At 69.4% G+C, this 227,412-nt stretch carries 222 protein-coding genes and 11 tRNA genes (2 of these 233 running past the window's edge); 107 read left to right on the top strand and 126 right to left on the bottom strand.

All coding sequences use genetic code 11. The features are described from left to right. From LH076_RS02300 to LH076_RS02285, 4 genes are all read left to right on the top strand, one after another. On the top strand, positions 1–1,849 hold the 3' portion of the coding sequence (locus tag LH076_RS02300; RefSeq protein WP_227782390.1) for an alkaline phosphatase D family protein. The gene continues 122 nt to the left of window position 1, outside the view; the window shows 1,849 of its 1,971 coding nt (coding positions 123–1,971); its start codon lies beyond the left edge, outside the window; it ends in the stop codon at positions 1,847–1,849. Next, the gene (locus tag LH076_RS02295; RefSeq protein ID WP_227782389.1) at positions 1,846–3,159 is read left to right on the top strand and encodes an alkaline phosphatase family protein; all 1,314 of its coding nucleotides are present in this window, start codon (positions 1,846–1,848) and stop codon (positions 3,157–3,159) included. The genes LH076_RS02300 and LH076_RS02295 overlap by 4 nt, the downstream gene beginning before the upstream one ends. Positions 3,160–3,167: 8 nt before the next feature. After that, on the top strand, positions 3,168–4,895 hold the full coding sequence (locus tag LH076_RS02290; RefSeq protein ID WP_227782388.1) for an MXAN_6640 family putative metalloprotease: 1,728 nt from the start codon (positions 3,168–3,170) through the stop codon (positions 4,893–4,895). 82 nt (positions 4,896–4,977) lie between these two features. Further along, positions 4,978–6,972: an ATP-dependent DNA helicase gene (locus LH076_RS02285; RefSeq protein ID WP_227782387.1), complete on the top strand. Its 1,995-nt coding sequence runs from the start codon at positions 4,978–4,980 to the stop codon at positions 6,970–6,972. Positions 6,973–6,993: 21 nt separating this feature from the next. Here the strand turns inward: LH076_RS02285 and LH076_RS02280 are convergent, their stop codons facing one another. Further along, the gene (locus tag LH076_RS02280) at positions 6,994–7,683 is read right to left on the bottom strand and encodes an SGNH/GDSL hydrolase family protein (RefSeq protein WP_227782386.1); all 690 of its coding nucleotides are present in this window, start codon (positions 7,681–7,683) and stop codon (positions 6,994–6,996) included. A 146-nt stretch (positions 7,684–7,829) separates the two neighbouring features. Beyond that, the gene (gene hflX, locus LH076_RS02275) at positions 7,830–9,314 is read right to left on the bottom strand and encodes a GTPase HflX (protein WP_227782385.1); all 1,485 of its coding nucleotides are present in this window, start codon (positions 9,312–9,314) and stop codon (positions 7,830–7,832) included. Positions 9,315–9,377: 63 nt separating this feature from the next. Here hflX and LH076_RS02270 point away from each other — a divergent pair, with 63 nt between their 5' ends. The 3 genes from LH076_RS02270 to LH076_RS02260 all read left to right on the top strand — a co-directional run bounded on the left by LH076_RS02270 (position 9,378) and on the right by LH076_RS02260 (position 13,257). After that, positions 9,378–10,154, top strand: a complete 777-nt coding sequence (locus LH076_RS02270) for an SDR family oxidoreductase (RefSeq protein WP_227782384.1) — start codon at positions 9,378–9,380, stop codon at positions 10,152–10,154. Between the two features lie 71 nt (positions 10,155–10,225). Beyond that, positions 10,226–11,809, top strand: coding sequence for an alkaline phosphatase D family protein (locus LH076_RS02265; RefSeq protein WP_227782383.1), 1,584 nt, complete (start codon positions 10,226–10,228; stop codon positions 11,807–11,809). A gap of 20 nt (positions 11,810–11,829) precedes the next feature. Then, the gene (locus LH076_RS02260) at positions 11,830–13,257 is read left to right on the top strand and encodes a DUF1906 domain-containing protein (RefSeq protein ID WP_227782382.1); all 1,428 of its coding nucleotides are present in this window, start codon (positions 11,830–11,832) and stop codon (positions 13,255–13,257) included. A gap of 14 nt (positions 13,258–13,271) precedes the next feature. Here the strand turns inward: LH076_RS02260 and LH076_RS02255 are convergent, their stop codons facing one another. Further along, positions 13,272–13,739 (bottom strand): NUDIX domain-containing protein, encoded by a 468-nt coding sequence (locus tag LH076_RS02255; RefSeq protein ID WP_227782381.1) that lies wholly within the window; start codon positions 13,737–13,739, stop codon positions 13,272–13,274. 130 nt (positions 13,740–13,869) lie between these two features. Between LH076_RS02255 and miaA the strand changes: the two genes are divergently transcribed. From miaA to LH076_RS02235, 4 genes are all read left to right on the top strand, one after another. Then, positions 13,870–14,826, top strand: a complete 957-nt coding sequence (miaA, locus tag LH076_RS02250) for a tRNA (adenosine(37)-N6)-dimethylallyltransferase MiaA (RefSeq protein ID WP_227782380.1) — start codon at positions 13,870–13,872, stop codon at positions 14,824–14,826. Beyond that, positions 14,823–15,458 carry a pyridoxamine 5'-phosphate oxidase family protein gene (locus tag LH076_RS02245; protein ID WP_227782379.1) on the top strand — a complete coding sequence of 212 codons (636 nt, stop codon included), beginning with the start codon at positions 14,823–14,825 and terminating at the stop codon, positions 15,456–15,458. Before miaA ends, LH076_RS02245 begins: the two co-directional genes overlap by 4 nt. Then, positions 15,458–16,303 carry a diaminopimelate epimerase gene (gene dapF / locus LH076_RS02240; protein WP_227782378.1) on the top strand — a complete coding sequence of 282 codons (846 nt, stop codon included), beginning with the start codon at positions 15,458–15,460 and terminating at the stop codon, positions 16,301–16,303. The genes LH076_RS02245 and dapF overlap by 1 nt, the downstream gene beginning before the upstream one ends. 113 nt (positions 16,304–16,416) lie before the next feature. After that, positions 16,417–16,824: an antitoxin gene (locus LH076_RS02235; protein ID WP_227782377.1), complete on the top strand. Its 408-nt coding sequence runs from the start codon at positions 16,417–16,419 to the stop codon at positions 16,822–16,824. A 60-nt stretch (positions 16,825–16,884) separates the two neighbouring features. Here the strand turns inward: LH076_RS02235 and miaB are convergent, their stop codons facing one another. Then, positions 16,885–18,414, bottom strand: coding sequence for a tRNA (N6-isopentenyl adenosine(37)-C2)-methylthiotransferase MiaB (gene miaB / locus LH076_RS02230; RefSeq protein ID WP_227782376.1), 1,530 nt, complete (start codon positions 18,412–18,414; stop codon positions 16,885–16,887). Between the two features lie 26 nt (positions 18,415–18,440). Beyond that, positions 18,441–18,923, bottom strand: coding sequence for a hotdog fold domain-containing protein (locus LH076_RS02225; protein ID WP_227782375.1), 483 nt, complete (start codon positions 18,921–18,923; stop codon positions 18,441–18,443). A gap of 76 nt (positions 18,924–18,999) precedes the next feature. On the opposite strand from LH076_RS02225, the gene LH076_RS02220 reads away from it, so the two are divergent. Next, positions 19,000–19,500 carry a MarR family winged helix-turn-helix transcriptional regulator gene (locus tag LH076_RS02220; RefSeq protein WP_227782374.1) on the top strand — a complete coding sequence of 167 codons (501 nt, stop codon included), beginning with the start codon at positions 19,000–19,002 and terminating at the stop codon, positions 19,498–19,500. On the opposite strand, the gene LH076_RS02215 is transcribed toward LH076_RS02220, so the two are convergent. The 7 genes from LH076_RS02215 to rsmI all read right to left on the bottom strand — a co-directional run bounded on the left by LH076_RS02215 (position 19,497) and on the right by rsmI (position 26,817). Beyond that, entirely contained in the window at positions 19,497–20,579 is a 1,083-nt protein-coding gene (locus tag LH076_RS02215; RefSeq protein WP_227782373.1) for a glycosyltransferase family 2 protein, read from the bottom strand. The two genes, LH076_RS02220 and LH076_RS02215, sit on opposite strands and share 4 nt — an antisense overlap. Continuing rightward, a complete protein-coding gene (locus LH076_RS02210; RefSeq protein WP_227782372.1) occupies positions 20,549–22,366 on the bottom strand; it encodes an ABC-F family ATP-binding cassette domain-containing protein in 1,818 nt (605 codons plus the stop codon). The genes LH076_RS02215 and LH076_RS02210 overlap by 31 nt, the downstream gene beginning before the upstream one ends. Positions 22,367–22,396: 30 nt before the next feature. After that, complete coding sequence (locus tag LH076_RS02205; RefSeq protein ID WP_227782371.1) at positions 22,397–23,317, bottom strand: 4-(cytidine 5'-diphospho)-2-C-methyl-D-erythritol kinase; 921 nt, start codon at positions 23,315–23,317, stop codon at positions 22,397–22,399. Then, the gene (rsmA, locus tag LH076_RS02200; protein ID WP_227782370.1) at positions 23,314–24,171 is read right to left on the bottom strand and encodes a 16S rRNA (adenine(1518)-N(6)/adenine(1519)-N(6))-dimethyltransferase RsmA; all 858 of its coding nucleotides are present in this window, start codon (positions 24,169–24,171) and stop codon (positions 23,314–23,316) included. Before rsmA ends, LH076_RS02205 begins: the two co-directional genes overlap by 4 nt. A gap of 25 nt (positions 24,172–24,196) precedes the next feature. Further along, entirely contained in the window at positions 24,197–25,000 is an 804-nt protein-coding gene (locus tag LH076_RS16965; RefSeq protein WP_321573728.1) for a resuscitation-promoting factor, read from the bottom strand. Positions 25,001–25,088: 88 nt separating this feature from the next. Further along, complete coding sequence (locus tag LH076_RS02185) at positions 25,089–25,916, bottom strand: TatD family hydrolase (protein WP_227782369.1); 828 nt, start codon at positions 25,914–25,916, stop codon at positions 25,089–25,091. Positions 25,917–25,980: 64 nt separating this feature from the next. Then, positions 25,981–26,817, bottom strand: coding sequence for a 16S rRNA (cytidine(1402)-2'-O)-methyltransferase (rsmI, locus tag LH076_RS02180; RefSeq protein ID WP_227782368.1), 837 nt, complete (start codon positions 26,815–26,817; stop codon positions 25,981–25,983). A 48-nt stretch (positions 26,818–26,865) separates the two neighbouring features. Here rsmI and LH076_RS02175 point away from each other — a divergent pair, with 48 nt between their 5' ends. Next, entirely contained in the window at positions 26,866–28,581 is a 1,716-nt protein-coding gene (locus tag LH076_RS02175) for a dolichyl-phosphate-mannose--protein mannosyltransferase (RefSeq protein ID WP_227782367.1), read from the top strand. A 1-nt stretch (position 28,582) separates the two neighbouring features. Here LH076_RS02175 and LH076_RS02170 read toward each other — a convergent pair whose 3' ends face one another. The 3 genes from LH076_RS02170 to LH076_RS02160 form a co-directional block, all read right to left on the bottom strand. After that, on the bottom strand, positions 28,583–29,707 hold the full coding sequence (locus tag LH076_RS02170) for a HoxN/HupN/NixA family nickel/cobalt transporter (protein ID WP_227782366.1): 1,125 nt from the start codon (positions 29,705–29,707) through the stop codon (positions 28,583–28,585). Between the two features lie 71 nt (positions 29,708–29,778). Further along, complete coding sequence (locus tag LH076_RS02165) at positions 29,779–30,492, bottom strand: aquaporin (protein ID WP_227782365.1); 714 nt, start codon at positions 30,490–30,492, stop codon at positions 29,779–29,781. Then, positions 30,489–30,827, bottom strand: coding sequence for an ArsR/SmtB family transcription factor (locus LH076_RS02160; protein ID WP_227782364.1), 339 nt, complete (start codon positions 30,825–30,827; stop codon positions 30,489–30,491). The genes LH076_RS02165 and LH076_RS02160 overlap by 4 nt, the downstream gene beginning before the upstream one ends. 103 nt (positions 30,828–30,930) lie before the next feature. Between LH076_RS02160 and LH076_RS02155 the strand changes: the two genes are divergently transcribed. From LH076_RS02155 to LH076_RS02145, 3 genes are read left to right on the top strand one after another with little or no spacing between them, the layout of a single operon-like run. Then, a complete protein-coding gene (locus LH076_RS02155) occupies positions 30,931–31,338 on the top strand; it encodes an arsenate reductase ArsC (protein WP_227782363.1) in 408 nt (135 codons plus the stop codon). Next, complete coding sequence (locus LH076_RS02150; RefSeq protein ID WP_227782362.1) at positions 31,338–31,817, top strand: GNAT family N-acetyltransferase; 480 nt, start codon at positions 31,338–31,340, stop codon at positions 31,815–31,817. Before LH076_RS02155 ends, LH076_RS02150 begins: the two co-directional genes overlap by 1 nt. A gap of 48 nt (positions 31,818–31,865) precedes the next feature. Continuing rightward, positions 31,866–32,777 (top strand): cation diffusion facilitator family transporter, encoded by a 912-nt coding sequence (locus LH076_RS02145; protein ID WP_227782361.1) that lies wholly within the window; start codon positions 31,866–31,868, stop codon positions 32,775–32,777. Positions 32,778–33,624: 847 nt separating this feature from the next. Here LH076_RS02145 and LH076_RS02140 read toward each other — a convergent pair. Beyond that, positions 33,625–34,836: an IS110 family transposase gene (locus LH076_RS02140; protein WP_227782360.1), complete on the bottom strand. Its 1,212-nt coding sequence runs from the start codon at positions 34,834–34,836 to the stop codon at positions 33,625–33,627. 400 nt (positions 34,837–35,236) lie between these two features. Between LH076_RS02140 and LH076_RS02135 the strand changes: the two genes are divergently transcribed. Together LH076_RS02135 and arsC are read left to right on the top strand one after the other, a co-directional pair. Next, a complete protein-coding gene (locus LH076_RS02135; RefSeq protein WP_227782359.1) occupies positions 35,237–36,523 on the top strand; it encodes an HNH endonuclease signature motif containing protein in 1,287 nt (428 codons plus the stop codon). A 35-nt stretch (positions 36,524–36,558) separates the two neighbouring features. Then, complete coding sequence (gene arsC / locus LH076_RS02130) at positions 36,559–36,909, top strand: arsenate reductase (glutaredoxin) (RefSeq protein WP_227782358.1); 351 nt, start codon at positions 36,559–36,561, stop codon at positions 36,907–36,909. 35 nt (positions 36,910–36,944) lie between these two features. On the opposite strand, the gene selB is transcribed toward arsC, so the two are convergent. The 3 genes from selB to LH076_RS02115 form a co-directional block, all read right to left on the bottom strand. Further along, positions 36,945–38,741 carry a selenocysteine-specific translation elongation factor gene (gene selB / locus LH076_RS02125; RefSeq protein WP_227782357.1) on the bottom strand — a complete coding sequence of 599 codons (1,797 nt, stop codon included), beginning with the start codon at positions 38,739–38,741 and terminating at the stop codon, positions 36,945–36,947. Then, positions 38,738–40,045, bottom strand: coding sequence for an L-seryl-tRNA(Sec) selenium transferase (gene selA, locus LH076_RS02120; RefSeq protein ID WP_227782356.1), 1,308 nt, complete (start codon positions 40,043–40,045; stop codon positions 38,738–38,740). Before selA ends, selB begins: the two co-directional genes overlap by 4 nt. A gap of 32 nt (positions 40,046–40,077) precedes the next feature. After that, a tRNA-Sec gene (locus LH076_RS02115) sits at positions 40,078–40,173 on the bottom strand. An 80-nt stretch (positions 40,174–40,253) separates the two neighbouring features. On the opposite strand from LH076_RS02115, the gene selD reads away from it, so the two are divergent. Continuing rightward, positions 40,254–41,255, top strand: coding sequence for a selenide, water dikinase SelD (gene selD / locus LH076_RS02110; protein ID WP_227782355.1), 1,002 nt, complete (start codon positions 40,254–40,256; stop codon positions 41,253–41,255). Positions 41,256–41,258: 3 nt separating this feature from the next. Here the strand turns inward: selD and nrfD are convergent, their stop codons facing one another. From nrfD to LH076_RS02050, 11 genes are all read right to left on the bottom strand, one after another. Next, a complete protein-coding gene (nrfD, locus tag LH076_RS02105; protein ID WP_227782354.1) occupies positions 41,259–42,356 on the bottom strand; it encodes an NrfD/PsrC family molybdoenzyme membrane anchor subunit in 1,098 nt (365 codons plus the stop codon). Further along, positions 42,353–43,354 (bottom strand): 4Fe-4S dicluster domain-containing protein, encoded by a 1,002-nt coding sequence (locus tag LH076_RS02100; protein ID WP_227782353.1) that lies wholly within the window; start codon positions 43,352–43,354, stop codon positions 42,353–42,355. Before LH076_RS02100 ends, nrfD begins: the two co-directional genes overlap by 4 nt. Then, complete coding sequence (fdh, locus tag LH076_RS02095; protein ID WP_265333829.1) at positions 43,354–46,659, bottom strand: formate dehydrogenase; 3,306 nt, start codon at positions 46,657–46,659, stop codon at positions 43,354–43,356. The genes LH076_RS02100 and fdh overlap by 1 nt, the downstream gene beginning before the upstream one ends. Before the next feature lie 69 nt (positions 46,660–46,728). Beyond that, the gene (locus LH076_RS02085; RefSeq protein ID WP_227782350.1) at positions 46,729–48,237 is read right to left on the bottom strand and encodes a hypothetical protein; all 1,509 of its coding nucleotides are present in this window, start codon (positions 48,235–48,237) and stop codon (positions 46,729–46,731) included. Positions 48,238–48,359: 122 nt separating this feature from the next. Beyond that, positions 48,360–48,432, bottom strand: a tRNA-Ala gene (locus LH076_RS02080). A 46-nt stretch (positions 48,433–48,478) separates the two neighbouring features. After that, on the bottom strand, positions 48,479–49,390 hold the full coding sequence (locus LH076_RS02075; RefSeq protein ID WP_227782349.1) for a hypothetical protein: 912 nt from the start codon (positions 49,388–49,390) through the stop codon (positions 48,479–48,481). A 19-nt stretch (positions 49,391–49,409) separates the two neighbouring features. Next, positions 49,410–50,015 (bottom strand): GNAT family N-acetyltransferase, encoded by a 606-nt coding sequence (locus tag LH076_RS02070; protein ID WP_227782348.1) that lies wholly within the window; start codon positions 50,013–50,015, stop codon positions 49,410–49,412. A 14-nt stretch (positions 50,016–50,029) separates the two neighbouring features. Beyond that, positions 50,030–50,509, bottom strand: a complete 480-nt coding sequence (locus LH076_RS02065) for a molybdenum cofactor biosynthesis protein B (protein WP_227782347.1) — start codon at positions 50,507–50,509, stop codon at positions 50,030–50,032. Further along, positions 50,497–51,000 (bottom strand): cyclic pyranopterin monophosphate synthase MoaC, encoded by a 504-nt coding sequence (moaC, locus tag LH076_RS02060; protein ID WP_227782346.1) that lies wholly within the window; start codon positions 50,998–51,000, stop codon positions 50,497–50,499. Before moaC ends, LH076_RS02065 begins: the two co-directional genes overlap by 13 nt. After that, positions 50,993–52,240, bottom strand: a complete 1,248-nt coding sequence (gene glp / locus LH076_RS02055; RefSeq protein WP_227782345.1) for a gephyrin-like molybdotransferase Glp — start codon at positions 52,238–52,240, stop codon at positions 50,993–50,995. Before glp ends, moaC begins: the two co-directional genes overlap by 8 nt. Then, positions 52,233–53,615 (bottom strand): UTP--glucose-1-phosphate uridylyltransferase, encoded by a 1,383-nt coding sequence (locus LH076_RS02050; protein ID WP_227782344.1) that lies wholly within the window; start codon positions 53,613–53,615, stop codon positions 52,233–52,235. Before LH076_RS02050 ends, glp begins: the two co-directional genes overlap by 8 nt. A 23-nt stretch (positions 53,616–53,638) precedes the next feature. On the opposite strand from LH076_RS02050, the gene LH076_RS02045 reads away from it, so the two are divergent. Both LH076_RS02045 and LH076_RS02040 read left to right on the top strand, forming a co-directional pair. Continuing rightward, complete coding sequence (locus tag LH076_RS02045) at positions 53,639–54,220, top strand: 5-formyltetrahydrofolate cyclo-ligase (RefSeq protein WP_227782343.1); 582 nt, start codon at positions 53,639–53,641, stop codon at positions 54,218–54,220. Between the two features lie 62 nt (positions 54,221–54,282). Further along, a complete protein-coding gene (locus LH076_RS02040; RefSeq protein WP_227782342.1) occupies positions 54,283–54,597 on the top strand; it encodes an FmdB family zinc ribbon protein in 315 nt (104 codons plus the stop codon). A gap of 1 nt (position 54,598) precedes the next feature. Here the strand turns inward: LH076_RS02040 and LH076_RS02035 are convergent, their stop codons facing one another. From LH076_RS02035 to LH076_RS02015, 5 genes are all read right to left on the bottom strand, one after another. Further along, positions 54,599–54,955 carry an MscL family protein gene (locus tag LH076_RS02035; protein ID WP_227782341.1) on the bottom strand — a complete coding sequence of 119 codons (357 nt, stop codon included), beginning with the start codon at positions 54,953–54,955 and terminating at the stop codon, positions 54,599–54,601. A gap of 57 nt (positions 54,956–55,012) precedes the next feature. Then, entirely contained in the window at positions 55,013–55,516 is a 504-nt protein-coding gene (locus LH076_RS02030) for a hypothetical protein (RefSeq protein WP_227782340.1), read from the bottom strand. Between the two features lie 71 nt (positions 55,517–55,587). Beyond that, positions 55,588–55,773 (bottom strand): hypothetical protein, encoded by a 186-nt coding sequence (locus tag LH076_RS02025; RefSeq protein WP_227782339.1) that lies wholly within the window; start codon positions 55,771–55,773, stop codon positions 55,588–55,590. Then, positions 55,770–57,086 (bottom strand): LCP family protein, encoded by a 1,317-nt coding sequence (locus tag LH076_RS02020; protein ID WP_227782338.1) that lies wholly within the window; start codon positions 57,084–57,086, stop codon positions 55,770–55,772. The genes LH076_RS02025 and LH076_RS02020 overlap by 4 nt, the downstream gene beginning before the upstream one ends. 69 nt (positions 57,087–57,155) lie before the next feature. Continuing rightward, positions 57,156–57,228 (bottom strand) — tRNA-Arg (locus LH076_RS02015). 163 nt (positions 57,229–57,391) lie between these two features. Here LH076_RS02015 and LH076_RS02010 point away from each other — a divergent pair. Continuing rightward, positions 57,392–57,739, top strand: coding sequence for a hypothetical protein (locus LH076_RS02010; RefSeq protein ID WP_227782337.1), 348 nt, complete (start codon positions 57,392–57,394; stop codon positions 57,737–57,739). A 147-nt stretch (positions 57,740–57,886) separates the two neighbouring features. After that, entirely contained in the window at positions 57,887–58,585 is a 699-nt protein-coding gene (locus LH076_RS02005) for a response regulator transcription factor (protein WP_321573727.1), read from the top strand. A 158-nt stretch (positions 58,586–58,743) separates the two neighbouring features. Here the strand turns inward: LH076_RS02005 and LH076_RS02000 are convergent, their stop codons facing one another. The 12 genes from LH076_RS02000 to LH076_RS01945 all read right to left on the bottom strand — a co-directional run bounded on the left by LH076_RS02000 (position 58,744) and on the right by LH076_RS01945 (position 70,460). Next, positions 58,744–61,002: a methyl-accepting chemotaxis protein gene (locus LH076_RS02000; protein WP_227782335.1), complete on the bottom strand. Its 2,259-nt coding sequence runs from the start codon at positions 61,000–61,002 to the stop codon at positions 58,744–58,746. Continuing rightward, entirely contained in the window at positions 60,999–61,481 is a 483-nt protein-coding gene (locus tag LH076_RS01995) for a chemotaxis protein CheW (RefSeq protein ID WP_227782334.1), read from the bottom strand. Before LH076_RS01995 ends, LH076_RS02000 begins: the two co-directional genes overlap by 4 nt. After that, the gene (locus LH076_RS01990) at positions 61,481–63,742 is read right to left on the bottom strand and encodes a chemotaxis protein CheW (RefSeq protein ID WP_227782333.1); all 2,262 of its coding nucleotides are present in this window, start codon (positions 63,740–63,742) and stop codon (positions 61,481–61,483) included. The genes LH076_RS01995 and LH076_RS01990 overlap by 1 nt, the downstream gene beginning before the upstream one ends. Positions 63,743–63,776: 34 nt before the next feature. Further along, positions 63,777–64,022, bottom strand: a complete 246-nt coding sequence (csrA, locus tag LH076_RS16920; RefSeq protein ID WP_265333828.1) for a carbon storage regulator CsrA — start codon at positions 64,020–64,022, stop codon at positions 63,777–63,779. A 27-nt stretch (positions 64,023–64,049) separates the two neighbouring features. Continuing rightward, a complete protein-coding gene (gene fliW, locus LH076_RS01980; RefSeq protein WP_227782332.1) occupies positions 64,050–64,484 on the bottom strand; it encodes a flagellar assembly protein FliW in 435 nt (144 codons plus the stop codon). Beyond that, on the bottom strand, positions 64,481–65,383 hold the full coding sequence (gene flgL / locus LH076_RS01975; RefSeq protein ID WP_227782331.1) for a flagellar hook-associated protein FlgL: 903 nt from the start codon (positions 65,381–65,383) through the stop codon (positions 64,481–64,483). Before flgL ends, fliW begins: the two co-directional genes overlap by 4 nt. Positions 65,384–65,394: 11 nt before the next feature. Continuing rightward, positions 65,395–66,855, bottom strand: coding sequence for a flagellar hook-associated protein FlgK (gene flgK, locus LH076_RS01970; RefSeq protein ID WP_227782329.1), 1,461 nt, complete (start codon positions 66,853–66,855; stop codon positions 65,395–65,397). Between the two features lie 4 nt (positions 66,856–66,859). Further along, positions 66,860–67,342: a flagellar protein FlgN gene (locus LH076_RS01965; RefSeq protein ID WP_227782327.1), complete on the bottom strand. Its 483-nt coding sequence runs from the start codon at positions 67,340–67,342 to the stop codon at positions 66,860–66,862. Continuing rightward, positions 67,342–67,647: a hypothetical protein gene (locus LH076_RS01960; protein WP_227782325.1), complete on the bottom strand. Its 306-nt coding sequence runs from the start codon at positions 67,645–67,647 to the stop codon at positions 67,342–67,344. The genes LH076_RS01965 and LH076_RS01960 overlap by 1 nt, the downstream gene beginning before the upstream one ends. Beyond that, positions 67,644–68,030 carry a flagellar export chaperone FliS gene (gene fliS, locus LH076_RS01955; RefSeq protein ID WP_227782324.1) on the bottom strand — a complete coding sequence of 129 codons (387 nt, stop codon included), beginning with the start codon at positions 68,028–68,030 and terminating at the stop codon, positions 67,644–67,646. Before fliS ends, LH076_RS01960 begins: the two co-directional genes overlap by 4 nt. A 17-nt stretch (positions 68,031–68,047) precedes the next feature. After that, a complete protein-coding gene (gene fliD / locus LH076_RS01950) occupies positions 68,048–69,502 on the bottom strand; it encodes a flagellar filament capping protein FliD (protein ID WP_227782322.1) in 1,455 nt (484 codons plus the stop codon). 97 nt (positions 69,503–69,599) lie between these two features. After that, positions 69,600–70,460, bottom strand: coding sequence for a flagellin (locus LH076_RS01945; protein ID WP_227782320.1), 861 nt, complete (start codon positions 70,458–70,460; stop codon positions 69,600–69,602). A 159-nt stretch (positions 70,461–70,619) separates the two neighbouring features. Between LH076_RS01945 and LH076_RS01940 the strand changes: the two genes are divergently transcribed. Continuing rightward, positions 70,620–71,651, top strand: a complete 1,032-nt coding sequence (locus LH076_RS01940; protein ID WP_227782319.1) for a glycosyltransferase — start codon at positions 70,620–70,622, stop codon at positions 71,649–71,651. Beyond that, entirely contained in the window at positions 71,648–72,670 is a 1,023-nt protein-coding gene (locus LH076_RS01935; RefSeq protein ID WP_227782317.1) for a glycosyltransferase family protein, read from the top strand. The genes LH076_RS01940 and LH076_RS01935 overlap by 4 nt, the downstream gene beginning before the upstream one ends. 48 nt (positions 72,671–72,718) lie before the next feature. On the opposite strand, the gene LH076_RS01930 is transcribed toward LH076_RS01935, so the two are convergent. Next, positions 72,719–73,591, bottom strand: coding sequence for a sigma-70 family RNA polymerase sigma factor (locus LH076_RS01930; protein WP_227782316.1), 873 nt, complete (start codon positions 73,589–73,591; stop codon positions 72,719–72,721). 114 nt (positions 73,592–73,705) lie between these two features. After that, a complete protein-coding gene (locus LH076_RS01925) occupies positions 73,706–74,776 on the bottom strand; it encodes a protein-glutamate methylesterase/protein-glutamine glutaminase (RefSeq protein WP_227782314.1) in 1,071 nt (356 codons plus the stop codon). A gap of 101 nt (positions 74,777–74,877) precedes the next feature. Here LH076_RS01925 and LH076_RS01920 point away from each other — a divergent pair, with 101 nt between their 5' ends. From LH076_RS01920 to LH076_RS01725, 40 genes are all read left to right on the top strand, one after another. Next, complete coding sequence (locus LH076_RS01920) at positions 74,878–75,729, top strand: CheR family methyltransferase (RefSeq protein ID WP_227783562.1); 852 nt, start codon at positions 74,878–74,880, stop codon at positions 75,727–75,729. Between the two features lie 4 nt (positions 75,730–75,733). After that, positions 75,734–76,114 carry a response regulator gene (locus LH076_RS01915; RefSeq protein ID WP_227782312.1) on the top strand — a complete coding sequence of 127 codons (381 nt, stop codon included), beginning with the start codon at positions 75,734–75,736 and terminating at the stop codon, positions 76,112–76,114. Between the two features lie 2 nt (positions 76,115–76,116). After that, entirely contained in the window at positions 76,117–76,578 is a 462-nt protein-coding gene (locus LH076_RS01910; RefSeq protein ID WP_227782311.1) for a chemotaxis protein CheX, read from the top strand. A gap of 38 nt (positions 76,579–76,616) precedes the next feature. Further along, positions 76,617–76,979 carry a response regulator gene (locus LH076_RS01905; protein ID WP_227782309.1) on the top strand — a complete coding sequence of 121 codons (363 nt, stop codon included), beginning with the start codon at positions 76,617–76,619 and terminating at the stop codon, positions 76,977–76,979. After that, the gene (locus tag LH076_RS01900; RefSeq protein ID WP_227782307.1) at positions 76,979–77,473 is read left to right on the top strand and encodes a hypothetical protein; all 495 of its coding nucleotides are present in this window, start codon (positions 76,979–76,981) and stop codon (positions 77,471–77,473) included. Before LH076_RS01905 ends, LH076_RS01900 begins: the two co-directional genes overlap by 1 nt. 71 nt (positions 77,474–77,544) lie before the next feature. Next, positions 77,545–78,675, top strand: a complete 1,131-nt coding sequence (locus LH076_RS01895) for a glycosyltransferase (RefSeq protein ID WP_227782305.1) — start codon at positions 77,545–77,547, stop codon at positions 78,673–78,675. Positions 78,676–78,790: 115 nt separating this feature from the next. Beyond that, positions 78,791–79,156 carry a flagellar basal body rod protein FlgB gene (gene flgB / locus LH076_RS01890; protein WP_227782304.1) on the top strand — a complete coding sequence of 122 codons (366 nt, stop codon included), beginning with the start codon at positions 78,791–78,793 and terminating at the stop codon, positions 79,154–79,156. 1 nt (position 79,157) lies between these two features. Further along, positions 79,158–79,550: a flagellar basal body rod protein FlgC gene (locus LH076_RS01885; protein ID WP_227782303.1), complete on the top strand. Its 393-nt coding sequence runs from the start codon at positions 79,158–79,160 to the stop codon at positions 79,548–79,550. A gap of 1 nt (position 79,551) precedes the next feature. Then, the gene (locus LH076_RS01880) at positions 79,552–79,887 is read left to right on the top strand and encodes a flagellar hook-basal body complex protein FliE (RefSeq protein WP_227782302.1); all 336 of its coding nucleotides are present in this window, start codon (positions 79,552–79,554) and stop codon (positions 79,885–79,887) included. Positions 79,888–79,897: 10 nt separating this feature from the next. Next, complete coding sequence (gene fliF, locus LH076_RS01875; RefSeq protein WP_227782300.1) at positions 79,898–81,508, top strand: flagellar basal-body MS-ring/collar protein FliF; 1,611 nt, start codon at positions 79,898–79,900, stop codon at positions 81,506–81,508. Beyond that, positions 81,505–82,560 (top strand): flagellar motor switch protein FliG, encoded by a 1,056-nt coding sequence (gene fliG, locus LH076_RS01870; RefSeq protein WP_227782299.1) that lies wholly within the window; start codon positions 81,505–81,507, stop codon positions 82,558–82,560. The genes fliF and fliG overlap by 4 nt, the downstream gene beginning before the upstream one ends. 14 nt (positions 82,561–82,574) lie before the next feature. Then, complete coding sequence (locus LH076_RS01865; protein ID WP_227782297.1) at positions 82,575–83,252, top strand: flagellar assembly protein FliH; 678 nt, start codon at positions 82,575–82,577, stop codon at positions 83,250–83,252. A gap of 79 nt (positions 83,253–83,331) precedes the next feature. Then, on the top strand, positions 83,332–84,630 hold the full coding sequence (locus tag LH076_RS01860) for a FliI/YscN family ATPase (RefSeq protein ID WP_227782296.1): 1,299 nt from the start codon (positions 83,332–83,334) through the stop codon (positions 84,628–84,630). A gap of 142 nt (positions 84,631–84,772) precedes the next feature. Beyond that, positions 84,773–85,240: a flagellar export protein FliJ gene (locus LH076_RS01855; RefSeq protein WP_227782294.1), complete on the top strand. Its 468-nt coding sequence runs from the start codon at positions 84,773–84,775 to the stop codon at positions 85,238–85,240. Positions 85,241–85,322: 82 nt separating this feature from the next. Beyond that, a complete protein-coding gene (locus LH076_RS01850; RefSeq protein WP_227782293.1) occupies positions 85,323–86,021 on the top strand; it encodes a C40 family peptidase in 699 nt (232 codons plus the stop codon). Continuing rightward, positions 86,021–87,382, top strand: a complete 1,362-nt coding sequence (locus LH076_RS01845; protein ID WP_227782291.1) for a flagellar hook-length control protein FliK — start codon at positions 86,021–86,023, stop codon at positions 87,380–87,382. The genes LH076_RS01850 and LH076_RS01845 overlap by 1 nt, the downstream gene beginning before the upstream one ends. A gap of 10 nt (positions 87,383–87,392) precedes the next feature. Continuing rightward, a complete protein-coding gene (locus LH076_RS01840) occupies positions 87,393–87,869 on the top strand; it encodes a flagellar hook assembly protein FlgD (protein ID WP_227782290.1) in 477 nt (158 codons plus the stop codon). A gap of 4 nt (positions 87,870–87,873) precedes the next feature. After that, the gene (locus tag LH076_RS01835; protein ID WP_227782289.1) at positions 87,874–88,866 is read left to right on the top strand and encodes a flagellar hook protein FlgE; all 993 of its coding nucleotides are present in this window, start codon (positions 87,874–87,876) and stop codon (positions 88,864–88,866) included. Positions 88,867–88,983: 117 nt separating this feature from the next. Then, positions 88,984–89,322 (top strand): flagellar FlbD family protein, encoded by a 339-nt coding sequence (locus tag LH076_RS01830; protein ID WP_227782286.1) that lies wholly within the window; start codon positions 88,984–88,986, stop codon positions 89,320–89,322. Then, complete coding sequence (locus LH076_RS01825) at positions 89,322–90,104, top strand: motility protein A (protein WP_227782284.1); 783 nt, start codon at positions 89,322–89,324, stop codon at positions 90,102–90,104. The genes LH076_RS01830 and LH076_RS01825 overlap by 1 nt, the downstream gene beginning before the upstream one ends. Before the next feature lie 2 nt (positions 90,105–90,106). Further along, on the top strand, positions 90,107–91,015 hold the full coding sequence (locus LH076_RS01820; RefSeq protein ID WP_227782283.1) for a flagellar motor protein MotB: 909 nt from the start codon (positions 90,107–90,109) through the stop codon (positions 91,013–91,015). Next, positions 91,012–91,470 carry a flagellar basal body-associated protein FliL gene (fliL, locus tag LH076_RS01815; protein WP_227782281.1) on the top strand — a complete coding sequence of 153 codons (459 nt, stop codon included), beginning with the start codon at positions 91,012–91,014 and terminating at the stop codon, positions 91,468–91,470. Before LH076_RS01820 ends, fliL begins: the two co-directional genes overlap by 4 nt. Positions 91,471–91,540: 70 nt before the next feature. Then, positions 91,541–92,485, top strand: coding sequence for a flagellar motor switch protein FliM (locus LH076_RS01810; protein WP_227782280.1), 945 nt, complete (start codon positions 91,541–91,543; stop codon positions 92,483–92,485). Then, positions 92,482–93,357 (top strand): flagellar motor switch protein FliN, encoded by an 876-nt coding sequence (gene fliN, locus LH076_RS01805; protein WP_227782278.1) that lies wholly within the window; start codon positions 92,482–92,484, stop codon positions 93,355–93,357. Before LH076_RS01810 ends, fliN begins: the two co-directional genes overlap by 4 nt. 3 nt (positions 93,358–93,360) lie before the next feature. Next, on the top strand, positions 93,361–93,858 hold the full coding sequence (locus LH076_RS01800; RefSeq protein ID WP_227782277.1) for a flagellar biosynthetic protein FliO: 498 nt from the start codon (positions 93,361–93,363) through the stop codon (positions 93,856–93,858). Continuing rightward, entirely contained in the window at positions 93,858–94,658 is an 801-nt protein-coding gene (gene fliP / locus LH076_RS01795; RefSeq protein WP_227782275.1) for a flagellar type III secretion system pore protein FliP, read from the top strand. The genes LH076_RS01800 and fliP overlap by 1 nt, the downstream gene beginning before the upstream one ends. Beyond that, positions 94,655–94,960 (top strand): flagellar biosynthetic protein FliQ, encoded by a 306-nt coding sequence (locus LH076_RS01790; RefSeq protein ID WP_227782274.1) that lies wholly within the window; start codon positions 94,655–94,657, stop codon positions 94,958–94,960. Before fliP ends, LH076_RS01790 begins: the two co-directional genes overlap by 4 nt. 21 nt (positions 94,961–94,981) lie before the next feature. After that, a complete protein-coding gene (locus tag LH076_RS01785; RefSeq protein WP_227782273.1) occupies positions 94,982–95,755 on the top strand; it encodes a flagellar biosynthetic protein FliR in 774 nt (257 codons plus the stop codon). Then, positions 95,755–96,915: a flagellar biosynthesis protein FlhB gene (locus LH076_RS01780; RefSeq protein WP_227782272.1), complete on the top strand. Its 1,161-nt coding sequence runs from the start codon at positions 95,755–95,757 to the stop codon at positions 96,913–96,915. The genes LH076_RS01785 and LH076_RS01780 overlap by 1 nt, the downstream gene beginning before the upstream one ends. A 91-nt stretch (positions 96,916–97,006) precedes the next feature. After that, positions 97,007–97,594: a DUF4956 domain-containing protein gene (locus tag LH076_RS01775; RefSeq protein WP_227782271.1), complete on the top strand. Its 588-nt coding sequence runs from the start codon at positions 97,007–97,009 to the stop codon at positions 97,592–97,594. Next, positions 97,591–98,379, top strand: coding sequence for a polyphosphate polymerase domain-containing protein (locus LH076_RS01770; protein WP_227782269.1), 789 nt, complete (start codon positions 97,591–97,593; stop codon positions 98,377–98,379). The genes LH076_RS01775 and LH076_RS01770 overlap by 4 nt, the downstream gene beginning before the upstream one ends. After that, positions 98,376–99,899: a carbohydrate-binding domain-containing protein gene (locus LH076_RS01765; protein ID WP_227782268.1), complete on the top strand. Its 1,524-nt coding sequence runs from the start codon at positions 98,376–98,378 to the stop codon at positions 99,897–99,899. Before LH076_RS01770 ends, LH076_RS01765 begins: the two co-directional genes overlap by 4 nt. Continuing rightward, entirely contained in the window at positions 99,896–100,843 is a 948-nt protein-coding gene (locus LH076_RS01760) for a phosphodiester glycosidase family protein (RefSeq protein ID WP_227782267.1), read from the top strand. The genes LH076_RS01765 and LH076_RS01760 overlap by 4 nt, the downstream gene beginning before the upstream one ends. 6 nt (positions 100,844–100,849) lie before the next feature. Beyond that, entirely contained in the window at positions 100,850–101,929 is a 1,080-nt protein-coding gene (locus tag LH076_RS01755; RefSeq protein WP_227782266.1) for a GtrA family protein, read from the top strand. A gap of 45 nt (positions 101,930–101,974) precedes the next feature. Then, the gene (locus tag LH076_RS01750) at positions 101,975–102,715 is read left to right on the top strand and encodes a response regulator transcription factor (protein ID WP_227782265.1); all 741 of its coding nucleotides are present in this window, start codon (positions 101,975–101,977) and stop codon (positions 102,713–102,715) included. A gap of 2 nt (positions 102,716–102,717) precedes the next feature. After that, positions 102,718–104,118, top strand: a complete 1,401-nt coding sequence (locus tag LH076_RS01745; RefSeq protein WP_227782264.1) for a sensor histidine kinase — start codon at positions 102,718–102,720, stop codon at positions 104,116–104,118. Positions 104,119–104,247: 129 nt separating this feature from the next. Next, entirely contained in the window at positions 104,248–106,317 is a 2,070-nt protein-coding gene (gene flhA, locus LH076_RS01740) for a flagellar biosynthesis protein FlhA (RefSeq protein WP_227782262.1), read from the top strand. Then, complete coding sequence (locus LH076_RS01735; RefSeq protein WP_227782261.1) at positions 106,314–106,655, top strand: hypothetical protein; 342 nt, start codon at positions 106,314–106,316, stop codon at positions 106,653–106,655. Before flhA ends, LH076_RS01735 begins: the two co-directional genes overlap by 4 nt. A gap of 41 nt (positions 106,656–106,696) precedes the next feature. After that, positions 106,697–108,709 (top strand): HAD family acid phosphatase, encoded by a 2,013-nt coding sequence (locus LH076_RS01730; protein ID WP_227782260.1) that lies wholly within the window; start codon positions 106,697–106,699, stop codon positions 108,707–108,709. A gap of 152 nt (positions 108,710–108,861) precedes the next feature. Continuing rightward, positions 108,862–108,934: transfer RNA gene (locus tag LH076_RS01725), tRNA-Lys, on the top strand. 37 nt (positions 108,935–108,971) lie between these two features. Here the strand turns inward: LH076_RS01725 and LH076_RS01720 are convergent. From LH076_RS01720 to LH076_RS01710, 3 genes are all read right to left on the bottom strand, one after another. Then, a complete protein-coding gene (locus LH076_RS01720) occupies positions 108,972–110,258 on the bottom strand; it encodes an HNH endonuclease signature motif containing protein (protein WP_227782259.1) in 1,287 nt (428 codons plus the stop codon). Positions 110,259–110,468: 210 nt separating this feature from the next. Further along, positions 110,469–111,206 (bottom strand): tyrosine-protein phosphatase, encoded by a 738-nt coding sequence (locus LH076_RS01715; protein ID WP_227782258.1) that lies wholly within the window; start codon positions 111,204–111,206, stop codon positions 110,469–110,471. A 65-nt stretch (positions 111,207–111,271) separates the two neighbouring features. Further along, entirely contained in the window at positions 111,272–112,624 is a 1,353-nt protein-coding gene (locus LH076_RS01710) for an aminotransferase class III-fold pyridoxal phosphate-dependent enzyme (RefSeq protein ID WP_227782256.1), read from the bottom strand. Between the two features lie 418 nt (positions 112,625–113,042). On the opposite strand from LH076_RS01710, the gene LH076_RS01705 reads away from it, so the two are divergent. Further along, positions 113,043–115,388: a hypothetical protein gene (locus tag LH076_RS01705; RefSeq protein WP_227782255.1), complete on the top strand. Its 2,346-nt coding sequence runs from the start codon at positions 113,043–113,045 to the stop codon at positions 115,386–115,388. 28 nt (positions 115,389–115,416) lie between these two features. Here the strand turns inward: LH076_RS01705 and LH076_RS01700 are convergent, their stop codons facing one another. Further along, entirely contained in the window at positions 115,417–116,844 is a 1,428-nt protein-coding gene (locus tag LH076_RS01700; protein ID WP_227782254.1) for an NAD(P)/FAD-dependent oxidoreductase, read from the bottom strand. Positions 116,845–117,057: 213 nt separating this feature from the next. Between LH076_RS01700 and LH076_RS01695 the strand changes: the two genes are divergently transcribed. Genes LH076_RS01695 through crcB form a run of 3 tightly spaced genes read left to right on the top strand, consistent with a single transcriptional unit; the run spans position 117,058 to position 118,325 of the window. Continuing rightward, entirely contained in the window at positions 117,058–117,501 is a 444-nt protein-coding gene (locus tag LH076_RS01695) for an ATP-binding protein (protein ID WP_227782253.1), read from the top strand. Then, positions 117,502–117,960 (top strand): fluoride efflux transporter FluC, encoded by a 459-nt coding sequence (locus LH076_RS01690; RefSeq protein WP_227782251.1) that lies wholly within the window; start codon positions 117,502–117,504, stop codon positions 117,958–117,960. Continuing rightward, the gene (crcB, locus tag LH076_RS01685; RefSeq protein ID WP_227782250.1) at positions 117,957–118,325 is read left to right on the top strand and encodes a fluoride efflux transporter CrcB; all 369 of its coding nucleotides are present in this window, start codon (positions 117,957–117,959) and stop codon (positions 118,323–118,325) included. Before LH076_RS01690 ends, crcB begins: the two co-directional genes overlap by 4 nt. A gap of 18 nt (positions 118,326–118,343) precedes the next feature. On the opposite strand, the gene LH076_RS01680 is transcribed toward crcB, so the two are convergent. Genes LH076_RS01680 through LH076_RS01665 form a run of 4 tightly spaced genes read right to left on the bottom strand, consistent with a single transcriptional unit; the run spans position 118,344 to position 123,755 of the window. Continuing rightward, positions 118,344–119,168, bottom strand: a complete 825-nt coding sequence (locus LH076_RS01680) for a DUF1295 domain-containing protein (protein WP_227782249.1) — start codon at positions 119,166–119,168, stop codon at positions 118,344–118,346. Then, positions 119,165–120,412, bottom strand: a complete 1,248-nt coding sequence (locus LH076_RS01675; protein ID WP_227782248.1) for an SAM-dependent methyltransferase — start codon at positions 120,410–120,412, stop codon at positions 119,165–119,167. The genes LH076_RS01680 and LH076_RS01675 overlap by 4 nt, the downstream gene beginning before the upstream one ends. After that, the gene (locus LH076_RS01670) at positions 120,409–121,695 is read right to left on the bottom strand and encodes an SAM-dependent methyltransferase (protein WP_227782246.1); all 1,287 of its coding nucleotides are present in this window, start codon (positions 121,693–121,695) and stop codon (positions 120,409–120,411) included. Before LH076_RS01670 ends, LH076_RS01675 begins: the two co-directional genes overlap by 4 nt. Further along, positions 121,692–123,755 (bottom strand): FAD-dependent oxidoreductase, encoded by a 2,064-nt coding sequence (locus LH076_RS01665; protein ID WP_227782245.1) that lies wholly within the window; start codon positions 123,753–123,755, stop codon positions 121,692–121,694. The genes LH076_RS01670 and LH076_RS01665 overlap by 4 nt, the downstream gene beginning before the upstream one ends. 93 nt (positions 123,756–123,848) lie before the next feature. Here LH076_RS01665 and LH076_RS01660 point away from each other — a divergent pair, with 93 nt between their 5' ends. The 4 genes from LH076_RS01660 to LH076_RS01645 all read left to right on the top strand — a co-directional run bounded on the left by LH076_RS01660 (position 123,849) and on the right by LH076_RS01645 (position 127,479). Continuing rightward, positions 123,849–125,378, top strand: coding sequence for a molybdopterin-dependent oxidoreductase (locus tag LH076_RS01660; protein ID WP_227782243.1), 1,530 nt, complete (start codon positions 123,849–123,851; stop codon positions 125,376–125,378). A gap of 101 nt (positions 125,379–125,479) precedes the next feature. Beyond that, positions 125,480–126,112, top strand: a complete 633-nt coding sequence (locus tag LH076_RS01655; RefSeq protein ID WP_227782241.1) for a fasciclin domain-containing protein — start codon at positions 125,480–125,482, stop codon at positions 126,110–126,112. Positions 126,113–126,127: 15 nt separating this feature from the next. Continuing rightward, complete coding sequence (gene sigK, locus LH076_RS01650) at positions 126,128–126,745, top strand: ECF RNA polymerase sigma factor SigK (protein ID WP_227782239.1); 618 nt, start codon at positions 126,128–126,130, stop codon at positions 126,743–126,745. Beyond that, positions 126,742–127,479, top strand: a complete 738-nt coding sequence (locus LH076_RS01645) for an anti-sigma factor domain-containing protein (RefSeq protein WP_227782237.1) — start codon at positions 126,742–126,744, stop codon at positions 127,477–127,479. Before sigK ends, LH076_RS01645 begins: the two co-directional genes overlap by 4 nt. Before the next feature lie 27 nt (positions 127,480–127,506). Here LH076_RS01645 and LH076_RS01640 read toward each other — a convergent pair whose 3' ends face one another. Then, a complete protein-coding gene (locus LH076_RS01640) occupies positions 127,507–128,664 on the bottom strand; it encodes a DUF4185 domain-containing protein (RefSeq protein ID WP_227782236.1) in 1,158 nt (385 codons plus the stop codon). Between the two features lie 37 nt (positions 128,665–128,701). Here LH076_RS01640 and LH076_RS01635 point away from each other — a divergent pair, with 37 nt between their 5' ends. Further along, complete coding sequence (locus tag LH076_RS01635; RefSeq protein ID WP_227782234.1) at positions 128,702–129,643, top strand: hypothetical protein; 942 nt, start codon at positions 128,702–128,704, stop codon at positions 129,641–129,643. Between the two features lie 50 nt (positions 129,644–129,693). Here the strand turns inward: LH076_RS01635 and LH076_RS01630 are convergent. Further along, positions 129,694–129,767, bottom strand: a tRNA-Asp gene (locus tag LH076_RS01630). A 141-nt stretch (positions 129,768–129,908) separates the two neighbouring features. On the opposite strand from LH076_RS01630, the gene LH076_RS01625 reads away from it, so the two are divergent. From LH076_RS01625 to LH076_RS01610, 4 genes are read left to right on the top strand one after another with little or no spacing between them, the layout of a single operon-like run. Continuing rightward, the gene (locus tag LH076_RS01625) at positions 129,909–130,535 is read left to right on the top strand and encodes a TetR/AcrR family transcriptional regulator (RefSeq protein WP_227782233.1); all 627 of its coding nucleotides are present in this window, start codon (positions 129,909–129,911) and stop codon (positions 130,533–130,535) included. After that, on the top strand, positions 130,535–131,785 hold the full coding sequence (locus LH076_RS01620) for an NADH:flavin oxidoreductase/NADH oxidase family protein (RefSeq protein WP_227782232.1): 1,251 nt from the start codon (positions 130,535–130,537) through the stop codon (positions 131,783–131,785). The genes LH076_RS01625 and LH076_RS01620 overlap by 1 nt, the downstream gene beginning before the upstream one ends. An 11-nt stretch (positions 131,786–131,796) precedes the next feature. Beyond that, the gene (locus LH076_RS01615; protein ID WP_227782231.1) at positions 131,797–132,255 is read left to right on the top strand and encodes an SRPBCC family protein; all 459 of its coding nucleotides are present in this window, start codon (positions 131,797–131,799) and stop codon (positions 132,253–132,255) included. A 3-nt stretch (positions 132,256–132,258) separates the two neighbouring features. Then, positions 132,259–134,781: a molybdopterin-dependent oxidoreductase gene (locus tag LH076_RS01610; RefSeq protein WP_227782230.1), complete on the top strand. Its 2,523-nt coding sequence runs from the start codon at positions 132,259–132,261 to the stop codon at positions 134,779–134,781. Between the two features lie 7 nt (positions 134,782–134,788). On the opposite strand, the gene LH076_RS01605 is transcribed toward LH076_RS01610, so the two are convergent. The 3 genes from LH076_RS01605 to LH076_RS01595 form a co-directional block, all read right to left on the bottom strand. Further along, complete coding sequence (locus tag LH076_RS01605; RefSeq protein ID WP_227782228.1) at positions 134,789–135,307, bottom strand: hemerythrin domain-containing protein; 519 nt, start codon at positions 135,305–135,307, stop codon at positions 134,789–134,791. 226 nt (positions 135,308–135,533) lie between these two features. After that, on the bottom strand, positions 135,534–135,794 hold the full coding sequence (locus LH076_RS01600) for a metal-sensitive transcriptional regulator (RefSeq protein ID WP_227782227.1): 261 nt from the start codon (positions 135,792–135,794) through the stop codon (positions 135,534–135,536). Next, positions 135,778–136,194, bottom strand: a complete 417-nt coding sequence (locus LH076_RS01595) for a DUF302 domain-containing protein (protein ID WP_227782225.1) — start codon at positions 136,192–136,194, stop codon at positions 135,778–135,780. The genes LH076_RS01600 and LH076_RS01595 overlap by 17 nt, the downstream gene beginning before the upstream one ends. A gap of 91 nt (positions 136,195–136,285) precedes the next feature. On the opposite strand from LH076_RS01595, the gene LH076_RS01590 reads away from it, so the two are divergent. The 3 genes from LH076_RS01590 (at position 136,286) to LH076_RS01580 (ending at position 140,162) form a co-directional block, all read left to right on the top strand. Further along, complete coding sequence (locus LH076_RS01590) at positions 136,286–138,418, top strand: MMPL family transporter (protein ID WP_227782224.1); 2,133 nt, start codon at positions 136,286–136,288, stop codon at positions 138,416–138,418. Between the two features lie 26 nt (positions 138,419–138,444). Further along, complete coding sequence (locus LH076_RS01585; RefSeq protein ID WP_227782223.1) at positions 138,445–138,822, top strand: carboxymuconolactone decarboxylase family protein; 378 nt, start codon at positions 138,445–138,447, stop codon at positions 138,820–138,822. Between the two features lie 728 nt (positions 138,823–139,550). Further along, positions 139,551–140,162, top strand: a complete 612-nt coding sequence (locus tag LH076_RS01580; protein WP_227782222.1) for a DUF305 domain-containing protein — start codon at positions 139,551–139,553, stop codon at positions 140,160–140,162. A 72-nt stretch (positions 140,163–140,234) separates the two neighbouring features. Here LH076_RS01580 and LH076_RS01575 read toward each other — a convergent pair whose 3' ends face one another. The 3 genes from LH076_RS01575 to LH076_RS01565 form a co-directional block, all read right to left on the bottom strand. Beyond that, positions 140,235–140,639 carry a four-helix bundle copper-binding protein gene (locus LH076_RS01575; RefSeq protein ID WP_227782221.1) on the bottom strand — a complete coding sequence of 135 codons (405 nt, stop codon included), beginning with the start codon at positions 140,637–140,639 and terminating at the stop codon, positions 140,235–140,237. 151 nt (positions 140,640–140,790) lie between these two features. Beyond that, positions 140,791–141,399: a DUF305 domain-containing protein gene (locus LH076_RS01570; RefSeq protein ID WP_227782220.1), complete on the bottom strand. Its 609-nt coding sequence runs from the start codon at positions 141,397–141,399 to the stop codon at positions 140,791–140,793. Positions 141,400–141,401: 2 nt separating this feature from the next. Further along, a complete protein-coding gene (locus tag LH076_RS01565; RefSeq protein WP_227782219.1) occupies positions 141,402–141,803 on the bottom strand; it encodes an ArsR/SmtB family transcription factor in 402 nt (133 codons plus the stop codon). A gap of 288 nt (positions 141,804–142,091) precedes the next feature. Between LH076_RS01565 and LH076_RS01560 the strand changes: the two genes are divergently transcribed. After that, a complete protein-coding gene (locus LH076_RS01560; protein WP_227782218.1) occupies positions 142,092–142,403 on the top strand; it encodes a hypothetical protein in 312 nt (103 codons plus the stop codon). 39 nt (positions 142,404–142,442) lie between these two features. Further along, complete coding sequence (locus tag LH076_RS01555; protein WP_227782217.1) at positions 142,443–143,687, top strand: permease; 1,245 nt, start codon at positions 142,443–142,445, stop codon at positions 143,685–143,687. Between the two features lie 716 nt (positions 143,688–144,403). On the opposite strand, the gene LH076_RS01550 is transcribed toward LH076_RS01555, so the two are convergent. Further along, positions 144,404–144,476 (bottom strand) — tRNA-Glu (locus LH076_RS01550). 117 nt (positions 144,477–144,593) lie between these two features. Between LH076_RS01550 and LH076_RS01545 the strand changes: the two genes are divergently transcribed. From LH076_RS01545 to LH076_RS01535, 3 genes are all read left to right on the top strand, one after another. Next, on the top strand, positions 144,594–146,732 hold the full coding sequence (locus tag LH076_RS01545) for an MMPL family transporter (protein ID WP_227782216.1): 2,139 nt from the start codon (positions 144,594–144,596) through the stop codon (positions 146,730–146,732). A gap of 1 nt (position 146,733) precedes the next feature. Then, positions 146,734–147,354, top strand: a complete 621-nt coding sequence (locus LH076_RS01540; protein ID WP_227782211.1) for a TetR/AcrR family transcriptional regulator — start codon at positions 146,734–146,736, stop codon at positions 147,352–147,354. Between the two features lie 36 nt (positions 147,355–147,390). Then, positions 147,391–147,464 (top strand) — tRNA-Phe (locus LH076_RS01535). A gap of 297 nt (positions 147,465–147,761) precedes the next feature. On the opposite strand, the gene LH076_RS01530 is transcribed toward LH076_RS01535, so the two are convergent. Both LH076_RS01530 and LH076_RS01525 read right to left on the bottom strand, forming a co-directional pair. Further along, the gene (locus LH076_RS01530) at positions 147,762–148,604 is read right to left on the bottom strand and encodes an IS3 family transposase (RefSeq protein WP_265333819.1); all 843 of its coding nucleotides are present in this window, start codon (positions 148,602–148,604) and stop codon (positions 147,762–147,764) included. 29 nt (positions 148,605–148,633) lie between these two features. Then, a complete protein-coding gene (locus tag LH076_RS01525) occupies positions 148,634–148,915 on the bottom strand; it encodes a transposase (RefSeq protein WP_227781116.1) in 282 nt (93 codons plus the stop codon). A 202-nt stretch (positions 148,916–149,117) separates the two neighbouring features. Here LH076_RS01525 and LH076_RS01520 point away from each other — a divergent pair, with 202 nt between their 5' ends. Together LH076_RS01520 and LH076_RS01515 are read left to right on the top strand one after the other, a co-directional pair. Continuing rightward, positions 149,118–151,316 (top strand): CocE/NonD family hydrolase, encoded by a 2,199-nt coding sequence (locus LH076_RS01520; protein ID WP_227782210.1) that lies wholly within the window; start codon positions 149,118–149,120, stop codon positions 151,314–151,316. 151 nt (positions 151,317–151,467) lie between these two features. Next, complete coding sequence (locus tag LH076_RS01515) at positions 151,468–152,316, top strand: sigma-70 family RNA polymerase sigma factor (protein WP_227782209.1); 849 nt, start codon at positions 151,468–151,470, stop codon at positions 152,314–152,316. Positions 152,317–152,357: 41 nt separating this feature from the next. Here LH076_RS01515 and LH076_RS01510 read toward each other — a convergent pair whose 3' ends face one another. The 4 genes from LH076_RS01510 to LH076_RS01495 form a co-directional block, all read right to left on the bottom strand. Continuing rightward, entirely contained in the window at positions 152,358–153,071 is a 714-nt protein-coding gene (locus LH076_RS01510) for a sensor histidine kinase (RefSeq protein ID WP_227782208.1), read from the bottom strand. Positions 153,072–153,139: 68 nt separating this feature from the next. Further along, the gene (locus LH076_RS01505; protein WP_227782207.1) at positions 153,140–153,415 is read right to left on the bottom strand and encodes a hypothetical protein; all 276 of its coding nucleotides are present in this window, start codon (positions 153,413–153,415) and stop codon (positions 153,140–153,142) included. Between the two features lie 24 nt (positions 153,416–153,439). Continuing rightward, a complete protein-coding gene (locus tag LH076_RS01500; protein WP_227782206.1) occupies positions 153,440–154,555 on the bottom strand; it encodes a fatty acid desaturase family protein in 1,116 nt (371 codons plus the stop codon). 27 nt (positions 154,556–154,582) lie between these two features. Then, positions 154,583–155,695 carry a flavin reductase family protein gene (locus LH076_RS01495; protein ID WP_227782205.1) on the bottom strand — a complete coding sequence of 371 codons (1,113 nt, stop codon included), beginning with the start codon at positions 155,693–155,695 and terminating at the stop codon, positions 154,583–154,585. A gap of 125 nt (positions 155,696–155,820) precedes the next feature. Here LH076_RS01495 and LH076_RS01490 point away from each other — a divergent pair, with 125 nt between their 5' ends. The 3 genes from LH076_RS01490 to LH076_RS01480 are packed head-to-tail and all read left to right on the top strand — an operon-like array spanning position 155,821 to position 157,595. Further along, complete coding sequence (locus LH076_RS01490; protein WP_227782204.1) at positions 155,821–156,459, top strand: TetR family transcriptional regulator; 639 nt, start codon at positions 155,821–155,823, stop codon at positions 156,457–156,459. A 9-nt stretch (positions 156,460–156,468) separates the two neighbouring features. Beyond that, positions 156,469–156,747 carry a DUF2277 domain-containing protein gene (locus LH076_RS01485; protein ID WP_227782203.1) on the top strand — a complete coding sequence of 93 codons (279 nt, stop codon included), beginning with the start codon at positions 156,469–156,471 and terminating at the stop codon, positions 156,745–156,747. Beyond that, positions 156,744–157,595 carry a Sir2 family NAD-dependent protein deacetylase gene (locus LH076_RS01480; protein ID WP_227782202.1) on the top strand — a complete coding sequence of 284 codons (852 nt, stop codon included), beginning with the start codon at positions 156,744–156,746 and terminating at the stop codon, positions 157,593–157,595. Before LH076_RS01485 ends, LH076_RS01480 begins: the two co-directional genes overlap by 4 nt. Here LH076_RS01480 and LH076_RS01475 read toward each other — a convergent pair. Both LH076_RS01475 and LH076_RS01470 read right to left on the bottom strand, forming a co-directional pair. After that, the gene (locus LH076_RS01475) at positions 157,583–157,921 is read right to left on the bottom strand and encodes a hypothetical protein (RefSeq protein ID WP_227782201.1); all 339 of its coding nucleotides are present in this window, start codon (positions 157,919–157,921) and stop codon (positions 157,583–157,585) included. The genes LH076_RS01480 and LH076_RS01475 overlap by 13 nt on opposite strands. Positions 157,922–158,013: 92 nt before the next feature. Then, positions 158,014–158,700 (bottom strand): metal-dependent transcriptional regulator, encoded by a 687-nt coding sequence (locus tag LH076_RS01470; protein ID WP_227782200.1) that lies wholly within the window; start codon positions 158,698–158,700, stop codon positions 158,014–158,016. 23 nt (positions 158,701–158,723) lie between these two features. Between LH076_RS01470 and LH076_RS01465 the strand changes: the two genes are divergently transcribed. Then, on the top strand, positions 158,724–160,316 hold the full coding sequence (locus tag LH076_RS01465; RefSeq protein ID WP_227782199.1) for a glycoside hydrolase family 13 protein: 1,593 nt from the start codon (positions 158,724–158,726) through the stop codon (positions 160,314–160,316). Here LH076_RS01465 and LH076_RS01460 read toward each other — a convergent pair. The 6 genes from LH076_RS01460 to pdxH are packed head-to-tail and all read right to left on the bottom strand — an operon-like array spanning position 160,295 to position 167,690. After that, complete coding sequence (locus LH076_RS01460; RefSeq protein WP_227782198.1) at positions 160,295–160,732, bottom strand: MarR family winged helix-turn-helix transcriptional regulator; 438 nt, start codon at positions 160,730–160,732, stop codon at positions 160,295–160,297. The two genes, LH076_RS01465 and LH076_RS01460, sit on opposite strands and share 22 nt — an antisense overlap. Then, positions 160,729–162,324: an MDR family MFS transporter gene (locus LH076_RS01455; protein WP_227782197.1), complete on the bottom strand. Its 1,596-nt coding sequence runs from the start codon at positions 162,322–162,324 to the stop codon at positions 160,729–160,731. The genes LH076_RS01460 and LH076_RS01455 overlap by 4 nt, the downstream gene beginning before the upstream one ends. 50 nt (positions 162,325–162,374) lie before the next feature. Next, positions 162,375–163,244 (bottom strand): adenylate/guanylate cyclase domain-containing protein, encoded by an 870-nt coding sequence (locus LH076_RS01450; protein ID WP_227782196.1) that lies wholly within the window; start codon positions 163,242–163,244, stop codon positions 162,375–162,377. Between the two features lie 13 nt (positions 163,245–163,257). Beyond that, positions 163,258–165,285 (bottom strand): ABC transporter ATP-binding protein, encoded by a 2,028-nt coding sequence (locus LH076_RS01445; RefSeq protein WP_321573725.1) that lies wholly within the window; start codon positions 165,283–165,285, stop codon positions 163,258–163,260. Beyond that, a complete protein-coding gene (locus LH076_RS01440; protein WP_227782195.1) occupies positions 165,282–167,033 on the bottom strand; it encodes an ABC transporter ATP-binding protein in 1,752 nt (583 codons plus the stop codon). Before LH076_RS01440 ends, LH076_RS01445 begins: the two co-directional genes overlap by 4 nt. 9 nt (positions 167,034–167,042) lie before the next feature. Beyond that, complete coding sequence (pdxH, locus tag LH076_RS01435) at positions 167,043–167,690, bottom strand: pyridoxamine 5'-phosphate oxidase (RefSeq protein ID WP_227782194.1); 648 nt, start codon at positions 167,688–167,690, stop codon at positions 167,043–167,045. Between the two features lie 85 nt (positions 167,691–167,775). On the opposite strand from pdxH, the gene LH076_RS01430 reads away from it, so the two are divergent. After that, on the top strand, positions 167,776–168,885 hold the full coding sequence (locus LH076_RS01430; protein WP_227782193.1) for a citrate synthase 2: 1,110 nt from the start codon (positions 167,776–167,778) through the stop codon (positions 168,883–168,885). Between the two features lie 36 nt (positions 168,886–168,921). Here the strand turns inward: LH076_RS01430 and LH076_RS01425 are convergent, their stop codons facing one another. Continuing rightward, positions 168,922–169,407 carry a GNAT family N-acetyltransferase gene (locus LH076_RS01425; protein ID WP_227782192.1) on the bottom strand — a complete coding sequence of 162 codons (486 nt, stop codon included), beginning with the start codon at positions 169,405–169,407 and terminating at the stop codon, positions 168,922–168,924. Between the two features lie 19 nt (positions 169,408–169,426). Between LH076_RS01425 and serC the strand changes: the two genes are divergently transcribed. Beyond that, positions 169,427–170,554: a phosphoserine transaminase gene (gene serC, locus LH076_RS01420; protein WP_227782191.1), complete on the top strand. Its 1,128-nt coding sequence runs from the start codon at positions 169,427–169,429 to the stop codon at positions 170,552–170,554. Here the strand turns inward: serC and LH076_RS01415 are convergent. The 27 genes from LH076_RS01415 to LH076_RS01285 all read right to left on the bottom strand — a co-directional run bounded on the left by LH076_RS01415 (position 170,551) and on the right by LH076_RS01285 (position 201,776). Continuing rightward, on the bottom strand, positions 170,551–171,558 hold the full coding sequence (locus tag LH076_RS01415) for a DNA topoisomerase IB (protein WP_227782190.1): 1,008 nt from the start codon (positions 171,556–171,558) through the stop codon (positions 170,551–170,553). The two genes, serC and LH076_RS01415, sit on opposite strands and share 4 nt — an antisense overlap. A gap of 29 nt (positions 171,559–171,587) precedes the next feature. Further along, complete coding sequence (locus tag LH076_RS01410; protein ID WP_227782189.1) at positions 171,588–172,562, bottom strand: hypothetical protein; 975 nt, start codon at positions 172,560–172,562, stop codon at positions 171,588–171,590. Between the two features lie 10 nt (positions 172,563–172,572). Next, positions 172,573–173,751, bottom strand: a complete 1,179-nt coding sequence (locus LH076_RS01405; protein WP_415753307.1) for a class I SAM-dependent methyltransferase — start codon at positions 173,749–173,751, stop codon at positions 172,573–172,575. Between the two features lie 130 nt (positions 173,752–173,881). Further along, positions 173,882–176,695: an FAD-binding and (Fe-S)-binding domain-containing protein gene (locus tag LH076_RS01400; protein WP_227782187.1), complete on the bottom strand. Its 2,814-nt coding sequence runs from the start codon at positions 176,693–176,695 to the stop codon at positions 173,882–173,884. Next, the gene (locus LH076_RS01395; RefSeq protein WP_227782186.1) at positions 176,692–177,597 is read right to left on the bottom strand and encodes an NUDIX domain-containing protein; all 906 of its coding nucleotides are present in this window, start codon (positions 177,595–177,597) and stop codon (positions 176,692–176,694) included. Before LH076_RS01395 ends, LH076_RS01400 begins: the two co-directional genes overlap by 4 nt. Positions 177,598–177,621: 24 nt before the next feature. Next, positions 177,622–178,893: a geranylgeranyl reductase family protein gene (locus tag LH076_RS01390; RefSeq protein ID WP_227782185.1), complete on the bottom strand. Its 1,272-nt coding sequence runs from the start codon at positions 178,891–178,893 to the stop codon at positions 177,622–177,624. Between the two features lie 127 nt (positions 178,894–179,020). Then, complete coding sequence (locus LH076_RS01385) at positions 179,021–182,866, bottom strand: DNA-directed RNA polymerase subunit beta' (protein WP_321573724.1); 3,846 nt, start codon at positions 182,864–182,866, stop codon at positions 179,021–179,023. Positions 182,867–182,886: 20 nt separating this feature from the next. After that, positions 182,887–186,363 (bottom strand): DNA-directed RNA polymerase subunit beta, encoded by a 3,477-nt coding sequence (gene rpoB / locus LH076_RS01380; RefSeq protein ID WP_227782184.1) that lies wholly within the window; start codon positions 186,361–186,363, stop codon positions 182,887–182,889. Between the two features lie 114 nt (positions 186,364–186,477). Next, a complete protein-coding gene (locus LH076_RS01375; RefSeq protein WP_227782183.1) occupies positions 186,478–186,966 on the bottom strand; it encodes a hypothetical protein in 489 nt (162 codons plus the stop codon). Further along, entirely contained in the window at positions 186,963–187,535 is a 573-nt protein-coding gene (locus tag LH076_RS01370; protein ID WP_227782182.1) for a hypothetical protein, read from the bottom strand. The genes LH076_RS01375 and LH076_RS01370 overlap by 4 nt, the downstream gene beginning before the upstream one ends. Continuing rightward, a complete protein-coding gene (locus LH076_RS01365) occupies positions 187,532–188,740 on the bottom strand; it encodes an MCE family protein (protein WP_227782181.1) in 1,209 nt (402 codons plus the stop codon). The genes LH076_RS01370 and LH076_RS01365 overlap by 4 nt, the downstream gene beginning before the upstream one ends. Beyond that, a complete protein-coding gene (locus tag LH076_RS01360) occupies positions 188,737–190,197 on the bottom strand; it encodes an MCE family protein (protein WP_227782180.1) in 1,461 nt (486 codons plus the stop codon). Before LH076_RS01360 ends, LH076_RS01365 begins: the two co-directional genes overlap by 4 nt. After that, on the bottom strand, positions 190,194–191,345 hold the full coding sequence (locus LH076_RS01355; protein WP_227782179.1) for an MCE family protein: 1,152 nt from the start codon (positions 191,343–191,345) through the stop codon (positions 190,194–190,196). The genes LH076_RS01360 and LH076_RS01355 overlap by 4 nt, the downstream gene beginning before the upstream one ends. Beyond that, positions 191,345–192,334 carry an MCE family protein gene (locus LH076_RS01350; RefSeq protein ID WP_227782178.1) on the bottom strand — a complete coding sequence of 330 codons (990 nt, stop codon included), beginning with the start codon at positions 192,332–192,334 and terminating at the stop codon, positions 191,345–191,347. Before LH076_RS01350 ends, LH076_RS01355 begins: the two co-directional genes overlap by 1 nt. Further along, entirely contained in the window at positions 192,331–193,383 is a 1,053-nt protein-coding gene (locus LH076_RS01345) for an MCE family protein (RefSeq protein WP_227782177.1), read from the bottom strand. Before LH076_RS01345 ends, LH076_RS01350 begins: the two co-directional genes overlap by 4 nt. Then, complete coding sequence (locus LH076_RS01340; RefSeq protein ID WP_227782176.1) at positions 193,380–194,474, bottom strand: MCE family protein; 1,095 nt, start codon at positions 194,472–194,474, stop codon at positions 193,380–193,382. Before LH076_RS01340 ends, LH076_RS01345 begins: the two co-directional genes overlap by 4 nt. Beyond that, positions 194,474–195,298 (bottom strand): MlaE family ABC transporter permease, encoded by an 825-nt coding sequence (locus tag LH076_RS01335; RefSeq protein ID WP_227782175.1) that lies wholly within the window; start codon positions 195,296–195,298, stop codon positions 194,474–194,476. The genes LH076_RS01340 and LH076_RS01335 overlap by 1 nt, the downstream gene beginning before the upstream one ends. Before the next feature lie 4 nt (positions 195,299–195,302). Next, the gene (locus LH076_RS01330) at positions 195,303–196,088 is read right to left on the bottom strand and encodes an MlaE family ABC transporter permease (protein WP_227782174.1); all 786 of its coding nucleotides are present in this window, start codon (positions 196,086–196,088) and stop codon (positions 195,303–195,305) included. 5 nt (positions 196,089–196,093) lie between these two features. Then, on the bottom strand, positions 196,094–197,065 hold the full coding sequence (locus LH076_RS01325) for an ABC transporter ATP-binding protein (RefSeq protein WP_227782173.1): 972 nt from the start codon (positions 197,063–197,065) through the stop codon (positions 196,094–196,096). Positions 197,066–197,167: 102 nt separating this feature from the next. Continuing rightward, positions 197,168–197,560: a 50S ribosomal protein L7/L12 gene (gene rplL, locus LH076_RS01320; RefSeq protein ID WP_227782172.1), complete on the bottom strand. Its 393-nt coding sequence runs from the start codon at positions 197,558–197,560 to the stop codon at positions 197,168–197,170. 13 nt (positions 197,561–197,573) lie between these two features. Then, positions 197,574–198,224: a 50S ribosomal protein L10 gene (rplJ, locus tag LH076_RS01315; protein ID WP_227782171.1), complete on the bottom strand. Its 651-nt coding sequence runs from the start codon at positions 198,222–198,224 to the stop codon at positions 197,574–197,576. A gap of 268 nt (positions 198,225–198,492) precedes the next feature. Beyond that, positions 198,493–199,206 carry a 50S ribosomal protein L1 gene (rplA, locus tag LH076_RS01310; RefSeq protein ID WP_227782170.1) on the bottom strand — a complete coding sequence of 238 codons (714 nt, stop codon included), beginning with the start codon at positions 199,204–199,206 and terminating at the stop codon, positions 198,493–198,495. Between the two features lie 59 nt (positions 199,207–199,265). Then, positions 199,266–199,694, bottom strand: coding sequence for a 50S ribosomal protein L11 (gene rplK / locus LH076_RS01305; protein WP_227782169.1), 429 nt, complete (start codon positions 199,692–199,694; stop codon positions 199,266–199,268). Positions 199,695–199,835: 141 nt separating this feature from the next. Continuing rightward, positions 199,836–200,600: a transcription termination/antitermination protein NusG gene (gene nusG, locus LH076_RS01300; RefSeq protein ID WP_227782168.1), complete on the bottom strand. Its 765-nt coding sequence runs from the start codon at positions 200,598–200,600 to the stop codon at positions 199,836–199,838. Between the two features lie 29 nt (positions 200,601–200,629). Beyond that, on the bottom strand, positions 200,630–200,875 hold the full coding sequence (secE, locus tag LH076_RS01295; protein WP_227782167.1) for a preprotein translocase subunit SecE: 246 nt from the start codon (positions 200,873–200,875) through the stop codon (positions 200,630–200,632). Between the two features lie 24 nt (positions 200,876–200,899). After that, a tRNA-Trp gene (locus LH076_RS01290) sits at positions 200,900–200,972 on the bottom strand. Between the two features lie 33 nt (positions 200,973–201,005). Next, positions 201,006–201,776, bottom strand: coding sequence for a phosphatase PAP2 family protein (locus LH076_RS01285; protein WP_227782166.1), 771 nt, complete (start codon positions 201,774–201,776; stop codon positions 201,006–201,008). A 90-nt stretch (positions 201,777–201,866) separates the two neighbouring features. On the opposite strand from LH076_RS01285, the gene LH076_RS01280 reads away from it, so the two are divergent. Next, positions 201,867–202,517, top strand: coding sequence for a TetR/AcrR family transcriptional regulator (locus LH076_RS01280; RefSeq protein WP_227782165.1), 651 nt, complete (start codon positions 201,867–201,869; stop codon positions 202,515–202,517). A 12-nt stretch (positions 202,518–202,529) separates the two neighbouring features. Here LH076_RS01280 and LH076_RS01275 read toward each other — a convergent pair whose 3' ends face one another. Beyond that, a complete protein-coding gene (locus LH076_RS01275; RefSeq protein WP_227782164.1) occupies positions 202,530–203,702 on the bottom strand; it encodes an ROK family transcriptional regulator in 1,173 nt (390 codons plus the stop codon). Positions 203,703–203,808: 106 nt separating this feature from the next. On the opposite strand from LH076_RS01275, the gene edd reads away from it, so the two are divergent. Continuing rightward, positions 203,809–205,746, top strand: coding sequence for a phosphogluconate dehydratase (edd, locus tag LH076_RS01270; RefSeq protein ID WP_227782163.1), 1,938 nt, complete (start codon positions 203,809–203,811; stop codon positions 205,744–205,746). After that, a complete protein-coding gene (gene eda, locus LH076_RS01265) occupies positions 205,739–206,398 on the top strand; it encodes a bifunctional 4-hydroxy-2-oxoglutarate aldolase/2-dehydro-3-deoxy-phosphogluconate aldolase (protein ID WP_227782162.1) in 660 nt (219 codons plus the stop codon). Before edd ends, eda begins: the two co-directional genes overlap by 8 nt. A 6-nt stretch (positions 206,399–206,404) precedes the next feature. Here eda and LH076_RS01260 read toward each other — a convergent pair whose 3' ends face one another. Beyond that, the gene (locus tag LH076_RS01260; protein WP_227782161.1) at positions 206,405–207,751 is read right to left on the bottom strand and encodes an NAD-dependent succinate-semialdehyde dehydrogenase; all 1,347 of its coding nucleotides are present in this window, start codon (positions 207,749–207,751) and stop codon (positions 206,405–206,407) included. A 35-nt stretch (positions 207,752–207,786) separates the two neighbouring features. Between LH076_RS01260 and LH076_RS01255 the strand changes: the two genes are divergently transcribed. Genes LH076_RS01255 through rlmC form a run of 4 tightly spaced genes read left to right on the top strand, consistent with a single transcriptional unit; the run spans position 207,787 to position 211,740 of the window. Next, the gene (locus tag LH076_RS01255; RefSeq protein ID WP_227782160.1) at positions 207,787–208,980 is read left to right on the top strand and encodes a pyridoxal phosphate-dependent aminotransferase; all 1,194 of its coding nucleotides are present in this window, start codon (positions 207,787–207,789) and stop codon (positions 208,978–208,980) included. Beyond that, positions 208,981–210,006, top strand: a complete 1,026-nt coding sequence (locus LH076_RS01250; protein WP_227782159.1) for an adenosine deaminase — start codon at positions 208,981–208,983, stop codon at positions 210,004–210,006. Between the two features lie 7 nt (positions 210,007–210,013). Continuing rightward, the gene (locus tag LH076_RS01245) at positions 210,014–210,574 is read left to right on the top strand and encodes a DUF4190 domain-containing protein (protein ID WP_227782158.1); all 561 of its coding nucleotides are present in this window, start codon (positions 210,014–210,016) and stop codon (positions 210,572–210,574) included. A gap of 35 nt (positions 210,575–210,609) precedes the next feature. Further along, a complete protein-coding gene (gene rlmC / locus LH076_RS01240) occupies positions 210,610–211,740 on the top strand; it encodes a 23S rRNA (uracil(747)-C(5))-methyltransferase RlmC (RefSeq protein WP_227782157.1) in 1,131 nt (376 codons plus the stop codon). Between the two features lie 4 nt (positions 211,741–211,744). Here rlmC and LH076_RS01235 read toward each other — a convergent pair whose 3' ends face one another. The 7 genes from LH076_RS01235 to LH076_RS01205 form a co-directional block, all read right to left on the bottom strand. After that, positions 211,745–212,758 carry a UDP-N-acetylmuramate dehydrogenase gene (locus tag LH076_RS01235; protein WP_227782156.1) on the bottom strand — a complete coding sequence of 338 codons (1,014 nt, stop codon included), beginning with the start codon at positions 212,756–212,758 and terminating at the stop codon, positions 211,745–211,747. Positions 212,759–212,780: 22 nt separating this feature from the next. Next, positions 212,781–213,173, bottom strand: coding sequence for a MaoC/PaaZ C-terminal domain-containing protein (locus LH076_RS01230; protein WP_227782155.1), 393 nt, complete (start codon positions 213,171–213,173; stop codon positions 212,781–212,783). Then, complete coding sequence (locus tag LH076_RS01225) at positions 213,170–213,565, bottom strand: FAS1-like dehydratase domain-containing protein (protein ID WP_227782154.1); 396 nt, start codon at positions 213,563–213,565, stop codon at positions 213,170–213,172. Before LH076_RS01225 ends, LH076_RS01230 begins: the two co-directional genes overlap by 4 nt. A 233-nt stretch (positions 213,566–213,798) precedes the next feature. Next, positions 213,799–213,969, bottom strand: a complete 171-nt coding sequence (gene rpmG / locus LH076_RS01220) for a 50S ribosomal protein L33 (RefSeq protein WP_227782153.1) — start codon at positions 213,967–213,969, stop codon at positions 213,799–213,801. 60 nt (positions 213,970–214,029) lie between these two features. Then, a tRNA-Met gene (locus tag LH076_RS01215) sits at positions 214,030–214,106 on the bottom strand. Positions 214,107–214,110: 4 nt separating this feature from the next. Continuing rightward, positions 214,111–214,182 (bottom strand) — tRNA-Thr (locus tag LH076_RS01210). Between the two features lie 60 nt (positions 214,183–214,242). Further along, positions 214,243–215,283 (bottom strand): pirin family protein, encoded by a 1,041-nt coding sequence (locus LH076_RS01205; RefSeq protein ID WP_227782152.1) that lies wholly within the window; start codon positions 215,281–215,283, stop codon positions 214,243–214,245. Between the two features lie 70 nt (positions 215,284–215,353). Here LH076_RS01205 and LH076_RS01200 point away from each other — a divergent pair, with 70 nt between their 5' ends. After that, on the top strand, positions 215,354–215,989 hold the full coding sequence (locus LH076_RS01200) for a hypothetical protein (RefSeq protein ID WP_227782151.1): 636 nt from the start codon (positions 215,354–215,356) through the stop codon (positions 215,987–215,989). 104 nt (positions 215,990–216,093) lie between these two features. Continuing rightward, positions 216,094–217,209, top strand: coding sequence for a glycosyltransferase (locus LH076_RS01195; RefSeq protein WP_227782150.1), 1,116 nt, complete (start codon positions 216,094–216,096; stop codon positions 217,207–217,209). On the opposite strand, the gene mptB is transcribed toward LH076_RS01195, so the two are convergent. Beyond that, positions 217,138–218,622, bottom strand: a complete 1,485-nt coding sequence (gene mptB / locus LH076_RS01190; protein WP_227782149.1) for a polyprenol phosphomannose-dependent alpha 1,6 mannosyltransferase MptB — start codon at positions 218,620–218,622, stop codon at positions 217,138–217,140. The two genes, LH076_RS01195 and mptB, sit on opposite strands and share 72 nt — an antisense overlap. Before the next feature lie 70 nt (positions 218,623–218,692). On the opposite strand from mptB, the gene LH076_RS01185 reads away from it, so the two are divergent. After that, entirely contained in the window at positions 218,693–219,622 is a 930-nt protein-coding gene (locus LH076_RS01185; protein ID WP_227782148.1) for a phosphodiesterase, read from the top strand. A 15-nt stretch (positions 219,623–219,637) separates the two neighbouring features. On the opposite strand, the gene LH076_RS01180 is transcribed toward LH076_RS01185, so the two are convergent. The 4 genes from LH076_RS01180 to LH076_RS01165 all read right to left on the bottom strand — a co-directional run bounded on the left by LH076_RS01180 (position 219,638) and on the right by LH076_RS01165 (position 223,311). Then, a complete protein-coding gene (locus tag LH076_RS01180) occupies positions 219,638–220,951 on the bottom strand; it encodes an MFS transporter (protein ID WP_227782147.1) in 1,314 nt (437 codons plus the stop codon). An 85-nt stretch (positions 220,952–221,036) separates the two neighbouring features. Then, positions 221,037–221,528 carry a YajQ family cyclic di-GMP-binding protein gene (locus LH076_RS01175; RefSeq protein WP_227782146.1) on the bottom strand — a complete coding sequence of 164 codons (492 nt, stop codon included), beginning with the start codon at positions 221,526–221,528 and terminating at the stop codon, positions 221,037–221,039. A 5-nt stretch (positions 221,529–221,533) separates the two neighbouring features. Continuing rightward, positions 221,534–222,697, bottom strand: coding sequence for an anthranilate synthase component I family protein (locus LH076_RS01170; protein ID WP_227782145.1), 1,164 nt, complete (start codon positions 222,695–222,697; stop codon positions 221,534–221,536). Beyond that, positions 222,694–223,311: an anthranilate synthase component II gene (locus LH076_RS01165; protein ID WP_227782144.1), complete on the bottom strand. Its 618-nt coding sequence runs from the start codon at positions 223,309–223,311 to the stop codon at positions 222,694–222,696. Before LH076_RS01165 ends, LH076_RS01170 begins: the two co-directional genes overlap by 4 nt. Positions 223,312–223,336: 25 nt before the next feature. On the opposite strand from LH076_RS01165, the gene LH076_RS01160 reads away from it, so the two are divergent. Further along, positions 223,337–224,053 carry an aminotransferase class IV gene (locus LH076_RS01160; RefSeq protein WP_227782143.1) on the top strand — a complete coding sequence of 239 codons (717 nt, stop codon included), beginning with the start codon at positions 223,337–223,339 and terminating at the stop codon, positions 224,051–224,053. Between the two features lie 41 nt (positions 224,054–224,094). Then, a tRNA-Tyr gene (locus LH076_RS01155) sits at positions 224,095–224,175 on the top strand. A gap of 43 nt (positions 224,176–224,218) precedes the next feature. On the opposite strand, the gene LH076_RS01150 is transcribed toward LH076_RS01155, so the two are convergent. The 4 genes from LH076_RS01150 to LH076_RS01135 are packed head-to-tail and all read right to left on the bottom strand — an operon-like array spanning position 224,219 to position 226,988. After that, positions 224,219–224,374, bottom strand: coding sequence for a hypothetical protein (locus LH076_RS01150; protein ID WP_227782142.1), 156 nt, complete (start codon positions 224,372–224,374; stop codon positions 224,219–224,221). A gap of 48 nt (positions 224,375–224,422) precedes the next feature. Next, positions 224,423–225,094: a GntR family transcriptional regulator gene (locus LH076_RS01145; RefSeq protein WP_227782141.1), complete on the bottom strand. Its 672-nt coding sequence runs from the start codon at positions 225,092–225,094 to the stop codon at positions 224,423–224,425. A gap of 36 nt (positions 225,095–225,130) precedes the next feature. After that, the gene (locus LH076_RS01140; RefSeq protein WP_227782140.1) at positions 225,131–225,979 is read right to left on the bottom strand and encodes an amidohydrolase family protein; all 849 of its coding nucleotides are present in this window, start codon (positions 225,977–225,979) and stop codon (positions 225,131–225,133) included. Between the two features lie 49 nt (positions 225,980–226,028). Beyond that, positions 226,029–226,988 (bottom strand): ABC transporter substrate-binding protein, encoded by a 960-nt coding sequence (locus tag LH076_RS01135; RefSeq protein WP_227782139.1) that lies wholly within the window; start codon positions 226,986–226,988, stop codon positions 226,029–226,031. 232 nt (positions 226,989–227,220) lie between these two features. Between LH076_RS01135 and LH076_RS01130 the strand changes: the two genes are divergently transcribed. Next, positions 227,221–227,412, top strand: the start of a protein-coding gene (locus LH076_RS01130) for an SRPBCC domain-containing protein (RefSeq protein ID WP_415753138.1). Its footprint extends 408 nt past the window's final position; only the first 192 of its 600 coding nucleotides appear in the window; it begins with the start codon at positions 227,221–227,223; its stop codon lies beyond the right edge, outside the window.

The following is a 227,412-nucleotide window of genomic DNA, read 5'->3' as shown; positions in this document are numbered from 1 at the left end:
CCGCTGGCGGCTCAAGCACACCCACGGGGCTGCGGCGAAGCGGCGGCTCCGGAAGCTGATCGACGGCCACAAGCGTGACCTCGCCGCCCTCCACAGGAAGTACGCCGCCCACCCGCCGGCTGAGCCGACCGGCGTCGGCATCGGCAGCGGCAGCGGCAGCGGCAGCGGCAGCGGCAGCGGATCAGGCACCGGCACGGGCGGCGGCAGCGCAATCGTCCCGCCGGCGAACCCGGACGCGCCCGAGGCCACCCACCAGTTCTTCCAACACGGCGTGGCCTCCGGCGACCCGCTGCGCGACCGGGTCGTGCTCTGGACCCGCGTGACGCCGACGGCCGACGCGACGCCGGCCTCCGGCAACGGCCCGGAGGCGACCGTGCTGTGGCAGGTCGCCACCGACGCCGCCTTCAGTCACGTCGTGGCGAGCGGCAGCTTCACCACGAGCACCGACCGCGACCACACCGTGAAGCTCGACGCGTCGGGACTGAGCGCGGCGACGACGTACTTCTATCGCTTCGCCTACCAAGGCACGTGGCGCACGGCCCAGGTCTCGCCGGTGGGGCGGACGAAGACCGCCCCGACACCGACGGCGACGCCGGCCAACCTGCGTCTCGGTGTCGTCAGCTGTGCCAACCTGCAGGCCGGTTGGTTCGGCGCCTACCGCCACCTGGCCGCGCGCGACGACCTCGACCTCGTCCTGCACCTCGGCGACTACGTCTACGAGTACGGCCCCGGTGAGTACGGCTACGGCTATGCCGACACCGACATCCGGACGCACGTGCCGGCCCACGAGATGGTCGCGCTGGCCGACTACCGGCAGCGGCACGCGCAGTACAAGCAGGACCCCGACCTCGCGGCGGTCCACGTGAAGTACCCGATGATCGCGACGTGGGACGACCACGAGGTCGCCAACGACTCCTGGTCCGGCGGTGCCGAGAACCACCAGCCCGACACCGAGGGCGACTGGACCGTCCGGAGGGCGGCGGCTCGGAAGGCGTACGACGAGTGGATGCCCGTCCGGCTCGAGAACACCGTCACGCTGGGTGACGGAGCCACGATCTATCGGCGCTTCACCTTCGGCCAGCTGGCCGAGCTCACCATGCTGGACCTGCGCTCCTACCGCTCCGAGCAGGTGGCGATGGGCTCGACCGCGATGGGCGACCCGGACCGCACGATCACCGGCGCCGACCAGATGGCGTTCCTGCTCGACGGGCTCACGCCGACGGCGCCGCAGTGGCGGCTCGTCGGCAACCCCGTGACGATCGCACCACTGATGGTCGCGCAGCTCCCGGCCTCGACGCAGGAACTGCTCAAGGGCCTCGGCGCCGGGGCGCAGATCCCGAGCACGGCGATCAACCCCGACCAGTGGGACGGCTACACCGCCGACCGCCGCGAACTCTTCGACCACATCGTCGACCAGGGCGTGCGCGACGTCGTCTTCCTCACCGGCGACATCCACACCTCGTGGGCCAACGACCTGCCCCATCCGCCGGAGAACGCCGACCTCTACCCGCTCCTGGGCGGGACAGCGGGCGTCGAGTTCGTCGGGCCGTCGGTCACGTCCAACAACATCAAGGACGCCGTCCCGGGCCAGCCGACCTCAGCGAGCAACCTCGCCGCCGGTCAGACGGCGGCCACGGCGGTACAGGCGCTCAACCCGCACATCAAGTACCTCGACTTCAACAACCACGGCTTCATGGTCGTCGACATCACCCCGGCGCGGATCCAGACCGACTGGTGGTTCATCAGTGACCGGGCCGATCCCGCGGCCACGGTCAGACATGGGCAGTCGTGGGCCGTGGCCACCGGCGCCGGCGTCGTTCACAAGGTGACCGGAGGGCCGGTCGCATGAGTCACTCACACATCTCTGACCCGGCCGACTTCGCAGCCGGCCTGGCGCAGATCAGGACCGGTCGACGTACACTGCTCAAGGCCGGCGCCGCCGGGATCGCCGTCTCCGCGGTGGCCGGAGCCGTCGGTACGTCGGCCGCCGATGCCGCGGTCACGACGGCCAAGCGCTGCTACGTCCTGGTCCTGGACGGCACTCGTCCGGAGGAGCTGGACCTGGGCCTCACCCCGACGATCACCGGCCTCCGTGACCAGGGCGTCCGTTACGCACGGGCGCTGTCGCAGCCGATCATGGAGACGATCCCCAACCACGTCATGATGATGACCGGGGTCCACTCCGACCGGAACGGCGTGCCGGCGAACACGATCTACGACTCGGCGCTGGGCACCACCCGGGACGCCAGTCACCAGGACCTGACGGCACCGACGGTGATCAGCCAGCTGAACGCGGCCGGTCTCACCACCGGCACCGTGCTGTCGAAGACCTACCTCTACAACGCGTTCCTCGGCGAGGCGACGTACCAGTGGGAGCCGGCGCTCGCGCTGCCCATCACCGGGCATGAGGTCGACTCGCTCACGATGCCGGCGGCGCTGCAGATGATCCGGCAGCAGGACCCGCACTTCATGTTCGTCAACCTGGGCGACATCGACCGCTTCGGCCACGCCGACCTGACCGCGGGGCTGACCGAGTTCCTCTCCGGAGGGATGTCGCTCCCCGTCGTGCGCCGCGCGGTGCTGGCCAACACGGACGCGGTCGTCGGGAGCTTCGTGGCCACGCTCAAGTCGACGGGTCACTGGGACGACTCCCTGGTGATCGTGCTGGCCGACCACTCGATGGACTGGTCGGCACCGGGCAAGGTCATCTCGCTCTCCTCGGCCTTCGACGCCGTGCCGGGGCTCAAGGGCAACTACGCGCTCGCCGAGAACGGCGGCGCCGACCTCGTCTACTGGACCGGACCGTCGGCCGGCCGCACGCTGGCCGTGGCGGCCATGCGTGAGGCGGCGCTGGCGACCGGCGGTGTCCTCGAGGCGCACTCACCTGAGGACCTCAACCTGGGCGGGCCGTGCGGCGACCTCGTCGTCTATGCCAAGGCCGGCTGGCGCTTCAGCGCCTCGGCCACGTCCAACCCGATCCCCGGCAACCACGGGCACCCGACCACCCGCCCGATCCCCTTCTTCCTCACCGGTGGCGCCGTCGCGTCCTCCCGGGTGAGATCGGAGCTGGCCTCGACCCTGGACGTGGCGCCGACGGTGGGCGCGTGGTTCGGAGTCACAGCTCCACAACAGGGATGGGTCGGGTCATCACGCCTATAGTCGAGCCCATGCGTCGCTTGGTCCTGAGTGTTCTGACGGCGACTGCTCTTCTCTCGGGTTTCACTCCTGCTTGGGCTGAAGACAGTGCCCCCACCCCCGCGGCTCCGGCCGCGCCGACCTCGGCGGAGCCCACCTCGGCGACGCCGACGCCGGATCCGCTGCTGCCGGTCGTGCCGATCACGACCGAGGCTCGCGACGAGGCGAAGGACGCGTTGACGACGGTCAGCGAGATCTTCAAGCCGAAGACCAGGGCCGCCGCGCAGCGCCAGACGCAGACCGGTGCCGACCCGACGCTCGCGCTGCGCGACCTCTCACTGCGGATCAACGCACTCGGTCGCGCCCAGCGTGGCACGGCACTGGCCCAGTTCCAGCGGCCCTGGGACGACGGAGCGGTCGGCACCCGCACGGACTGCACCGACCCGACGCACCCGTCGGCCACCAACATCTGCCTCCACTGGGCGACGTCCGCCTCCGCGACCGGGAGCGCCGCCGACGTGGCCAACTCGACCTGGGCCGAGAACACCGTCCTCCCCGTCCTGGGCAACGTGAGCGCGACCTATCAGCAGGCGGGATACCGCAAACCCAAGGCCGACGGCCCGCGCACGGACGGCGCCAACATGTACGGCCGCGACGCGATCGAGGACCCGAGCGGCACCAAGACCGACATCTATCTCGCCGACCTCGGTGGTCAGGGTGTCTACGGTTACTGCGCCTACGACCTCAACGACTCCGGCCAGTTGGTCTACGCCACCGCGCACGGTGACGTGCCGTCGTTCTGCGTGCTCGACAACGACTTCTCCCTCTCCACCAACGGCGGCCAGTACCGGCCGACCTATTCGGGCGAGACGTCGGCCGACATCCTCAAGGTGACGGCCGCCCACGAGTACTTCCACGCCGTGCAGTTCGCCTACGACGCCTTCGAGGACGCGTGGTTCATGGAGGCCACCGCGACCTGGGCCGAGCACCAGCTCTACCCCGCGATCCCCGACAACCGGCAGTTCCTGCCCTACTCACAGCTGCGCTTCCCGCAGGTCTCGCTCGACACGTGGAACGGCGTCGGCGGCTTCATGCAGTACGGCGACTGGATCTTCTTCGAGTATCTCACCGAACGCATCCCCAACCGGGTCGGCCCGCTGCCCGGCCTGGTGTTGAAGATGTGGCAGTACGCCGACAGCCTCCGTGGTAGCAACGACCAGTACTCGATGCAGGCGATCTCGTCCGCGCTGGCCGTCTACCACTCGAAGCTGCAGTCGATCTATGCGCAGTACGCCGCCGCCAACCGCCGTCCGTCGCGGACGTACCACGGCGGTTCGACATATCCGGTCGCGGCGCCACGACGTACCGTCGCGGTCCGCAGCCACAAGCGTCGCTCCGGATCGTTCCGGATCGACCACCTCGCCTCAATGACGGTCCGCCTGCGACCACAGGCCATCCGCAGGGCGGGGCACAAGGCCACGATCCGGGTCAACATGGCGGCGCGCCGACTGGGATCAGTTGCGGTGGCGACGGTCTTCTTGAAGAACGGCCAGCAGGCCGTCCGCACCTTCAAGCTCAACAAGAAGGGTGACGGTCACGTCCGCGTCGCCTTCTCCAGCCGTCGGGTCGCGTACGTCGACGTGACGCTGGTCAACACCAACCACAGCTACCACGGCTGCTCGGCCGACCGTCAGGGCTATGCCTGTGGCGGCCAGCCGCTCCACGACCAGGTCAAGGAGAGCTGGTCGATCTCCTCCTGAGCGGGTGGAGGGACGTACGCCGACGGCCGCTGCCTGTGGAGGGCGACCCGCACGCGCGGGCGCCTCGGGATAGGCTCCTCCGGTGAGTGAGTCGCCGGTCCGCACGCTGCTGGCCGAGGCGGTCGAGGGGCTCGGTGGGTCCACGCGCGAGGGTCAGATTCAGATGGCCGAGGCGGTCGGCAGTGCCCTCGTCGACGAGCAGCACCTGCTCGTCCAGGCCGGCACCGGCACGGGAAAGTCGCTCGCCTACCTGGTGCCGAGCATCCTGCACGACAACCGCGTCGTGGTTGCCACCGCGACGCTCGCGCTGCAGCACCAGCTGGTCGAGCGGGACCTGCCGCGGTTGATGGAGGCCCTCAAACACCGACGTGAGCTCGACACGTCCTACGCCGTGCTCAAGGGCCGCTCCAACTACGCCTGCCTCCACCGCATCCGCGAGGGCGTGCCGGACGACAACGGCACCCTGTCGATGGACTTCCAGGTCGGCGGCATGGCCGCGAAGGTGCTCGAGCTGCGCGAGTGGGCCGAGGCCGCCAGTGAGGCCAAGGATGACGGCGACAAGGACTCCGCCCCGAGGCACACCGAGCGTGAGTGGCGCCAGATCAGCGTGAGCGCAAGGGACTGCCTCGGCGCCGCGAAGTGCCCCTTCGGCGAGGAGTGCTTCGCCGAGCGCGCTCGCGACAAGGCGTCGAAGTCCCACCTGGTGATCACCAACCACTCCCTCCTCGCGATCGACGCGATCGAGGGCATCCCGATGATCCCGGAGTACGACGCCGTGGTGATCGACGAGGCCCACGAGCTCGTGGCGCGTGTGACCCAGGCGGCCACCGACGAGCTCAGTGCCGGCGACGTCGAGCGCGCTGCTCGTCGTGCCCGCCGGCACGTCAACGAGGGCCAGGCCGCCGACGACCTGGCCGACGCGTCCGACGCGCTGCAGTTGGCCATGATGGAGACGGCCGTCGGCCGGATCGACGCCCTTCCCGGTGGGCTGCTCGATGCCCTCGCCCAGGTCCGGGACTCCGCACGTGCGGCGCTCTCCGCCTTCCCCAAGCAGCAGTCCAGCGACGCTGGCCACGATGGGCAGAGCGGCGATGCCGGCGCACAGCAGGCGAAGGGGATGGTGCAGGACGTCTTCACCATCGCGGAGCGGATGGCGGCGGGCGCCCAGTCCGACGTGCTGTGGCTCAGCGACGGCGGCGAGCGCGGCGGCTTCCGGCTCTACATCGCGCCGCTCCAGGTCTGGGGCCAGTTGCGCGACAAGCTCCTGACCGAGAAGACGGTCGTCTTCACCTCGGCCACGCTCAAGCTCGGCGGCACCTTCGACGGTGTCGCCTCGACCCTGGGCCTCAAGCCGGCCGAGCAGATCGCCGCCGGCGAGGAGCGTGAGCGGACCGAGGACGTGCTGCCGTGGCGAGCGCTGGATGTCGGCAGCCCGTTCGACTACAGCAAGCAGGGCATCCTGTACGTCGCCAAGCAGCTGCCCCAGCCGGGCCGGGACGGGCTCTCGGCCCAGGCGCTGACCGAGATCGTGGAGCTGATCGACGCCGCCGACGGTCGCGCGCTCGGCCTCTTCTCGTCACGCCGCGCCGCTGAGCAGGCGGCCGAGCACGTCCGGTCCCGGCTGCCGCACCTGACGACCCTTGCGCAGGGCGAGGCCCAGCTCGCGGAGCTGCAGCAGCAGTTCGTCGCCGACCCGCACACCGTCCTCTTCGGCACCCTCACGCTGTGGCAGGGCCTCGACGTGCCGGGCGACACCTGCCAGCTCGTGCTGATCGACCGGATCCCGTTTCCCCGCCCCGACGACCCGCTGATGTCGGCGCGGCAGAAGGCTGCCGACAAGGCCGGGGGCAACGGCTTCATGCAGGTCGCCGCCACCCACGCCGCGCTGCTGCTCGCCCAAGGCGCCGGCCGCCTGATCCGCACGACCTCGGATCGGGGCGTCGTCGCGATCCTCGACCCGCGGCTCGCGACGGCGCGCTACGGCACCTTCCTCAAGGCGAGCCTGCCACCGATGTGGCCGACCACCGATCCAGCGATCGTCCGCAACGCGCTCAAGCGCCTGGCCAGCACCGGGTAGCGGCGCCTGCAGCCGCGCGACTCAGGCCGACGTCAGGTGCGAGGCGACCCAGTCGCCGAACTGCCGGTGCCCGGCGGGCGTCAGGTGCAGGCGGTCGGGGAGATAGGGCAGCTTCTGGTGGATCGCCGACAGGTAGCGCACGCCGGCGTCACTGCTGAGCGCGCTGAGCCAGCCGTCGACACGGCGCGCACCCTTGAGGCGGAGCGGGGCCGGCGCGGGCCCGACGATCAGGATGTCGTCCAGCGGTACATCGACCACCAGTCGACCGATGAGCCGGCGGAACCCGGTGCGGACCGCCGAGCGTGACTGGTCATAGTCGTTGAGCCCGCCCTCCACGATCACCAGGCTGGCGCCGCGGGCGTTCGACGTCCTGTTGGAGAAGGCGCGGCTGACGCCGCACTCGGAGGCGCGCAGACTGAAGCCCGACCCGGAGAAGCCGTCGACGGTCACCCGGCCCGGAAGCCGGGAGGGCCAGGAGGCGTCGAGGTTGCGGAGCTTATGACCGGCCGACCAGGAGTCGCCGATCACGGTGATGGCGCGGCCCTTGCCCGAGACGTCGGCCAGACGACGTACGTGCTGGGTCTGGAAGAGGCGGCAGGCCTTCGCCACCGAGGCCGCTCCGGCGCGGTCGCGCACGACCATCACGCCTGCCAGCGCCACGACGAGGGCGATGGCCAGCGTCAGGCTGAGGAGACGGGGTCGAGCGCGCACCGCACCATGATCGGTGGACGTCTGCGAGAGCGCAGGAGAACGCCGGAAACCGCGCAGAGAAGTGTGCATGTCGAGGACGCCAACGCGGCCGAGCCGGAGGACATTCCTCCTACGCCCGCAGGTGCGCCGATATCTGCAGGACGCGATCAGGCGACGGTGAACGGAGCCAGTTCCGCGGCGAGCTCCTCCGACGTGCGCCCCTTGATCAGGGTGCCGTCGGCAGTGTGCTCGAGGTTGTCGATCTCGCCGGCCTGGTGGATCTTGTTGACCAGGTCGCCGCGGCTGTACGGCAGCAGCGCGTTGAACTCCACGGCCGGGCGGGGCAGGTCGGCCTCGACCGCCCGGATCGCAGCGTCGATCCCCTCCCCCGTCCTCGCCGAGACGACGACGGAGTGCGGCTCGGCGCGCTGGAGGCGGCCCAGCACGACGGGATCGGCGATGTCTGCCTTGTTGATGACGACCAGCTCGGGCACCGAGGAGGCGCCGATCTCGGCGAAGACCTCACGCACGGCGGCGAGCTGCCCCTCCGGATCGGCGTGGGAGCCGTCGACGACATGGACGATGAGGTCCGCGTCGGCGACCTCCTCCAACGTCGAGCGGAACGCCTCGACGAGCTGGTGGGGCAGGTGCCGGACGAACCCGACGGTGTCGGACATCGTGTAGACCCGGCCGTCAGCGGCCTGGGTCCTCCGGGTCGTGGGATCCAAGGTGGCGAAGAGTGCGTCCTCGACGAGCACGCCGGCACCGGTGAGCCGGTTGAGCAGGGAGGACTTGCCTGCGTTGGTGTAGCCGGCGATCGCGACGGCCGGGATCTGATGGCGGACCCGCTCCTGGCGCTTGGTGTCACGGGTGCCCTTCATCTCCGCGAGGTCGCGGCGAAGCTTGGCGATCTTGGTGTTGATCCGGCGACGGTCGTTCTCGATCTTCGTCTCACCGGGACCACGCGAGCCGATACCCGCGCCGCCGGCGACGCGTCCGCCGGCCTGGCGGGAGAGGTTGCCACCCCAACCGCGCAGGCGCTGCTTCATGTAGTTGAGCTGCGCGAGCTCGACCTGGGCCTGGCCCTCGCGGCTCTTGGCGTGCTGGGCGAAGATGTCGAGGATCAGCGCGGTCCGGTCGACGACCTTGACCCCGACCTTGTCCTCGAGGTTCCTCAGCTGGGAGGGCGCGAGCTCGCCGTCGCAGATCACGGTGTCGGCGCCAGTCGCCTGCACGATCTCGCGGATCGCCTCGACCTTGCCGCGGCCGATGTACGTCGCCGGGTCAGGGCTTGTGCGCCGCTGGTAGACCGCCTCGAGGACCTCGGAGCCCGCCGTCTCGGCGAGCAGCGCCAGCTCGGCCATGGAGTTCTCGACGTCGGTCTGGCTCTGCGAGCCGGAGGTCCAGACGCCGACGAGCACCACGCGCTCGAGTCGAAGCTGGCGGTACTCGACCTCGGTGATGTCCTCGAGCTCGGTGCGCAGGCTGGCGACGCGGCGTAGGGCGTGCCGCTCGGCCAGCTCCATCGCACCGACGGTCGTGTCGGTGTCGTTCTCGACGTCCTCGGGATCATCGCCATCGACCGGGACCAGATCGATGTCCCAGTCGTCGGTCTCCTCGAGCTCTGCCTGCAGGTTGAAATCGGAAGTCATGAGAGTTCCAGAGTACGTCGCCTCACCGACCGCACCCACTCCTTATCGATAACGTGTGCACCCATGGAGCTGACCAACACCACTGCCATCGTCACCGGCGGCGCCAGCGGCATCGGGGCCGCGAGCGCCCGGGCGCTGGCCGCCAAGGGCGCGACCGTCCTCATCGCCGACCTCAATGCCGAGCTCGGTGAGGCGCTTGCCAGCGAGATCAACGGCGTCTTCGCGCAGCTGGACGTGACGAAGACCGAGCAGATCACCGAGGTCGTGGAGCAGGCCGCGTCGATCGCCCCGCTGCGTGCGCTGGTGAACTCCGCCGGCATCGCCAACGGCATCCGCACGATCGGCCGCGACGGCCAGATCGCGAGCGCCTTCCCTCTTGCCAAGTTCACCGCGGTCATCAGCGTGAACCTGATCGGCACCTTCGACATGATCCGTCAGGCGGCGACGGTGATGAGCCGCAACGAGCCCGATGCCAACGGCGGTCGCGGCGCGATCGTCAACATGGCCTCCGTCGCCGCGTTCGACGGCCAGATCGGCCAGGTGGCCTACTCCTTCTCCAAGGGCGGCATCGTCGGCGCCACGCTCCCGCTCGCCCGCGACCTGAGCAGCGCCGGCATCCGGGTCAACACCATCGCCCCCGGCCTGATCGACACCCCGATCTACAACAGCTTCCCCGACCCCGACGCGTTCAAGGCCCAGCTCGGCTCCTCGGTGCTCTTCCCGAAGCGTCTCGGCACGCCCGACGAGCTCGCCTCGATGGTGCTCGAGCTGGTCACCAACGACTACATGAATGCCGAGACCATCCGCGTCGACGGCGGCATCCGGCTGCCCCCGAAGTGATCGCTGGTCGTTAGACCACACGTCACGCGCACGCCCCCGTCCGGTCGGACGGGGGCGTTTGCGTTGTCCGCGTGACGCTGCTCGGTCGTCGTACCGTCCTTGCCGGTGGAGTCGCCGCCGTCGGCGCCGGCCCGGGCCTGATCGCCGCCAGGTGGGTCGGTGACGACGTCACCAACCGGCGCGCAGCGGCCCTCGTCCGCGGCCGGATCACTCAGCCGCACGCCGTCCGCGCGGGCGACGTGACCACGGACTCCGCCGTGATCTGGGCACGCTCCGGCGACACGGTGGGGCGCCTGCACTGCCGCGTCGACTCGGGTGGGGTGCGGAAGCGCTCGCTGCGCGGCGGGGTGGCCAACCCGGGCAACGACTTCACCTCCCGACTGGTCCTCACCGACCTCCAGCCCGGCCGCGAGTACGTCGTCACGACCTGGTTCGCGCAGCCGGACGGCACCGCGGGACAGCCCCGGACGACCCGCTTCACCACGGCCTCCGACGTGCCGACACCGACCTCCTTCGTCTGGAGCGGTGACACGTGCGGCCAGGGCTGGGGCATCGACGAGTCGCGGGGAGGTCTCGCCGGCTACGCCGCCGTACGAGCGCTGAAGCCGGACTTCTTCCTGCACTGTGGCGACAACATCTACGCCGACATGCCGATGAAGGAGCACACCCACGACGCCTGGGGGCACTCTTGGACGAACGTGCTCGACGAGTCGGTCACGAAGGTCGCCGAGACTCTTGCCGACTTCCGCGGTCGGCACCGCTATGCCCTCCAGGACCAGCACGTCGCCGCGCTCTATGCCGAGGTGCCGACGATCGCGATGTGGGACGACCACGAGACGCTCAACAACTGGTACCCCGGCGAGGTGGTCGACGACGACCGCTACACGACGGAGCGGCGCTGCGACGTCCTGAGCGCGCGCGGGCGGCGGGCCTGGCAGGAGTACATGCCGATCGCTCCCTCGATCGCTACCCCGTCATCACCGAACGGCCGGATCTACCGCAGGATCCCGCGCGGCCCGCACCTCGACGTCTTCTGCCTCGACATGCGGTCCTACCGCGACGCCAACGGCTACGACATGTCGACCGATCCCGGCGTGGACAGGGGGATCCTCGGCTGGGAGCAGGAGCAGTGGCTGCTGCGCGAGCTCTCACTCTCGACCGCGACGTGGAAGGTCGTCGCCGCCGACATGCCGCTCTCGGTCGCGACCTCCCACGCCGACGATCGGGATTCGGTCGCGCAGACCGACCCCGGACCGCCGCGGGGACGGGAGCTCGAGATCGCACGGCTGCTGTCGGGCCTGAAGGCCAACGGCGTGAAGAACGTGGTGTGGGTGACCGCCGACGTGCACTACACCGCCGCCCACCACTACTCCCCCGAGCGCGCCGCCTTCACCGACTTCGACCCGTTCTGGGAGTTCATCTCCGGACCGATCCATGCCGGCACCTTCGAGACCGAGACGCCCGACGGCACCTTCGGCCCGGAGGTCGTCTACGCGAAGGGCAACACGTCCGACCTGCTGCCGATGTCACCCGCCGCCGGCAACCAGTTCATCGGCCAGGTCGAGATCGCGATCGACGGCCGGCTCACCGTGACCCTGCACAGCGTCGGCGACGGCGCGCTCTGGACTCGCGCGTTCGACCCCGCCCACGCGTGAGGAGACGTAGAGTCCGCTCTGTGCCCCGTCTCGGACCGCTCGCGGTCGCGGCCACCGCGCTCGCCCTCCTCGCCGCTGTGGCGGCTCCGGCCTTCGCTGCCGATCCGCCGACACCCGCAGCGGGGCACCACCTGATGATCGACGCCATGTCCGCCCCGCCGCTGACGGAGATCGAGGCATGGCAGGCGAACTCGCCGTACTCTGCCATCGCGGTCTACATCCCGGTGACGGATGCAGCCGACAACCGCAGCGACAAGGATCAGACCGAGCTGTCCAACGACTGGGTCAGCGAGGTGGAGGCGGGCGGCTGGCGCGTCCTGCCGACCTACGTCGGCCTGCAGGCTCCGTGTCCGCAGCCGGACAAGTCGTTCAATCTCATGAGCGCCGAGCCCGCGACCGCCCACTCCGAGGGCGTCTCCGCGGCGAACGACGCGACCGGGTCCGCGATGGCGCTCGGCCTCAGCTCGACCATTCCGATCATCTACGACCTCGAGGCCTACAGGACGGGCGACTCCGCCTGCACCGCGGCCGTCCAGGCGTTCCTCGCCGGCTGGACGACACGCCTCCACCAACTCGGCCGCCACTCCGGTGTCTACGGGTCGATCGGCTCCACGATGAATGACGTCGTGGCGGTGTCGGCGGACGCCAGTTACCCCAAGCCCGACGTCATCTGGGAGGCGACGTGGAACGGCAGCGCCGATACGACGTTCTCGACGACGTCGATGGGCAGGTGGCCGAACGGGCGGATCAACCAGTTCTCCCATGACGTCGACCGCAGCTACGGGGGCCAGACCCTGAGGGTTGACGAGAACGCGGTCCAAGACTTCGTGTGGACACTGGCCACCCCTGACGGCACCGCGCCCACGCTGGCCGCAGCCGCTCCCCCGGCTACTACGAAGGCCACCCGCGCGGCGATCAGCTGGGCCCACAACGACCCCTCCGGCATCGCGGCCTACACCGTCCGCACGCGCCATGCAGCTCCGGGCGCCGTCCTCGGCGCGTGGTCCGCCCCTGCCCGCACCACCGCCTCCTCCCGGACCTTCGCGCTCAGGCCGGGCGAGGCCTGGTGCGTCACCGCCCAGGCCACCGATCGCGCCGGCAACGCCTCGGCCTGGTCCGCGCCACGGTGCACCGCCCGCTTCGCCGACGACACCTCGCTGCACGCGGGCAAGGGCTGGAAGCGCGCCCGCGGCGGCTACCTCGGCACGAGCAGCAAGGCCACACGGAAGGGCGCCGTCCTGCGCGGCCCACGGGTCGCCGGCACCTCCGTCACGGTCGTCCTCCGCGCCCGGGGCGCCGTCGTGGTCCGGATCGGCTCGACCGTCGTCGGGATCGTCCGCGGCGCCGGCACACACCAGCTCACGCTGCGCTCCCCGGTCTCCGGCCAGCTCACCCTCCGCACGCAGAGCCGCGCCAAGACGGTCGTCGACGCCTACCTCGTGACCTGAGCCATCCCTGGCGGTCAGAAGCCGTGGGCGACGTACGCCGGCACATCCCCGACCGCGAGGAGGGCGAGTGCGGCGGCCTCGTGCGGGACCATCGGCGACGGCAGTGACTCGAGGTCGAACCAGCCCAGCTCGCTGGCCTTGTCGGGCTCCTGGATCGCGGGCTCTCCCACCCAGGCGCGAGCGGTGAAGAAGAAGTCGACCCGCTCGTCGATCGCCTCACCGCCACGCGTGCGGTGCATCGTCGTCACGAACTCGAGGTCGATGTCGGTGAGGCCGAGCTCCTCGTGGGCCTCACGGAGCGCTGCGGCGAAGGCGGTCTCGCCGCGCTCGACGTGACCGGCGGCTGCGGCGGCCCAGTGGTCGGCCATGTAGGGCACTCCCGGGCCGCGGCGCTGCAGCAGCACCTCGGTGCCGCCCTCAGGGGCGTCGCGGAGGAGATACAGATAGGCCGCCGGGACGACGACGAAGCGATTGGGTGTCACGGCGGCCCATCCAAGCAGAGCAGGGGTCAGGCGATGTCGTCGTCCTTGGCGTGGTCGAGGAATCCCATGTCCTAGACCTCCAGTCGATGGCTCACCCCGAGGAGAGCCGGTTGTTTGGAACACTAATGTCATGACGGGGACGAGGGCAGGCCATGACGCGGAACGGCCGATCCCCATCGTGGCGGTCGTCGGGGCCACCGCGGCAGGGAAGACCGGGCTCTCGCTCGACCTCGCCGAGGCGCTCGACGGAGAGATCCTCAACACCGACGCGATGCAGGTCTACCGCGGGATGGACATCGGCACCGCCAAGCTGCCCGTCAGCGAGAGGCGCGGCATCCCGCACCACCTGCTCGACCTCCTCGACCTCGACCGGAAGGCCAGCGTCGCCGACTTCCAGGCGCTCGCGCGCGGCCTGATCGTCGACCTGCGCGCCCGCGGCAAGGCGCCGGTGCTCGTCGGGGGCTCCGCGCTCTACACCCGTGCCATCCTCGACCGCTTCGACTTCCCTGGCACCGATCCTGCGGTCCGCGAACGACTGGAGGCCGAGCTCGAGACGGGCGGCTACCAGCCGCTGTTGGCTCGCCTACAGGCCCTTGACCCCGTCGGAGCCGAGCGGATCGAGTCGATGACCCCCGGCAACGGTCGCCGTATCGTGCGTGCCCTCGAGGTGATCGAGCTGACCGGGCAGCCCTTCTCCGCCCGCCTCCCCATCAACGAGTACGTCGACCTCCACTCGATCCAGATCGGCGTCGACATCGACCGCGATACCCTCGAGACCCGCATCACGCAACGGGTCCGCGAGATGTTCGAGTCCGGCTTCGTCGAGGAGGTCGAAGCCCTGATGGCGCGAGGGCTCCTGGCGTCACGTACCGCCTCGACGGCGATCGGCTACCGGGAGGTGGCACAGCTGCTCGGCGGCGTACTCACGCGGGAGGAGGCGATCGAGCGGACGATCATCAAGACGCGGCAGTTCGCGCGGCGACAGGACCAGTGGTTCCGCAAGGACCACCGCGTGGTGTGGGTGCGCTTCGACGACCCCACGCGGGTCGAAAAGGCACTGGCCGCGATCGCTACTCTGGACCGGTGAGTCTCAACGACACGTGGGCCGAGGTGCGGAGCGTCGACGAGCTCGTCGCGCTGCTCGGCGAGCCGCACGAGCGGGCCGCCACGAAGGGCCGCCCGGCGCTGCTGGACGTCGACCGCCAGTGGCTGGCCGCCTCGCCGTTCTGCGTGCTCGCGACGGCCGATGCCGACGGCACCTGCGACGCCTCGCCGAAGGGCGACCCGGCCGGGCAGCTCGTCCACGTCATCGACGACCGCACGATCGCCATCGCCGAGCGCCCGGGCAACCGCCGGGCCGACGGCTACCGCAACGTGCTCGCCAACCCCCATGTCGGGCTGCTCTTCCTGATCCCCGGCCGCGCGGACACCCTGCGGATCAACGGCCGCGCGCGGCTCGTCTCCGACGCACCGTTCTTCGACGAGATGATCGTCAAGGGACAACGGCCGGTGCTCGCCATGGTCGTCGAGATCGAGGACATCTTCTTCCACTGCTCGAAGGCCTTCCTGCGCAGCGGGCTCTGGAAGCCTGAGACCTGGGACGGCGCTCCGGAGGTGCCGCGCCGGGCGGTCATCGCCAAGGAGTACGAGAAGGCCGAGGCCAGCCTCGAAGAGCTCGACGCCTACTACGGCGAGGCCTACGAGAAGGGCCTCTACTGATGGCCTACCCCTTCCTCAAGGGCCACGGCACCGAGAACGACTTCGTGATCCTGCCCGACCATGACGGCTCGATCCATGGCGCCCTCGCCGACGAGCGTGTGATCGCCTTGTGTGACAGGCGTTCAGGCATCGGCGGCGACGGCGTGCTGCGCGTGATCCGCACCGAGTCGATGGCCCGGATCGACGCGGAGCAGGCCGCGCTCGTGGACCACGCCGAGTGGTTCATGGACTACCGCAACTCCGACGGCTCCATCGCGGAAATGTGCGGCAACGGGGTCAGGGTCTTCGTGCTGCACCTCATCGAGGCCGGCCTCGTGCCGCGTGATCAGCCAGTGCCGATCGCGACCCGCGCCGGGATCAAGACCGTCTCGGTGATCGGCGACGAGCTCGTCGCGGACCTCGGCACTCCGATCCTGCTCGATTCCTCCGCTGTGAGCATCGGTGACTGGACGTGGTCCGCGCGCCATGTCGACATGGGCAACCCGCACGCCGTCGCCTTCGTCGACTCGCTCGATCCGCACGGTCCCGTCGGCCCGCTCCTCGACGAGCCGCACTACGACCACGAGCTCTATCCGCACGGTGTCAACATCGAGTTCGTACGCCGCGTCGCCGACCGCCACGTGCAGATGCGGGTCCACGAGCGGGGCTCGGGCGAGACGCAGTCCTGCGGCACCGGTGCCTGCGCCGTCATGGTCGCCGCCGCCGATGCCGACCGCGCACCCCGGGACACCCCCTACACCGTCGATGTGCCCGGCGGCCGCCTGACGATCACGTGGACCTCGGACGACCGCGTGCTGCTGCAGGGCCCGGCTGTCATCGTCGCCTCCGGCACCACCACGCTCTGACCGACCGCGTCGGCCATGGGCCCGGCCACACGTCCTTTCGCCCGAAACATTGCCGACCTAGGTTGGACGCAGGCGCGGCCGCTCGGGCCGCCACGCATCGCAGGGGGAAGCAGATGAGTTTCTTCGACAAGGCCAAGGAGAAGGCCCTCGAGGCCGCCGACATGGCGAAGGAGGCCGCGGAGAAGGCGGCCGAGGCCGCCAAGCTCGCGGCGGCCGGCGCGGCCCAGAAGATCGATGAGGGTGGCTACGTCGACAAGGCCGCGGCCAAGATCGACGAGAAGACCGGCGGGAAGTACGCCGACAAGGTGGACAGGTTCGCCACCTCGGCCAAGGACACGGTCAGCAAGCTGAAGCCCGGCGAGCAGGCCGTCGACGTGGAGTACTCCACGGAGTTCGGCGCCGAGCCGACCGAGACCGCGGCGGAGGCGGCCGAGGTCTTCGAGACCGAGTCGAGCTACGACATCGCCGATGCGTCGAACGTCAACCAGGACTTCACGGAAGAGCCCCCGACGACGCTCTGAGCCGGCAGCGCTGGCCGAGGTGAATGGTTCCGGCACCCTCGGGTGCCGGAACCATTCACCTCAGGCGCAGGACGGGGCGGGCGGCAGCGGAGCCGGGACACCGACCGTTGGCATGCCGAGCGTGACGCCGGCCGCGGCCGTAGGCTGGGCCTGACGGCTCGCCCAGGCGTCGCCGGCCCGGGTGCGACGCACGGAGAGCACGCCACCGTCGGCCTCGAGGTAGTGCGGTGCGCCGCGCGTGATCGTCACGGTCACGACGTCGCCGGGCCGGACGTCGACGCCGTACTCCAGCCCCTCAGCCCGGCTCCGCCCGATCTTCGCGGGGCGGAAGTGGACGAGGCGGTTGTCGGGGGCCCGACCGGACCAGCGGGCCGTCTCGGCGTCCTTGCGCCCCTCACCCTCGGCGACCATGACCTCGAGGGTGCGGCCCTCCTGGGCCTGGTTCTCCTCGAGCGAGATCCGCTCCTGCACCGTGACGAGCCGCTGGTAGCGGTCCTTCACAACGGCCGGGTCGACCTGCTCGTCCATGGTCGCAGCCGGCGTGCCGGGGCGCTTGGAGTACTGGAAGGTGAAGGCGCCCGAGAAGCGGGACTCCTCGACGACCTTGAGCGTCTCGAGGAAGTCCTCCTCGGTCTCGCCGGGGAAGCCCACGATGATGTCGGTCGTGATCGCCGCGTCCGGGATCGCCGCCTTCACCTTGTGGATGATGTCGAGGAACTTCTGCTGGCGGTAGGAGCGCCGCATCTCCTTGAGGATCCGGCTGGAGCCGGACTGGAGCGGCATGTGCAGCGAGGGCATCACGTTCGGCGTCTGGGCCATCGCCTCGATGACGTCGTCGGTGAACTCGGCCGGGTGCGGCGACGTGAACCGGACCCGCTCGAGGCCCTCGATCGCACCGCAGGCGCGGAGCAGCTTGGAGAAGGCCTGACGGTCGCCGAACTCGACGCCGTACGCGTTGACGTTCTGACCCAGCAGGGTGATCTCGGAGACGCCCTCGGCGACGAGCGCCTCGATCTCGGCGAGGATCTCGCCGGGACGGCGGTCCTTCTCCTTGCCGCGCAGCGCCGGGACGATGCAGAACGTGCAGGTGTTGTTGCAGCCGACGGAGACGGACACCCAGGCGGCATACGGGCTCTCGCGTCGGGTCGGCAGTGTGGAGGGGAAGACCTCGAGCGACTCAAGGATCTCGACCTGCGCCTCCTCCTGGACCCGAGCGCGCTCGAGCAGGACCGGCAGGGAGCCGATGTTGTGCGTTCCGAAGACGACGTCGACCCACGGTGCCTTGGTCGTGATCGTGTCGCGGTCCTTCTGGGCGAGGCAGCCACCGACGGCGATCTGCATGCCCGGGCGGCTCGCCTTGACCGGCGCGAGGTGGCCGAGGTTGCCGTAGAGCTTGTTGTCGGCGTTCTCCCGCACCGCGCAGGTGTTGAAGACGACGACATCAGCCTGCTCGCCCTCAGGGGCCCGCAGATAGCCCGCACCCTCGAGCAGCCCGGAGAGGCGCTCGGAGTCGTGGACGTTCATCTGACACCCGTAGGTCTTGACCTCGTAGGTCCGGGACTGGGTGGCGGGCGTGGCGAGCTCGGTCATGGCCCGTCAAGATTACGCGGCAGGCGCTACTTCTGCTTCTTCGTCGTGACCCAGAGTGTGATCACGCCGTCGATGACGACGGTGCCGTCCTTGGTCAGGCCCTGGACCTTGACCTCGAGGTCACCCTCGGCGCTGTCCCACTGGTCCTGCGTGGTGGTCGCGACGCAGGTGATGTCACCGACGGCCTTGGCGGTGTAGGAGACGGTCATCCCCTTGGGGATCCAGCGCTTCGTGCGCGGGATCGTCACCTCGGCCAGCGCACCCATGGCCATCTCGAGGCCGTTGCAGAGCGCGATCGCGTGCACCGTGCCGATGTGGTTATGCACGCGGCGCTTGTCGGGGATCACGAGCTCGGCGTGGTTCGGCTCGAGGACCGTCATGGTCGCGTGGATGGAGCCGAAGTACGGCGCCACCTGGCTGAACAGGAAGGAGAACGCCTTCTTGCCCACGAGGTTGCCGACGATCGGGGCGTCGGTGGTCTGCTTCCAGAGGTTGTCGAGCTTCACCATGGACTTCATATTACTCACGAGTAACCTGACGCGTCCTCTCGACGTCAAGAATCTTCACCGGTCTATGCTCACCTGCATGACACCGCGGCGCGACGAGGTCGACGAGCTGGCCGAGGCGTGGGCGCGCGAGCGACCCGATCTCGACCTCTCCCCCGTCGCGATCTTCTCCCGGCTCTCCCGGCTCTCCCGCCACCTCGACCTCGCCCGGCGCGACGCCTTCTCCGCGGGCGGCATCGAGGCCTGGGAGTTCGACGTCCTCGCGGCGCTGCGACGGACGGGGTCGCCGTACGAGCTCTCCCCCGGTCGCCTCCTGAGGGAGACCCTCGTGACGTCGGGGACGATGACCAACCGCGTCGACCGACTGGCCGCGCGCGGGTTCGTGGAGCGCTACCCCGACCCCGAGGACCGTCGCGGCGTCCTCGTGCGGCTCACGCCCGAGGGCAAGCAGGCCGTCGATGTCGCCTTCACCCGGCTCGTCGACGCCGAGCACGAGTTCATGGCGGACCTCACGCCGCACCAGGCCGACGAGCTCGCCGGTCTGCTGCGCCGACTGCTCGTCACCTTCAGCGGGGATTAGGCGGCGTCGGCCTCGCCGGGAAGCCGGTTGACGTACGCCGTCACCGGCGTGATCCGCGTGCGGCGGAGGTCCGTGCGGTTGAGGATGAGCTCGGCGATCAGGCCCATGCCGAGCAGCTGCACCGCGAGGATGTCGAAGAGGACACCGAACTGCAGCAGCGGCCGGGTGCCGATCGCGTGGTCGGTGAAGAGCCAGACGCCCGTGAGGTAGATGAGCGTGAGCGTGCCGATCAGGCCGAAGACCAGGCCGAGGCCGCCGAGCAGGTGGGACGGCCGGCGGCCGTAGCGGGTCAGCGAGACGACCGTGAGCAGGTCGAGGGCGCCGCGGACGTAGCGCTCGAAGCCGTACTTGGAGTGGCCGTAGGTCCGCGGCCGGTGGTTGACCGGCACCTCGGTCACCTTGAAGCCGTTGGCGTGGGCGAGTGCCGGGACGTAGCGGTGGAGCTCGCCGTACAGCGGGACCTGGTCGTAGATCTCGCGGTAGCCGACGCGGAGGCCGCTGTTGTGGTCGTTGAGCTTCAGGCCGGTCACGACGCCGGTCGCGCGGTTGAAGAGCTTGCTCGGGAGTCTTTTGCTGAGCGGGTCCTTGCGGACCACCTTGTAGCCGGTGACGAGGTCGTAGCCCTCGTCCATCGTGGCGAGCATCCGCGGCAGCTCGGCCGGATCGTCCTGCATGTCGGCGTCCATGGTGATGATGACGCGGCCGCGCGCCTCGTCGAGGCCGGCGGAGAGGGCGTCGGCCTTGCCCACGTTGGTGCGCAGTTTGAGCCCCCGGACCTCCGGGACGTCCTTCGCGACGCTGCGGATCTCCTCCCAGGTGCCGTCGGTGCTGCCGTCGTCGATGAAGACGACCTCCCACGTGGCGTCAGGATTGGCCCCGAGAGCGACCACGATCTCGTCGACGAGCGGACGGATCGTGCGGGCCTCGTCCTTGGCGGGGATGACAACCGAGATGTCGATGGCAGCGCTCCTTGGGTCTGAGCTGATCCGCCGATCGTCACAGCGCCCGGTGAACTCCGGACGACCTGCGAGCCACGTGTTGCTGAGGCTTACTCGAGCAACTCCGACGCCTCGAGCCACTCCAGCTCAAGGGATTCCTTCTCGTCGAGAAGCTCCTGGAGCTGGGCGCCGAGGTCGGCCAACCGTTCGAAGTCGGTGCTACTCGCTTCAAGCTCGGCGTGAAGAGCCGCCTCCTGCTCGCTGATCCGAGCGAGCTGCTTGTCGATGCGAGCAATGACCTTCTTCGCTTCGCGCTCCGCCGCCCCGCCGACCTTGGGCCTCCCGAGATCCGGCTTCTCGCCCTCCGAGGTCCTGGCTACTGCCGGCCCGGTACGGGCCGGATTCCGGACCTCGGAGGGCGAGAAGCCGGATCTCGCGCGACGCTCGAGGTACTCGTCGACCCCTCGCGGGAGCATCGCGATCTGCCCGTCCCCCATCAATGCCCAGACGGAGTCCGTGACGCGCTCGAGGAAGTAGCGGTCGTGGGAGACGACGATGAGGGTGCCGGGCCAGGAGTCGAGGAAGTCCTCGAGCAGGGTGAGCGTCTCGATGTCGAGGTCGTTGGTGGGCTCGTCGAGCAGGAGCACGTTCGGCTCGCCGAGGAGGAGGCGGAGGAGCTGGAAGCGGCGGCGCTCGCCACCGGAGAGGTCGCCGATCCGGGTGGTGAGCTTGTCACCGGTGAAGCCGAAGCGCTCCAGCAGGCTGGAGGCGCTGACCTCGCGGCCGTCGGCGGTGCGGTTGACGCGACGGATCTCCTCGACCGCGTCGAGGACGCGCTTCTCGGCGTCCGGAAGCTCCATCTGCTGGCGCAGGTGGGCGAGCGCGATCGTGCGGCCATGCTTCACCTTCCCGATCTTCGGCGGCAGGGTGCCGTCAAGGAGGGCGAGGATCGAGCTCTTGCCGGCACCGTTGACGCCGACCAGGCCGATGCGGTCGCCGGGGCCGATCCGCCAGGTGGCGTGGTCCAGGAGCTGGCGCTCGCCGCGGAAGAGGTCGACATCCTCGACGTCGATCACGTCCTTGCCCAGCCGCTGGGTCGCGAACCGCTCGAGCTCGAGCTGGTTGCGCGGCGGGGGGACATCCTCGATCAGGGCGTTGGCGGCGTCGATCCGGAACTTCGGCTTGCTCGTGCGGGCCGGCGCACCGCGGCGGAGCCAGGCCAGCTCCTTGCGCATGAGGTTCTGGCGGCGCTGCTCGGACGCTGCGGCCTGACGCGCCCGCTCGGCCTTGGCGAGCACGAAGGCGGCGTACCCACCCTCGTAGACGTCGACGGCACCGTCGTGCACCTCCCAGGTCCACTGGCAGACGGCGTCGAGGAACCAGCGGTCGTGGGTGACGACGACGAGCGCCGACGGGCGATTGGCGAGGTGGGCGGCGAGCCAGGCGACGGCCTCGACGTCGAGGTGGTTGGTGGGCTCGTCGAGGATCAGCAGGTCGTGATCGCCCAGGAGCAGTTGGGCGAGGGAACAGCGGCGACGTTCGCCGCCGGAGAGGCCGTGGACGATCCGGTCGAGGCTGACGCCGGCGAGCAGCACCTCGACGACCTCGCGGGTGCGCGTGTCGGCGGCCCATTCGTGGTCCTGGCGACCGCCGAGGACGGCCTCGCGGACGGTGTGGCTGTCGTCGAGTTGATCGCCCTGGTGGAGGTAGGCCATGAGCAGGCCGCGCTGCTGGGAGACCCGCCCGGTGTCAGGCGACTCGATCCCGGACATGACCTCGAGGAGCGTGGTCTTGCCGTCGCCGTTGCGCCCGACGATGCCGATCCGATCGCCCGCGTTGACGCCGAGGCTGACGTCGTCGAGGAGCGGCCGGATGCCGTAGGACTTGGAGACGTGCTCGAGATTGAGGAGGTTCGCGGGTGCAGCCATGAGGCCTCCAGTCTCTCAGGCCGCTCCCGATCAGCTGTAGTCGATGACGGTGCAGCCGGCGACCGGGCCTGGGGCGAGCCAGTGGGTGAGGCCCTCCTGGCTCAGGGTGCCGGCCGCGATGCGGGCGGCGTCGCGGTCGGCGAAGAGGGCGAGCTGCGTCGGGCCGGAGCCCGAGAGCAGCACGGCGTCGGGCCACAGCCGCTCCAGCCGCTCGCGGAGCTCGACAAGGTCGGGACGGAGGTCGTACGCCGCCGCAGCGAGGTCGTTCTCGAGGTCGGGCGTGAGCGTCAACACGTCCCCGGTCGCGAGATCTCCGAGCAGGGACTGGGGAATCGCCGGCTGGAAGGCCTCGAGCAGCTCCTCGGCCACCATCATGTCGAAGTGCTTGTAGACGAGCGGCGTGGACAGGCCGATCTCATGCGGTACGACGACCCACCAGCACTGCGTGGTGTCGACGACGGGCTCGACGATCTCGCCGCGGCCGGTGCCGATGGCCGTCCCGCCGATGAGCGCGAAGGGGACGTCGGAGCCGAGCTCGGCCGCGATCGCGAGCAGGTCGTCGTCGGAGGTGTTGAGGTCGAAGAGCCGGTCGACCGCGACGAGGGTCGCGGCGGCGTCAGCACTACCGCCGCCCATGCCGCCTGCGACCGGGATCCCCTTGTGGATCTCGACATGCGCGGCGAGCTCGGGCCTGTGGTGGTGGGCCACCAGTGCCTTGCCGGCACGGATCGCGATGTTGTCCTCGTCGTCCGGGACGGCGGCCAGGTCGATGCCGGCGTCTGCGACGGTGTGGATCTCCCACTGCTCCGCCGGCGTCACCGTGACGTCGTCGTAGAGCCCGATCGCCTGGTAGACCGTCGCGAGCGGATGGAAGCCGTCCTCGCGGACCGGACCGACACCGAGGTAGAGGTTGATCTTGGCCGGCGCCCGGACGGTCACTGCCTGCGTCATGCGGAGACTCCTGAGGTCGCCTCGGCCAGTCGGACGAAGTCGTGGATGGTGAGCTGCTCGCCGCGGACCAGCGGGTCGAGCCCTGCGGCCCGGAGGTGGGACTCGGTGACGCCGTACGCCTTGAGCGCACCGCGGAGTCCCTTGCGGCGCTGCGCGAACGCGGCGTCCACGAGCTTGAACACGTCCTCGCGCGCCACGGAGGTCGTCGGTGGCGCGTGGTGCTCCCAGTAGACGAGACCGGAGTCGACGTTCGGCGCGGGCCAGAAGACGTTGCGGCCGATGGCACCGGCACGGCGTACGTCGGCGTACCAGGCGGCCTTGACCGACGGGACGCCGTAGACCTTGGAGCCCGGGGTGGCGGCGAGGCGGTCGGCCACCTCGGCCTGGACCATCACGAGGCCCTTCTCCAGCGTGGGGAGCAGAGCCATCAGGTGGAGCAGGACAGGGACGCTGACGTTGTAGGGCAGGTTGGCCACGAGCGCCGTCGGGGCGGGCGTCTCGGCGAGGTCCGCAGCGGTCACGCGCAGCGCGTCGGCGTGGACGAGCCGGAAGGCGGCCGCCTGGTCCGGTGCGTGCTCCGAGATGGTCTGCGGCAGGCGCGAGGCCAGCAGGTCGTCGATCTCGATCGCCGTCACCTGCGCGCCGGTCTCGAGGATCGCCAAGGTCAGCGAGCCGAGTCCCGGCCCGACCTCGACGACGACATCGTCGGCACCGACGCCGGATTCACGGACGATCCGGCGGACGGTGTTGGCGTCGATGACGAAGTTCTGGCCCTTCTGCTTCGTGGGGCGCAGGTCGAGCTCCGCGGCCAGCGTGCGCACCTCGGCAGGGCCGAGCAGACGAGGTGCAAGCATGAGGGAAGGCTATCGGCCTCGCGACTCAGCCGGCGTAGCCGCAACCCCACGGGGACAGTCCGGCCTTGGCGTAGTAGGCGTTCGCGACGGCGATCTGCTGCTCGCGGCTGGCGAGGTCGGCACGCGACGCGTACTTGCCGCCGCCGTTGGCCAGCCACGAGCTCTGCGAGAACTGCAGACCGCCGTAGTAGCCGTTGCCGGTGTTGATGTGCCAGTTGCCGCCGGACTCGCACTGCGCGATGGCGTCCCAGTTCGGGCCGCCCGCGGGGGCCTTGGGGACCGCCGGCGTCGGGCGCTCCTTCGTGCCGACCGCGACGACCTCGTCGACCGGCTGGCGGGTGACCGTCGCGGTGAGCAGGTCGCGGTCGGTGACCTTCCCGTCGCGGCGGGTGACGTCGTACGTCGCCGTGCGGGCGCCCCTGGCGCCGTCCTTGAGGATCTTGGACTCGCCCACGAAGAGGTCGTCGGTCCGCTTCTCGACACGGTCGAAGTCGATGCCCTCGTGGCGAGTGATGGTGGTGTGCAGCTCGAGCGCTCGCCAGGTGCGGGCACCGTCGGCGTCGAAGACACGCTGGACGCTGATCGCGCCGGCGGTGCGGGGCTCGGCCGGGGCGAGGCGTCGGGTGCTACGGGAGAGCGAGTCGCGGCTGGCCACCATCGTCGGGTCGAGCGAGGGGCTCGCTGCCGTCGTGGCGGCGGCCTCGCTGACCTCGGTCGTCGGGGACGTGCGCTGCGCGACGAGCACGCCGAACGCCACCACCAACACGGTGAGGACGCCGGAGATCACGGCGATGCGACGCAGCATCGGAGCGGTGGACCAAGCGAACATGGGTCACCACCGAACGGGACGAAAGTCCCGAAATCCAATCGTCGGCCCCCACTCAGGCGGAGAATGTGACCCGTCTCACAGAAATCGCCTACCACGTGCCGCCGAACGCGGCCTCGGTGTTCGCGTCGATCGCGGCGCACAGCTCGCCGAGATCCATCTCGCGGACCTCGGCCATCGCGCGAAGCGTGACGGGGATCAGGTAGGAGCTGTTCGTGTCGCCGCGGTGCGGGTGCGGCGTGAGGAAGGGCGCGTCGGTCTCGACGAGGATCCGGTCGAGTGGCGCGATCGCGAGGGCCTCGCGTAGGTGCGGTGCGTTCTTGAAGGTGACGGTTCCGGCGAAGGAGAGATGGGCTCCGCGGTCGAGGCACTCCCGGGCGAAGGAGGCGTCTCCGGAGAAGCAGTGCATCACCCAGCGGTCGGGGGCGCCCTCGGCATCGATCGCCTCGAGGATCGCCTGGTGCGCATCGCGGTCGTGGATCTGGAGGGTGCGGTCGTGCCGCTTGGCGATGTCGATGTGCCGGCGGAAGCTGTGTTGCTGCGCCGCGACGCCGTCCTCAGCCGTCCGGAAGAAGTCGAGGCCGGTCTCCCCCACCGCACGGACCCGGTCGTGGACGTGGGCGAGCTCCTCGATCTCGTCGAGCGCGGCCTCCAGGTCCGCCGCGCTGTGCAGGGGTGCGTCGTTGGGGTGCAGCGCGACGGCCGCGATCAGCTGCGGATGCGAGGCGGCCGCCTCGACGGCCCAGCGCGAGGAGGCGAGGTCGGTGCCGACCTGCACCATGCGGGTGACGCCGACGCTAGCCGCCCTCTCCAGCGCCTCGTCGATCGCGAGATGCTCGCCAGCACGCTCGATGTCGAGGTGGGTGTGGTTGTCGACGACCGGGTGCGGAAGGGGCGCAGGGATCGGCGGGAAGCTCACGCCCGCAAGCCTAGGGAGGTGGGGCAGAAGTCCGGCTCTCGAGGGGCGAGAACCCGGAGGTCGGCTAGGGCTTCGGCTTGTGCACGAGGTCGTAGACCTCGCGCTTGGGCACGCCGGCCTGCTTCGCGGCCGCGACGATCGCGTCCTTGCGGCTCATGCCGTCGTCCTCCAACGCCGCGACGAGCGCGCGCAGCGATTCCGGGCTCGCGTCGACCTCGGCCGGCACGTGGCCCGAGACCACGATCGTGATCTCGCCACGGACCTCCTCGGCGGCCCAGTCGGCGAGCTGGCCGAGCGGGCCCCGACGTACCTCCTCATAGGTCTTGGTCAGCTCGCGACAGACGGCCGCGGGGCGGTCGGCACCGAAGGCCTCGGCCATCGCGGCGAGGGCGGCGTGGGTTCGGTGCGGCGCCTCGAAGAAGACCATCGTCCGCTCCTCGGTCGCCAGGCCGTCGAGGCGGCGAGAGCGTTCGCCGGCCTTGCGCGGGAGGAAGCCCTCGAAGCAGAAGCGGTCCACGGGCAGGCCGCTCACGGCCAGCGCCGTGAGCACGGCCGACGGGCCCGGCACAGCAGTGATGCGTACGTCGGCCTCGACCGCCGCGGCCACGAGCCGGTAGCCCGGGTCGGAGACCGACGGCATCCCGGCGTCGGTCACCAGCACGACCCGCTCCCCCGCGAGCAGCGCGTCGAGCAGCTGCGGCGTGCGCTGCACCTCGTTGCCCTCGAAATAGGAGACGACGCGGCCGCTGAGCTCGACGCCGAGCTCCGAGACCAGCCGGCGGAGGCGACGGGTGTCCTCCGCGGCGATGACCGTGGCGGCGGCCAGCTCGGTGGCGAGCCGCGGCGGCGCGTCCTCGATCCGGCCGATCGGGGTCGCCGCCAGCACCAGGACTCCACTCACCCGGTGATCCTCGCAGACGGTGACAGGGCGAGACATAGTCTGTGCGCCGTGACCCTGCTGATCGACGGCGAGCCGCACGCGCCCCTGACCACGACGACGCCGACGGCGTGGCAGCGTGCCCGCGGCGCGATCCGCGGCCGCGACCCGGTGGTCGGCTGGTGCGCGACCGTCCTGATCACGGTCGCCGCCTTCGTGCTCCGGCTCTGGCACCTCGGCACGCCCCGGACCTTCGAGTTCGACGAGACCTACTACGCCAAGGACGCGTGGAGCCTGCTCCACTTCGGCTACGCCCGCGACTACATCGACGGCGCGAACGAGAAGATCCTCGACGGCACCCTCACCGGCGTCTGGAAGGAGACGCCGGAGATGATCGTCCACCCCGAGGTCGGCAAGTGGCTGATCGCGCTGGGCGAGAAGGTCTTCGGCATGGATCCGACCGGCTGGCGGATGGCGCCGGCGATCGCCGGCGCGCTCCTGGTCATGGTGGTCATCCGGCTCACCCGGCGGCTGAGCGGCTCGACGCTGCTGGGCTGCCTGGCCGGCGTACTGCTCTGCTTCGACGGCCTGGAGTTCGTGCTCTCCCGGCTGGCCCTGCTCGACATCTTCCTGGCGCTCTTCACCCTCGCCGCGGTGAGCTGCATGGTCGCGGACCGCGACTGGTACCGCGGCCGGCTCGCTGCCCGGCTCGAAGCACCGATCGAGGCCGCCCGGTCGTGGGGTCCGCTGGTCCTGTGGCGCCCGTGGCTGCTGGCCAGCGGCCTGCTGTGGGGGCTGGCCTGCGGCACCAAGTGGACCGCGATGTACCCGCTCGCCGCCTTCGGGATCATGGTCTGGATCTGGAGTGCCGGTGCCCGCCGCTCCTTCGGCGTCCGCCTCGCCCTGCTGAAGGCAGCGATCACCGACGGCCTCCCCGCGGTGCTCTACCTCGTCGTCGTCGCCTTCGTCGTGTACGTCGCGACGTGGGGAGGCTGGCTCGCCCACGCCGACGTCTACGAGGCGAACCTCTCCTCGACGCAGTACACGCAGTACACCGGGCACGGTCACTGCGGGGGCGACAAGAACGAGACGTACATCAGCGACGACCCCGACACCTCGGCGAAGTGGCCCACGGCGACCGAGCCGGACGCCTCCGGCCTGGGCGAGATCACCCAGTCGCTGCGCAGCCTCTGGTACTACCACGAGGACGTGTGGACCTTCCACACCCACTTCCTCAACTGCGCGACGCACACCTATGCCTCCAACCCCGCCGGCTGGCTGCTGCTCAACCGGCCCGTCGGCGTCGCGGCCGACACCGGCATCCAGCCCGGCGTGAGCAGTGAGGGCGAGACCTGCACCGCACCCCAGGGCTCGGACTGCCTGCGCCAGGTCCTCCTGCTCGGCACGCCGGTGCTGTGGTGGGGCGGCGTGCTCGCGCTGGTCTTCGCCTGCGTGATGTGGATCCTCAAGCGGGACTGGCGGTTCGGCGTCGCCGTCGTCGGTGTCGCCTCCACCTGGCTGCCCTGGTTCCAGTACGACGACCGCCCGATCTTCAGCTACTACGCGATCGTCTGCCTGCCGTTCACGGTGGTCGCGCTGGCCCTTACGCTCGGGACGATCATCGGTCCTGCAACGGTCGGGCGTCGGCGTACGGTCGGCACCGCGATCGCGGGGATCTTCACGATCCTCGTGGTGGCGAACTTCGCCTGGTTCTGGCCGATCTACACCAACGCGCTGCTGACCCACAGCCAGTGGCTGGACCGGATCTGGTTCTCCCGCTGGATCTAGATCAGTCGGTCGCGGGGACCGTCCAGCGGTCCTCGATCCGCCCGATCTTCCAGATGCCGAGGGCGACGGCCCAGGCGGTGAGGAAGAGGCCGACGATCACGTAGCCGGCGTAGTCGAGCGGGATGTCGGCGACGGCGGCGAGCGGGCCGGTGGTGATGTCGAGTCGGTCGGCGAGGACGCCGACGAGCTCGATCGTGCCGATGACGAGGGCCACGGCGACCGAGAGCGACGTGATGGTCAGGTTGTAGAAGATCTTGCGCACCGGCTTGGCGAAGGCCCAGCCGTAGGCGGCGTTCATGAAGACGCCGTCGACCGTGTCGGCCAGGCACATCGCGGCCGCGAAGAGGATCGGCAGCACGAGGATCGCGTAGAACGGCAGACTGAACGCGGCCGCGCCGCCGGCGAGCACGAGCAGCCCGACCTCGGTCGCCGTGTCGAAGCCCAGTCCGAAGAGGACACCGATCGGGTAGATGTGCCACGGCTTGCGGACCGACTTCGTGAGCCCGCCGAGGATGCGGTTCATGAAGCCGCGTGAGTCCAGCTGGCGCTCGAGCTCGGCCTCGTCGAACTCGCCGCGACGGAGCTTGCGGAAGACCGCGAGGATGCCGAGAAGCGAGACCAGGTTGAGGATTCCGAGGATCCAGAGGAAGACGCCCGACACCGACGGACCGATCAGGCCGGTGATGGTGTGGAGTGTGGAGCCCTCATCCTCGACGCCGCTGACGAGGGCCTTCACGCCGAGGGAGAGCAGGAAGGCGAGCGCGAAGACGATCGTCGAGTGACCGAGCGAGAACCAGAAGCCGACCGAGAGCGGCTTGCGCTGCTGCGGCTCTCCCGAGCTCTCGCGGGAGACGTTGTCGGCGAGCAGCTTGCGCGTGGTGTTGTCGACCGCAGCGATGTGGTCGGCGTCGAAGGCGTGTCGCAGGCCGAAGGTGTAGGCGAGCAGCCCGACTCCGACGGTGAAGACCGGGTGGTCGCCGCCGAGCGGGAGGTGCTGCGGCGTGACTGCCCCGAAGAGGATCCCGAAGCCGACGACGTGGAGCAGCACGATGAAGGCGGACATCCCGGCGAGGGAGCGCTTGTCCGCCGCGCCGAGGGTCGCCCAGAGGGCCTGCACCGACTTCATCTGCTCCTCCTGCCGGCTCGATGTGCGTTATTGCAAACGTATCGCAACAACGAAGGAGCAGCGAGAGAGGGTCAGTCCTCCACGGGGCCCGGCGCTGTCGGCACGACCGGCGCGGCGACCGGGTAGAGCACCACCACCAGCAGTACGCCGACGGCCAGCCCGACCAGTTGCATGGCGATGAACGCCGGCGCCGACGCAGGGGCGATGCCGGCGAAGGTGTCGGAGAAGATCCGGCCGACCGTGACGGCAGGGTTGGCGAAGCTCGTCGACGAGGTGAACCAGTAGGCGGCGCCGATGTAGGCGCCGACGGCGGGGGCGACCCACGCGTCGCGGCCGGTGCGGACCAGGCTGAAGATCAGCAGGAGGAGGACGGCCGTGGCGACGACCTCGGCCACGAGGTGCCCGCCCGAGTCGCGGTCCTTGCCCGAGAGGGACGTGTCGACGCCGAACATGACGTTGGCCAGGATCGCGCCCCCGATTGCACCCGCCACCTGGGCGACGAGATAGGCGGCCACTCCCGGCAGGCCACCGGCGTGACGGTCGGGCCCGAGCGCCCAGTCGGCGAGGGTGACGACCGGGTTGAAGTGGGCGCCCGAGACCGGCCCGAAGACGAGGATCAGCGCAGCGAGCCCGAAGACCGTCGCCATCGAGTTCTCGAGCAGCTGCAGCCCGACGTCGTGCGGCGACAGCTGCTGAGCGGCGATGCCCGAGCCGACCACGACGGCGACGAGGAGACCCGTCCCGAGGAACTCGGCCAGGAGGCGGCGTCCGACGTCGGCCCTCACGCCGCCCCTCCGAGCAGCGCGGCGAGATCGGCGAGCGCGTCGCGGCGTACGGCGTAGTAGACCCAGGTGCCGCGCTTCTCACGGTCGAGGAGGCCCGCCTCGTGCATCACCTTGAGGTGGTGGCTGATCGTCGGCTGGGAGAGGTCGAAGGCGTCGTTGAGGTTGCAGACGCAGGCCTCCCCGTCCTCGTGGGCGGCGACGAGGCTGAGGAGACGCAGGCGCACCGGGTCCGCGAGCGCCTTGAGCATCGGCGCGACGCCCTCGGCCTGCTCGGCCGTCATCGGCTCCTTGGTGACCGGTGCACAGCACTCGACGAGGGGCAGGGACTTCGACATGTATCTATATTGACAGCCGTCTATGTCATGTCGCAAGGTGAAGGCATGACGACAACACACGATGACTGCTGCGACCCCGGTTGCTGCGGAGGCTGCTGCTGACATGAGCGCCCCCACCGTGCTCTTCATGTGCGTCCACAACGCTGGGCGCTCCCAGATGGCGGCCGGGTTCCTCCGCGACCTCGCGGGGGACTCGGTCGCCGTCCTCTCCGCCGGCTCCCAGCCCGGGACGGCGCTGAATCCGGTGGCCGTCGAGGCGATGGCCGAGGAGGGCATCGACATCTCGTCGGCCGCGCCGCAGTTCGCCTCCCCGGAGCTGATGCAGGCCGCCGACATCGTCATCACCATGGGCTGCGGCGACGAGTGCACCTGGTATCCCGGCAAGCGTTATCTCGACTGGGATCTCGCGGATCCGGCCGGTCAGGGCATCGAGACCGTCCGGGCGATCCGCGACGACATCAAAGGGCGCGTCACCGCCCTGGTGGCCGAACTCGTGCCCGGAAGCCGGTGATGGCGGCGCAGATCCGGGCCCTCGAGGAACGGGACTGGGGCGACGTACGCCGGATCTATCGGCTCGGCATCGAGACGAGGAACGCGACCTTCGAGACGGCCGTTCCGGACGCAGAGGCGCTCGACGCCAAGTGGATCGCAGGTCAGCGCTGGGTGATCGAGCACGAGGGAGCCGTCGCCGGCTGGGCCGCGATGACCGCTGTGTCGGCACGCGAGTGCTACCGCGGTGTCGGCGAGACGTCGATCTACCTCGACACCGCTCTGATCGGGCGCGGGCTCGGCACGCTGCTGATCGCGCACCAGGTGCGGGCGGCGCAGGAGGCCGGCTTCTGGACGCTGCAGACGTCGATCTTCCCGGAGAACACCGCGAGTCTCGCCCTCCACCGCCGGGCAGGCTTCCGCGAGGTCGGTTGTCGTGAGCGGATCGCCCAGCTCGACGGAGCCTGGCGGGACACGATCCTGCTCGAACTCCGCGCCTGACGGACAGTCGAGCCGGAACACGGCGCCGAGATCTCTAGGCTCAATCCCATGGGCCACCATCACGACCACGGCATCGCTGACGACGCCACACGCGGTGCGCTGCTGGCGGCACTCGCGCTGCTGGTCGCGTTCATGGTCGGCGAGGTGGTCGTGGCGATCCTGGCCGACTCGCTCGCGCTGCTCTCCGACGCCGGGCACATGCTCACCGACGCCGGCTCGATCGCCGCGGCGCTGTGGGCGATCCGGCTCGCCGCCCGACCGGCGTCAGAGCGGTGGACGTTCGGCCTCAAGCGTGCCGAGATCCTCTCCGCCGCGATCAACGGCATCACGCTGCTGGTCGTCTCCGGGGTGGTGCTCGTCGAGGCCGTACGCCGGCTCGTCTCCTCCCATCCCACGGTGTCCGGCGGACCGGTGCTGGTCGTCGCCGCCGTCGGATGTCTGGTCAACGTGGCCGCCGCGTGGCTGATCGCCCGCGCCAACCGGTCGAGCCTCAACATCGAGGGTGCCTACCAGCACATCCTCACCGACCTCTTCGGCTTCGTCGGCACGCTGATCGCGGCCGTCGTGATCCTCACCACCGGCTGGGAGAAGGCCGACTCCGTGGCCGCACTCGTGGTCGTCGTACTGATGCTGCGGTCGGCGTGGAGCCTCCTCCGCGACTCCGGGCACATCCTCCTCGAGGGCACGCCCGGCGACCTGGATCTGGCGGAGGTACGCCGTCACCTGCTCGAGGTCGACCACATCGTCGACGTCCACGACCTGCACGCCTGGACGATCACGTCGGGTCTTCCCACGTTGTCGGCTCATCTGACCGTCGAGGATCAGTGCTTCGGCGACCGTCATACTCCGCAGCTCCTGGATGCGGTGCAGGAGTGCCTGCACGACCACTTCGACGTGGAGCACTCGACCTTCCAGTTCGAGCCTGCGAGTCATGCGGCGCACGAGCACGGAGCGCACTGAGGACCAGCAGGGCCACGGCGACGGGGACGGTTGCCGGAAGCATGTCGACGACGAAGAAGAGCAGGTCGAAGAGGACCGACAGGGCCAGGACGATCACTGCTCCCGTGCGACGGGCCGGCCAGGGCGGCGTCGCCGCCGTCGCCAGGATCGCACCGAGGACAGCCGCGACGAAGAAGTCGCCATAACCCATCAGCGCATGCTGGAAGTGCGCCACCTGCAGGTGCGGCAGGCTGCTTGCCGAGGCGGCATTGAGGGTGTCGTTGGGGCCCTCGAGGAGGTGGCCGAAGACGAGCACGCAGTCGAGCACCGCCATCACGACAAGGGCGATCCTCAGGACGAGTGAGGGGGCGAGCTCGGCCAGCCAGGCTGCGATCGTTGAGACGCTCAGCGCGGTCAGGGTGACCGCGGCGGCCTGCGCGATCCATCCGTCTCCGGCCCAGGCGATCGCGAGCAGGACGCCGGCGGTGAGAAGGCCGATCGTGACGGCCGCTGCCCTCCCGACGCCGCGCGCCCAGGCACCGAACGCGATCGCCGCGAGCAGCGGCACCCCGATGGCGGCGACCCAGGCGTAGACGTCGGCCAGTGACGGCACCGCCGCCAACAACGCGATCGTCCCGCCCAGGGAGCCGGGCAGCAGCACCCAGCCCCAGACACTCCCCTTCGCCCGCGCCAATGCGCGTGGCAGCTTCGGCAGCGGACCACACACCAACGCCGCCTGCACCGTGATGAGGACAGCGTCGGAGGCCCAGAAGGGAAGCACGTCGCAAGCGTAGGGCAACCGCGAAAGCCCAATAAGATAAGGGGATCCGCCTCTTTTCCTCCTAGGTTCTGATGCTCCTATCGTCCGTCAAGCGACGTGGAGCCAGTTTCGGTAGGTCTGGGCGAGGTTGTCGTTGCGGCGGATTCCGCGTTCGAGCTCGCTGATGGTGATGGGCCAGACGCCGAGCTCGTTGGCTGCGGTGGTCAGGGTGATGTTCTTGGCCTGGCGCAGCGGACGCAGGTCGTCGACGGCCGGGACGGTGACGGGGGTCGTCAGGTAACGGAAGACCTCCCGGGCGATCGCGCGCTTGAGTTTGCGGATGATCTCCATCGAGCTGAGGCCGGCCTGGCGTTGCTTGGTGACGTAGTCCTTGGTGCGGGGGTCCTTGGCCATGCGTACCAGTGCGATGCTGTGCAGTGCGCTGTTAGCGGTACGGTCCCCGCCACGGGACAACCGGTGCCGGGTGATCTTGCCCGAGGATGCCTGGATCGGGCTGGTGCCGCAGAGTGCTGCGAAGGCTGCCTCGGACCGTAGGCGCTCGGGGTTGCCGCCGGCGGTGAGCAGCAGTTGGGCACCGGTGTCGGGGCCGACGCCGTAGGCGGCCCGCAGCCCGGGGTTGGCGGCGGTGACGAGCTGGTCGAGCTCGATGCCGAGCTTGTCGTGCTCACGCTGCAGTTCGATGCAGCGCTGGGACAGGGTCTTCAGGGCCAGCATGATGGCCCGCTCGAGGGACTCACGGTCTGGTCGGATCTGGATGCGGGCGAGGACCTTGATGCGCTCCTCGCGTCCCATCGAGCGGTAGCGCTCGCGGATCGCCGTGGGCGCGGTGATGAGCTGGTGGTGGATCTGGATCATCGCTGCAGTCCTCGCCTTGCGTGCCGAGCGGCGGGCGTTGTGCAGGGCCCGGATGCCTTCAATGACCGCGGGGTCCTTGGCGGGAGCCGTGCGATGGGAGCCCAGCGCCGCGCGCGCCGCCTGGTAGGCATCGATCGGGTCAGACTTGCCCAGGCGACGACGTTCGGCGCGTTCGGGCCGCATCACCTCGACGACCTCGATGTTGGCGGCGCGGGCCGCGGTGGCGATGCCGACTCCGTAGGAGGAGGTGCCCTCGATCCCGACCGCGGCCACATCGCCGTGGCTGGTGATGAACGCCAAGGTGCGTTGGTAGCCCTCGGGGCTGGTGGGGAACTCCTTGTCGCCCAGGTCGTGGCCCAAGGCGCTGATGACGGCGACATGGATCGATTCCTCGTGGGTGTCCACGCCGCCGTAGACCTGCCCGGACTGTGCTTCGACTGTCATGCTGGAACTGCCTTCCACTCGTGAGGGTGGGCCCCAGCCGGGTGGGCAGACAGGACAGTAATGAGGCGCTTGCCAGGCTCTTATGAAGTCATGTCCGCCCGGCTGGCGCCGTTCAACGGCCTCCACCAGAGCCGGGCATTACAGAATCAAGACAGCCCAGCAGGACGTCAGTCGGACACATCGAGCCACGACCCCGGTGGAGTGTTCCGATCATTACTGTCGGTGCTCGGGAGTAGGATCGGAGTATCCGGTCGTGAAGGAGGCCCAGTCCACAGGGTCGAAGCGATCGGTCAGCCGAGGAACACCCACCTTCGCTCATTCGAGCCGGCGAACGATGAGAGACCACCTGCTGTTCGGCAGGGGTCTGGTCCGTTTGCCGTGTCGCGAAGGAGGTGCCCCGATGGTCGTGCAGTACGTCGAACCGACCCATCCGATCGTCGCGGGCGCCCAGCAGATCCGCGAGATCCTCGGTGACCTTGCGGACGTGAACCCGCTGTTCATGTCACCGGGCGCGCAGGCCGAAGCTCTCCGAGAGATGGTCGCGGCCACGAACCAGCTCACCGAGCTCCAAGCACGCGTCATGGCCAGTGCCGCGCAGGTCGCTGATGACGCGGGGAAGCACGACACTGCCGGCTGGTTGGCCCATGAGACCCATATCGGCCCCAGGGAGGCACGCGCCCAGAAACGGCTTGCTGAAGCGTTGGAAGCATGGCCGGCCGTGGCGGCGGGGATGCGTGCCGGGGTGGTGAACCGCGAGCAGGCCGAGATCATCACCCGCGCCCTGAACGCCCTACCGGACGACACTGCGGCCGAGTTGATCCCCCGCGCCGAGGCGCACCTCGTCGACGAAGCGTCGCGGTGGAACCCCAACCAGCTGAGGGTGTTGGCCCGTCAGGTCCTCGACGTGATCGACCCCGACGGGACCGAAGCCCGTGAGGCGAAGAAGCTCGAGGCTGAGGAACGCACCGCGTTCCAGAAGACCCGGCTCAGCTTCGCGAAGAAGCACGACGGCACCACCAAGATCACCATCGTCGTCCCCGACCTCACCGCCACCCGCCTCGCCCACCTCCTCCACGCCTTCACCAGCCCCCGGCACGACCCCGCCGACAAGCAGGCACTCGCGGACGCGGCCGGCGACGAGGCGGGTGAGAGGGTGTGGTGGAAGCTGCCGAACAACAAGAAGCTCGGCCACGCCTTCTGCGAGCTCCTGGAGAACATCGACCCGAACTCGATGCCGCAACACGGCACGACCGGCACCGAACTCATCGTCACCATCCCCTTGGCCGACCTCCGCCGCGATCTTGCCGCCGCCACCGTCCTCGGCCCCCACGGCGTCGAGCGGATCACCGCAAACGAAGCACGCCGCCTGGCCTGTGAGGCCGGGATCATCCCAGCCGTCCTCGGTGGTCAGGGCCACGTGCTGGACCTCGGCCGCACCTCACGGCTGGCCACCAAGGCTCAGAAGAAGGCGCTCATACTGATCCGGGCCACCTGCAGCGAAGAAGGCTGCGACGTGCCGGCCGCCATGACCGAGGTCCACCACCTCAACGCCTGGTCCCAAGGCGGGAAGACCGACCTCAAGGACCTCGTCCTGCTCTGCAAACCCGGCCACCGCAGGATCCACTCACCCGACTACACGCACGAGCGCCTCCCCGACGGCACCATCCGGTTCTACCGCAGGACCTGAGGAGCACGGCCACCTCGACACGGCATGCTGGCCTCGTGAGCGACATCAAGATCTACGAGAAGCCGACCTGCACCACCTGCAGGAATCTCTTCGCCCTCCTGAAGGAACGAGGCGTGGACGTCGACAAGATCGACTATCACGTCCTCGGGCTGACCCGCGCCCAGGTGGAGGAGATCGTCGAGAAGACGGGCCTCACGCCACGCGAGCTGCTCCGCACGCGTGAACCGGAGTACAAGGAGCTCGGCCTGGCCGATCCGACCACGAGCGACGACGCGATCATCGAGGCGATGGCCGAGCACCCGGCCCTGCTGCAGCGGCCCGTCGTCGTACGCGGGGAGAAGGCCGTGCTCGCCCGTCCTATCGAGCGGGTGCTTGAGCTGTTGTGACCCCGCGGAGCGTCGGGAGGCCCCACTCCTTCACTTCATGTGACCTCGCGATGCCCCTCGTCGACCCGGCGGGTCCACCCCCGGGCGTCGAGGTGCTCGAGCAGCGGGATGGCGACACGGCGAGAGGTACCCAGCGCCTGACGCGCCTCGCTCGTGGTGAAGGGCTGTCGAAGGCGGGCCAGCTCGCGCATCGCCAGGGCCGGAGCGCTCGGCAGCAGCACCACGCCGCCGGTCAGCCGGATCAGCCGGCCGAGGCGCTCGGCAGCGGCGACCTCACGGACGCCCAACTGCCAAGCGGCCAGGTCGTCGGCCTCCGGCGCGCGGAACGGCTCCGCGGCAAGGCGCTGCTCGAGCAGAGCGAGGCCCGCCTCGGCGGCACCGAGATCATCACCGGCGCCAGGGAGGCTGACGTGCGCTCCGCGCGACGTGAGGCCGGCGTCGGCGATGAGCCGGCTCAGGAACTGTGAGGCGGGCATGCCGAGCTCGGCGCGCAGTGTCTCCTGGGAGAGCCCGGCGGAGAGCGGGTCGCGGGCGTGGTGCTGCTTGATCAGCTCGGCGACCTGGACCCGCCAGCCGTCGTACGCCACCGGCTCGACCCACCAGCCGTCGATGCTCTGGATCCCGTCGGGCGCGCTCTCCCCCGCGGCGACGAGGCCGAGACGTCGCATGTGGGCGATCTCGACCGCCCCCTCGCGCGCCAGCTTCGGCAGTACGTCGCCACCGGGCGGCATTGCGGCGAGGATCGCGGCGCGCCGGGCACCGTCGCCGCGTCTGCGCAGCCGTGGCGGCTCGGGATCGAGCACACCCACTCCACCGAGCACGGCGTGACCTCCCGGGGCACGGAGGAGGAGCCGGTCGCCGGCGACGAGCGGCGCCGGGCGCTCCAAGGTCAGGCGGGCGTGTGTGGGGTCGAAGGAGCGCAGCCGTGCCGGGATCGCGGCCGTGCCGACGTGGACGACGACGTGCGCCGGGACCTCGTCGAGCGGCTCGCCGGTGAAGCGTCGTACGTCCAGGACCTGCGTGTCGGGCCAGGCACCGGGGGTGACGAGGGCGTCGCCGCGCCCCACCTCGTCGGTGGCGACACCGCGCAGGTTGAGCGCGACCCGGTCGACCGGCAGCAGTTCGGCGGCAGCAACCCGCCGGCTCTCCTGCCCGCGGATCTGGACCGTGGTCGCAGACCCACGCGGCCCGACGACCGTGAGCCTGTCGCCGCGACGCAACGTACCGGCCGTCAGGGTGCCGGTGACGACGGTGCCCGCGCCGGTGATGCTGAACGACCTGTCGAGCCAAAGTCGGACCCGCTCGTCGGTCGGTGGCGAGGGCAGCGCGCCGAGGACGGCGTCCAAGGTGCGTCGCAGTTCGTCCATCCCCTCGCCGGTGACGGCGGAGACCGCCACGATCGGCGCGTCTGCCAAGCCGGTCTCGGCGAACTCGTCGCGCGCACGCGCCATCACCTCCTCCACCCGCTCCGGGGCGCGGTCGGCACGCGTGACCACGATGACGCCGTGCTCGATGCCGAGGGCCGCGAGGGCGTCCCGGTGGTCGGTGGACTGCACCGACCAGCCCTCGTCGGCCGCAACCACGAAGCAGACGACCCCGACCGGGCCGACGCCGGCGAGCATGTTCGCGACGAACCGCTCGTGACCCGGCACGTCGACGAACGCCACCTCACGACCCGAGGGCAGCGTGGTCCAGACGAAGCCGAGGTCGATGGTGAGGCCACGGCGGCGTTCCTCCGTCCACCGGTCGGGCTCCATCCCGGTGAGCGCACGGACGAGCGTGCTCTTGCCGTGGTCGACGTGTCCGGCGGTGGCGACGACGTGAGTCGTCACGGCCGTACCGCCCTCAACGCCGCGGCGAGGGCACGGATCAAGGCATCGTCCTCGGCCGGCGGCACGCAGCGCGGATCGACGAGACAGGCGCCGTCAGTGACCCGCGCGAGGACGGCAGACTGCCCGGCCCGCAGCGGCGCGGCGACCTCCTCGGGCAGGCTGACGGCCCAGCCGGCCAGCGGGAATCCGGGCGCTCCGCCACCGCCCACCCGGCCGTCGTGCTGCACGACCGGGGCGCCACCGACCGCCGCAGCGATCCGCTCCGCCCGCCGGCGAAGCTCATCGGGATCCGCGTGCAGAGCCCGGGCCACCGGGGTCGGCCCGCCGTTGAGAGTCGCCTCCAGCGCGGCCAGCGCGAGCTTGTCGGCACGGAAGGCGCGCGCCAACGGATGCCGCGCGAGCTGCTGAACGAGGTCGGCGCGGCCCAGGACGATGCCGGCCTGGGGTCCGCCGAGCAGCTTGTCGCCGCTCATGATCACCAGGTCTGCTCCCGCGGCGAGAGCCGTGGCGGCGTCAGGCTCGTCGGGCAGCGCCGGGTCCGGCCGGAGCAGGCCGCTGCCGAGGTCGGCGACGAGGGGCAGGCCGTGCTCAGCGGCCACCTCGCTCAGCACGGGCAGGTTCACCGCCGCAGTGAAGCCCTCGACCCGAAAGTTGCTCGGGTGCACCTTGAGCAGGCAGCCGGTCTCCGGTCCGATCGCGTCGGCGTAGTCGGCCAGGTGGGTGCGGTTGGTGGTGCCGACCTCTCGCAGACGAGCGCCGGTCGAAATGATCAGGTCCGTGAGTCGGAAGCCGGCGCCGATCTCGATCAGCTCGCCTCGCGAGACGATCACGTCGCCGGACCCGGCGAGCGTCGTGGTGGCGAGACTGAGGGCAGCCGCGCCGTTGTTGACGACGAGGGCGTCCTCGGCAGCCGGGCAGGCGTCGAGCAGCGCCGCGCGGGCGGCGACACCCCGCCGCGAGCGAGTACCGGTGGCCAGGTCGAGCTCGATGTCGACGTACCGGCTGGCGGCGACGACCGCATCGACGGCGGCGTCCGAGAGCGGCGCCCGACCGAGGTTGGTGTGCACCACCACTCCGGTGGCGTTGAGGACCGGACGGAGCGAGCTGGGACGGCGATCGGCGAGCGCGGCCAGGAACGCGGCCTCCACGTCCTCCGGCGGCAGCTCGCCGGCGCGGGCCCGCTCCTGAAGGTCGTGGACGAGCGCTCGCACCGCGTCCGCGCCGAGCTCCGTCTCCCGTGCCTGCGGCATGCCGAGCAGATGGTCGGTGCGCGGGATGAGTCGCCGCGGGTCGGCCTCGCTCATGTCCCCTCCCTGGATCTGCAGATCTCGAGATCTGGCGGAGGCGGACGGGAATCGAACCCGCCAGACCGAGATGCTCGGCCTCACCGGTGTTGAAGACCGGGGGGACCACCAGGAACCCAGACGCCTCCGTGCGGGCCTATCCAACCACCTCCGCCTCGGCACCCGGCGCAGCCACCGGTGCCGTGACCCCATCGCCTACCGTGAGGCCATGACGACCACCTCGCGCCGCCTCACCGAGTACGCGCACGGCGGCGGCTGCGCCTGCAAGATCCCGCCGGGTGAGCTCGAGGATGCGGTCCGCGGCCTCGTCGGCCAGGCCGGGCCGGACATCCTCGTGGGCCTGGACGCGGGCGACGACGGCGCGGTGGTCCGGGTCCGCGACGACCTTGCCGTGATCTCGACGGCCGACTTCTTCACTCCGGTCGTGGACGACGCCTACGACTGGGGACGGATCGCGGCGGCCAACGCCCTCTCCGACGTCTACGCCATGGGAGGACATCCGGTCGTGGCGATCAACCTGGTCGGCTGGCCCCGGGGGGTGCTGCCGATGGAGCTGCTCGGCGAGGTCCTGCGCGGCGGCCTCGACGTGGCCGCCGAGGCCTGCTGCCCGGTGATCGGCGGTCACACCGTCGACGACCCCGAGCCGAAGTACGGCATGGCGGTGACCGGCACCGTCCACCCCGACCGACTCCTGCGCAACGACGCGGCCGAGCCCGGCCTCCCGCTGACGCTGACCAAGCCGATCGGCGTCGGGCTGCTCAACAACCGGCACAAGAGCACCGGCGAGGTCTTTCCCGAGGCGATCGAGGTGATGACCCGACTCAACCGGGACGCCTCGGAGGCGGCGCTGTCGGCCGGTGCTCGCTCCGGCACCGACGTGACCGGCTTCGGCCTCCTCGGCCATCTGTACAAGCTGGCACGTGCGTCCGGCGTCGGCGCCGTCATCGACCGTACGGCGGTGCCGACCGTCACGGGCGCCATGGAGGCGCTTGCCGAGGGATTCGTCTCCGGTGGCACACGCCGCAACCTCGACTGGGTCGGCCCCCACGTGAGCGCCGGCCCCGGCATTGGCGAGGACGACCTCCTCCTCCTCGCCGATGCCCAGACCTCCGGTGGCCTGCTGGTCGTCGGCGAGGTGCCGGGCTATCCGGTGATCGGTCACACCGTTGCGGCAAGCCCCGGCGAGGCGGGACCCATCGAGGTCCGCTGAGCCCTAGCCCGCCGTGGTGATGGAGTCGCCGGTCTGACCGGCCGCCCGACGGGCGGCGAGGCGACGCTTCTGCGGCTCGATCGTGTAGCGCGGGTCCTTGGCCGAGTGGATGCCCGCCTCGAAGACGCCGAAACGGGTGAGGGCCGACGCCGCCATCAGGGCTGCCCCGGAGAGGATCGCGGTGGGCCGCCACCGTCCGCCGACCAGGGTGCCGATCGCGCCGGCGACCGCAAGCCGCTCGCTCCACCGCAGCATGGTGCCCGGGTGGCCGTGGTGCAGGGGCTCGGCGGCGACCGGGTCCATCCGCCGCTCCATGAGTTTCATCGCGGTGAGGTCGCCCGCGACACCGAGCACCGCCAGGGTCCGCGCCGGCCCGGTCTCGGCGGTCGGCGTCGTGATCATCGCCATCCCGGCCGCGGCCAGGCTCGCCGAGCTGACGAACACGAACGGCAGGTCACGGTGGGTGGCGTTCCACGTGGGTACGGCGGTGTCGGCCAGCAGCACCGCCGTGTACACCGCCAGCGGCGGTGCGAAGGCCGCCGCCTGCAGGCCCGCCGGCCCCTCGAGGAGACGCAGCAGCCGCCGCAGCGGACCGAGCGGCAGTCGCTCGCCGAGCATCCGGTCCACCTCGTTGGCCACGGTCAGGGCGAGGCCGCCGCTGTAGGCACTCAGGATCCAGGAGCCGACGCTCATCGGCGAGGTGACCTTGAAGGTCCGCAGCATGTTGTAGAACCGGTCGGGGCGGCCGAGGTCAGCCACCAGCGCGATGCCGCCGAGGCCGACCGCGCCCATGGAGGCGAGCCGCGCGTTGCGGCGCAGGAGGGGCCGCTTGGTGAGCTGGGCGCCCGCCGCGATCAGCCCGGAGCCGCCGGCGACACCCCCGAGGAAGAGGTACGCCGCCACCTCGTGACCCCACGGCGGCGGTTTCACGACAGGCCGGCCGTAGTAGGAGGTGAACTCGACGTCCGGGACCATGAAGACCTCGCGGCTGCCGTCGCCGCCGTGGTGCTGGCCCGGGCGGCGTCCTTGGCCGACCGCCCGTCGCCGCTTGCGGCGAGGCGGCTCCGGAGGCCGGAACGAGTCGAACTCTGAGGTGGTCATCGGCGTCCTCCCAGGAACGAGATCGCGGCAGCGGCGAGCATGCCTGCCGCAGCGATGCCCGCCCGCTTGTACATCGTCATCAGGTCGGCCGTGCAGACTCTCGGGTCCGGCGGCAGGCCATAGACCTCAGGCTCGTCGAGCAGCAGGAACACCGAGCCGGTGCCCCCGACGCCGTCGTTCTCGTTGGCGCCGTAGAGCCGTGCCTCGGTGAGGCCCTGGGCATGGAGCTGGGCGACCCGCTCCTTGGCATCGGCGACAAGCTCGTCGTGGTCCCCGAACTTGATCGAGGTCGTCGGACACGTCTTGGCGCAGGCCGGGGTCTCGTCATCGAGCAGCCGGTCGTAGCAGAGCGTGCACTTCTGTGCGACGCCGCGCTTGGGCACGTCGGGCTGCTCGCCCTTCTTCTCACCGCGCTGCGTGGTCGGCGCGGCCGTGCCGTCGGCGCGACGTTCGACGACCCCGAACGGGCAGCCCGCCACGCAGGTGCCGCAGCCGTTGCAGACGTCGTCCTGAATGACGACGGTGCCGAACTCGGTCCGGAAGAGGGCCCCCGTGGGACAGACGTCGAGGCAGCCGGCGTGGGTGCAGTGCTTGCAGACGTCCGAGGCCATCAGCCAGCGGAACTCGGGGGTGTCGGGCGGGGTGGTGTCGACCGTCTCCGGGAGGACGGCCGTGGCCGCGGCGCCCGGCATCGAGGGCATGCCGAGATCGACCAGGGCTCGGCCTGTCTCCCGAGCCTCCTCGATCCGCGCCCGGTCCTGCTCGATGAAGGCGACGTGACGCCAGGTGCTCGCTCCGAGCGAGACGGTGTTGTCATACGACATCGCCGTGAGCTCGAGGTCGCCGTCGCGCGGGTTGCGGTTCCACTCCTTGCACGCCACCTCGCACGCCTTGCAGCCGATACAGATTGACGTGTCGGTGAAGAAGCCCTTGCGCGGCCTCTCGAGCGTCCAGTGTGCGTCTGCCGACGGGTCGGTCGGGCCGCTGAGTTGTCCCATCAGGTCCTCCGGGGTTCGTCGAGGTCGGGCCGGGTGAGGCGCTGGTTGTCGGTCTCCACCGTGATGCCCGCGCGTTCCTGGTACTCGCGCACCAGGTCGAGCAGTGCCTGCCCCGTGGGTCGACGGCCGGCGATGATGTCGCAGGAGGCCACCTTGGACTCCTGGATCTGGGTATTGGGGTCGAGGAAGACGCCGAGCAGATCGTTGGCCGCGTCGCCGCTGACGACGGCGTGCGAGCCGACGCCCCAGTGATAGGGCAACCCGATCTGCTGGACGTCGCGTCCGTTGATCGTCAGCGTACGCATCCGGTCCGTCACCAAGACTCGGGCCTCGATCGCGGCCCGAGGCGAGATCAGCGTCGCCCATCCGCCGTTCTCCAGGCCCCGCTCCTCGGCGAGCTGTGGCGAGATCTCGCAGAACATCTCCGGCTGCAGCTCCGAGAGGTAGGGGAGCCACCGGCTCATGCCGCCCGCGGTGTGGTGCTCGGTGAGCCGGTAGGTGGTGAAGACGTAGGGGTACACCGTCACCCCGGCCTCCCCGGCACTCGGGGCGCCGAAGTTGTCCTCACGGGCGATGATCATCCGGTTCGGGCTCTGCTGCTGCGGATAGAGCGAGTTCTTCACCGGGGACTCGTGCGGCTCGTAGTGCGTGGGCAGCGGCCCGTCGACCAGGCCCTTCGGCGCGAAGAGCCAGCCCTTGCCGTCGGCCTGCATGATGAACGGGTCGTCGCCTGCCAGCCCCTCGGGGCCACCGACCCCGGCGGGCGGCCGGGTGTGCGGCGCGAGGTCGACCGGGAAATCCGGTACGTCGTCGCCGACCCAGCGCCCCTGCTCCTCGTCCCACCAGAGGAACCTCTTGCGCTCGCTCCAGGGCTTGCCGTCCGGGTCCGCCGAGGCACGGTTGTAGAGCAGTCGCCGGTTGGCGGGCCAGGCCCAGCCCCAGTCGGCGGCGATCGGTCCGGGTCCCCCGCCGGGGGCGCGGTTCGCGGACTGGTTGACCCCGTCGGCGTAGATGCCGGCGTAGAGCCAGCAGCCGCTGGCCGTGGTGCCGTCGGCCTTGAGCTCGGTGTAGGCGGAGACGGCCTTGCCGGCGTCCGGCCCGGTGAGGTTCCAGCCGTTGATCTCCGCGACGACGGAGACGGGATCAGGCTCGCCGTGCTCGTCCAGGGGATAGTCCCAGGTCAGGTCGAGCAGGGGCCGGTCACGTTCGTCGGTGGAGCCCGCCAGCTTCTCCCGGATGCGCTGGCCGAGCCGGTAGAAGAACTCGAGCTCGCTCTGGCACTCCCCCGGCGGGGCGAGCGCCTGATGACGCCACTGCACGAGTCGCTGGGTCTGAGTGAAGGAGCCGGCCTTCTCCACATGCGTCGCGGCGGGCATGAAGAAGACCTCGGTCCCGATGTCCTCCGTGCGGAGCTCGCCGGAGTCGATCTCGGGGCCCTCCTTCCACCAAGTGGCCGACTCGATCATGCTGAAGTCACGCACCACGAGCCACTTCAGGTGGGCCATGCCCAGGCGCTGCATCCGCCCGTTGGCCGAGCCCACCGCAGGGTTCTGTCCGAGGACGAAGTACCCCTCCACCTCGTCGGCCAGCATGCCGAGCACGGTCTGGTAGGTGCCGTGCGCGCCGGTCAGCCGGGGCAGATAGTCGTAGGCCCAGTCGTTCTCCGCCGTGGCAGCGTCTCCCCACCATGCCTTGAGCAGACTCACCGTGTAGGCGTCGGAGTTGGCCCAGAAGCCCTTCACGTTGCTCGACCCGATCGCCGCGATGTACTCCGCCAGCGTGTCGTGCGCGCCGGCCTTGGGCATCGGCAGGTAGCCGGGCAGCAGATTGAACAACGTCGGGATGTCGGTGGAGCCCTGGATGCTGGCGTGGCCGCGCAGCGCCATGACCCCGCCACCGGGGCGACCCATGTTGCCCAGCAGCAGCTGCAGGATCGACGCCGTGCGGATGAACTGCGCCCCGAACGTGTGCTGCGTCCAGCCGGTGGCGTAGCCGAAGCAGGTGGTGCGCTCGCGTCCTGAGTTCTCGGTGACCGCCCGGGCGAGGTAGTCGAAGTCCTCGGCACTGATCCCACACAGGTCCTGGACCATCTCCGGCGTGTAGCGCGAGAAGTGTCGCTTCAGGATCTGGAAGACGGTGCGGGGATGCTGAAGGGTCTCGTCGCGCAGGACCTCTCGGCCCTGGAGCGCGGGACCACCGCTGCCGTACGCGTCGCCGGCCGCGCGGTCGGCCCTGCTCTTGCCGGACTCGGCGTCCCCGCCCAGCGGCCCCGTGCCCGGGCCCTCGGTGTCGGGGTGGTCGTACGCCCACGTACTGAGGTCGTACTGCCCCGTCTCCGGGTCGTAGCCCGAGAAGAGGCCGTGCAGGTCCTCGGTGTCGCGGAACTCCCCGTTGATCAGCGTCGCGGCGTTGGTGTAGGCGACGACGTACTCCTTGAACCAGAGGTCGTTCGTGATCACGTGGTTGATCAGCGCACCCAGGAGGACGACGTCGGAGCCGGCCCGGATCGGGATGTGCTTGTCGGCGACGGCACCCGTTCGGGTGAAGCGCGGGTCGACGTGGATGACCTTGGCACCGCGCGCCTTGGCCTCCGCCACCCACTGGAAGCCCACCGGGTGTGCCTCGGCCATGTTCCCGCCCTGCAGCACGATGCAGTCAGCGTTGGCCATGTCCTGCAACGGCTGTGTGGCACCACCGCGTCCGAAGGAGGCTCCCAGACCGGGAACCGTGGCGGAGTGTCAAATACGAGCCTGGTTCTCGATCTGGATCGCGCCGGCCGCGGTGAAGAGCTTCTTGATCAGGTAGTTCTCTTCGTTGTCGAGCGTGGCTCCGCCGAGTGAGGCGATGGCCATCGTGCGCCGCAGCAGCCGGTCCTTCTCGTCGCGCTCCTGCCAACCGTTGCGGCGGCTCTCGATGAAGCGGTCGGCGATCATGTCGGTGGCGGTCTCGAGGTCGAGGCGCTCCCACTCGGTGGCGTGCGGCCGACGGTAGAGGACCTCGGTGATGCGGCCCGGGGCGTTGACCAGTTGCTCGCTGGCCGACCCCTTGGGGCACAGTCGGCCACGCGAGATGGGCGAGTCCGGGTCGCCCTCGATCTGGATGACCTTCTCGTCCTTGACGTAGACCCGCTGGCCGCAGCCCACCGCACAGAAGGGACACACGCTCTGTACGACACGGTCGGCAGTGGCGGTGCGCGGAACGATCTTCCTGGTGTGCGCCGACTGGACGGCGGGGCCGCGCCCGAAGCGGTCACCCGACTTCGCCTGGCGGAAGACGGGCCACTCGAGAGGACTCCAGGCGGCCATGGACCACAGCGTAGCTCTGCACCCCCGACCGCGGTCGAGGCGCGAGCATGCGACGGGGATCCTGAACGCTCATCTCCCAGGCGGACGACAGTGCCACGCGGGCAGGGGGCGGGCGAGGCCGCGCCGCAGCCAGATCGGATGGCCGCAGACGGTGGCGACGCGCGCGTAGTCGGTGACGAGGGACGTCTCGACCTGGTGGTCGGCGTCCAGGCCCCAATCGTGCAGGCCGTCCCAGCCCACGACCCACGTCGGCGCCTTGACCGGATCGCGGAGCGTGGCCGCGAGCAGCGTCAGTTGCGGATCGAGCGTGCGCAGCGGAAGGCTCCACGAGTAGGGGTACGCGGGGCGGAGGCCGGAGGCCGCGATGACGTTGGGATGTGTGTAGAGCACGACCAGGGAGTCCGCCGGCTCTGCGGCGGCATGGAGCCAGTAGCCGGTCGCCTCGATCGTGTTGACCTCGGTCAGCTCCTCAGCGGCGGCCGGTGTCACGCCGAGCGTCACGACGACCGGCGCGATGACGAAGAGCCGCACGAAGCGACGGGCCCGCCCGCGCTGGACGGCCAGGGTGCCGGCAGCGAGGGTCATCATCGGCGAGATGCCGATGAGGTAGTGCGGCCAGTAGCTGCCGCCCAGCAGCACCCCGACGAGCTCAGCCAGGCCTGCAGCGGCGGCCGCGAGGAAGAGGGGCGAGCGGAGGTTGATCGAGCGCCGTCCGGCGACGATCAGCGCGCCGAGGAGCGTGATGATCCCACTGCCCAGCGCGAGCCAGACCAGCTCGGACATGCGCTGGTCCTGGTCGGCGTCGGACCAGCGCGTGAGGACGCTCGCGGCGTCGACGCGGAATCCGTACATCGCGAAGACGAGGTCGTGGATGCCGCCGTTGGCGCGCGCCCAGACGAGCGCGACCACGGTGGGCACGAGCAGCCCCACGAGCACCGAGGCCGCGACGACAGCGAGCCGCCGGCGCCGCTCCACCTGCCGCCGTCCGACGTACAGCTCGGCGAGGCCGAGGACGCCGAGGAAGACGGCCGCATCGACGAAGTTCTGCTTCGTGAGGACGGCGGCGGCCGAGGCCGCACCTGCCACGAACCCCAGCACCACGGCCCATCGGTTCACCGCGGTGCCACGGACCGCATGCAGCCCTGCGGCGACCGCGGTCATCGTCCAGGTCGCTGCGACCAGCTCGCCGTTGAGCGCGAAGGTCTCGGTGAGCGGCGTGTTCATCAGGAAGAACGCCGTCCAGGCGGCCCAGGCCGCGGCCTTCGGACCACGCACCGCCCAGCCGGCCCACGCCGCCACGAGCACGAAGCACGCCGCGACGATGCCCGCCATGACGCGGACGCCGTGGGAGCCGAGCAGGTCGGCGATCCGGAAGACCGCGATCAGTCCCGGCGGCCGGTCCACCCACTGCGAGCCGTAGAGCTGCCCGCCCCCGTCGGACCACCACCGCGCCACCATCGCGAAGCCGCCCTCGTCGGAGAGCAGCGGCCCGTCGACGTACAGCAGATGGAGCGCGAGCGTGCCGAGGCAGGCGAGCCCGACGAGGAGTCGGATCGGAGGTCGTACGCCGGCAAGCACGCCTTCGACGTTACGTCGACGGACATGGCGGCAACCTGACCGTCACACCGGAGCGGCCCAGCGCACCTTACGGACGACGAAGGCCGGATCCGATGGATCGGATCCGGCCTTCACTCATCGCGTGGAGGTAAGGGGATTCGAACCCCTGGCCTCTTCGATGCGAACGAAGCGCGCTACCAGCTGCGCCATACCCCCGCGAGTGCGTGGATGAGGCTAGCACCGGGCCTTTGTGGAGCTGAAATCAGGCTCCACTCGCGCGGCGCTGGGTGGCCTGCTCGGCGCTTGTCACCGCTGCTGCGCGGACCGCGTCGGCCTCGCGGGCCAACGCGGAGTCGGCCTCGGTACGGCCCGAGGTCCACACGCCGGTGGAGTCCAGGTCGATGGTCACCGTCCGGCGCGGGGCCGCGGTCTTGGTGACGTACGTCGGCAGCGGAGCCTGCACGGGCTCCCAGGTGCCGTCGGCGAGGGGCTCGGTGATGACCGGGATGTCGGTGGTGGCGTCGGCCTCCAGCACGGCGACGGTCAGCGCGGCGGACTCCTCCTCCGTGTGAGCAGGCCCGGACCCGGCGGTGAGCGAGCGGCCCTTCCCGGGTGAGCGAGCGCCCTTTCGCTCGTTCCTCACCATCAGGCGGCAGGCGACGAGCCAGGCGACGATGACGGCTGCGGGAACGGCCAGCCATGCCCAACTGATGACCTGGCCGGCAGCGGTGGCGGCGGTGGCGGCGAAGAGGAAGATCAGGACGCCGAGGACACGGCGACGGCGGCGGGCGGCTGAGATCGGTGGGCGCTTCGCCTGGCCGCCACTGGGCAGGTGCAGCCGACCGGACTGGGTGGTCTCGAGCAGGGAGTCCAGGAGGATCTCCTCGACGATGACCTCGACCGGCTTCTCGTCGGTGACCTCGGGAGTGTGGGCGGCAGCCGGCTCGACCGCTTTGGCGGGCATGCTGCCCGGAGCGCTGGGCGGCGTGGCCGGGACGAGCGCGGACTTGCGGCGACTGATCGCCTCACGGCGCGCGAGAACACGGATCCGCTCGGAGAAGGTGGTGACCGTGCGGGTCCGGGCGCCGGCATCGTGATGCTCGAGCGCCTTCGGGATGAGGTAGGCGGCCCACGCCACGGCGAGGGCGACGAAGATCAACGCGCTGGGGTCCACGCATTGAGATTAAGTGCGATCAGTGTGACTGGTGTGACTCGACACGCCCGATGAGGCCACCCGGCGGCCATTCCTCGCGCGTGATGGCGAAGTTCATGTGGTCCCGCCACTCGCCGTCGATGTGCAGGTAGCGCGGCGAGTAGCCGACCTGCCCGATCTCGAGCTTCTCCACGATGCGCAGCGAGTTGGCGTTCTCGGGTCGGATCGACACCTCGATCCGGTGCAGCCCGGCCGCGAAGCAGTGGTCGATCACGAGCGCCACCGCGCGTGGCATCACACCGCGTCCGGCGAAGGAGACGTCGATCCAGTAACCGACCGAGGCGAACATCGCCGAGCCGCGCACGATGTTGGAGACCGTCACCTGACCGGCGAAGCGGCCGTCGACGTCGACGGCGAAGGGCAGGGTGGTGCCGCGGCGTGCAGCCCTGCGCTGTCGGCGTACGAGGGCGGCGAAGGTGGCAGGACGCGCGTCGCCGCCGGGCGGGACGGTCGCATCCCAGGGCGCGAGCCAGGCGGCGCTACGACGGCGCGCGGTCGCCCACGCCATGCCGTCGCGCATCGCCAGCGGCCGGACGGCGACCTCGCCTGAGTGCAGGGTCGCAGGCCAGAGCTTGGGGGTGGTCATCGGGTCGTCGCGGCTCAGTGGTCGCTGCCGAGGATCTGGGCGAGGGCATGCTCGAGCACCGGACGCAGGGTCTCGAGCGCGTCGCTCACTCCCCCGCGCGACCCGGGAAGGTTCACGACCAGACAGTCACCGATCGTGCCGGCCACGCCCCGCGACAGCATCGCGCTCGGCACGCCCTTCGCGATGCCTGCGGCACGGATCGCCTCGGCGATGCCGGGCACCTCGCGGTCGAGCAACGGTCGGGTGACCTCGGGTGTCTCGTCGGTCGGCGTCAGGCCGGTGCCACCCGTGGTGAGGACGAGCCGCGCACCCTGCATGACGTACGTCGAGATCGCCTGTCCCACCGGCTGACCGTCCGGCACGACGGCGGCCGGTGACACCGAGAAGCCCATCCCTGCAAGGAAGTCGACGATCAGCGGACCGGTGACGTCCTCATAGATCCCGGCGGCCGCGCGGTTGGACGCGACGACGACTCCGGCCTTCAGCGCTGCCATGAGCCGCTCTTGCCGCCCGTCTTGGACTCGACCCGGATGTCGGTGATGACCGCGCCCTTGTCGACCGCCTTCACCATGTCGACGACGGTGAGCGCGGCGACGGAGACGGCGGTGAGCGCCTCCATCTCGACGCCCGTCCGATCGGTGGTGCGGACGGTCGCGGTGATCGCGACGGCGTCGTCGAGCACCTTCATGTCGACGCTGACTCCGCTGATCGCGAGCGGGTGGCAGAGCGGGACCAGCTCGGGGGTGCGCTTGGCGCCCATGATGCCGGCGATCCGGGCGACCCCGAGGGCATCACCCTTGGGCACGCCCTCGCCGCGGAGGAGTGCCACGACCTCGGCCGACACGAGCACCCGTCCGGTGGCCACGGCGCTCCGATCGGTGACGTCCTTCGCCGTCACGTCCACCATTCGGGCGGCGCCGGTCTCGTCAAGGTGCGTAAGGCCCCTTTCGGGCGTGACCGAGGGCCCATTCGGCGTGTCAGTCATCGAAGGCCAGCACCTCCACCTCGGCGCCCTCGGGCAGTGCGGTCACCTCTTCGGGGATCACGATCAGGCAGGTGGCGACGGCAAGGTCACCGAGGAGGTGGGAGGCCGCGCCGCCGGCGACCGAGACGGTCCGGCCAGGGCCGTCTGCGGCGTCACTGCCGAGCACGCCGCGCAGGAACTGACGACGCCCCGGCATCGAACTGACCGGCTCGGTGAGCCGCGCGGTCGCCGTGGTCGGCGCCTCGGGGTAGACGCCCATCAGCCGCCGCAGCGCGGGGCGGACGAAGAGCTGGAAGGAGACGTAGGCGGAGACGGGATTGCCGGGCAGCGCGAAGACGGGCACGGGGTCCTCGCGGTCGGCGCCGACGTACCCGAACCCCTGGGGCTTGCCGGGCTGCATGGCGACCGGGCCGAACCAGACGCCGCGGGGCGCGAGCGCCTCCTTGACGACGTCGTAGTCACCTGCCGACACCCCGCCGGACGTGACCACGAGATCCGCCCGCACCAGCTGGTCGTCGAGCGCCTCGAGGAAGGCGTCGGGCTCGTCGGGGACGATCCCGACGCGGTAGGCGATCGCACCGGCCGCCTTGGCCGCAGCCGCGAGGAGGAACGAGTTCGAGTCGTGGATCGAGTCAGGGCCCAGCGGCCTGCCCGGCTCACGCAGCTCGCTGCCCGTCGAGAGCACGACCACACGCGGCCGCGGACGGGCGGGCACCGACGCATGGCCGGTCGCCGCGAGGAGCCCGAGCTGGCGCGGCCCCAGGATCGTGCCGGCGGAGAGGATCAGGTCGTCCCGGCGTACGTCGTCACCCTCACGCCGCACGTGCTGACCCTGTCCCGACGGGGCCTGGGTGATCGTCACCGAGGCGACACCTCGATCGGTCCACTCGTAGGGCACGACGGTGTCTGCACCGACCGGCAGCGGCGCCCCGGTCATGATCTTGCCGGCGGCCCTGGGCGGGAGTGCGAGGAGCGTGGCGGCACCCGCGGCGTTCTCGCCGACCACGGGTAGCACGACGGGCGACCCCTCCGAGGCAGTGGCGACGTCGCGCCATGCCACGGCGTATCCGTCCATCGAGGAGTTGTCGAAGCCGGGCAGCGAGACGAGCGCGGTCACGTCCGTCGCGGCCGCGAGACCCAGGGTCTCGAGCAGCGGCATCGGATAGGCCGCGAGCGGGGTCAGGTCGGCCAGGACCTTGTCGCGGTACTCCTCGACCGAGAGCGGGGAGGTGTCAGGCACCAGACGACAGTACCGAGTCGGGGTCGACCCGTTGTGCGCCGGCGCCGCTGAGCTCGACCTCGCCGATGACCTGGACGCCGCGTCCGAAGGTGAAGTCGCCCTTGACCTTGAGGGCGTTGGCCTTCTTCAGCGAGGGGGTGCCGTCGGGGAACCGCTTCTCGAACTCGGAGACGAGCTTGTAGTAGTTGTCGTCGAGGTCGATGTAGGGGATCTCCTCCACGGTCTGGTCCAGGACGAAGTCGGCGCCCATGTCGTAGACGTCGGAGCGGAGCACGAGGAGGTCGTTGGTGGTCTTGACCGGGACGAACCGGTTGCGGCCGACCTCGATCAGGGTGGCGCCCTCGAAGACCTCGATCGCGGCACCCATGGCGGTCTCGATCTGCACGACCTTCGGGCTCTTGGGGTCGGCGGGGTCGACGTTCTTCACGTTGCGGATGAGCGGCAGGCCGAGGATCCCGCCGCGGGCGTCGAGGGTGTCCCGCATCGCGACGAGGTCGAACCAGAGGTTGTTGGTGGACATGAAGCGGTGCTTGTCCAGGTTGGCCAGCGCGGAGCGGTCCTCGGGCAGCGTCTGCGCGGTCTCGCGCAGCACGATCCGGCCGTCGGACTTCCGGCGGGCGAAGTGACCGCCCTTGCGGTCGCTCGGGGTGCGCTTGACGGCCTCGATCGCGAACGGGGCGCCGCTGCCGGCGAACCAGCCCGCGACCTTGGGGTCCGGGGTGGCACCGAGGTTGTCGGAGTTGGAGACGAAGACGTAACGGAAGCCCTCGTCGATGAGCTGGTCGAGCAGGCCGGTGCCCCGCAGGGCGGTGTAGAGGTCACCGTGACCGGGCGGACACCACTCCTGGGTCGGGTCCTTGGGCCACTCCACCGGCGTGAGGTCGGACTCCAGGAGCTTGGGCTCCATGTTCTGCAGGAACTCCAGCGGCAGGCCCTCCACGGGCAGCTCGGTGTACCGCGCCAGCGCGGCGAGGGTGTCGCCGGTGGTGCGGAAGGAGTTCATGAAGAGGATCGGCAGGGGCGCCTGGTGGGCTTGGCGCAGGTGCAGGATCTGCCGTGCGGTCACGTCCAGGAAGGAGAGGCCCTTGCGCACACAGAGCAGCGACTTGGCGCGGTCCATGCCCATCGAGGTCCCTAGACCACCGTTGAGCTTGATCACCACCGTGGCACGCAGCGCGTCGACCGCGGCTGCGTCATCGACCTCGACATCGGCCAAGGCCGGCATGTCGAGGGGCTCAATGGACGATTCCGGAATCATCCCGGTCTCACCGTGCTCCAACAGGCGGTAATAGTGGGCAAAGGTCTCAATCGCGACCTTGTCCACGCCCGCCTCCCGCATCTTGGCGGTGGCCTGCTGCAGCCCTGCGCTACCCATAGGGGCGATCGTAGGGTGCTGTCGTGAGCAAGTGGGAACCGAGCGCTGGAAAAACGGCGTTACGTGACCAGTTACTCACCTCCCGCAACCGCCACTCCCTCGTGCAGATCGGCCGATCCGCGCGCGACCTGAGCAGTGTGGCGATGGCGCATCCGGTCGTACGCCGGGCCGCGACCGTGGCCGCCTACGTCTCCATCGGCTCCGAGCCGGGCACCGGTCACCTGCTCGACGCCCTGCTGCTCGCCGGCAAGCGCGTGATCCTTCCGGTGCTGCTGCCGGACAACGACCTCGAGTGGGCGGTCCACACCGGGCGACTGGTCCCCGCTCGCCGCGGGCTGCTCGAGCCGGACGGTCCGCTGCTCGGCCCCGAGGCGGTCGTGGGCGCCGACCTCGTCCTCGTTCCCGGCCTGGCCGTCTCGAGGACCGGCGAGCGACTCGGTCGCGGTGGCGGCTCCTACGACCGGGCGCTCGCCCGCGTGACGCCTGGGACCGACGTGTGGATCGTGCTCTATCCGGAGGAGGTCGGGGTCGACGTACCGACCGAGGTGCACGACCGGCCCGTGACCGGCGCGCTCACGCCCTCGGGAATCACGCTCTTCTCCTGAGCGTCTATATTCTTGGCACTCGCAACGCCTGAGTGCCAAGCCTGATCCCTGAAGGAGTGACCGTGCCGACCTACCAGTACGCCTGCACCGAGTGTGGCCACGCATTCGAGCAGGTGCAGAGCTTCTCCGAGGCCTCACTCACCGAGTGCCCGCAGTGCTCGGGCCGGCTGCGCAAGCTCTACAACGCCGTCGGCGTCGTCTTCAAGGGCAGCGGCTTCTACCGCAACGACTCACGCAGCTCCTCAGCCGACTCCGGAAGCTCGAACGGCTCGGGCAGCTCCGACAAGGCCGGCGCAAGCACGACGCCCGCCCCCAGCGCGGGAGCGGGCGCGGCAGCGTCCTCGTCATCGACGACCTCGTCGTCGTCGAGCGACTGACTCAGACGTTCTTGGCGGCCAGCAGGTCGCGGATCTCGTTGAGCACGTCGAGCTCGGTGGCGCCCGGCTCCGGCTCGGGGAAGAAGCGCTCCTTGGCCTTCGTGTAGGGCGCCACGATGGCGAAGTACACGATCGCCGCCAGGACGACGAACGCGATGAGCGCGGTGATCAGCGCCCCGACGTGGACGCCACCCGGGTGGTAGGACGAGAAGTCAGGCGTACCGCCGGCCTTGCCGACCAGGTCCATGATGACCGTCACCATGGCCTTGACGACCGTCGCGAAGGCACCGCCGATGACGAAGGCGACGGCCAGCGACACCAGGTCGCCCTGCAGCAGGAACTTCTTGAAGCCATTCATAGCTGTTCTCCTGTGATCCAGTGATGTGGGTTCCGGAGACCCCCGAGCAGGTCGAACCTAGTGATCCCAGCTGAAGGTGAGAACACTCCTCACCGCGGCATTGGTCACCGGTCCGACGGCACTCGCCTCGACTCCGATGATGACGAGACGTCCTGCGGCCGAGTCCATGACGCCGTTTTCTGCACTCGTCGATGACCCCGATCGTGGCACGTCCAGCACCAGTACGTCGTCAGCAACGGCCACGGTCCCGGCCGATGTCGCGTCGCCTGCTCCCGAGGTGTCCGTGGCGAGGACGGTCAGCCTGTCCCCCGGCTCCAGCAGGTCGGCCATGCCGGCGTCGGGCAGCCGCACCGGAATGGGGACCAGGCCGGGATGGGCCGCGCCGAGGCGGGCGCCCAGGGAGGCCGGCGGCGCCTCGACCACCGATGGCTCAGGCTGAGGCGGTCGCAGCACCTGCAGGCCGGCGCCGACCGCGACAGCCGCGAGCAGCCCGGCCAGGAGTCGCCGGTGGCCGAGCACGAGCCGGCGCAGGCGCCGGTGGAGCGAGTCCCGAGAAACCATGGCCGCGAGGCTAGGTCGGATCCTCGCTCAGCGTCCGGGGTTGTCCACAGGGCCGGAGCGGTCAGGGGCTCTCAGACGTTGCCGTGGTGGGGCGGCTTCTGCTCCTTGAGCCACTGGTCGGAACCACGCTGCTCGCGCGGCTGCTCACGATCGTCGGAGGTGGTCTCGGGGAGGACGTCCCCGAAGATCTCGGCGAGGCGACGCCGGCGCTTCCACTCCGGCTCGGGCGTCGGCGTACGGGCGGAGGCGTCGCTCATGTGCAGAGACCGGCGTTCTCGAGCGCCTTGTTCTCCTCCGCCGTGCGGCCGTTGGCCTCGAGCGTCGGCGACGGAGAAGGGCTCGACGTCGCGGAGCTACTCTCCGACGGGCTGCTGGACGGGCTCTCCGAGGGCGACGTGGAGGGCGACTCCGACGGCGTCGGCGTGGGGCTTGCGCTCTGTCCGGGAAGGTGGTTGACGCTGATCGCGTCAGTCGTCAGGTCGGCGGGAAGCTGCTTGTCGTGGAGCAGCTTGCGCCACACCTCCGCGGCCTCCGGCTTCCAGACGACGCGGTTCGGATCCCACGACGGGGGCTCCCACGGGATGGTGATGAACCGGATGCCACTGCTGCCGACACCCTTGAACTGCAGCGCCAGCTTCGCGAGCTGTGTGATGTCCATGTCGAGGGTGAGGGACTTGGTCGCCGCGTCGAGGAAGCGCGTCACCTTGATGGGATTCGCCAGCGTGTCCGCGGAGAGGACCTGGCTGACCATCGCCCCGATGAAGGCCTGTTGGCGCTTCACGCGGCCGATGTCGGAGCCGTCCCCGATGCCGTGGCGGACGCGTACGTAGGCCAGCGCCGCCTTGCCGGAGATCTTGCGCGTCCCCTTCTTGATGAAGATGCCGTACTCCTCGGAGTGGATGTCCTCCGGGACGCAGACCTCGACGCCGCCCACCGCGTCGACCATGTTCTTGAAGCTGCCGAAGTTGACCGACACGAAGTGGTCGACCTTGATGTGGGTGTTCTGCTCGAACTGGGCGATCGTGCAGGCCTCTCCGCCGATCGCGTAGGCCGCGTTCCACATCTGCTGCGTCGCGGCCGGGTGGATGACGGACTTGTCGTCCTTGTCCTTGCACGCGGGCCGGTCGACGAGCGAGTCGCGCGGGATGGAGACGCCGTACGCCGACTTCCGGTCGGCCGACAGGTGCAACAGGATCGTCGTGTCCGAGCCTCCCTCGCCGTTGAGCCCGTCGATGTTGCAGCCGTCGCAGTCGCGGGTGTCGGTGCCCATCACGAGGATGTTGATCGGGCCCTTCGGGCCGACGTCCGCCGGCTTCGTCGGGCGTGCACTGAGGATGTCGTCAGTGACGTCGATGCGGTTCAGGTTGCCGTTGAGGTGGCGGTAGAAGTAGGCCACCGACATGGCGGAGATGAGGGCGAGCACCACCAGCGTGGAGAGCAGCACCTTGGCGACGGTGTGCCGCCGGCGGGTCCTGGCCCGGCGCTTGCCCCGCCCGGTGCGCGAGGTCGGTCGCACCGCGACGCGCGGGTCGCGCGGCGCAGCGTCAGCGCGATCCTCCACCTCGGTCACCCTCCCCATTCTGCCGCCGGTCCCTGAGAAACACCCAAAGCGACGAGAGCTCCCGGGAGGCGGAGACTGTGCCCCAGGCCAGAGTCGAACTGGCGACCTTTCGCTTAGGAGGCGGCTGCTCTATCCACTGAGCTACTGGGGCGACGGCGTTGCGTCGGCCCATCCTCTCGCATCGGCCGCGGCAGTCCGAATCGGCCTCACCGAGGACCCTTGGGACCTTGGTCCCGAGTTTCGTAGCGTCGCGTTTGCCGGCTCGTTGGAGGGGTAGAAGGCGGCACAGGGAGCCCGCTCGGGGAGGGAAAGTCATGGAGATCCTGACAGTTGCGCTCAGTGACTTCAGTCGGCGCAGTCGTTCGGTGGTGGCGCGTCACAGCGAGACCATGCTGACACGTGGCCTGGAGCGCGGTGAGCAGGTCATCCTCAGCGACGACGACTTCCACTGGGTGGCCACGGTCGCCGATGTGGACTTCGAGATCGCAGACACGCTCTACCGTCTCGAGCTCGGCGTCCGGCTGGAGGCCGACGAGGTCGCCGACCGCGTCCGCCAGCCGACGGGTGGCCCGTTGCAGCGCCACGACCTCCTGGACCTGCTCGGGCACCTGCGCGCCTCGCGGCAGTTCCTCGAGACGCGCCTCGCGCGCGCCCAGCTCTGACCAGGACCGACCCGGGACCGACCGGGGCCGCATAGCCCACCTGGGCCATGCGTGGCACCGGCCGCACATTTTCCGCGCTTCGCTGTCGGAAATGCTGCGACTTTCGTCCTACCTGCCGATGATGCACCCATGGGACAGGGAGGGAACGTGCGCGTATTTCTCGTGGACGACCACGAAATCGTGCGTCGGGGCGTCAAGAGCCTGCTGGAATCCGAAGGAGACATCGAGGTCGTCGGGGAAGCCGACACGGCCGCCGGTGCACTCCCCGCGATCCTGGCGGCGAAGCCGGACGTCTGTGTGCTCGACGCGAATCTGCCGGACGGCTCCGGCATCGATGTGTGCCGTGAGGTCCGCGCCTCGAACCCGGACATCAAGGCTCTGATCCTGACGTCGTACGACGACGACAACGCGATCTCCGCCGCGATCCTCGCGGGTGCGGCCGGCTTCGTGCTCAAGCAGATCGAGGGCAACTCGCTGGTCAGCGGGGTGCGCCTGATCGCGTCCGGCCACAGCCTGATCGACCCTGCCGTCGCGGCCCGGGTGGTGCAGCAGGTGCAGTTCCACCGCCGCACCCTCGACCTGATGGCCGACCTCACGCCGCAGCAGTCGAAGATCCTCTTCCTCATCGCCGAGGGCCTCACCAACCGGCAGATCGCCGAGAGGCTCTTCCTCGCGGAAAAGACGGTCAAGAACCACGTCACCGGCCTCCTGGCCCGTCTCGGCGTGCAGCACCGCACCCAGGCGGCCGTGCTGGCACTCAAGCTCCGCGGTGACCAGTCGGGTGTCGCCGTACCGCAGCAGCGGGTCGGCTCCCGCGCAGGCCTGCTCAGCGAACTCATCCGCTGACCCATCTCCGCCACCACGGCCGGCATCCTCTCGGGGATGCCGGCCGTGGTGATTTCTCGCCTCCGGTGTGCCGCAGACGAGGCATCTGCGGGAAAGGCACAGAGCCCCCGGGAGCAGCGATCTCCCGGGGGCTCTGTGGGTCTGTGTGGCAGGCCGGCTCAGAGCTTGAACTGCCCGACCAGGCTCTTGAGCTCTCCTGCCATCGTGGTGAGCTCGGTGGCGGACGACAGGGTGTTCTGTGCACCCTGACGCGTCTCGGAGGCCGCGGAGGCCACCTGGGTGACGTCCTCGGCGATGCCGTTGGCACCGGCGGCAGCCTCGGTCACCGAACGAGCGATCTCGTTGGTGGTCGCGGTCTGCTCCTCGACCGCCGAGGCGATCGTGGTCTGGATGTCGTTGATCTTGGCGATGACCTCGGTGATCCGACTGATGGCACCGACGGCACCGGCCGTGTCGCTCTGGATGGCCTCGATCTTCTGGCCGATCTCCTCGGTGGCCTTGGCGGTCTCCTTGGCGAGCTCCTTGACCTCGTTGGCGACGACCGCGAAGCCCTTGCCGGCGTCTCCGGCACGGGCGGCCTCGATGGTCGCGTTGAGGGCCAGCAGGTTGGTCTGCTGGGCGATCGAGGTGATCACCTTGATGACCTGCCCGATCTCCGCGCTCGACTCACCGAGCGAGGCGACGGTGCCCTGGGCCTCGGAGGCGACGGTGACCGCAGCGGTGGCGACCGAGGCGGCCTCGGTGGCGTTCTTCGCGATCTCGCGGATCGAGGCCGTCATCTCCTCGGCCGCCGTGGCGACGGTCTGGATGGAGGCGCTGACCTGGACCGAGGCGGACGAGGCCGAGGCGGCACGGTCGGAGGTGAGGGAAGCGCCCTCGCCCATGCCCTCGCTCAGCACCGTCAGCTGCTCGGCAGCGACGGAGACGCCGTCGGCCGTCTGGCCGATGGTCCCCATGCTGGCCCGGAGCGCGTCGAGCAGCTTGCGCAGCCCGGCGGCCATGAGGCCGACGTTGTCGTCGCCGTCGATGTCGACCGTCTGCGTCAGGTCCCCGGCGGCCGCGGCCTCGACCATGCTCAGGAGCTTGGCGACCTTCGTCGCGGTCTCCTCGGCAGCGGCCTTCTCCGCCGCGTCGCGCTCGAGCTTGGCGGCGGTGTCGGAGACGATCCGGGCGACGCTGCGCAACGCGTCGATCCGGGCCTGGCTCCAGTCCAGCTCGTGGGTGGAGATGAAGTCCATCACGCCCTTGACCTCACCCTCGACCGAGACCGGGAACGAGACGCCGGACTTCACGCCGGCGCGCAGGGCGACGGGGAGCCGGACGCAGTCGGTCAACTGGGACATGTCCGGGCAGAAGAAGACGTCGTTGCGCTCCCAGGCACGCCCCGCGAGGCCGACGCCCCGGCGGAACCGCGCGGCCTTGGTGGCCGCGCTGAACTCGGCCGAGACCATGCCACTCTCGAGCGTGTTGACCAGCTCACCGTCCCTCACGATCGCGGCCGAGCCGTACTCGACGCCGAAGGCTCGACGGACCGTGTCGAGGGCGATCTGGACGGCCTGCTCCGGGTTGGTGGCGCTGGCGATGGCTGCGAGGACGGCGTTGACGGCCTCGGTGTTGGCACGGGCGTCTTCGGCCTCGGCCGCGATGCGGAGCTTGTCGGTGATGACCTCCCACGAGGCCATGGCACCGATGTGGTTGCCGTCCTTGTCCGTGATCGGCGACACGTTGAGGTCCAGCGTCTCCGGGCCGACCTGGATGTTGGCGCGACGCGGCAGGTTCTTCGCGTCCGCGAGGATCCCGCGCTGATAGGCCGGGGTCTTGTGGAAGATGTCGAGGGAGCTGCCCACGACGTCGTCGGCCCTGACGGGCAGGAACTGCTCGAGGCTGCGGAGCGTGGTGAGCGAGGCGGGGTTCATGTAGGTGATGACGAAGTCGCGGTCGGCGAACATCATGTTCGTCGGCGCGTTGTCCATCATCGAGCGGACCTGGGCCATCTCGTTCTCGAGACGCACCTTCTCCGTGACGACCTCCCAGGTCGCCATGGCGCCGACGTACTGGCCCTGCGAGTCGGTGATCGGCGAGACCAGCAGGTCGAGGATCTCGGGGCCGACGTTGATGTTGGCCCGCCGCGGCAGGGAGCTGGCGCTCTTGAGGATGCCGCGCTGGTAACTCGGGTTCTTGTGGAAGATGTCGAGGGAGCTGCCGACGACATCGTCGGCGCGGACCGGGAGGAACTCCTCCAGGCCGCGGAGCGTCTCGAGGGACGCGGAGTTCATGTAACGGATGACGAGGTCACGGTCGGCGAACATCATGTTCGTCGGCGAGTTCTCCATCATGGAGGCGAAGAGCTCGGCGCTGAGGCCGTGCGCCCCGCCCAGAGGGGCCGGCGCCGCCGGCTCCGTCTCAAGCGCGGTCATGGGTTTCCTCCGGGGGGTTCGGGCACGGTCGTCACGTCGACCGCACGGTCTGCGTCGAGGACGAGGAGGATGGCCTCGGGCAGCGGTCGTACGCCGTCGATGACCTCCTTGACGCTCTCGGGCAGGTTGGAAGGCGCCGGTTCGATCTCGAGACCGGCGGTGTCGATCACGTCCCCGATGTCGTCGACGAGGAGGCTCACTACTTCTCCTCGACTACGGACGATCACGTTCATGGGCAGCGTCCCCTCGGGACGCGGCGGCAGGCCCAGGCGGACCCGCATGTCGACGGCCGTCACGATCTGGCCGCGCAGGTTGATCAGCCCGCGGACGGCCTCACTCGCGCGCGGGACGGGTGTCATCGGCTGGGTGCGGAGCACCTCCTGGACCTCGGCGACGTCGACGCCGAAGAAGAGGCCGGCGACCCAGAACGAGCAGTACTGGTTGACGGTCGTCCGACTGTCGTGGGTGGCCGTGCTCATCAGTTCACTCCTGCGCGGGTGACGACGGCCTCGAGGTCGACGAGGTCCGTCACGTGCTCCTGGACGATGGCCGAGCCCGTCACGCCGGGACGGCGACCGGTCTCGGTCGGGACGATGTGGGTGTCGACGACGTCGAGCACCCGGTCGATGACGATGCCCACGGAGCGGTTGTCCAGCTCGTGTACGACGACAGACAGCTGCTCCGAGTGGGTGGAGGTGTCCGGCAGGCCGATCGCGGAGGCCAGGCGCACGAGCGGCAGGATGCCGTCGCGGTACTGGACGACCTCGAAGCCGCCGGAGCGCTCGATCCGGTCGAGGGAGAACTCCTCGAGTCGGGCGACCGACGAGAGCGGCAGCGCGGCGCGGCGGCCCGCCGAGACCTCGAGGACGAGTAGGGCCGCCATGCCCTCAGCGTCGTCGTCCTTGGACTTGGGCTCGACGAGGTCGCTCTGGACCGCGCCGATCTTCTGCGTGTCGGCGACACCGGAGACGTCGAGGATCAGGGCGACCCGGCCGTCGCCCATGATCGCGGCGCCGGCGTACATCGTCAGGGATTTGAGCTGGCGACCGATCGGCTTGACCACGATCTCCTGGGTGTCGTGCACCTCGGAGACGCAGAGGCCGAAGCGGATGTCGTCGCTCTGCAGGACGACCACCGTGAGGGCATCGGTCTCGGGGCGGGGGCCGCCGAGCGCCTCGGTGAGGCTGACCAGCGGGAGCAGTCGACCGCGGAGGCGGAGGACCGGACCACCGGCGAGCTCCTCTACGTCACGGGCGAGGTTCTCGCCCTCGATCCGGACGAGCTCGACGAGGTTGGCCTGCGGGATCGCGTAACGCTCCTCGCCCTCACCGACGATGAGCGCCGGGATGATCGCGAGCGTCAGCGGGATGCGGACGCGGACGGTGGAGCCCTTGCCGACCTCGGAGATGACGTCGACGGAGCCGCCGATGCGCTCGATGTTGGTGCGGACGACGTCCATGCCGACACCCCGCCCGGAGACGTTGGTGACCTCGGCGGCGGTGGAGAAGCCGGGGCGGAAGATCAGGTTGACGATCTCCTTGGAGTCCATCCGGCTGGCCTGGTCGCGGGTGATGAGGCCTCGCTCGACGGCGACGTCCGCGATCTTCTGCGGGTTGATGCCCTTGCCGTCATCGGTGATCTCGACCACGACCTGGCCGGACTCGTGGAAAGCGCGGAGCAGGAGCTTGCCCATCCGCGGCTTGCCGGCGGCGACGCGGTCGGCGGGCAGCTCGATGCCGTGGTCCATGGAGTTGCGGACCAGGTGGGTCAGCGGGCCCTTGAGTGCCTCGAGGAGTGAGCGGTCGAGCTCGGTCTCGTGCCCGTCCATCTGGAGGTCGACCTCGCGGCCGAGCTGGTGCGACAGGTCGCGCACCATCCGCGGCATCTTCGACCAGACCTGGCCGATGGGCTGCATGCGCGTCTTCATCACGCTCTCCTGCAGCTCGGAGGCGACGAGGTCGAGGCGCTGCGAGGCTCGGACGAGCTCGACGTCGTCGTTGCCGTTGGCGCGCTGGAGGATCTGGTTGCGGGTCAGCACGAGCTCACCGACCAGCTGCATCAGGTTGTCGAGCAGGTCGACGTCGACGCGGATGCTGGAGTCGACCGCGCTGCGGCGCTCGCTGCCGTCGGCCTCCTCGGCGGGCTCCGCGCTGCGGCGCTCGACGCCGTCCCACTCGGCCTCGGCGGGCTCGGCCGGCTCGGGCTCGGGCTCGGCGTCGGGCTCGGCCGGCTCGGGCTCGGGCTCGGGCTCGGGCTTAACTGCTGGTGAATCGGTCGCCTCAGCCGCGGAGCGACCGGGTTCACCAGCAGTTATCGCGCTGGCGACGGCGCCGGCGCGTACGTCGACCTCACCGTCGAGGATCGCCTGAATCCGTGCGGCCACAGGGTCGACGTCGACCGCGGGGTCGCTGTCGGCGCCGGTGCGCTCGATGACGTCGAGCAGCGCACGGACCGTGTCGACCATGGTGAGCAGGGCGTCGCCGATGACGGGGGTGATCGTCATCTCTCCGTCGCGGAGCTTGGAGAGAAGCGTCTCACCGACGTGCGTCAGCCGCTCGAGGCGGCCGAAGGCGAGGAAGCCCGACGTGCCCTTGATCGTGTGGATCGTGCGGAAGATGCTCGAAAGGAGCTCCCGACTTGCCGGGTGTTGCTCGAGGTCGACCAGGTCTTGGTCCAGCTGGTCGAGGTTCTCGTGGCTCTCCACGAGGAACTCAGCGATGATCTCGGCGTCGTCGTCCATGTTGGCGCCCCCTTCCGAGGGAGCCAATCGGCCGCTACTCCTTGGGCTTGAGCGCTTCCGAGAGGGCGTCAGAGAGCGAGGCGACGGCCGCCTCCGACGGCGATGCGGACTCCTGGTTGGAGGTGGCGAGCTCGGCGAGGAGCTCGGCGCGATGCACGGTCACCGAGCGGGGCGCGTCGATGCCGACGCGCACGACGTCACCACGCACCTCGAGGATGGTGACGGTGACCTCGTCGCCGATGACGACGCTCTCCCCCACCCGACGGCTCAGGACCAGCATGGGTCCGACCCTACCGGCCGGGATGCCTCACGGGAGCAGAGGCGCGTCGACGGCCAGACTCGCGTCGTCGAGGATCACCTGCATCCCACGGCCGATCGTCGTATTGACGATCATCGGCGCCAGCATGTTGACCGTGGTGGTGGCCAGGGCCGGGCCCGCGTGCACGATCAGCAGCACGAGGACGTCGTTGACGTCCTCGATCTCCAGCGCTGCCACGGTCTCGTCGTCGATGACCGGCACGTAGTCGGGGTAGAACGTCGAGGACGGCACGGTCAGGAACTTGAGCCCGGCCTGGTCGAGCGAGCGCAGTTCGCCGAGGACACCCGCCTCATCGAGGTGCTCGAGCGTGAAGCGGAGCGCCTCGGGGAAGCCGGGCATCGGGTGCGCGAGTTCGATGACGGGCAGCGTCGAGCAGCCGAGGGTGGTCGTCACGTCGGCCACGTTACCGGTCAGCGTGCTCACGACAGGAAGTCCAGCAGGCTCGGCTGCAGGGTCTTGCCGGTCGCGGCGAGAGCCGCCTGGTAGGCGGTCTCCGACTGCTGCACGTTGAGCGTGGTCTCGGCGAGGTCGGCGTCCTCGACGTCCGAGAGGGACGTCTGGAGCTGGAGCGTCGCCTGGCTGGCGAGGTCGGAGGCCTTGGTGAGCCGGTTCATCCGGGCCCCCTCGTCCGACTGGGCGCTCGTGATCCGGGTGAGGTCCGCCTGGAGATTGGCGATGCCCTCCTGGATCGCCTCGTCCGAGTCGGTCGAGGACGTGGAGGACAGGGCTGTCGCGAGGTCGGAGAGGTGCTTGAAGATGTTGTCGTCGTCCGGGCCGAAGACGTCCTGAGCCCGGGAGTCGACCCGTACCTGCACCCCGGAGCCGACACGGCGCAGAACCTCGCCGTCGTCGCCAGCGTAGGTGCCGTCGTCGTTGTAGGCGACCGAACCCGACGTCGTACCCCCGAAGACGGGACGGCCGAGATAGTCGGTGTTCGCCGACTGCAGCACGCTCTCGCGGATCTGGTCGAGCTCGGAGGCGATGGAGTCGCGCGAGGCCTGGGACATCGAGCCGCTGTTCGCGCCCTGCAGCGCCAACGTGTTGGCACGCTGGATCTGGTCCGTGATGCCGCTGAGCGTGGAGTCGATCGTCGACAGCCAGGCCTGGCCGTCCTCCGCGTTGCGGCCGTACTGGGTCTGCTCGGCGAGCGCGCTGCGCACGCGCAAAGCGGTGTTGGTGCCGGCGGGGTCATCGGAGGGGCGGTTGAGCTTCTTGCCGGTCTCGAGCTGCTCCTCGTACTTCGACATCCGGGAGAGTCCGCTCATGACGGCGGTCATGCTGCGGTTCGACAGCATCTGCTGGGTGACGCGGGTGATGGCCATGGTCGCTCTCCTCAGTTCTTCATGTTGATGAGGGTGTCGAGGATGGAGTCGAGGGTCGACATGACCTTCGCTGCCGCCTCGTAGGCGTGCTGCGCCGCCACGAGATTGACCGTCTCCTCGTCGAGGTTGACTCCGACCTGCTGCTGCTGCTCGTCCTCGACCTGGTCGGTGAGGGTCTGCTGCGTCGCCACGCGCGAGTTGAGCGAGGAGACCTTCGCGCCGAAGGACGTGACCATCGAGCCGTAGTCCGAGGTGATCGACGTGGTGAGGCTGAGCGCATCGGCGTTGCCACCGTCGAGGTCTGCACTGCCGTCCGTCGTGTACGTCGGCGGCGTGGTCGAGGTGTCGACGGTGACCGTGCTGGACGCGGCGATCAGGTTCGGGTCGTCGACGACCGTCTGCGCGACGGCGAGGGTCCCCGCCGGGTCGGCAGGGTCGTAGCTGAGCAGGTCGCCGCCCAGTGCCCCGTAGAGGTCCTTGCCCTTCGCGTTCTGGGCGTTGAGCTGGTCGGCCAAGGACGTGGCGATCGCGTCGAGCGCCGTCTTCTGATCCGCCAGGGTGCCGTTGACGACGTCGGTGATGCCGCCGAGCTGGCCCGAGAGGTTCCCCTGCGTGGAGTCCACGGTGGCCAGGGTTGTCGGCGGCGTCGCCCGGTCGGTCACCGTGTAGGAGAGGTCGCCGGTCGTCGCGTCCGTCTGGACCGACATCTGGTTGGCGGTGTCCCCCTTGACGAGCGCGAAGCTCGACGCTCCGCCAGCGACGGGGACGTTCACGTTGTAGCGGCCGTCGGGCGCGACGGTGACCACGCCGCCGACGAGCTTCGCCAGGTTGAGTGCGATGGTGTCGCGCTGGTCCTCGAGGTCGCCGACGTCGGAGCCGTTGCTCTGGGCGGTGTAGATCTTCTTGTTCAGGTCGGCGAGCTGGGAGGCGCCGTCGTTGATCTGCGTGACGGTCAGGCCGGCGTTGGTCCGCTGGTCGGATGCCTCCTGCGTGACGTTGTCCGACTGGGTGCGGATCGCCGCGCTGAGCGCGTCCGCCTTGGCCACGACCGTCTGCCGGGCGGCCATGCCGCCCGGGTCGCTGACGAGATCCTGCAGCGAGGAGTTGAAGTCGCTGATGGCCTGGTTGATGCCATCGACCCCGGGCTCGTTGATCGCGGTCTCGACGCGGTCGAGGATCGTCTGCTGGGTGGTGAGGTAGCTGAGGGTGCCGTTCTCACGTCGTACGCGCGCGTCGAGGAGCCCGTCGGTCATCCGCTGGACGGCGCTGGTCGTCACACCGTCGCCGTGGCCGTCGTACGTCGCGTAGAGGGTCGACTGGCCGGTGCCGCCGACCTCGGCCGCGACCGCACGACGGCGCACGTAGCCGTCGGTGTCGACGTTGGAGACGTTGTTGTTGGCGACGTCGAGGGCGATCTGCTGGTAGCGCAAACCGCTGAGCGCCGTGTTGAGGCCGCTGAAGGTGCCGGTCATCGGGTCACAGGCTCCTGTCGACGAGGCGCGGACGTGGGGCGGCGACGACCGCCTCACCGGTGGGGGTGTAGCTCTGCTCGGTCGAGGCCGCGCCGATGGCGAGCAGGGTCTCCCGGGCGGAGCGGTAGCCCGCGGTGATGAGCGTCTTGTTGGACTCCGAGAGGTCGGCGATGTCCCGCGTGAGACCGACGAGGGCGTCGCGGTGCTCCATCAGGATCGAGCGCCACGGCTCCGCGGCAGCGTCCGCGAGTGCGGTGAGGCCCGGGTTCGGGCCGAGGCCGACGTTCTCGCCGGCCTCGTCGGCCGCCATGGCGCGCAGGACCTCGGTCTCACGCACGGTGACGAGGAGATCCTCGATCTCGCGGTTGGCGTGGGCGAGCCAGCGACTGCGCCCGCTGGCGAGCACCAGCTGCTCGATCTCGAGCTTGTAGGCGAGGAGCTCGAGGAGCTCACGCTCGCGCCACAGGACCAGGGACAGCTTCTCCATCAGGCAGACACATCCACATAGACGGCGGGGCGCTCCGCGCGACCCCACGAACGGAAACGATGGGTGCCACGCAGGCGCTCGCTGGTCGCGGCCATCACGGCCGGGATCGCGTCGATAAGCTTCTGCTGGCGGGCGGCGAGCTCACGGGCCCGCTCGACGAGGTGCTCCGGAATAGGCCCCTCGAGACTGACGACTGCCCAGTCGGTGACTGCGTCGACGTTGAGCTCGGCGACGAGGGTCTCCGCGCCGGCGAGGTTCGCCTCGAGCCGCTCCAGGGCCTCGGCCCAGGCGAGCTCGGCACTCATGACGCCACCGCGCCCAGGAGCGCCGCCTGCTTGAAGGTGTCGGCGAGCTCGCTGCTGCGGAGCAGCGCCTCGGCGGCGGCCTTCTCGTCCTGCTCGACGTTCGCCTTGATCAGCTGACGGCTGATCCAGTCGTAGAGCGCGAGCAGCTGGCGGCCGGCCGGCATCTCGTCGACCTCGTGGGTCGAGATCAGGTGGAAGACGATCCGCTGGCCGTGCTGGAAGTGGGTGTTGGCCTCCTGGCGGTTGCCCGCCTGGACGGCCCGCAGGCCGCGCTCACAGTCCAGGACCAGCCGGTCGAACAGCATCACGAAGAGCCTCAACGGACTGGCCGTGTTGACGGAGGCGTTCTGATAGGCAGCCCGAGGGTCACGCATCGTCGTCATGCCAGACCTATCGGCACCTAGTCGCTGGAGTCGAGGCTTTCGATCGCCGAGGTGAGCCAGGACTGCTGGGTGGTGAGCTTGCTCATCGCGGTCTCGAGCGCGGTGTACTGCGTCTGGAGGCTGGCCTGCTTGGCGGTCAGCCTGTCGTCCCACTGGGAGATCTCGTCGTTGAGCGTGGTGATGATGCCGTGGTTGCTCTTCATCCCCGAGATCATCTGGGTGAGGCTGCCGTCGCTCGCGAGGATCGTGTTATCGCTCTGCAGGCCCTTGGTGCCCGAGATGGACTTGGCCGCCTTGACCAGGCGCGCCGCGAAGCCGTCCGAGCCGGCGATCGCCTCCTGCACGCCGCTGGGGTCCTTGGCGTAGGCGGCGGCGAAGGTGGTGGCGTCGAAGGTGAACTGGCCGTCGCGGTCGATCTCGATGCCGTAGTCGTTCAGCACACCCTTGCCGTCGGACGTGTAGATCGTGTTGATCAGTTGATTGGCCAGGGCGCGGATCGAGCTGTCGCCGGCGAGCACCCCTGCGTCCGAGGCGGCTGTGCCACTGCTGGTGTCGTCGATGGTGCCATACGACGTCGCCGAGCTGAGGTCGTCCAGGACGGAGTTCAGCTGCGAGATCATCGCGGCCACGGCCGTCGAGCGGGACGTGGCGTCGGTGGTGACGCTGACCTGGGAGACGGTCGAGCTCGACGCGCCGGCACCGAGGGCGATGTCCACCCCGGGGAGCACATCGTCGAACGTGTTGGACCGCGAGGTGACGGCGATGTCGCCGACCGTGATCTTCGCGCTCTTCCCTGCCGTCGAGCTGGCGGTGCCGAGCGAGAGGCCGTCACCGCTGAGTCCCACGGTGCCTTCGCCGGTCTTGGCGTCGGTGAGCAGCACCCGGTAGGTGCCGTCCCCGAGGCTCACGCTGGCGGCGCTGACCAGGGACTCACCGTCGCTGCCCTTGAGGGCGTTCAGGTTGGCGAGGATGGTCTTGAGCGTGCCGTCGCCCGTGTCGACCGACGCGGTGGTCCCGTCGGCGAGCGTGAGGGTGAGAGAGTTCGGCGCGTCGGTCGTCGACGGGGTCGCGACGACGTCGGTGAGCGCGTGCGCGTCGCTGAAGCTGAGGGTGGCCGCGGTCGCGCGCTGTGTGACGGCGACGGTCAGGCTCGCGGCGCTCGCCGTGCTGTCGGCGGTGACGCTGATGTTGCTGTCGGAGGATTTCGCGGTGAGCGACTGCCAGGTACTGCCGCTCTCGAAGCTGGCGGCGGACGTGCCCATTGCGGCGATCCCGGAGTTGAGGGTCTGCATCGCGGAGAGCTTGGCCTGCTCGGTCGCCAGTCGGGTCTTGAGTGCGTCCTGGGGCGCCTGCTCGACCGCCATCAGAGCGCTGATGATGCTCGTGGTATCCAGCCCACTGGCGATGCCGCTGAACGTGATGGTCGAGCCACTCGTGCTCGCGGTACTGGTCGAGCTGGTCGTGGACGTCATGTCAGCCTCCGGGGTTCACGTTCGGGGTGAAAGGGGTGAACCCGGGTGGGCGCCTTCTGGGTCTCCCCAGCGCGCGACCCACCCGGGTTCGCCAGAATCACTGCAGGAGCGAGAGGACGCTCTGCGCGTTCTGGTTGGCCTTGCTGAGCATCGACGTACCAGCCTGCGAGAGGATCTGGGTACGCGTGTAGTTGCTCATTTCCGAGGCCATGTCGGTGTCCTGGATGGCGCTGTTCGACGCCTGCAGGTTCGTCTGCGTGACCGACAGGTTGTTGATGGTGTGCTGCAGGCGGTTCTGGTAGGCACCGAGGTTCGCTCGGAGCGTCGAGACGTTCTGCAGACCCTTGTCCAGGTCGTCAAGGGCGTTCGACCACGTGGTGGCGTCGTCGCTGCCCTTCAGGTTGGCCGCAGCACCGAGAAGCGCGGAGCCGGAGAGGTCGACCTTGTTGGTGCCGGTCTTGGTCAGGTCGATGTTGAGCTGGTTACCGGCCTGGTTGGTGACCGAGCGGGCACCGATCTGGAAGTGGAGGTTGGCAGAACCGGAGAGGATCTTGTTGCCGTTGAACTCCGTGGTGTTGGCGATGCGGTCGAGCTCCTTGGAGAGCTGGCCGATCTCGGTGACGATGTTGCCCTTGGCCGCCGAGTCGTTGGAGTCGTTCGCGCCCTGAACGGTGAGGGTGCGGACACGCTGCAGGATGGACTGAGTCTCGGACAGAGCACCGTCGGCGGTCTGAACGACGTTGATACCGTCCTGGGCGTTGCGGACAGCCTGGCCGGTGCCGTTGATCTGGGCGGTGAGGCCCTGGCTGATGGCGAGGCCGGCGGCGTCGTCGGCCGCCTTGTTGATCCGCAGACCGGAGGAGAGACGCTCGACCGACGTGCTCATCGACGACTGCGTCGAGGTGAGGTTGCGGTACGCGGTGAGGGCGTCGATGTTGGTGTTGATGCGAAGGCTCATGTGGTTTTCCTTCCTGGAGGTGAAGCCTGAGTTCGGAGCCCGTCCGTGGGCTTCCAGCCGGGATGATCGGCTCCCCCTGAGCGCACCTGAGCAACAATTCCGGCATTTTTCCGAACCCCGGACCTCGGATCGGGACCGTCCCAGCCGATCGATCACCTCGTGAAGATCTTTGCCTGGTCCACCGCGTTGGCGACCGACGCGTCCTTCCACTACCGGATCAACGCGCCCCTGACGGAGCTCGCCTACCAGGGCCACGCCGAGGTCGGGGTGGGACCGGTGCTGCAGCACGACGCTCAGGTCGACGTACTCATCGGCCACCGCCTCGCCGCACCAGAGTACGTCGACGGGTGGGCCGGCTTCGGTGACCGCGCACTCCTCGTGCTCGAGCACGACGACGACTACGTGAACTTCCGCTCCGACCACCCGACGTTCCAGCACGGCATGTCGTGGCAGGACTACACCGACTGGGGCCGCGACTCGGTGATCCGCTCGCTGCAACTGGCCGACCTCATCACCGTCTCGGTACCCCACCTCGCCGAGGTCTACCGCCAGCACACCGACGCCGAGATCGTCGTGCTGCACAACACCGTCGACGAGGTACTCCTCGAGGTCCCGCAGCGAGAGCGCCAGCCCGGTGAGCAGCTGATCGTCGGGTGGGGCGGCACCGGCAGCCACGCCCGTGACTGGCAGCTCTGCGGTCGCGGCGTGAAGTACGGCCTCACCAAGGCCGACGCCCACATGGTGATGATGGGCAGCGACTTCCGTCCGGTCCTGGGCTACCGCGACAGCTCGTTCGTGCAGTGGACGGACGTGATCAGTGACTACTACCTGGCCATCCACGGCTGGCACGTCGTCATAGCGCCCCTCACCGATGAGCAGTGGAGCCGGTCCAAGAGCCCGCTCAAGGCCCTCGAGGCCGCCGCGCTCGGAGTACCGGCCGTGGTCGGCGACGCGACGCCGTACCGCGACTTCATCGTGCACGGGGAGACCGGCTTCCTCTGCCGCACCGACGACGACTGGATGAAGGCGATCCGCGCCCTCGGCAACGACGAGGAGATGCGGCGCGCGATGGGCCTGGCCGCCCGCGAACGTGCGCGTGGCTTCATCGCCTCGGAGTGGGCGCCGACCTGGGCGGAGACCTACCGCAATGCCCTTGCCCGCAAGGGACTGCTGGCCGGCACCGCCCGATGAGCAGCATCCGCACCCTCGTCTGGCGCGGCGACTTCGACGCCAGCTTCCTCTACCGCCTCGCGCTGCCGTTGAGCGCGGCGTACGACCAGGGCCTGACCGACGTCGCCTTCCTGGACTGGGGCAACACCGGCGAGACCGTCCCGGACGTGCTCGTCGCACAGCGCCTGATGACCCCGGAGATGGCCGACCAATTCACCTCGGCCGTGGCCCGCCTGAAGGTGCTCGAGTACGACGACGACCTGCTCGCCCTGCGCGCCGACAGCCGTGTCTTCCACAGCCTCGACCGGCGTCTCTACCTCGATCAGTGGGTGCCCGCGATGGCCCGCGCCCTGGCGAGCGCCGACCTCGTCACCGTCTCGGTCGCACCGCTGGCCGAGCGCCTCCGCGCGCACACCGACGCACCGACCGTCGTGCTGCCCAACACGATCCACGGCAGCCTGCTGTCGCTGCCCTCCCCACAGCGGGCCGACGGCGAGCAGCTCAAGGTCGGATGGGGTGGCACCGGCACCCACGACACAGGGTGGATGGACCATGGCCCGGGCATCGCCCGCGGGCTCAAGGCCGCGAAGGCCCGGATGATCATGATCGGCTCGGACTACAGCTTCCTGCTCAACCACCCGGTGGAGTTCCGGCCCGGCACCGAGTCACTGTCGGAGTACTACGGCCTGATCAGTGATCTGCACGTGATGCTCGCGCCGCTGCGGGACGACGACTTCAACCGCTCGAAGTCACCGCTCAAGGCACTGGAGGCCGCAGCCCTCGGCATCCCTACGGTGGCCGCCGCGGCCGGCCCCTACCCGGACTTCGTCATCGACGGCGAGACCGGCTTCCTATGCCGCACCCGCAACGACTGGGAACGCGCGCTCAAGGCTCTGGCGTACGACGAGGACCGCCGTCGCACGATGGGCGCGGCCGCCCGCGAACGGGCCCGCACCCTCGTCACGGGCGAATGGGCCGCACGATGGGTCGAGACCTACCGCGAGGCCCTCGCCTCGAAGCACGCGATCGCTGGGATCTGAGGGTCGGTATCCGACCCTCAGATCCCGGGGATCGCGAGCTGGATCGGTTCAGCCGGCCTCGTCGTACTGGCCCCGGCTGGCCTCGACGACGGTGAGGCCGCGGCGGGCACTCTCGGCGTGGCGGGCGGCGACGGCCGCGAAGTAGGACTCACGACGGCGGCTGGCGCAGCCGCCCTCCTTGCCGACCGGCTGCACCAGCGACGGCTCGAGCTGGCTGTTGAGCGCATCGCGCAGCAGTACGAGCGCCTCGGCGCGCATCTGCGAGATCCGGGAGTCGGTCACACCGAGCTCGGCGGCGATGTCGGCCATCGGGCGCTCGGCGAAGAAGTAGTCCTGGACCACGATGCGCAGCCGCTCGGGGAGCTCCTCGATCGCCTCAGCCAGGTAGACCAGCTTCTCCTGGTGCTCCAGCAACGCCTCCGGACTCGGGGCGCGGGTCGGGATGAGTTCATCGAGCGAGGCGGTCGTCGCACCGTGCAGCGACAGGATCTGCGCGCGGGCGACGTCGTCCTCGTTGGCAGCGACCTCCTCGACGCTCATCCCGAGCGCGGAGGCGACCTCGGCGACGGACGGTGTCCGGCCGAGGGCGGAGGTCAGCCTGGTGCGGGTCTCCTCGAGGTCTCGGGCACGGCGGCGTACGGACCGCGAGGCCCAGTCGACGCTGCGGAGTTCGTCGAGGATCGCCCCGCGGATGCGGGTGGCGGCGTAACGCTCGAAGGGGACGCCACGCTCGGCGTCATAGGCCTTGGCGGCCTGGACCAGAGCGGTCAGGCCTGCCGAGGTCAGGTCATCGCGGCTGACATGCGAGGGGACGCGACCCATCGTCTCGCGGACGATGTGGCCCACCAGCGGCATGGTGCTGGTGATCAGCAGCTCGTGTGCGACGCGGGGGTCGTCGCTCGGGGGAATGTGCTCGGTCACGGACGAAACTGTGTCAAGCCAGACACGCCCGTAGGGCACTTTGGTCCAGCTTCCACCCCGATCAGCTGCAAATCAGGACAGAGGTCCCGGAGTCCCGGACCCCGGCGGAGGGCCCTAGGTCCCGACCTGCATAGACATGCATGCGCGGGCCACCCGGTGGGGGAGGTGGGGAAGCGGCAGGACCTCGTCCGCCAGACCCGCCATCGCAACCGCGCCGGGCATGCCCCACACGACCGAGCTGGCCTCGTCCTGCACCAGGACACGGGCACCCTTCTCGGCAAGCGCGCGGACTCCCTCGAGTCCGTCCTGGCCCATCCCGGTCAGGATCGTGGCGACCGCGCGGCCGCCGTACACCTCCGACGCCGTCCGGAAGAGGACGTCCACGGCAGGGCGGCAGAAGTTCTCCTGCGGCCCCTGGTCCAGCTTGAGGGCCACTCCCCCGGCCCGTGCGACGACGCGGACGTGGAAGTCGCCGGGTGCCAGCAGCACCGTCCCCGCCCTCGGTACGTCGCCCTCCACCGCCTCACGCACGGTGAACGGTGAGATCTTGTCGAGTCGCTGGGCGAGCATCGTGGTGAAGACCGGCGGCATGTGCTGGACGACGAGCACCGGCACCGGGAGGTGGGCCGGCAGGTCGGTGAGCAGCGTGGCGAGCGCGTCGGGACCGCCGGTGGAGCAGCCGATGAGGAGGACCTCCGGCGGGCCGGCGTGGGCCTTCGTCCCACTGACGACGGGTTCAGCGCGACGCGGCCTGGGCGCCGGGGTGGCAGGAGCCAGCAGGCGCATGCCCGCGAGCGCACGGATCCGCGGGACGAGCTGGTCGCGGACGGAGGCGAGTCCCTCGGCGACGGAGCCGGTGTTCGACGGCTTGGTCACGTAGTCCGAGGCACCGCGCGAGAGCGCCTCGAGGGTCGCGGCCGCGCCGCGCTCAGTGAGCGTGGAGAACATGATGACGGGCAGGCGCGGGTGCGACGCGCGGATCCGCTCGAGTGCACCGAGTCCGTCGAGGCGGGGCATCTCGATGTCGAGCGTGACCACGTCGGGCTGCAGCTCCTCCACCATGTCGATGGCCTCGAGACCGTCGCGCGCCTTGCCCACGATCTCGATCTCATGTGCGTCCAGGAGGGCCGAGGCGATCAGCCTTCTGATGAGGGCCGAGTCGTCGACGATGAGCACACGGATCACGCGCCTTCCATCGGCCCCACCCATGGCCGCATGAGCATCCTGTCCCACACCTCAGGACCTCTCAGAAATTCCGGCCTGTGCCCGATGGACAACCCGTGGCAATGTCAGCGACCAGCTTCCAGCTCATCTCGACGCTCGTGCGTCGGGAGACGGCGATGGTCTACTACGACGAGGCGAAGGACTACCTCGTCGAGGCCCGCCTGCTGCCGCTCGCGGCCGCCGCCGGCTTCGGGAACGACGTCGACGCCTACATCAAGCGGGTGACGGTCGACCCGGTCGAGCGCCGCAGGGCCGTGGACGCGCTGACGATCAACGAGACCAGTTGGTACCGCGACCTGTCGCCGTACCAGGCCTTCACCGAGCACATGCTGCCCCGCCTCCTGGAGACGCGTGCTGCCTCCCGGCACCTGCGGATCTGGTCCGCGGCCTGCTCGAGCGGCCAGGAGGCGTACTCGATCGCGATGCTGCTCGACCAGCACCTGCCGGCCGGCTGGACGGCCGAGATCCTCGCGACGGACGTCTCCGAGGCGATGGTGGCGCGGGTGGCCACGGGGCGTTACAGCCAGGTCGAGATGAACCGCGGCCTGCCCGCGACGAGCCTGGTGAAGTACTTCACCCGGGTGGGCAGCGAATGGGAGGTCGTCCCGCAGCTGAGGCAGATGGTCCGCGCCCGCTCCCTCAACCTCGCCGAGCCGTTCCTCGGCGTCGGCGGCTTCGACGTCATCCTCCTGCGCAACGTCCTCATCTACTTCGAGGCGAGCATGAAGTACGACATCCTCCGCCGGATCCACCACCACCTGGACCACGACGGTTATCTCCTGCTGGGCTCCACCGAGACGACCCTCGACATGCCCGCCCACGTCGCCGACCTCTGGCGCACTGAGCCCCTGGGCCGGGTCCAGGCTCACCGCAGCACCTCATCCACTCCTCTCGCCTCACCGATCGGAGCATGACCATATGCGCGCGATGATCATCGACGACTCCCGAGCCATGCGGAGCATCCTGCGACGCATCGTCTCCGAGCTGGACTTCGAGACCTCCGAGGCCGGTCACGGCCAGGAGGCGCTCGACCAGTTCAACGCGGGCGAGGTCCCCGACCTCTGCCTGGTCGACTGGAACATGCCGGTGATGAACGGCTACGAGTTCATCACCGCCGTCCGCTCCAACCCCGACTGGCGCAGGGTCACGCTGATGATGGTGACCACCGAGTCCGAGCAGACGCAGATCGTGCGGGCGCTGGCCGCCGGCGCCCACGAGTACGTCATCAAGCCGTTCACGCCCGATGCCATCGTCGAGAAGCTGGAGCTCCTCGGCCTTCTCGAGAGGGGAGTCGCCTAGCCATGACTCTTGCACCCGAACAGACCGACGTCGCCGCCGTCGTCGGGCAGGTCTGGAGCAGCTTCCTCGGTGAGGAGCAGCCGCTCCTCCCCACTCCCGCCGCTGCCGGGCCGTTCGTCGAGCCGTGCTGGTCTGCCGCCGTGTCGATCAGCGGCGGCTGGGACGCGACCGTGACGGTCGAGGTCTCCGCCGAGCTCGCCGTCGCGCTCACGCGCCTGATGCTGGGCTTCGGTGACGACGACGCGCTCGAGGACGGCGACGTCGCCGACGCCGTCGGAGAGCTGGTCAACATGGTCGGCGGCAACATCAAGTCGCTCATGCCCGGCCCGAGCGTGCTGTCGCTCCCGGCCGTGGCCGCCGGCCGCTCCGCTCATCCGAGCGGTGCGATGGAGGTCTCCCGCTTCGACGGCACCTGGGCAGCGCTGCCCGTGCGCGTCAGCGTGCACGTCCTCTCCCAGAACTGAACCTCTCCCCCACGACAACAACGCGAGAAGAGAGACCCATGAAGATCATCGTCGCCGACGACAGCCGGGTGATGCGCCAGATCATCATCCGCACCCTGCGCCAGGCGGGCATGAGCGGGCACGACATCGTCGAGGCCGAGAACGGCCGCGACTGCCTGGACAAGGTGGTCGTGGAGAAGCCGGACCTCGTGCTGTCCGACTGGAACATGCCCGAGATGAACGGCATCGACTGCCTGCAGGCACTGCGCTCCGCGGGCAACGAGGTGAAGTTCGGCTTCGTCACATCCGAAGGCTCCGACGACATGCGCGCCCGGGCCTCGCAGGCCGGTGCGCTCTTCCTGATCGCGAAGCCGTTCACGGCTGAGACGTTCGACGAGCACCTGAAGGACGTGCTGGTCTGATGCAGACCTACCTCCCGACCCACCTGCCGACCCCGAAGCAGGTCCGCGACCTCCTGGTCGACCTGCTCGGCAAGGAGGTGACGCTCTCCCAGTCCGCGCCGTTCGCGCCCGGGCCGAACCAGCCGGCGTCGATCGCGGTCTACACCGACGACTCGCTCCGGCCGATGGCCCTCATCGCCGGTGACCTCAAGTTCTCCGCGTACGCCGGCGGGGCGCTGGCCCTCGTCCCGTTGAAGTCCGCCGACGAGGCGGTCGAGGCGGGCACGTTGGACCAGACGCTCGCCGAGACGCTCTACGAGGTGCTGAACATCGCCTCGTCGATGTTCAACGAGCCGAACCATGCACACCTGCGTCTGCACCAGCTCCATCCCGCCGGCGTACCGCTGGACCCGATGGTGCGTGCCCAGGCGCTCACCCTCGGTCGTCGCGAGGACCTCAGCGTGGACATCGCCGGCTACGGCGTCGGCCGCCTCAGCCTCGTGATGATCGCCTGACCCCTCCGCCGAATCCCTGGTTTCCTCCCGCCGAATCCGGCCCTTCCTCCCGCCGAGTGGGGACATTCCTGATGCCGACCCCGACCCTGTCGCTGGCGCTCATCGTCAAGGACGAGGAGCGTTGTCTGGCGCGCTGCCTCAGCTCCACGGCGGGACTCTTCGACGAGACCGTCGTCCTGGACACCGGCTCGACGGACCGCACCGTAGCGATCGCCGACGAGCACGGCGCCACGGTGCACACCTTCGCGTGGGTGGACGACTTCGCCGCGGCACGGAACGCCGCGATCGCGCACACGAGCGGTGACTGGGTGCTCATGCTCGACGCCGACGAGTGGCTCCTGCCCGGCGCGGACGCAGTCCTCGCCGACGTACGACGACAGGCACCGACCTTCGTCGGGGAGATCGACGTTGCCAGCACCATCGGGCTCCGGACGGCAGGGGACCCCGGACTCGACGGCAGGAAGCCCGGGACTCGGCGGGAGGAGAGCCCGGATTCGGCAGTGGACGGGGGGACGACGGCGTCGGGATGGATTCCACGACTGCTGCCACGCGGTGTCCGCTGGACCGGCCGGATCCACGAGCAGCCCGACTGGAGCGGACCGATCCTCCGCACCGGGATCCGGGCCGGCCATGACGGCTACACACCCGAGCTGATCGCCGCCAAGCGCGGCCGCAACGCCGCCCTGCTGCGCACCGAGCTGCAGGAGCAGCCGGATGACGCCTACCTGCTGCTCCAGCTCGGCCGCGCGCTCGAATCCGACCGGGAGTACGCCGACGCGGCCGACACCTACCTCCGCGCACTCTCCCTCACCGACCCCGCAGTGCCCGCACGCCATGACCTGGTGGTGCGCCTGCTCTTCACGCTCGGCCAGGCCGACCGGACGCAGGAGGCGCTCGACGTCGCCGACGCCGAGGGCACGCGCTGGAGTGAGTCACCGGACTTCCACTTCTGCCTCGGCGACCTGCTGCTCACCCACGGCATCGCGCACCCGGAGGACACGACCCAGGTGTTGCCGATGATCGAGGGCGCGTGGCTGCGGGCCCTCGAGATCGGCGATCGACCCGACCTGGTCGGAGCCGTCGCCGGACGGGGCGGCCACCTGGCGGCGTACAACCTTGCGGTCCTCTACGAATCCATGGGCCAGCCCGGGCGAGCATCCGAGTTCCACCAGCGATCTCGGGACCTTCGACCCCTCAGGTAGCACCGGGCAGGGCCGAAGGGAAAGGCCGAGCACGGATAGCTCGCACCACCCGCCGAAGGATCGGCTTCCCCCGATCGGCATCACCAGATGCCGGCTCTTCGAGAGGGCTGCATCCGTGTCCTTTGGTGTCTCCAGCGACGTCACGCTGACCCTGCACACCGCGCTCAACGGCCTGACCCAGCGGCAGGACGTCATCTCCGACGACATCGCGAACGTCGACACCCCGAACTTCCGGGCGCAGTCGGTCGACTTCGAGTCCTCGCTCCAGCAGGCGATCAGCGATGGTGAGTTCGACGGCTCCGACTCGGTCGTGACGACCTCGACCGACACGCAGACCCCCGTCGGCGCCAACGGCAACAACGTCGACCTCCGCAAGGAGACGATGGCGATGATCCAGACCCAGTACTCGTACCAGATGGTCGGCCGCGCGCTCTCCGACCAGTACTCACTGCTCAAGACCGCTGCGGCGGGTGGTGCGTGACATGGGCGCCTTCGACATGCTCAGCATCGCCAACACGTCGCTCGGTGCACACCAGACCTGGCTCGACGCGCTGTCGGACAACATCGCCAACGTCAACACGGTGACCTCGACCAGCCAGTCGGCGTACCAGGCGAAGTTCGCCGTCTTCACGCCTGACGCCAACGGTGGGGTCGACGTGGCCGGTTTCGCCCAGAGCAGCGCCGAGGGGATCGAGGTCTCCTCCCCCGACAGCCCGCTCGCCGACGCCGACGGCATGGTGCGCGAGCCCGACATCGACATGAGCAGCCAGATGAGCCAGCTGATCATGGCCCAGCGCGGCTACCAGTCCTCCGTCCAGGTGACGAAGTCCGCCCAGGACACCTACGACTCCGCGCTCTCGATCGGCGCAAAGTGAGATGAGCATCTCCGGTATCGAGGCCGTCAGCGGCTTCTCCCCCAGCAACTTCCTCAGCATCGGCGACACCGACGCCACGGCGAGCACGTCGGCGACGTCTGCCACCGGAGCGACCGGCACCGACTTCAGCGCGATGCTCGGCGAGGGCATCGACAGCCTCGAGGCCAAGACCGACAAGGCGGCCGACCTGTCGGTCAAGGCGGCCACCGGTGACCTGAGCAGCATCCATGACTACACGATCGCGGCGTCCGAGGCGCAGCTCGCGACCCAGCTCACCACGGCAGTGCGCGACAAGGCGGTCTCGGCCTTCCAGCAGATCATGCAGATGACGGTCTGAAGCAGAGACGATGCGCGAGAGACTGACCGGCCAGCTCGGCCGCTACACCCGGACCTTCGCCGACTTCACGGTCGGCCAGAAGGCGGTCGCCCTTGTCGGCACCGCTGCACTCCTCCTCGGAGGCTTCCTCGTCTTCAAGTGGGCCAGCGCACCGACGTACTCACCCCTCTACTCCAGCCTGAGCGGGACCGACGCCTCCGCGGTCGTCGACGAGCTCGACAAGGAGGGCGTGAAGTACGAGCTGACCAACGGCGGCTCGACGATCATGGTGCCGCAGTCCGAGGTCTACACCGCCCGCGTGGCGCTGGCGGGCAAGAACCTGCCGGCCAGCGACGACGGCGGCTACGCCCTGCTCGACAACCAGAACCTCTCGACGTCCGACTTCCAGGAGCAGACGAACTTCAAGCGGGCGATGGAGGGTGAGCTGACCAAGACCATCGAGGCGATCGACGGCGTCCAGACCGCCGTCGTCCACCTCGCGATCCCGGAGAAGGAGGTCTTCAGCGACGAGCAGGACCCGACCACCGCATCGGTGCTGGTGAAGACGGCGATCGGCAGCACGCTCAGCCAGGAGCAGGTGCAGGCGATCGTCCACCTCGTCGCCTCCTCGATCGACGGGCTCGACCCCGACAACGTGACCGTCGCCGATGCGACCGGCAAGGTGCTGACCGTCCAGGACGACACGGCTGCCGGCGCCGCCAGCACGCAGCTGCAGGAGGTCCAGAACTTCCAGAACCAGATGCAGGCGCAGATCCAGGCCGTGCTCGACCGCGTCGTCGGCCCGGGCAACGCGACCGCCACCGTCACGGCCGCGCTCAACTTCGACAAGACCACGACGAAGAGTCGCAAGTACACCTACGACAAGACCGTCCCGCCGCTCTCGGAGTCGTCGCAGACCGAGAGCTACAACGGCACCGGCGACGCGGAGAGCTCCGCGGTCGGCGGCGTCGTTGGCCCCGACGGCCAGATGGACCCGACCAGCACCGCGAGCGGCGCGCCGTCGGACTACAAGAGCGAGACGGCGACCAAGGACAACGCCGTCGGCCAGGTGGACCAGGAGATCGAGTCGGCCCCCGGGCAGGTCGCCGGACTGCACACCAGCGTCATCCTCGACGCCAACAAGATCGGGCAGATCCAGCCCGCCGACATCAAGAACGTCGTCTCCGCTGCGATCGGCATCGACACCACGCGTGGCGACACGATCGACGTCAGCTCGATGCCGTTCGACCGCACGACCGAGACGGCCGCCGCCAAGGAGCTCGCCAAGGCCGAGGCCGCCCAGGCAAGCGCCCAGCGCATGACGTGGATCCGCGACGGTGGCATCGCCGCGCTGGTCCTCCTCATCCTCCTGCTCGCCTGGCTCAAGGCGCGCCGCAAGGCCAAGGCCCGCGAGGTCGCGACGTCGTACGTCGTGGAGCAGCTGCGTGCCGACGCCGAGTCCCGCGCCGCAGCCCAGGAGCTCGAGGCCGGCCGGATGATGGCCGAGCTCGAGAACTCCGTGACCCCGCTCGAACTCAACCCCGTCGACGAGATCCGGGACCAGCTCAACACCCTCGTGGAGAGCCAGCCCGAGGACGTCGCCGCCCTGCTCCGTGGATGGCTGGTGGACCAGAAGTCATGAGCACGATGACCCCTGCCCTCGCTGTCATGGCTGCCTCCGGTGGCTCGCTGTCCGGCTCGCTCGGCGTCCGCAAGGCCGCGATCCTGCTGGTCAACCTCGGCCAGGAGAAGGCTGCCGCCGTGCTCAAGCACATGGGCGACTCCGAGGTCGAGGCGATCACCGCCCAGATCTCCCAGCTGGACATGATCACCTCGGCGGAGACCGACGAGGTCCTCACCGAGTTCCACCAGCTGATGCAGGCCCGCGCCCACATCGCACAGGGCGGCTTCAACTTCGCCCAGGAGCTGCTCAACAGCTCGATCGGCGAGGAGCGCGCCCAGGAGATCATCGACCGTCTGCACGCCGCCGCGGTCCAGATGCCCTTCCAGTTCCTGCACCGCGCCGACCCGGCACAGCTGCGCGGCTTCATCGCCGAGGAGCACCCGCAGGTGATCGCGCTCGTCCTCGCGCACATGACACCGGACAAGGCCTCGCTGCTCCTCTCCGGCCTGCCCAACTACCTGCAGGCGATCGTCGCCCACCGCATCGCGGTGATGGACCGTACGTCGCCCGAGATCGTGCGAGCGGTCGAATCGGTGCTGGAGCGCAAGCTCTCCTCGATGCTGCAGCCGGCCGAGGTCTCCCGCGTCGGCGGCGTCGACCCGCTCGTCAACATCATCAACCGCTCCGACCGCCCGACCGAGCGGATGATCGTCGAGGGCCTCGAGAACCTCGACCCAGCGCTCGCCGACGAGGTCAAGAGCCGGATGTTCATGTTCGAGGACATCGTCGGTCTCGACGACCGCTCCGTGCAGCAGGTGCTCCGCCAGGTCGACACCGCCGACCTGTCGCTGGCCCTCAAGGGCGTCTCGACCCAGGTCAAGAACAAGATCACCGACAACCTGTCGGAGCGTGCGGCCGAGAACCTCCTCGACGAGGTCGAGATGCTCGGAGCCGTCCGCCTCGCCCAGGTGGAGGAAGCGCAGCAGTCGATCATCCGCACCATCCGCCAGCTCGAGGAGCAGGGCCAGATCACGGTCCGTCGCGGCAACGACGACGAGTTCGTCGTCTGACCGGCTGAGCTGCGATGTCCTTCGACCACCAGGTGATCCGACGAGGTTCCGGCGCTCCGCTGGAGACCCTGACCACGCCCGACCTGCCCCGCGGCGAGATCGAGCACACGGAGCTCGCCAGGACCGTCCTCGGCGAGGTCGCCGAGAAGGCCCGCACCGAGGCACGCGCCCAGGGCTACCTCGTCGGCTGGTCCGAGGGTCGTCGCGACGCCCAGCAGACCGCCGACCAACTCGCCCGCGAGCACGAGGCCGCCCGGCTCGAGAGCGAAGCGCGTCGCACGGCCGAACATGCCGCGGCGGTCCAGGCACTCGCCACCGCCGCAGCCGAGGTGCGTGGCCTGCTCGAGTCGCTCGCCGCGGCCGTCGAGTCCCAGGCGACCCACCTGGCGTGGTCCCTCACCGAGACGCTCGTCGGGCACCAGCTCTCCGTGCTGGAGGCTCCCGACGTCGTACGTCGTGTGCTCGATGTCCTTCCCGCCGTGCCGACCGGCCTCGTCCGGTTCCACCCGAGTGTCGCCTCCGAGCCGGCCGTGCGCGAGCTCGTCGACGCCGGCCTCGAGATCCTCGGCGACCCCCGCCTCGGCCCCGCCGACGCCCTCGTCGAGTCCAACGGTGCCGTCACCGACCTCCGGATCAGCGCTGCCATGGAGCGGGTCCGCGCCGTGCTCACCGACGACTCGGGCGAAGCGTGACCGTTCCTGCGCCGATCTGCGACGACACGCTGGCAGTTCCGGCGTGTCGCGCCGTGGCGCCGCACAAACGGACAACCTCATGATCCTCACCCCCGAGTGCGCCGAGCTCGCGCGCGAGGCGGCTGCTCCCCAGCGACTCGGGACCGTGGCCGGCATCGTCGGCCTCCAGCTCGAGATCGCCGGTCTCGCGGCCGCCGTCGGTGACCTGGTCGCTGTCGACACCAGCGCCGGCGAGCTGCTCGCCGAGGTCGCCGCACTGAGGCCCGGTGCGTTGGTCTGCCTACCGCTCGGCCCGCTCTACGGTGTGCGCGTCGGCGACCTCGTCCGCCACACCGGCGGCCCGCTGCGGATCGCCGTCGGGCCGGAGCTGCTGGGACGTGTGCTCGACGGACTCGGCCGGCCGATCGACGGCGGTCCCCCGATCGACCACCTCGCCCGGGTCAGCGTCGACAACGAGGCGCCCAACGCCATGCAGCGCCCACGGATCGAGGACCCACTCCTCCTCGGCGTACGGGCCATGGACTCCCTCACCCCGTGCGGCCGCGGTCAGCGCATCGGCATCATGGCCGGCTCCGGCGTCGGGAAGTCGTCACTGCTCTCGATGATCGCGCGTGGCACGTCAGCCGACGTCAACGTGATCGCCCTCGTCGGCGAGCGCGGTCGCGAGGTCCGCGAGTTCCTCGACAACGACCTCGGAGCTGAGGGTCTCGCGCGCAGCGTCGTCGTCGTGGCCACCTCCGACGCCCCCGCGGTCGAGCGGCTGCGCAGCGCCTTCGTCGCCACCCGCATCGCCGAGTCCTTCCGCGACGCCGGTAAGGACGTCGTGCTGATGATGGACTCGCTTACGCGTGTGGCCATGGCCCAGCGCGAGATCGGGCTGTCGGCAGGAGAACCGCCCGCCACCCGCGGCTACCCGCCATCGGTCTTCGGGATCATGCCGCGCCTCCTCGAGCGTGCCGGCACCTCGCCGCACGGCTCGATCACCGGGCTCTACACCGTCCTCGTCGAGGGCGACGACATGCAGGACCCCATCGGCGACACCGCCCGCTCGATCCTCGACGGCCACCTGGTGTTGTCCAGGGCTCTCGCCACATCCGGCCACTTCCCCGCGATCGATGTGCTCGAGTCGATCTCGCGTCTCCAGACGACGGTCACCACGAAGGAGCAGCAGGCCGACGCTCGTCGCCTGCGCCAGCTCCTCGCCGCGCATCGCAACGTCAAGGAGCTCGTCGAGATCGGGGCGTACGCTGCCGGCTCGGACCCCGACGCCGACGTGGCCATCGGGCTGCTGCCGAGGATCAACGACTTCCTGCGCCAGCGCATGGACGAGCGCATCGACGACACCTGGGCGCGCCTGCACTCCCTCGTCGGCACCTGACCCGGGATCCTTGGGAAATCGGGACCCTCCGGACGCTCAGGTCCCAGCCGGCCACACCGATGTGAATCATCGAGCGACGGATTGCTCACCCCCGCCGACGGACCGGCAGCCTCGAACACCCCCGAACCGAAGGCGACTTCCTGTGTCCGTCCGCACCGGCTCCGCTGACCGTGGTCTCTCCGCGGTCGCGCGCGTCCGCGGCGTCAAGGAGTCCGAGAGCCTCCTCGTCCTGCAGCACGCACTGATCGAGCAGCGTGAGCGCGAGGAGCGCCTCGCGCAGCTCCAGGCCCAGCTCCGCGCCGCTGCCGCCCTCGAGGCCGAGATCCTCGGCGCCGGCACCCCCGGTGCCCTCCTGACCCTCCAGATGAACCTCGGCCAGCTCAACGACTCCATCCAGCAGGCACGCAGCGAGATCGCCGTCGCCGAGCACATCACCGAGTCGGCCCGCTCCCGTTGGGAGTCCGACAAGACCCAGCTCTCCGCCGTCGAGCAGCTCCTCGAGCGCCGCGCGGACGAGCGCCGTGTCGAGCGCGACCGCCTGATCGCCAAGGACGCCGACGACCTCGCAGGGCAGGCCTGGGCCCGCAACCGCGAGGCAGGTGACGCATGAGCGCCATGGGATCGCCCACTCGCATCACCTCCATCCGGGCCTCGCTCGCTGGCGCTCGCTCGTGTCCTCCGGAGGTGGCTTCGTGAGCATCTCGTCCGTGATGGATCGGATCACCTCGATCCAAGGCCAGATCGAGCAGCTGTCCACCTTCGCCACCAGCACCGCGTCGGACACCAGCGCCACGGAGTTCGGCGACGAGCTGACCAGCGCCCTGGGGGCGACCACGTCCGCCCGGACCGCCACCGGCACGGCGGCGACCACGGACACCGCGGACGTCTCGGCCCAACAGCAGCAGGTGATCTCGGCCGCCGAGTCCGCCCTCGGCCTGCCCTACGTCTGGGGCGGCAACTCGCTCACCACCGGCGTGGACTGCTCCGGCCTCGTGCAGCAGGCCTACAAGACCATCGGCGTCGACCTCCCGAGGCTCTCAGCCGACCAGGCCAGGTCCGGCACGGCCGTCGCCTCGATGGCCGACGCCAAGCCCGGCGACCTGCTGGCGTGGGACAACTCCAGCCGCAACAACGGCGCCGACCACATCGCGATCTACCTCGGCGACGGCACAATGATCGAGGCACCGCACACCGGCGCGAAGGTCCGCATCGTCGACGTACCGTCCACCCCGGACTACATCCGCCGGATCATCGGCAACGACGCCACCAGCGCCCGTACGTCGACCACCGCCAGCGTGGCCAGCACCATCCCGACGAGCGTCGGCAAGGAGTCGGTCGCCACCGCCCGCTCCGCCTATGACCTCCAGGCCCTCTTCTCGGGAGCCAGCTGATGACCACGATGTCCCTGCTCCCATCGATGCCGACCCCGTCGAGCACCCCGAGCCCGCGCACCCGCGGCCGCAGTGACTCCGAGACGCACACCAACGCCCACACCCGTCGCGACACCTCCGACGCGACGACGCCGCGTGCCCGCCGCAAGGACACCTCCGACGCAGCGGCCGACCAGCCCGCCGGGGAGGGAACGTCGGTCACCTCCCCGACGGACTTCGAGCTCGCGCTCCAGTCCGCGATGGCCGGCACGGTGACCCCGCCCCCAGCGACGGCAGCCCAGGCCAGCACGGCCGCGGGGGTGCCCGCAGACTCCGCCGCTCCCTCCCTTCTCGCCGCGGCAGCCACGCTGCCTGCCGCCCCCGCTCACCCGGGCAGCACGAGCAACCCCCTCTCCGCCACGCTGCCCGGGTCCACGTCCCCGGCACTCGCCACCAGCCCGACCGGAGCCCCGGGCACCCCAGACGTCGTGGCCAACCCCACGACGGCCGCGCCGGTCGCCGACGCAACACCGCCTGCAGCGTCGGCGCCGGCAGCGACCGTGCGAAGCACCAACACAGCGCAGAACACCAGTACGCAGCACATCGACACCCCCACCCCGGCGAGCGCCGACGCCACCCCGACCGGGCCGGCAGCGCCGGCAGACGCCACGGGCGCCCCCTCGACGAACGCGGGCGGCGCGGACTCGGGCGCGCCGCGCGAGTTCGGAAACGAGCGCCAGCGAGTGACGCTGTCCGAGGTCAGCGGCGCGCCCGGGTCCGCGTCGCCCGCCCCCGGTGCGGAGGTGGCACAGTTGCTGGCGCAGGCGCCGGCGTCGCCCACCACAGCAGCACAGTCCACCCCGGCGCACACCGAAGCCGTAGCCCGCCAGGTCTTCCCGGAGATCGCCCAGTTCACCCAGACCGCCACGCCCGGCACCCACCGGCTGGCGATCACCCTCCACCCCGAGGACCTCGGCGAGGTCAAGGTGACGCTGGTGATGCGGGCGGGTGAGCTGCAGGTGCACCTCGACGCCGACACTCCGGCCGCACGCGCCGCACTCGCCAGCGGATCCCACGACCTGAACCGCATGCTCGAGCTCACCGCGCCCACGGACACCCGTGTCGTCGTACGCGAGGCCGGGACGGGCGCCCACACCGACACCCGTCAGCAGAACGGCCAGCAGAATGGCCAGACCGGCCTGGAGCAAGGCGCCACCGGGCAGCAGCGCCAGGGCCGCCACGACGCCCAGCAGTCGCAGCAGTCAGAGCAGTTCGCGGAGTTCGCCAGCGTCCTGTCGACGCCCGCGCGCACAACGGCTCCGGTCACGGAGTCGACCACTACCACCACGAGCCCAGCCGGTCGCCTCGACCGGCTGATGTGAGGAGCAGAACGTGACCGTCTCAGCCGTCGAGGGCACCACCAACGGCATCCTGGCGCTGGCCAACGCCGCGTCGGGCACCAGCTCGACGACCGCGTCGTCGAGCGAGGACCAAGACATGTACCTCCAGCTCATGGTGGCCCAGATGAAGTACCAGGACCCCATGAACCCGGTGAGCACCACCGACATGCTGTCGCAGAACGCACAGTTCGAGTCACTCACGCAACTGCAGGACATCAACGACGAGCTCAGCCAGGTGCTCTCCGCCCAGCTGTCGTTCGGCGCGATGGGGATGCTCGGCCAGACGGTCGCCTACACCGACGCCAACGGCGTCTCCGCCACCGGCACTCCGAGCGCCGTCAACTTCACCTCCACGGGCCCCGTGCTCACCATCGGGGACGCCTCTGTCCCCGTCGCGTCGGTCACCGGCGTGAGCAGCCCCTCCACCAGCACCTCCAGCACTTCAACCAGCTCTAGCAGCCAGGAGTAAGACCATGCTTCGTTCCCTCTTCGCCGGCATCAGCGGCCTGCGCGTCAACCAGACCATGCTCGACGTGACCGGCAACAACATCGCCAACGCCAACACGACCGGCTTCAAGTCCTCGACCACGGTCTTCCAGGACACGCTCTCCCAGATGCTCACCGCGGGCTCGGTCCCGACCGCGCAGACGGGTGGCACGAACCCGATCCAGATCGGGCTCGGCGTCCAGCTGGCCTCGACCTCGGGCAACTTCACCCAGGGCTCGGCCCAGACCACCGGTCGCGCCACCGACCTGATGATCAGCGGTGACGGGTTCTTCATCCTCGGCAGCGGCTCGGACAACGCCACGGGCGAGCAGCCGAACCAGGTCTACACGCGGGCCGGCTCCTTCTCCTGGGACAACTCCGGCAACCTGGTCGCACCGGACGGCAAGTTCGTGATGGGCAACGAGGCCGACCCGACCGGCTACACGTACACCACGGACCCGGCCACCGGCGCCTACACCGCGACGGCGACGTACGCCGTCTCCGGCACTCCCACGACCAACACGCTCACGAGCCTGCACCAGATCCAGACGATCACCGTCGCGACCGACGCCGACGGCAACCCCGTCGCTACCGGGGACGCCAGCGCCACGGGCTCCTACACGGCCACGCTGACCTCGTACGAGATCGGCTCCGACGGCGTCATCCGGGGCACGTACGACGACGGCATCAAGCGCGACATGGGCAAGCTCGAGCTGGCGACCTTCACCAACACCCAAGGCCTCAACAAGGTCGGGGACACCGAGTTCGCGCAGGCCGCCAACTCCGGCCAGGCGCAGATCGGCGACGCCGGCTCGGCAGGACACGGCAACCTCACTGCCGGTGCGCTCGAGATGTCGAACGTCGACCTCGCCCAGGAGTTCACCAACCTGATCCTCGCCCAGCGTGGCTTCGAGGCGTCGTCGAAGGTGATCACGACCTCCGACTCGATCCTCGAGGACCTCATCCAGATGAAGCGCTGAGCCCTTCCGCACTACCACCGGCCCGCCGAATCGCTCAGGAAGCGACTCGGCGGGCCGAACTCCATTTCGCGCGGCCATGGACGGCCACGTGAATCAGGCGGCGCACAAGGACGGTGCATGATGATCACGCTGACGAGACTCTCCGGTTCGCAGTTCCTGCTGAACGCCGATCTGATCGAGCGCGTCGACAGCACGCCCGACACGGTGATCACCCTCGTCGACGGCAAGAAGTACGTCGTGTCCGAGTCGATCGGCGACGTACTCGATGCTGTGGTGGCCTATCGCGGCGAGATCGTCGCCCTGGGCTCGCTCCTCGACGCCGCCCACGCCCATGCGCAGTCGATGAAGCACGGCGCCCCCGCTCCGCGCCGCGGTGAGCCCAAGCTCGCGTCCGTCGCGTCCCACCCCTCCGCCCTGCACGTGCACGGCGTCGAACGCACCGGAGGAGACGCCTGATGAAGAAGGACCACGCAGCGACACTCGGCGTCGCCCTCGGCTTCGTCGTCATCATCGGGTCCAACATCATGGAGGGCGGCAACCCGACGGCGTTGCTGCTCCCGGCTCCGATGGTGCTCGTCTTCGGCGTCACCATCCTCGTCAGCGTCGCCGGCGGCACCATGGCCGACGCCAAGGCGATCTTCCCCAACCTCAAGAAGGCGTTCGGCGGAGGCGTCGCCCCAGCGGGCGAGCTCGTCCCGACCGTCGTCTCGCTCGCCGAGAAGGCTCGGCGCGAGGGCCTGCTCGCGCTCGAGGACGGCCTCCGCGACGTCGAGGACCCGTTCCTGGTCAAGGGCGTCACGATGGCGATCGACGGCACCGACCCCGAGGAGCTCCGCGACATCCTCGAGGGCGAGGTCTACGCCAAGAAGCTGGCCGACAAGCATGCCTCGAAGTTCTTCTCCGACGCCGGCGCCTACTCCCCCACGATCGGCATCATCGGCACGGTCATGGGGCTGGTGCACGTGCTGGAGAACCTCTCCACGCCCGAGACACTGGGCCCGCTCATCGCCTCCGCCTTCGTCGCCACCCTCTGGGGTGTCTGTGCCGCGAACGTCCTGTGGTTCCCCATCGGCAAGCGCCTGCAGCGGCTCAGCGACCTGGAGGTCGCGCGGATGGAGCTCACCATCGAGGGCGTCTCCGCGATCCAGGCCGGCTCCAACCCCCGCCTCGTCGCCGAGAAGCTCAGGTCCCTGCTGCCCGCCTCGGAGCAGGACGCGCCAGGTGAGAAGGCGGCCTGACCATGTCCCGGAACTCCCGCCGGCGGGAGGTGCACGAGGAGCACGATGAGGGCGCCGAACGCTGGCTCGTGACGTACGCCGACATGCTGACGCTCCTGATGGTGCTCTTCATCATCATGTTCGCGATGTCGACCGTGGACGACAAGAAGTACCAGGCACTCAAGAGCGGTCTCGCGGCCGGTTTCGGCCACACCGCCAACATCCTCGACGGCCAGACCGCCGACATCACGGAGGCGGGGCAACAGGCCACGGACATGAGCGGCTCCCTGGAGAACGAGCTCTCGCTCACCCAGAAGTCCGCCGTGGCCAAGGAGGTCGCGAAGGAGAACCAGGCCGTGCAGGAGCGCGCCTCGGCAGCCGCCCAGGCGGAGGTCGACGACCTGACCCGGCTCTGGTCCCGGATCCACAGGGCGCTGGCGAAGCAGGGACTCGCCGACGACGTGCAGGCACAGATCGACGAGCGCGGTCTGGTGATCTCGCTGGTGTCACGCCACATCGTCTTCCAGCCGAACCTCGCCGACCTGACCGCGCGCGGCCAGCAGATCCTCAACACGCTGGCACCTGCGCTGAAGCGCCTCACCGAGCCGATCGAGGTCGACGGCCACACCAACCAGGTGAAGGTGAAGCCGAAGTACTACGCGACCGACTGGGACCTCTCGTCGGCCCGCGCCATCGCCGCGCTGCGGTGGCTCAACGAGCACAACGGCCTTCCGGCCGGGCGCCTCAGCGCCACCGGATTCGGCCACACCAAGCCGCTGATCGATCCGAAGGCGCCCGGCTCGCAGGACATCAACAAACGGGTCGACATCATCGTGCTCTCACAGGCGCCCGCCGAGACCCGCGAGAAGTTCAACCAGGTCCAGAACTCACTCAAACCCGTGTACAGCGACACCCAGGGAGGGACGTCATGACCGTCACCGCCATGCCCAAGAACGACGAGGAGGCACAGCCGAAGAAGAAGCCGATACGCCTGATCGCCTTCGTCCTCGTCCTCGTGATCGCCGCCGGTGCCGGCTGGTTCCTCGTGCTCAAGCCCAAGGAGGCGACCGGCAAGCCGGCCGCGCCGAAGCCCGGCGCGGTGCTCAAGCTCGACTCGCTCCAGATCAACCTCACCGACGGCCACTACCTCCGGGTCGGCATCGCGCTGCAGTTCACCGACAAGGTGGCGGCCGAGGCGGTGACCGAGATCGACGGCTCCAAGGCCCTCGACGCCGAGATCGCCACCTTCAGCGGTCTCTCGATGGCCCAGGTGATGGCCAAGGGTGCGCGCGACTCGTTCAAGGCCCAGCTCCTCGCCCAGCTGAAGAAGCGCTACGAGGACGAGCCGGTCATGGACGTCTACTACACGGAGTTCGTCACCCAGTGAGGGACCCGGGACCAAGTACTCATGGGTCCCAATTCCTCAGAAGGTCCTCGCGGGCGCCGATCACATCGGCGTGAGCACCACAGCGCCCTCCCGGAACCGCCGTCGCGGCCGCTCCGGCGAGCCGGTCCCCTACGACTTCCGGCGACCGATCCAGCTGTCCCGTGAACACTCGCGGACCCTCCAACTGGCGTTCGACGGCTTCGCCCGCCAGGCCTCGACGGTCTTCACGTCCTCGATGCGGACGGTCTGCACGGTGGCGCTGCTCGACATTGAGCAGCGCACCTATGCGGAGTACGTCGACTCGCTGGACAGCCAGACCTACATGACGCTCTTCTCGGCCGAACCGCTCCCGGGCGTCTGCATGCTCGAGATGCCGATGCACGCGATCTTCTCCTGCATCGACCACATGCTCGGCGGGCCCGGCTCCGACGACCAGCCCAACCGTCCCCTGACGGAGATCGAGAGCAACGTTGCGCGCGGCCTCATCGAGCGCCTGCTCAGCGAGATGCAGTACTACTTCAACTCCATCGTCCCGGTCGACCCCGAGCTCCTCCGGGTGGAGTACAACCCGCAGTTCGCCCAGGTCGCCGCCACCGCCGACGTGATGGTCGTCTTCACCTTCGAGCTCAAGATCAACGAGCGCGAGCAGAAGATGACGATCTGCATGCCGTTCAGCGGGCTCGGCTCACACCTGACCCACGCCGCCCAGCCCGGTCCGCTCTCGGACCGCGAGCGCGCCCAGCGTGCTGCCGCCGCCGAGACGCTGCAGCAGCAGTTCGGCACCGTGCCCGTCCAGGTCTCGATCCGTTTCCGATCGACCAACCTCGGCCCTTCCGCGATCAGCTCGCTCCGACCCGGCGACGTACTCCGCCTGGACCACCTGGCCACGGCGCCGCTGGACGTGACCGTCGCCGGCAACACGTTCGCCCACGCCACTCCCGGCACCCGCGGCCAGAAGCTCGCGGCCCTCATCGTCGACACCCCACGCGACCCCCGCAAGGAGCAGAACTCATGACCGACTTCACCGCTGCCGCCAAGGAGGCCACGGCCACCGCGGCCGCCGAGGCCGCCGCACTCGTGATGCCGGCCATCGAGCCGCTCAGCGCGGGCCCGGCGCAGCCCGGCTCCCCGCACGTCACCGCGGCCTTCGCGCGCGCCGCCGTCGCGGACCTCGAGCCGCCGGCGGCGGGTCGCGTTGCCATCCTCGTGGGCGCCGACCTCACCAACGCCCTCGACAGCGGACCGCTCGGCGGCCTCGAGCTGCATGTCGCGATCGCCCCGGCCCTCGAGGCGCTCTGCGGCCAGCTCGGCAGCCGGGCCCGCAACGCCCGCACCGTCGACCTCACCGACGTCCTCGGTGAGCTGGGCGAGCCGTTCATGACGGTCCCGCTCATCGGCCTGGGCATCGACGCCGCGGTCCTGCTCAACGACGACGCCCTCACCGGCGCCCGCGAGCCGCTCCCCGAGGAGCAGCCCGGGCCGGCGTACGTCGACCCGACGGTCGCCAGCGCCTCCCAGGCCGTCACGGCTCCGCTCGCGGATCTCTCGGTCGCGGCCCAGACGGCGGCTGCCCAGGCCGCCGCTGCCCCGGCGCAGTCGGCGGCGCCGTTCCTCGGCACGGTCCCCAGTCAGCGCGGGCTGGAGATGCTGCACGGCGTGGACATGGAGGTGACCGTCGAGCTCGGCCGGACCCGCATGACCGTCCGCGACCTGCTCGCTCTCTCCCCCGGCGCGGTGCTCGAGCTCGACCGTGCTGCCGGGAGCCCCGCGGACCTCCTGGTCAACGGCCGCCTCATCGCCCGCGGCGAGGTCGTCGTGGTCGACGAGGACTTCGGGCTCCGCGTCACCGAGATCCTCGACGACGCCACAGCCTCGACGGTGGCCTGACCCATGCTCGGCTCCTCCAGCGAGGGAGCCGGGCTGGACGACACCATCGGACTCGTCCTTCGTCTGGTCTTCTCCCTGGCCCTGGTCCTCGGGCTGCTCCTCCTCATCGCGAAGTTCGCGAACCGCCGTTTCAAGGGCCGCTCCGGTGCGGCGATCCAGGTCGTCCACCGTCAGCAGCTCAGCCGCTCCAGCTCGGTCGCCGTCGTCACCGTCGGCACCCGCGTCCTCGTCCTCGGTAGCACCGAGCAGCAGGTCACGCTCCTGACCGAGGTCGAGCCGGACGAGGTCGGCCTCGACCCCGACACGATGCTTCCCGAGGACCAGCCGAGCCAGCACGCCGAAAGGGCGACCGCGCCCCTCCGAAAGGGCGCTTCCTTCCGCCCCCACGGACCACTCGGCGGCTCGATCCTCAGCCCCGACACGTGGCGGCAGACGTGGGCGCAGCTCCGCGGCGAGGTCGACCGGGCTGTCGACGTACCGGACGAGAAGCAGGCCTCCTGATGCGCAGCCTCCTCACCCCGCGGTCCCTGTGGCTGCTCGGGGCGACGACCGCCGCCCTGGTGGTGGCGCCCGGTGCCGTGCTCGGCGCCGCCTTCGCGGCACCGGGTGGCCCCGCCGGGCCGACGAAGCCCGACGGCCCGACCGTCGAGGTCAACCTCCAGGGACTCACTGACAAGCCGAGCAACTCGCTCGTCACGATCATCGTCCTGACCCTGTTGTCCGTGGCGCCGGCGATCCTGCTGACCTGCACGAGCTTCACGAAGATCCTCGTGGTGCTGGGCCTGACGCGTAACGCGCTGGGCCTGCAGACCAGCCCGCCTAACCAGGTGCTGGCCGGTCTCGCGCTCTTCCTGAGCCTCTTCATCATGGCTCCCGTCGTATCCCAGGTGAGCGACGCCGGCATCCAGCCCTACCTCAAGGGCGACAAGACCACGTCCCAGGCGTGGAAGGCCGGCATCAAGCCGCTGCAGGAGTTCATGCTCAAGAACACCGACGACCACGAGCTGATGCTGCTCACCTCGGTCGCCAAGCGTGACCTCCCGAAGGACCGCGAGGACGTCGCGCTCAGCACCCTCGTCCCGGCGTTCGTCCTCAGCGAGCTCAAAGACGCCTTCATCATCGGCTTCATCATCTTCATCCCGTTCCTCGTCATCGACGTGGTCGTCTCGGGAGCCCTGATGGCGCTGGGCATGATGATGATGCCGCCGGTGATGGTGTCGCTCCCCTTCAAGCTGCTGCTCTTCGTCCTCGTGGACGGATGGGCGCTCGTGATCCGCGCACTCGTCGGGAGCTACGGATGATCCCGCACCTCATCGCCGCGACTCCGCTGGAGATCACCGACAGCACGATCATCGAGCTGGCGCTCAAGACCATGCTCGTCGCGGCCAAGCTCTCGGCGCCCTTCCTGGTGACCTCCCTGGTCATCGGGTTCACGATCTCGCTCTTCCAGTCGATGACCCAGATCCAGGAGGCGACCCTCGCCTTCGTCCCGAAGGTGATCGGCGTCGCGATGGCGCTGCTCTTCTGCGGCAACTGGATGCTGCACACGATGATCACCTTCACGACGCAGCTCTTCGAGCGCATCCCCTCACTGCTCAACTGACGCGGCGCAACGGACCGAGCGATGACAGCGAACATCACCCTCGACGGAGCGCAGATCATGGCGTTCCTCCTGGCCAGCGTGCGGATCGTCGCCTGGCTCGTCGTCGCGCCGCCCTTCAACACCCGCTCCATCCCGGTCATGGCCAAGGTGGTCCTGGCGGTCGGCCTGGCGATGGTCGTCTCCGGCACGATCGCCGACGACCGGCTCCCGACCACGACCCCCGAGCTGCTGATGACCGCGCTCAACCAGGTCCTCATCGGGCTGTCGATGGGGTTCGTCGTGCAACTGCTCTTCACGGCGATCTCCATGGCCGGCGCGATGATCGACAACTTCGGCCAGTTCGCCATGGTGGCGGCGTACGACCCGCTGGCCATGACCAGCAACTCGGTCTTCGGCCGGTTCTACCAGTGGATCGCGACGGCGATCATGGTCGTCTCCGGAGCGCACCTCATCGTGATCGGCGGGCTGCTGAAGACCTTCGAGTTCCTGCCGCTCGACGGCACACCGGACTTCAGCGGCTGGCAGCCGGTCACCATGACCGCCTTCCGGATGCTGCTCACCACGAGCGTCCAGATCGCGCTGCCGCTGGTGGCCGTGCTCTTCATCGCCGACCTCGCGCTGGCACTGCTCACCAAGGTCGCGCCTGCGCTCAACGCGATGAGCATCATGTTCCCCGCCAAGATCGGACTCACGCTGCTTCTCGTCGGAGCGAGCTTCCCCATGCTGCCCAAGGTGGTCGACATGCTCAGCAACCTCTCCCTCGAGGCCATGTCCACCATGTCGGGAGCCAGCTGATGGCCGAGGCGGGCGAGGACAGGAGCGAGAAGCCCACAGGCAAGAAGAAGGGCGAGGCCCGCAAGGAGGGCCGGATCGCCCGCACCCCCGAGCTGGGCTCCTGGATCTCCCTGCTCGTCGTCGGCTTCGTCATCGGCCCGCTCCTCTCCCGCGAGCTCACCTCCCTCCAGCGCCTCTTCCACGAGAGCCTCCGGAGCATCGAGGACCCCAGCGTGCCGGTCGCCCTGCGGATGCTGCGCGACGGCGGGCGGCAGATGTTCTTCGCGGTCCTCACGCTCTCCGTCATCGTGCTCGCCATCGGCGTCGTCGCCTCGGTCGCCCAGGGCGGGTTCCTGATGGCGCCGAAGCGGATCAAGCCGAAGTTCAGCCAGCTCAACCTGATCAAGGGCTTCAAGCACCTCTTCGGCAAGGAGACCCTGTGGAAGGGCGCGAAGATGCTGATCAAGTCGGCGATCGTGGGCCTCGTCGCCTGGCGGGCGATCGTCGAGATCATGCCGCTGGTGGGCGGCCTGGTGCCGGTCGACGTGGTGCTCGGGCTGGTCCGCGTCCGGGCCCTCGCGCTGATCCGGACGATCGGCCTGATCGGTCTCGGTTTCGCCATCGCGGACTACGTCATCACGCGCCGCAGGCACAACAAGTCACTCATGATGACCAAGTCCGAGGTGAAGCAGGAGTTCAAGAACTCCGAGGGCGACCCACTCGTGAAGAACGCGATCCGCTCGAAGCAGCGCGCGATGGCCCGCCAGCGGATGATCGCCGACGTCGCCGACGCCGACGTGCTCCTCGTGAACCCGACCCACATCGCGATCGCGCTGAAGTACGACGCCGACAAGGGCGCGCCGCGTGTCGTGGCCCGCGGCGCCGGCGCGATCGCGCAGAAGATCCGCCTCGCCGCGGCGGAGAACCGCGTGCCGCTGGTCCACGACGTGCCGCTGGCGCGTGCGCTCTACCGCTCGTGCACCGTCGGCTCCGAGATCCCACGCGAGCTCTGGTCCGCCGTCGCGCAGGTCCTCGCCTTCGTGATCACTCGGCGGAACAAGGGGCAGTACGGCGGCGAGCACCGCACCCCGCGCCCTCACAGCCGCGAGCCGCTCCCCGAGGTCCCGCCCGCCGGCCGGCGACGCCCCCGGGTGACCACCACGCAGGAGCATCTCGCCTGACAGCGATCCCACAGGGTCGACTCGAGGGTTCGGACAATCTCCGCTGGCGTACTAGGGGCAGTTCACCCCCTAGTCGCTTGGAGTTCGCCCCATGTCTCAGTCCGTTCTGTACCTTGCCGACCTCGCCGCGATCTCGCTGCTCGTCTTCGGGTTCTTCCTCCGGAGGCACCATCGTCCGGAGCTGATCGTCGCCTTCCTGACGACCAACATCGGCGTCCTCGCCGTGAGCACCGCGCTCACCACCAGCACCATCGGGGCCGGCCTCGGACTGGGGCTCTTCGGGATCCTGTCGATCATCCGCCTGCGCTCCGAGGAGCTCACCCAGACCGAGATCGCCTACTACTTCGGAGCTCTGACCCTCGGTCTCCTCGCCGGCCTGGACTCCACTCCGGGCGCAACGGACCTCGGACTGATGGCCCTCGTCCTCGTCGCCATCGCGGTCGGCGACCACCCCCGGGTCGCGCCCCGGCCGAAGAGCCAGCAGATCCTCGTCGACCGCGCCTACCTCGACGAGACCGCCCTGCGCGCCCACCTCGAGGGCATCCTCGGCGCCACGATCGTCTCGACGAAGGTCGTGCGCACGGACATCGTCAACGACACGACGCTGGTCGACGTCCGCTACCGGCTCTCCGCCGCTGAGCTCACCGTCCCGACGCCGATGCCTGAGGTCGTCCGATGACCGCCCTGACCGCCGATCGGCTGCCCGACCTGGCGCCGATCACCCTCGACGAACTCGTCGCCGAGGCCGAACTGCTGGCCCGCGTCGACCGGAAGTACATCGTTCCCTGCGCCGAGGCCTGGGATGCGCTGGCCGACGTACGCCAGGAGGCACGGATCCTCGAGATCGACGGCCGGCGCGAGTTCGGCTACCACTCGACCTACCTCGACACTCCTGCCCTCACCAGCTTCCTGAGCTCCGGCCGGGCGCAACGAGGCCGGTGGAAGGTCCGCACTCGCTCCTACCTCGACACCGGCGGCAGCTGGCTCGAGGTCAAGACCGGCGGTCCCCGGGGCCAGAACGTCAAGCAGCGCATCGAGGCTCCGGAGGACGGCACCCTGACCGCCGAGGGGCTCGGCTTCCTCGCCGGGATCATCGGAGGCGGCGCAGCCGACGACCTCCTGCCCGTCCTCGTCACGACCTACAGGCGGACCACCCTCCTGCTTCCCCGGTCAGGCGCGCGCGTCACGGTTGATGCCGACCTTCGCTGGCAGTCGCTGGCGCACGGCGGTGGTCTCGACCTGCCGGGACGGGTGGTGATCGAGACCAAGACCGGGTCGACCCCCTCCGAGGTCGACCGCCTGCTGTGGTCCCGCGGCCACCGGCCGGTCCGGATCTCGAAGTACGGCGCCGGGATGGCCGCCCTCCACCCCGACCTGCCCCATCTCAAGTGGCACCGAGTGATGCAGCAGCACCTCCTCCCCACCTCACTCACCTCCCGACCCAGCGAAGGACACTCCCGATGAACCTCTCCCGCCTCCGCCGTGGCCTCGCCGCCACCGCGGTCTCCATGACGCTCGTGACGCTCAGCGCGTGTGGCGCCTCCACCACCGCCGGCTCCTCCACCACAAGCTCCGGCTCCGGCTCGAGCACCAGTGTGAGTGCCGCGGCCTTCACCACCCCGGCCGACACCCACGCCGATGCCGACGACGGTGATTACGACGCCACGGACGCGACCATGATCACCCTCGCGGACGGTGCGAGCACCGTCGACGGCGACGGTGCGAGCGTCAAGGGTGACGTCGTCACCATCACCGCGGCCGGCACCTATATCCTCTCCGGCACCCTGTCGGACGGCCAGGTCGTGGTGAACAGCACCGGCGAGGGCAAGGTCAAGCTCGTCCTCGACGGTGTCGACCTCACCTCTGCCTCCACCTCCCCTGTCGTGGTGACGGCGGCGGACGAGGCGGTCGTGATCCTCGCGGACGGCTCGAACAACACCCTCTCCGACTCCTCGGCCTCCGGTTCCGACGACGACACCGAGGACGCCCCGACCGCGACGCTCTTCTCGATGGCGGACCTCACGATCGCCGGCAGCGGCTCCCTCGACGTGACGGGCGCGAGCAACGACGCGATCGCCAGCAAGGACGGGCTGGTCATCCTGTCGGGCACCATCAAGGTCGACGCCGTCGACGACGGCATCCGCGGCAAGGACTACCTCGCCATCGAGGGTGGCACCGTCTCGGTGACGGCCGGCGGCGACGGCCTCAAGTCCGACAACGACACCACCGGTGAGCTCGGCTGGATCCAGCTCGACGCCGGCACCGTCAGCGTCTCGGCAGGCTCGCAGGGGGCCGACGCCGTCGGGGCGATCTACGTCGCAGACGGCACGCTGACCATCCCGAAGTCTGAGGAGGGCCTGCAGGCGGCCGTCATCACCATCTCCGGTGGCACGGTGGCGATCACCGCGAGCGACGACGGGATCAACGCCACCTCGCACACCGCGCAGGGCGGCAGCGAGCAGGCGGAGGACGGCGTCCTTGCCACGATCAGCGGCGGCACCGTCACCATCGCGGCCGGCAGCGACGGCCTCGACTCCAACGGCTCGGCCACCATCAGCGGTGGCACCGTCGCCATCAGCGCCCAGACCGGTGGCGGCGGCAACGGAGCCCTCGACGTCAACGGCACCCTGACCGCACCCGACGTCGCGACCGTCGACACGAGCGGTGTCGGATCCGGAGAGCGGGTGACCCTCACTGATGCCGACGGCACGGTCGTCGCCAGCTTCGTCCGGACCGGTACGGCGACCTCCCAGGTCGTCCTCGCCGACGGCCTGACCTCCGGCGAGACGTACACCGTCTACACCGGTGACTCGACGTCGGCGACGAGCGTCGACGGCCTGACCAAGGCCGGCACGGTGACCGCGACCGACTCCAGCGCAGCCTCGACGTCGATGGGCGGCGGCGGTGGCCGGGGCGGCGGCTTCGGCGGCGGACCCGGCGGCCGTCCCGGAAGCACCTCGGACTCGCAGGGCACGAGCTCATGAGCGCCGGACGTCGCGCGGTCAGCCGCCGAGCGTTCCTCGTGGGCGGGGCCGCCGTGGCCCTGTCCGCGGGCAGCGCGAGCGCCTGGGCCCTCGACCGCTACGTCGTCGATCACGTCGACGTCTCCGACACCTCGGCCTACGAGGCGGCCTCAGGCAGCACGGGCACCACGCTGGACACCTCGGAGGCCACGGCCACCGACTCACAGTGGAGTGCCGACGGCACCACGGTGAAGGTCTCGACGGTGAAGAGCGGCTCTGGGAGCGACGCCCTCGCGTACTTCGTCGCCGACCTCGTCCTCACCGACGCGACCGTCCTGCGCACGGGGTTCGCGAACGGGGAGTTCGGCCAGAACATCGTGGAGAACACCTCGACCATCGCGAAGGCGAACAACGCGGTCTTCGCGGTCAACGGTGACTACTACGGGTTCCGGAGCACGGGGATGGAGGTGCGCAACGGCGTCGCCTATCGCGACAGCGGCGCTCGGGAGGGCATCGCCTTCTATCAGGACGGCCACGTCGAGCTCTACGACGAGACCACGACCAGCGCCAAGGCGCTCGTGGACAACGGGGCCTGGACGACGCTGTCCTTCGGACCGGCGCTGGTCAAGGGCGGCAAGGTCCTCGACGGCATCGACGACGTCGAGATCGACACCAACTTCGGCAACCACTCCATCCAGGGGCGCCAGCCGCGCACGGCCGTCGGCGTGATCGACACCAACCACCTGGTGTTCGTCGTCGTCGACGGTCGCTCGGAGGGATACAGCCGAGGGGTCACGATGACGGAGCTGGCCGAGATCTTCACCTCTCTGGGAGCGCAGACGGCCTACAACCTCGACGGTGGCGGCTCGTCGACGATGTACTTCCAGGGCGACGTCATCAACCGGCCGAGCAACAACGGCGGCTCCGAGCGAGGCGTCTCCGACATCCTCTACATCGCGGGGTGAGCGGTGATGTCGACCCAGCCGCTGAGACCGGCGCCCTTCATCCTGATTCCCGCCTACCAGCCGGGGGCGACCCTGCCACTGCTGGTGGGCGAGCTCCGCGGCCTCCGCCCCGACGTCGACGTCCTGGTCGTGGATGACGGCTCCGGCCCCGTGTTCCGTGCGGTCTTCGCCGCCGCGGCGGCAGCGGGCGCCCGCGTCGAACACCTGCAGGTCAACGGAGGCAAGGGCCACGCGCTCAAGGTCGGCATGGGAATGCTCGCCGGGCTGGGCAGACCCGTCGTCTCTGCGGATGCCGACGGACAGCACAGCGCGGCGGACATCCTGCGGGTGGCCGACTCCACCGGCGACGCGCCGGACCACCTGGTCCTCGGCGTACGCGCGTTCGACACCACCGTGCCGGTCCGCAGCCGCCTCGGCAACGACGCGACCCGACTGCTCTTCCGGCTCGCCACCGGACAGCGACTGCGCGACACCCAGACGGGGCTCCGTGGCTTCCCCGCACCCCTGCTGCCATGGCTCGTCGGGATCGAGGGCGAACGCTACGAGTACGAGCTGACCATGCTACTGCGCGCAGCCAGGTCAGGACTGGAGCTGCGGACGATCCCGATCGAGACCATCTACCTCGACGACAACGCCTCGTCCCACTTCCGCCCCGTGGCGGACTCGATGCGGATCTACCTGCCCCTGCTGGGCTTCCTGGCCTCCTCGCTCCTGGCGTTCACGGTGGACGTGGTGGCTCTGATCGCCTTCAGCTCCGTGCTGGACTCGCTGCTAGCGGCCGTGGTCGCGGCACGGGTGACCAGCGCCTCGCTCAACTTCGTGGTCAACCGCCGCATGGTCTTCGACCGCCATCGGGAGTCCCGGGTGTCCCGCTCGGCGTGGCGCTATGCCCTGCTGGCGACCGGGCTCCTGGCGCTCAACTACCTCGTCCTGTCCGGCCTCCAGGGCCTGGGCGCACCGCTCCTGCTCGCCAAGCTGGGCACCGAGGTGGCACTGGTGGTCATCAGCTACAGCGTCCAGAGCCGCGTCGTGTTCTCCGCCCCGAGACGCCGGCCGGCCGACGCCGATTCCTTGCAGCCTTCCTAACGTGATCTCGGGAGACTCCCAGAATCAGGATGGAGGCTTGTAGCCATGACCCAGACCCAGACGGAGCTCCTCCGCGCCGACGGATCACCGCTGCGGATACTCGTCGTCGATGACGAGACCAACATCGCGGAGCTGATCTGCATGGCGCTGCGCTACGAGGGCTGGGAGACGGCCATGGCCCACACGGGCCTCAAGGCGGTCAACGCGGCCAGGGAGTTCGAACCGGACGCCGTCGTCCTCGACGTCATGCTCCCCGACTTCGACGGCGTGGAGGTGCTGCGACGTATCCGCGGCTTGCGCCCGGAGCTCCCGGTCGTGTTCCTCACCGCACGCGACGCGGTCGAGGACAGGATCGCAGGACTCTCCGCGGGCGGCGACGACTACGTCACCAAGCCGTTCAGCCTCGAGGAGGTCATCGTACGCCTTCGCGGGCTGCTCCGTCGGGCCGGCGCCCGTCAGGTGGACGCCTCCTCGCAGCTGACCGTCGGGGACCTCACCATGGACGAGGACGCCCACGAGGTCCGGCGCGCCGGCGAGGAGATCAACCTGACGCCGACCGAGTTCCAGCTGCTGCGCTACATGATGCGCAATCCGAAGCGGGTGCTCTCCAAGGCGCAGATGCTGGATCGGGTGTGGAACTACGACTTCGCGGGCCAGGACAACGTGGTCGAGCTCTTCATCTCCTACCTGCGCAAGAAGATCGACGCCGGTCGCGAGCCCATGATCCACACCATGCGCGGCGTGGGCTACGTGCTCAAGCCCGCCGCCGGTACGTCGAGCGCCTGACCGTGCGCCGCTCCCTGACGACCCGCCTGGTGGCGACGACGGTCGCCCTGGTCCTGGCCGTCTCGCTGCTGGTGGCGACCCTGACCGCGCTCGCACTGCACTCCTACCTCGGAGACCGCCTCGACAAGGACGTCGTCCGCACCGCCGACCGCTGGCACAGCCGAGGCCCGGCGGACGCGATCGACTCGATCTTCCAGGGCCGGAACCAGGAGGCCGGCACCCTGGTCGCTGTCGTGGGAGGCAGCACCCCGAAGGCCGTGATCCTCGGGCATGGCAACGGCGAGCAGGAGGCGGTGGACCTCGCACAGGCGACGGACCTGGCCGCGGTGCCGACCGACGGTGCCCTGCACGACGTCGACGTCCCGGGGTATGGCACCTACCGCGTGGTGGCGCAGGAGGTCGACGTCTCCGACACCGACGGGACCAGCGGCGCGGTCGTGGTCTCAGGCCTCCCCGTCGCCGAGGTCGACGACGTCGTCACCTCCCTCGTGCGGTGGGAGCTCGGCTTCATCGTCGTCGGGCTCATCACCGCGACCGCGGTCGGCCTGCTGATCGTCCGCCGACAACTCGGGCCGCTGCGTGAGGTCGCCAGCACCGCCCACGAGGTCGCCCAGCTCCCGCTCGCCGACGGTGACGTCGGCGTGACCTCGCGCGTGCCGGCGAGGCTGACCGACGAACGCACCGAGGTCGGCGCCGTGGGCGCCGCCCTCAATGTCCTGCTGGAGCACGTCGAGTCCTCACTGGCGGCACGAGAGCGCTCCGAGCAGCAGGTGCGCCGATTCGTCGCCGACGCGTCGCACGAGCTTCGTACACCGCTGACCACGATCCGCGGCTACGCCGACCTGGCCTCACAACGACCGGAGCAGATGCCCGCCGCGATCGCCAAGGTCAAGGAGGAGTCCGCGCGGATGAGCAGGTTGGTCGAGGACCTGCTGCAGCTCGCGCGACTGGACGCCGGGCGACCGCCGGTCCGCGAGGAGGTCGACCTCAGCAAGCTGCTCGCGGAGGTCGTCTCCGACACGCGCGTCGTGGACTCCGACCATCACTGGCGGCTGGCCGCCGGTGACCGGGTCCAGGTCGAGGGCGACCAGATGGCCCTGCACCAGGTGGCGACCAACCTGCTGAACAACGCTCGCAAGCACACCCCGGCCGGCACGACCGTGACGGTCACGACCACCTCCACCGGGTTCTCCGTGCACGATGACGGGCCCGGCTTCGAGCCCGAGCTGGTCCCGAGCGCCTTCCAGCGGTTCGTCCGCGGTGACTCCTCGCGGCAGCGCTCCGGCGCCGAGGGCGGGGCCGGTCTCGGCCTCGCGCTCGTGCAGGCGATCGTCGAGTCGCACGGCGGCACGGTCTCTCTGGCCTCCGAGCCCGGCGACACGACCATCACCGTGACCCTCTGAGCCCTGGCTCGGACCGCTCAGGTCCGACGTGGCGGCGCCGATAGGCGGACTGATCACCAGGATGGAGATCAGCTGATCGGCGCCACGGACGGCGCAACTCACCCGTTGCTCCGTCCCGGAAGGCCTGCGTTGAAGCAGCTCACCAAGCTCGGCGTGCCCGTCGGCATCGTCCTGATCGTGATCATGCTCGTCGTGCCGCTGCCGGCATTCATGCTCGACATGCTGATCGCCTTCAACATCGCCGGTGCCCTCCTCATCCTGCTCACGGCGATGTTCGTGGAGAAGCCGCTGGACTTCGCGGCGTTCCCGTCGATCCTGCTCGTGATGACGCTCTTCCGGCTCGCTCTCAACGTCTCCGCGACCCGACTGGTCCTGCTCCACGGCTTCGCCGGCAAGGTGATCGGCACCTTCGGCCACTTCGTCGTCGGCGGCTCGCTCATCGTCGGCCTGATCGTCTTCGTGATCCTCTTGATCATCCAGTTCATGGTCATCACCAACGGTGCCGGCCGGGTGGCCGAGGTCGGGGCCCGCTTCACCCTCGACGCCATGCCCGGCAAGCAGATGGCGATCGACGCCGACCTCAACTCAGGCCTCATCGACGAGGACCAGGCCCGCAAGCGCCGCGAGGAGGTCCACGCCGAGGCCGACTTCTACGGCGCGATGGACGGTGCCTCGAAGTTCGTGAAGGGCGACGCGGTCGCGGCCATCTTCATCACCGTCGTCAACCTCGTCGGCGGCTTCGGCATCGGTGTCCTCCAGTCGCACATGCCGATCAGCGAGGCGATCAACACCTACTCGCTTCTCAGCGTCGGCGACGGCCTCGTCTCCCAGATCCCCGCGCTGCTGCTCTCCGTCGCGACCGGCCTCATCGTCACCCGCTCGGTCTCCGACGAGGACATGGGCTCGGACATCCTGTCGCAGATCGGCAAGCGCAAGGCGCCGCTGCGCATCGCCGGCTTCGCCGCGCTCTCGCTCTGCCTCATCCCCGGCCTCCCGAAACTGCCCTTCCTCCTCGTCGGTGGCCTGATGCTCGTCTTCGCCTCCCGCATCGACGAGAGCACGCCGGCCGAGATCGCACTCGCCGGCGCCGGTACGCCGGACGGCGGGCCAGCCGCGCCCAGCGACTCCCCCGAGTCGCTGGCCAGCGAGATCCTCGTCGACCCGCTCGGCCTCGAGCTCAGCGCCGACATCATCGACCTCGTCGACGCGACCACCGGCGGCGACCTGCTCGACCGGGTCAAGGCATTGCGCAGGAAGATCGCCGGCGAGCTCGGCATCGTCATCCCGCCGGTGCGCACCCGCGACAACCTGGAGCTGCCGAACTCGACGTACGCCATCACACTCTTCGGCGTCGAGGTGGCGCGTGGTGCCGCGCCGCGCGACACGGTGCTGGCGATCGGCGACATGCTCAACTCGCTGCCGGGCACCGCGACCCGTGAACCGGTCTTCGGGCTGGACGCCAAGTGGATCCCCGCCGAGATGCGCCACCAGGCTGAGATCTCCGGCGCCACGGTCGTCGACCGCGCCTCCGTCATCACGACCCATCTGTCCGAGGTCGTCACCAAGCACGCCGGGCGCCTGCTCGGCCGCGAGGACGTCCGGCTCCTCACCGACGTCGTCCGCCGCACGCATCCCGTCGTCATCGAGGAGCTCACCCCGGTGCAGCTCAGTCTCGGCGAGATCCAGCGCGTGCTGCGCGGGCTGCTCGACGAGGGCGTCGCGGTCCGCGACCTGGTCCGGATCTTCGAGGCGCTCTCGCTGCGCGCCGCGGTCAGCAAGGACGTCGACGGCCTCGTCGAGTCCGCCCGGATGGCGCTCGGCCCGGCCCTCGTCGCGCCGTACCTCTCCGACGGCGCCGTCTCGGCGATCAGCTTCGACCCGGTGCTCGAGCAGAACATGTTCGAGAGCCTCCGCAGCAGCGACGCCGGCGCGGTCCTCGCGATCGATCCCGAGCTCGGCCAGAACATCCTCATCGCACTCTCGAACTTCGCCACCGCCGCCGAGAACACCGGTGCCCGTCCGGTCCTGGTCTGCGCCCCGCAGCTCCGGTTCGCCGTACGCCGCCTGGTCGAGCCCGCGCTCGAGCGGATGCCCGTCCTCTCCTACTCCGAGATCACCGGCGCCACCTCGGTCCGCTCCGTCGGCATCGTCACCGGCGAGCGGGCGGAGATGCCCGCGAGCCTCGCGGTGATGGCATGACCACCGAGGCCCTCGACCCGGACCTGCTCCGCGACCGCGGCACGATGCTCAAGGGGCTCCGGCCCGGCGGCGTCTCGGTGCCCCTCCTGATCGTCGCCACACTCGTCGCCTCCCCGGCAGTGATCCAGTGCCTGCACCACTCGATCACCTTCACCACGCTGATGGAGCGCTGGGTGGCCATCACCCTCGGCTGCTGGGCGATCAGCGAGGGCGTGCGTCGCTACGTCGCCCGGGCGCAGAAGCAGAACGAAACATCCGACCCATCGACGGTCACAGACGAAACCTCGGTTTCACCGGCGACACCGGATGTTCTTCCGATCGACACACTTTCTCCCTAGCCTCGACGGATTCCATCCGATCGATCCCTCGGGAGCAGCACGTGTCATTCCGACGCCCCGCCATCGTGGCCGCAGCCGCGCTGGCCACCGCACTCACCGCCACGGCCACACCGGCCCTGGCAGCCGGCTCATCGCTGACGCCGCCCAGCAGCTACACCTTCAAGGTCGACCCCACCACCGGCAGCGTCACCCTGCCGTCGTCCGGCGAAGCCATCCCGAACGTCGACTCCGTGAAGTCCGCGATCCGCGCCTACTACAACGCGTCGGGGGGCCTGGCGGACCGCACCTCGTCGAGCTACATCAGCGAGGTCTCCGGGATCATCGGCCAGATCGAGGCCCAGTACCCGGCGCTCAGCGACGCCGACAAGGGCACGAAGGCGATCGTCTTCGACACCGACGACACCCTCCTCTGGAACTACGACTACGAGGACAAGGGGTCCAACTTCAACTACAACGGCACGACCAACGCCCAGTGGGTGACGGGCAAGAACGCTGACAACACCGACTTCAGCTGCCCGAACGGTGACGAGGTCGGCGGCGCCTTCTGCTTCCCCGCCGTCCCCGGCACGCCCGCCCTGGTCAAGGACCTCGCGGCCAAGGGCTACGCGCTGTACGTCGTCACCGGCCGCCCGGCCTCGCAGAAGCAGGCCACGATCGACAACCTCAAGGCCGCCGGTTTCACCACCAGCTCGGGCGACCCTCTGATCCCGGACAGCCACGTCTTCACCAAGTGGGAGACCGGCGCGACGACGTACGACGCCAGCACCGTGCCGGACTACATCAAGAGTGGCGAGTGCTCCACGACCGTCACCGGGATCCCGCACTCCTACAAGTGCACGACGGTCGAGTACAAGGCCCAGACGCGTGAGCACATCGAGGACGCTGACGGCGTGGAGATCGTCGGCAACGTCGGTGACCAGCTCTCCGACCTCTGGGGCGGATACGCCAACAAGGCCTGGAAGATCCCCAACCCGACGTACTTCCTCGCCAGCCCCAACCTCGACGCGGTCCACATCGGCTCCGACGACGAGTCCGCGACGCTGCAGCCGGCGACGACGTACACGATGGCGCCGCTCACCACGGTGGCGACCGCCGCCGCGAAGGGTGACGGGATCCCCAACATCGACCCGGTCCGGGCCGAGATCCGCGCGTACTACAACGCGCCGTCCTCGACCGGCATCGCCGACAAGACCTCGTCCGCGTACATCACCGAGGTGACCGGTCTGATGAAGTCCTGGAGCTCCCGGATCGCCACGGACTGCAAGACTCAGGTGAACCGGATCGCCGCCGTCACCGCTGCCCACGCGGCCGCCCCGGCAGTCGTCGCGCACACCGCCAAGATGCTCAGGAAGGCCAAGACCGCCGTCCGCAAGGCGAAGCACAAGTCTCGCAAGGCCAAGCGTCGGGCGCATCGCACCCTCGTCCGCGCGCGCGCCAACTACAACACCGCGAAGTACAACCTCGCCCACCCCGCCAAGGTGCCGAACAAGCCCGCGATCGTGCTCGACAGCGATGACACCACGCTGTGGAACTACGACATGGAGGACGGGGCGATGAAGTTCGTCTACGACGCCGCCATCGGTGCGGACTGGACGCTCAACAAGAAGTTCCCGGCCGTCCCCGGCTCGGTAGCGCTCGCCAAGGCCGCCAAGGCCGCCGGCTGCACGATCATCGGTGTCACCGGTCGCACGAGTGACCAGGCCGAGGCCTCGGTCGAGAACCTCACCCAGGTGGGCTTCGTCGACAGCAAGGGCGCCCCGCTCTTCACCCCGGCGCTCTACTTCACCAAGTGGCTCACCGGAGCGACGACGTACGACGCGACCAAGGTGCCGTCCTACATCAACTCGAGCAACTGCTCGACCTCGGTGACGGGCATCGCCGGCTCCCTCAAGTGCACGACGCAGGAGTACAAGTCGGCCACCCGCAAGCACATCGAGAACGACCTGCACTACGACATCGTCGGCAACCTGGGCGACCAGTACTCCGACCTCGTCGGCGGGTTCGCGGACAAGACCTACAAGGTCCCGAACCCCACGTACTACCTGTGGCCGTGAGCCGCAGTTGAACCAAGCCGAGGGCCGGGGATCTCCCCGGCCCTCGGTGCGTCACAGGGTCCTTCGGGCGGGCGACCCCCGGTTTCAGGCTGGGCGGACGGCCGCCAGTAGGCTCCCTGCCGGAGGCTCCGTCGATCACCTCGCGGACCCCCGGGCCCTTAGCTCAGTTGGTAGAGCGTCGGACTTTTAATCCGCTGGTCGTCGGTTCGAGCCCGACAGGGCCTACAGACCGCGTCGGGTAGGACGGGTGGAGCACTGGCTCCTACGTCCTGCGGTAGAACCGGATGGTGCCGTCGGGGAGGCGCTCGTACGTGTAGTCGGGTGAGTGGATCCTGCGGTGGCCGGGTTTGCAGAGCAGGACCAGGTCCTTCAGGTCGGTCTTCCCGCCTTGGGACCAAGGGTTGAGGTGGTGGACCTCGGTCATGGCGGCCGGCACGTCGCAGCCTTCCTCGCTGCAGGTCGCCCGGAGCAGCATGAGCGCCTTCTTCTGAGCCTTCGACGCGAAGCGTGCCGTGCAGCCCAGATCAAGGACCTGGCCCTTGCCGTCGAGGACGGCGGGGATGATCCCGGCCTCACAGGCGAGGCGGCGGGCTTCGTGGGCGGTGATCCGTTCGACGCCGTTGGGGCCGAGGACGGTGGCGGCGGCGAGGTCGCGACGCAGGTCGGCCAGCGGGATGGTGACGATGAGTTCGGTGCCGGTGGTGCCGTGTTGCGGCATCGAGTTCGGGTCGATGTTCTCTAGCAGCTCGCAGAACGCGTGGCCGAGCTTCTTGTTGTTCGGCAGCTTCCACCACACCCTCTCACCCGCCTCATCGCCGGCCGCGTCCGCGAGTGCCTGCTTGTCGGCGGGGTCGTGCCGGGGGCTGGTGAAGGCGTGCAGCAGGTGGGCGAGGCGGGTGGCGGTGAGGTCGGGGACGACGATGGTGATCTTGGTGGTGCCGTCGTGCTTCTTCGCGAAGTTGAGCCGGGTCTTCTGGAACGCTGACTTCTCCTCCGCGGCGAGCTTCTTGGCTTCGCGGGCCTCGGTCCCGTCGGGGTCGATCACGTCCAACACCTGACGGGCCAGGACCCGGAGTTGGTTGGGGTTCCACCGCGACGCTTCGTCGACGAGGTGCGCCTCGGCGCGGGGGATCAACTCAGCCGCAGTGTCGTCCGGGAGGGCGTTCAGGGCGCGGGCGATGATCTCGGCCTGCTCGCGGTTCACCACCCCGGCACGCATCCCCGCCGCGACAGCGGGCCATGCTTCCAACGCTTCAGCAAGCCGTTTCTGGGCCTTCGCTTCCCGCGGCCCGAGGTGGGTCTCGTGCGCCAGCCACGCTGCGCTGTCATGTTTCCCGGCGTCGTCGGCGACCTGGGTCGCGGATGCCATGACGCGTGCCTGCAGTTCGGTGAGTTGGTTGTGCGCGGCGACCAGCTGCCGCAGGGCCTCTGCCTGAGCGGCGGGCGCCATGAACAGAGGATTCACGTCGGCCACATCGTTCAACGCGTCCCGGATCGCGTAGGCGGCACCGACGATCGGATGGGTCGGTTCGACGTACTGCACGACCATCGGGCACCTCCTTCGCAACACGGCAAACGGACCAGACCCCTGCCGAACAGCAGGTGGTCTCTCAACGTTCGCCGGCTCGAATGAGCGAAGGTGGATGTTCCTCGGCTGACCGATCGCTTCGACCCTGTGGACTGGGCCTCCTTCACGACCGGATACTCCGATCCTACTCCCGAGCGCCGACAAAACCAAGGAGGAAAGCGGAGAATCGCCTTATATTGCTGGGCTCCGACGATCGACGGGCGCCACGCCAGTCAGCCCGCCTCGCCACGTCCTGATGGCCTCGTGCTCCTCGTGAGTCAGCAAAGACAGCACCGGCGTCGGGTCGAGCTGAGCAACCGCCTCACGGAATGCACCTTCAGTGGTGGTGCCGTGGCGCTGGCAGATCTGCTCGCACGTGGCCTCTGCGTCGGGTCGACCTTGGGCGGCGGCAAGCGCGGCCCCGTTGCGAACGGATTCCATGTAGTCCTCGATGATGGCGTCCCGCTCGGCGCCCACGATCGCCAGCAGGAGCAGAGCGATGATGCCGGTGCGGTCGCGTCCACCGGCGCAGTGGAAGAGGACTCCACCTTCGGGGGCTTGCGCGAGGGCACTCAGCGCAGCGGCCGACCGCTCCGGGAGGTGCTCGAGGTGAGGGAGGAAGTAGAGCGCTGTTCCGACGAGCCCGTTGTCCCGGTAGTCCGCCCAGAAGGACGGGTTGTCGTCGAGACCATCGTGGTCGACGTACCGCACGGTCATCCATTCGGGTGATTCATATGGACGGGCATCACGCTCGACGGGTTGGCGGAGGTCCACGACCGTACGGATCCCGAGAGCATGGAGCTGTTGCCAACCGGCAGGGGTGACGGTGTGCAGGCTCTCCGATCGGAAGAAGACGCCGTGCGGCGTTCGGCCACCAACGACCAACGGAAGCCCACCGAGGTCGCGCGCGTTCTGGAGACCCTCGACCACCAAGTCTCGTCCTGCGCTGTCAACTTTCACGCCCAAGAAGCTACACAGCCGGACGAACCCGCTCCTCAGCCGCAGACGGCCGACAGCACCGTCCGGATCCCGCCGACCAACTCGTCGAACTCCGCGGTGTCGGCGACGAGCGGCGGACAGATGCCGAGGATCGCGCCGGTGGGCGTCGGGGTGACGCGGAGCATGATGCCGGCGTCGGAGAGGCCGTTCTCGATCTCCTTCGCGAGCAGGGCTCCGTCGGACACCGTGCCGGGCTTGAGCTCGATCGCGTAGAAGAAGCCCATGCCGCGTACGTCGCCGACGCAGTCGAGGTCGTACAACGACTCCAGCGCCGCGCGCAGCTCCGGCTCCTTCGCCAGCACGTGCTCGTTGAGCCGGAGCCGCTCCATGATCTCGAGGTTCTTCAGCGCGATCGCGCTCATCACCGGGTGGGCACCGAAGGTGTTGCCGTGCTTGAAGAGCGACGGTGCCTCGGTGAACGGTTCATAGACGCGGTCGCTCACCAGCACGGCGCCGATCACCGCGTGCGCCGACGAGAGCGCCTTGGCGGAGGTGAGGATGTCCGGTCGCAGGCCGATGCGCTGGGAGCCGAACCAGGTGCCGAGCCGGCCGTAGCCGGTGATGGTCTCATCGGCGACCAGCAGGATGCCGTACTTGTCCGCGAGCGCGCGCAGCCCCTCGGCGTAGCCCGCCGGCGGCGTCAACATGCCGCCGGCGTTCTGCACCGGCTCGACGATGATCATCGCGACGGTGCTCGGGCCCTCCTGCAGGATCCGCGCCTCCATGTCCTCGAGCAGGAAGGCGGCGTGCTCGGCCTCGGTCTCGCCCTCAGGACGCCCGTAGGCCTTGGTGTTGCGCACGTGCAGCGCGCCGGGCACGAGCGGCTCGAACGGTTCGCGATAGGCGGCGATGCCGTTGAGGCTGATCGCGCCGAGGGACACACCGTGGTACGCCGTCTCCCGCGCGATCGCCTTCCAGCGGTTCTCGCCCTTGAGCTTGAAGTACTGCCGCGCGATCTTCCAGCAGGTCTCCACACCCTCGCCGCCCGAGGGCGTGAACATCACGTGCGGCAGGTCGAGGTCACCGGCGAGCTCCGCAACTCGCGCCGAGAGCTCGATCGCCCGCGGATGGGTCGAGGCCCAGTTGGCGTGATAGCCCAGCGTGCGCAGCTGCTCGGCCGCCACCTCGGCGAACTCGTCGCCGTAGGAGTAGCCGACGTTGACGCAGAAGAGGTTCGACAGCGCGTCGAGGAAGCGGTTGCCGTCGCTGTCGTAGAGGTGACACCCCTCGCCGCGCACGATGACCCGCAGCTGCTCGGCCGCCCCGTCCGTCATGTCGCCGAAGTGCCGCCAGTTGTGGGCCGCGGAGGCCTCACGGAGCTTGGCGGTGTCGCTGAGGGGTTCGATCACGGACGTCATAGGGATGCGCTCCTGGCATGGGGCTGGCGGAGACCGGCGTGGGACGGCGTGGCAAGGTGCCGAATCGTTACGCCGTTGACCGTACGGCGACGCGTCAGCGTCCCGGAAGGCACGCAACCGAGGCGTAACCAGAAGCTCACACCCCGAGCGGTTTCAAGCCCGTGAGCCCCGAGCCGGTTACTGCTGCAGGAGGCTCAGCACGACCTGAGATGCCTTGGTGCCTGGGAGGGCATCGACTGGATCCTCCATGATCTCCGTCCAGACTGACGCCCGAAGATCGGCTCCGCCGCCGTCGATATGAGCGATCAGCGCCCTGAGCGGCATTTCCGGCACTACGGTGGCTGTTGCTGTAACCCGTCCCCCACCGGGTCGTTGAGTCGCTGATCACGGAAGTTTTCGGAAGGACGTCATGACTGAATCAGCCGATGGGCTTCTCGACCAGTGGCTGAACCGTCGCGGCACCCCCGCGTCGGACGCTGCTGAGTCGCCTGACGCGCTTTCTGACGTGACCGACGACGCGCCTGAGCCCGCCGACGACGCCGCTCCCGAGCCCGTGTCCGTCTCCGTGCCTGAGCCCGCCGACGAGCCGGCCCCTGAGCAGCCTGCCGAGCCCGAGGTGCCGGCCGATCCGTTCGGCACCTTCGCCGGGATCACCGACGAGCTCTCCCGCCTCGCGGGCGAGGGCACCCCGGCGCCCGCGGGTGCGGCGGAATCCGACGGACCCGCCTGGTCGGTGGCCGACTCCACACTCTTCGACCCCACCGAGACAGACGCGCCCCGGCCCAGCTACGACACCACAGCTGCGGTCATGGCCGCCTTCGCCGCCCTGGACAACCCGCCGGCAGAACCCGACCCGCAGCCGGAGCCGGAGCCGACCGAATCGGGCGAAGCGGGCGAGGTCGAGGAGCCTGCTCTCCCGACCAGCGAGACGGCCGGCACCGACGCCCTCCCCGCCGAGGAGTACGCCGACACCGAGCTCAGCGCGCACGACCTCACCGTCCCGTCGGGCGAGGTCGATGAGCCCGTCGCGACGATCGAGCCCGCAGTGGAGCCGGAGACGGAGCCGGCCGTCGAGCCGACACCTGAGCCGGTGGTGGAGCCCGAACCGACCCCGGCCACCCCGGCCGCTCCCGAGCCCGTCGTCGAGCCGGCACCGGAGCCCGTCGTCGAGCCCGCGCCTGAGCCGGAGAGCAAGCCCGTCCCCGAGCCGGACGTCCAGCCGGAGCCCGAGCCGCTCCCGGCGACTGAGCCCGACCCCGCACCGAACTCCACCCCGGAGCCCGCGGCGGAGCCTGCTCCTGAGCCGCTGCCCTCGACCGAACCCGAGCCCCAGCCGGAGCCGGACTCTCAGCCCGAACCGGTGCAGCCCCAGGTCGAGGCGCCCGCCGCCCCGACGGAGATGTCGGTCGAGGAGATCCTCGCCTCGCTCAACGTGCCCGGCCTCTCGGACTCGACCGCTGCGCTGCTCGCCTCACTCACGGCGCCGACGCCGACGCCGACGCCGCCAGCGCCTGCGGCATCCCCAGCTTTCCAGCAGTCCGAGCTGTCGCCGGTCCCCCCGGCCCTTCCCGACGACGAGCAGGTTGCGGACGCGCTCGAGGAGCACGCCGAGGACCCGCTCCTGGCTCCTGCCGAGGTCGAGGCGGCCGTGGCACCCGAGACCGCGGACGAGCTCGACGAAGCGCCCGAAGGCGACATGGCCGACACCGTCCCCGGCGGGGCCGACGAGCCCGAGGTGTCGGAGGAGGTGGACGCCGAGCCGGCGCCCGAGAAGCCACACGTCGAGGAGACCGGCGACGCGGTCCTCGCGGCCCCGGCCGCCCACAAGAAGAAACGGCGCTTCTGGGGCCGCCACGCGGCCGAGTCGGAGCCCCCGCCGGCCGCTGACTCGACGACCGCCGAGGACACCGCGATCGCACCCGAGCCCCAACCGGAGCTCCAGCCCGTGGCCCTGGAAGAGGAGCCCGCCGTCCCGCCGGCACCGCCCACCGACCCCGAGCAGCCCGACGTGCCGACCGACGTCGGACCCGAAGGGCCGGAGCAACTCGAGGAGCCGGAGCAACTCGAGGAGCCGGAGCAACCCGAGGAGCCCGCGCAGATTGCCGTCGCCGCCGAGGAGGAGACCGCCGAACCTGAGGAGGCCGACGAGCCCGAGCGGGCTCCGCTCGACCTCAGCGAGCGCGCCAAGACCCTCATCCAGGCCAGCGCGCCGGCGTACCACGACCGCCGCTCCCCCGCCGAGATCGCCAGCTCGCTGGGCGCCCTACCGGATCCGGCCGCCGAGCGCCCGGCGCTGCGACCTGTCCCCGACGCGGCGACGCCGGACACGCCCTACGAGTTCACGTTCGAGCAGCGTCGCAAGGCCAACGGCATCCTCGCCCTCGGGCTCGCGATCGGGCTGCTCGTCACGATCGCCTGCTGCTGGTGGGCCTTCTCCAGCCGCAGCCTCATCGCGATCGGTATCGCGGCCGTCGTCGGTGTCGGAACCGCCATCGTGTGGGCCGCCCGCGTGGGCGACTCCACCGCCAGACTCATGATGACGGGCAGCCGCCTCACGATCGAGCGCGCCGGCACCCGCACGCAGTTCGACCTCGCCGACACCCACACCGCGGTGACCGTCCACGGCACGCCGGAGGACGCCGACTGGCAGGTCACCTTCCCGCGGCGCGGGATGTCAGCGGTCGTGATCGACGGCTCGGACGTCGACCCGGCGGAGTTCATGCGCGTGCTCCGCCAGCACCGCCCCGGCACCTAGTCGCGGCACCGACGGGCGGCGCCGCCACTCAGTCGTTCGAGCGCCGCGACGCCGCCGACTGCGTCTCGAGCTGGACCTCGACGGCTGCACCCTTCTCGACACTGCCGCCCAACGGGATCGGCTGGTCCGAGACGAGCGCGCGGTGTCCGCCCTCGAGTCGCTGGAGAGCGGTGCGCGCAAAGACCTGCTGCAGGGTCGTCGTACGCTCCGAGCGGTCGCGGCCGAGGAACGAGATGACCCAGCGGAACGCCGTGGTGAGGCGGTTCTTGAAGCCGGTGATGTAGATGATGTGCACAGCCAGCCACATCAGCCACGCGATGAAGCCGGTGAGCTGGACCTTGCCGATGAGCGCGACCGCGCGGAAGCGGCTGATCGTCGCCATCGAGCCCTTGTCGAAGTAGTGGAACGGCTTCAGTGCGGGCTTGCTGGTGAGGCGGTGCTTGATCGTCTTCGCTGCGTACTTGCCGCCCTGCATCGCGACCTGCGCGACACCGGGCAGGTGGTTGAGATTGATCATGTCGCCGACCACGAAGACCTCCGGGTGGCCCGGGAGCGTGAGGTCGGGGTTGACCGCGATCCGGCCGGCGCGGTCGAGCTCGGCGCCGGTCTGGGCCGAGAGCGTCTTGCCGAGCTCGGAGGCCTGGACGCCGGCGGCCCAGATCTTGGTGATCGTGTCGACCCGCTGCGTGGAGCCGTCCTTGAACTTCATCTCGAGGCCGAACTCGTCGACGTTGGTGACGAGCGCGCCGAGCACGACCTCGACGCCGAGCTTCTCGAGCGCCGTCTTCGTCTTGGCGCCGAGCTTGGGGCCGAAGGGCGGCAGCACCTGGTCGGCGCCGTCGACGAGGATGACCCGGGCGTGCTCGGTCGCGATGTGTGAGAAGTCGCGCTTGAGCGTACGTCGGGCGAGCTCGGCCAACTGACCGGCCAGCTCGACACCCGTCGGCCCGGCACCGACGACCACGAAGGTCAGCAGCGAGTCGAAGGGCTCACCGCGGGAGGCGGCGAGCTCGGCGAGCTCGAAGGCACCGAAGATCCGGCCGCGCAGCTCGAGGGCGTCGTCGATCGACTTCATGCCCGGCGCGAACTCGGCGAAGTGGTCGTTGCCGAAGTAGGACTGACCGGCGCCCGCGGCGACGATCAGCGAGTCGTAGGGCACCGTCGTCGTGCTGTTGAGCAGCTCGGAGGTGACGGTGCGGTTCGTCAGGTCGATGTCGGTCACCTCGCCGAGCAGCACACTGGCGTTCTTCTGCCGGTGCAGGATCTCGCGCGTGGGCGGAGCGATCTCGCCCTGCGACAGGATGCCCGTCGCCACCTGGTAGAGCAGCGGCTGGAAGAGGTGATGGGTCGTCTTGCCGATCACGGTCACGTCGACGTCCGCCCGCTTGAGTCCCTTCGCTGCGAAGAGACCGCCGAACCCGGACCCGACCACCACGACCTTGTGACGCTCTGCCATCTGACTCACCTTTCGAAAGCTTGTGAATTCATTCATTAGAACGATCCACGCCCCATTCTTATTGCCGGAACGGCACGGTGACTACCCGGCCCCCCGTCTGTATGGTCACATTCACTCATCACGTTGGCTGAGGGGATGGGACGCCCCTCAGTGGGCAACGTCCCCTGCAGTGAGTGAGACAAACCCTCGGACACCTGCCGTAAGGAGGCTCGTATGCCGTTCATGCGACCTGCCCTGACGGTGGGTCCGGGCGCCCATGCGGCCCCGGACGCACGGCACTGGGTCGTCGCCGCGCTCAAGGAGGTCGGGCGTGAGGACCTCGTCGAGTCGGCCGAACTGGCGATCTCCGAACTGGTCGGCAACGCCTTCCTGCACGGGTCGGACCCCATCACCATCTCGATGCGGGGCGACGCCAGCCGGCCGCGGATCGAGGTCCACGACGGCTCGACCGCGGTGCCTGAGCTCCCGCGACCCTTCATGATCGACCACCTCTCGGTCGGCGGCCGAGGGCTGGCCCTGGTCGCCCGCGCCTCGCTGGCCTGGGGCGTGACGCTGGACGACGAGGGCAAGCTCGTCTGGTTCGAGCCCGCACCCGACCTCACCGAAGGTGAGGGGGCGGAGGCGGAGCTCGCGGACCTGCGGAAGTCGGCAGACTGAATGAGTCTGCCGCTCGATCCCGACGTCAGTGTCACCCCGAGGCCGTACCCCCACCCGTGGAGCCTGATCCGGGCGAACGCCGATCTGCTGCCCGTCATCGCGCTCGGCGGCGCGCTCGGCTCCTTGGGTCGTTGGGGCCTCGCGGAGGCGCTGCCGCATGATCCCGAGGACTTCGCGTGGGCCACGTGGCTGGCCAACATCGCCGGTGCCTTCCTTCTCGGACTGCTCATGGCCTTCGTGCTGGAGCGCTGGTCCCACCACCGCTACACCCGCCCCTTCCTGGGCGTCGGCGTCCTCGGCGGCTTCACGACGTTCTCCACCTGGATGCTCGACACGCGTGCGGAGCTCGTCTCCCGTCCCCTCATCGCCCTGTCGTACGTCGTCGCCACCCTCCTCTGCGGCCTCGTGGCCGTGACCGCGGGGCTGGCCCTCGGGCGTCGCCTGGCGGCGCCACGATGACCGCGCTGCTCGTCGTGGCCGGCGCCGTCGTCGGTGCACCGGCCCGATACGTCACCGACCTGCTCGTCCAGTCCCGGCACGACTCGAAGGTGCCGTGGGGAACCTTCACGGTCAACGTGGTGGGCTCGTTCGTGCTCGGCGTGGTCGCCGCACTGGTCGCCGGTGGACACGGGGGAACGTGGGCCCAGGCCCTGCTCGGCACCGGCTTCTGCGGCGCGCTGACGACCTTCTCGACGTTCTCCTTCGAGACGCTCCGCCTCATCGAGGACGGTCGCGCACGCACCGCCGTCCTCAACGTCGTCCTGTCGCTCGTCGCCGGCTTCGGCGCAGTCTGCCTCGGCTGGTGGCTCGGCTCCCTCGCCTGAGCGCCGCCTTCCGACCGGTCAGTGAGTCGGACGTGGGGGCAGTGGCACGAAGATCGAGGTGCGGGCGGCGTACGCCTCCCAGCCGGGACGCCCACGCATCCGGCGCTCGGCCAGGCGCACACCGGAGACGGCGGTGAGGAACCACGTCATCACGAGCGGCCCGACCAGGCCGATGACCGCTCCCGGCCCTCCGGTGCTCGCAGCGCCGGCCAGCCAGATCCCCCACCACACGGCGGCATCGCCGAAGTAGTTCGGGTGCCGCGACCATGACCAGATGCCGGTGGTGAGGAGCGGTGGGCGGTCCGACCTGCGCTTGAAGGCCGCCAGCTGCCGGTCGGCGACTGCCTCGCAGCCGAGCCCGATCGCCCAGACAAGAACGCCGACAGCGACGCACCACCAGGTCCCTCCGGCGGCGGTTCCGGCCCGGACTGCGACGAGGACCGGCAGCGCCACCACGAGCACGACCACGCCCTGGAGCACGAAGACCTTGAGCACGACGGCGCGGAACGGGACCTCCACGAGCGTGCCGCCGAGCATCTCCTCATAGCGGGGGTCGTCGTGCGTCTCGGCCGCGATACGGCGGCCCAGGTGGATGGCGAGTCGCAGCCCCCAGACCGCGACCATCGCGACGACGAGCCACCGCAGCCCGGGCATCCCCCCGTGATGCCCGAACCACGGCAGCCCTGCGACGGTGGCCGACGCGAGCGCGAGGGCGACGAAGGAACACCCCCACGCCGCGTCGACCACCGCGACCCGGCCCAGGCGCCGGGCCGTCACCGCCGCCACGGCCATCACCCCGATGACAGCTGCTGCGGCGGCGAGCACTGTGACGGTGAGGCTCACGCCCGCACCCACGGCAGATCGTGCGAGCCGCCCGGCCGTACCGCGAGGATCTGGTCGACACCCATCCGACCGTCGCGGAAAGCCGCCGAACCACCGACGAGGTAGAGCCGCCAGACCCGCAGCATCTCCTCCCCGACGAGCTCCCGGAGGCGGTCCTCGTGGGCCTCGAACCGCTCGATCCAGCCGGCGACGGTCAGCACGTAGTGCTCACGCAGGGCGTGGACGTCACGGACCTCCAGGCCGGCACGCTCGAGCAGGTCCACCGTCTGGCCGACGGGACGCATGTGCATGTCGGGTGCGATGAAGGACTCGATGAACGCTCCTCCGCCCGGCCGCTCGGTGCGGGACATCTGCTGCACGAGCACCCGCCCACCCGGGCGCACCCGGTCCTGGAGTACCCGGGCGAACGTCGGGTAGTTCTCCTGGCCGACGTGCTCGCCCATCTCGATGGAGCTCACGGCGTCGAAGGTGCCCTCGACGTCGCGGTAGTCGCAGAGCCGGGCCTCGGCGCGGTCGGCGAGACCCGCGCGTGCGATCCGCTCGGCGACGTACCGCTGCTGCTCGGCGGCGATCGTCACGCCGAGGACCCTCGCGCCGAAGTGCTGGGCGGCGTGCACCGTGAGCGACCCCCAGCCGCAGCCGATGTCGAGCAGGGTGCTGTCCGGGCCGAGCCCGAGCTTGGTGCAGACCAGGTCCAGCTTGGCCCGTTGCGCGTCGGCCACGGGCGTCTCGGGCGTGGCGTGGTAGCCGCAGGAGTAGGCCATCGACTCGTCGAGGATCAGCTCGTAGAACTCGGCGGGCACGTCGTAGTGATGGCTGATCGCGGCACGGTCACGGGCGAGCGAGTGCAGGCGCCCGCGCACCTGGGCCTGGGTGGCAGGTGGGGCCGGTGGCCGGCCGACGAGGCCCAGCTCCAACGCCGCCCTTCCCGCCCGTACGACGGCCCGTGCCTGCTCCGCGCGGGTCGGCGCGGCCTTCCGGGCGGCCTCCATCACGAGCGCCAGCGTGGCGTCGAGCTCGGCGGTCGTCCCGGGCAGGTCCGCCTCGCCGGTCACATAGGCCTGTGCCGCGCCGAGCTCACCCGGGTGCCAGATGAGCCGGCGCAGCGCCTCCGGCGAACGGAGCTCCACCAGGGGCGCCTCCAGCGGCCCGGCCTCGGAGCCGTCCCAAGCGCGTAGGCGGACGGGGAGCTCGCCGACCAGCGGCGTGATGATCTCGGCGAGACGGTCCGCGACGCGGGTCATCGCAGTCCCTCGCGGGAGAGGACGAGCTGGTGCACGTCGATGTAGTCGGCGTCGAAGCCGGCGCCGCAGTAGGAGAGGTAGAAGTGCCACATCCGTCGGAACGTCTCGTCGAAGCCGAGTGCGGCGACCGCGTCCTCGTGGTCGACGAAGCTGGCGTCCCACTGCCGCAGGGTCTCCGCGTAGTGGTGGCCGAGCGCGGCATTGACCCGCATCACGAGGCCTGACGTGCCGGCCGCATCGCCGAGCGCCTCGAGCGAGGGCAGGAAACCGCCGGGGAAGATGTATCTGGTGATCCAGGTGTCGGTGTCCCGGCTGGCGAGCATCCGCTCATGGGGCATCGTGATCGCCTGGATCGTGGCCCGTCCGCCCGGTGCGAGAATCCGGGCGATGGTGGCGAAGTACTCGTCCCAGTGGCGCCAGCCGACGGCCTCGATCATCTCGACGGAGACGACGGCGTCGTACAGGCCGTCGACCTCGCGGTAGTCGAGCAGGTCGACGGTGACCCGGTCGAGGAGTCCGGCCGCCGCGATCCGCGTCCGGGCGAGCTCCTGCTGCTCGACGGAGAGGGTGAGGCTCCGCACCGTCGCGCCGCGTCGGGCGGCGCGCAGTGCGAGCTCACCCCAACCGGTGCCGATCTCGAGCAGCCGGGTGCCGTCTCCCACGCCGGCCGCATCGAGGAGGGCGTCGATCTTGCGGTGCTGCGCCGCCTGGAGGTCGTCACCGACGATCGGCTCTCCCTCGCGGTCGGTGCGGAACCAGCCGGACGAGTAGGTCATCGTCGGGTCGAGGAACTGCTCGAAGAGGCCGTTGGAGAGGTCGTAGTGCCGGGCGACGTTGTCACGCGTGTCTGTCGCCCCGCCACGCTGGTGGCGGCCGATCCGCGGCGCGACCAGGCGGCGGAGCCGGTGCACCAGCGGCGGCATCAGGGCGTCCATCCGGCTGGCGGGGACGTGGAGGAACGCCTGCAGGTCCTCGGCCTCCCAGGCACCGGCCATGTACGCCTCACCGAACCCGATGTTGGCATCGCGGCCGATCCGGGCGAAGAGCTCGTCGGGACGGAGGACGTCCATCGTCGGCCCACCCCGACCCAGCGTGCGTACGCCGCCCGGCTCGTGCAGCCGCACGGTGACGGGCATGCGGGAGAAGGCCCACACGAAGAACCTGCGGGCGAGCGCTGCTCCCAGCGACGTACGAGGCCCGGACGGCGGCAGGGCGAGGTCCGGCCAGCGGTGGAGATCCGGGCGACTCGAGGTCGCTCGGCTGGAGTGGGCGAGGAGCGTCATGACACACCTTCCTGGTGGTGGATCGGACGGGGGTGGACGGGAAGTCGGCGTGCCCACAGGGCGAGGCCGTGGGCGCGGATGAGCAGGGCGTCACGGGCACCGACCAGCGCGGCCCTGCGGCCATGGCCACGGACCGGCTCACCGCGCAGTGAGGCGCTGAACCGTGCGCCGTCGGCGGTGACGAGATCGATCGCGAGGTCGAGGCGCCCGCCCGGCTGCGGCTCGGGGGCCAGCACGCGGTAACGCCCGTCGACGCCGTGGAACGGCGAGACGTACATCGCCTTGGAGACGGTCTCGGAGCCCGGAGGCAGGAGATAGGCGTGCCGGTCGCCGTACGTGTTGTGCACCTCGACGACGGTGGCCAGCGGCTCCCTCGCCTCGTCCCGGCACCAGAAGACGCTGATCGGGTTGAAGCAGTGGCCCCACGCCCTCGGATGGGCGGCGACCGTGACCCGGCCACGACCGAGCTGCAGACCCTCGGAGGCGAGGAAGGCGGTGAGGTTCTCGCGCACACTGCGGCCCGGGTCGCCGAGGTGGTCGCGGGCCTCGATCGCCCCGGTGAACCACGAGCGCACCCGGTTGAGCTGGCCGGCCGGGTAGCTCGTGCCGGCGGCGTCCAGATCGGTGACCCAGAGCAGCGACCGGTGCTGGAAACGTCGCCGCCACGGCTCGCGACGCTGGTGCGTGATGCGGGTGGCGTAGACGGTCGGCGCGCGATGCGCGGGCGACTCCCGCCGGTCGATGCCGAGACGCGCGGCCGCGGCCGCGCCGGAGCGGGCGCCGTCCTCGTGGAAGCCCCACCCGTGATAGGCGCCGGCGAAGACCACCCGGTCGCTGCCGATCTCGGCCAGGCGGCTCTGGGCGGCCACGGACGTCGGCGTGTAGAGCGGGTGCTCGTAGTCCATCCCCGCGATGACGCTGGCCGGGTCGATCAGGTCCGAGCCGCCGAGGGTGACCAGGTAGCGCGTCTCGGTGTCGAGTCGCTGGAGGCGGGTGAGGTCGTAGGTGACCGTGACGTGGCCGGTGCTCGTCGCACGGCGGCGGAAGTTCCACGAGCCCCATGTGGCGCGCTCCGCGGGCAGGAGGCGGGTATCGGTGTGGAGCACCGCCGTGTTGGGCGAGTACTCGATCGCACTGAGGACCTCCTTCTGCTCGGGCGTCGCGGCGGCGAGCATGGCCAGGGCTTGGTGGGGATGCGTGGCGATGACGACGGCGTCGTACCGGTCGCGCAGCTCAGTGCCGTCAGCCCGGCTGGCGGCCACCACGGTGACGCTGTCGTCCTCCTCGAGCACGGAGCGCACCGGCGTCCCGGTGAGGATCCGTCCGCCGTGGGCCTCCAGGTGCGCGGCGATGCGGTCGACGTAGCTGCGGGAGCCGCCGGTCACGGTGCGCCAGGTCGGGCTGCCCGAGACCGACAGCATCTGGTGGTGGGCCAGGAAGCGGAAGAGGTAGAGCGCCGGGTACTGACCGGCGAGCTCGGGGTCGCACGACCAGACCGCGGCGACCAGCGGCTCGATGAAGTGGCTGCGCAGCCGCTCGCTGAAGCCGTGCTGGTCGAGGAAGTCCGTCAGGGTGGTGAGGTCGCCTGGCCCATCGACGCTGCCCTCGTCCTCGCCCTCCCGGGCGAGCAGTGCGCGGGCGGCGCGGTGGAAGCGCGGGATCTCGGCCAGCATGGCGAGATGGCGCCGGTCCGTCAGCCGCGCCCAATTCGGCAGCACACCACGGACGCCGCGCGCTCCGGCCCATTCGACGCCGGTGGTCTCGTCGGCAATCGACATCGACATCTCCGAGGGCTGCGTGGGCACGCCCAGGTCCTCGAAGACGCGGATCAGGGTGGGGTAGGTCAACCGGTTGTGGACGATGAAGCCGGTGTCGATGGCGAGCGTGCACGGGCCCCGGGGCGTCTCCTCGACGACCTCGTGGGTGTCGGCGTGGCCACCGAGGCGGTCGTCGGCCTCGAAGAGCGTCACCTCGGCGCCGGCCGCGCAGTGCTGGGCGGCGACGAGGCCGGACACGCCTGATCCGATCACGGCGATACGCCGCGGTCGTGGGGACTGCATCGTGAGGCCTCCATCGGGGTGGGTGGGCGGTCGATCAGAGGGGATTCGGAGCTGCCACCGATCCGGATTGGTGGTCGGCTCCGAACCTGAGCCATGAAGAAGCTCATGGCCGTCCTGGCCGGCCTGGTCTCCGCCGCACTCGGTATCGCCGTCGGCCATCTCGCGGCGGCCTTCGGCACACCCTCCGCCTCGCCCGTACTCGCGGTCGGCTCGGCCGTCATCGACCGCACCCCGACGCCGGTGAAGGAGTGGGCCATCGCCCACTTCGGCACGCACGACAAGGTGATCCTCGTCGGCTCGGTGCTGCTCGTCGTGCTGGCCGCGGCCGGCGGGATCGGCCTTCTCGCCGGGCTCCGGCGGTTCGTCCTCGCGGGCCTGGGTCTCGCGGCCCTTACCGCATTCGCCGCCGCAGCGGCGCTGAGCCGTCCGACCGCGAACGTGACCGACGCCGTCCCGAGCCTGGTCACCGGCGTGGTGGCCACGCTCGCGCTCGTCGGGCTGACCCGCGTGCTCGCCTCACGACCGGCTCGCGTCGACGGCACGGAGGGTGGCCGCGGTCCGGGTCGGCGTACGGTCGTCGCCGTGGGTGCCCTGGCCGGCACCGCCGTCGCTGCCGTCGGCGTCGGCGGGACCGCACGCTGGCTGGTCGCCCGCCGCACCCGCGCCGAGCAGATCACCCTGCCGGCTCCGGCGGATCCCGCACCGCCGTTGCCGGCAGGGCTCGACCGCACCGTGCCGGGCATCACGGCGTTCCGCACCCCGAACGCGCGGTTCTACCGCGTCGACACGCGTCTCGACACACCGGTCGTCGACTCGAGCACATGGCGGCTGCGGATCGACGGCGACGTCGATCGCACGGTCGAGCTCAGCTTCGACGACCTGCTGGCGATGCCGCTGATCGAGCGCGACATCACGCTGACCTGCGTCTCCAACAGCGTCGGCGGCCCCTACACGGGCGCCGCCCGCTGGCTCGGCGTGCGCCTGACCGACCTCCTCGACCAGGCCGGCGTCGGCCCGCACGCCGACCAGATCCTCAGCACCGACGTCGGCGGCATGACGATCAGCACGCCGCTGGAGGCCGCGACCGACGGACGCGACGCGATGATCGCCGTCGGCATGAACGGTGAGCAGCTGCCCCGCGCCCACGGCTTCCCGGCCCGGCTGATCGTGCCCGGCCTCTACGGCTTCATCGGCGCCACCAAGTGGATCACGCGCATGACCCTGACGACGTACGCCGACCACACCGCCTACTGGACGGACCGGAAGTGGGCCACGGACGCGCCCATCAAGCCGTCGAGCCGGATCGACACGCCACGCCCGCTCGCCAGCCTCAAGGCCGGTGATGTCGTCATCGGCGGTGTCGCCTGGGCGCAGGAGCGCGACGGTGTGGAGGCGGTCGAGGTCCGGATCGACGGTGGTCCGTGGCAACGGGCCACCCTCGGCCCGAGCGGCGGCGAGGACTACTGGCGACAGTGGTTCACCCGCTGGGACGCGACGCCGGGCGACCACACCCTGGCCTGCCGCGTGCTCTCCGGCGACGGCGCGACGCAGACGCCCGTCCGCGCCAACCCGTTCCCCGACGGCGCGAGCGGAATCCAGAGCATCAGCGTCAGCGTCGCCTGATTCCCAGAAAAATAAGGTGATTCGTCCAATCCGATCGCCGAGCAGCGCCGAACACCTCCTGACAGACGGCACCAGCCGCTCACTCCCCGGAAGGACCTCCCATGAAGACGCAGACCCTCCTCCGCCGTACCGGCGTTGCCGCCTCCGCCGGCCTCCTCCTCGCCGGCCTCGCCGCCTGTGGCAGCAGCGACGACTCCGCCTCCTCCGACACCTCCCCGATGGCGTCGAGCTCCTCGGCCACCACGACCAAGGCTGCCGGGGCAGGCGACCAGACCTTCGGCCCCGGCTGCTCGGCGATCCCGACGTCCGGCGCCGGTTCGTTCGACGGGATGGTCAAGGACCCGGTCGCGACCGCGGCCAGCAACAACCCGCTGCTCTCCACCCTCGTCACCGCCGTCACGAAGGCCGGCCTCGTCGACACGCTCAACGGTGCCGACGGCCTCACCGTCTTCGCGCCCACCAACGACGCGTTCTCGAAGATCCCGAAGGCCACCCTCGACAAGGTGTTGGCCGACAAGGCCACGCTGACCGCGATCCTCACGCACCACGTGGTCGCCGGCCAGCTCGACCCGATGAACATCGCCGGTACCCAGACCACGCTCAACAAGGACAAGGTCACCGTCTCCGGTGACACGTCGGGCATGACGGTCGACGGTGCCAACGTCGTCTGTGGCAACATCCCGACGGCGAACGCCACCGTGTACGTCATCGACACGGTCCTCATGCCCAAGTGACCTGAGCGAGCTGACATGGACCACCTGCACGCCGTACCCGACGGCTCCTCCTCGGAGGAGCCGTCGGGTGCGGCGCCCGCACAGCCGGACCTCGCGGCACTGCTCGCGCGGGCCTCGCGCGGTGACGAGGCCGCCTTCGCCCTGGTCTACGACGCCGTCGCCGGCCGTGCCTACGGCCTCGCCGTCCAGGTCGTCCGCGACCCGGCCCAGGCCGAGGAGGTCGTCCAGGAGGCGATGCTCGAGCTGTGGCGTACGTCGGCGCGGTTCGATCCCGCCCGCGGCTCGGCCCTCTCCTGGGTCCTGACGCTCGTGCACCGACGCGCGGTCGACCGGGTCCGCTCGGCCGAGTCCGCGAGTCGGCGTGACGTGACCTATCACGAGCAGAACCGCACCGTGGAGCACGACACCACCGCCGAGGAGGCACAGGCCCGCCTGGAAGCTCAACGGGTCCGCACCGCCCTCGGCACCCTGACAGAAGTCCAACGGGAGGCGATCGAACTCGCCTACCTCAAGGGCTACACGCATACTGAGATCTCCCGCATGCTCGACCTCCCGATCGGAACCGCCAAGACCCGGATCCGGGACGGGCTGATCCGGCTGAGGGACACACTGGGAGTGGGAGCCGGGAGATGAACATCGACATCCACCTGCTGTCGGGGGCGTACGCCGTCGACGCGCTCGACCCGCAGGAGCGGGCCGACTTCGAGGCACACCTCGCCACCTGCGCCAGCTGCCAGGCCGAGGTCGCCAGCTTCCGGGAGGCGGGCAGCTCGCTCGCCGCCCTCTCCACGACGACGCCGCCGCCGGAGCTCCGCGACCGGGTGCTCTCCTCCATCGCCACCGTCCGGCCGCTGCCGCCCGAGATCGAGCCGGACTCGACAGTGCCGGCGGCTCCCGCAGCCACCGTCACCCCGCTCCGCCCGCGCCGCTGGTGGGCCGGCACCTCACTGCTCGTGGCCGCAGCCGCCGTCCTGGTGCTCGGCCTGGTGTGGCACCCGTGGGTCGACGACAAGCCGAGGGACCTCGTCGCCGCCGTCCTCACCGCGCCCGACGCGCAGCGCTTCGACCAGCTGCTGCCCGACGGCGGCAAGGTCAGCCTCTACCGCTCGGTCTCCCTCGACCGCTCCGCCGCCGTCGCCTCGAACCTGCCAGCGCTGCCGGACGGGAAGGTCTACGAGCTCTGGTACCAGGACCCGACCGGCACGATGGTGCCTGCCGGCCTGATGCCGGACGAGCCCGACGGTCGCCTCGCTCTCAAGGGCTCTGCTGCCGAGGCCACCGCGGCCGGCATCACGGTCGAGCCCGCCGGTGGCTCCGACAAGCCGACCAGCAACCCGATCGCACTCTTCGGCTTCGCCAAGAGCTGAGCCTCCACGCATCGCCGGGATGGCGGGTCAGGGAAGCGGCACCCGGAGGAAGTGGGGCCGGTAGAGGAACGGATCCTCAGCCACCTTGCCGACGTCGGTGTTGTTGCGGCTGTAGGAGACGACGACCGTCCCCGGCTCGGGCAGCAGGTCCGGGTGCGCGAGCGGCATGTAGCGCAGCTCGCTCGAGCCCGACGGGATCTTCGCGGCGACCGGTCCCGCGACCCAGGGACCGGTCGGCGCGGGTGCCTTCCAGACGACGAGGTCGGAGCCGACGAACTCGTCACGCTTGCTGACGGCGTACCAGCTGCCGGCCTGTTCGAAGACGCTCAACGTCTGGGAGACACCGCCGACGGCAGGGATCAGGACCGCCGCCTTCGACGGCGACCGACCCCAGGCCGAGCCGTTCCAGTAGCGCCACTTCGAGAGGTCGAGGATGTCGTCGGCGCGCACCCGCGCCACCTGCAGCGAGTAGCCGAAGACCAACGGTTGACCGGAATTCGCCGTCCCATAGAGGTAGACCCAATCGCCTTGGACGGCGACTGCGGCGCCCCACGCCGGACGCGCGCGGTCGGTGTCGTCAGGACCGATGTCCTCCACCTGCAGCAGCTGCGGCACGCCGCCCGTCGGGACGATGAAGACGGCGACCGCCGGCCCCAGGTTGTGGAAGGCGAAGGCGTCGCCGACCTTGCCGTCGTCGGAGCGCACCCTGTTCGCGGTGACACCGATGAGGTCGTAGCCGGCGCGCGCCACCTTCGCGATCGACATCGGCCAGTAGCCGACGCCGTCGCCGCGGTCGGGGATCACCGCGCCGTGCGAGGCGGGCACGACGACGGAGGCGCACGAGGTGTCGAAGACGAGCATCGAGTTGCGCACGAAACGCGACCCCCCGGAGGTCGCCTGCAGGGTGTCGCCGAAGACCCAGAGCCTGCGTCCGTCCGAGAGCTCGACGTCCGCCCCGACGTCGGCGCCCTGGAACTCGCCGCCGCCGCGGAGCGAGCCGACGAGCGTGTTGAGCCGGTCGACGTCGGTCGCGGGGCTGAAGGGGATGCAGCGGGTCTCGCTCGCCCGCGATGGAGCCGCGACGGAGGCAGCCTCGCGGTCGGGAAGGAGCGTGATCAGGGCGACGGCGAGCACCATGGTCGGCACGATCACGAGCAGCACCTGCGTGCGCCATCCCACCCTCACGCGCCCATCATCCCCGAGACACGCCTAGGGTCTGGCCATGACCAGCGCGCACCGCAACCGCGCCGCGCACGCCTGGCTCGCCGTGCTCGGGCTGGCCGCCGTGGCCGCAGCGGTGCTGGCCTGGACGCTCCCCTCCGCCACCCCCGTCGGCGCGCGACTGGTCATCGTCGCCCCGCCGATCGTCTCGACCGCACTCGTGGAGAACGCCAACGCACTGTCCGGCCGCCCGTTCGACGCGCGGGCTGACGACTCCGAGGAACGGGCGCTGGACGACGTACGGCATGGGCGGGCCGACGCCGCCGTCGTGGTCGACCTGCTCAAGGACGCTGACGCGCTTCACGTCTCCGCGGCCGTCGGGACCGAGGGGCGGCGCGCGCTGGAACAGGCCGTCGAGGAGGTCGAGAGCGGTCTCGGCCGCACGCTCCACACGTCGACGGTGCCGGCGCAGCACGACCACCGGATCCCGTACGTCGTCACGCTGGCCACCCTCGTCCTCGGTTTCCTCTGCGCCGTGGTGGCGACGTGGCGCCGGGGCACGTTCGAGACGACCCTGCGTGCCGGCGTCGTGCGGGTCGCCGGGTTCACCGCGGTCGGCCTGGTCGCCGCGGTAGCGTGCCTGGCGTGGCCGTGGCCGCTCCAGCTCGTCGTGCTCCTGCTCGTCGTCGCTGCCGCGATCACCACCACTGCACTCGAGGCGCTGCTCGGCCTCGGCGGCCTCGCCGTGTCGGCGATGCTCTTCCTGCTCGTCGCAGCTCCGCTGGGCCGCTTCACCCCGGCGCTCATGGTGCCGGAGCCGTGGCATGCCATCACCCCGTGGTTCCTGCACGGCTCCGGTCTGCAGCTCGCCTCCGACGCCCTGCTGGACGGCGGCGCCGGCACGCCTCGCGCCTGGGCGATCGTCACCGCGTGGATCGTCGTGCCGATCCTCACGCTCTCCGTCGCCCGGGCCCGCCGGCCTGGAGAGCAACCAAGGAAGTGAGCCGGTGAAATGACAGAAGCCGCTCAGTCTCCTGAGCGGCTTCTGGTCGGCGACCCCGACGGGACTCGAACCCGCGGCCTCCGCCGTGACAGGGCGGCGCGCTAACCAACTGCGCTACGGGGCCAGGTTGTGTTGCTGCGCTCTCTTTCAAGAGCGAGGGAACTGTATCTGAACGTCTCCGGAGATTCCCAATCGGGGCCTCGAGAGACCGGATCGCGAAACTGGACCTTGTGTTCTAGATCTGTTGTTCCATTATCCTGGCTCCATGGCGCGCCCTCGACTGCACTCCCTCGACGACCTGCTCGACGTCGCCGAGCAGCTCGTCACCGTCGGTGATCCGGCGGGCCTCACGCTGCGCACGCTGGCCACGAGTGCGGGGGCGTCGAACGGCACGATCTACCATGCCTTCCGCTCCAAGGAGGAGCTGCTCGCGCGGCTCTGGCTGAGGGCCACGGAGCGGCTCGGTGTCCTCATGGAGGAGGCCATCCGCGAGGTCGGCGAGGCGGGCGAGCCGCAGGACGCCGTGGTGGCCGTCGCCCTCTCCCCCGTGCGGCTCGCGCAGCGCCACGCCTCGAGTGCGCGCCTCTTCTTCGGCCAGCGCAGCGACCAGCTCTTCTCCGCCGACCTGGCCCCGGAGGTGGTCGACGAGCTTGCCGCACAGCAGAAGCGCTTCACCGGTCTGCTCGTCGCACTCGCGCAGGGTCTGTGGGATCGCCGCGACGGTGTGGCGGTCGAAGCCGTCGTTGCGTGTGTCGTCGACGTACCTGGCGGCCTGCTGCGGCGCCTCCTCATGCAGGGCCGCGAGCCCGACCAGGCCACCGAGGAGCGCATCGAGGCGGCCGTCCGCGCGATCCTCTCGCTCCCCCTCGACCCTCCCCGGAAGAAGGCCTGATGACTGCCACACGCACCACGACCGACCTGCGCGCGCTCGCCGAGCCGTTCGAGCTGCCCAACGGGTTCGTGATCCCGAACCGCCTCGTCAAGGCGGCCCTCAGCGAGGGCCTGGGGCGCAAGGACTTTTCGCCGGGCAGCCGGATCGACAACCTCTACCGCCGCTGGGCCGACTCGGGGGTCGGCCTCTCCGTCACCGGTAACGTCATGGTCGACCGGCACCAGACCGGTGAGCCGGGCAACGTGGTGGTCGAGGACCGCCGGGACCTCGACGACCTCGAGCGCTGGGCCGCAACCGCGAAGGCAGGCGGATCCAAGGTGTGGGTGCAGATCAACCACCCCGGTCGCCAGATCCCCCGCACGGTCGGCACCCACCCGGTGGCCCCGTCGGCGATCGCACTGCCGGGCAGCGCCAAGCTCTTCGCCACGCCCCGCGCCCTGAGCCGCGGCGAGGTGAAGGACATCATCCGCCGCTTCGCGACCACCGCCGAGATCGTCGTCGAGGCCGGCTTCGACGGCGTCCAGATCCATGGTGCTCACGGCTACCTGATCAGCCAGTTCCTCTCGCCGCTCTCCAACCGGCGCACCGACGACTGGGGCGGGACGCCCGAGAAGCGCCACCGCTTCGTGCTCGAGATCGTCCGCGCGATGCGCGAGCGGGTGGGTGCTGAGGTGCCCGTCGGCATCAAGCTCAACTCCGCCGACTTCCAGAAGGGCGGCTTCTCCGAGGACGAGTCGATCGAGGTCGTCCACAAGCTCGCCGAGGAGGGCATCGACCTGCTCGAGATCTCCGGCGGAACCTACGCGACCTCGGCGATGCTCGGCGTCGACCCGTCCCTCAAGGAGAGCACCCGCAAGCGCGAGGCCTATTTCATGGCGTACGCCGAGCGCGTCCGTGCCACGCTCCCCGAGCTGCCCCTGATGCTCACCGGCGGCTTCCGCACCGCCGACGGCATGGTGGACGCACTCGAGTCCGGCGCGATCGACCTGGTCGGCCTCGGTCGGCCGCTCTGCGTCGACCCCGACTTCCCCGCCGAGGTGCTCGCCGGACGGACTGACGAGAGTGTCGTCGTACCGCACCGGACAGGGCTCCGCCTGCTCGACAACCTCACCGAGATCACCTACTACAGCGTCCAGCTGTGGCGGATGGGCAACGGCAAGGAGCCCGCGCCCGACCGGCACCCGGCCCTCAACGTCGGGCAGTACCTCCTGCACAACGGGCTCGAGAGCCTCCGACCGAAGCGCGCCTGAAAGGAAGCCCGATGCAGACCATCTCCCTCTCCAAGGTGATCCCCGCCCCGATCGACATCGTCTTCGACGAGTACACCGACCACGAGCGGCTCTCCGAACTGCCGATGGCGATCTCCTCCAAGGTCACCACGCCCGGCCACACCGAGAAGAACGGCCTGGGCGCGGTCCGCCGGCTCAACGCCGGTGCGATCCAGCTGCGGGAGGAGATCACGGCCTTCGAGCGGCCGCACCTGATGGAGTACCGGATCACCTGGTCGTTCCCGAAGGCTCGCCACGACCTCGGCCGGGTGGAGTTCACCGAGGTGCCCGGCGGCACGCGCGTGGACTGGAGGACCGTCTTCACCGTGGAGCTGCCCCTCGTCGGCGGTCTCGCAGACCCGGCCTTCAAGGTGCTGTTCAGCGGCGTCTTCAAGACCGTGCTGCACCAGGTCGAGAAGCGCTCCGTCGCCCGTGCACAGAGGGAGAGCTGATCCATGACCACCTACCTCGGGACGCCCGGCGTGGGCGAGCCGACCTGGCAGAAGAGCGCCTGCATCCTGTGCGAGTGCAACTGCGGCCTCGAGATCCAGGTGGCCGACGGCCGGCTGGCGAAGATTCGCGGCGACAAGGACCACGTCTCCTCGCAGGGCTACACCTGCGAGAAGCCGCTGCGCCTCGACCGCTACCAGAGCAGTCGGGACCGGCTGAGCTCCCCGCTGCGTCGCCGTGGGGACGGCACGTACGAGGAGATCGACTGGGACACGGTCATCTCCGAGATCGCCGCGCGGTTGACCGCGGTCAGGGAGACGTACGGCGGCGAGCGCATCCTCTTCTACGCCGGAGGCGGCCAGGGCAACCACCTGCCGGCGGCCTACGGGCAGTCGCTGCGCGCGGCGCTGGGCACCAAGTACTACTCCAATGCGCTCGCGCAGGAGAAGACCGGCGAGGCGTGGGTCGACGGCCAGCTCTACGGCACCCACACCAAGGGCGACTTCGAGCACGCCGAGGTCGTCATGTTCCTCGGCAAGAACCCGTGGCAGACGCACTCCTTCCCCCGGGCACGGCCGGTGCTGCGCGAGATGGCGCGTGATCCCGAGCGGGCCATGATCGTGGTCGATCCGCGCCGGAGCGAGACCGCCGAGCTCGCCGACTTCCACCTCCAGGTCCGGCCCGGCACCGACGCGTGGCTTCTCGCCGCGATGCTCGGCGTCCTCGTCGAGGAGGACCTGCTCGACCACGCGTTCATTGCCGAGCACACCGACGGAGCCGACGAGGTGCTCGCTGCGCTGCGGGACATCCCGGTGTCGGCGTACGCGGAGAGGTGCGGGGTGCCCGAGGACCTGATCCGTGCCGCCACCCGGCGCTTCGCCACCGCGAAGAGTGCCGCGACCTACGAGGACCTCGGCACCCAGCAGGGGCCGAACAGCACGCTGACGTCGTACCTCAACAAGCTGCTCTGGATCCTGACCGGAAACTTCGGCAAGCCCGGCACCATGGCGCTGCACTCGTGGTTCGTCTCGCTCGCGGGCGCCCCACCGGCCGATCCGCGACGTCAGCCTCGGCCGAGCTCGACTGGGGTGAAGAAGCTGACGAAGAAGGCGCTCGCCCGTGGCGTCGCCTCCGGCGCCAGTGCCCTCTCACGTACGACGTCGTTGGCCTGTGCCTCCCCGCTTCCCGGCGGCGCCACCAATGCCGTGGCGCGCCAGTTGCTCGCTCGGCTCGCACCGGTGCTCAGCGACATGCTCACCGCGGAGGCCTATCCGCGGGCCGAGCGCACCACGCCGGTCACCGGCGCCCGCGTCATCGCCGGCATGATCCCGGCCAACTCGATCGCCGAGGAGATCCTCACCGACCACCCCGAGCGGCTGCGGGCGATGTGGATCGACAGCTCGAACCCGGCCCACTCGCTGCCGGACTCCGAGCGCTTCAAGGAGGCGATGCGCGCCTGCGACCTCACGGTCGTCGTCGACGTCGCCTTCACCGAGACTGCACGCACGGCGGACTATGTGCTGCCGGCGTCGAGCCAGTTCGAGAAGTGGGAGTGCACCTTCTTCAACATGGAGTTCCCGCACAACTCGTTCCAACTGCGGGGCCCCGTGGTCGATCCCCTGCCCGGAACCCTGCCGGAAGCCGAGATCTACGCCCGTGTGATGCGGGAGCTGGACGCCGTGGACGAGGCGCTGTTGGCCCGGCTGCGAACCGCGCTCGAGGCCGGCACCGACGCCTTCGCGCTGGCTTTCTTCTCCGCCGCCACCGCCGACCCAGCGCTGCTGCGGATGGTCGGTTACGTGCTCTACGAGACGCTCGGCCTCACCCTGCCCGATGGGGCCCGCGCCGCCGCGATCCTGTGGGGCGCCTCCCATCTGTGCAGCCTGCAGTATCCCGACGCCGTCGCCCGTGCCGGCTTCACGGGCCCGGCACTCGACGCCGGACAGCAGCTCTTCGAGGCGATCCTGCGTGAGCGCTCGGGCGTGACGTTCACCGTCGACGAATGGGAGAACGCGTGGGACTACGTCAGACGCAGCGACAACCGCTTCACCATCGCGATCCCCGAGCTCCTGCCGGAGTTGCGCGCCCTCGCCGAGACGCCCTCGTCGTGGACCACCGAGGAGTTCCCCTTCGTGCTGATGGCCGGCGAGCGCCGGGCGTTCACGGCCAACGACATCATCCGCGATCCGTCGTGGCGTCGTCGCGACGCGGGCGGTGCGCTGCGGATCAGCCCTCTGGACGCGCAGCGCCTCGGCCTTGCGTCCGAGTCCCTGGTCCGCGTGACGACCGAGACCGGCTCCGCCGAGGTCGGCGTGGAGATCACCGACATCATGCAGCCGGGCCACGTCTCGCTCCCGAACGGCCTGGGCACCGACTACCCCGACGAGAACGGCGAGCGGGTCCGCACCGGCGTCGCCCTCAATGAGCTGTCCGGAGCGAGGCGCCGGGACAAGTTCGCCGGGACGCCGTGGCACAAGTACGTCCCCGCCCGGGTCGAGGCGGTCATGGGACCGAGGCGCATCCAGTGACTCAGTCTCAGCCGTGCTGCTCCACGTACTCCTCGGGGTCCTTGTCCACCGGCTTGACTCCACCCCAGTGCTTGGCCTCATAGGCCACGAACTTCAACGCGATCTCGTGGCGGGTCTTCAGGTCGGCATGCAGCCGGAAGTCGGCGAGGTCCTCGCGCTCCTCCTCGCCCATGTGGTCGTCATTGGCCTCACGTGCCTCACGGACGCCCTCCCACCAGCCGTCACTGCCCACCGGGTTGTCGTCGGCCTTGCGGATGCCGTCGCGGATCTCGTTGTGATCCTTGATCGCATCCTCGGTCTCCGCCTCGGGACCATCCTGGTCGGTGCCCGGGGCGCCCTGCCCGAGGCGCAGCACCTCGGGATAGAAGTAGAGCTCCTCAGCCTCGGCGTGCACCTCGAGGAACGCCTTCAGCCGGCTCCACAGCGCACCAAGCGTCTCGGTGTCCGCGGGCGGGATCTCATCGAGCAGCGCGAACTGGCGGCGCTGCTCCTGGTGCTGGAAGAGGATCAGTTCGGTGATGTCCACGGTTCCTTTGTACCCCGTACCGGATTCGAACCGGCGCTACCGCCGTGAAAGTCGAAAAATTGGCCGATGTGACCGTGACGGTCACGATCGAAAATCGATGAAACCGCAGGTCAGAGGCCATTTTCCGGGGTTCTGTTGCCATTTTGTTGCCACCCGCGGCTCAGCCGGGGCCGCGAGCGGCCTCTTCACAGCGCGTCGCAGGCTAGGACAGCGACGCGAGTGCGCCTCACGCAAGGGCGAGGAAGAGCTTCTCCATCTTCTTGGTGTCGACGCTTTCACGCCCGCCGTCCGCTAGGCATTTCTCGAGCCCCGTCGCCACCAGTGCGTAGCCACCCCGGCTGATCGCCTTGTTCACCGCAGCGAGCTGCGTCAGTGCGTCCTCGCACTCCGATCCCTCTTCGAGCATGCGGATCACCGCAGCGAGGTGGCCGTTGGCCCGCTTGAGGCGGGTGATGATCGCCTTGGTCTCGTCAGGCTCGAGTCGCATGGGGGTCCTCCACATCTCCGGTGAGAGCACTCATCATTCCCGACAGCCGCGCCCTCGCGTCGGCGGCCACTCCGGCCAGAGCCGGACTGAACTGCGTCATCACGGCTGGGTCGAAGACCTCGACCGTTGCTCCCCCGACGGCTGCGGCCACCACGACGTTGCAGGGCAGAAGCGTGGCTACCCGGCTGTCGAGCTCCAGAGCTTGGTGGGCGAGTGCCGGCCGACAGGCCCCCAGGATGATCCGCGGCTCGATCTCGACGCCGAGCTTGGCGCGGAGCGTTGCCGCAAGATCGATCTCGGTCAGTACGCCGAATCCCGCGTCGGCCAGCAGTTCACGCACGCGCTCGACCGTCTGGTCGTACGGCGTCACGACGCTGGCACTCAAGGTGAAGTGGTTCATCTGGTTCTCCTCGTGACAACTTGCTCATCCCCCTGGGGGGTTCTGTATGGTCGTCATCATATCCCCCTAGGGGGTTACGAAGGGAGCTCCCATGACCACCACTCACGCCCGCACCTCGCATCCCGGCCTGCTCGGCCGCATCGGCCTCGCTGTGCTCCGCCACCGCAGGGCCACTGCTGTTATCTGGCTGCTCGTCGTGATCGGCTTCGGTGCCTTCGCGCCACGGGTCGAGACGTCCCTCTCCGGCGCGGGCTGGCAGGCCAGCGGCTCCGAATCGGTCCAGGCCCGTGATCTCGGGCAGCAGCACTTCGGTGGCAACGCAAGCTCCGCCCTGCAGGTGGTGGTCCACAGTGACAGCTCCCCGCTCACGACGGCTGCCGGCCAGCAGGTGCTCACTCAGGTCGAGCAGATCCTGAGGAGTGACCATCGGATCGCCTCGGTCATCGCGCCGCGGCCCGGCGCCACGCTCAGCGCGGACGGACGCACGGCGATCGTCATCGGCGGCGCCGGCTCCAGCACCAACGACATGGTGCGGGTCGCCAAGGCCCTGAAGGCGCCGCTGACCAGTCTCTCCGGCAACGGGATCGAGGTCACCCCCACAGGGGCCTCCCAGCTGTGGTCGGACTTCAACGCCGCCAATCTCGAGGCGATGCTGGAGTCGGAGATGCTGTCTTGGCCGGTGACGTTGGCGATCCTTGTCCTCGCGTTCGGTGCGCTGGTCGCTGCCGGCCTGCCTCTCCTGCTGACGATGGCCGGGCTCGTGGCCTCGGCCGGCTCGCTCGTGTTGATCAACGAGGTGGTGCCGGTCTCGATTTGGGCGATGAACTTCGCGATGATGTTCGCCCTCGCGCTCGGCATCGATTACGCCCTGTTCCTTGTGGTCCGGTTCCGCGCCGCTCGCGCTGTGCCGGGCGTTACCAGAGAGCACGCGATCGCGGAGACGATGGACACCGCCGGCAAGGCCGTCTTGCTCTCGGGCGCCACTGTGCTGGTGTCCCTCTCCGCGGTCGAGATCGTGCCTTCCCCGGCGTTCCGCTCGATGGCCGGCGGCATCATGCTCGCGGTCGTCTTCGTGCTGGCAGCCACCCTCACGTTGCTGCCCCTAGTGCTGGGGAAGCTCGATACCCGGATCAACAAGCTGGCTCTGCCCTGGGCCCGCGTCAGTGCGCACCGCTCTCCGCGCTTCGAGAAGTGGGGCATGCAGCTGTGGCGCCGACCGATCGCGTACGGCGGCGTGGCACTGATCGTGCTGCTCGCCCTCGCCGCACCCGTTCTTGGTCTGCGCACCGCGATGCCCTCGATCAAGGTGCTTCCCTCCGATGCTCCGGCGCGGATCGGCTACGACCGGGTCCAGGCCGAGTTCGGTCTGGGCGCACCCGGGGTACTCCAAATCGTCGCCCCGGCCTCCGAGGCGAGCGCGGCTGCCAAGACAATCGCGACTGATCCCGGCATTGCTCTCGCGATGCCGGCCGCGACGGCCGTCGATGGTGCGGCGTACTCGATCATCCAGGCCGTGCCGAAGGTCGACCCTTCCGACGCGGCCTTGGGGCAGACCGTGGACCGGTTGCGCGCCGATCTCCCCGAGGGCGTTCTCGTCGGGGGCGCCGCGGTGGAGAACCTCGACCTCAAGACCCAACTCGACCGCTCCACCCCGTGGGTGATCGGAATCGTCCTCGGTCTGGGCTTCCTTCTGCTCCTGGTCGCACTGCAGGCGCCGCTGATTGCACTGCTCGGCACCGTGGTCAGCCTGCTGTCGACCGCAGCTGCGTTCGGCGTCGCGCGCCTGGTTTTCCAGGACGGCCACCTCTCCGGACTCTTCAGCTTCGAGCCGCAGGGCTTCCTCGACGCCTGGGCCCCGGTGTTCTTCTTCGCGATGATCTTCGCCATCGCGATGGACTACACCGTCTTCCTGCTGGCCTCGGCCAAGGAACACTGGGAGAAGACCGACGACCCCAAGGAGGCCATGGTCGGTGCCGTCGCCCACTCCGGGCGGGTCATCTTCGCCGCCGGGGCCGTGATGGTGGCGGTCTTCTTCACCTTCTCGCTCTCCGGGCCGCTGCCACCTAAGGAGATGGGCATCATCCTGGGCATCGCCGTCCTGCTCGACGCCTTCCTCGTCCGGCTGGTGCTCCTTCCGGTCCTGCTGCGGTTGACCGGCCGCGCCGCCTGGGCCAGCCCTGGCTGGCTACGACGGATCCTGCCCACCATCCGGTTCTCCCACTGACCCGCTCACAGTTGAAGGAAATCTCGATGACCCACCACTCCGCCCACGGCAAAACGGTCCTGACGGAGCTGTCGTCGCTCAGCCGCGAGCTCCGCCGCGCCATCCCCGACGTCCACAAGGGCTTCGGCGCCCTCTCGCAGGCCGCCTTCGCCGATGGCACCTTGGAGAAGAAGACCAAGGAGCTCATCGCGCTCGCGATCGGCGTGGTCGAGGGCTGCGACGGCTGCGTCGCGTCCCACGCCCAGTCGGCAGTCCGCGCCGGCGCCACACGCCAGGAGGCGGCTGAGGCCATCGGCGTCACCTTCCTCATGCACGGCGGCCCGGCCACCGTGCACGGTGCTCGCGCCTACGACACCTTCTGCGAGTTCGCTGACGCCCTTGATGCCGGCGAAACCCCCGCCTGACCTACCCCTCTCCGAAAGGAAGCACCTCATGTGCCGATCCGTCCGTTGCAAGACCTGCTCCAAGACCACCTGGGCCGGGTGTGGCCAGCACGTCGCCGACGTCAAGGCGTCCGTACCTGCCACGCAGTGGTGCGCCGGTCACCCGAAGGGTGAGCCCCGAAGGGCTGGATGCGGCGCCGCTTCGGCCACTGAGCCGCAGGGCGCAGTGCAGCGCTCCGTAGAATCGAGGACCGTGACAGCGAAGGCCTCGAGGAAGCCGCTGGGCCTACCTCCAGCGCTTCTCGCGCTGGTCATCGCGGCGCTCGTGGCAGGCATCTTTGGTATGCACGGCCTCGTCACCGGAAGCGGATGCTCAACTGGCGACCACGCTGCCATGCAGGCAGCCACTGCGGAGAATCCGCCGGCGGCGGACGTCCATGCAATGGCGGGGCCAGCGACGGCGTCATCTGCAGCGCGTACGACCGACTGTGGTACCGAGTGCATGCTGATGTTGTGCCTGGCCATGTTGACGGCGGCGGCCGGCGCGCTGCTGGGACTGCTGGCTCTACGCAGGCTCCGGGTCCGGATCCGACCACTCCGAGCCCCGCGCTCGTCCCCGCCGTCCCCCATGCACACCCGCGTCCGAGCGGGACCACCGTTCGTCTGGGAGTTCTCCGTCATCAGGTGCTGAGGGGCGGCTGCGCCGACCACCTCATACCCAGATGACCAACAACTCCAAGGAGAACAACATGAAGCACCCCCTCACGTCACTCGTCGGCGTACTCGCACTAGGCCTCACCCTGACCCTCACCGGTTGCGGGAGCGACAACTCCGACTCCGGCATGGCGATGGACGGAACCAGCGCTCCGGCCGCCGACACCGGCCACAACGAGGCCGATGTCAGCTTCGCCACAGAGATGATCCAGCACCACAAGCAGGCGCTCGACATGGTCGAGATGACGTCTGGCCGTCAACTCGATCCGGCGGTCCGGACGCTCGCCGATGACATCAAGGCAGCGCAGGCTCCGGAGATCCAGACCATGAACGGCTGGCTGAGCTCGTGGGGCACCTCCACTCCTAGTGCCTCGGCCAGTCACGACATGGGCGACATGGGCGACATGGAGTCGATGCCCGGCATGATGACCGACGACGAGATGAGTTCGTTGGAGAAGGCGCCCGACGCCGACTTCCAGAAGATGTGGCTCCAGATGATGGTCAAGCACCACCAAGGCGCAGTGCAGATGGCCCAGACCGAGCAGAACGGCGGCGAGTACCAGCCCGCCGTCGACCTGGCCGGCAAGATCATCGCCGACCAGAACAAGGAGATCGCAACCATGACGCAGCTCATCGCGTCCAGCTGACGAACAGCGCTGCGCGCAAGGGCGGCCCCCGATTCCAGAGGATCAGGGGCCGCCTTTGTTGCGGACCGGCAGTCAGCCCAGCGTGGCGAGCAGGTCGCGGCAGGCCTGCTCGCAGCGGCGGCACGCCTCGGCGCAGATCTTGCAGTGCTCGTGCATGTCAGCGTGGCTGCCGCACTCGTCACCGCAGGCCTTGCAGGCGGCGGCGCAGGCTTCGAGGAACGCGCGAGTGAGGTTGGCGTCGTAACCGGTGTGCCGGGACAGCGCGTTGCCCGTCGTCGCACAGATGTCCGCGCAATCGAGGTTCGTGCGAATGCACTTCGTCAGCTCGGCGACCATGTCCTCCGAAAGACAGGCGTCCGCGCAGGCCGTACAGGTCTGCGAACACTCGAAGCAGGCCTCGATGCACTCCGCCAGCTTCTCGCGATCGACTCCGCCGAGGTCCTTCGGGTAGGCCTCGAGCATCTTGGTGTGAGTCATTGCGTTCCTCCCGATGCGACAGCGTCGGTGACCCGTTGGCGCACCCATCGGTCCCGCTGCCCCGTCTCGATTCAGGTACCCCGCGTCTTACAGCCGGATCCGTGCGGCCGCACGGATATCAACCTCGGCACTATCGGCGGCGGATTCGGACTCAACGCGACGGGCAGGTGCGCTCCGCGGCCCGGCTGAAGTCCGGGACCGGTCGAGCCTCGGCATCCGCCGCGGATTCAGCGGCTCCGTTGCGCTTGATGTCATCGATCAACCAGTCCATCTCGAGGATCTCCTCACGCTGCGACTTGCTGATCTCCTGCGCCAGCTCACACACACGCACGTCATCGAGGTGCGCGCGCTCGGAGCGGGTGATGGCGAGCGAGTGGTGGGGGATCATCGACTTCATGTAGCCGGTGTCTCCGACGAGCACTTGGCTGCGGTCCAGCGCCACGCCAGCCGCGAGAAGCAGCAGGCTGGCGATGACGACGGCGACGTTGACCTTGGTGTTCGAGTACATCTTCCACATCCAGGCCAGCATCACTATCCCCATAGCGCCACCCATGGTGAGCGCCATGAAGATGCGGCTCTCGCTGAGCCGGACGTGACTCCACTGGTAGGTGCCGGCGAACATCGCGGCATACATGACCACCATCGCGGTCAGGAGCATGGCACCGAACCGGAGGTACATGCCCCGCTGGTGGCCGCTGTGCTGCATCGGCCCGTCCTCGTGACTCATGCCGTGCTCGTGACTCGTGTCCTGCGACTCCATGGCTAGCGCCCTTCCTCGTCTTCCTCGATCGTGCGGCGTGACATCTCGATCAGCTGACGCAGGCAGTGCTCGCGCAGCGGCTCTGGAAAGCCGTCGGCGAGTCGGTAGAACACCATCCGGCCCTGCCTGCGCGGGGCCACCAGGCCAGCAGTGCGCAGAAGGCGGAGCCCGTAGGAGGCGGCGTCCTCGCTGATGCCGAGTGCAAGGGCCAGGTCACCGACGCACAACTCGTCTGCGACGTCGAGGGCATAGAGCAACCGGGCCCGAGTCGGATCGGCCATCAGCGTCAGGACGCTGGCGAGCCGGTCTCCCTCCTCTGCGTTGGGCAGCCGCTCACGGGCGCGGGCAACGCGTTCGGGGGTCGACCGGATGCGAATGACGCCCCGAACGCTCCTTCGGGTCACCGTCCCGCATCCCATCTCCTCCGTTCTTCGAGACGTCTTGTTCAACGAAAGGGTTACCCGCCCATCCGCCCGATATCCGTACGACTGCACGGATATCGGCAGTCAGCGTCGCGCGGCAGCCGCGTCGGGTGAACGAACAAGTGCCCCGACGTACGATCACCTGACGATTGCCTCGCGGCAGTCACCCGAGGAATTGCAGCGAGGAGGGGCCATGCTCCGTTCGACAGCCACGGTCGTACCACCCGAGCCGGTCGCTACCGCGACCAGCTCGCCAGCCACGGCGCCGGCATGCTGCGCCACCTCCACCAGCGAGACCGCACCGGCGGCCCGCCGATCCGCGAGGCGACGGTCACCGACGGGGCCGTGGTGCTCGAGCTCGTCTGGGGACGCTGCTTCATCACCGCCACCGACGCAGCCCTGGTGCTCACCGCTGATGTCGCCGTCGTCATCGCCGTCCACGTCGGCCTCGGCGCCGTCTTGCTGCGCGAGGGGTGGGCCTGGTGGGCGCTCGTCGCAGCCTGCCTCCTCATGGTGCTCAAGCTGGTCGTCGCCCGTCATGTGTCGGCCTCGTTGCACCGGCATGGCTCGCGTGGTCTCTAGCCGATCGCCGGTTTCGCCCCTGGTGGCACGGTGGACCCCATGAATGTGATCGACGCTGTTCTCGATGCTCTCGGCATGGCCGGGTCCATGGCGTGGCAGATCACGTGGTCGCTCATCCTCGGCTTCGTCCTGTCGGCGATCGTGCAGGCCGTCGTACGACGTGAGGCCATCGCCCGCGCCCTCGGGGACGACCGCCCCTCCACCCTGGTGAAGGCGACCGGGCTCGGGATCGCCAGCTCCTCGTGCTCCTACGCCGCGGTGGCGCTGGCGCGCTCCCTCTTCCGCAAGGGCGCGAGCTTCACCGCGGCGATCGTCTTCGAGCTCGCCTCGACCAACCTCGTCATCGAGCTCGGCATCATCATGGCGCTGCTGCTGGGCTGGCAGTTCACGCTGGCCGAGTTCGTCGGTGGTCCGATCATCATCGTCTTGGTGGCCATCTTCTTCCGGCTCTTCGTCCACGGGCCTCTGGTGGACGCGGCACGAGAGCAGGCTGAGAAGGGACTGGCCGGCTCGATGGAGGGCCACGCCGCCATGGACATGAGCGTCGACGGCGAGGGGTCGTGGTGGCAGCGGCTTCGCACGGGCGCCGGCTTCACATCGGTCTCCCACATCTACGTGATGGAATGGGCCGCGGTCGTGCGAGACATCGTCATCGGGCTGCTGATCGCGGGCGCGGTGGCGGCCTGGGTGCCGGACTCGTTCTGGCGCCACCTCTTCGCCGCCGACCACCCGGTGCTCTCCGCGGTCGTGGGGCCGATCGTCGGGCCGATCATCGCGATCCTCAGCTTCGTCTGCTCGATCGGCAACGTCCCGCTGGCCGCGGTGCTCTACAGCGGCGGGATCAGCTTCGGCGGCGTCGTGTCCTTCATGTTCGCCGACCTCATCATCATCCCGATCCTCGTGATCTACCGGAAGTACTACGGCACCCGCATGACGCTGGTCCTGCTCGGCGGCTTCTACGCGACCATGGTCATCGGCGGGTACGTCGTCGAGCTCCTCTTCCACGTCCTTCGGTTGGTGCCCGCACACGCGTCGACCCATGTGGTGGAGCAGGGCATCTCCTGGAACTACACGACCTTCCTCAACATCATCGCCCTGCTGCTGACCGCCGCCCTGCTCGTGCGGTTCTTCGCCACCGGTGGTCGGCAGATGCTCGCCATGATGGGCGGCTGCCCCGACGACGTGAGCGGTCACGAGCACGGCGGCGAGCACGGCCAGCAACACGGTGACCCCGATGGACACGTCCGCAGCCAGCACGAGCACAGCCAGCACGACCACGGTTAGGGTCGGGCGAGCCGACCGGATGGCCGCAGAACGTGGGCGTGCCGCGAAGACTCCTCAGCCCAGCCGTCGCCACTCCAGGAAGCTCCCGGCCCTGGCAGGCCCGCGAGGGATTCGGGACTGAGTCTTTGACGGTCAGCGGGTCGCCGCTTCTCGGCCGTTTAGCGAGCAGCGCAGCACTGGCACGCTCGGCGCCCACCGCCTCTGAGTCGTTGAACATCCTCGTCGAAGAGTGCGCGGCGTCCTTCGGGGTCAGCAGCGTGCCGAGCGACTTCGACAACTCCTTGCCGTCGGGGCTGACCCCTCCGATGAGCTTGATCGCCCCGGAATGCGCGTCCCCTCGCCAGTACTCCCCCAAAACCATCCCGCAGATCGCATCCGATGAGGCGATGCCTGCCTGGACGAAGAGGCTGATCGCGGACTTCGGAGTCTCGGCGCGCACGGGCACCGCAACCGCGTGGAACTCGTGTGCGTCACGAAGCCACAGCAAGGCATCAGCACGGTTCGTCGCCTGCGTCTTGCCCGAACCGCGACTCACGGACTCACGCTGCCTCCCACGTCGGGGCCAGCAGGTCGATGCCGTCAGCCTCCACCGAGGCTCGCAACGAGCCGTTCGACCTGCCCGGTGTTGCCATTTCGTTGCCACGGGGCGTTCCAGCGGGTGATGACGACGGCGCCCTGATCAGCGTTTCCACAGGTCAGAGGGACCTTTCGATCGGTACCCCGTACCGGATTCGAACCGGCGCTACCGCCGTGAAAGGGCGGGGTCCTGGGCCGCTAGACGAACGGGGCGGCACTCCCGTCAGCCTTCGACCGCGGGAGCGCGGCAAGTCTAGGGGGAGGGAAGAGGACCAGACCAATCAGACCCGAGGATTGACGACGTTAAGTTAACGACGTTAAGAATGATCCATGTTCTCCCGGATCACCGCTCTGGTGCTCGCCGCGCCCCGCCGCATCCTCGCGGCCGGCGTCCTGTTGCTGATCGTCGGCGCCGCGCTCGGCGCACCCGTGGCCAGCCACCTCAAGGCCGGAGGCTTCACCGTCCCCGACGCCGACTCGACCGTCGCGGCCAATCAGCTGGACGAGCACTTCGACGGCGGCTCGGCCAACCTGATCCTCCTCATCAGCGCGCCGGGCGGCGCGGACACGGATGCGGCGCGGGCCGCCGCAGAACGCGTGACCGACACGCTGAGCAGCAAGGCGGACTGGGTCAGCAACGTGTCGTCGTACTGGTCGGCGAGTGAGCAGGAGAAGCCGCTGCTGCGCTCCAAGGACGGGTCGCAGGCACTCGTCCTCGCGCACGTACGGGGTGACGACGACGAGGTGCAGAGCCGCGGCGAGTGGTTCGCCGACCACCTCAACACGAAGGTCGATACCGCCACGATCAAGGTCGGCGGGGCCGCAGCGACGTACGGCGCCGTCACCGACCAGACGACGAAGGACCTCACTCGCGCCGAGCTCATCTCCATCCCGCTCACGGCGATCGCGCTGATCCTCGTCTTCGGCTCGCTGGTGTCGGCCGCGATCCCGCTCAGCATCGGCATCCTCGCGATCGTCGGCACACTGGCGATCCTTCGTGGGCTCGCCGCGATCACCGACGTCTCGATCTACGCGATGAACATGACGACGGCGCTGAGCCTCGCGCTCGCCATCGACTACAGCCTCTTCATGGTCAGCCGCTTCCGCGAGGAGCTCGCCCGTGGCAGGGACATCGCCGAGGCCGTCACCACCACCGTCAGCACGGCAGGGCGCACCGTCTTCTTCAGCGCCTGCACGGTCGCCCTCTCCCTGGCGGCCCTCGCCGTCTTCCCGCTCTACTTCCTCCGCAGCTTCGCGTACGCCGGCATCGCGGTCGTCGCGATCGCCGCAGCCGCCTCGCTCCTGATCCTTCCCGCGCTCCTCACCCTGCTCGGCCACAAGGTCAACGCCCTCAAGGTGCGGCGCATCCACGCCGACCGGCCGGCGGAGCAGACCTTCTGGTTCTCCCTGGCCAGCAAGGTGATGCGACGACCCGTGATCTTCGGCGCGACCGTCATCGCGATCCTGCTGCTCCTCGGCTCGCCGTTCCTCAGGGCGGCGTTCGGCTATCCCGACGACCGCGTCCTGCCGACCGCCCAGATCTCGCGCCAGGTCGGTGACACCCTGCGCACCGACTTCGCCACCAACGCGGCCAGCGCACTCAACGGCGTCACGGTGTCCGGGGGCGCGGACAGGAGCGCGATCGCCTCCTATGTCGACAGCCTCAAGAAGGTCGACGGCGTCGACGGCGTCAGCGCCATCCCCAAGGACGACGCGGTCCGTTTCGACCTCAGCAGTGACGTGGACCCCTTCTCCCACAAGGGGATCCAGCTCGTGCGGGACATCCGGGCCGTCGACGTACCCGCCGATATGGGTGACGTGCACTGGACCGGCTGGGGGCCGTTCAACGTCGACGCGATCGACGGCATCGCCGCCGGACTGCCCTGGGCACTCGGCCTGATCGCCCTGACCACGTTCTTGATCCTCTTCCTCTTCACCGGGTCGATCGTCGTGCCGCTCAAGGCACTGATCCTCAACCTCTTCAGCCTCACAGCCACGTTCGGCGCCATGGTGTGGGTCTTCCAGGAGGGCCACCTCTCCTCGGTCCTGGGGTTCACGCCCGCCGGCTATCTCGTGGCGAACATGGTGGTGCTGATGTTCTGCCTCGCCTTCGGGATGTCGATGGACTACGAGGTCTTCCTGCTCTCGCGCATCCGCGAGGAATGGGTCCACTCCGACCACACCCACGAGGCCAACACCCGCGCCGTGGCCCTGGGCCTCGGAAGGACCGGCCGGATCGTCACCGCCGCAGCGGCACTGATGGCGATCGTCTTCGCCGCGATGGTCACCTCGAAGGTCCTCTTCATGCAGTTGTTCGGCCTCGGACTCACCCTGGCCGTGCTGATGGACGCCACCCTCGTCCGCGGCATCCTCGTGCCCGCCTTCATGCAGCTCATGGGCCGCGCCAACTGGTGGGCCCCACGCCCGCTCGCCCGCCTCCACGACCGCATCGGCCTCAAGGAGGAGTGACGTGGTCGGTACGTCGAGGCGCCGGTCACCCCGCGGCAGCGGCGAGCAACTGCGGGCGGAGATCATCGCCGCGGCACGGGAGCTGATGGCCGCCGCGCCGTCCTCCGACGCGGTCTCGATGCGTGCTGTCGCCCACGCGGTCGGCGTCACGCCGCCGTCGCTCTATCTCCACTTCGCCGACAAGGACGCACTGCTGTCGGCCGTGGTGATCGACGTCTTCGAGGACCTCGATGCGGCGATGGTCGCAGCTGCCGCGGGCGTCGAGGAGCCGCTGGAGCGGCTCTACGCCTATGCGATGGCCTACGTCCGCTTCGCCGTCGCCCATCCCGAGCACTACCGCCTGGCGACGATGGACCCGTGCCCGCGACCCGACATCGACGAGGTGCTCGCCGCCGGGGCGTGGACGCACCTCAACGAGGCCGTCTCCGCGTGCATGGACGCCGGACTCTTTCCCACGGGCGAGCCCGCCGAGACCACCCTCGACCTCTGGAGCACCGCCCACGGCTTCGTCTCGCTCCAGATCACGAAGCCCTTCCTGCCGTGGGGCGGTGACATCGAGACCGTCGCCCAGCGGGTCTTCGGAGCCGCCGTCCGAGGCCACCGGGCGCAGCCCGATTCGTAACCCGCGCTCCGACTCCGGTAATCTCTCCCCCGGCCCGGCCAGGTAGCTCAGTTGGTACGAGCGACCGACTGAAAATCGGTAGGTCGGCGGTTCGACCCCGCCCCTGGCCACAGGCAAGAAACGGTCCCTGACCTGCAGCGATGCAGATCAGGGATCGTTTGCCTTTTCCGCAATGCGTTCCCCGCGGAGCGACCGTGGTGTTCCCCTGGTGTTAGCGAGCGCGGCCGATCCGGGTCTCCTGACCACGGGGTGTGCGTTGACGAGACGCTCGATCAAATGGACCTTGACCCTGTCCGGCCCCGAAGATCTGGTCCAGCATCCGTGTGAGCTGCTGGTTGGTCCGACCCGGTTGGGACACCGGGGTCGGGTTGTTGCGACTGGTCCACGCGCAGTGGCGGTAGGGCCTCTCATCGGCTACCACCACCTAGGTTGTACGGAGTCGCTTCTTGGAGCATCTTGGCGTACGCCGCCGGGGTCTGTCCCTTCAAACTCCGATGAACTCGCATCGTGTTGTACTTCTCGGTCCAGGCGTCGACGACGAACTGGACCTCGAGGATCGAGTGGTAGACCTCGTGGCCGAAGAGTTCGCGCTCCATCGTGCCGTTGAACCGCTCGTTGATGCCGTTCTGCCACGGGCTGGCCTTGGCGATGAACACCCCGCGGACCTGCTGCTCCCCGAGCCAGTCCAGCAGGCTGTCGGCGATGAACTCCCGCCCGTTGTCGGCGCGGATCAGAGTCGGCTTCCCGTGAATCTCGAACAGCTTCTCCAGATGCTCGCGCACGCCCTTGGCGCCGATACCTCGGGCGACGTGGGACCCGAGCCCGACCCGCGTGAACTCGTCGATGACGTTGAGCACCCGCAACGGGCGCCCGTCACTGGTCCTGCGCTTGATGAAGTCATAGGACCAGACGTGATTGCGGTATCGCGCCGGCAGCCGACGCGTGGAGTTCGCGTCCTCACCCACCGCCTTCTGACCTGAGGCTTTCACCTTGCGCGGGGGCACTTGCAGCCCCTCGCGGCGCCACAACCGCTCGATGCGCTTCTTGTTCACCGGCCAGCCCTCAGCGACCAGCAGCCCGTGGATCATCCGATAGCCCCACTTCGGATGCTCCAGGCTCAACGCGTGCATCCGCTCCACCAGCTTGGCCTCCAGATCGGTGGGCCTCGGCTCGTAGCGATTGCTCGACCTGTGCTGCCCGACCAGCCGGCAGGCACGGCGCTCGCTGACCTTGTACTTCTTGATCAGCATCGCCACCGCGTCCCGCCGCCGGGCCGGGCTCAGAAGTTTCCCTTCGACAGATCCTTCAACATCGAGATGTCCAACGCCTGCTCGGCCACGATCCGCTTCAGACGGGCATTCTCCTGCTCCAGCGTCTTCAGCCGGATCGCCTCGTCCTCCTTCATCGCGCCGTACTTCTGACGCCACCGGTAGAACGTCTGCTCGCTGACCCCGAGCTTCTTGCACACCTGCGGGATCGTCGCGCCCTGGGCCTGGAGCTTCTCCGCATCACGCAACCGCGCGACGATCTGCTCCGGACTCAACCTCTTCGCTGCAGCCATCGAGTACTGACACCGGTCCTCTCACTTGTAGAGCAAGCCTCACAAGAACTGGACCGATCTACGGGGGGCCGCACACTCACAAGAACTGGACCGATCTACGGGGGGCCGCACACAGGCATATAAACCCGGCCAGAAATAGCCCAATCGGACTACAACCGCGCGTCCTCGCGGAACTCCGCGGGGGCATCGTCGTTCACCAGACATGACGCGGGTCACATCTCGGACACTCCTGGCACAGCTCCTCGGCACCCTCCTCGCCTTCGGCGGCCTCACGCTGGCCAGCCCGGCGGCCCCGGCGCACGCCGACACGTGGACGCAGCCGCCGGCCCAGTACACCAAGAGGGTCACGACCTCCGACATCGCGATCCCGCTGTCGGACGGGACGATTCTGCGTGGCGACCTGACCCTCCCGGCGGACGCAGACGGCACAGCGGTCCCGGGCACGTGGCCTACCGTCGTCACGCTCACGCCCTACAACAAGTCGGCGCCTCTGGTGAGCTCGGTTCTGGGCAAGGCGACGGGGACGGCGCTCGTCCCGTGGGGTTATGCGGCGTTGGTCGTCGACGTACGCGGCACCGGCTCGTCGGAGGGCCAGTGGTGCTCGTTCTGCACCCGCGAGAACCTCGACGGCAAGGAGGTCATGGACTGGGTCGTGCACCAGCCGTGGAGCAACGGCGTCACCGGCATGACCGGTGCCTCCTACATGGGCATCAACCAGATCTTCACCGCCGCCCAGCACCCGCAGGGGCTCAAGGCGATCTTCCCGATCGTTCCGGCGGCTGACGTCTACCGCGACGTCGTGGCCAGCGGCGGTGCGGTCGACTCCGGCTTCATCCCGTTCTGGCTCGGCCTCGTGACCGCCACCGGCATCATCCCGCCGGCGGTCACCGCCACCGATCCGTCCTCGGGCCTCACCGCACTCGTCGACCACCTCACCGACATCACGTCCTTCACCGCCCCGGTGCTGACCGGCGCGATGGCCGGGTCGGAGACGGCGTACGACGGCGACTTCTATGCCCAGCGCTCACCGATCAACGTCGTGGACCAGGTCGACGTGCCGACCTTCCTCGTCGGCGGCGAGTACGACATCTTCCAGCGCGGCACCCCGCTGCTCTTCGAGAACCTCCAGTCGCGCGGCGTCCCGGTGAAGCTGATCGACGGGCCGTGGACGCACATCCAAGGCGCCACCGGCGACGGCCTCGACGCAGCCGGCCTCGGCTCGCTCGACCAGCTGCAGCTGCGCTGGTTCGACCACTACCTCAAGGGCATCGCGGATCCGGGGCTCGACGCGATCAGCCCGATCACCTACTACGAGCAGGGCACCAAGGTCTGGCGCACGGCCCAGAAGTGGGTCGACCCGACCGACACCCGCGCCACCGTCATCCCGCTCGACGGCACGAAGACCGTGGCACCGCTCCCGACCCAGGGTCTCTGCTCCCGCTCCTCCAACCAGTGGGTCGCCGGGCTGCCCGGGATGGCGCAGCTCTTCAACTCACCGTGCTTCGACGACAACCGGATCAACGACGCCCAGGCCACCACCTGGACGACGGCCCCGCTGACGACCGCGCTGCCGATCCTCGGGCCGATCAACGCCCACCTCAACGTCTCCTCGCCCACCGGCGAGGGCATGCTCTCGGTCGCCGTCTCCGACGTCGCACCCGATGGGAGCGTCACGCGCCTCACCGGCGGCTGGCAGGTCATCTCGCACCGCGCGCTCGACACCTCCAAGAGCCGGATGCTCGACGGCCAGATCATCCAGCCGTGGCACCCCTACACCTTGGCCGCGCAGGCCGCAGCCGCGCCCAACGAGACGGTCCCGGTCGACGTCGAGGTCTTCCCCACCGGCGCCAGCATCCAGCCGGGCCACAGCCTGCGCCTCTCCGTGCAGGCGTACGACGTCCCTCACCTCCTCCCCACCCTGCCGGAGATCGGCGGGCTGCTCTCACCCCTGACGATCCACTCGACCCCCGACGACCCGTCGGTGCTGATCCTCCCGAGCCGCGACCGCACGTCGGCTGCCGAGACGCCCACCACGGGCGCGCCTGCCACCGGCACACCCAGCACCGGCACGCCCAGCACTCCGGCGACGAGCACGAGCACGAGCAGCGGCTCGATCCACACGGTCGCGGTGCCCAAGGCCGCCAGGAGCGCCCACCGCACGAGCCGGACGACGCTCCGCCTCCGCGGTCGCAGCCTCCACGTGCGGGTCCGCGGGACGAGCACCGGACGGGTCCGTGTCTACGTGGACGGGCGTCGCGTCGGCGTACGGCAGCTGAAGCGAGGGCGAGCGACGATCCGCCTCACCCGCACCGCTACCGGACGTCACACCGTGCAGGTCGTCTTCGTCGGCACGTCTCGGGTCAGGCCCTCAACCGGGACCCTCAGATGGCTCATCCGGTAGTCCGGGCGGCCGATCCCACGCCCGGACGGGTCATGCCCGATCGCTGTTGGTCCGGTGCAAAATGGACCAAGGTCCCGAAGTTCTCGGCGACGGTCCCAAAGGGTCCCTGCCAACTGGGCGCGAGAGTCCCGGGCCGGGCAGAGTCTGCGTCATGCTCCCCCGCCACGACGACGCCCCCCAGTCGCCCGCGTCCGCGCCGATCGAGATCGCTGACTACCTGCCCATGGTCGGTCACCTCGTCCGCGAAACGCTCGCCCGAGTCCCCGCCCATGTCGACCGTGACGACCTGACCTCCGCCGGCATGATGGCGCTCGTCCAGGCGGCTCAGTCCTACGACGAGTCCCGCGGCGTGCCGTTCGACCGTTACGCCGCCCGTCGCATCCGTGGCGCGATCCTCGACGAGCTCCGCTCGGTGGACTGGGCCTCGCGCCGCGTCCGTCGTGCCGCCCGAGACATCGAGGCGACCCGCAGCCAGCTCGCCACCTCCCTCGGCCGCCAGGCCACCAACGACGAGGTCGCCTCCACGCTGGGTATCGGCGTCGACGAGATCCTCAGCAACGACGACGACGTCCAGCGCGCCCAGGTCCTCTCGCTGCAGGGTTCGGCCATGACCACCATCGAGGACATCCTTCCGAGCCGTGAGGCCGGCCCCGAGCAGCAGGTCGAGCACCAGGAGACGCTGACCCTCCTCACCCATGCCATCGCGGAGCTCCCGGAGCGCCTGCGCGCGGTCGTCGAGGGCTACTTCCTCGCCGAGCGTCCGATGGCGGAGATCGCCGCCGAGCTCGGCGTCACCGACTCCCGCATCTCGCAGATGCGCGCCGAGGCCCTCGTCCTCCTCCAGGGTGCGCTCAACCACGCGCTCGAGGAGAGGGCCGCCGCCCGCAGCGCTGCGCAGGGTGTGGCCGAGCGTCGCAGGACCGCCTACTACGACGCCGTCTCGGCTCGCTTCCTGCGCGAGAGCCGGCCGAACCTCGTCGCCGTCAGCACCGCCAGCTGAACCTGCCCGAGGGCCGGCTGGTCCTGCTCGCCGTGCACGACTCAGCTGCCGACCGGCACGATCCAGACCAGGCAGGCGCCCTGCGGCTCGACGCCGCCGAAGCGCATCACGCCGCCCAGCCTGGTCGCGCGCTGCCGGGCGTTGGCCAGACCCGAGGCAGCGCCCAGCGGCTCAGCCGGGCCGGTGCCGTTGTCGCTCACGCGGAGCATGAACCACGCCGGTGAGGCGTGCAACCCGATGGCCGCATTGGTGGCCTGCGCGTGCCGTGCGACGTTGGAGAGCGCCTCGCGCAACGTGAGCAGCACCTGGTCGCGGGCCCGCTCACTGAGGAGCGTGTCGACCGGCCCCGTGAAGCGGAGCTGGGGCAGGAAGCCGAGCACGCCGGCGTACTCCTCCGCCAGGGCGCGCACCTCGTCGGTCAGGCGGGGTCCGATCCCCCGGCCGAGCTCGAAGATCGTGGCCCGCAGGTCGCGGATCGTCAGGTCGAGACTCCGCGCGCCGTCGCCGAGCGCGGCCGCCATCTCCTCGGGCGAGCCCTTGCTGGCGGCCTGCAGCTGCAGACCCGTGGCGTAGAGCCGCTGGATCACCAGGTCGTGCAGGTCCCGCGCGATCCGGTCACGATCAGCGGCGACGAGGTCGGTGTCCGCTTCGACGCCGGCCTCGTCACCCGAGTCATCACCGTCGCGCGGGGTCGGGACGGGCAGGCCCAGGAGTACGGCGTCTCCGGCCGGGTCCTCCCTGCGATGGCGTCCCACCGAGTGAGGGTAAAGGCCCCACCGGTGCGACACATCGGCCCGGCAGGCAATTGACCCGAAACCCGGACCTAGGTCCCGGGCGTTGGTCCCGGGTCGACAGCGAGCCCGTCGTCGAGCTCGTCGTCGACCTCGATGAGGTCCTCATCGCCGAGACCGTCGAGCTCAGCACGCCGGGCCGAGTCGCGCAGCTCGAAGAGCTCGGTGGCCAGTCCCCCGAGTGACCCGGCGACGTCCTTGACGGCCGTCGTGACGATGCCGGTCACCTCGCCGACGGTGTCGGCCATGGCGACCACAGCGCTCTGGACGGTGTCCTTGCGGATCTCGGCGCGACTCAGGCGGGGCACCCGCACAGTCTCCCTCAGTGGCACCTAGGCCGCCAGCGTGTCCTGCATCCCGGTCGCGGAGCCCGCGCCCTCCGACGTACGCCGACGGCGACCGGGGAGCGAGAGCTTCACGATCTTCCCGAAGACACTGCCGAGCTGCTTGTGCAGGGGGCCGGTGTTGTAGGCGAGGCCGTAGCGCTCGGCGATCTCCTGGACCTCCCCGGCGATCTCCGGGTAGCGGCGGGCGGGGAGGTCGGGGAAGAGGTGGTGCTCGATCTGGTGGGAGAGGTTGCCGCTCATCACGTGGAAGAGCTTGCTGCCCGTGATGTTGGCCGAGCCGAGCAGCTGGCGGTAGTACCAGTGCCCCCGCGACTCCTCACCGTTCTCGTCCTGGCACTCCTCCATCGTGAAGGTGGCGACGCCGGTCGGGAAGTGGCCGCAGAAGATGATGTTGAAGGCCCAGATGTTGCGGATGATGTTCGCCGCGGCGTTGCCCGCGAGCGTCATCGGGAAGAGCGGGCCGGTCAGCGCCGGGAAGAGCAGGTAGTCCTTGAGGATCTGCTTGCGCATCTTCTTGATGATGCGGTCCACGATCATCTTGTTGTCGGCCCACGTCCGACGGCCGGCCGCGATCTCGTCGACCTCGAGGTCGTGCAGCGCCACGCCCCACTCGAAGAAGAGCATCAGGCCGAGGGCGTAGAGCGGATTCCCGAGGTAGTAGGGCTTCCACGCCTGGCCCTCGTCCATCCGCAGGATGCCGTAACCGATGTCGCGGTCCTTGCCGAGGATGTTGGTGAAGGTGTGGTGCATGTAGTTGTGGCCGTGCTTCCAGTTGTCACCCGGCGCCATCGTGTCCCAGTCGAACATGCGGGAGTTGAACTGCGGGTCACCCAGCCAGTCGTACTGGCCGTGCATGACGTTGTGGCCGATCTCCATGTTGTCGAGGATCTTGGCGACGCCGAGGGTGGCGACGGCGAGCGGCCAGGCCGGCGGGATGTAGAACATCGCGCGGCCGGCGACCTCGAGGGTGCGGTGGGCCTTGACGATCTTGCGGAGGTACTCCGCGTCCGGCTCGCCGAGGTCGGCGATGATCCGGGCACGGATGGCGTCGAGCTCGGCGCCGAAAGTCTCGAGCTGCTCGGGGGTCAGGGTGGTGGGCATGGTGGGTGTCCTTCCGTGTCGGAGAGGTCAGAGATCGATCGTGCAGTCGCCGTCGGCGGCGCTGACACAGATCCGGATGTCTTCGTCGGGCAGCGAGGAGGTCTCGCCGGTGAGCACGTTGCGCACGGTGCCGTCGCGCTTGGTGGCCACGCAGGAGAAGCAGATGCCCATCCGGCAGCCGTTGTTCGGGCGCAGCCCCGCAGCCTCGGCCTGCTCGAGGATCGAGCCGCCCGTGTTGGTCGCGGTGGTGCCGGTGCGGGCGAAGGTCAGCTCTCCGCCGGCCACGCCGGTGGCTCGCGGAGGCTGGAAGTACTCGACCTGGAGCGTGTCGCTGTCGCCGTACGCCGCCTTGGTGGCCTCGATCAGCGAGGCCGGGCCGCACGCCCACGTGGGGATCTCGGCGAAGCCCGGGACGAGCTTCTCGAGGAGGGCCGGCGAGAGATAGGGGTCGCCCGTGCCGGGGTAGAGGCGGTGCACGCGCAGGCCGTTGCCGGACTGCGAGGCGACCTCCAGCTCGTCGGCGAAGATCTGGTGCTCGGGCGTGTGGGCGAAGTGCAGGAAGTCGATGCGACCGCGGTGCGTGCGCATCTGGAGCGAGCGCAGCATCGCCATGGCGGGCGTGATGCCGGAGCCGCCGGTGATGAAGACGACGTGCTCGGGCATCCGGGCCGGCAGGGTGAAGGCACCCTCGGCCTGGCTCAGGTGCACGATCGCGCCGAGCGCGGCTTCGGAGGTCAGGAACTGCGAGACGCTGCGCTCGTGCTTCGAGGCATCGTTGGCGCGGATGGTGAGCTGGATCCGCTCGCCGGGCCGCGAGGAGTGGCTGGAGATGGTGAAGACACGGGTCGTACGGCGGGCCCCCGGCAGCTCCACACCGACGCTGACGTGCTGGCCGGGCTGGTGGCCCTTCCATGTCGAGGTCGGCTGGAGGGTGAGCGTGACGACGGGCGCGGCATCCGGGCTTCCGAGGGACGGAGCGACCTCGACCTTGCGATCGACGATCCGGGCGCGCACCTCGTGGGCGACCCAGAGCGGGTGCACCTGCGTGAGGTAGTGGTCGATCGAGTGGGGGGTGACGAGTGCCGCGACGGTCCGTGAGCGCAACACACGCCCGGCGAGATCGAGGGTGCCGTTGGCCATGGTCGCTCCTTTCTGGAACATTCAAGTTCAGTTAACAACCGTTCACTGAAAACTCTGAGGGGTCCGAGCGCCGGAGTCAACAGTGATCCACAGCACAGTGCACGGGTGTGCACTAAGATGGACGGGTGAGTGAGACGAAGGTGTCCGGCGCCACGCGCGCCGAGTCGAAGGAGCGCACCCGCCGTGCGATCCTCGACGCCACCCTCCGGCTCACCGACGGTGTGCCGCTGCCCGCGGTCTCGCTGCGCCAGATCGCGAAGGAGGTCGGCATCGTCCCGACCGCCTTCTACCGACACTTCGCGACGATGGACGAGCTGGGCCTCACGCTGGTCGACGAGTCGTTCGTCTCCCTGCGGGCGATGCTCCGCGAGATCCGCAGCCCCGCCTCGCTCGCCTCGCCGGTCCATGTCGCCGACGCCTCGGTCGACGTGATCGCGTCGCACGTCGCGCTGCACCGCGGGCACTTCGGCTTCATCTCCCGGGAGCGCAACGGTGCCTCCGGGCCGGTCCGGGAGGCCATCCGGCACGAGCTGGAGCTCTCCGAGCTGGAGCTGGCCACCGATCTGGCGCGTCTCGCGGGCCTCAACTCCTGGCCGGCCGAGGACCTGCGCGCCCTCTCCGGTCTCATCGTCACGGCGATGGTCGACACGGTCGACGAGCTCATGGACGCCCGGCACGAGCAGGAGCCCGCGATCATCGCCACCGCTCGCATCCGGCTGCGGATGCTCGTCATCGCCGCCCTCAACTGGAAGCCGAGCGCGTAGATTTGCGGCATGTGCCGCAGCATCCGCCCGCTGAACAACTTCGAGCCGCCGGCGACGTCGGACGAGGTGAACGCCGCCGCACTGCAGTACGTCCGCAAGATCGCCGGCACCACCAAGCCGTCCTCGGCCAACCAGGCCGCCTTCGACGAGGCGGTCCACGAGATCGCCCACCTCACGCAGCACCTGCTCGACGCCCTCGTCACCACGGCTCCCCCGAAGAACCGTGAGGAGGAGGCTGCCAAGGCCCGGGCCAAGTGGCAGGCGCGCGAGGCGCGCGCGGCGGGATGACGGGTCTCGATACGGAGCTGCGGACGGCGTACGACGAGGCGTTGGCGTTCCTCGCCGGCCGACCGCTCGTCGTGCTGACCGGCGCTGGGCTCTCGACCGATTCGGGTATTCCGGACTACCGGGGCGCCGGATCCGTCCCACGGAGACCCATGACCTTCGGCGAGTTCGTCGCACCTGGCGAGGCGGGGGTGCGCAACCGTCGGCGCTACTGGGCGCGCAGCCACCTCGGCTGGACCCGGATGGGTGGCGCCGAGCCCAACGCGGGCCATCGTGCGCTCGCCGCCATCGACCCGACGCTCCTGATCACGCAGAACGTCGACGGCCTGCACGAGGCTGCCGGCTCGCGTCGCGTGATCGCGCTCCACGGGCGCGTCAGCGAGGTGATCTGCCTCGGCTGCCGTCGCGTCACGCGACGTCGTGAGGTGCAGGAGTGGCTCGAGGAACTCAACCCCGGCTGGGCCGAACGCCACCGCCACCTCGAGCTGCTGCCCGACGGCGACGTCGCGCTGGAGGAGACCGACGACTTCGTCGTCCCGCCCTGCCCCGCATGCGGCGGTGACCTCAAGCCGCACGTCGTCTTCTTCGGTGAGTCCGCCGACCGGGCACTGGTCGCCGAATGCTTCGAGGCGGTCGACGCCCTGGCGGGCCATGGCGGCGCGCTGCTCGTCGCCGGGTCCAGCCTCACGGTGATGAGCGGACTACGCTTCGTGCGACGGGCGGCGAAGGCGGGCATCCCGATCGTCGTCGTGAACCGCGGCGTGACGCGCGGCGACGAGCTGGCGACGTACAAGCTGGAGATCGGGACGAGCGAGTTCCTCCGCGAGCTGGCAGAAGCTCAGCGGTCCTGAGGGTGGCGCGCGTCGTCGCGCAGCTGAGCGAGCAGGTCGAGCAGCTCGTGCATCGTGCGGTTCTCGGGCAGCATGTCGACGTCGGTCAGCCGCTGCGCGGCCTGCTCCATCGGCAGCCGCACACCCACGTGCAGGTAGTAGACGGGCTCGCCCTCCGTATCGTCGATCCAGAGGACCTTCGCGGCGTGGAACTCACCGTCGCGGCAGGTGACGACGATCTGCTGGTGGAGGCTGAGGACGACGTCGAGCCGGGTCTCGCCGTGGCGGACTGCCACGGGACCCTGCATCAGTTCGACCATCGACCGGTCGAGATGGACTAGCTCCATCGGTCCTCCCCGGATCAGCGTCCAGCCTAGACGGTGAGGCTAACCCGCGCTCGGGTCGGAAGTCCCGAAGTTGTGAATACCTTGTGACGCGGTCAGAGGCGCTTGACGAAGATGTGATCGGCCGCTTCGGGCACGATCTCAGCAGTTTCGCCGCCCGAACCGAGCAGCACGCCCTCCGCCGTGGCAACCACCGCGATGGTCTTGTCCGGACGAGCGCCGACCCGACGCAGCGCGCTCATCAACGTCTCGTCCTTCTGCATCTCCTCGGAGATGCGGCGGACCAGGACCTCGCCCTTCACGGCCGTCGCGACCTTCGACAGCGGCTCGACCCCCTGCATGAACTCCTCGCCGAGGTTGTCGGAGCCGAGCTCGGCCAGACCGGGAATAGGGTTGCCGTACGGCGACTCCGTCGGTGTTCCGAGCAGCTCCAGGAGCCGCTTCTCCACGGTCTCACTGATGACGTGCTCCCAGCGGCACGCCTCCTCGTGGACGAGCTCCCAGTCCAGACCGATGACGTCGGTGAGGAGCCGCTCCGCGAGGCGGTGCTTGCGCATCACGCGCGTGGCCAGCCGCAGGCCCTCCTCGGTGAGCTGGAGGTGACGGTCGCCCTCGATGGTGAGCAGGCCGTCGCGCGCCATCCGAGCGACCGTCTGCGAGACGGTCGGACCCGACTGGTGCAGCCGCTCCGCAATCCGGGCACGCAGCGGCACGATGCCCTCTTCCACCAGCTCATAGATGGTCCGCAGATACATCTCGGTGGTGTCGATCAGATCGCTCACGGATGCATTCTAGGGTGAACGCTGTGAGCACCCCGTGGTGGCGTGATGCCGTGGTCTACCAGATCTACCCGCGCAGCTTCGCCGACTCCGACGGCGACGGCATGGGCGACCTCTCCGGCATCACCTCGCGGCTCTCACATCTGGTCGACCTCGGCGTCGATGCACTGTGGCTCTCGCCGTTCTTCCGCTCACCCCAGAAGGACGGCGGGTACGACGTCGCCGACTACTGCGACGTGGACCCGCTGTTCGGCACCCTGGCCGACTGCGACGCCCTCATGGCACGCGCCCATGAACTCGGCCTGAAGGTGATCGTCGACCTGGTGCCCAACCACACCTCCGATGAGCATGCGTGGTTCCGCGCGGCACTCGCCTCCGCGCCGGGCTCGCCGGAGCGGGCGCGTTACATCTTCCGGGAGCCCGATGCGGCTGCGCCCGGCGTACCGCCGAACAACTGGCTCTCCGTCTTCGGTGGCTCTGCCTGGGCCAAGCACCCCGACGACCCGCACGGTGAGTGGTACTTCCACCTCTTCGACGCCTCCCAGCCCGACCTCGACTGGCGCAACCCCGAGGTCGCAGACATGTTCGATGACGTGCTGCGCTTCTGGCTCGAGCGGGGCGTGGACGGCTTCCGGGTCGATGTCGCCCATGGGCTCTTCAAGGCGGACGGCATGCCGGACCAGGTCATGTCCGACGGCGGGGAGCTCACCTCCGAGCCCTCCGACATGGTCCGCCGAGGCCTGACCGAGGCCCCGATGTGGGACCAGCCCGAGGTCCATGAGGTCTACCGCCGGTGGCGCAAGATCCTGGAGTCCTACACCGCGGAATCCGGGGTGGAGCGGATGATGGTCGCTGAGGCGATGCCCCTCACCGCGGCCGGGATGGCGCGCTATGTGCGGGCCGACGAGTTCCAGCAGGCGTTCAACTTCGCCTTCCAGTGGGCCGACTGGGGCGCTCCGCAGTTCCGCCGGGTCATCAGCGAGACGATGGAGGCGCTGCGCACGATCGGGTCACCTCCCACCTGGGTGCTCGACAACCACGACCAGCCGCGGCACGTGACGCGGTACGGCGGCGGGCCGCTGGGGCTCGCGCGAGCTCGCGCCGCCACGCTGCTGATGCTCGCACTGCCGGGCTCGGCCTACCTCTACCAGGGCGAGGAGCTCGGCCTCCCCGAGGCGGAGGTGGCCCCGGAGTTCCGGCAGGACCCCCGCACCGATCGCGTCGGCCGCGACGGCTGCCGCGTCCCGATCCCGTGGAGCGGATCAGCCTCCCCTTACGGCTTCGGACCCGAGGGCTCCACGCCGTGGCTCCCCCAGCCCGAGGACTGGGCGCCGCTCACCGTGGAGGCCGAGAGCGGCGTCGAGGGCTCGACACTCGAGCTCTATCGCTCTGCGTTGGCGGCACGACGCTCGCTCTCGGGCGACGACGTCGAGCTCCTCGACGCCCCGTACGAGGTCGTCGCGGTTCGCCGAGGAGAGGTCGAGATCTGGCTCAACGCCGGCGCGGAGCCCGTCCCTCTCCCCGAGGGCTCAGTCATCCTCTCGAGCGAGCCCCTCGCCGACGTACTGCCCCCAGACGCCTGCGCCTGGCTCCGCGTTCAGTCGAGGGCGTCGTTGTAACGCTTGAGCTGATTCGCCAGATCCCGCAGCTCGGTGGCGGTCCAGCCGCCCAGCCTCTCGTCGACCAGCTTCCGCTGCTCCGAATCCACCTGCGACATCCGGAGGCGGGCCTCGTCGGTGAGCTCGACGAGGCTGGCGCGGCCGTCGCCGGGGTCGGGCGTGCGTACGACGAGGCCGAGCTCCTCCAGGTGGTGCAGCTGCCGTGACAGCGCGCCCTTGTCGATCCGGAAGGCCTCGACGATCGACGAGGCACGTGCCGGACCGTTCTGCTCCAACCAGCCGAGGATGAGGTAGGAGACACCCTGCAGCTCCGGGTGGACCGCCGCGGCGCGCTCACCGATGATCCGACGGACACGACGGACCAGGTTGCTGATCTCCGTCTCGACGAGACGAAGCCCTTCGGCGCGGGAGGTCACCGCGCGCCGCCCAGTTCGAGCTCGGCAGCCAGCTCCATCTCCGTCTCGGGAGCCTCGAGCTTGTCGAGCGTGGTGCGCAAACGGGTCTCCTTGATGAACACGACGGCGAGGAGCGCAAGCACAGCACACGGGATGCTGAAGAGGAAGATCTGTCCGGTCGCCTCACCGAACGCGCCCTCGAAGAGGTGCGCGAGTGCGGCCGGCAGGGAGGCGAGGTCCGGGACCTCGCTGCCGCCGCCGAGCGACTTAGCCTGGTCGGGGGTGACCTGGCCGGAGGCGATCAGCCCGCCGATGCCGTCGGTGACGTGGGTCGCGACGCGGTGGCTGAGGACCGCGCCGAAGGCGCTGACGCCGATGGCGCCACCGAGGGTCCGGAAGAAGGCCACGACCGAGGAGGCCGCACCGATGTTTGCCTGCTCGACGTTGTTCTGCACGGCGAGGACGAGGTTCTGCTGGGTGGCGCCCAGGCCCATGCCCAGCACGAACATGTAGAGGCCGACCAGCACCATGTTGGTCTCACCGTCGATGGTGGAGAGCAGCGCGGCGCCGAGCACGACCGCGGCCATGCCTGAGACGAGCCAGACCTTCCAGCGACCGGTGCTGCTGATCAGGCGGCCGGAGATGATGCTGACGCTCATCAGGCCGAGGACCATCGTCAGGCTCATCAGGCCGGCGTGGGTCGGGCTCATGCCGCGCGAGTTCTGGAAGTACTCCGAGAGGAACGTCGTCGCCGTGAGCATCACGACACCGACGAAGATCGCACCGATCGTGGCCAGCGAGATGGTCCGGTCGCGGAAGAGCTGCAACGGGATGATCGGCTCGGCCGCGTACTTCGCCTCGACGAGCGCCGCGAGGGCGAGCACCACGAGGCCACCGATGACCAGGTACGCCGTGGTGGCGCTGAGCCAGTCGAACTGCTGCCCCGCGAGCGAGACCCAGATCAGCAGGATGCTGACGCCACCCATAAGGAGCGCGGACCCCAGGTAGTCGACCTTGACCTTGCGCTTGATCGTCGGAAGGTGGAGCTTCAGCTGCAGGATGACGATCGAGATGATCGCGAACGGGAGGCTGACGTAGAAGCAGCCGCGCCAGCCGAGGGGGCTGTCGACGATCACGCCGCCGACGAGCGGTCCGATCAGGGTGGCGAGACCGTAGCTCGCGCCGATGTAGCCCGAGTACCGTCCGCGCTCACGCGGGGAGACCATCGAGCCGATGATGATCTGGATCAGGGCCATGACGCCACCGACCCCGAGACCGGTGACCACACGCGCGCCGATCAGCCACGACATCGACTGGGCGAAGCCCGCGAGTGCCGAGCCCGAGACGTAGACGACGAGGGCGATCTGGATCAGCAGCTTCTTGCTGAAGAGGTCGGCGAACTTGCCCCAGATGGGCGTGGTCGCGGTCATCGCGAGCATGGTGGCGACGAGCACCCACGTGTAGCCGGTCTGGCTGCCGTGGAGGTCGGACACGATGCGCGGTAGCGCGTTCGTCACGACGGTGCTCGAGAGGATCGCGACGAACATCGCGACCAGGAGGCCGGAGAGGGCCTCCAGGATCTCCTTGTGGGACATGGGCTTGGTTTGTTGCATAGGTCAACGATACATCTGGAAGGTTGACTTCGACAACTTTACGACGCCGGTCAGGTCCCGCTTGCGCGCCAGAGCTGGAACTCGCCGCTGAGACCCTTGAGCTCGAGCGGCTCGAGCGGCGTGAAGGCGACGGTCGGGGAGGTCATGCCGAGGGCGATCGCGTGGACCTCGTCGCTGACCAGGATCTCGCCGCCCTGCGCCTTCGCGGCGATCCGGGCGGCGAGGGCGACGTTGCGGCCGAAGTAGTCACCCTCGTGGGAGACCACCTGGCCGGCGTGGAGTCCGATCCGGACACAGACGCCGGCGCGACGCAACAGCTTCTGGCGGCCCGCAGCAAGGCGCTCCTGGATGCCGACCGCTGCGGCGATCGCGGCGGGTGCGTGGCTGAAGACGACCATGTAGCCGTCGCCCTGGTTCTTCACGATGTGGCCGTCGCAGCGCTCGACCTCGCGCCGGATCAGGGTGTCGTGGGCGCGCAGCACCTTGAGCCAGGCATCGTCACCCAGCTGCTCGTTGAGCGCGGTCGAGCCCTCGATGTCGGAGAAGAGGACGGTGACCAGGCCCTCGGGCGTGGCCCACTGCTCGATCTCCGTGCGATCGGTGTCCGCCCACCGACCGAGCTCGTCGAGGGAGGCGTTGAGCACTTGGTTGATCCCGCCGGTCCGCAGCAGTCCCGCGGTACCGATGACGGCCCGGGCCGCCTGCTTGGCCACGCGCACCGAGCGTCGCGGGACGCGCTCCAGCGGCACCGGTACGCCGGCGGCGTCGAGTGCCGCGATCAGTCGCCGCTGCTCGTCCTGGAGCTCATCGACCCGCTCCCGGGCCGCCTCGAGCTCGGTGCGCGTGCGGGACACCATCACACCGAGGGCGACCGCCACGGCCGCCGCCACGACAGCGACGATCAACACGACGGCCCACACGCCGCCCATCCTGTCAGGTCAGGGCACCCGCGGTGTCAGCCTCCGGGTCGACCGCGGCCGCGAACTGCGACTGGTAGAGCCGCGCGTACGCACCGCCTGCCGCGATCAGCTCGTCGTGGGTGCCCTGCTCGACGATCCGGCCCGCCTCCATGACGAGGATCAGGTCGGCGTCACGGATGGTGGAGAGTCGGTGGGCGATCACGAAACTGGTCCGGTCCGAGCGCAGCGCGGCCATCGCCTGCTGCAGGAGCAGCTCGGTGCGGGTGTCGACCGATGAGGTCGCCTCGTCGAGGATCAGCAGCGCCGGCTGGGCGAGGAAGGCGCGGCAGATGGTGAGCAGCTGCCTCTCCCCCGCCGACAGCGAGCCGCCCTCACCGTCGAGCATCGTGTCGTAGCCGTCGGGCAGGGAGTGCACGAAGCGGTCGACGAAGGTCGCCCGGGCCGCTTCCATCAGCTCCTCCTCGGTCGCGTCGGGGCGGCCGTAGAGGAGGTTCTCGCGGATGGTGCCCTCGAAGAGCCAGGTGTCCTGGAGAACCATGCCGGTCTGCCCGCGCAGGACGCTCCGCGGGATGGCGGTGATGTCGACACCGTCCAGTGTGATCCGGCCGCCGTCGAGCTCGTAGAACCGCATGATCAGGTTGACCAACGTCGTCTTGCCGGCACCCGTCGGGCCCACGATCGCGACCGTCTGGCCGGGCTTGGCCACGAGGTCGAGGTCGGTGATGAGCGGTGTCTCGTGGTCGTAGGAGAAGGAGACCTTCTCGAACCGCACCTCGCCGTTGACCTCTCCCCGACGTACGGCTGCGAGCGTGCCGCTCTCCTCACGGACCTGCTCCGGCGCGTCGATCAGCTCGAAGACCCGCTCCGCAGAGGCGACACCGGACTGGAGGAGGTTCATCATCGAGGCCATCTGCGTGAGCGGCATGTTGAACTGCCGGCTGTACTGGATGAAGGCCTGGATCTCACCGACGGTCAGGGCACCGTGGGCGACCCGCAGGCCACCGACGACCGCGACCGCGACGAAGTTGAGGTTGCCGATGAACATCATGATGGGCATCACGAGGCCGCTCATGAACTGCGCCTTGAAACCGGCCTCGTAGAGGGCGGCGTTGCGTTCCGCGAACGTCGCCTCGACCTCGGCCTGGCGACCGAAGACCCGGACGAGGTCGTGGCCGGAGAAGGTCTCCTCGATGTGCGCGTTGAGCTGGCCGGTCGAGCGCCACTGCTGGACGAACTGCCCCTGCGAGCGCTTCATCACCTGACGGGCCACGGTCATCGAGATCGGCACCGAGATGAGCGCGATCAGGGCGAGCAGCGGCGAGATCCACAGCATCATCGCGAGGATCGACACCACGCTCACGACCGAGGTGAGGAGCTGCGACATCGTCTGGCCCAGCGTCTGCGAGACGTTGTCGATGTCATTGGTGACGCGCGACAGGATCTCGCCGCGCGGCTGGGAGTCGAAGTACTCCAGCGGCAGCACGTTGAGCTTCGCCTCCACGTCCGCGCGCAGGTCGCGCACGGTGCGCTGCACCATCGAGTTGAGCAGCAGCGCCTGGAGGAAGGCGAAGAGGTTGGAGGCGATGTAGAGGCCGAGGACGAAGAGCAGGATCTGCCCGACGGCGGTGAAGTCCACGCCGTGGCCGGGGACCACGTGGTCCATCCCCGAGATGAGGTCGGCCAGTCGGTCCTGACCCTTGGCGTGCATGTCGGCGACGACCTGGTCGACCGTGACGCCACTGGGCAGGGTGCGGCCGATCGCACCGGCGAAGACCCGGTCGGTCGCGTGGCCGAGGTAGCGCGGCGCGAGAGCGGTCAGCAGCACGCTGATGACGGCGAGCGTGACGACGGCGACACCCTCGATGCGGCCGGGGAAGAGCCGTCCGAGGAGGCGCTTCGCGGAGGGGCCGAAGGTCGAGGCCTTCCCGCCGACCATGCCGCCGCCCATCGGCCCGCGGCCGGGGCCGCCCGCCATCTGGATGCGCTCGACGGCCTTCATCTGCGTGCCCTGCTTCGACTGCACAGGCTTCTGGTCACTCATGCCGCCGCCTCCTCCGCGCTCAGCTGCGAGGCGACGATCTCCTGGTACGTCGGGTTGCTGGCGACCAGCTCCTCGTGGGTGCCCCGCCCCACGATCCGGCCGTCGTCGAGGACGAGGATCAGGTCGGCGTCGCGGATGGTCGAGACCCGCTGGGCGACGATGACCACCGTCGAGTCTCGCGTCTCGGGTTTCAGCGCGGCGCGCAGTCGGGCGTCGGTGGCGAGGTCCAGCGCGGAGAACGAGTCGTCGAAGAGGTAGATCTCGGGTCGACGTACGAGCGCGCGGGCGATGGCCAGGCGCTGGCGCTGGCCACCGGAGAAGTTGGTGCCGCCCTGCACGACCGGAGAGTCCAGGCCGGACTCCATGGCGCGGACGAAGTCGGCCGCCTGCGCGATCTCGAGGGCGTGCCAGAGGGCCTCGTCCGTGGCGTCCTCGGCGGTGTTGGCACCGTAGAGCAGGTTGGAGCGGATCGTGCCGGAGAAGAGGAAGGCCCGCTGGGGCACGAGACCGAGCCGCGCACCGAGGGCGTCGGGCGCCCATTCGCGCACGTCGATGCCGTCCACGCGGACGGCACCGTCGGTGGTGTCGAAGAGCCGCGGCACGAGGTTGATCAGGGTCGACTTCCCGGCGCCGGTGGAGCCGATGACGGCCACCGTCTGGCCGCGGGTCGCGGTGAACGAGAGGTCGGTGAGGACAGGCTGCTCGGCGCCGGGATAGGTGAAATCGACGTCGGCGAAGGTCAGCTCGCCGCGCGCGCCGGCCGGTGCGGAGGCGACGCCGGTGGGAGACATCACGATCGACGGGACGACGTCGAGGACCTCCTGGATCCGCTCCGCACAGACGGCCGAGCGCGGCATCTGCATGAAGACGAACGTCCCCATCATCACGCTCATCATCACCTGCATGAGGTAGGAGAGGAACGCGGTCAGCGGGCCGACCTGCATCGTGCCATCGTCGACGAGGTGGCCGCCGAACCAGATCACGCCGACGGCCGCGACGTTGACGATCACCATCATCATCGGGAAGAAGAGCGCCAGCCACCGGCCGGCCTTGAGCGAGACGTCGGTGAGCTCCTCGTTGGCCACGTCGAAGCGGACCTTCTCCTGCGGCTCGCGGACGAAGGCGCGTACGACGCGGATGCCGGTGATCTGCTCGCGGAGCACCCGGTTGACGCCGTCGAGGCGCGACTGGACCTTGGCCATGTTGGGCACGATTCGGCTCGCGATGATGCCGACGGTGACGAAGAGCGCGGGGATGAGCACCGCGAAGAGCCAGGCCAGGTGGGCATCCTGGTGCAGCGCCATGAAGACGGCACCGATCATCATGATCGGGATCGAGGCCGCCATGCCGCAGACGAGGTAGCCGAACATCTGGACCTGCTGGGCGTCGTTGGTCGTGCGGGTGATCAGGCTGGGTGCGCCGAAGCGTCCGATCTCGAAGGCGCCGAAGGAACCGACCTTGCTGAAGAGCGCCCGGCGCAGGTCACGTCCGAACCCCATGGACGCCCGCGATGCGCAGTAGGAGGCGGTGACGGAGCAGATGATCTGCAGGACCGAGACGGCGAGCATCCACGCGCCGGTGCGGACGATGTAGTCCTGGTCGCCCTGGGCGACGCCCTTGTCGATGATGTCGGCGTTGAGGCTCGGCAGGTAGAGCATCGCGCCGGTGCTGAGGAACTGCAGCACGACGATGGTCGCCAACCACGATTTGTACGGAGCGAGAAAGGTCCGGAGGACGCGGAACAGCACTGCCGAAGCCTACGGCGCCAGGCGCTGATGCTCCCACTGACTATTGTCACGAAGGTCGTAGACGAAGCGGTCGTGCAGCCGGCCCGTACGGCCCTGCCAGAACTCGAAGCGGGTCGGTGTGACGCGGTAGCCGCCCCATTCGTCGGGCGGCTCGATGTCCTCGACCCCCTCGAAGCGCTGCTCGACCTCGCGGTAGGCGGCGTCCAACGCCTCGCGCGACTCGACCGGCTCGGACTGGTGACTCGCCCAGGCGCCGAGCTGGGATCCCCGAGGACGCTGGGAGAAGTAGGCCTTGACCTCCTCCCGCGTCACCGCCGCCGCTGTGCCCTCGACCCGGACCTGCCGCTCGAGCGGATGCCACGGGAAGAGCAGCGCGATGTGCGGATTGGCCGCGAGCTCGCGCCCCTTGCGCCCGGACTGGTTGGTGTAGAAGACGAAGCCTCCGCTGCTGAAACCCTTGAGCAGGACGAACCGCGCCGACGGGACGCCGTCGGGCGTGGCGGTCGCGACCACCATCGCGTTGGGCTCGTGGATCTCGGCGGTCACCGCGTCGTCGTACCAGCGCGCGAACATGTCGAAGGGGTCCGGCGACAGGTCGGGCTCGTCGAGTCCGCCGGCCGCGTAGTCGCGCCGCAGAGCGGAGAGGTCGGCGTCCATACCGTGACCATAGACGGCCCTGGAAGGCCCATCCCGCGCCGACTGCGGCACAATGCCCGATGGATCACATGACATAAGGAGAGACATGGCTGACTCGCCGGTCGTACACGACGGGCTCGAGGGCGTCGTCGCATTCGAGACCAAGATTGCCGAGCCCGACAAGGAGGGCTCTGCGCTCCGCTACCGCGGCGTCGACATCGAGGACCTCGCCGGGCGCGTCCCGTTCGAGAAGGTCTGGGGCCTCCTCGTCGACGGCACCTTCGACCCGGGCCTCCAGCCTGCCGAGGCCTTCTCGCTGCCTGTCCACACCGGTGACGTCCGCGTCGACCTGCAGTCCGCGATCGCGCAGCTCGCCACCTTCTTCGGCATCACGTACACCTTCGACTCGACGCCGGAGAAGGTCCGCGAGGACCTCGGCCGCGCGGCCGTCATGGTGCTCGCCTGGGCCGGCCAGTCCGCCCGCGGCCTCGGCCTCCCGGTTGTCTCCCAGCGCGTCGTCGACGAGGGGCAGACCCTCGCCGAGAAGTTCCTGCTCCGCTGGCGCGGTGAGGCCGATCCCAAGCACGTCAAGGCGATCGACGCCTACTGGAGCTCCGCCGCCGAGCACGGCATGAACGCCTCCACCTTCACCGCCCGCGTCATCACCTCCACCGGTGCCGACGTCGCCGCCGCCCTGTCGGGCGCGATCGGCGCGATGTCGGGTCCGCTGCACGGCGGCGCCCCCTCCCGGGTCCTCGGCATGATCGAGGAGGTCGAGAAGGCCGGCGACGCCCGTGCCTACGTCAAGGGGCTCCTCGACTCCGGCGAGCGCCTGATGGGCTTCGGCCACCGCGTCTACCGTGCGCAGGACCCGCGCGCCCGCGTCCTGCGGCGTACGGCGGAGGAGCTCGGTGCTCCCCGCTACGAGGTCGCCAAGGCGCTGGAGGAGGCCGCCTTGGCCGAGCTCCGTGAGCGTCGCCCCGACCGTGTGCTCGAGACCAACGTGGAGTTCTGGGCGGCGATCGTCCTCGACTTCGCCGAGATCCCCGCCCACATGTTCACGTCGATGTTCACCTGTGCCCGCACCGGCGGTTGGTCGGCCCACATCCTCGAGCAGAAGACCACCGGTCGCCTGATCCGCCCGTCGGCGATCTACACCGGCCCGGGCACCCGCCCGGTGTCCGACATCGAGGGCTACGACCCGTCCTGGACCTGATTCTGCGAAACGCCTCTGACGCGTGCGGACGCTCCGTCAGAGGTGTTTCCCGTAACACCGATTCAGCGGAGCACCGGCGTAGTGGCCGAAGCCTTGGATGGGCTCATAGCCGTGCGCCTCGTAGAAGGCGATCCCCTCGGGCTGCTTGAGACCGGTCGAGAGGACGAGCGCCTCGAAGCCGTTCTCGCGCGCCGACTCCTCGAGCGCCCGGAGGATCTCGCCGGCGAAGCCGCGGCGCTGCATCTCCGGGATCACGTGCATCCGCTTGAGCTCGGCGGTCTTCGTCGTCCCGAGACGGTCGACGCCCACACGGCGCCAGGCGCCCGTCGCGACCGGTTTGCCGTCCACGTAGCCGACGAGGAAGATCCCCTCGGGCTCGACGAACTGGCTCGGGCCGGTCGGATCGTCATCCCCGTCGCCGTACCGCTCGGCGTAGAAGGCCTGCAGCCTCGCGGTCAGCGCCTGCGCGTCCTCATGGTCATATCCGAGACGCTTGATACTGAGTCGATCCGGGCCGGGCACGGATGGGAGGATATTCACCGTGGCCGACCCCAGGACAATCGTTATCCCTGCCGAGCTGCTGCCCGCCGACGGCCGCTTCGGCTCCGGCCCGTCGAAGGTGACGGCCGGCCGGCTCGAGGCACTCGCGGCCACGGGGAGCACCCTGGTCGGCACCTCCCACCGGCAGCCGCCGGTCAAGAAGCTCGTACGTCGGGTCGTCGACGGCCTCACCACCCTCTTCGGCCTGCCCGACGGGTTCGAGATCGCGATCGGCAACGGCGGCTCGGCGGCCTTCTGGGACCTGGCCACCTTCGCGCTGATCGAGGAGCGCTCGCAGCACGCGGTCTTCGGTGAGTTCGGCGCGAAGTTCGCCAAGGCGGCCAACGCCGCACCGTGGCTGAAGGCCCCGGCCATGCGCACGGCCGAGCCGGGCACCCGCGTCGAGGTCGCCTTCGATGCCGACGTGGATACCTACGCGTGGACCCACAACGAGACCTCCACCGGTGTGTGGGCGCCCGTGGGGCGACCGGCCGGCATGACGCCCGAGCAGCTCACGCTCGTCGACGCCACCTCAGCTGCGGGCGGGCTCGCCCTCGACCTCAGCCAGGCCGACGTCTACTACTTCGCCCCGCAGAAGTCCTTCGCCTCCGACGGCGGCCTGTGGATCACCACCCTCTCCCCCGCCGCCATCGAGCGCGCGGAGAAGATCGCCGCGTCGGGCCGCTACATCCCCGAGTTCTTCTCGCTCACGACCGCGCTCAAGAACACCCGCGCCGACCAGACCCTCAATACTCCTGCCGTCGCGACGCTCTTCCTGATGGCGGAGCAGCTGGACTGGATGAACGCGAACGGCGGACTTGCGGGCATGGCGGCCCGGACGGCCGCCTCGGCCGCAGTCCTCTATGGCTGGGCCGAGCGGTCGTCGTACGCCGCCCCCTTCGTCGACGACCCCGAGAACCGCTCCGACGTTGTGGGCACGATCGAACTCGACCCCTCGATCTCCAAGACCGAGGTCATGGACGTGCTGCGTGCCAACGGTGTCGTCGACCTCGACGCCTACCGCGGCATCGGCGCCAACCAGCTTCGGATCGCGATGTATCCCGCCGTCGACGCCTCCGACGTCGAGGCGCTCACCACCTGCATCGACTACGTGGTGGAGCAGCTCTAGCCGATCAGGCGGAGCGTCGCTCGCTCGAGTGCCAGCTGCCGGGCATCCGTCGTCGCATGGTTCTTGCGAGTGGCCGAGGCGATGGTGCGGCCCTCCTCGAAGGCGCTGACCACCCGCGGGTCGACGTAGGACTTGCGGGCGAGCGTCGGGGTGTTGCCGAGGAACTCCGCGACCTCCTTCATCGTGTCGCTGACCAGCCGCTTCCCCTTCGTCTTCGACACCGTTCCGCCGGCCTCGTCGAGCCGTTCTGCCAGGCCGGCGGCCGCGAGCACGGTCGCGTGCCAGGTGCGGAAGTCCTTGGCGGTCGCCTCGACGCCGGTTACCTCGCGCACGTAGTCGTTGACCAGCGTGGGCAGCATCGTCCGCCACTGCCGTCCTTCGCGGAACGCGAGCAGGCCCTCGTCGCTGCCGCGACGCCGGCGCATCGCCTCGACCGCCTCGCCGACCATCGCGTCGTCGATCTCGATCCGGTGGTCCACCCCCGACTTGCCGGTGAACGTGAAGACGAGCCTGTCCTGCATGCGCCTCACGTGACGACGCTGCAGGGTGGTGAGCCCGAAGCTGCCGTGCGCATCGGCATAGACGTCGTTGCCGATCCGGAAGTAGCCCAGGTCAAGGAGCCGTACGGCGCAGGCACAGGCCCTCTCCCGGGGCATCCCGTCCTTGGCGAGGTCGGAGAGGATCCGCTCGCGCGCCTTCATCAGCGCCCGACCGAAGAGGAGCACCCGGTCGAACTTGTCCGCGTCCCGGCGCGTGCGCCAGTCCGGGTGGTAGAGGTACTGCCGCCGGCCCGCGTCGTCGGTCCCGATCGCCTGCAGGTGGCCATTGGCGTGCGGCGTGATCCATACGTCGCGCCAGGCCGGCGGGATCGCCAGCGCCCGGATGCGCTCGACGTCCTCCTCGGGAAGGCGGTCGCCGTTCTCATCGAGATAGACGAATCCTCGTCCTGCCCGTCGCCGCGTCCAGCCCGGCTGGTCCGGGGATGTCCGACGCAGCCTGACCACGACAAGGTCTTACCCGCGTGTCCCGCTTCTCATGCTCGGCGCCGCAGCAGGTAGGCGATCAGTCCCACTGCCACGATCCCTCCTCCGATCCAGGGCCACCATCCGCGCGTGCCTGATTCCCCATCCGACGGTGAGGAATCGCCCTCTCGAGCGGGCGCGGGGGCCGTTTCGGTGGAGGTCGGTGTCGCGTTCGGCGTACCCCCGTCGACGAGGGCCCTCAGTGCAGGTGAGAGCTCGGTGTGCAGTACGTCGGCATGCACCCCTTCACTCGAGAGCCAGAGCGACCCGTCGGCGGCGATGCCGAGCCCCTCACCCTGCTTCTGGTGCGGCAGTGGCATCGAGCCGAGGCGATCCAGCGACGGCCAGGCGTAGAGCGTCGCCGACGTGTAGCCGCGGAGCAGGAAGTGCTTGCCGTCGGGGAGGAAGGCGCCGTCGGTGGCCATGGGGAGCATGGCTCCGGTGGAGCTGAGGGGCTCGAGCGTGATCGCACCCGCCGGGCGGGAGTGCGTGGGCACGGCGTAGAGCGTCCCGCCGAGGAACCCCTTCGTGACGATCAGGAGACGGCCGTCAGGTGCCGCCATCAGCGTCTCCGCGTCATGGGCGCCGTCGGGGTAACGGAGCTCCAGCGGCGTGAAGCCCTCGAGCGTCTCCTGGCCTCCCAGACCGACCTTGGCCTGGGTGACCTCGATCGTGTCGCGGGCGTTGGCGTTGTCGCCGATGTCGCCCACCCACACGCGATCGCTGCGGGCCGGCCAACCGACCGGGGCCAGTGCCTCGACGTCGGTCGCGTCGTCCGCCCAGTCGCTCACCCGCAGCGTCTTCCCGTCCGGGCTCACGAGGAAGACCCGGCCGGAGTCGCCGGAGTCGTTGGTGGTGACGAAGTCACCGTTGGGAAGTGCGACCAGCGCGGAGGACTCGGTGATGTCCGGGTCGTCGAAGGAGAACGCGACGTCACCTGAGGGCCCCAGCGCCACCAGGATCGACGCCGCGATGCGGACGATCACGAACGCGCTCTCACGCGAGACCCAGGAGCTCCGCGAGCTTCGGCTTCAACGCCCACGTGGAGACGAGGTCGTCGTACTCCTTCTTCACCGAGCCGCCCTTGACCGGCCCGCCGGTGCGGACGGCTCGCAGCATGGTGTTGCGCGGCGTGTGCTGGCTCTCGACGAACTGCACGACGTCGACGCGGTAGCCGCTGATCCGCAGCAGCGACGCGCGAATACCGTCGGTGAGGGTGTCGGCGAGGCGCTCGCGGAGGATGCCGTGGCGGGTGAACATGGCGTACGGCGACGGGGTCGGTGCCTTGCGCAGCTGGGCCGAGATGTCGTGGTGGCAGCAGGGTGCGGCGAGCACGAGCGGTGCCTCCCAGTCGATCGCCCGCGCGAGGGCGTCGTCGGTGGCCGTGTCGCAGGCGTGCAGCGCGAGCACGACGTCGGGGTTCCGAGGCAGCTCGACGCCGTCGATCGTGCCGACGACGAACTCCGCGTTGACGCCCAGATCCCTCGCCACGCTGGCGTTGTGGTCCCGGGACTGCTCCTTGATGTCGACGCCCGTGACGACGACCGGGAGCTGCTTCACCGAGGTGAGGTAGCGCTGGGCGGCGAAGGTCAGATAGCCGTTGCCGCAGCCGAGGTCGACGATCCGCAGCGGCTCATCGGCCGTCGGCACTCGGAGGTGCTTCTTCGCGAGCGCGTCATCGATGGCAGTGTCGAGCTGGCGGAGGAACTCCTCGACCTGACGGTACTTCGACGCGCGGCTCGGCTTGAGCTTCCCGTCCTTGCCGGAGAGGCCGAGGGTGATGAAGACCGGGTCGGACTCCGGCAGGAGCCGCTCCTTGGGCAGGTCGTGGCTGGCCTGCTGCTCCGCGGCCTGCGCCTTCTCGACGACAGAGACCAGCGCCGTGTGGGGCGTCTTGGCCTGGACCGTCGTCTCCTCGGTCGCGGTGGTCACGACCCAGTTGGCGAAGGGCAGATCGAGCAGCTCGTCGAGTGCCTCGACCAGCGCAGAGTCGCCGACCTTGTAGTTCGCGGTGAACGCCTGCGTGGCGTCGTACGTCGTGATCTGCAGCTGACGCCCGGCCTTGAGGTCGACGTAGCGCAGCTCGGCACGCCGCCACTGCGGGTCGGTGCCGCGCTGCTTGCCGGAGGCGACCGCCTTGACCAGCTGGTCGGGATCGAGCATCACCGAACGCATCCGGTTGAGTGCCCGCAGCAGCGGCTCCGAGGTCCGCTCGCCACCGCTCACTTGAGCACCTGCGCGATCACCACGATCACGAGGAGAGCCACCAGCGCTGCAGGGATGATGTACCGGCGCTGCTTCGGGCTCACTTCACCAGTTTAGAAGCCAGGAGCTCGGCGAGGTGCATCGTGGGCACGCCGGCGAGGTCATCCAACTGGACCCGGCACGACATCCCGTCGGCGAGGATCACAGTCTCAGGGGAGGCTGCGCGCACGGCCGGGAGCAGGTGGGTCTCCGCGATCGCGACGCTCACCTCGTAGTGCCCCTCCTCCACGCCGAAGTTCCCCGCGAGACCACAGCAGCCGGCGACCTTCGTGACCGTGGCCCCCGCCTTCTCCAGCAGGCCCTGCTCGACCTTCCAGCCGAGCACCGCGTTCTGGTGGCAGTGCGGCTGCGCGACGATCTCGACGTCGCTCAGGTCGGGCAGCGGGAGCTCGAGCTTGTGCACGAGCTCGGCGAAGGTCAGCATCTGGGCCGCGACGTCGACCGCCTCGGGGATGTCGGTCAGCTCGAGCGAGTCCGAGCGCAGCGTGGCGAGGCAGGAGGGCTCGAGGCCGACGACGGGGACGCCACTGGCGACGTACGGCGCCAACGTCCGCACCGTGCGCTCCATGATCGACTTCGCCTGGTCGAGCTGGCCGGTCGTGATCCAGGTCAGGCCGCAGCAGGCGTTGTCCTTGATCACCTTGACGGTGAGGCCCTGCGCCTCGAGGAACGCGATTGCTGCCTCACCCGACTGGGTGAAGAAGTGGTCGGTGAAGGAGTCGGCCCAGATCCAGACGTCGGGCCTCTCCACCAGTGACCCGGTCTCGGCGGACCGGCGGAGGGTCGTCGGGGCGAACTTCGGCACAGACCGCCGCTGGTCGATGCCCGCGACCCACTTCGCCAGCCAGGCGAGGGGCGCGAGCTTCATCAGCAGGTTGGTGAGCCGCGCGAAGGGAGCACCGAGACGCGCCCACATCGGCAACCGGCCGAGGAGGTAGTGCGAGCGGGGGCGGCGTTTGCCGCGGAACGCTTGGTACAGCGATTCCGACTTGTACGTCGCCATGTCGACGCCGGACGGGCAGTCGGTCGAACAGCCCTTGCACGCAAGGCACAGATCCAGCGCCGCTCCGACAGCAGGATCGGCCAGCCCGCGGACGAGGCCGCCGTCGAGCGCCTCCTGGAGCACGCGGGCGCGCCCGCGGGTGGAGTCCTTCTCCTGCAGCGTGCCGAGGTAGGACGGGCACATCACGCCGCTGGTGTGCGGCGCCACGCACTTGCCGACACCGGTGCAACGGTGGACGGCGGCACCGAGATCGCCGTCGTCGTGCAGCAGGCGCAGCGAAGTGGTCGGGCGTGCGCGGGGGCGGACCGGCCGCAGGTCGTCCGTGATCGAGGCGGGGCCCTGGTCGTCCGGGCTGGCGATGTTGCCCGGGTTCATCAGGTTCTCGGGATCCGCGATCTGCTTGACCGCGCGGAAGAGGTCGATCGACTGCGGCTCGTACATCAGCGGAAGCAGCTCGGAGCGCACCCGGCCGTCGCCGTGCTCGCCCGACAGAGTGCCGCCGTACTTCTTGATGCCGTGCGCGCACGCGGTCATGAACTCGCGGAAGACCCGTGCGGAGTCAGGGTTTCCGGCCTCGAAGGGGAAGTCGATGCGGCAGTGGATGCACCCGTCGCCGAAGTGGCCGTACGGGAAGCCCTGCAGCCCGTACGCCGCCAGGATCTCGTCGAAGTCGCGCAGCCATGCCCCGAGGTGCTCGGGCGGAACCGCCGAGTCCTCCCACCCCGAGTAGGCGGGAGTCGGCAGCGAGCGACCGGCCAGGCCCGCTCCGTCCTCGCGGATCTTCCAGATCGCGGCCATCTCGCCGGCGTCACGGACGAGCCGCGCATCCAGAGCTCCGCCGGCCGCGGCAACGGCGGAGAGGAGGTCCTCGGCATGGACGCCGGCCGCCTCGGCCATCAGCCAGCCGGCGCCGGCCGGCAGCTCGGGGACGACGTTGCCCTTCGCGCGGACCAGGTCGACGATCCGGGCGTCGAGCCCCTCACACGCCAGCAGGGTTCCGGCCGTCGAGCGGGCCGCAGCGAGCACAGCCGGCACCGCATCAGCCGCTTCGTGCATCGTCGGGTAGCCCAGCACGAGCAGCATCCGACCGGGCTCGTCGACGACGAGTCGGACGGTGGTCTCGAGGATGGTCGCGAGCGTGCCCTCGGTGCCGACCAGGAAGCGGTCGACCCGGCGGCCCTTCTCCGGCAGGAGGTGCTCGAGCGAGTAGCCCGACACCTGCCGCCCGAAGCGGCCGAACTCGGTGCGCAGGTGGGCGAGATGGGCGTCACCGAGCGCGAGCAGTCGCTCCGCCGTCGCGCCGCCCGCCGACCCGTCGGCGTACTCCGCCACCTCGCCCGTCCCCCAGACGACCTTCAGTGCCTCGACGTTGTCGACGGTGCGGCCGTAGCCGAGGGCCCTGTTGCCGCAGGCGTTGTTACCGATCATCCCGCCGATCGTGCAGCGCGGGTGCGTCGACGGGTCGGGCCCGAAGCGGAGGCCGTACGGCGCCGCCGCCCGCTGCAGGTCGGCGTGGACGATCCCCGGCTCGATCCGCGCAGTCCGCGCGTCCGGATCGATCGAGATCACCCGGCGTAGGTCACGGGTGTCGACGACGATGCCCGGCCCGACCGCGTTCCCTGCGATCGACGTGCCGGCGCCGCGCAGCGTGACCGGCACACCCAGCGTCCGCGAGGCCTCGTGGATGGCGATCAGCTCGTCGGTGTGCTGCGGCCGGACCACCACCTGCGGGATGACGCGGTAGAGCGACGCGTCCGAGGAGTAGAGCGCCCGGGCCAGCGTGGAGTCGTCGACATTGCTGATCCCCCGGCTGCGCAGCTCACTCGCAAGGTCCAGGGCAACAGCAGTCACCGGGCGATTCTCCCAGATGCTGCGAGCGCCGCCGTCACCTGAGGGGTGGTGTCCAGGCCGGCGACGTCGGAGATCGCCACCCACGCCACCTGATCCGTGGTCCCGTCGACCTCCACGACGACGGGCTCCTGCGTGTCCGAGGTCGTGACGGTGAAGATCAGGTGGAGGCCGTGGAAGTCCTCGAGCCTGCCGTGGGGAGCCACTCCGGTGAAGTGAACGTCACGGATCTCGAGCGGTGCCCCGATCTCGACCTTCAGTCCGGTCTCCTCGGCGAACTCCCGCACCAGTGCCTCGCGTGGGGACTCGCCGAAGTCGATCCCGCCACCTGGCAGATGCCACTTCCCGCCGCTGACGGCGTGCGGCGCGATGCGGGTGAGGAGCACCTCCGTGCGGCCGTCGAGCGTCCGGGTGAGCAGGCCGTAGACCCCCACACGCTGCACCTGTGTCACCCGGTGCTGCGTGAGCGCGTCCCGGACGAGCGGCAGCGTGGGGATATCGCCGGAGAGCACGTCGGCGAGCGGCAGCCAGGCCGCCTCGGCCGTCGATCCACCGACCTCGACGGTGTGCGGCTCGGGCGCGTCCACGGGCACCCAGCCGTCGTAGACGATCCGGAGCGCGTGGGCGTTGACGTTGCGCCCCCGGCGCCACGTGTTGGCCGAGTGCGCCGAGAGCACCCAGGCGGTGTCGCCGACCGTGACGTCGAGACCCGTCTCCTCCCGCACCTCACGGACGACTGCTGCGCGCGGGTCCTCACCGTGGTCGAGTCCGCCGCCGGGCAGGGTCCACTGCGGTGTCGCGGTCAACGTGTCCGAGAGCCTCGACAGCAGGATCTTCTCGTCGCGCAGGATGACGGCGTACGCCGCCACCCGCTGCACCTGCGGCAGCCTCTCGCGTCTCGTCATCGCCGGAACCTCATCGAGCGGATCTCATGCGAAGAGCGGGCGACGGTCGACGGCCAGCGACCGACGTCCGGCCCACTGCCAGACGCGTGCGGCCCGGTCGCGGTCGTCGTCGGTGACGAGGTTGCCCATCCAGCGCAGGGCCAGTGTCATCAGCCAGTCACTGCGCATGCCGAGCGGGCCGAGCGCCGCCACGAGGCGGGGGTTGGTCGCGATGCCGGCGAGGCGACGGGCGATCGAGAACGCCTCGCCGTAGTGCTCGCGCAGGATCTCGGGCCAGATGTCGGTGAGCGGCGTGTTCGGCGCCTCGGCGAGGACCGAGGCGATCAGCCGCCCGGTCTCCAGGCCGTAGTCGATGCCCTCGCCGTTGAGCGGGTTGACACAGGCTGCGGCGTCACCGATCAGCGCCCAGTTGGGACCAGCGACGTTCGAGACGGCGCCACCCATCGGCAGCAGCGCACTCGCCTCCTGGCGCAGCGCGACAGCGCCGTCCGCCCCAGTGGCCTCGAGCCCGAACTCGACAGCGATCTGTGAGGCGTAGAGCCGCATCAGCGGCTTGATGGCGACGTCCGCAGGCCGCTTGGAGGTCGCGAGCGTGCCGGCACCGAGGTTGACCTGTCCACCTCCGAGCGGGAAGACCCAGCCGTACCCCGAGAGCACCGCGTCGGACTCGTCGCGGAGCTCGAGGTGGGAGGAGATCCACGGATCGTCGGCGCGGGAGGAGGCGACGTACGAGCGGCCGGCGACGCCGTACACCGTGTCCCGGTGCCACTCCCGCCCGAGCACCTTGCCCAGCGGCGACCGCACGCCGTCGGCAACGATCAGGTGGCGACACGCGATCTCGCTGCGCACACCGGCCTCGGCACCGTCGAAGAGGACGGCAGCGACCCGCTCTCCCTCCCGCCGTACGCCGACGGCCTTGAGCCCATCGAGCGCGGTCGCTCCGGACTTGATCGCCACGTCCCGCAGGTGGCCGTCCAGCTCGACGCGGGCGACAGCCGAGCCCCAGTCAGGGAGCGACCCGCCCGGCCACGGCAGCTCCAGCGTCTGCCCGAACCCGTGCGCCCGCAGGCCCCGTGAGACGGGATGCGTCCGGACCCAGTCGGTCAGGCCGAGCAGGGAGAGCTCGTGGACGGCACGCGGGGTGAGTCCGTCGCCACAGGTCTTGTCGCGCGGGAAGACAGCCATGTCGACGAGCACGACCTCGAGGCCTGCGCGCGCCGCCCACGTCGCCGCCGCCGAGCCCGCCGGGCCGGCGCCGACGACCAGGACGTCGCACGAGGTCGGAAGGGAGGACACGACACAACCCTACCGAGGGTATGAGGTGCCTGACGCGCGCGGCTAGAAGGCGCCGAAGGGGAGGCGACCCGGGTTTGGTCGCCTCCCCTTCGGAACGCAGTAGACGCGCCGTCCGGCGCCTCAGACCTCAGTTCTGGTAGGAACCGAAGTCGAAGTCGTCGAGCGCCACCGGCTGACCCGACCCGTTGCCGAAGTCGTAGTCGTAGCTGTCATATCCGGTCACCGAGTAGGCGGCCGCGCGGGCCTCCTCGGTCGGCTCGACCCGGATGCTCCGGTAGCGCTCCAGGCCGGTACCGGCCGGGATGAGCTTACCGATGATGACGTTCTCCTTCAGGCCGCGCAGGCTGTCGGAACGACCGTTGATGGCAGCGTCGGTGAGGACGCGGGTGGTCTCCTGGAAGGAGGCCGCCGACAGCCACGACTCCGTCGCGAGCGACGCCTTCGTGATGCCCATCAGCTCCGGACGACCCGAGGCCGGCTTGCCGCCCTCGGAGACGACCCGACGGTTCTCCGACTCGTAGAGAGCGCGGTCGACCAGGTCGGACGGGAGCAGGTTGGTCTCGCCGGACTCGAGCACCGTGATCCGGCGCAGCATCTGCCGGACGATGATCTCGATGTGCTTGGCGTGGATCGCCACACCCTGGCTCTTGTAGACGCCCTGGACCTCGTCCACGAGGTGCTTCTGCGTGGAGCGGACACCGAGGATGCGGAGGACCTCCTTCGGGTCGGGGGTACCGACCGTCAGGGTGCGACCGACCTCGACGTGGTCACCGTCGGCGACGTTGAGGCGCGAACGACGCGAGACGACGTACTCGACGACCTCGGAGCCGTCGTCCGGGGTGACCAGGACCTTGCGGGCCTTGTCGGTCTCCTCGATCGTCACGCGGCCGGCGGCCTCGCTGATCGGGGCGACACCCTTGGGGGTACGGGCCTCGAAGAGCTCGACGACACGCGGCAGACCCTGCGTGATGTCGGAGGCCGACGCCACACCACCGGTGTGGAAGGTACGCATCGTGAGCTGTGTGCCCGGCTCACCGATGGACTGGGCGGCGATGATGCCGACCGCCTCACCGATGTCGACGAGCTTGCCGGTCGCGAGCGAACGGCCGTAGCACTTGGCGCAGGTACCGGTCGCGGCCTCACAGGTGAGGACGGAGCGGATCTTGACCTCCTCGACGCCGGCGGCGGCGAGCTCAGCGATCTTGACGTCACCCAGGTCCTCGCCGGCGGCGGCGAGCACGGTGCCGTCGGGGCCGACGATCTCCTCGGCCGCGGTGCGGGCGTACGCCGTCGTCTCGACGTCGTCGTCCACGATCGAGACCATGAAGCCACGCTCGGTGCCGCAGTCCTCCTCGCGGATGATGACGTCCTGCGACACGTCGACCAGACGACGGGTCAGGTAACCCGAGTCGGCCGTACGGAGCGCGGTGTCGGCAAGACCCTTACGAGCACCGTGCGTCGAGATGAAGTACTCGAGCACGGAGAGGCCCTCGCGGAAGTTGGCCTTGATCGGGCGCGGGATGATCTCGCCCTTCGGGTTGGCCACAAGACCACGCATGGCGCCGACCTGGCGGATCTGGTTGAAGTTACCGGAGGCGCCGGAGGTGACCTGCATGTAGATCGGGTTCTTCTTGTCGAAGGCCTTCTCCATCGCGTCACCGACCTCCTTGGCCGCCTCGGTCCAGATCTCGACGAGCTCCTGACGGCGCTCCTCGTCAGTCACGAGACCACGCTCGAACTGCTTCTGGATCTTGGTGGCCTTGTCCTCGTAGTCCTTGAGGATCTCGATCTTGTTCGACGGCGTCGTGACGTCGTCGATGGAGACCGTGACACCCGACCGCGTGGCCCAGTGGAAGCCGTTGTCCTTGAGGGCGTCGAGCGACGCGGCGACGACGACCTTCGGGTAACGCTCCGCGAGGGCGTTGACGATGGCACCGAGGCGCTTCTTGCCGACCTCCTCGTTCACGTACGGGAAGTCCGCAGGCAGCGTGTCGTTGAAGATGGTGCGGCCCAGGGTCGTCTCGAGGATGACGGCGTCACCCTCGGTCCAGCCCTCAGGAGCCTCCCAGCCCTCCGGCGGCACGATGTCGTCGAGCCGGATCTTGACGACCGACTGCAGCGAGATCTCGCCACGGTCGAAGGCCATGATCGCCTCGGCGGGCGACGCGAAGGCGCGACCCTCACCGGGCTGCTCGTCGCGGTCGGTCGTGAGGAAGAAGAGACCGATGATCATGTCCTGCGACGGCATCGTCACCGGACGACCGTCCGACGGCTTGAGGATGTTGTTCGTCGAGAGCATGAGGACACGGGCCTCAGCCTGGGCCTCGGCCGACAGCGGCAGGTGGACAGCCATCTGGTCACCGTCGAAGTCGGCGTTGAAGGCCCCACACACGAGCGGGTGGAGCTGGATGGCCTTACCCTCGATGAGCTGAGGCTCGAACGCCTGGATGCCCAGACGGTGGAGCGTGGGCGCACGGTTGAGCAGGACCGGGTGCTCGGTGATGACCTCTTCGAGGACGTCCCACACGACCGGGCGGGCGCGCTCGACCATCCGCTTGGCGGACTTGATGTTCTGCGCGTGCGACAGGTCGACCAGGCGCTTCATCACGAACGGCTTGAAGAGCTCCAAGGCCATCTGCTTGGGCAGACCGCACTGGTGCAGCTTCAGCTGCGGACCCGAGACGATGACGGAACGACCCGAGTAGTCCACACGCTTGCCGAGGAGGTTCTGACGGAAGCGACCCTGCTTGCCCTTGAGCATGTCGGAGAGCGACTTGAGCGGGCGGTTGCCGGGGCCCGTCACCGGGCGACCACGACGGCCGTTGTCGAACAGCGAGTCGACTGCCTCCTGAAGCATGCGCTTCTCGTTGTTGACGATGATCTCCGGAGCACCGAGGTCGAGCAGTCGCTTGAGTCGGTTGTTGCGGTTGATCACACGACGGTAGAGGTCGTTCAGATCGGAGGTCGCGAAGCGGCCACCGTCGAGCTGCACCATCGGGCGCAGGTCCGGCGGGATGACCGGGACGGCGTCCAGGACCATGCCGATCGGCTGGTTGCCGGTCTTGCGGAAGGCGTCGACGACCTTGAGGCGCTTGAGGGCACGGACCTTGCGCTGGCCCTTGCCGGTAGCGATGGTCTCGCGGAGCGACTCCACCTCCCCGTCGATGTCGAAGTCCTGGAGGCGCTTCTGGATCGCCGTGGCGCCCATGTGGCCCTCGAAGTACTTGCCGAACCAGTTCTTCATCTCGCGGTAGAGGAGCTCGTCACCCATGAGGTCCTGGACCTTGAGGCTCTTGAACGTGTCCCAGACCTCCTCGAGGCGGGCGAGCTCGGCCTCGGAGCGCTTGCGGATCGAGGCGAGCTCACGCTCGGCACCGTCACGCACCTTGCGCTTCTGGTCGGCCTTGGCACCCTCGGCCTCCAGAGCCGCGAGGTCCTCCTCGAGCTTCTTCTGGCGGTCGTTGAGCGCCGTGTCCATCCGCTTGGTGAGGCGGTCACGCTCGAGGCCCACCTTGTTCTCGAGGGAGGACAGGTCGCGGTGACGGGCCTCCTCGTCGACGGAGGTGATCATGTACGCCGCGAAGTAGATGACCTTCTCGAGGTCCTTCGGGGCGAGGTCGAGCAGGTAGCCCAGCCGCGACGGAACGCCCTTGAAGTACCAGATGTGGGTCACGGGAGCAGCGAGCTCGATGTGGCCCATGCGCTCACGACGCACCTTCGAGCGGGTGACCTCGACGCCACAGCGCTCGCAGATGATGCCCTTGAAGCGCACGCGCTTGTACTTGCCGCAGTAGCACTCCCAGTCCCGGGTGGGACCGAAGATCTTCTCGCAGAAGAGGCCGTCACGCTCGGGCTTGAGCGTGCGGTAGTTGATGGTCTCCGGCTTCTTGACCTCACCGTGGCTCCACGCGCGGATCTCGTCCGCGGTGGCCAGGCCGATCCGAAGCTGGTCGAAGAAGTTAACGTCCAACACTTTGTGAATACCTACCTTGCTCAGACTTCTTCGACGGACGACGGCTCACGACGGGAAAGGTCGATGCCCAGCTCCTCAGCGGCGCGGAACACGTCCTCCTCCGCATCCTTGAGCTCGATGGCGCTGCCGTCCTGGGAAAGGACCTCGACGTTGAGGCAGAGCGACTGCATCTCCTTGACGAGGACCTTGAAGGACTCCGGGATGCCGGAGTCGGGGATGTTCTCACCCTTGACGATCGCCTCGTAGACCTTGACGCGACCGGGCACGTCGTCGGACTTGATGGTGAGGAGCTCCTGGAGGGCGTAGGCGGCGCCGTACGCCTCCATTGCCCAGACCTCCATCTCACCGAAGCGCTGGCCACCGAACTGGGCCTTACCGCCGAGCGGCTGCTGGGTGATCATCGAGTACGGGCCGGTCGAGCGGGCGTGGATCTTGTCGTCGACCAGGTGGTGAAGCTTGAGGATGTACATGTAGCCCACCGACACCGGCTCGGGGAACGGCTCGCCGGAGCGACCGTCGAAGAGCCGGGCCTTGCCGTCCTCCTTGACGACACGGAAGCCGTCGCGGTTCGGGATGGTGGCGCTGAGCAGACCCGTGATCTCGTCCTCGAGCGCACCGTCGAAGACCGGCGTGGCGACCTTCGTGTTCGGCTCGGCCTTGTCGGCGTGGATCGACATCAGGCGCTGGGCCCAGTCCTCGGTCTTGGACTTCTTGTCGTCCATCAGGTCGAGGTCCCAGCCCTGCTTGGCAAGCCAGCCGAGGTGGAGCTCGAGGACCTGACCGATGTTCATACGACGCGGAACACCGAGCGGGTTGAGGATGACGTCGACCGGGGTTCCGTCCTCCATGAAGGGCATGTCCTCCACGGGCAGGATCTTGGCGATGACACCCTTGTTGCCGTGACGGCCGGCGAGCTTGTCACCGACGGAGATCTTGCGCTTCTGGGCGACGTATACGCGGACGAGCTGGTTGACGCCCGGGGGCAGCTCGTCGCCCTCCTCGCGGTCGAAGACGCGGACACCGATGACGGTGCCCTCCTCGCCGTGCGGGACCTTCATGGACGTGTCGCGGACCTCGCGTGCCTTCTCACCGAAGATCGCGCGGAGCAGGCGCTCCTCCGGGGTCAGCTCGGTCTCGCCCTTGGGCGTGACCTTGCCGACGAGGATGTCACCGGTCGTGACCTCGGCACCGATGCGGATGATGCCGCGCTCGTCGAGGTCGGCCAGCATCTCCTCGGAGACGTTCGGGATGTCCCGGGTGATCTCCTCCGGGCCGAGCTTCGTGTCGCGGGCGTCGACCTCGTGCTCCTCGATGTGGATCGAGGTGAGGTAGTCCTGCTGCACGAGACGCTGCGACAGGATGATCGCGTCCTCGTAGTTGTGACCCTGCCACGGCATGAACGCCACGAGCAGGTTCTGGCCGAGCGCCATCTCGGCGCCCTCGGTGGCCGGGCCGTCGGCGATCGGCGAGCCGACCTCGACGCGGTCACCCTCGGTGACGAGCGGGATCTGGTTGACGCAGGTGCCCTGGTTCGAGCGCGTGAACTTGGCCAGCTTGTACGTCGTGTACGTGCCGTCGTCGTTCATGGTCTCGATCACGTCGGCCGAGACGTCCTTGACGACGCCGGCCTTCTTCGCGACGACGACGTCACCGGCGTCGACCGCGGCGCGGTACTCGATGCCGGTGCCGACGAGCGGGGCCTCGCTGCGGACGAGCGGAACGGCCTGACGCTGCATGTTCGCGCCCATGAGGGCACGGTTGGCGTCGTCGTGCTCGAGGAACGGGATGAGCGCGGTCGCGACCGACACCATCTGCCGCGGCGAGACGTCCATGTAGTCGACCTCGGCGGCCGGGACCTCGGAGACCTCGCCGTCGGCGAGGCGCACGAGGACGCGCTCGTCGACGAACTTGCCGTTGTTGTCGAGGACCGCGTTCGCCTGGGCGATGACGGTCTTCGACTCGTCGTCGGCCGTGAGGTAGTCGATCTGGTCCGTCACGACGCCGTCGACGACCTTGCGGTAGGGCGTCTCGACGAAGCCGAACGGGTTGATCCGACCGAAGCTCGCGAGCGAGCCGATGAGGCCGATGTTCGGGCCTTCCGGCGTCTCGATCGGGCACATGCGGCCGTAGTGCGACGGGTGGACGTCACGGACCTCCATGCCGGCGCGGTCGCGGGAGAGACCACCCGGGCCGAGCGCGGAGAGGCGGCGCTTGTGGGTCAGACCCGCGAGCGGGTTGTTCTGGTCCATGAACTGCGAGAGCTGCGAGGTTCCGAAGAACTCCTTCAGCGCCGCGACGACCGGGCGGATGTTGATCAGGGACTGCGGCGTGATGGCCTCGACGTCCTGGGTCGTCATGCGCTCGCGGACCACGCGCTCCATACGGGCCAGACCCGTGCGGAGCTGGTTCTGGATGAGCTCGCCGACGGTGCGCATACGACGGTTGCCGAAGTGGTCGATGTCGTCGGGCGCGATGTCGATGAGGCCCTGCGGCGTCTCGAGCTGGGTGCGGCCGTCGTGCAGCGCGACGATGTACTTGATCGCAGCGACGATGTCGTCGACGGTCAGCGTCTGCTGGTCGAACGCCTCGAGCAGGCCCAACTTCTTGTTCACCTTGTAGCGGCCGACCTTGGCGGTGTCGTAGCGCTTGGGGTTGAAGTAGTAGTTGTTGAGCAGCGTCTGGGCAGCCTCACGCGTGGGCGGCTCGCCCGGACGGAGCTTGCGGTAGATGTCGAGCAGGGCGTCGTCCTGGCCGGTGGTGTTGTCCTTCTCGAGGGTCAACATCATCGACTCGTACTCGCCGAACTCCTCGCGGATCTGCTCGTTGGTCCAGCCGAGCGCCTTGAGCAGCACGGTGACGTTCTGCTTGCGCTTGCGGTCGAGGCGGACGCCGACGAGGTCGCGCTTGTCGATCTCGAACTCGAGCCAGGCACCACGGCTCGGGATGAGCTTCGCGGTGAAGATGTCCTTGTCCGACGTCTTGTCGGCGGTGCGCTCGAAGTAGACGCCCGGGGAGCGGACGAGCTGCGAGACGACGACACGCTCGGTGCCGTTGATGATGAAGGTGCCCTTGTCGGTCATGAGCGGGAAGTCGCCCATGAAGACCGTCTGGCCCTTGATCTCACCGGTGTCGTTGTTGGTGAACTCGGCCGAGACGTAGAGCGGCGCGGAGTAGGTGAAGTCCTTCTCCTTGCACTCCTCGACCGTGTACTTGGGGTCGTAGAAGACGGGGTTCTCGAACGAGAGCGACATGGTCTCGGAGAAGTCCTCGATGGGAGAGATCTCCTCGAAGATCTCCTGGAGGCCCGACTTGTCGGACACATCCTCGCCCGCAGCGCGGCGGGCCGCGATGCGCTCGGCGTGGATCTCGTTGCCGATCAACCAATCGAAGCTGTCGGTCTGCAGCGCAAGAAGCTGCGGGACCTCCAGCGGCTCGGTGATCTTTGCGAAAGAAAGGCGACGGGTAGTGGAATCAGCAGAGGAGCTGCGCGCGGCCAAGAGGAATCCTTCAACAGATTTCGCTGGTGATATGCGCGAGCCGACCACCGCAGAGGTCACCGGACAGACCGAAGGGTATTTGAGGGCACGCGCAAAGCGCTAGCATACCCTGTTCTACTGCGTGACCAAATCGTCCACCAGCCATCGGCCGGAGGACTGGACCATCGTAAGGGTGACGTGGTCCTCGTAGGTGACAGGCGTGGGCGTGTCGACGTTGCTGGTCGGCCGGTCGATGAGGACAAGCACCTGCACCCGGTCGGGCGTCGCGTGCACGATGCCCGAGCCGACGACCTTCCCCGTGATGACCGTCTTCGCCGTGACGGCGTTCTTCTTGATCGTCTGCCAGAGGTCGTCGTAGTGGTGCGCGCTCCGGTAGTGACCGGTCAGCCAGCCCTTGGCGGCGGCCTCGTCATCGTCGAGGGTGCGGTAGTCGTACGTCGTCACCGGCACCGCCGCCTGCTCGGCCGCCTCCAGCGCGGCACGGGCGGAGTCCTCAGCCCGCACCGGGTCCGGGCGGGTCCAGGCGTACGCCGCCACGGCCACGAGCACGAGGGCGACCAGGCCGACGAGGGCGAGCACCCAGCCACGGGTCCACCGGCTCACTGCTGGGCCTCCTGCTGCGCCTCGGCCCCGACGGGGGTGAAGTCGTCGACCTTCCACACCCCGCCCTGGCGGACGAGCGTGACCTCGACCCGGTACGGCTGGGCGTCGGCGGACGTCCGCTTGCTCGGGTCCTTCGGCGCCTTGGGGTCCGGGAAGGAGTTGGTCAGGTCACCGGCCACCAGGACGGTCGCCCTGCCGCGGTCGAGGTCGAGGTCGCCGACGCCGGTCGCGTCGACCTTGGTCGTCCGGGCGAGGCCCGACTGGATCACGGTCGCCTCGGCGTACGGCACGTTCTGCTCGAAGTCGGCCTTGAACTTCGCCGTCACGAGCTTCTCCACGTCCGCCCGGTACGTCGGCATCGTCTGCCCCTCGACGAGGTCGGGGCCATAGGTGTTGACCGTGGACATGAACGTCCGGGCCTGTCCCATGACGACGTCGCGGGCGTCCTGGGTGGGATTGTCGGTGGACCAGGGTGCGCCGCCGCGGTGCACCGCCTGATAGCCCAGCGCCGCACACGACAGCACGATGAGCGCTGCGAGCACGACGAGGATCCCTCGTCGCAATATCACCGACCGAGGCCCTCCGGCGCTCCCCAGGTGAACTTCTTCGTCGCCTCGTCGTAGGAACCGATCACGGTCGAGGAATCTACCGGTCCGGTGAGCGGCGCGGCCCGGTTGAGGTTCTGCGCGCCGCGCGGGTTGGACTTGGTGGCGGGATCGGCGCAGTGGGCGTTGGTGTTGAGCGCCTTGTTGGAGCCCTCCTGGGGCGCCCGCTGCTTCGTGCCGCCGTAGCCGTTGGTGCAGAGCGTGTCCGTCGTGAGCACGAGGCCGAAGTGGGCGTTCCACTTGCCGTCGATGTCGTTGTCCACGACGGTGAAGCCGCCCTCGACGACGTACGGGTAGAGGACGAGGACCTGCTTGAGGCCCGGAAGGCGCTTGTAGACGATGTCGCCGATCGTCACCGACTCGGAGAGCAGTTCGGTGAGGTCGACGTTGTTCTCGTCGAGGAACTGCTTGAGCAGGGACGCTCCGGCGGCGCCGTTGGCGATCAGCTTCCGCAGGTCGGGGTCGCTGCCGGCGAGGACGTCGGAGAAGAGCGAGAGGTTCTTGGCGAAGCTGGTGATCGCGCTGCTCGTCGCGACCTGGCTCGACAGGACCGTGTTGGAGTCGCGGATCAGGGCCGTCGTGGTGTCGAAGTTGGCGTCGGCGGTCCGGATGAACGCCGTGCTCGAGTCGATGATGTGCTGCAGGTCCAGGGCCGTGCCGGCGAAGGCCGTCCCGAGCTCGTTGATGGTCGTGGCGAGCGAGTCCTGGTTGACCGAGCCCACGGTCGAGGCCGCGTCGCCGAGGAGCTTCTCGGTCGGCAGCGGGGTCCGGGTCTGCGCCTTGGGGATCTCCGAGCCGTCCTTGAGGAAGGGGCCGGCGTTGCTGGCCGGCTGGAGGTCGACGTACTGCTCGCCGACGGCCGACCGGTTGGCGACCGCGGCCACCGCGTCGGTCGAGATGGTGTCGTAGCGGTTGTCGATGTCGAGGTAGACGTCCACGCCGTCGTCGGTGAGGACCATCTTGTCGACCTCGCCCACCTTGACGCCGCGCCAGTCGACCTCGGCGCCCTCGTAGATGCCGCCCGAGGAGAGGAAGTGGCCGACCACCGTGTAGCCGGGGTCGTGGACGAGCCGGTCGAGGCGGGCGTACCTGCCGCCGGCGAACGCCACCCCCACGAGGGTGAGGATCACGAAGACCAGGAGCTGGACCTTGACGCGTCGGGTGATCACTTCGCCGCTCCCTTCACCGCGAGGCCGGGCACGAGCAGCCGGACCAGGCTCGGGTCGTACGCCGACGACAGCTCGTCATACGTGAAGGAGCCGGTCAGCGTCTTGCCGTCCGAGGTCGCGCCGGGCGCCGCCCGCAGCAGACCGAGGCCCGAGGTGAGTGCGTCGCCGAGTCCCGGCAGCGCGCTGTTGAGCTGGGAGGCGACCGAGGAGGGCAGGATCCCGCCGGTCGTGCCGGTGAGGTTGGGCAGTCCGGGGAGCTGGTTGAGCCCCTTGCAGAGGGAGGTGTTGCGGTTGGCGGGCTTCTTGCACTCGTTGAGCAGGTTGAGCAGCGCACCCGGCGTCGCGATCAGGTCCTTGCACGCCTGGCTGGAGAGGCTGCCGGACTGGAGGCACTTGGTCAGGTTGCTGACCACGTTGGTCGGGTTGATGATCGAGGGGACCGCGCTGTTCAGGTCGAGGCTGGAGAGGTCGACCTGCAGGTCGATCGAGAGGTTGACGTAGTCACCCATGTGCAGGTTGCGCGCCACGGTCGGGTCCCGGCCGACGACCTCGTCCACGAACGGGTAGGTGAAGATCGTGTCGACCGCATTGACGAGGTGGTCACCGGCGGCGGCGAGCTGGGTCAGCGTCGGCTGCAGGTTGTCGAAGGTGCGGATGACCTGGTCCTTGGACGCCTTGATCACGCGGGTGCCGACGTCGCCGAGCGCGGCGAGCGACTGCAGCATGGTGACGAGGTCCTTGCGCTGGCCGTTGATGCTCGTGAGCGCGGCGGGCAGCTGCTCGAGCGTCGCGTCGATCGTCGCCTCCTGACCGCGGGCGGACTTCGCCAGGCGGTCGAGGGCGTCGATGGCGTGGACGATGTCGTCCTTGTGGGTGTCGAGCTGGGTGGCGAACTCGTTGGCCTGGACGAGCACGTCGCGGGCCGCGTCCTCGTGGCCTGCGAGGGCCTTGTTGAGCTCCACCGAGATGGTCTGGAGCTGGGCCACTCCCCCGCCGTTGAGGACCAGGCTGAGCGCGCCGAGCACCTCCTCGATCTCGGGGTTCTTGCCGCTGTTGGCGAGCGTGATCGTGTCGCCGCTCTTGAGCAGGGTCGGGCTCGGGTCACTGGCCGGTGCGGCGAGGTCGACGAACTTCTCGCCGAGGAGACTGGTCTGCCGGATGGTCGCGATCGCGTTGACCGGAAGCTTCGTGTCCTTGCGGATCGTGAGGGCGACGTCCGCGTGGCCCTTGTCCAGCCGGATCTTGTCGACCTTGCCGACCGTGACGTCGCCGACCTTGACCGACGAGTCGGGCACCAGGTCGAGGACGTCGGCGAACTGCACGGTGAGCGTGATCGGGTTGTCGCCGGTGTCGGCGCCGCCCGGCAGCGGCAGGTCGTAGACGTCGAAGGAGCAGCCGCTCAGGAAGAGCCCGGCGGCGATGATGCCCGCGAGGCAGCGCAGGAGTCGGCGGATCATCGGGTCACCTCCGTCTGCGGCACGAGCCCACCGAGGGTGGGGTCGCTCTTCTTGCCGTACGAGGAGCCGGTCCCAGCGGCGGCACCGAAGACGTCACCGGCGCGGCCGGCGCCGCCCAGCTGCTTGCAGAGCTTCCCCGAGCTGTCCAGATTGTCCAGGATCGTGCACAGCGCGACCGTCGGGTTCGCGAGGTCGAACGGCAGCGCCTTGTCCAGGTTGGAGTTCGTGTCCAACGTCCCCGACTGCGGGTTGTAGGCGTGGAAGAGGTTGTCCAGTGCCAGCGGGGCGTTGTCCAGCGTCTCGGAGAGCTGGTCGCGGCGCTTCACCACGACCTTGGAGAGCTGGTTGAGGCTGTGGATGTCGCTGTGCAGGACGTCCTTGTTCTCCTTGACGAAGGTCTGCACGTCACCCAGCGCCGAGGCGAGGTTGCGCAGGGAGCTCGCGAGGTCGTTGCGCTCGCCGGCCAGAAGGTCGGAGACGCTCGCGATCGAGGTGTTGAAGTTGCGCACGGTGTCGTCGTTCTTGGCCAGGGTGTTGATGAAGCCCTCGAGCTGCTGCGCGGAGCCGAAGAGCTTGTCCTTGTTGTTGTCCAGGGTCTGGGTGAGGTCGCTGAAGTCGCCGATCGTCTCGTGGAACTGCGCACCCTCGCCGCCGAAGTTCTTCGCGGTCTGGTCGAGCAGGTCGCTCAGCGCGCCGTTCTTGTTGGCGCCCTCGGGACCGACCGCGACGACGAGCTTGTCGAGCTGGCCGTAGATGTCGTCGAGCTCGAGCGGCGTCGCGGTGCGATCCACGTCGAGCACGGCCCCGTCGCGCAGGGTCGGACCCGAGGTGTACGCCGGCGTCAGCTGGACGAACCGGTCGCCGACCACCGACGGGGCCACGATCAGTGCCTTCGCGTCGGCGGGGATCTTGACGTCGTCGTCGTACGACATCGTGACCTTGACCGACGTGCCGCCGGGCTCGACCTTGTCGACGCTGCCGACGGTGACACCGAGGACCCGCACCTCGCTGCCCTCGTAGATCGAGACGGTGCGCGGGAACTCCGCCACGAGCGTGCGGCTGCCGCCGCCGACGAGTTGCGTGAGCGCCACGACCACGAGGGCGAGGACGATGAGGGCCGGAATCCCGAGCCGGAGCAGACGCGTCATCAGCCGGCCGCCGGGACGGGAGGGATGTTCTGGATGTAGGAGTCGAACCACGGGCCGTTGCCGAGCACGTTGCTGAAGATCCGGTAGAACGGCGCCATCAGCCTCAGGCTCTCGTCGAGGTTGTCCATGTTCTTGTCCAGGACGCCGAGGACGCTCTGCACCTGCGTGAGCGCCGGATTGAGGTCGGCGCGGCTCTCCTTGATCAGGCCGCTGAGCTGGGCCGACAGGCTGGACGTCGAGGTCAGCAGGTCGTGTACCGCCTGGCGTCGTGCGACGAGCGCCTGGAAGACGCTGTCGGCGTCCTTCATCAGCGCCACGATGTCGCCGTCGCGCTCATCGAGGACCTGGGAGACCCGCTGCAGGTTGGTGAGCAGCGTGCCGATCTGGGCGTCCTTCGCGGCGAGGTTCTTCGACAGCGCCGCCACGCCGTCGAGCGCCTGCTTGAACGAGTCCGGCGTCGTGCGGGTCAGGTCGGAGAGGGTCGTCAGCGCGGCGGCCAGTTGGTCGGTGTCGATGTCGCCGGCCGTGTTGGCCAGCCCGGTGAAGGCCTGGACGACGTCGTACGGCGACGTGGTCCGCTCGACAGGGATCTCGGTGCCCTCCTTGAGCTGGCCGGACCCGGCGGGCTCGAGCGCGACGAACATGGCGCCGAGGATGGTCTTCACCTTGATCGCGGCGCGCGTCTCAGTGCCGAAGGCGGAGTCGGTCTTGAGTCGGAAGCCGACCCGGACGTGCCCGCCCTCCAGCTCGATCTTGTCCACCTTGCCGACCCGGACCCCCGCGATGCGGACTTCGTCGCCGGTCTTCAGGCCCCCGGCCTCCGCGAAGTCGGCGTAGTAGCGGGTGCCGCCGCCGATCAGCGGCAGGTCCTGCGCCTTGAACGCGACGAGCATCAGCAGCGCGATCACGGCGAGGCTGACCGCCCCGATCGTGATCGGGTTGCGCTCGCGGAAGGGCGTGAAGCCTCCCCTGGTGCCGAAGAGCCTCATCCGAGGTTGCACCTCGTCCCGGCGTTGAACTTGAGGGTGTCGGTGCCGAGCTTGATCTGCTGGTTGCCCGGCAGCTTCACCGCGCCGTTGAAGTTGCAGAGGAAGAAGTTGAACCAGGACCCGTAGGAGCCGACGTTGCCGACCTTGTTGAGCTTGATCGGCAGAACCTGCAGTGCACGGTCGAGCTCGGCCTTGTTGCCGTTGATGTTGGTGGCGACCTTCCGGAGCTGCTTGATGTCCTCGGGGAACGGACCGCGCAGGCCCTTGAGCAGGTCGGCGGTCTGCACCGAGACGGCCGAGATCTGGTCAAGGGAGCCGAGGATCGCGTCCTTGTCCTCGGCGAGGCCGCCGACGAAGGTGCGGAAGGTCGTGATCAGTTGCGAGAGCTGCTGGTCACGGTCGCCGAGGTGGTCGAGGACCTGGTTGAGGTTGTCGATCAGGGAGTCGATGACCGCGTCGCGGTCGCTCAGCGTCTGGGTGACCGACGCGGTGTGGGTGAGCAGGCTCTCGAGCGTGCCGCCCTCACCCTGGAAGACCTGGACGATCTCGTAGGAGAGCTTGTTGATGTCGTCCGGCGAGAGCGCCTGGAAGAGCGGCTTGAAGCCGTTGAAGAGCGTGCTGAGGTCGAGCGAGGGCTGGGTCTGCGAGATCGGGATGACCTGTCCCGGGTGCAGCTGGACGCCACCGTCGAGAGTGTCGGTGAGCGCGAGGTAGCGCTGGCCGACGATGTTCCGGTAGCGGATGGTGGCGTGCGTCGCGGCCGCGATGTGCTGGTCGTCGGACACGCTGAAGGTCACCAGCGCCTTCGTGCGGTCGGTGATCTGGATGTCCTTGACGGTCCCGACCTTGACCCCGGCGATGCGGACGTCGTCGCCCTTGGCCATGCCGGTGGCGTCGGAGAAGACCGCCTTGTACTTCTCCGTACCGCCGAAGGAGATGTTGCCGATGGTGAGGACGAGCAGTCCGGTCGCCATCGCCGTGATCACCATGAAGATGCCGAGCCGGACGAGGTCCTGGCTGGTCTTCTTGTCGAGTCCGGTCCTGCTCATCGCACGTTGCCCTTCACGCCGTCATTGACGTTGGGCACGACCCGGAGCGGGTTGGACTGTGACCAGTTCGGGCTGGGCAGGTGGCCACACGTCGGTCCGCGGTCCTCGGCGAAGTACGGCTGGTCGGCGGCCGTGTAGGTGCGCGGCTGCTTCTGCAGCGTCTCGAGCACGATGTGCAGCGTGTAGTTGCGGAAGACCTCGCCCTCGCGGACGCCGAGGGCGTCGACGCCGCCGAGGAGGCAGGGGAACTCGGTGGAGTAGCGGGCGGCGTTGGCGAGCAGGCCGTCGTTGATCCGCGCCAGGTTGGTCAGGCTCGACTCGTTGGCGGTGAGGAACGCCTTGGCCGTGTTGGACAGCGACGTGACGTTCGTGAGCAGGTCGTGCACCGGCTGCTGCTTCTCCTTCAGCGTGCCCGTGGTGACGATCGTGTCCCGCAGGATCTGGGCGAGCTGCGGCACGACGGAGTTGTAGGTGTCCGCGACGGTGGCGGTCTGCTTGAGGTCACCGATCAGCTGCGGCAGCTGGGGGTTGAGCTTCTTCAGGTAGTTGTCGGCCGTCTGCAGTGTGTCGCCGAGCTGCTCACCGCGACCCTCCAACGCCGTCGCTACGGCGTTGAGGGTCATGTTGAGGTCGGCGGGTTGCACCGTGCGCAGCAGCGGGTAGAGGTCGGAGAGGACCGCCTCGAGCTCGGTGGAGACCTGGGTGCGCGCGATGGTCGTCCCGCTCCGGATCGGCTCCGTCGCGGCGTCGTCCGGGATCTCCAGGGCGACGTACTTCTCGCCGAAGAGGGTCTTGGGGAGGATCGAGCCGGTCACGTTGGCGGGGATGGTGTGGAGCTGGTCCGGCTTGATGCCGAGCGTGATCGTGGCGCCGTCGGCATCCGCCGAGGTCTTGAGCACCTCGCCGATGAGGACACCGCGGATCTTCACGTCCGCACGGTCGGGGAGCTGCAGCCCGATGGTGCTCGTGCGCAGGGTCAGCTCGTCGTACGACGTGAACTTCTTCGTGAAGACCGCGTAGGTCAGCCAGACTCCAGCGACCATCAGGACGAGGAAGCAGATGCCGAGGGCCCGGAAACGCATAGCGCCCATCAGCCTGCCAGCCTCACCGTGGTGCTCGCTCCCCAGATCGCCATCGACAGGAAGAGGTCGAGGACGGCGACGCTGACGATGCTCGTCCGGACGGCGCGGCCGACGGCGACGCCCACACCGGCGGGGCCGCCCGACGCGCTGTAGCCGTGGTAGCAGTGGATCAGGATGATCACGACGCTGAAGATGAGGACCTTGCCGAAGGACCAGAGCACGTCACCCGGCGGCAGGAACGCCCAGAAGTAGTGGTCGTAGGTGCCCGAGCTCTGCCCGAAGACCATCACCACCGTCAGCCGCGTCGCGATGTACGACGACAGCAGCCCGATCACGTAGAGCGGAATGATCGCGATCATTCCGGCGATGATCCGGCTGGTGACCAGGAACGGAAGGGACGGCACCGCCATCACCTCGAGGGCGTCGACCTCCTCGGAGATCCGCATCGCACCGAGCTGGGCGGTGAAGCCGCAGCCGACGGTGGCCGCGAGTGCGATGGAGGCGACGAGCGGGGCGATCTCGCGGGTGTTGAAGTAGGCGCTGACGAAGCCGGAGAAGGCGCTCGTGCCGAGCTGGTTGAGCGCGGCGTACCCCTGCAGCCCGACCTCGGTCCCGGTGAAGAAGGTCATCGCGGCGATGACGCCGATGGTGCCGCCGATGACGGCCAGCGCGCCGGTACCGAAGGTGACCTCGGCCAGCAGGCGGGCGACCTCCTTCTTGTAGCGCTTGACCGTGCGCGGCATCCAGGAGAGCGCGCGCAGGTAGAAGGCGAGCTCACGACCCAGGTGGTCGAGCCCGTCGAGCGGCTTCTTGAGCGGAGTGGGGAGGGCCATCGGATCAACCCGTCTTCGCCGGGACGACCTGGAAGTAGATCGCACTGATCACGAAGTTCACGACGAAGAGCAGCATGAAGGTCACGACGACGGACATGTTGACGGCATCGCCGACGCCCTTCGGCCCACCGGCGGCGTTCATCCCCATGTAGGCCGCGACGATGGCCGCGATCAGTCCGAAGATGAGGGCCTTCAGCAGGCCCTGCCAGACGTCGGGGAGCTGGGCGAGCGCGGTGAAGCTGGCGAGGTAGGACCCTGGAGTACCGCCCTGCAGGATCACGTTGAAGACGTAACCGCCGGCCACGCCGACGACGCTGACCATGCCGTTGAGGAAGACGCTGACGAGCATGCAGGCGAGGACGCGGGGCACGACGAGGCGCTGGATCGGGTCGATGCCCAACACCATCATCGCGTCGAGCTCCTCGCGGATCTTGCGAGCGCCGAGGTCGGCCGCGATCGCCGAACCGCCGGCGCCGGCGATGAGGAGCGCGGTCGCGATCGGACCGGCCTCACGGACGACGGCCAGCACGCTCGCCGAGCCGACGAACGACTGTGCGCCGAACTGCTTGATCAGGCCCCCGACCTGGAGTGCGATGACGGCACCGAAGGGGATGGCGACGAGCGCCGTGGGGACGATCGTGACGGAGGCGATGAACCAGGCCTGCTGGATGAACTCGCGCAACTGGAACGGGCGGCGGAAGAGGTTCCGCGCGACGTCGAGGCCGAAGGCGAAGAACCGTCCCGCCGTCCCGACCGGCCTGAGCACGCGAGCCGGACTGAGGGAGGACATTGGGGTCAAGCCTCCGCGCGAGCCCCTGCGCCACCGGCCAGCACCGAGTCGGGCTGGAAGGAGCCGGGCGGCGGAACGATGCCATGCTCACGACACCATTCGCCCGGCGTCCGCTGGCTCTTGCGTGGGATGCCGTTGGAGGGCTCGAGCTGCAGGGCGATCGGCGGCAGCGGCGGCAGGTCCATGTCCTTCTCCGCCGCGAGCTGGTCGGCGTCCTTCTCCTCGGACATGCCGATCGGGCCGACGCGCTGGGCGTTGAGGAACTGGCGCACGACCGGCTCCTCGGAGCTGAGCAGCATCTCGCGGTGCCCGAACATCGCGAGGTGCTTGTGGTAGAGCAGGCCGATGTTGTCCGGCACGGTCCGCGCGGTGTTGATGTCGTGGGTGACGATCAGGAACGTGGCGTCGATCTGGGCGTTGAGGTCGACGATCAGCTGATTGAGGAACGCCGTGCGGACCGGGTCGAGGCCGGAGTCCGGCTCGTCGAAGAGCACGATCTCCGGGTCGAGGACGAGGGCACGTGCGAGACCGGCGCGCTTGCGCATACCGCCGGAGATCTCACCGGGGAGCTTGTCCTCGGCGCCGATGAGACCGACGAGGTCCATCTTCTCCATGACGATCTTGCGGATGTCGGACTCGGACTTCTTGGTGTGCTCACGCAGCGGGAAGGCCACGTTGTCGTAGAGGTTCATCGAGCCGAACATGGCGCCGTCCTGGAAGAGGACGCCGAAGAGCTTCCGGATCTCGTAGAGCTCCTTCTCGGAGCAGGTCACGAGGTCGGTGCCCTCGATGATCACGGCGCCCGAGTCGGGCTTGAGCAGACCGATGAGGGTCTTCAGCAGAACCGACTTACCCGTACCGGAGGGACCGAGCATCACGCAGATCTCCCCGGCCGGAACGGTCAGGCTGACGTCACCCCAGATGAGCTGCTTGCCGAAGCTCTTCGTGAGGTGCTCGATCTTGATGTCGACACCCATGCCACTCCCAACGTTTGCGTGTGACGCAGGTTACGCGAAAGTAGCAAGAAAGAAAGCCCCTCCGCGCCGGGCGCGAAGGGGCTTTCTGGAGATGGAGCTAGATCACTTGAGGGTGACCTTGGCGCCGGCGGCCTCGAGGGCCTCCTTGGCCTTCTCGGCGGTCTCCTTGTTGGCGTTCTCGAGGATCGTCTTCGGCGCGGCCTCGACGAGGTCCTTGGCCTCCTTCAGACCGAGGGAGGTCAGGGCGCGCACCTCCTTGATGACGTTGATCTTCTTGTCGCCGGCGGACTCGAGGACAACCTCGAACTCGTCCTTCTCGGCGGCGGCCTCGGCGCCACCAGCGGCGCCACCAGCGGCGGGCGCCGCGGCAACGGCGACAGGAGCGGCGGCGGTGACGCCGAACGTCTCCTCGAACTCCTTCACGAACTCGGAGAGCTCGATGAGGGTGAGCTCCTTGAACGCGTCGAGCAGCTCTGCGGTGCTGAGCTTAGCCATGGTCGGCTTCCTTTCAGTTCTCGGTCTCCACCGGGGCGTCAGCCTCGGCAGTGACCTCTTCGGTGGTGTCGGCAGCGGTGTCGTCCGCGGCCGGAGTTGCCTCCTCGGCAGCAACCGGGTTACCGGCACCACCTGCGAGGATCGTGGGGTCTTCGGTCGCCTTGGCCTCGAGGGCGGCGGCGAGAGCAGCCGCCTTCGTGGGCAGGGCGTTGAAGACGTAGAGCGCCTGGGCCAGCGACGCCTGCATGGCGCCGGCAAGCTTGGCAAGGAGCACCTCACGCGACTCGAGGTCGGCAAGCTTGCCCACCTCAGCAGCGTCGAGCGCCTTGCCGTCCAGGAAACCGCCCTTGATCACAAGAGCGGGGTTGGCCTTGGCAAAGTCACGCAGACCCTTGGCGACCTCAACAGCGTCACCCTTGATGAAGGCGACGGCGGTGGGGCCGGCGAGGTAGTCGTCGAGACCCTCGATGCCGGCCTGCTGGGCGGCGATCTGGGTCAGCGTGTTCTTGACCACGGCGTAGTTGGCGTTCGCACCGAGGGAGCGACGCAGCGTCTGCAGCTCCTTGACGGTGAGACCGCGGTACTCGGTCAGCACGGCACCGTCGGAGGCGTTGAACTCGTCAACGATCTCCGCGACGGCCGCGTTGCGATCTGCCCGCGCCATGGGTCTCCTTCTTCCGTGGGCGAGACCCCCGGTCCACTCCGGGAAACACGAACGCCCTGAGCGCAGTGCTCAGGGCGTGGACATCGGCGAACCGGTGCTGCTCTGAATCCTGCGCGGGCCGTCCGAATCTCTTCGGAGCCTTCGGTCATCGGGCGGGGCCCTCAGACAACCGGCGGTCTCTGGTTTCAGGAGCAACCATACGGACGACGAAGGGGCCCCGCCAAATCGGCGGAGCCCCTTCGGGTGAAGCAGTGGATCAGAGCGAAGCTCAGGCCTCGTCCTCGCCCGCAACGTTCTTCGTGCGGTTGGGGTCGACCTGGACGCCCGGGCCCATCGTCGTGGAGACGGTGACCTTCTTGACGTAACGGCCCTTGGAGCTGGCCGGCTTCAGACGAAGCACCTCCTCGAGCGCCGCGGCGTAGTTCTCCGCGAGCTGGGCCTCGGTGAAGGAGGCCTTGCCGATGATGAAGTGCAGGTTGGCGTGACGGTCCACACGGAACTCGATCTTGCCGCCCTTGATGTCGGTGACGGCCTTGGCGACGTCAGCCGTGACGGTGCCGGTCTTCGGGTTCGGCATCAGGCCACGCGGGCCGAGGATGCGGGCGACCTTGCCGACCTTGCCCATGAGGTCCGGCGTCGCGACTGCGGCGTCGAAGTCGGTCCAGCCGCCGGCCACGCGCTCGATGAGCTCGTCGCCACCGACCTCGTCGGCACCGGCGGCGCGGGCCTCCTCGGCCTTGTCGGCGTTCGCGAAGACGATGACGCGGACGGTCTTACCCGTGCCGTGCGGCAGGGAGACGGTGCCACGGACCATCTGGTCGGCCTTGCGGGGGTCGACGCCGAGACGCATGACGACGTCCACGGTCTCGTCGAACTTCTTCTTGCTCGAACCCTTGGCGATCTTGATCGCGGCCAGCGGGCTGTGGATCTCGTTCTTGTCGAACGTCTCAGCCGCGGCGCGGTAGGTCTTGCTGCGCTGCATGGTGATTCCTTAAGTAGATATGGAGGTGTGGTGAACGAGCCAGCGCGGCTCTCCCACGTTCAGTCGGTGGTGACGCCCATCGAGCGGGCGGTGCCCTCGACGATCTTCATGGCGGCCTCGACGTCGTTGGCGTTGAGGTCGGGAAGCTTGGTGGTGGCGATCTCGCGGATCTGGTCCTTGGTCAGCTTGCCGACCTTGTCCTTGTGCGGGACCGACGAACCCTTGGCCAGGCCGGCGGCCTTCTTGATCAGCTCCGCGGCCGGCGGGGTCTTCGTGATGAAGTCGAAGCTGCGGTCTTCATAGATGGTGATCTCGACGGGGATCACGTTGCCGCGCATGGACTCCGTCTGGGCGTTGTACGCCTTGCAGAACTCCATGATGTTGACGCCGTGCGGGCCGAGGGCCGTACCGACCGGCGGGGCCGGGGTGGCGGCGCCAGCCTGGAGCTGCACCTTGACGAGCGCGGCGATCTTCTTCTTGGGAGGCATTGCTCTCTTCTTTCTTACTCGTGGTCATGACGAGGCGGGTGCCTCTGCCACTGACTCCTTCGCCGACGTACGTCGACCGGCGAGTCCACCAAGAGAAAAGTCTCCGGCATCAGCCGGAGACTTTCCAAAATCCGGATCGGATCAGACCTTGCTGACCTGGTTGAAGCTGAGCTCGACCGGCGTCTCGCGACCGAAGATCTCGACGAGGGCCTTGAGGCGCTGCGACTCGGCGTTGATCTCGGTGATGGTCGCGTGCAGCGTCGCGAACGGGCCGTCGACCACCATGACGGAGTCGCCGACGTTGAAGTCCGCGACCTCGACCGGCTTCTTCGACGCGAGGATCGTGCCGGCGCCACCCTTGTCGGCGGTGCCCGCGGCAGCAGCCTCGGCCTCGGCCTCGGCAGCGGCGACGACGGCCGGGGCGAGCATGTTCTCGACCTCGGTCATCGAGAGCGGGACCGGCTGGTGCTGGTGACCGACGAAGCCGGTCACGCTCGGCGTGTGGCGGACCGCGGCCCACGACTCGTCGGTCAGGTCCATGCGGACGAGGACGTAGCCGGGCAGGACGGTGCGCTTGACCTTCTTGCGCTGGCCGTTCTTGATCTCGAAGACCTCTTCGGTGGGGACCACGATCTCGTGGATGTAGTCCTCCATGTTGAGGGAGATGATGCGGTTCTCCAGGTTGGACTTCACCCGGTTCTCCATGCCGGAGTACGTGTGCACGACGTACCAGTCACCGGGCTTGGCCCACAGCTCGCGACGGAACGCCTCGAGCGCGTCGTCCTCGGCGGGCTCCTCGGTCGGCTCCTCGACGGCAGCCTCGACCTCGGGGGTCTCCTCGGACACCTCGGTCGCCTCCACCTCGTCGGTGGTGACCTCGGTGGCCTCGATCTCCTGCTCAGACACGCTTTGCTCCATCAACTCTCGGGTGATCGTCAGTCTCGTCCGCCGAAGATCTGGAAGAACAACTTGCCGAGCCCCAGGTCGAGGAGCGACACGATGGCCATCAGGATCAGGACGAACACGAGGACGACGATGAAATAGGTGGTCAGCTGCTGCTGCGTCGGCCAGACGACCTTCCGCAGCTCTGCGACCACCTGCCGGTAGAACGTGAAGGGGCTGGTGCGCTTCTCCCCCGGGGTCCGCTTCCGCGGTGCCGGGGTGGTCGTGCTCTCGGACATGCCTCTCCTCGTCCAACGTCGGTGCAGGGCACGAGGGACTTGAACCCCCAACCCTCGGCTTTGGAGGCCGATGCTCTGCCAATTGAGCTAGTGCCCTTCGGTGGATCCGGAAATCCACCAGATGAGGATCTTACGGGGACCCGGTGTTGAGCACCAATCGGGCACCCCGGACGCGGGCCACCCGGCGTACGGCGAGGACGATCCCCTCCGCCGCGAGGACGCAGAGGCCACCGACGAGGACGTCGCCCAGGTAGTGGTTGGCGGTGCCGATCACGACGAGCACCTGGACGGTCGGGTAGAGGACGGCCACGGTGCGCCACGTCCGGCCACCGAAGCTCCACATCTGGATGGCGCACCACAGTGACCAGCCGAAGTGGAGGGAGGGCATGGCGGCGTACTGGTTCGTGGCGTCACCGATCGCGCGCGGCGCTGAGGCGGCCTCGCCCCACCAGCCGTAGTCGGCGAAGCGGCGCAGGACGTCGATCGAGCCGAGCTCCGGCATCAGGCGCGGCGGCGCCGCGGCGTACGTCGCGTAGAGCACGAGCGCGACGCCCGAGGCGATCACGAGGGTCCAGTAGCCACGGCGATAGACCCAGCCGCCGGCTCGCCACGACATCACGAAGACGAAGGGCGTCATCACGTAGTGGAAGACGGCGTAGAAGTAGCAGGCGGGCACTGCGACCAGCGTCGTGGCCGCCATCCAGTGGTTGAACGGCAGCTCCAGATGTTCGAAGAGCCAGTGCTCATGACTGAAGATCGCCGCCGAGTGCGCGAACGCCTGGCCGGGGTCGGTCCCCTGCTGGGCCCGGATGAGCGTGTACGCCGCCCCCATCGCGATCAGCCCGGCGAACTCGACCATCGGGCGCGCCCAAGGCGCACGGGTCACCGCCGTCATTGACATCTGCGCCACCCCATGAGGAAGTGGAGGAAAGCCTCCGATTGGCAGGCTAGCACCAACCGGAGGGACGTCTCCACTTGATAGGATGGCTGCATGTGCCCCGCCGCGACCTCCTCCGAGTGCTTCGGGGCACTCCGCGTCGATGCCGCCCGGAACCGGGAGCGGATCGTCGATGCCGCGGCCCGCCTCTTCGCCGCGCACGGACTCGACGTACCGCTGGAGGACGTCGCCCGGGAGGCCGGCGTCGGGATCGCGACGCTCTACCGCCGTTTCCCCACGCGGCGCGACCTCGTCGTCGCCACGCTGCGCAAGATCGGGGCCGCCTACCTGGAGGTCATCGACCGGGCGTGTGCCGAACCGGATCCCTGGGAGGGGGTGCGCACGCTGATGCTCGGCCTCACCGAGCTGCAGGCCTCCGACGCCGCGCTCCGCGAGCTGGTCGTGAAGCGCTTCCCCGGCTCCGACGAGATCGAGCGCATGAAGGTGAGCGTCCAGGACAGGATCGAGGACCTGCTGGAGAGGGCGCGGGCCAGCGGCGGGCTGCGGCCCGACATCACCCGTTCCGACGTGGCCCTGATCCTGCTCGGCACCTCCGAGATCGTGCGACGCACGGCCGACCACTGCTCCGACGCCTGGCGGCGCTATGCCGCGCTGCAGCTCGAGGCGCTCCGCTCGCGGACCGATCCGGAACCACTGCCGCCGGCACCGTCGGTCGAAGCAGTCCACGAGGCGCTCGCGCACTGACCTCCGCGCAGGTCAGGCGGGTTGGGCGAGACGGGTGTCGACGGCGCCCGGGGCGAGGACGTGGTCGAGCGCGAGGGCCGCACAGCCCACCAGGCCGGAGGAGTCACCCTGCGCGGCCGAGAGGATGCGGAGGTCCCGTGTCGCCAGCGCGGTCGCACGGGCATAGAGCGTCTCGCGGACGCCGGCGGCGTACGTCTCGAAGGCGACGCCCATGTCACCGCCGATGACGACGGCCTCGGGGTTGAGCAGGTTGACCGCGACCGCGAGGACCTCGCCGAGGTGGCGACCGGACTCGCGTAGGAGGTTGCGGGCGACGGCGTCACCGGCGAGCGCGAAGCCGACCAGGTCGCGGACGTGCCCCGCCTCGCGGCCGGAGTCGTTGAACGCATTGACCAGTGCCCAACCGCCGGCCACGGACTCGAGACAGCCGGCCGACCCGCACCGGCACGGCAGGTCGCCGGCACCGATCCGGGTGTGCCCGATCTCGCCGGCCGCACCGAGGCTGCCCGACAGCACCCGGCCGCCCGCGACGACGCCCATGCCGAGGCCGGTGGAGGCCTTGACCACCAGGAAGTCGCGCAGGTCCGTGCCGCTGAAGAGCTCCGCGCGCGCCATCACGTCGGCGTCGTTGGCCAGGAAGACGGGGGCGGTCGTCACACCAGCGAGGTACGTCGACAGCTCGATGCCGTCCCAGCCGCCCATCATCGGTGAGTCCACGCTGACGCCGAGCTCCTCGTCGACCACGCCCGGAAGGCTCATCCCGACCCCGAGGACGGTGTGGTCGTCCTCGGCCAGCAGCGCGGCGAACCGCTTCGCGATCTCCGGCATCAGCTCCTCGGCCGAGACACCGGCGACGTGGTCGCGTGTGTCCCCGGCGAGCTCGCGCCCGAGCAGGTCGAAGACGGCCAGCTGGCTGCGGCTGCGGCCGATCGCCGCGGCCAGCACCACGCCCGCGTCGGCACGCAGGACCAGCGAGCCGGCCGGCCGCCCCCCGGTGGAGGCCAGCTCGTCGCCGTACTCGAGGAGACCGGCGTCGGCGAGGGCACTCACGCGCGCGTTGACGGCGGTGCGCGAGAGGCCGGTGAAGCGCTGCAGGTCACTGCGGCTCGAGGCGCGACCGCTTCGCACGAGGTCGAGAAGATCGCCGGCCGTGGCGTTCCGCAGGCTCAGCCATGAATCGGGCATGGCGGCGATCCTAGGGCCGGGCGGTCACAGTCCGTTCTCCACTTTGATCCACAAAAGACATAAGTGGTGCTTGTATCGTTCCAAAGTTCCTGTCACCGTAGTGCCTGTGACCCATCCCACTCTCACCGCCGTGACCGAGCGGATCGTCGAGCGCAGCCGCCCGACCCGCACGGCCTACCTGCAGCGACTGAGCGAGGCCCGCCTCGCCGGTCCGGCCCGCGGCCGACTCGGCTGTGGCAACCTCGCCCACGGGTTCGCCGCCGCTCCCGTCGAGGAGAAGCGCGAACTCCAGGTCGTCACGCCCGTCGGCAAACCGAACGTCGCGATCGTGACGAGCTACAACGACATGCTCAGCGCCCACGCGCCGTACGTCGCCTACCCGCCGGTCCTCAAGCAGGCCGTCATCCGCGCCGGAGGCCTCGCCCAGGTCGCCGGCGGCGTCCCAGCCATGTGCGACGGCATCACCCAGGGCCGCGACGGCATGCAGCTCTCCCTCTTCAGCCGCGACGTCATCGCGATGTCCGCCGCGATCGGGCTCTCGCACGACATGTTCGACGCCGCCCTCATGCTCGGCGTCTGCGACAAGATCGTCCCCGGGCTCGTGATCGGCGCCCTCTCCTTCGGGCACCTGCCCACCGCGTTCGTGCCGGCCGGGCCGATGACCTCGGGCCTGCCCAATGCGGAGAAGTCGCGCATCCGCCAGCTCCACGCCGAGGGCAAGGTCGGCCGCGAGGAGCTGCTCGCCGCGGAGTCTTCCTCGTACCACTCGGCGGGCACGTGCACCTTCTACGGCACCGCGAACTCCAACCAGCTGCTGATGGAGGTGCTCGGCCTCCACCTGCCCGGCTCCTCCTTCGTCAACCCGGGCACGGAGCTGCGCGAGGCACTCACCCGCGCCACCGCGGCCCAGGTCACCGCTCTGGCGCTGGACGGCGGGCCGGGTATCGGTGAGATGGTCGACGAGCGCGCGATCGTCAACGCCTGCGTGGCGCTGCTGGCCTCGGGCGGCTCGACCAACCACACGATGCACCTGGTCGCGATGGCCCGCGCGGCCGGCATCGTCCTCACGTGGGACGACCTCTCCGACCTGTCGTCGGTCGTGCCACTGCTCGCTCGGGTCTATCCCAACGGCGAGGCCGACGTGAACCACTTCCACGCCGCCGGTGGGATCGGCTTCCTGATCCGCACCCTCCTCTCGGCCGGACTGATGCACGAGGACGTGCAGACGATCATGGGCCGCGGGCTGTCGCGCTACACGTCGGAGCCACAACTCGATGGATTCGGCCTCGGCGCCACCCCGCTCGAACCCGGGGTCGTGTGGGTGGACGGGCCGGCGTCGTCGTACGACGAGAGCGTGCTGCGCGCGGTCGACAACCCGTTCTCCGCCGACGGTGGGCTCCGCGTCCTCCACGGCCCGCTCGGCACGTCGGTGATCAAGGTGTCGGCCGTGAAGCCGGAGCACCGCTTCGTGTCGGCACCGGCCGCCGTCTTCGACGACCAGGCCGACTTCCTCGCCGCCTTCGCGTCAGGGGCGCTCGACGGTCGCGACTTCGTCGCCGTCCTGCGCTACCAGGGCCCGGCCGCCAACGGCATGCCCGAGCTGCACAAGCTGACGCCGGCCCTCGGCGTGCTTCAGGACCGCGGCCAGCGGGTCGCACTCGTCACCGACGGCCGCATGTCCGGCGCCTCCGGCAAGGTGCCCGCCGCCATCCACGTGACGCCCGAGGCCGCGCTCGGCGGTGTCCTCGCCAAGGTCCGCGACGGCGACCTCGTCACCGTCGACGCCGATCGCGGCGTGCTGACGATCGATGTCCCTGCCGAGGAGCTCGCCTTCCGTCCTGCCACCGGTCGGGCACTGTCCGACGAGGAGTGGGTCGGCACCGGTCGCGAACTCTTCGCGGCGTTCCGCCATGCCGTCGGCCGGGCCGACCTCGGCGCGTCGGTCTTCGCCACCCCCAGCGCCAGCCAGCCGCTGGCGCGACCGCGTACCCCCAGCATCCCCAGCGCCGTCGGCGCCCACACGAAGGAGTCCTCCGTTGCCTGAGGCCAGCACCACCCTGCCGCGCCCCACCGACCCGCCGGGTCCCACCGACCTGCTCTCCATCGCTCCCGTCATCCCGGTCGTCGTGATCGAGGACCTGACGCACGCCGTGCCCGTGGCCCGCGCCCTCGTCGAGGGCGGCCTGCCCGTCATCGAGCTGACGCTGCGCACCCCCGTGGCCCTCGAGGCGATGCGTGCCATCGCCGACGAGGTCCCCGAGATCACCCTCGGCGCCGGCACGGTCACCACGCCGGAGCTGGCCAAGCAGGCTGCAGCCGCCGGGGCCTCGTTCCTGGTCTCGCCGGGCGCCACGCCGCGGCTGCTCGACGGGATGTTCGAGACGGGGCTGCCGTTCCTCCCCGGCACGGCGACCGTCTCGGAGGTCCTGACGATCCTCGAGGCGGGCCTGACGCAGATGAAGTTCTTCCCCGCCGCCGCGATCGGAGGAGCGACCTTCCTGGCGTCACTGCCCACCGTCGTGCCCACGGCCCGCTTCTGTCCGACCGGCGGGATCCGTCCGGCCAACGCGTCGGCGTACCTCGACCTGCCGAACGTCGGCTGTGTCGGTGGCACCTGGATCACGCCCGCGGACGCCCTCGCCAAGGGCGACTGGGCGCGGGTCAGCCACCTCGCCGCCGAGGCTGCCGCCCTCTAGGAGAGATCAGGCGATGGTGCGGATGAGCTTCTTGTTCACGAACTCGTCGATACCCAGCGAGCCGAGCTCACGACCGAAGCCGCTGCGCTTGATGCCGCCGAAGGGGAGCTCGACGCCGTCGGCGAGGACGCCGTTGACGAAGACCATGCCGGCCTCGATCTTCTCGGCGACGCGGGCGGCCTGCTCGGCGTCGGGCGTGAAGACGTAGGAGCCCAGGCCGAACGGGGTGTCGTTGGCGATCCGCACCGCCTCGTCCTCGTCGGACGCCTTGAAGACCATGGCGATCGGGCCGAAGAGCTCCTGGTAGTAGACCTCGTTGTCCGGCGTGACGTCGGTGAGGACACCTGTCGGGACGTACGCTCCGCGGCGCTCGCCGGCACTCTCCAGATGCGCGCCGCCGGCGACGGCCTCGTCGATCTGACGCTGCAGGTTGGCCGCGGCCGCCTCGGAGGACAGCGGCGTGATGCCGTCGGCGCTCTCGAGGATCTTGGCCGTGAACTTCTCGACGAACTCGTCGTAGATGCCCTCAGCGACGACGAAGCGCTTCGCGGCGTTGCAGGCCTGACCGGTGTTGTCGAGACGGGCCGTGACAGCCGCCTCCACGGTCGCATCCAGGTCGTCACTCCCGAGCACGATGAAGGGATCCGAGCCGCCGAGCTCGAGGACGACCTTCTTGAGGTTGCGGCCGGCGATCTCGGCCACGGCTGCACCGGCACGCTCGGAGCCGGTGAGCGAGACGCCCGCAACGCGCGGGTCCTCGATCATCTGGGCGACCTGCTCGTTGGTGGCGTAGATGTTGACGTAGGCCCCCTTGGGGAACCCTGCGTCGTCGAAGATCTGCTGGATCGCCGCAGCCGACTCCGGGCACTGCGGCGCGTGCTTGAGGATGATCGGGTTGCCGGTCGCGAGGTTGGGGCCGGCGAAGCGGGCGACCTGGTAGTACGGGAAGTTCCACGGCATGATGCCCAGCAGGACGCCGTACGGCGACCGCTTGATCACCGCGGAGCCCTCACCGTCGAGGAGATCGATCGGCTGGTCGGCCAGGAAGCGCTCGGCGTTGTCGGCGTAGTACTCGAAGATCGCGCCCGCGAACTCCGCCTCGCCGACGGCGTCCTCGAGCGGCTTGCCCATCTCGCGCACGATGATCTCGCCGAGGGCCTCCTTGCGCTCGTAGTGCAGCTCGGCGACCCGCTTGAGAAGCGCGGCGCGCTCGGCGACGGTCGACGTCTTCGACCACGTCCGCCAGGCCTCGGTGGTCGACGCGAGCGCGGCCTCGACGTCGGCCGCGGTGGCGGTCGGGAACTCCTGGACCACCTCGCCGGTGGCGGGGTTGATGACGGCGTAAAGGCTCATGCGGCCACACTAACGGCGCCGATAGAGTGGCGCCCATGAGCTCTCCCCGCGACCGTCGTATCTCCCGCAGGATCGGTGCCATCGCCGAATCCGCCACGTTGAAGGTGGATGCCAAGGCGAAGGCGCTCAAGGCGGAGGGCCGGCCGGTCATCGGTTTCGGCGCCGGCGAGCCGGACTTCCCCACCCCTGACTACATCGTGGAGGCGGCCGCCACGGCTGCCCGCGACCCGAAGAATCACCGCTACACCCCGGCCGGCGGGCTGCCCGAGCTCAAGGCCGCGATCGTCGCCAAGACCAAGCGGGACAGCGGCTACGAGATCGACGCCAGCCAGGTGCTGGTCACCAACGGTGGCAAGCAGGCCGTCTACGAGTCCTTCGCCGCGATGATCGACCCGGGTGACGAGGTGCTGTTGCCGGCGCCGTACTGGACGACGTACCCCGAGTGCATCCAGCTGGCGGGCGGTGTGGCCGTCGAGGTCTTCGCCGACGAGACGCAGGGCTACAAGGTCACCGTCGAGCAGCTCGAGGCCGCCCGCACCGAGCGCACGAAGATCCTGCTCTTCGTCTCCCCCTCGAACCCGACCGGTGCGGTCTACACCGCCGACGAGATCCGCGCGATCGGCGCGTGGGTCGCCGAGCACGAGCTCTGGGTCGTCACCGACGAGATCTACGAGCACCTGCTCTACGACGGGGTCGAGACCGGCTCGATCGCGACGCTGTGCCCGGAGGTCGCCGACTACACGGTGATCCTCAACGGTGTGGCCAAGACCTATGCGATGACCGGGTGGCGCGTCGGGTGGATGATCGGTCCCGCCGACCTCGTCAAGGCCGCGACCAACCTCCAGTCGCACGCGACCTCCAACGTCGCCAACGTCTCGCAGCGCGCTGCGATCGCTGCCCTCGAGGGCGACCTGTCCGCGGTCGACGAGATGCGCACCGCCTTCGACCGCCGTCGGAAGCTGATCGTCTCGATGCTCAACGAGATCGACGGCGTCGAGTGCCCGACCCCCGAGGGCGCCTTCTACGTCTACCCGTCCGTGAAGGGGCTGCTCGAGCGCACCGGGATCGGCTCCTCGGCCGAGCTCGCGGAGCACATCCTCGAGCAGGCGGAGGTCGCCGTGGTGCCGGGCGAGGCCTTCGGTACGCCGGGCTACCTCCGTCTCTCCTACGCGCTCGGCGACGACGACCTGGTCGAGGGCATCTCGCGCCTTCAGAAGCTCTTCGCCTGAGTGCGTGATCTGCGGGCGCTGCCCAAGGCCCATCTGCATCTGCACTTCACCGGCAGCATGCGGCACTCGACGTTGCTCGAGCTCGCCGAGCGCGACGGCATCCGGCTGCCCGAGCAGCTGGTCGCCCAATGGCCGCCCGAGCTCTCGGCCGCGGATGAGAAGGGCTGGTTCCGCTTCCAGCGCTTGTACGACGTCGCCCGCTCGGTCCTGCGCACGGAGGCCGACATCTACCGCCTCGTCCGTGAGGCCGCCGAGGACGATGTGGCCGACGGGGGCCGGTGGCTGGAGATCCAGGTCGACCCATCGGGCTACGCCTCGAAGTTCGACGGGATCACGGCCTTCACCGACCTGGTCCTCGACGCCGTCGCCGTGGCCTCACGCGAGACCGGTCTCGCGATCTCGACGATCATCGCCTCCAACCGCACCCGGCACCCGCTGGACGCGCGCATCCTCGCCCGCCTCGCCGCGAAGTACGTCGACCGCGGGGTCAGCGGGTTCGGACTCTCCAACGACGAGCGGCGGGGCTCGACCGAGGAGTTCGCCCACGCCTTCGCGATCGCCGAGCGGGCCGGGCTGATGCTCGTCCCTCACGGCGGTGAGCTGCTCGGCCCGGCCCACATCCGCACGGTGATGTCCTCGCTGCACCCGACCCGGCTCGGTCACGGCGTCCGGTCGGCCGAGGACCCGGCACTGCTGGAGGCGTTGGTCGACGCCGGCATCGCGCTCGAGGTCTGTCCGACGTCCAACGTCTCCCTCGGTGTCTACTCCTCGCTCGCCGAGGTGCCCGTCCCGACCCTGATGGCAGCCGGCGCGACGATCGCGCTCGGCGCCGATGACCCGCTGCTCTTCGGCTCGCGCCTGCTCGGCCAGTACGCCGCCGTCCGCGCCGCCCACGACCTCACGGACCAGCAGCTCGCGGAGCTGGCGCGTGGCTCGATCCGCGCCTCGGCCGCGCCCGACTCGCTGAGGGCCGCGCTCCTGGCCGAGGTCGACGAATGGCTCGCCGGCGACGGATCTGAGGAATGATGGGCGCATGAGCGACCCTTACGGCCCCGGCGGCACAGGCGGCACCGGCGGCAACGACGGTCCCGGCGAGTCGAGCGAGCCCGGCGACGGCTATCGGCCGCAGCTCGGGAAGGACTCGCCGCCGCCGTACGGCCAGCCCGGTCAGTACACCTACGGCCAACAGCCGGGGCAGTACGGCCCACCCCCGGGGTACCCGCAGGGTCCGAGCTATCCGGCCGCGCCCGCCGGCTATCACTACGCCCAGCCCAACGACCCCGGCGCGCAGACCGCGATGGTCGTCGGCATCGTCGGGCTCGCCATCGGCTTCCTGGCCTGCGGCCTCGGCTTCTTCGCCTCGCCCGTCGCGATGGTCATGGGCCTGCGCTCCAAGCACCGGATCGACGCCTCCGGCGGTCGGTTGGGCGGACGCAGCAACGCCCAGGCCGGCTTCGTCATGGGCCTGATCGGCACCATCCTGCTGGCACTCGCGGTCCTCGCCTTCGTGGCCCTCATCGCGCTCGTCATCGTCGGCGTCGTCAACTCCGACAGCTTCAACGACACGACGTACGACTACGGCACCAGCGCCTGACCGTCGAACCGCCCCGTCCTGAACCCGAATCACCTGTGCGCTGCGACTATTTCGACGCCGGCCTGTGCCGCTCCTGCCAGTGGCTCGGCATGCCGTACGCCGACCAGCTCACCACCAAACAGGCGCGGGTGGCCTCGCTTCTCCCGTCGGACCTTCCGTGGGTGAACCCGATCGGCTCGGCCGAGGAGGGCTTCCGCAACAAGGCGAAGATGGTCGTCGCCGGCACTGTCTCCAAGCCGACGCTCGGCATCCTCGACCCGTCGGGACGTGGCATCGACCTGCAGGGCTGCGGTCTCCACGACCCGCGCCTCCGTGCGGCTCTGCCGCAGGTCGCCGACCTCGCGCGTCGCGCCGGGCTGACGCCGTACTCGGTGCCGGAGCGACGTGGCGAGCTGAAGCACGTGCTCGCGACGGTCTCGCCCGCGGGTGAGCTGATGATCCGCTTCGTGCTGCGCTCGACCGAGGCGATCGCGCGGCTGCGCAAGCACCTGCCCGTCCTGCTCGACGCGCTGCCGGTTGCGGTGGTCAGCGCCAACCTGCAGCCCGAGCACAAGGCCGTGCTGGAAGGGCCCGACGAGATCGTCCTCACCGAGCGCGACACGCTGACCATGGAGGTCAACGGGCGACCGCTCCACCTGCGGCCGCAGTCCTTCTTCCAGACCAACACCGAGGTCGCGGGAGCGCTCTACCGCGCTGCAGCCGCGCATGTCGATGCCGTCGCACCGAGCAGCGTGTGGGACCTCTACTGCGGCGTCGGCGGCTTCGGGCTCCACGTCGCCGCCGCGGGCCGCTCCGTCCTCGGAGTCGAGATGAGCGAGCAGGCCATCGAGTCGGCCCGGCTCTCCTCCGAGGCCCTCGGCATCGAGGCGACCTGGCTGGCCGGCGACGCGTCGGACTTCGCCCTGTCCTCGACTCCTGACGAGACGCCGGAGCTCGTGATCGTGAACCCGCCCCGCCGAGGCATCGGAGCCGGGTTGGCCACCTGGCTCGAGGAATCCGACGTGGAGCACGTCGTCTACTCCTCCTGCAACGCCAGGACGCTGGCTCAGGACCTCGCGCTCATGCCCTCGCTGAGGCCCGTGTCAGCGCAATTGCTCGACATGTTCCCCCACACGGACCACCACGAGGTGCTCGTGCTGCTCAGCCGAGGAGGCGTCGGGGCCTGAGGGCCTACAGCTCTGTGCCGAGCAGGACCGGCTCAGGCACGAGCTCGATGCCGAACTCCCGCTCGACCCCGTCCCGGATCTCGCGAGCGAGTGAGAGAAGCTCTGCCGTGGTCGCACCGCCGCGGTTCGTCAGGGCCAGCGTGTGCTTCGTCGACACCGACACCCTCGCGTTGCCGTAGCCCTTCGAGAAACCGGCCGCCTGGATCAACCACGCCGCGCTCGTCTTCACCGTCCCGTCGCCCTGGTCGTACGTCGGCGCCCCGGCCGGGAGCGCCTCGGGCTCGATGATCGGGTTGGTGAAGAAGGAGCCCGCGCTCCAGGTGTCATGGTCGGCGGGGTCGAGCACCATCCCCTTGGAGCCGCGCAGCTCGAGCACGGCCGCGCGGACGTCGGCCAGCGGGACGCGCTCGCCGACGGTGACGCCGAGCTTCGAGGCCAGCTCGGCGTACGCGATCGGCGCCGACAGCGTGCCCTGTCTCAGCTGGAAGACGACCTCGACGACGACATGTCGGCCAGGGTCCGCCTTGAACCGACTGTTGCGATAGGTGAACTGGCAGTCAGCCGCCGCGAACGTGCGGAAGCCCTTGAGCACGCGGTCCCAGACCCGCACCTGCGCGACCGTCTGGGCCACCTCGGCGCCATAGGCACCGACATTCTGGATCGGCGTCGCGCCGACCGAGCCGGGGATGCCCGAGAGTGCCTCGAGACCGGTCCAGCCCTCCGCGACGGCGCGCGCGACCAGGTCGTCCAGGGTCTCGCCGGCCGCCACCGTGAGCATGACGCCTCCGCACGTGGGGTCGTCCGTCGTGACGTCGGGCGTGATGCCGCGCGTCGCGACGTGCACGACCGTTCCGGGTACACCCTCGTCGGCGATGACCAGGTTGGAGCCACCCCCGAGGATCAGCGCACTGCGATCAGCCGCCGCCTCGGTGAGCTCCTCGATCGTGGTCGCCTCGACCCAGTCAGCCGCCGGCCCGCCCAGGTGCAACGTGGTGTGGTCGGCGAGCAGGTGGGTCACCCGCCCATCCTCTCAGGCGGACTCAGAGACGGACGACTGCCCGAGGGTTGCCCAGCACCCTCTGGTCACCGCAGGTCACCTCGAGCGCGAGCGCGAGGGTGCCGTCACCGGGCTTGGCCGACTTCACCGCGACGGTCACCTCGGCCGCTCCCTGTGCCGGTACGACGACGGGTGAGGTGAACTTCGTCGCGAGCTCCAGTACGTCAGCACCGCCGGTCCAGTCCGACACTGCGGAGGCCACGAGCCCCATCGTGAGCATGCCATGGGCGATGACACCGGGCAGCCCGACGGCGGCCGCCGCCTCGTCGGACTGGTGGATCGGGTTGTGGTCGCCGCTCGCCTCGGCGTAGGCGAGGAGGTCGGCTCGGGTCAGGGCGAACGTCCGCGGTGCGTACGCCGTCGCCTCGGCGCTCATGCGGCAGTCCCCCCGGCTGAGTGGACCAGCGTCGCGCGGGCCTCACCGATGACCTCCCCCGCGGCGTCGGTCAGCACGGTGAGGGTCCCGATCAGGTCAGCGCCGCCCAGCGAGCGCAGCGACGACACCGACATGGTGGCGGTCAGCGAGTCGCCCACCACGACGGGGCGGCTCCAGGCGAAGCGCTGCTCCCCGTGCACGATCCGCTCGAGGCGCGCCCCGACGTCGGCCAGGAAGGCCAGCATCGCATCGTTGAGCAGCACGATCGGGAACGTCGGTGGGACACCGGGGCCGGCGTACGACGTCGCCGAGGCGAAGGCGGCGACCCGCTCGGCCTCCACCAACCAGGGCCCGACCGGGGCGAAGGCCCGGCCGACGAGAGAGTCATCCACGCGCCCGACGGTAGGCGTTCGCCGGCGGGGTCTCCTCAGGCCTCGCCTCCAAAGATCTGATCGTGCATTTGTGGGGTTACGCGCCGACGTGCCGGCATGAACTCGGCGCGTAACCCCACAAATGCACGATCGGTCGCGCCCAAGATCGGTCACGCCCAAGTGTGCTGGAAATGTAGAAGACCCCGCCACGAGGGCGGGGTCTTCTAGAAACTGCGTCAGTCGATCGCTGCGACTCAGCGCGTCTCGCGGTGCGGCTGGTGGCAGCGGCAGCGCGGGCAGAACTTCGACAGCTCGATGCGGTCGGGGTCGTTGCGGCGGTTCTTCTTCGTGATGTAGTTGCGCTCCTTGCACTCATTGCACGCAAGAGTGATCTTGGGGCGAACGTCGCTGCTCTTGGAGGCCATTGGGAAGTCCTTATGGTGGGTGGTGCTCGTGGTGTTGCGCTGGTGACGCCGGATGGAACTTGGTAGCGGGGGCGGGGATCGAACCCGCGACCTCACGATTATGAGTCGTGCGCTCTAACCGCCTGAGCTACCCCGCCACAGAGCCCCCTGTCCGGATTGAACGGACGACCCCTTCCTTACCATGGAAGTGCTCTACCACTGAGCTAAGGGGGCAACGACCGAGAAGATTACCGGTCGCCCCGATCGGCACAAAATCGGGGAGTCACTGCCTACTCATCGGCGGGATCGGAGCCGGAGGTTGGGCAGCGGAGGCGCCGGGATGGGCGGCAGGTGGTCGCCCAGCACCGTGCCGAACTGCGACGCCGAGACCAGCTGCGAATCCGGCACCACCGCACCCGAGGACGCGTCGGTGATCGCCGCCTGCCAGGCGTCCCGCGCCTCGACGATCTCCTCGTGCGTGCGGCCGATGAAGTTCCACCACATCACGATCGACTCGCCGAACGGCGGCCCGCCGAGCAGCAGGAGGCGGGTCGACTCGTTGGCCTGCACGGTCATGGTCATGGCGCCCGGGGCGGTGTAGGCGAGGACGTCCTTGACCACCATCGTCGCCTCGCCGCCGCTGGGCAGGATCCCGCCGTCCACCCGTACGGCGACCCCTCCCGTGTCCACGAGCACCCCGTGTTCGAAGGCCGGATCGAGGGCGAACGACAGCGTCGCCCCCGCCTCGAGCAGGAGTTCGGCACCGAGCAGCGGCGTGAAGGTCTCGACCGGCGACGTCGACCCGAGCAGGGAGCCGAGGAAGACCCGCACCGCCCAGCCCTCACCGGTGATCTCGGGTGGGACGTAGTGGTCGAAGCGCGGCTCGGTGTCGCGGGCGGAGTCCGGCAGGGCCGTCCACAGCTGCGCGCCGCGCAGGACCGGGTGGTCGTCGGAGGAGATCTCCGAGTGCGAGATGCCACGGCCGCCCGTCATCAGGTTGACCTCACCGGGCCGCACGATCGCGTGGTTGCCGGCCGAGTCACGGTGCTCGATCTCACCGGTGAAGAGCCACGACACGGTCTGGAGCCCGATGTGCGGGTGCGGCGCGACCTTCATCCCACCGGTCTCGGCCACGTCGTCCGGGCCGTAGTGGTCGAGGAAGCACCAGGCACCGATCAGGGACCGCGAACGGGACGGCAGCGTCCGCCGTACGGTCATCGCACGCGGCCCGCCCAGGGGGACGTCGCGCGGGGTGATGAGCTCGACCGTCGCGCGGCCACCCGAGGTGCAGTCGAGCACCTGGGGATTGCGCTCCGGGTTGGTCACAGGGCCCATGGTCCCACGCCCAGACGTCCTCACTGCACGCCTTCGCGGGCGGGCGGTGAGCTCGGGCAGAATCACGCGTGTGGACGAGCCCGACGAGATCGACGAGCCGTGGTCGGTCGAGACGACGCTGGCGACCGCGCTCGACCTCTTCCGTGCTGACGTGACCCGCTTCGTCGGCCTCGCGGCGCTGCCGCTGCTGGCCATCTCCGTGATCTCGCTGCCGTTCGCCTTCTTCCTACCGAGCCTCGGCGAGGACGGGATCAGCGGGCGGCTGTCGACGGCCTTCGTCGCCGGGCTCACCCTCGCGCTCGTGATCGTCCTCGGCGCCCCGCTGGGCCGGGCGGCCCTGCTCGAGGCCGGGCACCCGACACCGCCGATCGCCTGGCCGCGCATGCTCGCCGTCGGCGCGACGGTCGGCGCGATCTGCGGCCTCGGCCTCGCCCTGTGGCTCCTGCCCGGCCTCGTCGCGGCGGTGCTGCTCTACTCCGTACCCGTCGTCGCGCTGGCCACCGGCAACAGTCCGGTGGAGGCGGTCCGCGAGGCTCTGCAGCTGACCGCGCGCCACCCCGGACCCGTCCTGGTCTGGGCGGTCCTCGCGTTGATGATGACCTTCGCGGGCGGCTGCCTCTGCCTGATCGGCTTCCTCGCGGCGTACCCCGTCGCCACGCTCGGCTCCGCCCTCACCTACCGCACGACCTGCCGCACCACGCGCTGAGCCGGTGAGCACCTGCTCGAGGCCGGTGCTCGGTCCCGGGGCGGTTCGCACGACATCCACACAGCCGCCCCACCCCGTTCACCTGCGTCCGGGAAGGTCACCGCGTGCGGATCGCCCAGCTCGCCAACTTCGTCGGCCCTCGGTCAGGCGGCATGAAGACCGCACTCGAGGCGCTCGGCGCGGGCTACGCCGAGGCCGGCTGCGAGCGGCTGCTCGTCGTCCCCGGCGAGACCGACCGGCGGTACGACGGCCCGCACGGTCCCGTCGTCGAGGTGCGTGCTCCTCGGGTCGGCGGCGGTTACCGCCTGATCCTCGAGCCGTGGCGGGTGATCGACATCCTCGAGTCGTGGGCGCCCACGTCGCTGGAGCTCTCCGACAAGTTCACCCTCGTCCCGGTCACCTGGTGGGCCCGGCGCAACGGTGTCGGCACGGTGCTCTTCAGCCACGAGCGGCTCGACGACCAGGTGACGCTGCGCACCGGTCTGGAGACCACGACCAAGGTCTCCATCGGCCTGCTCAACCGGATCCTGGTCCGCTCCTTCGACAACGTCGTCGTGACCTCGCACTACGCGCGCCGCGAGTTCCAGCGCCTCGCCGACGCCGCCGGCACCCCGATGACCAAGATCCCGCTCGGCGTCGACCTCGACCTCTTCCGGCGCCGGCCGCACGTCCCCTCCGACGTGCTGCGCCTGATCCACGTCGGCCGTCTCTCCCCCGAGAAGTCGCCGCAGCTCGCCGTGGGCACCGCCGTCGAACTCCACCGCCGCGGCCTCCCCGTCCACCTCGACGTGTACGGCGAGGGCCCCATGCTCGACGAGCTGCTGGCCATGTCCGCGGGCGTCCCCGTGACGTTCCGCGGCCACCTCGGCGACAGGGTCGAGCTGGCCCGCCGCATCGCCGAGGCCGATGTGTCGCTCTCGTGCTGCCCGGCCGAGACGTTCGGCCTCGCCGTCCTCGAGGCGCTCGCCTCCGGCACGCCGGTGATCACGGCCGACCGTGGTGGCGCCCGGGAGCTGGTCGACCGTTGGTCCGGTGCGTGGGGCGCTCCGCTCCCCGCGGCACTGGCGGACGCCGTACTGGCGGTGGCGGCGCGACCGGTGGATCAGCGACGGGCGGCGGCACGTGCCCGCGCCGAGCAGTTCCCCTGGTCAGCCTCCGTGGAGCAGCTGCTCGGCCTGCACGCCCGGATCAGCGGGCGCGAGGCCGTGCTGACGGCGTGAGCCGAAGACGGCCCTGAGGGTGCTGCGGTTGAGCAGCCACAGGACGCCGACGACCAGCAGGCCCATGGCGACCGTCAGGACGATCGCGACGTAGGCACCGTGGAGTGACGGGTCGAGCGGGGCGATCAGGCCGGCGACGATCATGCCGATCACGAGTGCGACCCGTCCGCGGGCCGGCATCTGGACGGCGGCGAGGAACGGCAGCGGCCAGAGGAAGTACCAGAGCTGGACGACAGGGCTGAAGAGCACCAGGGCGCCGACGATGACGGCGACGGCCGTGACAGCACTCCTGCGGTCGCCCGTCCGCCATCGGAGCGCGACCCAGGCCAGGACCGCGAGCGTGGCGACGGTGCCGAGCTTGCGCAGGACCCCGATGAAGAAGGCAGGTTCGGTCCCGAGATGGAGCATGCCTGAGGTCCAGTCGGCGATGCCGCCGACGATGACCGCGGGCGTGAGCAGGGTGTTGACCGTGCCCGGGACGCCGAGGGCGGCGATCCAGCCGTGACCGAGGCCGCTGACCACGCCGAGGCCGAGCAGCACGCCGAGCGCGACCACACCCACCTCGACGGCACGACGGGCACGCTGGGCGAGGGAGGCGGCGACCGGCACGGTGGCCAGCACGATGCCGAGCGCGACCAGGCCGCCGGGAAGCTTCACGGCCGCGGCGAGGCCGGCGAGCAGGGCACCGAGCGCCCAGTGCCGCTCGACTCCGACGACGAGGGCCGCCGCCATGAGGCCGATCATCAGCAGGTCGTTGTGCAGGCCGCCGACGCCGTTGGCGATCATCATCGGGCTCGCGATCACCAGCACGGTGGCGACGGCGGGGTTGACGCCGGTCCAGCGGGCCAGCCGCGGCATCGCCCAGGCGAGGAGGACGAGGCCGACCAGCGCGAGCACCCGGTGACCGATCGCCAGCATGAGCGGGTTGCCGGTGTGGTGCGCCATCTCGGCGCCCCACCAGACCGGCAGCGGGCCGTACGGCGTCGGCGTGAACCACCAGCGCGGGTCGACCGCCTCGTGCACCGGGCCCTCGAGGATCCACGGTCCGTGCTGGTAGGGACTGATCCCGGCGGCGACGAGCGCGCCCTGGGCGGCGTACGACCAGCCGTCGCGGGAGAAGAGCGGCGGCGCGATCAGGAGCGGCGCGGCCCAGAGGACGGTCGCGAACCGGGCGAGGCCGAGGCCGTCGGCGGTGTCCAGCCCGCCGACGACCACGCGGAGTCGGAGCCATGCGTGCGCAAGGAGTCCGAGGCCGAGCATGATCACCGTGAGTCCGGCCATGCGTCCGGCCTCGTGGTCGCGCAGCGACACGAGCAGGTGATGGCGCAGCATCGGTGTCGAGTCCGGCAGCGTGGCCACGACCCAGCCGCCGAGCAGCACACAGAGGCTGCCGAGGAGACCACGCGTGAGCACACGGGGACGGTAGGTCCCGGAGTCGACCGTCCTGTGAACGGGAGCCGAATGTCGTCTCTACTGTGGAGGCGTGCATCTCGACCTCTATCCCGATCCGCTCCACACGATCGCGCACCTGTCGGACACGCACCTGTTGGCCGGCGGGGCGCGGCAGTACGGCGTGGTGGACCCGGAGGTGGGGCTGCGGCTGGCACTGGACCGGCTCTCCCGGCTCGCGCATGTGCCGGACGTCGTGCTGGTGACGGGCGACCTGGCCGACATCGCCGAGCCGCAGGCCTACGAGCGGCTGAAGTCGCTGGTCGCGCCGGTCGCCGAGGACATGGGGGCCGAGCTGGTCTGGGTGATGGGCAACCACGACGAGCGGCCGGCCTATGCGACGGAGCTCTTCGGCTGGCCGTCGGACGACCCGCAGGACCGGGTGTACGACGTCGACGGGCTTCGGGTGATCTCGCTCGACTCCACCGTGCCCGGTTATCACCACGGGCTGGTCGACGCCGACCAACTGGAGTGGCTCCGTGAGGAGCTCAGCGAGCCGGCGGAGCACGGCACCATCATCGGGATGCACCACCCGCCGATCCCGCTGCCGCTCGCCCCGGTCGACGCGATCATCGGCCTCTACGACCACGACTCCTTCGCCGCCGTGCTCGAGGGCACCGACGTGCGTGGGATCCTCGCCGGGCACCTGCACTACTCGACCTACTCGACCTTCGCCGATGGGATCCCGGTCTCGGTCGCGTCTGCCTCCTGCTACACCGTCGATCCCACGCCCGCGGCCGCCATCCTGCGTGGCGTCGACGGTGCCCAGTCGATCAACCTCACGCACGTCTACGCCGACCGGCTGGTGCACACCGTGGTGCCGCTCACCGAGTCGCCGGCGGTCTACAACGTCGATCCGCTCCTCATGGCCGCGCTGGAGGCGCTCAGCCCGGAGGAGCGGATCGATCAGCTGTCGCGCAAGGACTCGGAGTTCAACACCAGCGGGATCGCCACCGGAGCCTGAGCGCGGGTTGTGAGCTCAGTGGGCGAGCTGCAGGACGGTCCGGTCCGAGGCCGGCTTCGCGACGACGTACGTCAGGAGCAGGAGGACGGCGCCGACGCCTGAGGCGACGGCGAAGAGGACGATGCTGGGCGCCGCACTCGTCGGGTCGCGGTCGAGCAGCCATCCTGCGGCGGTCGGAGCGATGACGGCTCCCACCCGCCCTCCACCGAGGGCCGTACCGAGCGCTGTGCCTCGGAGGTTCGGCGGGAAGTGGCTGGCGATCGCCGAGATGATCAGGCAGAGCGTGCCGTGCGAGCCGACTCCGGCCAGGATCAGCAGCAGGTAGACCACGGCGATCGAGCTCGGGAAGGTCGTGAGGACCGCGAGGCTGATCGCGCCGACGAAGGCGGCGATGATCGCGACCCGCAGCGCGCCGAAACGGGTGGCGGTCCAGGCGGTGACGACCGAGACGGCGACCGCGCCGAGGTTGAGCGCGAGCAGGTAGGTCAGCGGGTCGGACCCGAGGTCGAAGCGGACGTCGGCCTTCGTCAGCTTGGGCAGCCACGTGCCGAGGCCGTACCAGGCGAACATCGTCGCAGTGGTCGCCACGAAGAAGAGCAGGGTGGCGACGACGTACGCCGGCTTGAAGACCTCGAGGACGCTGGCCCTGGTGACGTGGGCGAGGTCGTCGCTGGCCTTCTCCAGCCCGTAGCGTGCGTCGATCACGTCGGCCTCGGCGGCGCGGCCCTTGCTGCGCAGCCAGGTCGGCGACTCGGGCAGGGCGACCACGACGAGGACGGCGAGGGCGAGGCCGGCGAAGGCGAGGAAGTACAGGGTCGGCCAGTCGCTCGGGTCGGTGAGGACCTTGAGGCCGATGATGGCGGCGATCGAGCCGCCGACCGGGACACCCGACATCATCGCGGTGGCCGCGATCGAGCGGTGGCGGTCCTTGACGAACTCGGCGGCGATCGCGTTGGAGCTCGGCACGAGGGCGCCGAGGCCCAGACCCGCGACGAAGCGGAGGAGGCCGAACATGCCCGGCCCGTCGGCGAAGCCGGTCAGCCCGGTGAAGAGCGAGAACCAGACGATGGCGGTGATGATCGTGAGCCGGCGGCCGAGGATGTCGGCGATGGCGCCACCGGAGAGCGCGCCGACGAGCATGCCGAGGAACGCGAGCGATCCGATGTGGCCGGCGCCGTCGGGCGTCAGGTGCCAGTCCTTCTCACCGAGGAGCGAGGGGATGGTCGTGCCGTAGACGATCAGGTCATAGCCGTCGAAGATCACGACGAGCCAACAGAGAGCGACCACGAGCCAGGCGGGCCGGGTCCGAGAGGTGGAGGTCTGAGTCACGGAACGATGGTGTGATGGCCATCACGACCGCACCAAAACGGTTCCGTTATGCAGAACGGAGGTTCCGCAGACGGCTCTGAGGTGCTCAGCGATAGTTGACGAACTGCACCGCGAAGTCCCAGTCGTGGCCCTTCACGAGGGCCTGCACGGCCTGGAGGTCGTCGCGGCTCTTGGAGGAGACGCGGAGCTCGTCACCCTGGATCTGCGCCTTGACCGACTTGGGGCCCTCGTCGCGGATCAGCTTGCCGATCTTCTTGGCGTCCTCGGAGGTGATGCCCTCCTTGAGCTTGATGTCGATCTTGCTCTGCTGGCCCGACTGGCGCGGCTCGGAGGCGTCGAGGATCTTGAGGCTCTGGTTGCGCTTGATCAGCTTGTCCTGGAAGACGCTCAGGACCGCCGAGGCACGGTCGTCGGCGCTGGCGGTGATCTCGATCGCCTCGTCGCCCTTCCACTCGATCGTCGCGCCGGTGCCCTTGAAGTCGAAGCGCGTCGAGATCTCGCGGGCGGTCTGGGAGAGCGCGTTGTCGACCTCCTGGCGGTCGAGCTTGCTCACGATGTCGAAGGAGGAGTCAGCCATGGGCCTCAGTCTAGGGCGGCTCGGGTGCGGTCGTACGCCGACAGGACGGCCTTGAGTTTGAGCTCCGTCTCCTCCCATTCCTGCTCGGGATCCGAGGCCCAGACGATCGCCCCGCCGGTGCCGATCGTCGTGGCGTCGGGGGTGGTGACGGCGGTCCTGATCACGACCCGCAGGTCCGCGCCTCCGTCAGCGGTCAGGATGCCGATCGCACCGGAGTAGACACCTCGCGGCACCTGCTCGAGGGCGTCGATGATCTGCATCGTGCGCTCCTTGGGCGCCCCCGTCATCGATCCCGGCGGAAACGCGGCGCGGATCGCGTCGACCCTCGTGCGCGTGGGCGCAAGTCGTCCGGTGACGGTCGAGACGAGCTGGTGCACCGTGCTGTACGACTCGACCTCCAGGAACCGCGGGACCGTGACGGATCCGGGCTCGCAGACCCGGTTGAGGTCGTTGCGGACGAGGTCGACGATCATCAGGTTCTCGGCGCGGGTCTTGGGGTCCGACGTCAGCTCGTCGGCCGCAGCACGGTCCGCCGTGCGGTCGTCGTGGTGACGTGGCGCAGTGCCCTTGATCGGACTCGAGCTCACGACGCCGCCGGGCGTGATGGAGAGGAACTCCTCGGGCGTGGCCGACGCGATCGCGACGTCACCGGATCGAAGGTAGACGTTGCGCCCGGTCGGCGAGGCCTCGCGCATCGCGAGGAACAGGGCGAACGGGTCGGGGTGCGGAGCGAGAGAGAGCGTCCGCGTCAGGCAGACCTCGTAGGACTCTCCGGCCGCAAGGTGCTCCTTGATCGTCCCGATCGCGGCGAGATACGCCTGCTGGTCGGGGTTGCTGGTCGGGAGGCCCGCTCCACGAGTGAATGAACGTTCGTTCACTGCCGCGAAGGCGGCCTCAGGACCAGCCTCCCGGACCTCATCGACTCGCATCCACAGCGCATCAGGGACACCGGCCGGCGACGTCACCGACCGCTGCTCTCGATCACCGACGCCATAGCCGAGGTAGCCGACCCACGTGCCGTGGAGACCGTCGAGCCAGTCCCAGAGATCTGTGGCGACGACATGTCCGTCGATCCGCACGCCGTCACCGGCGACGTACGTGGCGACAGTGTCGGACGTGCCGGAGAGGACGGTGCCGTCAGGATGGTCGACCAAGTACTCTCCGATCATCTGGGCTCCCACGCGCGGAGCGTGTCGAGGAAGCTTGAGACCATCCGGTCGCCGTACTCCGTCGCGATCGACTCGGGGTGGAACTGCACGCCCCACCACGGCCGGCCGACGACCGCGAGCCCCATCACCACGCCGTCCTCGGCGGTCGCCGTGACCCGGATGCCGTGTGACGGCTCGATCGCAAGCGAGTGATAGCGCGTGGCCCTCAGCGGTGAGGGAAGCCCTGCGAAGGGGCCGGTGCCGTCGTGCGTCACCTCCGAGACGTGCCCGTGGTGCGGCTCGATCCTCACGATCGCCGCACCCGCACGTACGCCGAGCAGCTGATGCCCCAGACAGACACCGAGCACCGGCGTCTGGTCGAGGAGGTCGAGCACGGCGGGCGTGTGGCCGACGTCGTCGGGATTCAACGGCGTGCCAGGACCGGGCGAGATGACGAGGGCATCGAGATCGGCGGTGTCGACCGCCAGGAGAGCCGGATCGTCGTTGACCAGCACCCGTACCTCGGCGCCGGCAGACGTCAACTGCGCGGCGAGGTTGAAGGTGTAGGAGTCGTGGTTGTCGACGAGCAGCACGTGCAGCAGGCGCGCTTCCCCGCCGCTGCGACCCAGAGTCATGCGGAGGTCCTACCATGCGAGCGCGATGAGTCAGAACTACGGATGCTTCACGACGATGCGCGTCGACGCCCTGCCGGGCTCCCCGGACTCCCGGGGCGGCGTGGGCGTGCGTGGCTGGGAGCGCCACGTCTCGCGGCTGCAGCGGGACAGCGCGGCCCTCTTCGGTGAGCCCGTCTCGCGTGAGGCGATGGTCGAGGCGGTGTACGCCGCCGTCGAGGCTGTCGACCTGCCGATCCTCGTGCGGCTCGCCGTCGGGACCCGTGACCTGGAGATCGCTGCGTCCACGCGCGCCGTGACCCCCTCCGACGTCCCGCTGCGCGTACGCGCTGTCCGGCACGACCGCTTCCGGCCGGAGATGAAGCACACCCTGACCGCCCCCGAGTTCGCCGAGCGGGACGCGGCCCTCGCCGAAGGCCTCGACGACTCGCTCTTCGTCACCGGGCAGGGCCTGCTCAGCGAGGGCACGACCTGGTCCCTCGTCCTCGGCCGGCCTGATGGCACCTGGGTCACTCCGCAGGCACCGGCGCTGCCGAGTGTCACCGTTGCACTGCTGGCCGATCGCGTGTCGATCGGCTCGGAACCGGTTCGGGCCGATGACCTCGAGCAGTTCGACCGGGCCGCCGCCGTGGGCTCGGGACGTGGCGTGCACCAGATCGCCTCGATCGGGGCGTGGACCGCGTCGGACGGGGTGGAGGAGTTGGTGTCGGCGTACGGCCTGATCAGGCTCGACGCCGTTTTCTAGTCGCCGCCCACCCTGCGCTATCGTCTCCTGCGTTGATCTGAGGCGGGTTGCCCGAGCGGCCAATGGGAGCGGACTGTAAATCCGTCGCGAAAGCTTCGAAGGTTCGAATCCTTCACCCGCCACACAACTGTCTGAGGCCCTGAGCGATCAGGGCCTCAGGTCATTTCAGGGCATCTCGTCGCTGGTGTGGCTGGGGCAGTCCGGATTCATGCAGACACGGTCGTCCGGCGTGCCGTCAGGCTCGGCGACCTGGTCGGTCTGGTGCGGCCGGAGCTCGACGTCGGAGCCACAGATCCGGCACGGCTTGAGGTCGGAGTACATGGAGTGCTGGTACCCGCGACACCGAAGATCAACGGTCCACGCCAGGAGTCAGCGCGCAGTACTGAGCAGCAGCGCCCGCCGCGCCGACGAGACGTGGTGGCGCATCGCCGCCGCAGCCGCGTCCGCATTGCGCGTGCGGATGGCGGCAAGGATCGCCTCGTGCTCGCCCAACGAGTTCGCCCGCGGGTGTGAGCGGGTCTGGTCCCGGAACTGACGCATCACCAGTGGGTACATCAGACGATCAACGAAACCCACCATGATCGGCTGCCGGGCGCCCTCGCGGATGTAGCGGTGAAACGCCCTGTTGAGTTCCGAGTACCGCGCAGCGTCACCGGTCTGATCCGCCTCGCGCATCTCGTCCCACGTCGCGCCGAGCAGCTCGACCTCGCTGTCGGTCGCCCGCTCTGCGCACTTCCCTGCAAGCGCCGACTCGAGTGTCTCGCGAGCCTCGAGCACAGCTGCGGCCTCCTCGACGGTGAAGAGTCGCGTTCGCACGCCGCGATTCGGTTCCCTGGTCAGATATCCCTCCTGAGCCAGCCGGACGATCACCGATCGCACGGTGCCGCGGGACACGTCGAGGAGAGTCGTCAGCTCCGCCTCGGTCAATCGCGCGTTCGGCACGAAATGGCCGGAGACGATGAGATTGCGCAGGTCCTCGTACGCCTGGACGGACCGGCTCGACTGTCCCGTCGCCTCGGATTGCACGATCTCCAGGTTCATCCGGGCTTCTCCTCTTGGCGTCCGACCTCCAGCGCGTCAGGCCAGCGAGTAGAGCCGGCTCACCGTTCCACCGAAGACCGCCGCCTGCGTGTCATCGTCATAGGAACCAAGGACGTCGCGAGCCAGTGCAACGAGTTCCGACATCGGCTGGTCGGCGGCCGGACAGTTGGAGCCCCACGCCACCCGCTCAGCACCGAACTTCGCAAAGAGTGGCTCGAGGAAGTCGGCCGCCGCGGACGGTCCGAGATGCTGGAGGCCTTCGAGGGTGCGATGTGTGAGCTTGAGATTCAGGCCGCCAGCACCGGCGAAGGAGGTGACCAGCTCCGCCGCCGCACCCGGCGACGCGACAACGTCCGGGTATCCGCAGTGGTCCAACAGCACCGTCGCCTCCGGGTGTCGACTCAGCAGCAGGTCGAGGGCCGCACGGGTGTCTTCACCCAATCGGAGCTGGAGGCAGACGGGGATGCGGGCCTTCGAGGCAGCGGTCCAGAACTCGTCCGTCGACTCCTCGGCGAACCACATTCCCTGTTCGGACATGGTGCTACCCGTCGTGAACAATCGGACACCGACGAGTCCCTCGGCGATTCCCTTGGCGAGCCGACCGGCAGCGTCCGTCGCGAGCGGATCGAAGGTTCCGACAGCCGCGAAGCGGTCGGGCCACCTCTGCGCGGAGTCGATCACGTAGCTGTTGTCGTAGCCGTAGGCGGTGGTGGCCTGGACGAGGACTGCCTGGTCGATGCCTGACTCGTCCATCAGCGCGAGGAGTCCCTCCGCCGTCACGGGCCGATCGCTCGCCCACGCCGACTGCTTCCCTCCCAACGGCGAGCGCGGAAAGAGATCCGTGTTGGGCGAGATGATGTGGCAGTGACTGTCGACGACATGCATGATGCTTCTTCTGCTCCTTGGGCTGGTTCGGCTTGGTGAGTGGCTTGGGTCAGCAGTCGGGATAGTCGCCCGGCGCGAAGAGCGCCTCAGGCTGGCCACGTAGGAGACCCTGATCGGCACTGAAGCGCTGAAGCGCTGCGAGCGTCGCGGCGTTCGAATCGACGCCGTACGGGATGGGGTCTGACCCGATCATGGCTCCCTGACGAGCGAGCCGCGGGAGCGCAGTGAAATCCGGATCCTCGTCGAGCGCGGCGCGCTTGCCGTCACAGAACGCGGCGTAGAGCTTGGTGGGCAGGTCCGGATCCTGCTCGACGAGCTCGGCGCGCAGCACGACGACCGAGTGCAGCGGATAGATCCCCGTGCGCAGGTAGTAGTCACGCTCGAGCACCTCGTGGTCGGCGAAGAGCGGGTACGTCGACGCCGGCTCGTCCGCGGCCGCCTCCCATCCCGTCGCCGGGTTCCCGGCGCGTCCCGTCCCGGCGTTGCCGGTGAAGGCCGCGTCGATCTCGGACGCCGCCAACAGTTCGCCCAGGGACCGTCCGTCCTCGACGCGTTCGACGTTGTCGGGCGAGCGGCCCTCGATGTGGTCATCGTCGTCGACGACCCAGGTGACCTGGCTCAGGTTCACGCCGTACTCCTCGGTGAGGACACCGCGCGCCCACACCCCCGTGCTCACCGAATAAGCACGAACGCCGACACGACGCCCCTCGAGGTCCCGGGGTGTCCGGATGCCGGAGTTCGGTGAGCACTGGATGTCCCCGTGATGGAAACGGCGATTGAGGAACACAGGGATGGCGACCAACGGGATGCCGGCATCCCGGGCCATGAGGTAAGAGACGGGCGCGAGCTCGCAGACATCGAACTCGAGGTCGCGAATCATGCGCCGGTACGCGGCAATGATCGGCCGCACCTCCACCGGCTTGGTGACGTAACCGTCCACCGGCGCCCGGCCGTCCTCCACCGCAGCCGAGTGGGCGTAGTGGCCGAGCGCAAGGGTCAAAGACTTCATCGGGGCTCCATGTTTTGTTAGACAATTGAGTTGACCGTAGCACGCAACGTGCCGCCACGCACCGTGCGGAGGGCTGAGAAATCGACGCCGTACGCTCGGCGATCGAGCGCGACAACAGCGCCTAGCTGACTAATTTCGTCGATTTGTGTGACCCCCTTCACATCCCCCACGAATGTTGCTACGGTCGGCCATCGAACCAGATTGTTAAACAACTCTTGGTAGGAGATGCAGCTTGATCACCATCGCGGAACGCATTCGCGTGCCCCACCCGCCCGAGATCGTGTGGGAGGTGCTGTCGGACCCGGCCACGGTCGTCTCCTGCATCGACGGGTCCGAGCTGGGAGAGCAGCATGAGGACGGAACCTTCGATGCTCGTCTCGCCGTCAAGTTCGCCGCGATCAAGGTCGGATTCGCCGCGCGCATC

Source organism: Nocardioides sp. Kera G14 (genome assembly GCF_020715565.1).
In the GTDB taxonomy this organism is placed as follows: domain Bacteria; phylum Actinomycetota; class Actinomycetes; order Propionibacteriales; family Nocardioidaceae; genus Nocardioides.
The sequence above is the reverse complement of the archived record's forward strand: the minus strand, read 5'-3'. Positions and strand labels throughout refer to the sequence as shown.

Coding starts and splice junctions, on each gene's coding strand:
- LH076_RS02295 (WP_227782389.1), top strand. CDS start 1,846: ATGAGTCACTCACACATCTCTGACCCGGCCGACTTCGCAGCCGGCCTG.
- LH076_RS02290 (WP_227782388.1), top strand. CDS start 3,168: ATGCGTCGCTTGGTCCTGAGTGTTCTGACGGCGACTGCTCTTCTCTCG.
- hflX (WP_227782385.1), bottom strand. CDS start 9,314: ATGACTTCCGATTTCAACCTGCAGGCAGAGCTCGAGGAGACCGACGAC.
- LH076_RS02270 (WP_227782384.1), top strand. CDS start 9,378: ATGGAGCTGACCAACACCACTGCCATCGTCACCGGCGGCGCCAGCGGC.
- miaA (WP_227782380.1), top strand. CDS start 13,870: ATGACGGGGACGAGGGCAGGCCATGACGCGGAACGGCCGATCCCCATC.
- dapF (WP_227782378.1), top strand. CDS start 15,458: ATGGCCTACCCCTTCCTCAAGGGCCACGGCACCGAGAACGACTTCGTG.
- LH076_RS02235 (WP_227782377.1), top strand. CDS start 16,417: ATGAGTTTCTTCGACAAGGCCAAGGAGAAGGCCCTCGAGGCCGCCGAC.
- miaB (WP_227782376.1), bottom strand. CDS start 18,414: ATGACCGAGCTCGCCACGCCCGCCACCCAGTCCCGGACCTACGAGGTC.
- LH076_RS02225 (WP_227782375.1), bottom strand. CDS start 18,923: ATGGTGAAGCTCGACAACCTCTGGAAGCAGACCACCGACGCCCCGATC.
- LH076_RS02220 (WP_227782374.1), top strand. CDS start 19,000: ATGACACCGCGGCGCGACGAGGTCGACGAGCTGGCCGAGGCGTGGGCG.
- LH076_RS02210 (WP_227782372.1), bottom strand. CDS start 22,366: ATGGCTGCACCCGCGAACCTCCTCAATCTCGAGCACGTCTCCAAGTCC.
- LH076_RS02205 (WP_227782371.1), bottom strand. CDS start 23,317: ATGACGCAGGCAGTGACCGTCCGGGCGCCGGCCAAGATCAACCTCTAC.
- rsmA (WP_227782370.1), bottom strand. CDS start 24,171: ATGCTTGCACCTCGTCTGCTCGGCCCTGCCGAGGTGCGCACGCTGGCC.
- LH076_RS16965 (WP_321573728.1), bottom strand. CDS start 25,000: ATGTTCGCTTGGTCCACCGCTCCGATGCTGCGTCGCATCGCCGTGATC.
- LH076_RS02170 (WP_227782366.1), bottom strand. CDS start 29,707: ATGAAGTCGGTGCAGGCCCTCTGGGCGACCCTCGGCGCGGCGGACAAG.
- LH076_RS02160 (WP_227782364.1), bottom strand. CDS start 30,827: ATGTCGAAGTCCCTGCCCCTCGTCGAGTGCTGTGCACCGGTCACCAAG.
- LH076_RS02155 (WP_227782363.1), top strand. CDS start 30,931: ATGAGCGCCCCCACCGTGCTCTTCATGTGCGTCCACAACGCTGGGCGC.
- LH076_RS02150 (WP_227782362.1), top strand. CDS start 31,338: ATGGCGGCGCAGATCCGGGCCCTCGAGGAACGGGACTGGGGCGACGTA.
- LH076_RS02145 (WP_227782361.1), top strand. CDS start 31,866: ATGGGCCACCATCACGACCACGGCATCGCTGACGACGCCACACGCGGT.
- LH076_RS02140 (WP_227782360.1), bottom strand. CDS start 34,836: ATGACAGTCGAAGCACAGTCCGGGCAGGTCTACGGCGGCGTGGACACC.
- LH076_RS02135 (WP_227782359.1), top strand. CDS start 35,237: ATGGTCGTGCAGTACGTCGAACCGACCCATCCGATCGTCGCGGGCGCC.
- selA (WP_227782356.1), bottom strand. CDS start 40,045: ATGAGCGAGGCCGACCCGCGGCGACTCATCCCGCGCACCGACCATCTG.
- selD (WP_227782355.1), top strand. CDS start 40,254: ATGACGACCACCTCGCGCCGCCTCACCGAGTACGCGCACGGCGGCGGC.
- nrfD (WP_227782354.1), bottom strand. CDS start 42,356: ATGACCACCTCAGAGTTCGACTCGTTCCGGCCTCCGGAGCCGCCTCGC.
- LH076_RS02100 (WP_227782353.1), bottom strand. CDS start 43,354: ATGGGACAACTCAGCGGCCCGACCGACCCGTCGGCAGACGCACACTGG.
- LH076_RS02070 (WP_227782348.1), bottom strand. CDS start 50,015: ATGACCACCCCCAAGCTCTGGCCTGCGACCCTGCACTCAGGCGAGGTC.
- LH076_RS02065 (WP_227782347.1), bottom strand. CDS start 50,509: ATGGCAGCGCTGAAGGCCGGAGTCGTCGTCGCGTCCAACCGCGCGGCC.
- moaC (WP_227782346.1), bottom strand. CDS start 51,000: ATGACTGACACGCCGAATGGGCCCTCGGTCACGCCCGAAAGGGGCCTT.
- LH076_RS02050 (WP_227782344.1), bottom strand. CDS start 53,615: ATGGGTAGCGCAGGGCTGCAGCAGGCCACCGCCAAGATGCGGGAGGCG.
- LH076_RS02035 (WP_227782341.1), bottom strand. CDS start 54,955: ATGAATGGCTTCAAGAAGTTCCTGCTGCAGGGCGACCTGGTGTCGCTG.
- LH076_RS02030 (WP_227782340.1), bottom strand. CDS start 55,516: ATGGTTTCTCGGGACTCGCTCCACCGGCGCCTGCGCCGGCTCGTGCTC.
- LH076_RS02025 (WP_227782339.1), bottom strand. CDS start 55,773: ATGAGCGACGCCTCCGCCCGTACGCCGACGCCCGAGCCGGAGTGGAAG.
- LH076_RS02010 (WP_227782337.1), top strand. CDS start 57,392: ATGGAGATCCTGACAGTTGCGCTCAGTGACTTCAGTCGGCGCAGTCGT.
- LH076_RS02000 (WP_227782335.1), bottom strand. CDS start 61,002: ATGACCGCGCTTGAGACGGAGCCGGCGGCGCCGGCCCCTCTGGGCGGG.
- LH076_RS01995 (WP_227782334.1), bottom strand. CDS start 61,481: ATGAGCACGGCCACCCACGACAGTCGGACGACCGTCAACCAGTACTGC.
- LH076_RS01990 (WP_227782333.1), bottom strand. CDS start 63,742: ATGGACGACGACGCCGAGATCATCGCTGAGTTCCTCGTGGAGAGCCAC.
- csrA (WP_265333828.1), bottom strand. CDS start 64,022: ATGCTGGTCCTGAGCCGTCGGGTGGGGGAGAGCGTCGTCATCGGCGAC.
- flgL (WP_227782331.1), bottom strand. CDS start 65,383: ATGGCCATCACCCGCGTCACCCAGCAGATGCTGTCGAACCGCAGCATG.
- flgK (WP_227782329.1), bottom strand. CDS start 66,855: ATGACCGGCACCTTCAGCGGCCTCAACACGGCGCTCAGCGGTTTGCGC.
- LH076_RS01965 (WP_227782327.1), bottom strand. CDS start 67,342: ATGGAGAAGCTGTCCCTGGTCCTGTGGCGCGAGCGTGAGCTCCTCGAG.
- LH076_RS01960 (WP_227782325.1), bottom strand. CDS start 67,647: ATGAGTGCCGAGCTCGCCTGGGCCGAGGCCCTGGAGCGGCTCGAGGCG.
- fliS (WP_227782324.1), bottom strand. CDS start 68,030: ATGACGACGATGCGTGACCCTCGGGCTGCCTATCAGAACGCCTCCGTC.
- fliD (WP_227782322.1), bottom strand. CDS start 69,502: ATGACGTCCACGACCAGCTCGACCAGTACCGCGAGCACGAGTGGCTCG.
- LH076_RS01945 (WP_227782320.1), bottom strand. CDS start 70,460: ATGAGCCTTCGCATCAACACCAACATCGACGCCCTCACCGCGTACCGC.
- LH076_RS01935 (WP_227782317.1), top strand. CDS start 71,648: ATGAGCAGCATCCGCACCCTCGTCTGGCGCGGCGACTTCGACGCCAGC.
- LH076_RS01920 (WP_227783562.1), top strand. CDS start 74,878: ATGTCAGCGACCAGCTTCCAGCTCATCTCGACGCTCGTGCGTCGGGAG.
- LH076_RS01915 (WP_227782312.1), top strand. CDS start 75,734: ATGCGCGCGATGATCATCGACGACTCCCGAGCCATGCGGAGCATCCTG.
- LH076_RS01910 (WP_227782311.1), top strand. CDS start 76,117: ATGACTCTTGCACCCGAACAGACCGACGTCGCCGCCGTCGTCGGGCAG.
- LH076_RS01905 (WP_227782309.1), top strand. CDS start 76,617: ATGAAGATCATCGTCGCCGACGACAGCCGGGTGATGCGCCAGATCATC.
- LH076_RS01900 (WP_227782307.1), top strand. CDS start 76,979: ATGCAGACCTACCTCCCGACCCACCTGCCGACCCCGAAGCAGGTCCGC.
- LH076_RS01895 (WP_227782305.1), top strand. CDS start 77,545: ATGCCGACCCCGACCCTGTCGCTGGCGCTCATCGTCAAGGACGAGGAG.
- LH076_RS01885 (WP_227782303.1), top strand. CDS start 79,158: ATGGGCGCCTTCGACATGCTCAGCATCGCCAACACGTCGCTCGGTGCA.
- LH076_RS01880 (WP_227782302.1), top strand. CDS start 79,552: ATGAGCATCTCCGGTATCGAGGCCGTCAGCGGCTTCTCCCCCAGCAAC.
- fliF (WP_227782300.1), top strand. CDS start 79,898: ATGCGCGAGAGACTGACCGGCCAGCTCGGCCGCTACACCCGGACCTTC.
- fliG (WP_227782299.1), top strand. CDS start 81,505: ATGAGCACGATGACCCCTGCCCTCGCTGTCATGGCTGCCTCCGGTGGC.
- LH076_RS01865 (WP_227782297.1), top strand. CDS start 82,575: ATGTCCTTCGACCACCAGGTGATCCGACGAGGTTCCGGCGCTCCGCTG.
- LH076_RS01860 (WP_227782296.1), top strand. CDS start 83,332: ATGATCCTCACCCCCGAGTGCGCCGAGCTCGCGCGCGAGGCGGCTGCT.
- LH076_RS01845 (WP_227782291.1), top strand. CDS start 86,021: ATGACCACGATGTCCCTGCTCCCATCGATGCCGACCCCGTCGAGCACC.
- LH076_RS01835 (WP_227782289.1), top strand. CDS start 87,874: ATGCTTCGTTCCCTCTTCGCCGGCATCAGCGGCCTGCGCGTCAACCAG.
- LH076_RS01830 (WP_227782286.1), top strand. CDS start 88,984: ATGATGATCACGCTGACGAGACTCTCCGGTTCGCAGTTCCTGCTGAAC.
- LH076_RS01825 (WP_227782284.1), top strand. CDS start 89,322: ATGAAGAAGGACCACGCAGCGACACTCGGCGTCGCCCTCGGCTTCGTC.
- LH076_RS01820 (WP_227782283.1), top strand. CDS start 90,107: ATGTCCCGGAACTCCCGCCGGCGGGAGGTGCACGAGGAGCACGATGAG.
- fliL (WP_227782281.1), top strand. CDS start 91,012: ATGACCGTCACCGCCATGCCCAAGAACGACGAGGAGGCACAGCCGAAG.
- fliN (WP_227782278.1), top strand. CDS start 92,482: ATGACCGACTTCACCGCTGCCGCCAAGGAGGCCACGGCCACCGCGGCC.
- LH076_RS01800 (WP_227782277.1), top strand. CDS start 93,361: ATGCTCGGCTCCTCCAGCGAGGGAGCCGGGCTGGACGACACCATCGGA.
- fliP (WP_227782275.1), top strand. CDS start 93,858: ATGCGCAGCCTCCTCACCCCGCGGTCCCTGTGGCTGCTCGGGGCGACG.
- LH076_RS01790 (WP_227782274.1), top strand. CDS start 94,655: ATGATCCCGCACCTCATCGCCGCGACTCCGCTGGAGATCACCGACAGC.
- LH076_RS01785 (WP_227782273.1), top strand. CDS start 94,982: ATGACAGCGAACATCACCCTCGACGGAGCGCAGATCATGGCGTTCCTC.
- LH076_RS01780 (WP_227782272.1), top strand. CDS start 95,755: ATGGCCGAGGCGGGCGAGGACAGGAGCGAGAAGCCCACAGGCAAGAAG.
- LH076_RS01775 (WP_227782271.1), top strand. CDS start 97,007: ATGTCTCAGTCCGTTCTGTACCTTGCCGACCTCGCCGCGATCTCGCTG.
- LH076_RS01770 (WP_227782269.1), top strand. CDS start 97,591: ATGACCGCCCTGACCGCCGATCGGCTGCCCGACCTGGCGCCGATCACC.
- LH076_RS01765 (WP_227782268.1), top strand. CDS start 98,376: ATGAACCTCTCCCGCCTCCGCCGTGGCCTCGCCGCCACCGCGGTCTCC.
- LH076_RS01760 (WP_227782267.1), top strand. CDS start 99,896: ATGAGCGCCGGACGTCGCGCGGTCAGCCGCCGAGCGTTCCTCGTGGGC.
- LH076_RS01755 (WP_227782266.1), top strand. CDS start 100,850: ATGTCGACCCAGCCGCTGAGACCGGCGCCCTTCATCCTGATTCCCGCC.
- LH076_RS01750 (WP_227782265.1), top strand. CDS start 101,975: ATGACCCAGACCCAGACGGAGCTCCTCCGCGCCGACGGATCACCGCTG.
- LH076_RS01735 (WP_227782261.1), top strand. CDS start 106,314: ATGACCACCGAGGCCCTCGACCCGGACCTGCTCCGCGACCGCGGCACG.
- LH076_RS01720 (WP_227782259.1), bottom strand. CDS start 110,258: ATGGTCGTGCAGTACGTCGAACCGACCCATCCGATCGTCGGTGCCGCC.
- LH076_RS01705 (WP_227782255.1), top strand. CDS start 113,043: ATGACTGAATCAGCCGATGGGCTTCTCGACCAGTGGCTGAACCGTCGC.
- LH076_RS01700 (WP_227782254.1), bottom strand. CDS start 116,844: ATGGCAGAGCGTCACAAGGTCGTGGTGGTCGGGTCCGGGTTCGGCGGT.
- LH076_RS01695 (WP_227782253.1), top strand. CDS start 117,058: ATGCCGTTCATGCGACCTGCCCTGACGGTGGGTCCGGGCGCCCATGCG.
- LH076_RS01690 (WP_227782251.1), top strand. CDS start 117,502: ATGAGTCTGCCGCTCGATCCCGACGTCAGTGTCACCCCGAGGCCGTAC.
- crcB (WP_227782250.1), top strand. CDS start 117,957: ATGACCGCGCTGCTCGTCGTGGCCGGCGCCGTCGTCGGTGCACCGGCC.
- LH076_RS01675 (WP_227782248.1), bottom strand. CDS start 120,412: ATGACCCGCGTCGCGGACCGTCTCGCCGAGATCATCACGCCGCTGGTC.
- LH076_RS01670 (WP_227782246.1), bottom strand. CDS start 121,695: ATGACGCTCCTCGCCCACTCCAGCCGAGCGACCTCGAGTCGCCCGGAT.
- LH076_RS01665 (WP_227782245.1), bottom strand. CDS start 123,755: ATGCAGTCCCCACGACCGCGGCGTATCGCCGTGATCGGATCAGGCGTG.
- LH076_RS01660 (WP_227782243.1), top strand. CDS start 123,849: ATGAAGAAGCTCATGGCCGTCCTGGCCGGCCTGGTCTCCGCCGCACTC.
- LH076_RS01655 (WP_227782241.1), top strand. CDS start 125,480: ATGAAGACGCAGACCCTCCTCCGCCGTACCGGCGTTGCCGCCTCCGCC.
- sigK (WP_227782239.1), top strand. CDS start 126,128: ATGGACCACCTGCACGCCGTACCCGACGGCTCCTCCTCGGAGGAGCCG.
- LH076_RS01645 (WP_227782237.1), top strand. CDS start 126,742: ATGAACATCGACATCCACCTGCTGTCGGGGGCGTACGCCGTCGACGCG.
- LH076_RS01635 (WP_227782234.1), top strand. CDS start 128,702: ATGACCAGCGCGCACCGCAACCGCGCCGCGCACGCCTGGCTCGCCGTG.
- LH076_RS01625 (WP_227782233.1), top strand. CDS start 129,909: ATGGCGCGCCCTCGACTGCACTCCCTCGACGACCTGCTCGACGTCGCC.
- LH076_RS01620 (WP_227782232.1), top strand. CDS start 130,535: ATGACTGCCACACGCACCACGACCGACCTGCGCGCGCTCGCCGAGCCG.
- LH076_RS01615 (WP_227782231.1), top strand. CDS start 131,797: ATGCAGACCATCTCCCTCTCCAAGGTGATCCCCGCCCCGATCGACATC.
- LH076_RS01610 (WP_227782230.1), top strand. CDS start 132,259: ATGACCACCTACCTCGGGACGCCCGGCGTGGGCGAGCCGACCTGGCAG.
- LH076_RS01600 (WP_227782227.1), bottom strand. CDS start 135,794: ATGCGACTCGAGCCTGACGAGACCAAGGCGATCATCACCCGCCTCAAG.
- LH076_RS01595 (WP_227782225.1), bottom strand. CDS start 136,194: ATGAACCACTTCACCTTGAGTGCCAGCGTCGTGACGCCGTACGACCAG.
- LH076_RS01590 (WP_227782224.1), top strand. CDS start 136,286: ATGACCACCACTCACGCCCGCACCTCGCATCCCGGCCTGCTCGGCCGC.
- LH076_RS01585 (WP_227782223.1), top strand. CDS start 138,445: ATGACCCACCACTCCGCCCACGGCAAAACGGTCCTGACGGAGCTGTCG.
- LH076_RS01580 (WP_227782222.1), top strand. CDS start 139,551: ATGAAGCACCCCCTCACGTCACTCGTCGGCGTACTCGCACTAGGCCTC.
- LH076_RS01575 (WP_227782221.1), bottom strand. CDS start 140,639: ATGACTCACACCAAGATGCTCGAGGCCTACCCGAAGGACCTCGGCGGA.
- LH076_RS01570 (WP_227782220.1), bottom strand. CDS start 141,399: ATGGAGTCGCAGGACACGAGTCACGAGCACGGCATGAGTCACGAGGAC.
- LH076_RS01560 (WP_227782218.1), top strand. CDS start 142,092: ATGCTGCGCCACCTCCACCAGCGAGACCGCACCGGCGGCCCGCCGATC.
- LH076_RS01555 (WP_227782217.1), top strand. CDS start 142,443: ATGAATGTGATCGACGCTGTTCTCGATGCTCTCGGCATGGCCGGGTCC.
- LH076_RS01545 (WP_227782216.1), top strand. CDS start 144,594: ATGTTCTCCCGGATCACCGCTCTGGTGCTCGCCGCGCCCCGCCGCATC.
- LH076_RS01530 (WP_265333819.1), bottom strand. CDS start 148,604: ATGCTGATCAAGAAGTACAAGGTCAGCGAGCGCCGTGCCTGCCGGCTG.
- LH076_RS01525 (WP_227781116.1), bottom strand. CDS start 148,915: ATGGCTGCAGCGAAGAGGTTGAGTCCGGAGCAGATCGTCGCGCGGTTG.
- LH076_RS01520 (WP_227782210.1), top strand. CDS start 149,118: ATGACGCGGGTCACATCTCGGACACTCCTGGCACAGCTCCTCGGCACC.
- LH076_RS01515 (WP_227782209.1), top strand. CDS start 151,468: ATGCTCCCCCGCCACGACGACGCCCCCCAGTCGCCCGCGTCCGCGCCG.
- LH076_RS01500 (WP_227782206.1), bottom strand. CDS start 154,555: ATGCCCACCACCCTGACCCCCGAGCAGCTCGAGACTTTCGGCGCCGAG.
- LH076_RS01495 (WP_227782205.1), bottom strand. CDS start 155,695: ATGGCCAACGGCACCCTCGATCTCGCCGGGCGTGTGTTGCGCTCACGG.
- LH076_RS01485 (WP_227782203.1), top strand. CDS start 156,469: ATGTGCCGCAGCATCCGCCCGCTGAACAACTTCGAGCCGCCGGCGACG.
- LH076_RS01480 (WP_227782202.1), top strand. CDS start 156,744: ATGACGGGTCTCGATACGGAGCTGCGGACGGCGTACGACGAGGCGTTG.
- LH076_RS01475 (WP_227782201.1), bottom strand. CDS start 157,921: ATGGAGCTAGTCCATCTCGACCGGTCGATGGTCGAACTGATGCAGGGT.
- LH076_RS01455 (WP_227782197.1), bottom strand. CDS start 162,324: ATGCAACAAACCAAGCCCATGTCCCACAAGGAGATCCTGGAGGCCCTC.
- LH076_RS01445 (WP_321573725.1), bottom strand. CDS start 165,285: ATGAGTGACCAGAAGCCTGTGCAGTCGAAGCAGGGCACGCAGATGAAG.
- pdxH (WP_227782194.1), bottom strand. CDS start 167,690: ATGGACGCCGACCTCTCCGCTCTGCGGCGCGACTACGCGGCCGGCGGA.
- LH076_RS01430 (WP_227782193.1), top strand. CDS start 167,776: ATGGCTGACTCGCCGGTCGTACACGACGGGCTCGAGGGCGTCGTCGCA.
- LH076_RS01405 (WP_415753307.1), bottom strand. CDS start 173,751: ATGCGTTCGGTGATGCTCGATCCCGACCAGCTGGTCAAGGCGGTCGCC.
- LH076_RS01395 (WP_227782186.1), bottom strand. CDS start 177,597: ATGACGAGACGCGAGAGGCTGCCGCAGGTGCAGCGGGTGGCGGCGTAC.
- LH076_RS01360 (WP_227782180.1), bottom strand. CDS start 190,197: ATGATCCGCCGACTCCTGCGCTGCCTCGCGGGCATCATCGCCGCCGGG.
- LH076_RS01355 (WP_227782179.1), bottom strand. CDS start 191,345: ATGACGCGTCTGCTCCGGCTCGGGATTCCGGCCCTCATCGTCCTCGCC.
- LH076_RS01350 (WP_227782178.1), bottom strand. CDS start 192,334: ATGAGGCTCTTCGGCACCAGGGGAGGCTTCACGCCCTTCCGCGAGCGC.
- LH076_RS01345 (WP_227782177.1), bottom strand. CDS start 193,383: ATGAGCAGGACCGGACTCGACAAGAAGACCAGCCAGGACCTCGTCCGG.
- LH076_RS01340 (WP_227782176.1), bottom strand. CDS start 194,474: ATGGGCGCTATGCGTTTCCGGGCCCTCGGCATCTGCTTCCTCGTCCTG.
- LH076_RS01335 (WP_227782175.1), bottom strand. CDS start 195,298: ATGGCCCTCCCCACTCCGCTCAAGAAGCCGCTCGACGGGCTCGACCAC.
- LH076_RS01330 (WP_227782174.1), bottom strand. CDS start 196,088: ATGTCCTCCCTCAGTCCGGCTCGCGTGCTCAGGCCGGTCGGGACGGCG.
- LH076_RS01325 (WP_227782173.1), bottom strand. CDS start 197,065: ATGGGTGTCGACATCAAGATCGAGCACCTCACGAAGAGCTTCGGCAAG.
- rplL (WP_227782172.1), bottom strand. CDS start 197,560: ATGGCTAAGCTCAGCACCGCAGAGCTGCTCGACGCGTTCAAGGAGCTC.
- rplJ (WP_227782171.1), bottom strand. CDS start 198,224: ATGGCGCGGGCAGATCGCAACGCGGCCGTCGCGGAGATCGTTGACGAG.
- rplA (WP_227782170.1), bottom strand. CDS start 199,206: ATGCAGCGCAGCAAGACCTACCGCGCCGCGGCTGAGACGTTCGACAAG.
- rplK (WP_227782169.1), bottom strand. CDS start 199,694: ATGCCTCCCAAGAAGAAGATCGCCGCGCTCGTCAAGGTGCAGCTCCAG.
- secE (WP_227782167.1), bottom strand. CDS start 200,875: ATGTCCGAGAGCACGACCACCCCGGCACCGCGGAAGCGGACCCCGGGG.
- LH076_RS01285 (WP_227782166.1), bottom strand. CDS start 201,776: ATGTCAATGACGGCGGTGACCCGTGCGCCTTGGGCGCGCCCGATGGTC.
- LH076_RS01280 (WP_227782165.1), top strand. CDS start 201,867: ATGTGCCCCGCCGCGACCTCCTCCGAGTGCTTCGGGGCACTCCGCGTC.
- LH076_RS01275 (WP_227782164.1), bottom strand. CDS start 203,702: ATGCCCGATTCATGGCTGAGCCTGCGGAACGCCACGGCCGGCGATCTT.
- LH076_RS01260 (WP_227782161.1), bottom strand. CDS start 207,751: ATGAGCCTTTACGCCGTCATCAACCCCGCCACCGGCGAGGTGGTCCAG.
- LH076_RS01255 (WP_227782160.1), top strand. CDS start 207,787: ATGAGCTCTCCCCGCGACCGTCGTATCTCCCGCAGGATCGGTGCCATC.
- LH076_RS01245 (WP_227782158.1), top strand. CDS start 210,014: ATGAGCGACCCTTACGGCCCCGGCGGCACAGGCGGCACCGGCGGCAAC.
- LH076_RS01230 (WP_227782155.1), bottom strand. CDS start 213,173: ATGAGCGCCGAGGCGACGGCGTACGCACCGCGGACGTTCGCCCTGACC.
- rpmG (WP_227782153.1), bottom strand. CDS start 213,969: ATGGCCTCCAAGAGCAGCGACGTTCGCCCCAAGATCACTCTTGCGTGC.
- LH076_RS01205 (WP_227782152.1), bottom strand. CDS start 215,283: ATGGGCCCTGTGACCAACCCGGAGCGCAATCCCCAGGTGCTCGACTGC.
- LH076_RS01175 (WP_227782146.1), bottom strand. CDS start 221,528: ATGGCTGACTCCTCCTTCGACATCGTGAGCAAGCTCGACCGCCAGGAG.
- LH076_RS01170 (WP_227782145.1), bottom strand. CDS start 222,697: ATGATCGGAGAGTACTTGGTCGACCATCCTGACGGCACCGTCCTCTCC.
- LH076_RS01165 (WP_227782144.1), bottom strand. CDS start 223,311: ATGACTCTGGGTCGCAGCGGCGGGGAAGCGCGCCTGCTGCACGTGCTG.
- LH076_RS01160 (WP_227782143.1), top strand. CDS start 223,337: ATGAGTCAGAACTACGGATGCTTCACGACGATGCGCGTCGACGCCCTG.
- LH076_RS01150 (WP_227782142.1), bottom strand. CDS start 224,374: ATGTACTCCGACCTCAAGCCGTGCCGGATCTGTGGCTCCGACGTCGAG.
- LH076_RS01145 (WP_227782141.1), bottom strand. CDS start 225,094: ATGAACCTGGAGATCGTGCAATCCGAGGCGACGGGACAGTCGAGCCGG.
- LH076_RS01140 (WP_227782140.1), bottom strand. CDS start 225,979: ATGCATGTCGTCGACAGTCACTGCCACATCATCTCGCCCAACACGGAT.
- LH076_RS01135 (WP_227782139.1), bottom strand. CDS start 226,988: ATGAAGTCTTTGACCCTTGCGCTCGGCCACTACGCCCACTCGGCTGCG.